Genomic DNA, 230686 nt, shown 5'->3' with positions numbered 1-230686 from the left:
GGCCTCCTCTTCGTGGGAGAGAAGGGGGCGCCGTTCCGCCGGTCGACCTTCGGCCGCAAGTGGCGCAAGGCCAGGAGGAAGGTCGGCATGCCGGACACCTTCCGCTTCTACGACCTTCGCCATACCGGCAACACCCTCGCCGCGGACACCGGTGCAAAGCTGAAGGACCTCATGGTCCGCGCCGGCCAGTCCTCGGAGCGGGCCCAGTTGATCTACCAGCACTCGACGGCGAAGCACCAGCGCAGGCTCGCTCAGGGGATCGATGCCGAGGTGCGGCATCAGCTGAGTGAGGCAGCTACCGGGCAGGCGGGAGCCAAGGAGGCGTAGCGGCGTTTCCGACAGTCTCCGGAGCACCGTGCGCCCCTTGTGCCCCCTTGAGGGACGGCCCTGAATGAGATCAGCTTCTCCTGTATGTGATGACAGGGGAGTTGTGGTCGGCGGTGTACGGCCCAACTGGAGGGGGAGCGATGGCGATCAAGTTAGTGTCTGTTTCGCCCGTGCAGGACGAGCTGATCGACAAGGTCATAGCCCTGGGTGATCGCTACACGAAGACGCTGGGGCTTCTCACACCTCCCGCTTACCGGAAGGCCGCGGAGGACGGCGGCCTTCTGGCCGCGGTCGAAGGGGACGAGGTGCTCGGATACGCGCTGTTCGGGCTGCCGAAGAGGAGCGCGCGTATCCGGCTCGCACACCTGTGTGTGGCGGAGGAACAGCGCGGCCGGGGAATCGCCCGCCGGCTGGTGGAGGGCATCAAAGAGCGGTACCCACAGCGGCTCGGGATCAAGGCCAAGTGCCGACGGGACTACAACCTGAGCGGGATGTGGCGGAGTCTCGGCTTCGTCCCGGATGGCGAGGTGCGAGGCCGCGGCCGTGACGGCGAAATCCTGGACGGCTGGTGGTTGGACCTCGGCCATCCGGACCTGTTCACGGAGATGGAGAGCGACGCGCTCCTGGTGGTCACGGTCGACCACGGAGTCTTCGCCGATCTGCGCGGCCTCGCTGACACGGCCGACGCGGAGGAGTCCCGCGCGCTGGAAGCCGGCTGGATGGCGGACCTCGTCGAGCTCGCCTACACCCCCCAGCTGGTCCATGAGATCCGGGACCTCCCGGACACGGCAGAACGCCAGCATCAGCGGGCTGCGCTGACCGGCCTGCGCAAGCTCTCCCCGGACTTGGCGGCCGTGGACGAGCGAAGCCGCGAACTTCTCCAAGCGGCTACGCAGGCCATGCCCGACCTGACCGACGACACTGAGCTTCGGTCCCGCTTGCGGTATGTGGCCGAGACGTCGTGCGCCGGTCTGCAGGTACTGGCGACCCGTGACCCACTGCTGTCCCGTCTGGGCGACGTGGCCTGGGAGGTCGCCCGCGTCCGGGTCGTCTCACCTTCGACCGTGACGCTGCACGTGGACGAGTTGCGGCAGGCCCAGGTGTACCGTCCGGCAGATCTGATGGGGACGGAGTTCCGGTCGGGAGAGGTAGCACCAGGTGCGGAGGACGAACTCGTCGCGTTCTTCCACCAATCGGGTGGGGACGACGGATCGGCCTTCGCCGAGCGGCTGCGGTCGCTGAACGGAGGCACGGTCGCCTGGCGCCGCGAGCTGCTCCGGGATGGTCAGGGCCGCCCGGTCGCTCTCTACGCATGGGCACTGGACGGACGAACCCTTGTCGTCCCCGTCCTCCGCACGGCCGGCCACCCACTGGAACAGACTCTTGCTCGGCAGCTGCTCTTCCTGATCAAGCGGCTCGGCCGGGACTGCGGTGCGGAAATCATCCGCATCAGTGATCCGCATCCCTCCGAGGCTGCCAGGTCCGCGGCCGGCGACGACGGGTTCTTCGAGCATGACGGCAGGCTCGTCGCACTCCTCGTGAATGTGTGCGGGACGGCAGCCGAGGTGGAGGCTGTGGCCGGCGGCCTCGCCCGCGTGCTGACCGTCGATACGACCACGCTCCACCCCGGCATGCCCGCCGAGGTAGCAGCCGTGGTGGAGCGTGCGTGGTGGCCGGCGAAGGTCATCGACTCGAAGCTGCCGTCCTTCCTCGTGCCGATCAAGCCGCGCTGGTCGACCGAGCTGTTCAACGTGCCCGCCATGCTCATTCCGCGCAGTGACGTCCTGGGCATCAGCAGAGAGCACGTCTATTACCGCTCCTCGGGCCGCCGCGGAGAGAGCGTTCCGGCTCGCCTGCTCTGGTACGTCAGCGAGGGCAACTCTCCGGGCGAAGGCCAGATAGTGGTGGGCAGTTCGCGACTCGACGAGGTGCTCATCGACACACCGGGCACCCTCTTCTCTAAATTCGAACACCTAGGCGTATATGGTCGGGCTGAGGTTCAAGAAGCTGCCGACGCCTCCGGCCGAGCCATGGCACTGAGGTTCTCGGACACCGAGATCTTCCCGAAGCCGGTGACGCTGCGGCGATTGACCTCCTTGGCGAAGGACCTGGGACTACCGTTGTCGCTGATCTCCCTGTCGAAGATCAGTAACGAGCTGTTCCAGGCGGTCTATCAAGAGGGGCACCGAACGACGTGAACGATCCGGAACGCGCGATGCTGCTGTCCGTCCACCCGCGCTTCGCCACCGCGATCCTGGCCGGCAGCAAGACGGTGGAGGTCCGCCGCCAGCGCGTCGCCGCGCCGCCCGGAACCCCGGTTCTGCTGTACGCGACCGCGCCCACCATGGCTCTGGTGGGCATGGCGCGCATCGCCTCGGTCCATGTGGGCTCCCCCAAGGAGGTGTGGTCGGCGCATCGTGCCCAGACAGGGATCACTCGACGCGAGTACGACGCCTATATGGACGGCGCCACCCAGGCGAGCGGTCTGACCCTGGAGGACCCCCTGCCTTTCGACGAGCCGGTGCCCCTCAGTGCACTGCGCGCTGCGGGGACCTTCCATCCGCCGCAGAGCTATCGCTACCTGAGAAGTGCTGATCTCCATCAGGTATCAGAGGCCGGGCCCGCCGTAGGCAGCGCACTTCGGAAGGTGCTGCCGGACGCGGTTTACGCGTAGCGGACCGAGGCTCCGAGCGATTGGTCGTCGGAGCCCGTGCGGTGCTGGTCAGCCGCCGAACACCGCTTGGTATGCCGTCTGTCCCTGCTGCGCCAACATGGTGAGGCCGGCCGTCGTAATCGTGATCGCACTCAGAGCCTCCTGCACGCGCAGATAAGCGGCCCTGATCCGTCCGGGCTCCGGCTGCTCGACAGACGTGGCTTCCTCCAGCACCTCGACGTCCTGGATCAGGGCGTCCTGCTGTTCCGGCGGGGCTCCGAGCGCCGGAGCGAACTGCCGTACCAGGGCGGCGAACTCGGCTAGCGCGGAAGCGTCGAAGCCGATGGAGTTGTTCTGCACCACGTTCTGCTGGGACCCGGCAACGATGCCAGAGGAGTTGTTGAAGGTGTAGGTGTCGCCAGCGCGCTGCTGGCGGCTCAGGTAGTCGCTCACGGTTCCTCCGGACAGTACGCAGTCGGTGCCCGAGTCGGTGACTTCGGCCTTGATCGAACTTGTGGCGCTAGGGTCCTCGGGCGCGCGGCGGATGAGCCCTCTCTGGTTGAGGTGCTCCAGCGCGCCGAGGATCTCGTCCACGGACAGGGAGTCACCCGCGAAGTACGAACCTGGTACCTCCACAAAGGCCATCACCTCAACGGGGTTACGACCCCGCCCCGTCTGGAACAGCCAGCACAGCAAGGCGTCGCAGGCGTGGATGAAGCGTGCGACCGAGTCGGTCTGCAAGGTCCTCAACCGTCGAGCGACCAGCGAGCCATCGTCAGTGAGGAAGACCTGGGTGTCATTGCCGGAGAGGTCCGGGGAGATCTGGACGAGTCCCTGCCGCTCCAACTGCAGCGCCATGGTCTTGGCCTCGGAGGCGGGAAGCCCTTCGGAATCGACGTACGTGGAGACGTCACCAGCCACTCCTGGCTGAAGGGCGGCTAGATCGTCGAGCCACACCAGCAGGCGTGAAAGGTGCGGGTCCTTCTCGATGCCGGCAGCCGCAGATGAAGTGGCCGGGACCTCTGGAGCGTCCACCTGGACGGGGACACGGATGGGGTGCTTACGGGCCGCGTGCTCGAATTCCTTCGCGATGTCTCGCTGCATCTTCTCGATGGCGCGCCTATTGATCTCGAACCCGGCCATGCGCCGCCTCCTGTCGTCACTGACATCAAGAAGCCTAAAGACCACCACTGACAACGGGGCGCGGAAGAGATGGCGGGCCTCGCGAGAGCGAGTCGGCGAAAGGTCGCCCGGGCAGTTGATCGTGACGCCTCCGCGCGACGTGAAGTGGCAGCTTCGCAGGAGCGACTTCGCAGGCGTCCGCGCCGTAGTGGCGCAGGTCATACAAATGGCGTCTCGTCATTCGAGACGCCAGAGGGTTAGTCGCTTGAAGTGGCGCCTGAGTACCCCTGAATTGGCCACTTGACCTCGACATAGGGCACGCCACGCCCCAATTGGACTAGACAACAAAAAACCCCCGGGCCTCTGGCCTGGGGGTTTCACATGGAGCGGGTGACGAGAATCGAACTCGCGCTCTCAGCTTGGGAAGCTGATGTTCTACCATTAAACTACACCCGCGTAAGTACGGACAAAGCTTCCGAGAACGGTCCCTGTCCGACGTTCGCTCACTGTACCTCATCGCAGGCTCCCGGTGCTCACGGCCCGGGGGCCTGAGCGTGTTTCAGGGCGGGGATCCGGCTGCGGGCGGGGGGAGTTGAGGCGTACGGTTGGGGTACTGGGAGAGGCACCGGGCGAGACCGGAGTGCCGCCTGGAGGGTCGTCTCTTTGATCCCGTAATGTGCCGTTTGTCGTCGGGTTGGTCAGCCCGACGAGGCTCTTGGGGAAGGGACTTAAGGGACTTGATGGAACACACCGTCGTCCGCTGTGCCGATGGGCACGTCTTCAGCGCCGCTTCGTTCCCGATGCAGCAGGCCGAGCGGCTCGGCCCCGGTCGGCTCATGCGGTGCCCGCGATGCGCGCGGCTGCGCAGCGTCGTACCGGTCGCCCCGCGGAAGCAGGGGGTAGGCGCCAAGGTCACTACGCACGCGGGGTAGCCGCGGCGTCACCACGGGCGCGCGGAGTCGTCACGATTGTCATGGCTCCGCGCGCCTTGCGTATCCTCGCTACGTGCTTCTCTCAGACAAGGACATCCGGGCCGAGATCGACGCCGGGCGAGTGCGGATCGATCCCTTTGACGAATCCATGGTGCAGCCGTCGAGCGTCGATGTTCGGCTGGACCGCTATTTCCGGGTGTTCGAGAACCACCGGTACCCGCACATCGACCCCTCCGTCGAGCAGCCCGACCTGACGCGGCTGGTGGAGCCGGAGGGCGACGAGCCGTTCATCCTGCACCCCGGTGAGTTCGTGCTCGCGTCGACGTACGAGGTCATCTCGCTGCCCGACGACCTCGCCTCGCGGCTCGAGGGCAAGAGCTCGCTGGGCCGGCTCGGTCTGGTCACCCACTCCACCGCCGGGTTCATCGACCCGGGCTTCAGCGGTCACGTCACCCTGGAGCTGTCGAACCTCGCCACCCTGCCCATCAAGCTCTGGCCGGGGATGAAGATCGGCCAGCTGTGCCTGTTCCGGCTGTCCTCGCCCGCGGAGTTCCCGTACGGCAGTGAGCGCTACGGCTCGCGGTACCAGGGCCAGCGTGGGCCGACCGCCTCGCGGTCCTATGTCAATTTCCATCGGACCCAGGTGTGAGGGCAGCCGGAACATGAGCGACGTGCGGGAGAACCTGACCTACGAGAGGTTCGGCGGCGCCGTCCGCGAGCTGGCGGGGACCATCGCGGACGACGGCTACGAGCCGGACATCGTCCTGAGCATCGCCCGCGGCGGTGTGTTCGTGGCCGGCGGGCTCGCCTACGCCCTCGACTGCAAGAACATCCACCTGGTGAACGTCGAGTTCTACACCGGCGTGGGCACGACCCTCGAAATGCCGGTCATGCTCGCGCCCGTCCCGAACGTGATCGACTTCTCCGACAAGAAGGTCCTGATCACCGACGACGTCGCCGACACCGGCAAGACGCTGAAGCTGGTCCGCGACTTCTGCCTCGACACCGTCGCCGAGGTGCGCTCCGCGGTGATCTATGAGAAGTCCCACTCCCTCGTCAAGTGCGAGTACGTCTGGAAGCGCACCGACGACTGGATCAACTTCCCGTGGAGCGTGGAGCCGCCCGTCGTGAAGCGGGACGACCAGGTGCTCGACGCCTGAGGGACAGCGGCAGCACAAGGACACGGGAAAGGGCCCCCGGCGGCGGAGACCGCGCCGGGGGCCCTTCTCTCATGTCCGACGGTCTAGAACGTCCCCAGCTTCACGATCGACAGCAGCGCGATCAGCTGGATCGCCGACGCGCCCAGCGCCTTCGGCCAGGGCAGGTCGTGGGAGCGGGAGACCATCATGGTGAGCAGCGCGCCCGCGGCGAGCCAGGTGGCCCAGCCGAGTATCTGGACGAAGCCCGCGTCACCGCCGAAGAACATGGCGAAGATCAGCCGGGGCGCGTCCGTGAGCGCCGTGATCAGCATGGACAGGCCCACCGTGGGCTGCCAGGCGCCGTCGCCGCCGAGCTGGCGGGCCAGGGTGTGGGTGACCACGCCGAGGATGAACAGGCCGAACACCATCACGACGGCGGTGATCAGCACGATCGGCACCGCGTTGGACAGCGTGGCGCCGATGGCCTCCTTGCGGGCGTCGTCGAAGCCGAAGACGGCGAGCAGGCCGTAGAGGAACGTCACGATCAGGGCCGGGCCCCACATCGTGTAGTCCCGCATGCGCAGGAACGTCGGGTCGGGGGACAGGACGATCCCCCGCAGCAGTTCCTTCCAGTGCAGCGGCGGGCCCACCGGCGGGGCGGGCGCGGCGGCGCCGGCCTGGTACGTCGAGCCCTGGGTGTAGCCGGCGGCCTCGTCGATCGAGAATGCCTGGGTGTGGCCCGGGTTGTTGGCCGCGTACGGGTCCGGCGCGCCGCTCCCGTAGCCGTCGTCGAAGTACTCCGGGCCGTCGTTCGCCGAGCCCTGGTGGCCGTACGGCCGGCCCTGCTGCGGGTACCCCTGCTGCCCGTACGACTGCTGGCCGTACGACTGCCGGCCGTGCGGCGGTTGCCCGTACGGCGGCTGCGACGGCTGCGGCGACGGGTAGCCGTACGACGGCCGTCCCGCGCCCTGCCCGGGCGCCTGGGGCCCCTGCCGCCCGCGCGACGACGGGCCGCGTCGCCCGTCCGACGGGCCGGGGCGGCCGTACGACGGTCCCTGCGGCGCCTGCTGTCCCTGGGGGGTGCGGTCGTCCCGGCCCCCGCGTCCGATCCTGAATCCAGCCACGTCATCGAACGTACCTGGTCCCGGAGGGTCACGTGCCGGGCCCGGCGGTCCGGGCCCGGCATTGCGGCCGACCTGTGACATCCCCTAAGGGACCGTCAGCCCTTTCACCAGGGATGGTTCCGGGTTTGAACCGCCCCGGCCCGGCTCAGCCCGCCCCGGCCCGGCTCAGCCCGGCTCAGCCCGGCTCAGCCCGGCTGGCTCGGTCCGGCTCGGTCCGCGAAGACGCAGCCGCACCGCGGTGCCCCGGTCGGGCCGGCGGGCGAGGGCTGTACGGGAGTCCCGGCGGACGCCGGTAAGTGTGTGCGGCGTGTGGCGAGTTACCGGGTGCCCCTGCGGCGGGAGCGGGACGGGTGGCGCAGGATGGAGGCATGAGCGTAGTGAAGATCAATGTGCTGACCGTGCCCGCCGAGCAGCGGGAGGTCCTGGAGAAGCGGTTCGCCTCGCGGGCGCACGCGGTGGAGAACTCCGACGGTTTCGAGTGGTTCGAGCTGCTGCGCCCGGTCGAGGGCACCGACCAGTACCTCGTCTACACCCGCTGGCGCGACGAGGCGTCCTTCCAGGCGTGGATGGAGGGCCCGATGAAGGCCGCCCACCAGGGCGGCGCCACCGAGGGCGACCGCCCCAAGCCGGCCGCCTCCGGCTCCACCCTGTGGTCCTTCGACGTGGTGCAGCAGGCGGCCCCGAAGACCGCGTGACGCGGGGCGCCGGACCTCGTCGGCACCGCCGAGGCCCGGCGCCATGCCCTCCGCGCGGTCGCGGTCCTTGAGGAACGCCGACGCCCCCTGCCTGTGCGAAGCAGGGGGCGTCGGCGGGTCTCAGGGGGCCGTCAGGGCCGTCACTTGACCGGTTCGGGCTCCGGGGCGGGCTCGGACTCGGTCTCGCCCGCCGGGTCCACCGGGGTGCGCACGGAGTCCAGCAGGAGCTGGGCGACGTCCACGACCTGGATGGACTCCTTGGCCTTGCCGTCGTTCTTCTTGCCGTTGACCGAGTCGGTCAGCATGACGAGGCAGAACGGGCAGGCCGTGGAGACGATGTCGGGGTTGAGGGAGAGGGCCTCGTCCACGCGCTCGTTGTTGATGCGCTTGCCGATGCGCTCCTCCATCCACATCCGCGCGCCGCCGGCGCCGCAGCAGAAGCCGCGCTCCTTGTGGCGGTGCATCTCCTCGTTGCGCAGGCCCGGGACCTTGCCGATGATCTCGCGCGGGGGCGTGTAGATCTTGTTGTGGCGGCCCAGGTAGCACGGGTCGTGGTAGGTGATGATGCCCTCGACCGGGGTGATGGGGATCAGCTTGCCCTCGTCCACCAGGTGCTGGAGCAGCTGGGTGTGGTGGATGACCTCGTAGTCGCCGCCGAGCTGCGGGTACTCGTTGCCGAGCGTGTTGAGGCAGTGCGGGCAGGTGGCGACGATCTTCTTCGCCGATTTGGGCTTGCGGGACTCCGCGGTGGCCTTGCCGTCGTCGTCCAGCTCCTCGCCGAACGCCGTGTTCAGGGCCATCACGTTCTCCATGCCGAGCTCCTGGAACAGAGGCTCGTTGCCCAGGCGGCGGGCGGAGTCACCGGTGCACTTCTCGTCGCCGCCCATGATCGCGAACTTGACGCCCGCGATGTGCAGGAGTTCGGCGAACGCCTTCGTGGTCTTCTTGGCGCGGTCTTCCAGCGCGCCCGCGCAGCCGACCCAGTACAGGTACTCGACCTCGGTGAGGTCCTCGATGTCCCTGCCGACGACCGGGACCTCGAAGTCGACCTCCTTGGTCCACTCCAGGCGCTGCTTCTTGGCCAGGCCCCAGGGGTTGCCCTTCTTCTCCAGGTTCTTGAGCATCGTGCCCGCCTCGGAGGGGAAGGCCGACTCGATCATGACCTGGTAGCGGCGCATGTCCACGATGTGGTCGACGTGCTCGATGTCGACGGGGCACTGCTCGACGCAGGCGCCGCAGGTGGTGCAGGACCACAGCACGTCCGGGTCGATGACGCCGTTCTCCTCGGCGGTGCCGATCAGCGGGCGCTCGGCCTCGGCCAGGGCCGCGGCCGGGACATGGGCCAGCTGCTCCTCGGACGCCTTCTCCTCGCCCTCCATCGTCTTGCCGCCGCCGGCCAGCAGGTAGGGCGCCTTGGCGTGCGCGTTGTCCCGCAGCGACATGATCAGCAGCTTCGGGGAGAGCGGCTTGCCGGTGTTCCAGGCGGGGCACTGCGACTGGCAGCGGCCGCACTCGGTGCAGGTGGAGAAGTCCAGCAGGCCCTTCCAGGAGAACTGCTCGACCTGGGAGACGCCGAAGACGTCGTCCTCGCCGGGGTCGGTGAAGTCGATCGCCTTGCCGCCCGAGGTCATCGGCAGCAGCGCGCCGAGCGAGGTGCCGCCGTCGGCGTTGCGCTTGAACCAGATGTTCGGGAACGCCAGGAAGCGGTGCCAGGCCACGCCCATGTCGGTCTTCAGGGCGACCGTGATCATCCAGATGAAGGAGGTCGCGATCTTCAGGGCGGCGAAGAAGTAGGTGAGGTTCTGGAGCGTGCCGACGCTCATGCCCTTGAACCAGGCGACGACCGGATACGAGATGAAGAACGACGCCTCGTAGCCGTCGACGTGGTGCTGGGCGCCCTCCAGGGCGTGCAGCGTGAAGATGCAGACGCCGACGATCAGGATGACGGCCTCGACGAAGTACGCCTGGCCGAAGTTCGAGCCGGCGAAGCGGGACTTGCGGCCCGGCTTGTCCGGCTTGCTCAGCTGGCGGATCACGATCAGCACCAGGATGCCGAGCGTGGTCATCGTGCCGAGGAATTCGACGAAGATGTTGTACGGCGCCCAGTCGCCGATGACCGGCAGAATCCAGTCCGCCTTGAAGAGCTGGCCGATCGCGTTGACGATCGTCAGCAGCAGGGAGAAGAAGCCCACCGCCACGAACCAGTGCGCCACGCCCACGATGCCCCAGCGGTTCATCCGGGTGTGGCCGAGGAACTCCTTGGCCACCGTGACGGTGCGCTGCACGGGCTCGTCGGTCCTGGTCCCGGCCGGTACGGGCTGGCCGAGACGCATGAAGTTGAAGATCTGGAGGAGGGCGCGGCCGAACAGTGCCACGCCGACCACGATCAGGACCAGCGACACGATGATCGCGGCGAGTTGCATTGGGGCTCCTGAGGGCGGCCTCGAATTGACCGAGCGACATTACTAAGCGGTAACTTATGTAGTCCTCTGAGACTACCCCTATCTTCCGTCGCGATGCAGGGGAGCGCGGGGTGATATGGGTCGCTGAGGGTCGCCCATGGTGGCGCGCTGATCACCCCGAGGGCAATCTGATCGTGTTATTCATCCCGAATTGCTACTTTCACCCCTACCTTAGAGCCGTGCTCTACGGGATCGCCGCGGCCTCCGCCGCCCTGCTGCTCACCGCCGTCCTCGCGGCGCTGTTCCGGCTGCCCGCCCTGCGGGCGGGGGTCGTCGACCGACGCCGGCAGCGCCCCCTGCCGCTGCTCGGCGGCCTCGCCGTCGTCACCGTCACCTCGCTGGTCGCCTGGACGGGTGAATGGACCCGGGTGGCCCCGCTGGGTGACGGTGTCGGCGGGCTGCTGCTGGCCGCCGTGGCGGTCGGACTGCTCGGCCTGGTGGCCGACGTCTGGCGGCTGCGCGGCCGGGTGATCGCCGCCGGTACGGCGGTGGCGGCGGCCTGCGTGGTGCCGTACGACGAGACGGGGCCGGCCGGGGGCGCGCTCGCCGTGGCCGGGATCGTCGTCGTCACGCTCGCCTTCCGGGGGCTCGACCACGCGGACGGCCTCGCCGGGACCGTCGGCGTGGTCACCGCCTTCGGGGCCGGGGTCTGCGCCGCCATCGAGGTGATGGACGGGCTCGCCGTCCTGCTCAGCGTGTTCGCCGCCGCCCTCACCGGCTTCCTGATGCACAACTGGCATCCCGCGCGGGTCGGACTCGGCGCCTGCGGCTCGCTGTTCACCGGCTTCCTGCTGTCCTCCGGGGTCGTCTTCACCCGCGCGGGGTACGCGATCGGGCCGAGCACAGCCGTGCTGTTCTGCTTCGGCGCCGTCGCCCTCGCGGACACCGCCCTGGTGGTCGTCGTACGGCTGCTCGGGCGCCGGCCGCTGCTGCGGCGCGGGCCGGACCACCTGGTGCACCGGCTGCGGCGGTTCGGGCTCACCCAGCCGGGGGCCGTGGTGGTGCTCGGGGTGGGCGCCTTCGCCGCGGTGTTCACCGGGGTGCTCGTGCATGGCGGGTGGGCGGGCGAGGAACCCGCGCTGTGGGTGGCGGGAGGAGCGGTCGTCCTGGTGCTCATCCTCCTGCGGGCGCCCGTTCGGATTCCGGTCCAGCGACCGCGTCGTATGGCATCGACGCAGGTCAGCAGTCGGTTGCGTGTAAGGAACGGATAAGACTTGAGTCCCCATGACTCAGGTCTGTTGACCCCAGCGGCCCGCTCGTGCACACTTGAGTCCGTTGCACTCAAGTCAGCTGGAGGAATCAACCATGGCACGTGCGGTCGGCATCGACCTGGGCACGACTAACTCCGTCGTCAGCGTTCTGGAGGGCGGCGAGCCCACCGTCATCACCAACGCCGAGGGTGCCAGGACCACGCCGTCCGTCGTCGCCTTCGCGAAGAACGGCGAGGTGCTGGTCGGCGAGGTCGCCAAGCGCCAGGCGGTCACGAACGTGGACCGGACCATCCGCTCCGTGAAGCGCCACATGGGCACGGACTGGAAGATCGAGCTCGACGGGAAGCAGTTCAACCCGCAGCAGATGAGCGCGTTCATCCTGCAGAAGCTGAAGCGGGACGCCGAGTCCTACCTGGGCGAGAAGGTGACCGACGCGGTCATCACCGTCCCGGCGTACTTCAACGACTCCGAGCGCCAGGCGACCAAGGAGGCCGGCGAGATCGCGGGCCTGAACGTCCTGCGCATCGTCAACGAGCCGACGGCCGCCGCGCTGGCCTACGGCCTCGACAAGGACGACCAGACGATCCTCGTCTTCGACCTCGGCGGCGGCACCTTCGACGTGTCCCTGCTGGAGATCGGCGACGGCGTCGTCGAGGTGAAGGCCACCAACGGCGACAACCACCTCGGTGGTGACGACTGGGACCAGCGCGTCGTCGACTACCTGGTCAAGCAGTTCCAGTCCGGTCACGGCGTGGACCTGTCCAAGGACAAGATGGCCCTCCAGCGCCTCCGCGAGGCCGCCGAGAAGGCCAAGATCGAGCTGTCCTCGTCCACCGAGACCTCGATCAACCTGCCCTACATCACGGCGTCCGCCGAGGGCCCGCTGCACCTGGACGAGAAGCTCACCCGCGCCCAGTTCCAGCAGCTGACGGCCGACCTGCTGGAGCGCTGCAAGACGCCGTTCCACAACGTCATCAAGGACGCGGGCATCTCCATCAACGAGATCGACCACGTCGTCCTCGTCGGTGGCTCCACCCGTATGCCCGCCGTGGCCGAGCTCGTCAAGGAGCTGACCGGCGGCAAGGAGGCCAACAAGGGCGTCAACCCGGACGAGGTCGTCGCCATCGGCGCCTCGCTCCAGGCCGGTGTCCTCAAGGGCGAGGTCAAGGACGTCCTGCTGCTCGACGTCACCCCGCTGTCCCTCGGTATCGAGACCAAGGGCGGCATCATGACCAAGCTGATCGAGCGCAACACCACGATCCCGACCAAGCGCTCCGAGATCTTCACCACGGCCGAGGACAACCAGCCGTCCGTGCAGATCCAGGTCTACCAGGGCGAGCGCGAGATCGCGGCGTACAACAAGAAGCTCGGCATGTTCGAGCTGACCGGTCTGCCGCCGGCGCCCCGCGGCGTCCCGCAGATCGAGGTCTCCTTCGACATCGACGCCAACGGCATCATGCACGTCACGGCGAAGGACCTCGGCACCGGCAAGGAGCAGAAGATGACCGTCACCGGCGGCTCCTCGCTGCCGAAGGACGAGGTCGACCGCATGCGCGAGGAGGCCGAGCGCTACGCGGAGGACGACCACAAGCGCCGCGAGGCCGCCGAGAGCCGCAACCAGGGCGAGCAGCTCGTCTACCAGACCGAGAAGTTCCTCAAGGACAACGAGGACAAGGTCCCGGGCGAGGTCAAGACCGAGGTGGAGTCCGCCATCGCCGAGCTGAAGGAGAAGCTCAAGGGCGAGGACACCGCCGAGATCCGCACCGCCACCGAGAAGGTCGCGGCCGTCTCGCAGAAGCTCGGCCAGGCGATGTACGCCGACGCCCAGGGCGCGCAGGCCGCGGGCGAGGGTGACGCCGGCGCCGGCCAGGCCAAGGCCGACGACGACGTCGTGGACGCCGAGATCGTGGACGACGAGCGCAAGGACGGTGCCGCGTGACGGAGGAGACCCCGGGCTTTGAAGAGAAGCCCGACGTCCCCTCCGGCGCCACCCCTGACGACGCCGAGCCGAAGGCCGCCCCCAAGGAGGGGGCGGCCCCGGCCGGGGACGCGAACGCAGACGCCGGGCTGGTCGCCCAGCTGGACCAGGTCCGCACCGCGCTCGGCGAGCGCACCACGGACCTCCAGCGGCTCCAGGCCGAGTACCAGAACTACCGCCGCCGGGTCGAGCGGGACCGGGTCACGGTCAAGGAGGTCGCCATCGCGAACCTCCTGACCGAGCTGCTGCCCGTGCTCGACGACATCGGCCGCGCCCGGGAACACGGCGAACTGGTCGGCGGCTTCAAGTCGGTGGCCGAGTCGACGGAGACCATCGCGGCCAAGCTGGGCCTCCAGCAGTTCGGCAAGGAGGGCGAGCCCTTCGACCCGACCATCCACGAGGCCCTGATGCACAGCTACGCGCCGGACGTCACCGAGACGACCTGCGTGGCGATCCTGCAGCCCGGGTACCGCATCGGCGAGCGCACCATCCGCCCCGCGCGGGTGGCCGTGGCCGAGCCGCAGCCGGGCGCCGGGAAGCCGGAGAAGGCGGGCAAGGCCGAGGGCGCCGAGGAGAAGTCCGAGGCGGCCGACGACAAGGAGAACGGTGGCCCGGAGGAGGGCTGACGTAATCACAGCGGACGGGAAGGAGGGACGTCGGGGATGAGCACCAAGGACTTCATCGAGAAGGACTTCTACAAGGTTCTCGGCGTCCCCAAGGACGCCACCGAGGCCGAGATCAAGAAGGCGTACCGGAAGCTCGCGCGCGAGTTCCACCCGGACGCCAACAAGGGCAACGCCAAGGCCGAGGAGCGTTTCAAGGAGATCTCCGAGGCGAACGACGTCCTCGGCGACCCCAAGAAGCGCAAGGAGTACGACGAGGCGCGCGCCCTGTTCGGCAACGGGGGCTTCCGCCCCGGGCCGGGCGCCGGCGGCGGCAACTTCAACTTCGACCTGGGCGACCTCTTCGGAGGCGGCGGCACCGCCCAGGGCGGCGGCTTCGGCGGCGGGCTCGGCGATGTCTTCGGGGGCCTGTTCAACCGGGGCGGCGCGGGCGGGGCGACCCGTACGCAGCCGCGCCGCGGCCAGGACGTGGACACCGAGGTCACCCTCAGCTTCACCGAGGCGATCGAGGGGGCCACGGTCCCGCTGCGGATGACCTCCCAGCAGCCCTGCAAGGCGTGTTCCGGCACCGGCGACAAGAACGGCACGCCCCGGGTGTGCCCGACCTGCGTCGGCACCGGCCAGATCGCCCGGGGCTCGGGCGGCGGCTTCTCGCTGACCGACCCCTGCCCCGACTGCAAGGGCCGCGGTCTGATCGCGGAGCACCCCTGCCCCGACTGCAAGGGCAGCGGACGCGCCAAGTCCTCGCGCACCATGCAGGTCCGCATCCCGGCGGGCGTCACCGACGGGCAGCGGATCCGGCTGCGCGGCAAGGGCGCCCCCGGCGAGCGGGGCGGTCCGGCGGGCGATCTGTACGTGACCGTGCACGTGGGCGAGCACCCGGTGTTCGGCCGCAAGGGCGACAACCTCACAGTGACCGTCCCGGTCACCTTCACGGAGGCGGCGCTCGGCGGCGAGGTGCGGGTGCCGACCCTCGGCGGCCCGCCGGTCACCCTGAAGCTGCCCCCGGGCACTCCGAACGGCAGGACCATGCGGGCCCGCGGCAAGGGCGCGGTCCGCAAGGACGGCACCCGCGGCGACCTCCTGGTCACCGTCGAGGTGAGTGTCCCCGAGGACCTGTCGGGGAAGGCTCGTGACGCACTGGAGGCGTATCGCGAGGCGACCGCGGGCGAGGACCCGCGGGCGGAGCTGTTCGAGGCCGCGAAGGGAGCTTGAGGGTGATGGAAGGCCGCCGGCGCAATCCGTACGAACTGACCGAGGAGACCCCGGTCTACGTCATCTCGGTGGCGGCCCAGCTCTCCGGACTCCACCCGCAGACCCTGCGCCAGTACGACCGCCTGGGCCTGGTCTCCCCGGACCGCACCGCGGGCCGGGGCCGGCGCTACTCGGCCCGTGACATCGAACTGCTCCGCCAGGTGCAGCAGTTGTCGCAGGACGAGGGCATCAACCTGGCCGGCATCAAGCGCATCATCGAACTGGAGAACCAGGTCGTCGCGCTCCAGTCCCGCGTCGCGGAGCTGGAGTCGGCCCTGGACGGCGCGGCGGCCACCATGCGCCAGCGCGAGGCCGCCGTGCACGCCTCCTACCGGCGGGACCTGGTCCCGTACCAGGAGGTCCAGCAGACCAGCGCGCTGGTCGTGTGGCGGCCCAAGCGGTCTTCGCAGCCGGGCGACTGACCGCCCGTATCACCACGCACGGCGAAGGGCCCGCGGACGCATCCCGTCCGCGGGCCCTTCGCCGTCCGGGACCCCGCGGGCACGGCGGCGGCCACAACCCGTTCTTTGCCGCCTCGTGAACTTCCCTTGGATGGACGGTCCGTAAAGGGTGTTTGGAGAGGTTTCCCCATTGCTTTCACATGTTGGACGGCGCGTAGTGTTGCCCACTCGTTAAGCAAGGGTTCTTGACGCCGGATGTCGGCTCCGCGTTGTCTTTTGGGACACCTGGGTCCTATAGCAGCGCCCACGTCCGAAACACACGTGAAGTGAGCCCTCGTATGCGCCGTATCGCCCTGTCCGTGGCCGCCTGTGCGGCGACCCTCTCGCTGGCCGGCTGCGGCGTCCTGAACGCGACGGGGGACAGCACGAGCGCGAGCCCGGCCAAGGGCAACGACCTCACCGTGGGCCTCCTGCTGCCGGAGAAGACCAACACGCGCTACGACAAGTTCGACTACCCCATCATCAAGAGCAAGGTCTCCGACCTGACCGGGAAGCAGGGCAAGGTCGAGTACGCGAACGCGGACGCGGACGCGGGCAAGCAGTCCGGCCAGATGCAGAAGATGATCGACGACAAGGTCGATGTGATCCTGCTGGACGCCGTCGACGCGCACGCCATCGCGGGCGAGGTGAAGAAGGCCGAGGACGCGGGCATCCCGGTCATCGCCTACGACCGCCTGGCCGAGGGTCCGATCAGCGCGTACGTCTCCTTCGACAACGAGCTCGTCGGCGAGGTGCAGGGCCGCTCGCTGCTGGACGCGCTGGGCTCGAACGCGAACACCGCGAAGAAGATCGTGATGATGAACGGCTCGCCCACCGACCCGAACGCCAAGCAGTTCAAGGAGGGCGCGCTCTCCGAGCTGAACGGCAAGGTGACCATCGCGGCCAGCTACGACACCACGGACTGGAAGCCGGAGAACGCCCAGGCCAACATGGCGAAGGCGATCGGCCAGATCGGCGCGGGCAACATCGCGGGCGTCTACTCCGCCAACGACGGCATGGCGGGCGGCGTCATCAAGGCCCTGAAGGCCGCGGGCGTCACCAGCCTGCCGCCGGTCACCGGCCAGGACGCCGAACTGGACGCCGTGCAGCGGGTGGTGGCGGGCGAGCAGTACATGAGCGTCTACAAGTCCTACCCGGACGAGGCCGAGGCCGCCGCGCAGATGGCCGTCTCCAAGGTCCAGGGCAAGGACATCCAGTTCGACGCCCTCACCGAGGACAAGGTGGACAGCCCCACCACCAAGAACATCCCGGCCAAGCTGGTCCAGGTGAGCGCCCTGACGCGCAAGACCATCAAGGACACCGTCGTCGCGGACGGCATCTACACCGTGGACGACATCTGCACCGCCAAGTTCAAGGCGCAGTGCGCCGCGATCGGCCTGAAGTAGCGGGTCGCCGCACCGCGCCTCTCCGGCGGGTGCGGTACGGCGTGATCAACGATGTCCTCGTCCCGAGGGCGTCGCCACCGTCATCTTGTTGCAATGCGAGGGGCGGAGCCTGGGGGATACCCGGACGCAGTGGTCGTTAACGACCACCGCGCCCGGGGGAGCCGTGTTGCGGACCCGGTCGGCGCCACGCATAGTTGCGCTGCGGAAGTGGCAGCACACCGGGGGTGGAATGCGCGATGGCCGGGCGGAGGGCGGAGCAGCATCCCCACGGTGCCGACCGGCTGTGCGAGGCCGGGGACCGCGTCTACTCACGGGCGGTGCGCCGGGGCCGGGTGCCCCGCGTCGAGGCGGAGGCGGTGCCCTGCCTGCTGGAACTGGCCCTGCTGCACCCGGACCCCGACGACATGGACTGGCTGGTCCCCACCTCCCCGCAGGAGGTCATGACCCGGCTGCTGCGCGGGGTCCACGACGAGGTCAGTGAGAGCCAGCGCCGGGTGGGCTCGGCGGTGGCCGCCTTCGAGTGGTACGCCGGCCTCGGGCGCTTGCAGGCGCTCGCGGCACCGGCCGGGGGCAGCGCGGTACGGGTGCTGGACGGGCTGTCCCGGATCCAGGCCGCGATGGACGAGGCGACCGAGGCGTGCACCACCGAGGTGCTCACCGTGCAGCCGGGCGGCATCCGGCGCGAGGCCGAGCTGACCGAGGGCCTGCACCGGGCGCTGGCGCTGCGCGGGCGGGGCGTGCGCATGCGGGACCTGTACACGCATGTGGCCCGGCACGGCCAGGGGTTGCTCAACTACCTGGAGCTGATGGGCGACACGGTGGAGGCCCGCACCCTGGACGAGGTCATCGACCGGCTCATCCTCTTCGACCGCACGGTGGCCTTCATCCCGGCGAACGCCGACCGCACCGTGGCCCTGGAACTGCGCCACCCGGCGCTGGTGGAGTACCTGGTGACCGTCTTCGAGCGGCTGTGGCGCCTCGCCATCCCGCTCACCGCGCCGCTGCCGGACACCGGCATCGAGGGCATCTCGCACCGCGAGCAGTCCATCGCGGCGCTGCTCGCCGAGGGCCACCAGGACGCGGTGATCGCCGAGCGGCTCGGCATCAGCGTGCGGACCTGCCGCGCGCACATCGCCCGCCTCTCGGAGACCCTGGGCGCGGCCAGCCGTACCCAGCTCGGGGTGCGCATCGCCCAGGCGGGCCTGGACGGCAGCGGCAGGGGGCTGCCGGCCGCCCGGGACGCCTCGTTATGAGCCCGGCGCCCCGTCCGCCCGGCGCAGGACGTCCGACCGCCCGATGAGACAGCCCGGTCGGGCCCGGCCGACGCCCCCGAGGGCGGCGGTCGGCTGGAGCAGTCCCAACCGCTCCGGGCAGGGCGCGCCGTGGGCGGCGGCGGCGTTGAACCGCCCCGCGCGCAGGGCGCGTTCGTCCGCCGCGCGGCCCCGCGCGCACAGCTCCTCGACGCCGTGTTGCGCGTGCGGTTCCCCCGCGGTCATCGGTTCAGAGGTCCCGGTCCAGCATGCCGGACTGGGCGATGAGGAAGCCCAGTTGCGCCCGGCTGCCGCTGCCGAGCACCTGCGCCAGCTTGGCGATGTGGGCGCGGCAGGTACGGACGTTCATCCCGAGCCGGCGCGCGATGGCCTCGTCCACATGACCCTCCACCAGGAGCTTGGCGATGGAGTGCTGGATCTCGGTGATGCCGTCGGGCGCGGTCTCGTACGGGGCGCCCGCGGTCAGCGGGACCGCGCGGTTCCACATGAACTCGAAGACCTTGATGAGGTAGCGGATGAGCCCGGGGTTGCGCAGCTCCAGGGCGACCTGCTGGTCGTCGCGGGTGGGGATGAACGCGACCGACTCGTCGCAGATGATGAGCCGTTCGACCAGTTCGTCGATGGTGCGGTACTCCACCTTGCCGCTGGTGAGCTGGGCGACGTAGCCGATCTGCTTGAGGTTGTAGCGGACCGTGTGCTGGTACAGGGTGCGGATGTGCACGCCCCGTTCCACCAGGGCGGTGTCGCGCTCCAGGCCCTGGCGCACGTTGCGCTCGGTGAAGTGGTTGCTCGGCTGTACGGTGAGAACCGAGGAACGGCATTCGGTGGTGGCCAGGTCGAGCGCGGCGTTGATGCGGTCGCTGCCCTCCAGGACGGTGATCGAGTCGGTCACGGAGGCCGTCTGCGTGCTCAGCGCGAGAAACGGCTCGAAGATGTCGGAGAGTTCGACGGCCCAGCGCCGGCGATCTGCTATCTCGCGTTCGAGCGGCGAGAGCCGCTGGGCCAGCGCCACGGCCGGGGGCACCGGGCGCAGCCAGTCGGGATCGTCCGGATCCGGGTGGAGCAGGGCGAACTCCATCAGGCAGGGAGCCGATGCCGCGTCGGAACGGGAGACACGTCCGGTGCGCAGGGCGGTGGCGTAAAGTCGGCCCCCTTCCTCGCACAGTTCGGTAACCGCATGGGGATGTACCGTATTGTGCCGATTTGTAGTCAAATCTCCACCCCCCAGGGTCCTGAACATGCAGGAACATGATGCACTGATTGTGTGGTCATGATGTGCCCGAATGAGCCATCGTCTTATCCGACGGGGGAAGAAGGGGACCTTCAAGTGAGGACGAAGTCGACCATGGGCAAGAAGATGATTCGCTCGGGGCTGGTCGCCACCTTCTCCGCCGTTGTGGCCCTTGGCGTGCTGAGTGGCCCCTTCGGTGCGAAGAGTGATCTGCGCGCAGACACGAAGTGGCCCTCGGTGGCGACGCTCGACGCGAGCAGCTCGGTGCGAGCGGACACGAAGTGGCCCACGGACACCAAGTGGCCCTCGGCGGCAGCGACGGGCGGCGGGACGAACGTCGTGGCCGCGGACGCCGCGTGGCCGACGGACACCAAGTGGCCTTCGGCAGCCGGGAGCTGATGTGACCACGCCACCCGACGACCGCTCCTTCCGCCGTGAGATGGCCACCGCCTACCGCTCCGGCTGGCACTTCATCGATCTGGTGACCGCGATTCCCCACCCCGGGGACTCGCTGATGGTGACCGTCTTCGGTGAGCCGGTCGTCGTCACGCGCGACGACGAGGAGGACGTCCGGGCCTACCGGTGCCTGCGCAAGCCGCGCGGGGCGCCCCAGCCGGTGCGGTGTGCCATACGGTACGGAATGATCTTTGTGAACCTGGACCAGCGGGATCACCGGCTCACCGAGCCGGTGGAGTCCGACCTGAGAACCATCTCGGCCACCCCCCGCAGTGCCTGACGCGATTCCCCCGTCGTAAAAGATCGCTCAGGCGCTTCCCCCCGCAGCGGCGTCACCGTGACCTGAACACGGTGACGCCGCTGTTGTTCGTGCCGACATTTCGGGGTATGCCCCGGCTCACGCAGTGGCCGGAACGAATCGAACGCGGCCGTCGCGGAGTCGCTCGTCCTCCCCATCCCGTTCACCCCCGCCCCAGCGCCCTCTCCAGCGAGATCTCGATCACCACGCGGGCCGGGTTCGGCGCGGGCTCGCGCGTGTAGCGCTCGGCGTAGCGGCGCTCCGCCTCCCTGACCCGCTCCGGGTCCGCGGACACGCGCGCCCGCCCCTCCAGGGTGGCCCAGCGGCGCCCGTCGACCTGGCAGACGGCGGCGAGGGCGCCGTCCGGGCCGGCGGCGCGGACGTAGGCCGCCTTCGCGCTGGCCCCGTTGCAGATCACCCGGGCAAGGCGCGCCCCGGGGTCGTACGTCACCCCGACCGGCACGACGTGCGGGGTGCCGTCCGGGCGGATGGTCGTCAGGGTGCACAGATGCCGCTCCCGCCAGAAGCCGAGATACGCGTCGTCCGGGGAACCCGGATCCACGGAGTGGTTCGCCATGCCAGGAAACCTAGCCCCAGAGCGGTGCGCGAGCAGCCTTGAGTGGAATAGACTCAACTTTATGTACGCTGGTTAAGTCAGCAGGGGATGTGGAGCGCGTCTGCACGTCCGCTCCACAGGAACATCGGGTTGTGAAGGCACGTCGAGGAGGAGAACGCGAAGGTGGACGCCGAGCTGACCAACAAGAGCCGGGACGCGATCAACGCGGCCAGCAACCGGGCCGTGACCGAGGGGAACCCGGACCTGACCCCCGCGCATCTGCTGCTGGCGCTGCTCGAGGGGGAAGGCCCCCGGCAGCCGAGCGCGAACATCACCGACCTGCTCGCCGCCGTCGAGGCCGACCAGGCCACCGTGCGCGTCGGCACGGAGAAGCTCCTCGCCGCGCTGCCCAGCGTGGCCGGCTCCACCGTCGCGCCCCCGCAGCCGAACCGCGACCTGCTGGCCGTGATCGCGGACGCGGGCGAGCGGGCCAAGGACCTCGGTGACGAGTACCTGTCGACCGAGCACCTGCTGATCGGCATCGCCGCCAAGGGCGGGGCCGCCGGTGAGCTGCTGCGGCGCGAGGGCGCCGAGGCGAAGAAGCTGCTGGAGGCATTCAAGAAGGCCAGGGGAGGACGCCGCGTGACCACCGCCGATCCGGAGGGCCAGTACAAGGCCCTGGAGAAGTTCGGCACCGACTTCACCGCCGCCGCCCGCGAGGGCCGGCTCGACCCGGTCATCGGGCGGGACCAGGAGATCCGGCGGGTCGTGCAGGTGCTGAGCCGTCGTACGAAGAACAACCCGGTCCTCATCGGCGAGCCGGGCGTCGGCAAGACCGCCGTCGTGGAGGGGCTCGCCCAGCGGATCGTCAAGGGCGACGTGCCCGAGTCGCTGAAGGACAAGCGCCTGGTCGCGCTGGACCTCGGCGCGATGGTCGCCGGCGCCAAGTACCGCGGCGAGTTCGAGGAGCGCCTCAAGGCCGTCCTCGCCGAGATCAAGGACTCCGACGGCCAGATCATCACCTTCATCGACGAGCTGCACACGGTCGTCGGCGCGGGCGCGGGCGGCGACTCCGCCATGGACGCGGGCAACATGCTCAAGCCCATGCTCGCCCGCGGCGAGCTGCGCATGGTCGGCGCCACCACCCTGGACGAGTACCGGGAGCGGATCGAGAAGGACCCCGCCCTGGAGCGCCGCTTCCAGCAGGTGCTGGTCGCCGAGCCGACCGTCGAGGACACCATCGCCATCCTGCGCGGGCTCAAGGGCCGCTACGAGGCGCACCACAAGGTGCAGATCGCGGACAGCGCCCTGGTCGCCGCGGCCACCCTCTCCGACCGCTACATCACCTCCCGCTTCCTGCCGGACAAGGCCATCGACCTGGTGGACGAGGCGGCTTCCCGGCTGCGCATGGAGATCGACTCCTCGCCGGTGGAGATCGACGAACTCCAGCGCTCCGTGGACCGGCTGAAGATGGAGGAGCTGGCGATCGGCAAGGAGACCGACCCCGCCTCGCTGGCCCGCCTGGAGAAGCTGCGCCGCGATCTCGCCGACCGGGAGGAGGAGTTGCGGGGCCTGACCGCCCGCTGGGAGAAGGAGAAGCAGTCCCTCAACCGGGTCGGTGAGCTCAAGGAGCGGCTGGACGACCTGCGCGGGCAGGCCGAACGCGCCCAGCGCGACGGTGACTTCGACAAGGCCGCCAAGCTGCTCTACGGCGAGATCCCGCAGCTGGAGAAGGAGCTGGAGGCCGCCTCCGAGGCCGAGGAGGAGGCCGCGAAGGACACCATGGTCAAGGAGGAGGTCGGCGCCGACGACATCGCCGACGTCGTCGGGGCCTGGACCGGCATCCCGGCCGGGCGGCTGCTGGAGGGCGAGACCCAGAAGCTGCTGCGCATGGAGGACGAGCTGGGCAGGCGGCTCATCGGCCAGGGCGAGGCGGTGCGCGCGGTCAGCGACGCGGTACGGCGCTCCCGGGCCGGCATCGCCGACCCCGACCGGCCCACCGGGTCGTTCCTCTTCCTCGGCCCGACCGGCGTCGGCAAGACCGAACTCGCCAAGGCGCTCGCGGACTTCCTCTTCGACGACGAGCGGGCCATGGTCCGCATCGACATGTCGGAGTACGGCGAGAAGCACAGCGTGGCCCGGCTGGTCGGCGCGCCCCCCGGGTACGTGGGCTACGAGGAGGGCGGCCAGCTGACCGAGGCGGTGCGCAGGCGCCCGTACAGCGTGGTCCTCCTGGACGAGGTGGAGAAGGCCCACCCGGAGGTCTTCGACGTCCTGCTCCAGGTGCTGGACGACGGCCGCCTGACCGACGGCCAGGGCCGCACGGTCGACTTCCGCAACACCATCCTGGTGCTCACCTCCAACCTGGGCAGCCAGTTCCTGGTGGACCCGGTCGCGAGCGAGGAGGAGAAGAAGGAGCAGGTGCTGGAGGTCGTCCGGGCGTCCTTCAAGCCGGAGTTCCTCAACCGCCTGGACGACCTGGTGGTGTTCTCCGCGCTGACCAAGCCCGAGCTGGAGCGGATCGCGGGGCTCCAGATCGAGCGGCTGGGCCGGCGGCTCGCCGAGCGCCGGCTCGCCCTGGACGTCACGCCCGAGGCGCTGGCCTGGCTCGCGGAGGAGGGGATGGACCCGGCGTACGGCGCCCGGCCGCTGCGCCGGCTGGTGCAGACCGCCATCGGCGACCGGCTCGCCCGGGAGATCCTGTCCGGCGAGATCAAGGACGGCGACACGGTCCGCGTGGACCGCTTCGGCGAGGGCCTGCTGGTCGGCCCGGCGACGGGGAAGACGCTCTGACGGACGGCTGATCCTGTCAGCCGAAGGCTGACAGGCCCCGTCAGGGCTTGCCACCCCCCTCCCCGCATGGGGGAGGATGGCGGAATCCGTACGAAGGGAAAAACACGGTGAGCATCGACCCGTCCTCGATTCCGAACTTCGGGGGCCAGCCCGAGCCGCAGCCCCAGGGACCGGGCGGCCCCGTCCTCCCGGACCAGGACCTCGTGAAGCAGCTCCTGGAGCAGATGGAGCTGAAGTACGTCATCGACGAGGAGGGCGACCTCGCGGCGCCCTGGGAGCAGTTCCGCACCTACTTCATGTTCCGCGGGGAGGACGAGCACGCGGTCTTCTCGGTGCGGACCTTCTACGACCGCCCGCACCAGATCGAGGACAAGGCCCAGCTCCTCGAGTCGGTCGACGACTGGAACCGCCGCACCCTGTGGCCCAAGGTCTACACCCACACGCACGACGACGGCACGGTCCGCCTCATCGGCGAGGCCCAGATGCTGATCGGCACCGGCGTCGACCTGAACCACTTCGTCTCCTCCACGGTCAGCTGGGTGCGCGCCGCGATCGAGTTCGACAAGTGGCTGGTCGAGCAGCTGGGCCTGGAGCCGGACGCCGAGGGCACGGAGAAGCCGCAGGACGGCGAGGCCGACTCCGGCGAGTGACCGGCACGGACCGCTACAGCGGCGCGTTCCCCAGCACCAGCAGGTACGCGCCGTAGAGGTACGACAGCCCGGCCAGGGCCGCGACCGTCACGGCCGCGTGCCAGGGCCGGGCTTTCGCCGTGCGGACCAGCGCGCGGGCCGGCGGCAGCAGCAGCGGGAAGGCCGGCAGCAGGAAGCGCGGCTTGGACTCGAAGATGCCCGACCCGCCGAGCACGACCAGCAGCAGCACCCCGCTGTAGACCAGCAGCGCCGGCGGCGGCCGGTCGAGCGCCAGCAGCACGAACAGCAGCACGCCCGCGGCCACCAGCAGCAGCGCCATCGGGAACACCACCCGGCCGCCGTGCAGCAGCAGGGCGCGCACGAAGCGCAGCGAGCCGCGCCCGAGGTCGAACCGGGAGCCCCAGCGCGCCTGGACGTCGAAGTAGCCGCCCAGCAGATCGCCCCGGCGGCGGCCCACCCACAGCAGGAACGCGGTCCAGCCCAGCGGGGCGAGCGCCGCGCCCGTCCACAGCCTGTGGGAAACCCGGCCGCGCCGCCGCCACACCTCGTGGCCGGCCGCGGCGAGCACCGCGGCGGCCACCGCGAACCCGTTCGGCCGGGCCAGCCCCGCGAGCGCCGCCAGGCTTCCCGCCCACAGCCAGCGCCCGGTCAGCACCGCGTACAGCGACCAGGCCGCGCACGCGGCGAGCACCGGCTCGGTGTACGCCATCGACAGCACCACCGAGTGCGGCAGCAGCCCCCACAGCAGCACCAGTGCGGTCCCCACCGCCCGCCCGTACAGCAGCGTCCCCACCGCGTACAGGCCCGCCGCGGCCACCAGCGCCGCCGACCAGGACACCAGCAGCCCGGCTGCGCCCCCGCCGAGCGTGCTCACCTCGCTCACCGCCCGCACCAGCGCCGGGTACAGCGGGAAGAACGCCAGATCGCTGTAGCCGTGCCGGCCCAGCGCGTGGCCGTACCCGTGCGCCGCGATGCCCAGGTACCAGACCGAGTCCCAGGAGCGGCCCAGCAGGGCCAGCACCGGCCGGCCGGCGGCCTCGGCGAGCAGGGCGAGGACGGCGGCACCGGCGAGCCGCGCGCCGAGGAAGAGTCCTACGGCGACGCCGCCCGCCCGGAGCGGGGAGACGCGGGCGCGTTCCCCGGGCGCGGGTTCGGGAGCGGTGACGGGCGGCGCGAGAACGGTGCTGACGTGGGTCACACCTCCGCACCTTGCAAGGGCCCGGCCCCGGATGCGAGCAGGGCGCGGCCAACCGGCGGCGCGCCGTCCCTCACATGGCCCGCAAGCGCTCCGCCGCCTCGCGCAGCACGTCCTCGCGCTTGCAGAACGCGAACCGCACGAACGGGGCGCCGGCCTCGCGGTCGTCGTAGAAGACCGCGTTCGGGATGGCCACCACACCGGCGCGTTCGGGCAGGGCGCGGCAGAAGGCGAAGCCGTCCTTCTCGCCGAGGGGGCGGATATCGGTGGTGACGAAGTAGGTGCCCGCCGGCCTGAACACCTCGAAGCCCGCCGCCGTGAGCCCCGCCGACAGGATGTCCCGGCGCTCGCGCATCGAGCGGCGGAAGTCGTCGTAGTAGGACTCGGGCAGGGCGAGCGCCTCGGCCACCGCGTACTGGAAGGGGCCCGAGGAGACGTAGGTGAGGAACTGCTTGGCCGCGCGGACCGCGCTGACCAGGGCGGGCGCGGCGGTCACCCAGCCGACCTTCCAGCCGGTGAACGAGAACGTCTTGCCGGCCGAGCCGATGGTCACCGTGCGCTCGCGCATCCCCGGGAAGGAGGCGAGGGGGAGGTGCTCGGCGTCGTCGAACACCAGGTGCTCGTACACCTCGTCCGTCACCACCAGCAGGCCCCGCTCCACCGCGAGCTCGGCGATCGCGGTCAGCTCGGCGCGGGTGAGGACGGTCCCGGTGGGGTTGTGCGGGGTGTTGACCAGCAGCAGCCGGGTCCGGTCGGTGACGGCGGCGCGCAGCTCGTCCAGGTCGAGCCGGAAGCTGCCCTCGTGCGGGCGCAGGGTCACCGGCACCCGGCGGCCGCCCGCCAGCGCGATGCTCGCCGCGTAGGAGTCGTAGTACGGCTCCAGGGCCACCACCTCGTCGCCCGGCTCCAGCAGCGCGAGCAGCGCGGCCGCGATGGCCTCGGTGGCGCCCGCCGTCACCAGCACCTCGGTGTCGGGGTCGTACGACAGCTGGTAGCGGCGCAGCTGGTGCGCGGCGATCGCGGTGCGCAGCTCGGGGACGCCGGGGCCCGGCGGGTACTGGTTGCCGCGCCCGTCGCGCAGCGCCCGTACGGCGGCCTCCCTGATCTCCTCGGGGCCGTCGGTGTCGGGGAAGCCCTGGCCCAGGTTGATCGACCCGGTGGCGACGGCGAGGGCGGACATCTCCGCGAAGATCGTCGTACCGAACTCGGCGAGCCTGCGGTTGAGGAGGGGGCGCGCGGTGGAGGTCATGGCCGCCATCCTGCGCCCAAGCTCTGGAGTTCCTCAACTCCGCTTTGGCTCTCGTCCGGGGCGGGCATCTCCGGGGCACCGCGCGTGGCGCGGGGAGGGACGAGGCGCCCACGGGGGGTGGCTTCGGGGGACCGGAAGAAGGTGGCGCCATGAATCCGTTCGTCGTCGGACTGGTGGGAGTGTTCGTCCTGTTCGTCGTCATCGCGCGGGTGTCCGGCAAGGGCGGCAGGCGGGGCGGGGGCAAGGGCAGGGCCGCGCGGCGGGGCGGCGGCGTGGCCGGGAGCGCGGGCGGCGGCAGCTGGTGGGCCGGGGACTCCGGCTCCTCGTCCGGCGGGCACCACGGGCACCACGGGAGCCACGGGGGCCACCACGGCGGGCACTCCTGCGGCGGCGGCCACTCCTCGTGCGGGGGCACTCCTCGTGCGGCGGCGGGTCGTCCTGCGGGGGCGGCGGTGGCTGCGGGAGCAGCTGAGGCGGCCGGAGCGGGGGGAGCGAGGGGAGCGGGCGGAGCAGGCGCGGCGGGCGGATCGGGCGTGGCGGGCGGTGGCGGGGAGCGGCCGCTGGGGCGAGGGGTGCGGGCCGCCGCGCCCACGCCCGGCGTGCGCCGTGGTGGAACAGTTGAGCTGTGAGCCCCCGGGGGATGGAATGCCCCCGAAGTTGGGTAAAAACGCTGTGGCAGGGCCTCTGTTCATGATTCCCTCTAAAACGCCAATGCAGCCAACGCAGCCCCCAGGACGTCTCGCGGACGCCTCGTACCGGCCGGGCCGGCCGGGCTGACACGGCCCTCTCCCCTCATTCGCGTGTTAGCGGAGCCGATCCATGCTCACGACCCTGAACACCAGTTACAGCGATACGCGCGCTGCCGACCTCGCCTGGGCCCTGGGGCGCGACCCGCTCCCCGCCCTGGCCACCCTCGACCTTGAACTGACCGGCGCCAAGCTCCAGTTGAGACTTCTCGGCGCCTCCCACCAAGTGCTCCTGGAAGAGGAGCGCGGCCAGTGCTCCGAGACCGTGGCCTGCATCCCCGGCTCCAGCACCCCGCTGCCGCTCGGCGTCGCCAAGCGCGTCGGCGACTGGGAGTACGAGTTCGCGGCGCGCGTCGAGATGCTCACCCCGGGCTCCTTCGCGGGCCGCGCCCAGGAGTTGCTCGCCCTCGTCTCCGAGCACCCGCACGGACTCGCCGGCGTCTTCCCCGGCAGCCCGCACGCGTTCACCGCGATGCTGGCCCAGCGGCACGTTGACCATGTGCACTGGCGCACCTGGCACGCCTACCCGCAGGACGGTCAACTCGTCGCCACCCGAACCCGGGTGGGCGCGCGGGTGCGCGGCGGACGGCGGGGCCAGGGCGTCCGCGCCGCGTAGCGCGAGGGCGCGTCCGCCGCGTGAGCCGGGATGCGCGAGGGCGTCCGCCGCACAGCCCCGGTTGCGTGAAGGCGTCCGCCGCACAACCCCGGATGTGCGAGGGCGTCCGCCGGATAAACCCGGATGGGGTCAACTGCCCCCGGTTCCACACGTGTGGGTGACGAAGCGTGCCCGTCGCGTGACGTAACGTCGCAGCGTGATCGAACCGCAGGCCCCCGCGCCCCCGGGCGCCCCGACCTCCCGGACCGGCCCCGCGCGGCTGCCCGTCCGGCCCGGCACCGGGCGGTTCCTGGTCCTCGCGTGCGTCTTCGTCTGCGCGGCCTGCGGACTCGTGTACGAGCTCGAACTCGTCGCGTTCGCCTCGTACTTGATCGGCGACTCGGTCACCCAGGCGTCCGTCGTGCTGTCCGTGATGGTGTTCGCGATGGGCATCGGCTCGCTCGGCGCCAAACGGCTGCGCCGGCACACGGCCGTCGGCTTCGGCGCGGTCGAGACGCTGCTCGCCCTGGTCGGCGGATGCAGCGCGATGGCCCTGTACGCGGTGTTCGCCTGGACCGGCGGCTGGGGCGGCCTGTGGGCCGAGGGCCCGCGCTGCCTGCTGGTCGCCTTCTCGCTCGCCATCGGCCTGCTCATCGGCGCCGAGGTCCCGCTGCTGATGGAGCTGATCCAGCGCATCCGGCGACAGGACGCGCCCGCCGCCGTGGCCGACCTGTTCGCCGCGGACTACGTCGGAGCCCTCGTCGGCGGCCTCGCCTTCCCCTTCGTACTCCTGCCGTTCCTCGGCCAGTTGACCGGCGCGCTGCTCACCGGCACGGTCAACCTCGTGGCGGGCGGCGCCCTCGTCCTCGGCCTCTTCCGGCGCGACCTGACCCGCCGGGCCCGCTGGACCCTCCTCCTGGCCGGCCTCGCCGTTCTCGCCGTCCTCGCCTCGGCCGCCGCCCTGTCCGCCGACTTCGAACGCGCCGCGCGCCGGGCGGTGTACGGCGCGGACGTCCGGGTCGCCGTGCAGACCGGGGTGCAGGAGGTGGTCCTCGCGGGCGGCACCGGCGGCCGTCCCCTCGACCTCTACCTCGACGGCCGGCTGCGCGTCGGCGGCCAGGACGCCCGCCGTTACCACGAGGCCCTGGTCCACCCCGCCCTCGCCGGACCGCACGCCCGCGTGCTGATCCTCGGCGGCGGCGACGGCCTCGCCGCGCGCGAGGTGCTGCGCCATCGCGGGGTGCGCCGCGTCGACATCGTCGAACTCGACCCCGGGCTCGCCCGGTTGGCCCGCAGCGACCCCGGCCTCGCCGCCGCGGGCGGCCATGTCTACGCCGACCCCCGCGTCCGCCTCACCATCGCCGACGCCCTCAACTGGCTGCGCACCGCGCCCCGCGCCTCGTACGACGTGGTGATCGCCGACCTCCCCGACCCCGGCATCACCGCCAGCACCAAGCTGTACTCCGAGGAGTTCTACGGCCTCACCCGCCGCGTGCTCGCCCCCGGCGGGCGCCTCGTGGTGCACGCCGGCTCCTTCACCACCCGCCCCCGCGTCTTCTGGACGGTCGCCGCGACCCTGCGCGCCGCCGGACTCGCCGCCACCCCCTACCGCGTCCTCGGCCGGGACCCCGGCTTCCCGGCGGGCCCCGACCGCTCGGCGGGCACGCCCGAGGCCCCGCACGACTGGGGCTTCCTGCTCGCCGCCGCGGGGCACGCGCCGCCGCCCCTGCGCCTGGACCCGGCGGTCCCCGCGGCCACCCTCACCCCGGCCGCCCTCGCGGCGGACCGGCGGGCGGCCGAGCGGGCCCGGATCACCGGGCTGCCCGTCTCCACCCTGATCCACCCGCGGTACTGAGCAGGCGCGGGTCCCGGCGAGGGTACGATCCGCCTCCTCCTGGGTAGGCTCAGCCGACATGGAGCACCAGGTATTCGTCCCGGCCCCGGCCGACCGTCTCGCCACGGCACTCGCCGACCCCGCGCGGGTCGCCCGTGCCGTCCCCGGGCTCCAGCAGGACGCCGGCGCGCCCCCCGTCGCCGGGCGCCTCAAACTGCGGGTCGGCGGACACTCCGTCACCTATCGCGGCACCGCCCGGGTGCTCGCCCGGCAGGACGGCACGTACACCGTCGAGGGCGACGCCACCGAGGCCCGCGGCACCGGCGCGGTCAAGCTCGCCCTCACCCTGCGCCTCGCGGACGCCGAGGGCGGTACGACGGTCACGGCCGAGGGCGGCGCGGACGCCTCCGGCCGGATCGCGGAGCTTCCCGCGGAGACGGTCGCCGCGGCGGCGACCCGGCTGCTGACCCGGTTCCTGGAGGCGCTGGGGGAGCCGGCGGAGGAGCCCGGGAAGGACGCGGAGGCGCCGGCGGCCGGGCACGCGTCCGTCTTCGACACCGAGATTCCGCCATCCTCGCTCGGCCCCGACGCGGACGACGCGGACGACGCGCAGGAGAGCGCCGCGGGCGCGCAGGGCCCCGGGGACGATGTGGAGGGCCCCGCGGACGACTTCACCGACACCGGCGTCCCGCCCGCCGAGGCGGCCCACGCCCGCCGCACGATGATCGGCCGCAGCGCGGAGGAGGTCGACCACGCACCGCCCCGCGGCCGCTATGCCCCGGTACCGGCCCCGCAGGCCGTTTCGGCCAACCAGGCGCTCAAGTGGGCCGCGCCGGCGGCGGCGTTGGCGGTGGCGTCGGCGATCGTGGTGGGACGGGCGCTGCGCAGGCGCCGTTGAGTTCGCCAGGCTTGTCCGGCTTGTCCGGCCTTCTTCGTGGCCGGGCGCGCCCGGGGGACGGAGCCGCTATCGGACACGGCCCCGCCCTTCCGGGCGCCGCCCCAGTACTGTCGTCCCGTGAGTAACGAAGACATCACGCTGACCGCGGGCGACGCGGAGGTGATCGTGCGGCCCGGGAACGGCGGCCGCATCGGCGGACTGAGGGTCGGCGGCACGGAACTGCTGCGGCAGGGCGACCGCTTCGGCTGCTTCCCCATGGTGCCCTGGGCCGGACGCGTCCGCGACGGCCGTTTCCTGGACGGCGGCATCGTCCGCCAGATGCCGCTCAACTCCCCGCCGCACGCCATTCACGGCACGGCCCGCGACGGCGCCTGGCGCACCGCGCGCGTCACCGCTCAGGAGGCGGTGATCACGCACGAGCTGACCGACCCCTGGCCGCACTCCGGCCTCGTCACCCAGATCGTCGCGCTCGCCGAGGACAGCCTGACGCTGACGATGGCCGTGGAGACGTACGACGACTCGTTCCCGGCGCAGATCGGCTGGCACCCCTGGTTCCACCGCACCCTCGACGGCGTGGACGCGGCCCTGGAGTTCACGCCCGCCTGGCAGGAGGAGCGCGGCGCCGACCACCTGCCCACCGGCAACCGGATCGACCCGGAGCCGGGCCCGTGGGACGACTGCTTCGGGATGCCCGACGGCGTCGACGTCACCCTCACCTGGCCGGGCCGCCTGGAGCTGAAGGTGGCCTCCCGCGAGCAGTGGGTGGTGGTCTACGACGAGCAGGCCGAGGCCGTCTGCGTGGAGCCGCAGACCGGGCCGCCCAACGGGCTGAACACCTGCCCGCGCCTGGTCACGCCGCTGGAGCCGCTGGAGGCGACCACCACCTGGAGCTGGCGGCGCCTTTAAGCTGGGCGGCATGAGCGACGTGCGTAGCGAGCTGCTTCAGCAGATCAAGGACAAGGCCGTGGTGCACGGCAAGGTGACCCTCTCCTCGGGTCTGGAGGCCGACTACTACGTCGACCTGCGCCGCGTCACCCTGGACGGCGAGGCCGCCCCGCTGGTCGGCCAGGTGCTGCTGGACCTCTGCGCGGACCTGGAGTTCGACGCGGTGGGCGGGCTCACCATGGGCGCCGACCCGGTCGCCGCCGCCATGCTGCACGCCGCCGCCGCGCGCGGGCGCCGGCTGGACGCCTTCGTGGTCCGCAAGGCCGCCAAGGCGCACGGCATGCAGCGCAGGGTCGAGGGCCCGGAGATCAGGGGCCGCCGGGTCGTGGTGGTCGAGGACACCTCCACCACCGGCGGTTCACCGCTGACCGCCGTGGAGGCGGTGCGCGAGGCCGGTGCCGAGGTCGTCGCCGTCGCGACCATCGTGGACCGGGCGACCGGCGCCGCCGAGAAGATCGAGGCCGGCGCGGGGGTGCCGTACCGTTTCGCCTTCTCGAAGGATGAACTGGGTCTGGACTGACACGCCCCTTTGACCTGGACTTGGGGGGCGACGTGCGTCACCTCCCGTCTGGAAGGATGGGGGACCGACGACGACGTCACCCACCAGGTCTAGGTCAGGGCCGTACGCAGAACCCACCCGCAACACAAGGAGCGGACAGATGCCCATCGCAACCCCCGAGGTCTACGCCGAGATGCTCGACCGGGCGAAGGCAGGCAAGTTCGCCTACCCGGCCATCAACGTCACCTCCAGCCAGACCCTGCACGCCGCGCTGCGCGGCTTCGCGGAGGCGGAGAGCGACGGCATCGTCCAGATCTCGACCGGTGGCGCCGAGTTCCTCGGCGGCCAGTACAGCAAGGACATGGTGACCGGCGCGGTCGCGCTCGCCGAGTTCGCGCACATCGTCGCGGAGAAGTACCCGGTCAACATCGCGCTGCACACCGACCACTGCCCGAAGGACAAGCTCGACGGGTACGTCCGTCCGCTGATCGCCCTGTCCAAGAAGCGCGTCGACGCCGGCCTCGGCCCGCTGTTCCAGTCGCACATGTGGGACGGCTCCGCCGAGACCCTCGCGGACAACCTGGAGATCGCGCAGGAGCTGCTGGAGCAGGCCCGCGCCGCCCGGATCATCCTTGAGGTGGAGATCACCCCGACCGGCGGTGAGGAGGACGGCGTCTCGCACGAGATCAACGACTCCCTGTACACCACGGTCGACGACGCGATCCGCACCGCGGAGGCGCTCGGCCTCGGCGAGAAGGGCCGCTACCTGCTGGCCGCGTCCTTCGGCAATGTGCACGGCGTGTACAAGCCGGGCAACGTCGTGCTCCGCCCCGAGCTGCTGAAGGAGCTCAACGAGGGCGTGGCCGCGCGGTTCGGCAAGGAGTCCCCGTTCGACTTCGTCTTCCACGGCGGCTCCGGCTCCAGCGAGGCGGAGATCCGCACCGCGCTGGAGAACGGCGTGGTGAAGATGAACCTGGACACCGACACCCAGTACGCCTTCACCCGCCCCGTCGCCGGCCACATGTTCGCCCACTACGACGGCGTCCTGAAGGTCGACGGCGAGGTCGGCGACAAGAAGTCCTACGACCCGCGCACCTGGGGCAAGCTGGCCGAGGCCGGCATGGCCGCGCGCGTCGTGGAGGCCACGCGGAACCTGCGCTCCGCGGGCAACAGGATCAAGTAGGCGTACGTACGCGTTCACGGCGGGCTCGGCGGCTTCCCGGCCGCCGGGCCCGCCGTCCGCTGTATATGCCGGGGCCGCCGTCTCGCTGTATATGTGGGGGCATGCCCGAAGTCCGGATCGGCTCGTCCCGGGGTACGTGGATTCTGCTCACCACGGTGCTCGGCTCCAGCATGGCCCTGCTGGACTCGACCGTCGTCAATGTGGCGCTGCCCCGCATCGGCCGCGATCTGAACGCGAGCCTCGGCGCCCTCCAGTGGACCGTGAACGCCTACATGGTCACGCTGGCCGGGCTGATCCTGCTCGGCGGCTCCCTCGGCGACCGCTACGGCCGCCGGCGGATCTTCGTGCTCGGGGTGGTCTGGTTCGCCACCGCCTCCCTGCTCTGCGGCATCGCGCCCACCTCCGGGCTGCTGATCGCGGCGCGCGCCCTCCAGGGCGTCGGCGGGGCGCTGCTCACCCCCGGCTCGCTCGCGCTGATCCAGGCGTCCTTCCACCCCGACGACCGCAGCCGGGCCGTCGGCCTGTGGTCCGGATTCGGCGGGATCGGCGCCGCGGTCGGCCCGTTCCTGGGCGGCTGGCTGGTCTCCGGGCCCGGCTGGCGCTGGGTCTTCCTGCTCAATGTGCCGCTCGCCCTGCTGTGCGTGCCGGTGGCCCTGCGCCATGTCCCGGAGTCGGCCGACGAGGGCGCGCACGGCCGCTTCGACGTCCTCGGCGCGGTCCTGGGCGCGCTGGCGCTGGCGCTGCTGACCTACGCGCTCATCGAGGCGCGGGAGGGTACGGCCGCGGTGGTGGTGAGCGCGGTGCTCGGCCTCGCCGCGGCGGCCGCGTTCGTGTACGTCGAACGGCACCGGCCGCATCCCATGCTGCCGCCGGACATCTTCGCCTCACGGCAGTTCACCGCCGTCAACCTGGTCACGCTGTGCGTGTACGCGGCCTTCGGCGGCTTCTTCTTCCTCACCGCGCTCCAGCTACAGGTGGCGGTCGGCTGGTCGCCGCTGGTCGCGGGGACGGCGCTGCTGCCGACCACCATCCTGATGCTGCTGTTCTCCTCCGCCTCGGGCGCGCTGTCCGACCGCACGGGAGCGCGGCTGCCGCTCACCGTCGGGCCGCTGCTGTGCGCGGCCGCGATGCTGCTGATGCTGCGCGTCGGACCGGGGGCGAGCTATCTGACCGACGTGCTGCCCGCGCTGCTGGTCATGGGCGCCGGCATGGTCACCCTCGTCGCCCCCCTCACCGCCACCGTCCTCGCCTCCGTCGACACCGCCCGGGCGGGCGTCGCCAGCGGCATCAACAACGCGGCGGCCCGGGCGGCGGGCCTGGTGGCGGTGGCGGCGCTGCCGCTGCTGGCCGGGATGGGGGCGGACGCGTACCGCTCCGCGGCGGCCTTCGACGCCTCCTTCAACCGGGCGATGCCGATCTGCGCGGGGGTCCTGGTCCTGGGCTCGGTCCTCGCCTTCTTCCTGGTCACCGGGCGCCCGACGCCGGGATGCCAGCACCCGGAGCGGCATACGCACTGCTCGCTGACGACTCCGCCGCTGGAGGGCGAGCGGGCCGGCCCGTAGCAACCCCTCGGGGGCTACGCCGGACGCGCACGCCGGTACGCGAGACTGAACCCATGACCATTCACGAGAACCTGCTCGGCGGGCCGCCCCCGACCCACCTCCCCGACGACCCCGAACCCCGGGAGCAGCTGGCCCAGGGCACCGCGCCGGCGGACGTCGCCGCGCAGCACCCCACCTCCTCGCTCGCCTGGGCGCAGCTCGCCGACGACGCCTTCGAGCGCGGCTCCGTCGTGGAGTCGTACGCCTACGCCCGTACGGGCTACCACCGCGGCCTCGACTCGCTGCGCCGCAGCGGCTGGAAGGGCCACGGCCCGGTGCCCTGGGAGCACGAGCCCAACCGCGGCTTCCTGCGCGCCCTGCACGCCCTCGCCCGCGCCGCCCAGGCCATCGGCGAGCAGGAGGAGTACGAGCGCTGCAGCCAGTTCCTGAAGGACTCCTCGCCCACCGCGGCGTCGACCCTCGGCTGAGCCACCGCGTCACCTGTGTGGCCCGTCTGGCAACAGGCGGGCCTTGCCGTACCGGGGGTGATTGCGGAGGATGCGAGTGGGGACCGGGGCCCCCGTGCCGGCATCGGCAGGGGCGGACCGCTACCCGTAGCAACACAGGAGACAGCGATGTCCCAACAGGCTCACCCCCACGAGGCCGCTGAGCCCGAGACCCCGCATCTCGACTTCGCGGGCACCACGCCCTACGAGGACTACGTCCGCGCGGACCTGCTCACCCACCTCCAGCACACCCTCTCCGACGACCCCGGCGAGATGGTCTTCCTGGTCACCACCCAGGTGATGGAGCTGTGGTTCACCGTGCTCGTGCACGAGTGGGAGACCGCCGCGAAGGCGCTGCGCTCGGACGACATCCCCACGGCGATCGCCGCGCTGAAGCGCTCCGTGCGCGAGCTGGAGGCCCTCAACGCCTCCTGGACCCCGCTCGCCGGTCTCACCCCCGCCCAGTTCAACTCCTACCGCGCGGCCCTCGGCGAGGGCTCCGGCTTCCAGTCGGCGATGTACCGGCGGATGGAGTTCCTGCTCGGCGAGAAGTCCGCGTCCATGCTCGTCCCGCACCGCGGCGCCCACCGCGCGCACGCGGAACTGGAGAAGGCGCTGCACGAGCCCAGCCTCTACGACGAGGTGCTGCGGCTGCTGGCCCGCCGGGGCCACGCGATCCCGGACGAGGTCCTGGGCCGCGACGTCGCCCGGCGCCATGAGCCCGTCGCCGCTGTCGAACAGGTCTGGACGGAGATCTACTCCGGCGCCCAGGACGGCGAACTCGTCCGCCTCGGCGAGGCGTTGACCGACGTGGCCGAGCTGGTCTGGCGCTGGCGCAACGACCATCTGGTCGCCACCCGCCGCGCGATGGGCTCCAAGACCGGCACCGGCGGCTCCGCCGGGGTGGCCTGGCTGGAGAAGCGCGCCCGCAAGAACGTGTTCCCCGAGCTGTGGACGGCCCGGTCCTATGTCTGAACTCACTTTGCAGGCAAAGGAGTTGGACGCGGCCGACGCGCTGGCGCCGGTGCGGTCCCGGTTCGTCCTCGACGACGTCGTCTACCTCGACGGCAACTCGCTGGGCGCGCTGCCCGCGCATGTCCCGGACCGGGTCGCGGACGTCGTGCGCCGCGAGTGGGGCGCGCTGCGCATCCGCTCCTGGGAGGAGAGCGGCTGGTGGACCGCGCCCGAGCGGATCGGCGACCGGATCGCCCCGCTGGTCGGGGCGGCGCCGGGGCAGGTCGTGGTCGGCGACTCCACCAGCGTCAACGTGTTCAAGGCGGTCGTGGCCGCGGCCCGGCTGGCGGGCCAGGGGCGCACCGAGATCCTGGTGGACGCCGGCACGTTCCCCACGGACGGCTATATCGCCGAGTCGGCGGCCCGCCTCACCGGCCACACGCTGCGCGCGGTGACGCCCGCCGAGGTGCCGGCCGCGCTCGGGCCGCGTACGGCGGCGGTGCTGCTCAACCACGTCGACTACCGCACCGGGCGGCTGCACGACCTGCCCGCGCTCACCGCGGCCGTCCACGCCGCGGGCGCGCTCGCGGTGTGGGACCTGTGCCACAGCGCGGGCGCGCTGCCGGTGGGGCTCGACGCGCACGGCGTCGATCTCGCGGTCGGCTGCACGTACAAGTACCTGAACGGCGGCCCCGGTTCACCGGCGTTCCTGTACGTCCGCCGCGCGCTCCAGCCCCGCTTCGACTCCCCGCTGCCCGGCTGGAACTCGCACGCGGAGCCCTTCGGGATGAGGCCGTCGTACGATCCGGCGCCGGGCGCGGTGCGCGGCCGGGTCGGTACGCCGGACATCCTGTCCATGCTGGCGCTGGAGGCGGCGCTGGACGTCTGGGAGGGCGTGGACATCGACGCGGTCCGCGCGAAGTCGCTCGCGCTGACGGACTTCTTCCTGGCCTGCGTGGCCCGGTACGCCGGGGACCGGGTGGAGTCCGTGACGCCGACCGCGCACGGCGAGCGCGGCAGCCAGGTCGCGCTGCGCTGCGAGAACGCCGGTGACGTCATGAAGCGGCTGATCGAGGCGGGTGTCGTGGGCGACTTCCGCCCGCCGGACGTCCTCCGCTTCGGCTTCACCCCGCTGTACACGGGCTTCGCGGACGCGGAGCGGGCGGCGAGGGTGCTGGGAGCGGTGCTCGGGTAGTCCCACCGGTCCCCGCTCGCCCGCCGGGTCCCGACCCGTCCGCCGGTCCTCACGCGCCCGCCCGCCGTCGTCGGCCGCGGGCGGGTGGGGGCTGGTCGCGCAGTGGGGGAGAGGGGTGGTGGGGGCCGGGAGGGCGGACGCGGCGCCCTCCCGGCCCTCACCCCACATCCCCGCACGTCACGTGCCTGATACCGTTCCCCGCCAACGGCCGACGACGACCCCCGCCTGGTCCGTCGCCCCCGAAAACGTTCCGTCGTGGAGAGGTTGGAGCATGCCGGACGACGCCGCCGCAGCCCGCGCCGCCGCCGAAGAGGAGTCGGCCTTCTCGCACGCCCCGGTCGACCCCGACGCCACCGCCTCCTACGGCTCCCACCCCGACCAGGTGATCGACTTCTACGCCCCCCGTACGACGGGGGACCTCCCGGCCCCGCTGGTCGTCGTGCTGCACGGCGGAGCCTGGCGCGCCCGCTACGACCGTCGGCACGTCACCCCCTTCGCCGGCTTCCTGGCCGACCGGGGCTTCGCCGTGGCCAACGTCGAGTACCGCCGCGGCGGCGACAGCGAGCCCGAGGGCGACACCCCGCCGGCCGGCCGCTGGCCCGACACCTTCGAGGACGTCGCCGCCGCCCTGGACGCCCTCCCGGACCTGGCCCGTACGGCGCTCCCCGGGGCCGACGCCCGCCGTACCGTCCTCACCGGCCACTCCGCCGGCGGCCACCTCGCGCTGTGGGCCGCGGCCCGGCACGTCCTGCCCGCGGACTCCCCCTGGCGCCTGCCCGAGGCCGCCTCCCTGCGCGGCGTCGTCGCCCTCGCCCCGATCGCCGACTTCACGACAGCGGAGGAGCTGGCGGTGTGCGAGCACGCCTCCCTCCAACTCCTGGGCGGAGAGGCACAGTTCGAGGACCGTCTGCCCTACGCCGACCCCTCCCGCCTCCTCCCGACGGGCATCGCCACCACCGTCGTCCAGGGCCGCGCGGACCTCGTCGTCCCGGAGGCGGTCGCCGAGGCGTACGCGGACACCGCGGCGAAGGCGGGCGAGACGGTGGGCCTGACCCTGCTGGCGGACGTGGGCCACTTCCCCCTCATCGACCCGTCGGCGGACGCCTGCGCCGTGGTCGCGGAGGAGATCGCCCAACTGGCCTGGTGACCGCCCCGGAAGGGGAACCCGGGCATACCCGCGGTGCGTGGGTGACGGTCTGCGGGGACCTCACCGAACCGGACACGGAGGCACTGGCGCCGCTCGCGCGGGGGCTGGGCAACGCGGAGACAGCGGGGCGGCCGGTGGTGGCCGAGCGGACGGTGAAGAGCCATGGGGGCCGCATCCTGGTGAAGCTCGGACTGCGGGGCCGCGCCCAGGCGGCGATCTTCGCGTACGAGTCGGGGCTGATCCGGCCGGGGACGCGGTGCGGGCCGTATGCCCGTGTAGTACCTGAGACGGAGGCCGGAGAACCCGACTCCAAGCTGACGACCGGCCGCCGTACGGCGCCTACCGTTTCCTGTGTGACCGAGACGACGCCCCCGCACCCGACCCCGCAGTTCGGGTCCGGCCGCCCGCGCAGCCCGGAGTTCCGGCTGGCCGCGGATGCCCTCGCCGGGCTGCGGCAGGACCTGTTCCATGACGCCTTCGCCTACCGGCCGCTGCCCCCGCTGGGCCCGGACAGCCGCCTCGTGCGCCGCCGCTCGGGCCGGCTGCGGGAGTACGCGCCCTGGGCCCCGCACGCCGTGGTGGTCCTCTTCGGCGTGCTGGCGATGTGGATCACCCTGTTCCGCGCCGGCACCTCCACCGCGGCGTCCCTGATCGGCGGACTGCTGGTCCTGGTGCCGGTCCTGCTGACCCTGGTCCGCCCGGCCGGGGCGTTCTGGCTGTCCCTCGCGGCCTGCACGGTCACCGGGATGGTCAGCGAGGGCGACTGGACGAACGGCACCTGGACGCCGGGTGGTTTCCTCTCCCACCTGGTGGTGCTGACCGTGGTGGCGCTCCGCACCCGCCCGCGCACCGCGGCCTGGATGTGGGCGGCGACCGGCGTGTACGGCCTCTTCGCCGCGAGCCTGTTCGGCCATCCGTACGGCCAGGAGGACATCGCCCAGATGATGTTCCTGTCCGCGCTGGTCCTGCTGGTGGTCGCCGTGCGGCACGTCCGCAAGGAGGCCGCCCTGGAGGTGACCGCGCAGCAGACGGTGACCGAGCACGAGCGCTCGCGGCGCACCCTGCTGGAGGAGCGCACCACCATCGCGCGCGAGCTGCACGACGTGGTCGCCCACCACATGTCGGTGGTCGCCATCCAGGCGGAGGCGGCGCCCTACCGGGTGGAGAATGCGCCGCCGGAGCTGGAGAAGGCGTTCGTCACCATCCGGGAGAACGCGGTGGCGGCCCTGACCGAGCTGCGCCGGGTCCTCGGCGTCGTCCGCGCGGAGGACTACGAGGCACCGGACGCCCCGCAGCCCACGCTCGCCGACCTGGACCGGCTGCTCGCCAATGTCCGTGAGGCCGGGCTCGCCGTGGACAAGACGGTGACCGGCGCGGTGCGCGAACTGCCGCAGGGGGTCGAGCTGTCCGCCTACCGGATCGTCCAGGAGGCGCTGAGCAACACCCTGCGGCACGCGCCGGGGGCGAGCGCCCGGGTGGAGGTCTCCTACGTCCTCGGCGGGCTCGGCCTGCGCGTGCTCAACGGACCGCCGCCCGCGCCGAGCCTGCTGAAGCCGTCACCGGGCGCGGGGCACGGCATCACGGGCATGCGGGAGCGTGTCACCATGCTGAACGGCGAGATGACGGCGGCCCGCACGACCGAGGGAGGCTACGAGGTGGCGGTGTTCCTCCCCGTGGCGGCCTCGGCGGCCGAACCCGAGGGCGGCGCATGACGATCCGTGTCCTGATCGCGGACGACCAGATGATGGTCCGCGAGGGCTTCTCCGTCCTGCTGAACGCGATGCCGGACATCGAGGTCGTCGGCGAGGCCGTCAACGGCCGCGAGGCGGTGGAGCGGGTCCGGCAGCTCGCCCCGGACGTCGTCCTGATGGACATCCGCATGCCCGAGCTGAACGGCATCGAGGCGACCCGCGAGATCGTGGCGGCCGACGCCGGGGCGAAGGTCCTCGTGCTGACCACCTTCGACCTGGACGAGTACGTCTACCAGGCGCTGCGCGCGGGCGCCTCCGGCTTCCTCCTCAAAGACGCCTCGGCCCGCCAACTGGCCGACGGGGTAAGGGTGGTGGCCGCTGGTGAGGCGCTGCTCGCCCCCTCCGTCACCAAACGCCTGATCTCCGAGTTCTCCCGCCTGGCCGAGGTCCGCCGCCCCCTGCCCGCCGCGCAGAGCGGTGCCTACGGCGACCTCACCGACCGCGAGACCGAGGTCCTCGTCCTCATCGCCCAGGGCCTGTCCAACGCGGAGATCGCCGAACGCCTGGTGGTGGCCGAGTCCACCACCAAGACCCACGTCAGCCGCATCCTGGTCAAACTGGGCCTGCGGGACCGCACCCAGGCGGCGGTCTTCGCGTACGAGGCGCGGCTGGTGACGCCGGGATGAGCGCGGAAGCGAGCGCCCACCGGGATCAGGGGCTGGAGCTGGAACTCGTACCGCATGTCGGCGTCGGGCCGTTCCGGTTCCGCATGCCGGTGGGGCAGGCGCGGGACGCCGCGGCCGGGTGGGGCGTGTTCCGGGTCGCCCCGGCCCCCGGGGCACCGGCGCAGATCCACCTCACGCACGACCCTTCGGGGCTGGGGGTCTCCCTCGGGTTCACCAAGGGGGCGCTGAGCGACGTGGAGGTCTTCCGGTTCCGGCAGGAGGAGGCCGGCGCGCGGGTGCTGCTCGACGGGCTCGATGTCTTCCGCACGCCGAGCGACGACCTTCGCGGCCGGCTCGCGGAACGGGGCCATGCCGTCGGGGAGGACGACGGCCTCGGCTTCGACGCCCTGCCCGGCCTCGATGTGATCCTGGCGCACGAGAGCGGCCACCGGCACCCGGTGGACGAGGAGGGCCGTCCGCTGCACTACGACTACGTGCTGCTCGCCGAGCGGCTCGGCTGATCTGGTCGCAGGGGGACCGGTGGGTTAGCGTCCCCGCATGGCAGGCTCCAGCGCACTCGCTTTCGATCCCTGGGACCCGGCGTTCGTGGCCGATCCGTACCCGGCGTACGCCGAGCTGCGGGCACGCGGACGGGTGGTCCGGTACGCGCCCACGGACCAGTGGCTGGTGCCGCACCACGCGGACGTCTCGGCGCTGCTGCGGGACCGGCGGCTCGGGCGGACGTACCAGCACCGGTTCTCGCACGAGGAGTTCGGCAAGAGCGCGCCGCCCGCCGCGCACGAGCCGTTCCACACGCTCAACGATCACGGGATGCTGGACCTGGAGCCGCCGGACCACACACGGATACGGCGGCTGGTGTCGAAGGCGTTCACCCCGCGCACGGTGGAGCGGCTGAAGCCCTATGTGCAGGGCCTGGCCGACGAACTGGTCGCGGACCTCGTCCGCGACGGCGGCGGCGATCTGCTGGCGGACGTCGCCGAGCCGCTGCCGGTGGCGGTGATCGCCGAGATGCTGGGCATCCCGGAGGCGGACCGGGGGCAGCTGCGGCCCTGGTCGGCGGCGATCTGCGGGATGTACGAGCTGAACCCGTCCGAGGACACGGCGGCGCGGGCGGTCCGCGCGTCGGCCGAATTCTCGGACTACCTGCGGGAGTTGATCGCCGAGCGGCGCAGGCGTCCCGGCGACGACCTGATCTCCGGGCTGATCGCCGCGCAGGACGGCGGCAACGGAGCCGGCTCCCGGCTGACCGAGCAGGAGGTGATCTCCACCGCCGTGCTGCTGCTCAACGCGGGCCACGAGGCCACCGTCAACGCCACGGTCAACGGCTGGTGGGCGCTCTTTCGCAACCCCGGGCAGCTGGCCGCCCTGCGCGCCGACCACTCCCTGATCCCGACCGCGATCGAGGAGCTGATGCGCTACGACACCCCGCTCCAGCTCTTCGAGCGCTGGGTCCTGGACGACATCGAGATCGACGGCACGGTGATCCCGCGCGGCGCCGAGATCGCCCTGCTCTTCGGCTCCGCCAACCACGACCCCGCCGTCTTCCCCGATCCTGCCCGCCTCGACCTCAGCCGCGCCGACAACCCCCACATCTCCTTCAGCGCCGGCATCCACTACTGCATCGGCGCCCCCCTCGCCCGCCTCGAACTGACCGCCTCCATGACGTCCCTGCTCCACCGGGCCCCCACCCTCGCCCTGTCGAACGAACCCACCCGCAAACCGAACTTCGTGATCCGGGGCCTGGAGGGGCTGCGGGTGGAGGTGCGGTGATCACTCGCCCGGCTGCGCGGACGGCCGTTCTGGCATGTGCCCGACGGCAACCACGCCGAGAAGAAGCCCTTCGGTGCCAAGCTCTCCCTCCCGGAACCGCTGGGGACCGAGATCGACACCGAGGACCTCAGGCGCTGCATCGACCGAGTCCCGGCCTCACCCCGCCACATCTCTCCGCCGCGCCGGTCGCCACCCCGCCGTACACCACCCCCGCGACCCGCCGGGGGCGGGAAGGACGTCCGCCGGCGGCGTGCTACCGCTCCTTCGTCTCCTCCAGCACCGTCCTGCCCACCAGCGCGTACCGCTCCGGCGCCCGCCGCTTGAGGTACTGCGCGTACGCCACCCCCACCACCGCGATCGCCCCCACCAGCCACGGCGTGGCCCGCAGCACCAGCGACCCCGACTCGCTGCCGGCCGCCGCCCCCATGTTGGACACCAGCAGCACCACGACCCCGAGCATCGCCACCCCGCCCACCAGCGGCGCGGCGAACGTGCGGAACCAGTGCCGGCTCTCCGGGTGGTGCGAGCGGAAGTACGCCAGCACGGCGAACGAGCACACGGCCTGGACGACGAGGATCGCCATCGTGCCGAGGATCGCGAGCAGCACGTACGTGCCGGTGTACGGGTCCTTCCCCGCGATCCAGAACGCGCCGATCAGCACCGCCGCCACCCCCGTCTGCACCAGCCCGGCGATGTGCGGCGAGCCGTGCCGCGCGTGGGTGCGGCCGACGGTGCGTTGCATGGAGGGCAGCACGCCCTCGCGGCCCAGCGCGTACAGGTAGCGCGCGGCGCAGTTGTGGAAGGCCATCCCGCAGGCCAGCGACCCGGTGATCATCAGCCACTGCATGACGTCGACGGCCCAGTGGCCGACGTACCGCTCGGTGGGGACGAAGAACATCGAGAGGGGGTTCGCGGAGGACGCCGCCCTCACGGCCGCCGCCTCGCCGTTGCCGCAGATGGCCATCCAGGAGACGAGGACGTAGAAGACCCCGACGCCCAGGACGCTGACCATCGTCGCCTTGGGGATGATCCGCTTGGGGTCGCGGGACTCCTCGCCGTACATCGCCGTGGACTCGAAGCCGACCCAGGACCAGAAGGCGAAGAACAGGCCGAGCCCGGCGGACGTGCCCTTGAACGCGTTGACCGGATCGATGGGCGCGAGGCTGAAACCGTGCGGGCCGCCGCCGTGCAGGGCGACGGACACGGCCATCGCGGCGAGCACCGTGACCTCGGTCGCCAGCAGCACCACCAGCAGTTTCTCGGCGACGCTGACCCCGAACCAGGTGCCGGTGGCGTTGATCGCCAGCATCAGGATCGCGAAGGACCACCAGGGCAGGTGCACCCCGGTCTGGTCCCGGAGGGTGGTCGTGGCGAAGGTGGAGAAGATCCCGATGAGCGCGGGTTCGAAGACGACGTAGGCGAAGGTGGCGAGCAGTCCGGAGGCGAGCCCGATCGTGCGGCCCAGGCCGTAGGAGATGAATCCGTAGAAGGCGCCCGTCGACGTGATGTGCTTCGCCATCGAGGTGAATCCGACGGAAAAGATTGCCAGTACGACCATTGCGACGAGATAGCTTGCGGGCGCCCCGATGCCATTGCCGGACGACACCATGAACGGCACGTTCCCGGTCATCGCGGTGATCGGCGCGGCCGTCGCCACGGCCATGAACACCACACCGAGCAGCCCGACGGCGTTGGGTTTCAGCCGATGAATCGTTTCGCCTCCGTCGGTCCCCGCCGCCGGTACGACACCCTCGTCCACTGCCATGAATGACCCCCTCCGGGTCCGTTCCCTGGGTCCTGATGGAGCAGGATGCTGGACGAGAAGGGGGCACGGGAAGGGGTCGGGACGGTTAAATATTTGTCACTAGACCATTAGGGCGATGCGTGAGGGGTCAGCCGCGGGCGGGCAGCACCAGTCCCCACGCCCCCTCGGCCACCCGCCAGGTCCGGCGCCGTACGGGTCCCGTCACCTTCGCGTCGGCCCGGTAGTGGAAGTCGGGGCCGGTGACGGTGACCGTGCGCCCGAAGGCCCGCAGGGGGCCCCTCTCGGCGCCCGCCGAGAGGGGGTGGACCTCCAGTGCGGCGAGGCCGCCGGTGGCCGGGGCCAGGGAGAGGGACTCCACCGGCTGGTCGAGGTCCACCAGCGCCTCGCCGTCGACCTCCACCCGCAGCCGGGTGGGGCCGGGGGCGGGTATCGCGGTCAGCCGGGTGGGGCGCGGGCTCAGGGTGCGCACCAGGGACCGGTACCAGGGGCGGCCGGCGGCGGCCATCGGCGCGGGCGCGGGCACCCGCGCCGGGGCCGGGGGGATGGCGAGCCCGCCGAGCACCAGTCCGCCGCTGTCGTCGGCCAGCAGGTCCAGGCGCCGCTCCGCGCCGTCCAGCACCGCCCGCGCGGCCGCCACCGCCCCGGTCGGCACCCCCAGGGACGCCGCCAGGGCGAGTCTCTCGCCCACCGGCACCACCGACAGCACACATCCGGCCAGTTCCCGCTCCCGGTGCAGCAAGGTCACCGCGCGCGTCAGCGCCGCGTCGTCGCCCACCACCACCGGCCGGCGGGAACCCCTACGGCCCAGTGCCCGGGCGAATTCCTCCGGCCCCTCCGGAAGGCACACCTTGGCCGCCGCACCCGCGCTGAGCACGTCTTTCGCGATCCGTACGGACTCCCCGTCCGTCTGCCGTGCCCCCGGATCGATGATCACCAGCAGCTGATCGGACATCGCGAAAGTCGCCACCTCGGTCCTGCCTCGCTTCCTCGGGTAGCATCTTTGTGCAAGAGCCCCTTGCGCTATTGCGCCAGGGGCTTCGTCTATTCCGGGGCATCCGGTCCGACGGTTGTGCGGCCAACGACGGTCGCGGTGGCACGCGGCGCTGAACCTTACGCCCGTGCCCCTGACCTTGGACATGCCCCGCCCGGAAGGGGTGTACGCGCGTGCCCGCACTTGTGCTGCTCGGTGCTCAGTGGGGTGACGAGGGCAAGGGGAAGGCCACCGACCTGCTCGGTGGATCGGTGGATTATGTGGTGCGATACCAGGGCGGCAACAACGCCGGCCACACGGTCGTCGTCGGCGACCAGAAGTACGCCCTCCACCTCCTGCCCTCCGGCATCCTCTCTCCCGGATGCACGCCGGTCATCGGCAATGGTGTCGTCGTCGACCCCTCGGTCCTGCTCTCCGAGCTGAGCGGTCTGAACGAGCGTGGTGTCGACACCTCCAAACTGCTCATCAGCGGCAACGCGCACGTCATCACGCCGTACAACGTGACGGTCGACAAGGTGACGGAACGCTTCCTCGGCAAGCGGAAGATCGGCACGACCGGGCGCGGTATCGGCCCCACCTACGCGGACAAGATCAACCGCGTGGGCATCCGGGTCCAGGACCTGTACGACGAGTCGATCCTCCAGCAGAAGGTGGAGGCCGCGCTCGACGTCAAGAACCAGGTCCTCACCAAGCTCTACAACCGCCGCGCCATCGCCGTCGACCAGGTCGTCGAGGAACTGCTGGGCTACGCCGAGCAGATCAAGCCGTACGTCGCCGACACCGTGCTGGTCCTCAACCAGGCCCTGGAGCAGGACAAGGTCGTGCTGTTCGAGGGCGGCCAGGGCACGCTGCTCGACATCGACCACGGCACGTACCCCTTCGTCACCTCCTCCAACCCGACCGCGGGCGGCGCCTGCACCGGCGCGGGTGTGGGTCCGACGAAGATCAGCCGGGTCATCGGCATCCTCAAGGCGTACACCACCCGGGTCGGCGCCGGCCCGTTCCCGACCGAGCTGTTCGACGAGGACGGCGAGGCGCTGCGCCGCATCGGCGGCGAGCGCGGTGTGACCACCGGCCGTGACCGCCGCTGCGGCTGGTTCGACGCGGTGATCGCGCGCTACGCGACCCGGGTGAACGGCCTGACCGACTTCTTCCTCACCAAGCTGGACGTGCTCACCGGCTGGGAGCAGATCCCGGTCTGCGTGGCGTACGAGATCGACGGCAAGCGCGTCGAGGAACTGCCCTACTCCCAGACCGACTTCCACCACGCGAAGCCGGTCTACGAGAACCTGCCGGGCTGGTCCGAGGACATCACCAAGGCGAAGACCTTCGCCGACCTGCCGAAGAACGCGCAGAACTACGTCAAGGCGCTGGAGGAGATGTCCGGCGCCCCGATCTCCGCGATCGGCGTGGGCCCGGGCCGGGACGAGACGATCGAGGTCAACTCGTTCATCTAGCTTTCCCCGCGTATCTCCGTCCGGTAAGCCGGAGTTCGACCCGTCTTCACCGTGCGGCAGCGCCCGCCGGATCCGCCTTCGGGCGGGACCGGCGGGCGCTTCCGTATGTCACCCCACCTGACTCATCCTTGACCTGGACATGGTCATTTCCTGGTTTGCGGTGCTGAACGGCGCGAGCACGATCTACGCGGGTAGCCTCCGCATGGACGCCCCCTGCTCGCGCCAACTCCAGTCTCAGGAGCCTTGAATGACCCACAGTCCCATGAACCGCCGGGAGTTCGTGAAGAAGTCGGCCGTCACCGGCGCCGCCGTCGCCGCGGCGGGCGCGGTGGGCAGCGGCACCGCCGAGGCGGCCGAGAAGGGTCACGGCCACGAGAAGGCGCCGCGCACCTGGTCGTTCTCCATCCTGGGCACCACCGACCTGCACGGCCACGTCTTCGACTGGGACTACTACGCCGACGCGCCCTACACCGACAAGGCCGGCAACTCGGTCGGCGTGGCCCGCGTCGCCACCCTCATCAAGCAGCAGCGCGAGGCCAAGGGCGAGCACCGGGTGCTGCTCGTCGACGCCGGCGACATCATCCAGGGCACCTCGCTCGCCTACTACTTCGCCCGGGTCGACCCGATCACCGGCACCGACGGCAAGCGCGGCCCCAAGCACCCCATGGCCGTCGCCATGAACCACATGCGCTACGACGCCGCCGCCCTCGGCAACCACGAGTTCAACTACGGCATCGAGACGCTGCGCAGGTTCGAGGACCAGTGCGACTTCCCGCTGCTGGGCGCGAACGCCCTGCACGCCAAGACGCTGCGCCCGGCCTTCGAGCCGTACACCGTCAAGTGCATCAAGGTCCCCGGCGCCCCCGACATCAAGGTCGGCATCCTCGGTCTGACCAACCCCGGCATCGCGATCTGGGACAAGGACAACGTCGGCGGCAAGCTGGTCTTCCCGGGCCTGGTCGAGCAGGCGAAGAAGTACGTGCCCCGGCTGCGCGCCCTCGGCTGCGACGTCGTCTTCCTGACCGACCACTCCGGCCTGGACGGCTCCTCCTCGTGGGGCGACGAACTCCCCTACATCGAGAACGCGTCCAACCTGGTCGCCGAGCAGGTCCCGGGCATCGACGCGATCCTGGTGGGCCACACCCACGTCGAGGTGCCGTCGTACACCGTCAAGAACGAGCAGACCGGCGAGGACGTCCTCCTCTCCGAGCCGTACTGCTGGGGCTACCGGCTCAGTGTCTTCGACTTCGAGCTCGAACTGCACCACGGGCAGTGGAAGGTGACGGGCAAGAAGGCGCAGACCCTCAACCCCAACGGGGTGGCCGAGGACCCGCAGATCAAGAAGCTCCTGGAGGCCGATCACCAGCTGGTGGTGAAGTACGTCAACACCCCGGTCGGCACCTGCACGACGGACCTCTCGGCGGCGGAGTCCTGCTGGAAGGACGTGCCGATCATGGACTTCATCCACAAGGTCCAGACGGAGACGGTCAAGACCGGCCTGTCCGCCGCCGACGCCGCCCTCCCGCTGATCTCGGTCGCCGCGCCCTTCAGCCGCACGGCCGACATCCCGCAGGGCAACGTCACCATCAGGGACATCGCCGGCCTCTACATCTACGACAACACCCTCTACGCCAAGAAGCTCACGGGCGCCCAGCTCAAGGACTACCTGGAGTACGCGGCCAAGTACTACCACCAGGTCCCGGCGGGCACGAAGGTCGACACCGCGACCCTCACCAACGCCAACAGCTTCTGGGACTACATGTACGACACCGCCGCGGGCGTCGACTACGACATCGACATCGCCCAGCCCGAGGGCTCCCGCATCAAGAACCTCAGCTACAACGGCGCCTCCGTCGCCGCCGACCAGGTCTTCGTGGTCGCGGTCAACAACTACCGCGCCAACGGCGGTTCGGGCTACCCGCACATCGCCTCGGCGGAGATCGCGTACAGCTCCACCAACGAGATCCGCGACATGATGATCGACTACGTCACCGCGACGAAGACCCTCGACCCGGCCGGCTTCGCGGTCACCAACTGGAAGCTGACCCAGGCGGGCACGCCGGTCTTCTAGTCCAGCCAGGACGCAGGACGCAGGAACGCAGGACGTCAGGGCACCCGCGCACCCGTCATGGGTGGGCGGGTGCCGTGCGTCGGGGACGCCCGCGCGCCGCCCGCCCCCGGTCAGCTGAAGACGATCATCGAGCCCTGGGCCAGCGCGCGGGTCGCGGCGGCGTGCAGGCCCAGCCAGACATGGCGTTCGCGGGAGAAGGGGTTCGGGTCGTGAGGGGTGGGGGCGGCCGGTTCCTCCAGTTGGGTGGGGGCCGCGGGCGGGGCGGGCGGAGCCGGGGGGTTGGCCGGGTCGATGCCGATGACCGGTGCGACGTACTGGAGTTCGCGCAGCAGCGCCTGGGCGGAGCCCAAGGGGCCGCCACCGGCCAGCAGTTGCTCGTCGGACAGCGGATGCGGGAAGTCGACCGGGACGTAGGCGCCCGCGTGGTCGTAGTGCCAGACCAGGTGCGACTGCTGGGCCGTGGACTCGAACATCTCCAGCAACTGCTCGTAGTCCCCGCCGAGTTCGTCCACCGGCGTCACCGGCAGCCCGCAGACCTGGAGCAGATAGGCGCGGCGCAGGAAGTGCAGGGCGTCGTAGTCGAACCCGGCGACCGGCGCGACCTCGCCGGACAGGCCCGGCATGTACTGGTACACCGGCACCGGCGGCAGCCCCGCCGCGGCCAGCGCGTGGTCGTAGTGCGCGAGTTCCTCGGCGAACGGATTGTCCGGCGTGTGGCACAACACATCGACGAGCGGTACCAGCCACAGGTCACAGGCCAAGGAAAGCTCCTCACGCAAAGGGTGGTCCGGGAAGCGTAATCGGTGCGCGTGCGGTCCCATACCCCCACGTCCGGTCAGCTGTCGGACAGATCTTCCAGCAGGGCCAGCGAGTGGGCGTTGGCCGCGGCCACCAGCGCGCGGGCGGCCTCGGTGTCGCGCCGGGCCAGGGCCTCGACCAGGTCCGTGTGCCCGGCCCACAGCCTGCCGCGCAGATCGGGCAGGCGGCGCAGGTGCTGGACCGCGCAGACCCAGGACTGCACGCGCAGCCGGTGCAGGAAGTCGCCGAGGTAGGGGTTGCCGAACAGGACGCTCAACTCGCGCCAGAACCGCAGGTCGTAGCCGATCAGCACGGTGAGGTCGCCCGCGGCGGCGGCGCGCAGGGCCTCCTCGCCGCGGCGCCGGACGGTGGCCAGCAGGGCGAGGGTGCGCGGATCGTCGGGCGGGGTGCGGAAGGCGGGGTGCCCGGCGGCGAGGCCCTGGAACATGCCGTCCGTGACCAGGCTGCGGGCCTCGATCATGTGCCGGTAGTCGGCGAGCGAGTACTCGGGCACCCGGAAGCCGCGGTGCTGGTCGGCCTCCAGGATGCCCTGCGCGGACAGGTCGACCAGCGCCTCGCGGACCGGGGTGGCGGAGACGCCGTACTGGTCGGCGATCTCCTTCACGGTGAACGCCCGGCCCGGCCGCAGCCGCCCCGCCAGCACCTCGTCACGGAGGGCGTCCGCGATCTGCTGGCGCAGGGTGCTGCGGGTGACGACGCCGTTGCCGGGCATGGCCGGTCTCTCCTCACGCGTTCGGGTGCGGTGCTCGCACGTATGGGCGACTCCGCGGAGTCTTACGAGCACGTCACCTTACGCGTTCGGCCTCTGCCGACGGCAGCGGTCGACCGGTTACGCCGTGTACTCGTCCGCCACGGACAGCGCGGCGTCGAGGGCGGCCAGGCCCTCCTTCAGCTCCGCCTCGCTCGTGTTGCACGGCGGCACCACATGGGTGCGGTTCATGTTCACGAACGGCCACAGGCCCTGCTTCTTCGCGGCCGCGGCGAAGGCGGCCATCGGCGCGTTCGCCTCACCGGCCGCGTTGTACGGCACCAGGGGCTCCCGCGTCTCCCGGTCCCTGACCAGCTCCAGCGCCCAGAACATGCCCACGCCGCGGACCTCGCCGACGCTCGGGTGGCGCGCCGCCAGCTCGGCCAGACCGGGCGCCAGCACGCTCTCGCCGAGCCGCTTGGCGTTCTCGACCACGCCCTCCTCGGCCATCACGTCGATCGTGGCGACGGCGGCGGCGCAGGCCAGCGGGTGCCCGGAGTAGGTCAGACCGCCCGGGTAGGGGCGCTTGCCGAAGGTCTCCGCGATCTTCCCCGAGATGGCGACCCCGCCGAGCGGCACATAGCCGGAGTTCACGCCCTTGGCGAAGGTCATCAGGTCCGGTACGACATCGAACAGATCGGCGGCGAACCACTCGCCGGTACGGCCGAATCCGGCCATGACCTCGTCCAGGACGAAGACGATCCCGTACGTGTCGCACAGCTCGCGCACCCCGGCGAGGTAACCCGGCGGCGGCAGCATGATCCCGGCGGTGCCGGGGATCGTCTCCAGGATGATCGCGGCGACGGTGCCGGGACCCTCGAAGGCGATCGTCGTCTCCAGGTGCTCCAGCGCCCGCGCGGTCTCCTGCTCCTCCGTCTCGGCGTAGAAGCGGGAGCGGTAGGCGAACGGCGCCCAGAAGTGCACGACACCGCTGGTGCCGCTGTCGGAGGGCCAGCGGCGGGGGTCGCCGGTGAGGTTCACGGCCTGCTGGGTGCCGCCGTGGTACGAGCGGTACGCCGAGAGCACCTTCGGGCGGCCCGTGTGCAGCCGGGCCATGCGCACCGCGTGCTCCACCGCGTCGGCGCCGCCGTTGGTGAAGAAGATCTTGTCCAGGTCGCCGGGGGTCCGCTCGGCGATCAGCCGGGCCGCCTCCGAGCGCGCCTCGATGGCGAACGCGGGCGCGAAGGTGGTCATCTTCGCCGCCTGCTCCTGGATGGCCGCGACGACCTTGGGGTGCTGGTAGCCGATGTTGGTGTAGACGAGCCCGCTGGTGAAGTCCAGGTAGCGCGTGCCGTCGTAGTCCCAGAAGTACGACCCCTCGGCGCCGGCCACGGCGAGCGGGTCGATGAGGTCCTGGGCGGACCAGGAATGGAAGACGTGCGCACGGTCCGCGGCCTTCACTGCGGCGCCGGCTGCGGGATCGGTCTGAGGGGTCATGCGGGCGAGCGTAAATGTCCGGGATGCGGACGCGGTATCGGCGTCCTGTTCCGTGGCCGGGCCCAATCCGCGACAGGTTGTCGACAATGAACCGGGCGGGGGCGCGCGGCCTGTTACCGAACCGTGGACGGCTGGGCCTCCGGCACCTTGTACGACCGGATTATTCTCGGGCCGTTGCCACAGCTGACGGGGCGGGAAGGCGGGCGGTCATGGAGGAACTCGGTCCGGGGGACCCCCACAGGATCGGGGGCTACCGGCTGCTGGCGCGGCTGGGCGCGGGCGGCATGGGCATGGTGTACCTGGCCCGCTCGGACCGGGGCCGCACGGTCGCCGTGAAGCTGGTCCGCGAGCAGCTGGCCGCGCGGGAGGAGTTCCGGGCCCGGTTCCGGCGCGAGGTGGGCGCCGCGCGGCGGGTCGGCGGGCACTGGACCGCGCCGGTGCTGGACGCGGACACCGAGGCGGCGGTGCCCTGGGTGGCCACCGGGTACGTGGCCGGGCCGAGCCTCCAGCAGGTCGTGGGGCACGATCACGGGGCGCTGCCGGAGCGCTCGGTACGGATTCTCGCGGCGGGGCTCGCGCACGCGCTGAAGGACATCCACGCGGCCGGGATCGTGCACCGGGACCTGAAGCCGTCCAATGTGCTGGTGACCATCGACGGGCCGCGCGTGATCGACTTCGGTATCGCGCGCGCCCTGGAGACGGACACGCTGGGCGGCGAGGGGCTCACCACGACCGGGTCGCTGGTCGGCTCGCCGGGGTTCATGGCGCCGGAGCAGGTGCGCGGGGACCAGCTCACCCCGGCGTGCGACGTCTTCTCGCTCGGCTCGGTGCTGACGTACGCGGCGACCGGGCGGATGCCGTTCGGGAACGCCGGCAGCGGGGCGCACGCGCTGATGTTCCGGATCGCCCAGGAGGAGCCGGATCTGGCGGGGGTGCCGGAGGGGATCGCCGATCTGGTGCGCCGGTGCCTGCGCAAGGACCCGGCGGCCCGGCCGTCCCTGGACGCGCTGCTGGAGCGTACGGGGGCCCAGGACACGGTGTCCGGCGGCCGCTCCCGCGACCCCTGGCTGCCGGGCGCGCTGGTGGCCCAACTGGGGCGGCACGCGGTGGGGTTGCTGGAGGTCGAGGAGCCGGAGGAGAGTGCGGGCGGGGCCGAGGGGGCGGGCTCGCGGCCGGGTGCCCAGGGCGCCGGAGCACGGGACGGTGGTGCGGGGGACGGCGGCGGGCGGAACGGCGGTGTGCGCGACGGTGGTTCGCCCGAGCACTCCGCCGTCTCGGACGGGGGCGGGGCAGCCGCCACGAAGGTGAGCGGGGCCGGCTCCGAGCGGCTGCCGGCGCGGGCGGGGGAGGAGCCGCCGCTGCCGGTGACGGTCCCCGGCGCGTACGGCGATCCCCGGCAGGAGGCCCAGCCGCACCCCCAACAGGGCGCCCGGCAGCCGTACTTCGCGCAGGGCACCGCCTCCGCGCCGCCGCGGGCACCGCAGTCCTTCGGGTACGGGTACCCCCGGCAGTCGTACCCGCCGTACCCGCCCTACGGCGCGGAGCCCGAGCCCGAGCCGGAGCGGCGCAGCGGGCGGTCCACCGCCCTGCTGGTCGTGATCGCGCTGATCGTGGCGGTGGGCGCGGGCGGGTCGGTGTACGCGCTGCTGAACAGCGGGGTCGAGAGCGGCGGGAGCGGCGCCGCCCCGGCACCGGCCTCGCGCTCCGCCTCGCCCACCGGTTCCGGGGAGCGGGGTCCGGACCCGGCCTCGCCCTCCGCCTCCGGCGCGGGTGCCGTACCGGACGCCTACGTCGGGACCTGGGCGGCGACCATCGACAACGCGAGCGGCGCCAACACCCGCCGGCTCACCATCCGGCAGGGGAAGGTGGGGGAGGACGTACTGACCCTGGTCGCGGAGGGCCCGGCGGACGGCGGTGGGAAGTACCACTGCGTCTTCGCGGCCGAACTCAGCCAAGCCCCCTACTCCGGCGGGCCGTTGGAGATCGGCCCGTCCGTCGTGACCAGCGGCGAGCCCCTCTCCTCCTGCTCCCCGGGCGACCCGACGGAGGTCAGCCTGCTCCCGGACGGCCGGCTGCAGCGGGCCCGGCAGGGCGGCGGGGAGACCCTGACGTACACCCGTCAGTGACTGACGCGCACCGGCCAGTGACCGACGCGCACCCGTCGGTGGGCGGACGGCACGGACCGGCGCGGACGGCGGCGGCCCCCGCCGGTCACCGCGGCTCCGGCGGGCGCTGTCTCGGCATGTTCGGGCGGGTGCCCCCCGCCGGCGGCAGGACGAATCTGGCGGCCTGCCCCACCGCCTCCTGCCGCGGTACGTACGCCACCGACGGCGCCCCCACCGGCGCCGCGCCCGCCCGGAACGCCACCATCCAGTCCGCCGTCTCCGCCCGGACCAGCTCCGTCATGTCCTCCGAGAAGCGACGCAGCAGGACCACACACCGCTCCGCCGCCTCGCTCGCCGTGCCCTCCGTGGGGCCCAGCACCTCCCGCACCCCCTCCACCGCCCAGTCGAACTGGAGCGCCTGGAGGCGCCGCTGCACCGCCTGTGCCGTCGCCACGTCCCGCATCCAGCCGGAGGTCACCCCGAAGTACCGGTCCGCGCCGGCGCACGCGGCCGCGAGGAGCAGGGCCAGACACCCCCAGGGCGCCACGCCCGCCGCCACCTTCGTCAGATCCAGCAGCGGCAGCGCCGCCCCGGTCACCGCCCCCACTGCCGCCCCGGCCCGCAGCACCCGCGCCCCGCGCCGCTTCCACACCCGGTCCCGCAGGTACCAGTCCGCCGTCCGCAGCGCCCCGTGCTCCACCCACCGGTACAGCTCGTCCAGCCGCTCGCCGGGCTCGCCCCAGTCGCCGGGCGGCAGCGCCCGCCCGGTCAGATCACCCGGCCGGGGTCCGGCCGAGCCCTCGCCCCGCCCGTCCTGAGGCGGCCCCTCGGGCTGCATCTCCGGCTGACCCACCCGGCACTCCCTACTGATCACGACCGGTCACGTAGCGTGACATTCCCTGCCGACGTGCGCCACCCTTCCTACCGCCCAACGGGTGGCCCGGTCGTGACTTTCCCGGCTATTCCGCCCGGAAGGGGGCCTTGATCAGCTATAGATCCGCCATCTCTCTCACTCGAAAGAGTGGCGGTGTGATGGCCGCCTGGACCACGTAGGCTCGTGCCAAGGAGAAAGACACAGAGGAGCTGATCGTGATCCCCGGTGGTGGCCAGCCCAACATGCAGCAGTTGCTCCAGCAGGCCCAGCAGATGCAGCAGGATCTGCAGCGGGCCCAGGAGGAACTGGCGAACACAGAGGTCGGCGGGCAGGCGGGCGGCGGCCTGGTCAGCGCGACCGTGACCGGCGCCGGCGAGCTGCGCGGCCTGAAGATCGACCCCAAGGCGGTGGACCCGGAGGACACCGAGACCCTCGCCGACCTGATCGTGGCCGCCGTACAGGCGGCGAACGAGAACGCGCAGGCGCTCCAGCAGCAGAAGCTCGGCCCGCTGGCCCAGGGCCTGGGCGGCGGCACGGGCATCCCCGGTCTGCCGTTCTGACCCCGGTCCAACTAGCGTACGTACCGAAAGGTCTCCAGGAAGGGCAGTCCGTTGTACGAAGGCGTGGTCCAGGACCTCATCGACGAACTGGGGCGGCTGCCCGGCGTCGGTCCCAAGAGCGCGCAGCGGATCGCCTTTCACATCCTCCAGGCCGAGCCGACGGACGTGAAACGGCTCGCGCACGCGCTCCTGGAGGTCAAGGCGAAGGTCCGCTTCTGTGCGACCTGCGGCAATGTCGCGCAGGAGGAACTGTGCAACATCTGCCGTGACCCGCGCCGCGACCCCTCGGTGATCTGTGTCGTGGAGGAGCCGAAGGACGTCGTCGCGATCGAGCGCACCCGCGAGTTCCGCGGCCGCTACCACGTGCTCGGCGGGGCGATCAGCCCCATCGAGGGTGTCGGCCCCGACGACCTGCGTATACGAGAACTTCTCACGCGGTTGGCCGACGGGACGGTCACGGAGCTGATCCTGGCCACCGATCCGAATCTCGAGGGCGAGGCGACGGCCACGTACCTCGCGCGCATGATCAAGCCCATGGGCCTGAAGGTCACCCGCCTGGCCAGCGGCCTCCCGGTGGGTGGCGACCTGGAATACGCGGACGAGGTCACCCTCGGCCGCGCCTTCGAGGGGAGAAGACTCCTAGATGTCTGACGCCACGCTGCACGCCACGTCGCAGAATCCCGACGACTTCGCGGTACAGGTCGCGGACCAGGTCGAGAGCTTCCTGGTGGCCGTCACCGAGGTGGCGCGGGGCGACGAGCCCGGCTCGACCGTGCCCTTCCTGCTGCTGGAGATCTCCCAGCTGCTGCTGGCCGGCGGCCGGCTGGGCGCCCACGAGGACATCGTCCCCGACGAGCGCTACGAGCCCGACCCGGGCCCGGAGCCGGACGTGGACGAGCTGCGGGAGAACTTCGCCCGGCTGCTGGAGCCCGTCGACGTCTACTCCGAGGTCTTCGACCCCTACGAGCCCCGCAGGGCCCCGGTACCGGCCCGGATCTCGGACGACCTCGCCGACATCATCACGGACCTGCGCCACGGCATGGCCCACTACCGCGCGGGCCGCACCTCGGAGGCCCTGTGGTGGTGGCAGTTCTCCTACTTCTCCAACTGGGGGCCGACGGCCTCCGCCGTGCTGCGCGCCCTCCAGTCGGTGCTCATCCACGTCCGCCTCAACCAGCCCCTGGAGGAGCTGGACGGCCTGGACACCGACCAGTCCCCCCTGGGTGACGAGACCCTGGAGTTCGAGGCGGGCCGGGTGATGGCCGAGGAGATCGGCGGACCGCTGGGGATGCGGCCCGGTTCGTGACGCCGCGGCGGCCCGGAGGCGTACGGCCGCGGATGTGACCCGGGGCACGTTCCGCGTGGGCCGGTCCCGGGTGGGCAGAAGGCCATCCGGAAGCGGGCGGCCGGGGTCCCATGGGCGTATGTCTCACCATGCGGGAGCAGGGTGGTGGATGTCGGACGCTCGTTAAACTGAGCCGACACAAACGAACCGAGCGAGGAGCGCACGTGGGCCTTGTCGTGCAGAAGTACGGAGGCTCCTCCGTAGCCGATGCCGAGGGCATCAAGCGCGTCGCCAAGCGGATCGTGGAAGCGAAGAAGAACGGCAACCAGGTTGTCGTCGTCGTTTCCGCGATGGGCGACACGACGGACGAGTTGATCGATCTCGCCGCGCAGGTCTCTCCGATGCCTGCCGGGCGCGAATTCGACATGCTGCTGACCGCCGGAGAGCGGATCTCCATGGCGCTGCTGGCCATGGCGATCAAAAACCTGGGCCACGGGGCCCAGTCCTTCACCGGCAGCCAGGCCGGCGTCATCACCGACTCGGTCCACAACAAGGCCCGGATCATCGATGTCACCCCGGGCCGCATCCGGACCGCGCTGGACGAGGGCAACATCGCGATCGTCGCCGGTTTCCAGGGCGTCAGCGCCGACAAGAAGGACATCACCACGCTCGGCCGCGGCGGCTCGGACACCACCGCCGTGGCCCTCGCCGCCGCCCTCGACGCCGAGGTCTGCGAGATCTACACCGACGTCGACGGTGTGTTCACCGCCGACCCGCGGGTGGTGAAGAAGGCGAAGAAGATCGACTGGATCTCCTTCGAGGACATGCTGGAGCTCGCGGCCTCCGGTTCCAAGGTCCTGCTCCACCGCTGTGTGGAGTACGCGCGCCGCTACAACATCCCGATCCACGTACGCTCCAGCTTCAGCGGATTGCAGGGCACGTGGGTCAGCAGTGAGCCGATTGGGGACCAGAAGGTGGAGCAGGCCATCATCTCCGGTGTCGCGCACGACACCTCCGAGGCCAAGATCACGGTCGTCGGCGTGCCGGACAAGCCGGGTGAGGCCGCCGCGATCTTCCGGGCCATCGCCGACGCGCAGATCAACATCGACATGGTCGTGCAGAACGTGTCCGCCGCCTCCACCGGCCTGACGGACATCTCCTTCACGCTGCCGAAGACCGAGGGCCGCAAGGCCATCGACGCCCTGGAGAAGGCCCGCGGCGGCATCGGCTTCGACTCGCTGCGCTACGACGACCAGATCGGCAAGATCTCCCTGGTCGGCGCGGGCATGAAGACCAACCCGGGCGTCACCGCCGCCTTCTTCGAGGCGCTGTCCGACGCGGGCGTGAACATCGAGCTGATCTCGACCTCCGAGATCCGCATCTCGGTCGTCACGCGCAAGGACGACGTGCCGGAGGCCGTGCGCGCCGTGCACACCGCCTTCGGACTCGACTCCGACACCGACGAGGCCGTGGTCTACGGAGGCACCGGCCGATGAACGCCAAGCCGACGCTCGCGGTCGTGGGAGCGACCGGAGTGGTCGGCCGGGTCATGCTCCAGATCCTTTCCCAGCGCAAGGACATCTGGGGCGAGATCCGTCTGTTCGCCTCTCCCCGCCCGGCCGGCCGCAAGCTGGCCGTGCGCGGGGCGGAGGCGGAGGTCTCGGCCCTGACCGAGGACTCCTTCGACGGGGTGGACATCGCCCTGTTCGACGTCCCGGAGCCGGTCGCCGCCGAGTGGGCGCCCGTCGCCGCCGCGGCCGGCGCGGTGGTCGTGGACAACTCCGGCGCCTTCCGCGCCGATGAGGACGTCCCCCTGGTGGTGCCCGAGGTCAACGCCCACCGGGCGCGCAACCGCCCGCGCGGCATCATCGCCAACCCCGGCGCCACCACCCTCACGATGATCGTCGCCCTCGGTGCGCTGCACGCCGAGTACGGGCTGCGCGAGCTGGTGGTCTCCTCCTACCAGGCGGTGAGCGGCGCCGGCCGGGCCGGTGTGGAGGCGCTGCGCGCCCAGCTGTCCCAGGTGGCCGGCACCGAACTGGGCACCGCGCCGGGGGACGTACGACGCCTCGTGGGCGATGCCACCGGCCCGTTCCCGGATCCGGTCGTGCTGAACGTCGTACCGTGGGCCGGCACCGCGGCCGAGGACGGCTGGTCCTCCGAGGAACTGCGGGTGCGCGAGGAGACGCGCCGCATCCTCTCGCTGCCGGGCCTGCCCATCGCCGTCACCTGCGTCCGGGTGCCGGTGGTCACCGCCCACTCCCTCACGGTCCACGCCCGTTTCCAGGGGGCGGCCGGGGTGGACGGCGCCCGCGAGATCCTCGCCACCGCGCCCGGCGTGGTGCTGTGCGACGATCCGGCGGCCGGCGAGTTCCCCACCCCCGCCGACGTGGTGGGCACCGACCCCGCCTGGGTGGGGCGGCTGCGGCAGTCGCTGGACGACCCGGCCGCGCTCGAACTCTTCGTGTGCGGCGACAATTTGCGCAAAGGCGCCGCATTGAACCTCGTGCAGATCGCGGAGCTGGTCGCCCAGGAGTCCGCCGGGTGAACCGTGTGGCCGCTTTGTAGGATCTGTGTGCGAAGCGTGTCCGGCGGCATGGTCCAAACCGCTTGAGCCGGCCCTCTCGGCGACAGAAGATGTGCCTCCCCGCCCTCCGCAACCACGCGGAGGGCGGGAGCGTCTTTGCGGTCACTCTTCGGGGCGTGGGGGCGTCGTGAGCGGACCGGGCGAGGGGATGCCCGTCCACATCGGACATAGGGGAAGAGCGGGTTGCATGACGGCACTTGAGGCACCGCCGGCTGTCGCACATGTGACGCCCGGCGCGTACAACCCTGGCGGGGGCAGACGTGTCCAACAGGCGTGGCAGAGGTACTGGAACTCACAGGGGGACGCGGCAGCGCGGCCCTTCGGCCGCCGCGTGCGGCGTTGCGCCCCCGCACGCCCGGCGGCATGCCGGTGATCGCGCCCATGCCAGCCGCGCGGCCAGCCCGCATACCCGGTCAGCGTGACGGCGCCGACGACAGCACGGCCACGGAGGCCGTCACCGGCACCACCGTGGACCATCTGACCGAGACCTACCGGGCGCACTACCGCTCGCTGCTGGGTCTCGCCGCCCTCCTCCTCGACGACACCGCCTCCTGCGAGGACGTCGTCCAGGAGGCGTTCATACGGGTCCACTCGGCGCGCAAACGCGTCCGCGACCCGCAGAAGACCCTCGCCTACCTCCGGCAGACGGTCGTCAACCTCTCCCGCTCCACCCTGCGCCGCCGCATCCTCGGCCTGAAGCTGCTCGCCAAGCCGATGCCGGACATGGCGAGCGCGGAGGAGGGCGCGTACGACCAGCTGGAGCGCCGCGACCTCATCAAGGCGATGAAGGGGCTCCAGCGCCGCCAGCGTGAGGTCCTGGTCCTGCGCTACTTCGCGGACATGACCGAGGCCCAGGTCGCCGAGTCGCTCGGCATCTCCCTGGGCTCGGTGAAGGCGTACGGCTCGCGCGGCATCGCCGCCCTGCGGGTGGCCATGGAGCAGACGACATGACCGACGGCCCGCACCGCACCGCCCCGACCACACCTCACCGCACGCTGGGAACGAAACTGTGAACCACGGCCCCGACGACAGGAGCACCGAGGGGCTCGAACCCGAACACGACCGGGAGAGCGCCGGTTTCCCCGGCTCCACCCGCGAGGGCACCGGCCCGGGGGCGGAGGGCGAGTGGCTCGCCCGGACGCTCGGCGGGCTCGGCTCGGAGGAGGCGGAGGTGCGGCGGCTGCTGCACTCCGCGGTCGACGGCATGGAGCCGGGCGCGGGCACGCTGGAGCGGCTGCGCCGGGCGGTCCCCGCGCGCCGGGCCCGCAAGCGGCAGGCGGCCGTGGGCATGGCGGCGGCGGCCCTGTTCTTCGGTACGGCGATCCCGGCGCTGGTGCACGTCTCCGACTCCGGCGGCTCCGACCCGGACACCGCGATGGCCGGCCAGTCCTCGCAGGCGCACTCCGGCACCGGGCACGACAAGGACAGGGGCGGCCCGGCGGGCGGCGGCAGGGGCACGGACGGCAACCCGGTCCAGCCGGGCAAGGGGCCCGGCAAGCCCGGGGACAAGGCCGGCGCGGGTGCGGGCGAGGCGGGCGCGGCCGGTGGCGCGAACCCCTCCGCCACCCTGGCCGCGGGCGTCCCGGCGTGTACGCCGGCCCAGCTGGGCTCGGTCACGGGCAGCGCCGCCGCGCCGGACTCCACGGGGATCGTGTACGGCGCGTTCCGCGTCACCAACACCTCCACCGGGCCCTGCGCGGTGAGCGGGGCGGGCGCGGTGGGCGCGAGCGCGCTGGGCGCGGCGGACCCCGCGAAGATCGCCGTCGTACGGCATGCGGCGGGCGACGCGGCGACGGGGCTGCCCGATCCCGCCCAGGAGGCCACGGGCCTGGTCCTCCAGCCCGGCGCCGCCTACCAGGAGAAGTTCGCCTTCGTCCCCTCCGAGACGTGCCCCACCCCGGGCGGCCCGGCCGGCGGTACGGACGGCGGCGCGACCCCGGACCCGTCCCCCACCCCGAGCGACGGCACGGCCGACGCCGGCAGCGCCTCCGGCACCGCCTCCCAGCTGGGCACGGGCGGCACCACCGCCGACGGCAGCGTCGTGGTCACCCACACCCCGGCCTCCGGCGGCCCGACCGCCTCGACGAAGGTGCCGGGAGAGTGCGCGGGGACGGTGTATTACACGGGGGTACTGGCGGATTCGTAGGAGGGCCGGACAGAGGGCCGCCTTTTACTGCGGGCAGTCGTGCCGCTGGGGCGGCGGCACGGGTGGGCGCTGGGGGTACCCCCTCTGGGGGAGGCACCCGGCCGGCGCCGGTGAGCTGTCCCAACCCCCGGCCCACCGCAGCACCGGTCAGCTGTTGGACACCGGAACCGGCACGGCCTCCTCCGGCGCCAGGCCCAGCGCGGCGTCCCGCGCGGCCTCGACCTCGCGCCGCAGCAGCCGGAACCACATGAACACCGTGAACCCGGCGAAGACGAACCACTCGCCGGTGTACCCGAGGTTCTGGAACGCCTTCAGGTCCAGCCCGGTGCCCTCCGGAGCCGTCGCCGGCACCGCCTTCATCCCGGCGCCCGCCGTGTCCAGCGTCACCCACGCGTCGTACAGCCGGTCCGGCACCAGGTTGACCAGCGCCGCCGAACTGATCGCCGACGTCTGCCCCGCGGGCAGCCCGCCCTGCGCGCTGACCCCGTTGTCCCCCGGTGTCTCGGACGCCTGCAACGCGCCGACGACGGTCACCTCACCGCGCGGCGCGGCGGGCGCCTTCGCCGCGGACGCCGTCCCGGGCAGCCAGCCCCGCACCACGGGAAGCGACTTCCCGGTGTCGGTCCGCAGCAGCGTCAGGACGTAGAACCCGTTCTTGTCGTCCAGCTGCCGGCCGGGCACGAGCAGCTGCGTCCCGTACCGTCCGTGCGCGGACACCCGCCGCCCGGACGTCGCCTTGTTCACCGGCAGCATCGAGTCCAGCGGGCGGGCGGCCTGCGTGGCGTCGGACGCGGCCTGCCGGTTCGCGGCGTGTTCCTCGTGCACCCGCCCCTCGAACCGGCTCAGCTGCCAGGACCCCATGAAGATGCAGAAGGGGATGGCGAGCAGCACGAAGACGTTGATGCCCCACCAGCGCGGAGTCAGCAGAAACCGGTACACGCCCCCACGGTACGGCGCCCGCCCCGCCGCCCCGCCCGCGGGGCGGCCCTCACCCGCACCCGTGTGGTGCCCGGGGCGGGAAAGTTATCCACAGGCTGCGCCCACCCGCCACACAATTGTCGCCGCGGCCAGGCAGTATGGGCGCATGACTGGGGCCAAGACTGAGAGCACGACGCCGAGCGCACCGCAGGCGCCGGGCAGCGCGGACATGCCGGACTGGGAGAAGCGGTTCAGGGCGCCGCGGGTGTCCCTGCCCGACTGGGCCGAGGACGCGCCGGACCGCTCGCTGTTCGTGTCGAACGCGACGGGGACGTACGAGCTGTACGCGTGGGACCGCGCCACGGGCGAGCAGCGCCAGGCCACCGACCGGCCGAACGGCACGACGGACGGCACGCTCTCCCCGGACGGCGCCTGGATCTGGTGGTTCGACGACAAGGACGGCGACGAGTTCGGCGTCTGGCGCCGCCAGCCCTTCACCGGCGGCGCCGACGAGCCGGCCGTCCCGGGTCTCGCCCCCTCCTACCCGGCCGGCCTCGCCCTGGCCCGCGACGGACGCACCGCCGTCGTCGGCCGCTCCACGGACGAGGACGGTACGACGATCCATCTGGCCCGCGCGGGCGCCGACCCGGTGGAGATCTACCGGCACCGCGAGTCCGCGGGCGTCGGCGACCTCTCCCACGACGGCTCCCTGATCGCCATCGAGCACACCGAACACGGCGACGCGATGCACGCCGCGCTGCGCGTGCTGCGCCCGGACGGCTCGGCGGTCGCCGAGCTGGACGACACCAAGGGCGGCGCCGAGGAGCTGGGCCTGGAGGTCCTGGGCTTCGCCCCGGTCGACGGCGACACCCGGCTGCTCATCGGGCACCAGCGCCGGGGCCGCTGGGAGCCGCTGGTGTGGGACGTGACCACCGGGGAGGAGACGGACCTCGCCCTGGAGCTGCCCGGCGACGTCAGCGCCGAGTGGTACCCGGACGGCTCCGGCCTGCTGATCGCCCACAGCTTCGAGGCCCGCAGCGAACTGTTCCGGTACGACCTGGCGAGCCGTGAGCTGACCCGTGTCCCCACCCCGCCCGGCACCGTCTCCGGGGCGACCGCCCGCCCGGACGGCAGCGTGGAGTACCTGTGGTCCTCCTCCGCCGAGCCGTCGGTGGTGCGGTCCACCTCCGGCGGTGTGGTCCTGGACCCGCCCGGCATGAAGTGCCCGCCGTCGGTGCCGGTGGAGGACGTCTGGGTGGAGGGCCCCGGCGGCCGCATCCACGCCCTGATCCAGAAGCCCGCGGGCGCGAGCGGCCCCCTGCCCACCGTCTTCGACCTGCACGGCGGCCCGACCTGGCACGACAGCGACTCCTTCGCCTCGGGCCCCGCCGCCTGGGTCGACCACGGGTACGCGGTGATCCGCGTCAACTACCGCGGCTCCACCGGGTACGGCCGCGCCTGGACCGACGCCCTCAAGCACCGGGTCGGCCTGATCGAGCTGGAGGACGTGGCGGCGGTCCGCGACTGGGCGGTCTCCTCGGGCCTCGCCGACCCCGACCGGCTGGTCCTCACCGGCGGCTCCTGGGGCGGCTATCTGACCCTGCTCGGCATCGGCACCCAGCCGGAGGCGTGGACGGTCGGCATCGCGGTCGTCCCGGTCGCGGACTACGTGACGGCGTACCACGACGAGATGGAGGCGCTGAAGGCCATGGACCGCACCCTCCTCGGCGGCACCCCCGAGGAGGTCCCGGAGCGCTTCGAGGCGTCCTCCCCGCTCACCTACGTCGACCAGGTCAAGGCCCCGGTCTACATCTCGGCCGGGGTCAACGACCCCCGCTGCCCCATCCGCCAGATCGACAACTACATCCACCGCCTCCAGGCCCTCGGCGCCCCCCACGAGGTGTACCGCTACGACGCCGGGCACGGCTCCCTCGTCGTCGACGAGCGCATCAAGCAGGTGGCGCTGGAGCTGGACTTCGCCAAGCGGCACCTCCCGGCGTAGCCGTCCCGCCCGCCCCGCTCCCCTCCGGCCGTCCGGCCGGAGGGGTCAACGCAGGGCGGCCAGGCCCCGGCGGGTGACGGCGACCACCACCCGGTCCCCCTTCGCCAGGACATGATCGGCGGGGGTGTCGCTGCGGCCCGCGAGCGCCAGCACCCGCCAGGAGCCGGGGCGGAACGCCTGGTCCACCGTGCGGCCCTCCAGCATCGGATGGCCGTCCACGTCGACGGCGGCGAACAGCAGCACCTGCCGCTCGACGGCCACCGCGCCGAGCACCTGCCGGCCGAGCATCGCCCCCGCGAAGGCGGGCGCCGCCAGATGCGTCACGCTCCGGCTCCGGGTCAGGGCGTGCGGGTAGGCGGCGCGCAGGGTCCGGTAGACGGCCGTGGCGAAGTCGTCGTCGTACAGCCGCAGCACCACCCGCAGATCCGGCCGTACCGTCCGCGCGTACAGCGCCGCCTCCAGGTTCGTGGTGTCCGCGCTGGTCACCGCGAGCAGGGCCTGCGCCCGGTGGATCTTCGCGGACTCCAGCACCCCCTCCTGGGTGACGTCCCCGAGCACCACCGGCACCCGCAGCCTGCGCGCCGTGGCGAGCCCCCGTGCCTCGGGGTCGGACTCGACGCACACCACGGGCACGTTCAGCTCCCGCAGCCGGGTCAGCACCCGGGTGCCGATCTTGCCGAGCCCCAGCAGCACCACATGCCCGCCGAGCCCGCGCGGCGGCCGGCGCAGCGAGGTGGCGGTGCGGAAGGTGCCCAGCGCCTCCAGGACCGCGGCCAGCAGCACCGGCAGCAGCAGCAACCCCACCAGCGCGGACAGGAGTTGGAGCAGCTGTCGGCCGAGCGGCGCGCCGACCGCCGGGTCGTCGATGGCGAACATGTCGAGCAGGGTGAGGTAGAAGGCCCGTACCGGATGGATGCCGGTCACCGCCCACAGGGCGATCGCCAGCGCGAGCACACAGCCGACCAGGCCGGCCAGCGACCAGCGCAGCCGCCGCGAGAACAGCGAGTTGAGCCAGGGGATGACGCCCGCCCCGCGCGCCGCCGACTCGGGGCCGCCCGCCGTCGACACCTGCTCCAGCACGATCGCCGTCCGCCCGGCCGCGCCCCGCACCTCCTCGTCGGCCGGGAGCAGCCGTGGTTCCTGGTCCCCGCCGGTGGGGTCGTTGACCGAGAGCAGGGCGAGGGTGTGCAGGCCGGAGTCGGTGGGCAGCGGCCGTTCCACCGCCCGCAGCAGCAGTCCCTCGGTCTGCACGACCTTGCTGGTGCCCGCGAGCGCGGTCGCGGCCAGTGCCGGGGCGGCGGTGTCGGCGTCGGACAGCACGGTCGTCGACGCCTCCGCGTACGCGTCGCCCCCGCCGTCGTACGCCAACGCGGCCGCTTGGTCGAGGAGTTCCTCGATGTGCTGGCCCAGCCGCCGGTTGTAGAGCCGCAGGACGAGCCGCAGCCGGGGGTTGAGCCGGCGGGCGGTGAGCGCGGCCCGGATGTTGGTCTCGTCGTCGTCGTGCACCAGCGCGAGCGCGGTGGCCCGCTCCACCCCGGCCTCGGCGAGCACCGCCTCGGTCAACTCCAGCGCTTCGAGGACGGGTTCGCCGACCGGCGAGGCCGCCGTGGCCGCCCCCGGCACGGCGGGCCGGCCGCCGACCGCCGCGTTGACCATCCGGTCGAGCAGCGCCGCCGACGCGGCCCGCGCCCGGCCGACCACCGGCGGCCGCGCCGCACGCTCGGCCGGCGGCACCACGAGGGTCACCTGCTCGCCGTACACCCCGCGCAACTCGGCCGCCAGCCGGTGCGCAAGCCCGTCGTCCCCGCACACCACCATGTGGGGTGCGCCGGGTCCCCCTTGAAACGGAACACTCGCCACGAGGGGAAAGACTGCCTCAGGAGGAGGACTGGTTCCATGGGCGGCCGAACGCCCGTGTCGCACACCGGCGTTCGGCCCCGGGAAGGGCCCCGTGAAGGGCCCCGTGAAGGGCCCCGTGACGGCTCCACGGCTCCCCGGCGGTCCCCGTCAGCGGTCGGCCGCGGCCTTCTCGGCCTCGTCCGGGGTCCTCTCGACCTCGGCCGCGGCCTTCTCGAAGTCGAACCGCGCCAGATCCGCCAGCCACACCCGGGCGTTGCCGTCCGAGGGGGCCCGCCAGTCGCCGCGCGGGGAGAGGGAGCCGCCGGCCGAGACCTTGGGCCCGTTCGGCATGGCCGAGCGCTTGAACTGGGCGAACCCGAAGAAGCGGCGGCAGAAGACCTCCAGCCAGCGCACGATCTCCGCGAGGTCGTACGCCACCCGCTTGGCCTCGGGGAAGCCGGGCGGCCAGGCGCCCGACCCCGCGTCGTGCCAGGCGTGCCAGGCCAGGAAGGCGATCTTCGAGGGCCGGAAGCCGTGGCGCAGCACCTGGAAGAGGGTGAAGTCGTGCAGCGCGTACGGGCCGATCTTCGACTCGGTGGACTGCATCTCCTCGCCCGGCACCAGCTCCGGGCTGATCTCGGTGTCCAGGATCGCGGCCAGGATCTCGCCGGTCTCCGCGTCGAACTGCTCGCTGCTGATCACCCAGCGGATCAGGTGCTGGATCAGCGTCTTGGGCACCCCGGAGTTGACGTTGTAGTGGCTCATCTGGTCGCCGACGCCGTACGTCGACCAGCCGAGCGCCAGCTCGGAGAGGTCGCCGGTGCCGAGCACGATGCCGCCGCGCTGGTTGGCCAGCCGGAACAGGTAGTCGGTGCGCAGGCCCGCCTGGACGTTCTCGAACGTGACGTCGTACACCGGCTCGCCGGCGGCGAAGGGGTGCTCCATCTCCTCGAGCATCAGCCGCGCGGTCGGCGTGATGTCCAGCTCGGCCGCGGTGATGCCGAGCGCCCGCATCAGCCGGTGCGCGTTGTCCTTGGTGTGGTCGCTGGTGGCGAAGCCGGGCAGGGTGAAGCCCAGGATGTCGCTGCGCGGGCGCCCGGCGCGGTCCATCGCGCGGGCGGCGACGATCAGCGCGTGCGTGGAGTCGAGACCGCCGGAGACGCCGATGACCACCTTGGGCCCGCCGATCGCGCCGAGCCGCTGCTGGAGCCCCTCGACCTGGATGTTGTACGCCTCGTAGCAGTCCAGGGCGAGCCGGTCCGGGTCGGCGGGCACGAACGGGAAGCGCTCCACGCGGCGGCGCAGCCCCAGGTCGGCGGCGACCGGCGGGTCCAGCAGGAAGGAGACCGTGCGGAAGTCGCCGGTGCGCGCGGCATGGGTACGGCGGTTGTCGTCGAAGCTGCCCATCCTGCTGCGCTCCTGCCGCAGCAGGTCGAGATCGATGTCGGCCGCCGCGAACTGCTCGCCGAGCGGGAAGCGCTCGGACTCGGCCAGCAGCGCCCCGTTCTCGTAGATCATCGTCTGTCCGTCCCAGGACAGGTCGGTGGTCGACTCGCCGAGCCCGGCCGCCGCGTAGACGTACGCGGCGAGGCAGCGGGAGGAGGCCGAGCGGCACAGCAGCTTGCGGTCCTCGGCGCGGCCGACGGTGATCGGGCTGCCGGAGAGGTTCGCCAGCACGGTCGCCCCGGCGAGCGCCGCCTCCGCGCTCGGCGGCACCGGCACCCACATGTCCTCGCAGATCTCCGCGTGCAGCACCAGGCCCGGCACGTCGTCCGCGGCGAACAGCAGGTCCACGCCGAACGGCACGTCCGCGCCGCCGAGCCGGATGGTGCCGCCGCGCTCGTCGTCGCCCCCGGCGATCTGGCGGCGCTCGTAGAACTCCCGGTAGTTCGGCGGGTACGACTTCGGGGCAACGCCGAGAATCCGGCCGCGGTGCACGACGACCGCGCAGTTGTAGATCCGGTTGCGGTGGCGCAGCGGGGCGCCGACGACCAGCACCGGCAGCAGGTCCGCGGAACCGGCGACCACCTCCGCCAGGGCCGTCTCGACCGCGTCCAGCAGCGGGTCCTGGAGCAGCAGGTCCTCGATCGAGTAGCCGCACAGCACCATCTCCGGGAAGACGGCGACGGCGACGCCCTCCTCGGCGCACCGGCGCGCCTGGCGCAGGACCGATACGGCGTTGGCGCCCGGGTCGGCGATGACGGTGTGGCCCGTGCACGCGGCGACGCGCGCGAAGCCATGCTGATAGATCGACCAGAAGTTCACAGGGGGAAGCCTAGAACTTCTGCTCTACGGCGGTCGCGGGCGCTCGCCTTTGCCCCGAACCCGGACGTACAGTACCCCTAGGGGTATTTCTCGAGGAGTGAGCGTGGAACTGGAGCTTGAGGGCGCGTCCCTGAAGGCCGTCCTGAACCGGCTGCGGCGCGCGCAGGGCCAGATCTCCGGGGTGATCCGGATGATCGAGGAGGGCCGCGACTGCGAGGAGGTCGTCACCCAGCTGGCCGCCGCCTCGCGGGCGCTGGACCGCGCCGGGTTCGCGATCATCGCCACGGGGCTCCAGCAGTGCGTGGCCGACATCGAGTCGGGGCGCAGGAACGGGGAGGACGCGGAGGCGATGAAGGCGCGGATGGAGCGGCTGTTCCTGTCGCTGGCGTGATCCGCTGACCGGCCCTCGGGTCCTTTCGGGTCACTGGGGCCTCGTACACCCGCGCGCGGGCCGTTCGGCCCTTGTCCGCCCCCGCTCGCCCTGACTTCACTGGTCCGTCGGCCCCCGACCACCACCGGCAAGGCGGAACGCCCGATGACCAGTGACACGACCACCGGCGCCACCCCTCGGCAGCGGGACCGGCGCGGCAGCCGGCCCGCCCCGCCCGAGGCCACGACCACCGCCTCCCGCGCCTTCGCCTGGCTGCTGATCGTGACCGGCGCGCTCGGCATCCTGGCCTCCTTCGTGATCACGATCGACAAGATCCAGCTGATCCAGGACCCGCACTTCACCCCGTCCTGCAACCTCAGCCCGGTGCTGTCCTGTTCCAGCGTGATGCGCAGCGCCCAGGCGTCCGTTTTCGGCTTCCCCAACCCCCTGCTCGGCCTCGCCGCCTACCCCGTCGTGGTCACCACCGGCTGCGCCCTGCTGTCCGGCGCCCGCTTCCGGCGCTGGTTGTGGCTCGGCCTGAACGCGGGCACGGCGTTCGGCGCGGGCTTCTGCATGTGGCTGATGAGCCAGGCCCTGTACGACATCGGCGCGCTGTGCCTGTGGTGCTGCCTGGCCTGGGCCGCCACCATCGCGATGTTCTGGTACACCACCGCGCACAACCTGATGCACGGCATCGTCCGCGCGCCCCGCGCCGTGGTGGCGGGCGTCCTGGAGTTCCACTGGGTGGTGCCGCTCACCTGGTACCTCGGCATCGTGATGCTGATCGCCACGCGCTGGTGGGACTACTGGGTGTCGCTGCTGTGAGCCGGCTGTCTCCGACGCCGCTGTCTCCGACGCCCCTTTCCCCTCCCCTTTCCCCGCCCCCTTCCCCGACCCCGCTTTCTCCGCCCCGGCCTTCTCCGACCTGGCTCTCTCCGCCTCGGCCTTCTCCGCCCCGGCCTTCTCCGACCTGGCTCTCTCCGCCCCGGCTTTCCCTGACCCCGTTTCCGAGGCGGCCGGGGCCGACCGGCCCTGCCACCGCCCGCCCCGCCCCGGTTAGCGTCGCGCGATGGAGCGCAAGAACATCCCCGACCCGGGCTTCGCGGGCGACGACGGCTCACCCGAACCCCGCCTCGCCGCCGCCCTGACCGCCTGGTCCAAGGCCCCCTCCGTCTCGGCGGAGACCGAACTGCTCGCCCTGCTCGCGGACGCCCGCCTGCTGGTGCCGATCGTCGCCGTGCTCGGCGAGCGGGAGACCGGCCCGGACGGCCGCGAGGGCGAGAAGACCAGCGACATGGCGGTGGCCACCCTGCGCCTGCCCGACGGCCGCCGCGGACTGCCGGCCTTCACCGGCCTGGACGCGCTGGCCCGCTGGCGCCCCGACGCCCGCCCCGCCCCGGTCCCGGCCTGCCAGGCGGTCGAGGCCGCCTGGCACGCGGGCGCCGAGACTCTCCTGATCGACCTCTCCGGCCCGGTCTTCTACGCACTCTCCGGCGCCGCCCTGCGCGCGGTCGCCGAACGCCGCCCCCATCTGCCCCCGCCGCGCGACCCCGAGATCGCCGGGGCCCTGTGTACGATCCTGGCCCGCCATCCCGCCGTGAGCCGCGCCCATCTGCTGCCGGCCGCCGGTGACACGGACGCCCGGCTGGTCGTCGTACCGGCGTCGTCCGAGGCGGACAGCCAACTGCCCGCCGCCGCGCACAACGTGGCCGAGGCGGTGCGTGACCTGGCCGCCGACCTGGCGGCGGACCCCCTGCTGCGGGTGCGCCTGGACCGGGGGCTGGACCTCGCGGTCGTACCCGGGGACCGGGCGGTCTTCGGCACCCCGCTGTACCGCCGCCACTGATCGCCGTCACTGACCGGGGCCCGTCCGGCAAGAGGGGCCACCCGGCCCTACCGGCGGCCGCAGCCGGGCCTGTTGGGCCCTATCGGCGGAGGGTCCCCCCGGGCTGATCATGTGGCGGGCCGGGAAGCGCCGGGTCCACCACCCGCACGCGTGGCGCTTCCCGGCCCGGCTCCGACATGCACAGCTGGGAGGGACGCCGTCCGGTGGACGAGGCACAGATACACAAGGTGATGACCGAACGGCCGGGCGCCGAGGTCACCGCGGCCGGCCCGCGGCCGCCCGCCGTACGACGCGCACGGCCCACCTGGATCCAGTGGCTGACGACCACGGACCACAAGCAGATCGGGACGATGTACCTGGTCTGCGCGTTCGCGTTCTTCCTGATCGGCGGCGTGCTGGCGCTGCTGATGCGCGCCGAACTGGCCCGGCCCGGGCTCCAGATCATGACGAACGAGCAGTTCAACCAGGCGTTCACCATGCACGGCTCGATCATGCTGCTGCTGTTCGCGATGCCGCTGTTCACCGGCTTCGCGAACTGGATCATGCCGTTGCAGATCGGCGCGCCCGACGTGGCGTTCCCCCGGTTGAACATGCTGGCCTTCTGGCTGTTCCTGTTCGGCTCGCTGATCGCGGCGGGCGGCTTCCTGACGCCCGACGGCGCGGCGGACTTCGGGTGGTTCCTGTACGCCCCGCTGTCCGACGCGGTGCACTCGCCGGGGCTCGGCTCCGACCTGTGGATCATGGGCGTGGCGCTGTCCGGCTTCGGCTCGATCGCGGGCGCGGTCAACTTCATCACCACGATCATCTGCATGCGCGCGCCCGGCATGACCATGTTCCGCATGCCGATCTTCGTCTGGAACGTGCTGCTGACCGCGCTCCTGGTCCTGATCGTCTTCCCGGTCCTGGCCGCGGCCCTGTTCGCGCTGGAGTGCGACCGCAAGTTCGGCAGCCACATCTTCGACGCGGCCAACGGCGGCGCCCTGCTGTGGCAGCACCTCTTCTGGTTCTTCGGCCATCCGGAGGTCTACATCCTGGCGCTGCCGTTCTTCGGCATCGTCTCCGAGGTCATCCCGGTCTTCTCCCGCAAGCCGATGTTCGGCTACATGGGCCTGGTCGCCGCGACGATCTCCATCGCGGGCCTGTCGGTCACGGTGTGGGCCCACCACATGTACGTCACGGGCGGCGTGCTGCTGCCCTTCTTCTCCTTCATGACCTTCCTGATCGCGGTGCCGACCGGGGTGAAGTTCTTCAACTGGATCGGCACCATGTGGAAGGGTTCGCTCAGCTTCGAGACGCCGATGCTGTGGACGACCGGCTTCCTCATCACCTTCGTCTTCGGCGGTCTGACGGGCGTCATCCTGGCCTCGCCGCCGTTGGACTTCCACGTCTCCGACTCGTACTTCGTGGTGGCCCACTTCCACTACACGATCTTCGGTACGGTCGTGTACGCGATGTTCGCCGGATTCCACTTCTGGTGGCCGAAGTTCACCGGCAAGATGCTGGACGAACGCCTCGGGAAGATCACCTTCTGGACGCTGACGGCGGGCTTCCACCTCACCTTCCTCGTCCAGCACTGGCTGGGCGCCGAGGGCATGCCGCGCCGGTACGCCGACTACCTGGCCACCGACGGCTTCACCGCCCTCAACACCATCTCCACGATCGGTTCGTTCCTCCTCGGCCTGTCCGTCCTGCCGTTCTTCTACAACGTCTGGAAGACCGCCAAGTACGCCAAGCCGGTGGGCGTGGACGACCCCTGGGGCTACGGCCGCTCCCTGGAGTGGGCCACCTCCTGCCCGCCCCCGCGCCACAACTTCACGACCCTGCCGCGCATCCGCAGCGAGTCCCCGGCCTTCGACCTGCACCACCCGGAGATCGCGGCCCTCGAGGCGGAGGCGGGGGCGGGGGCGGCGGTCTAGGGCTCTCCTCCCGGAACCTGCCGGGGGCCGGCGCACGGCCACCGCCGAGACGGGGAGGCGCCCCGCCCACGCGAATCCGGCGGGTGACGACAACCCCGCGGGGCCCCTCGACCCTGACAAGACCCGAAAGAGAGACCCGCGCCATGGCGCATCCCGTACCGGCCCTGGCCACCGCCGCGGTGACCGCCGCCGGCTGTGTCTGGTACCTCCCGGCCCTCGCCGACCTCCGCGCGGGCGCCGACCGCCCGGTGTCCCGCCGGCTGCGGGCGGCGTCCTGCGTGACGGCCTGGGCGACAGCCGCGGCCGTCGCCGTCCTCCTCCTCACCACCGACCCCTGGACGTGGCCGGCCGCCACCGCCGGGACGGGCACCCTCCTGGCCGCGGCCCTCCTCGTCTCCGCAGCCCTCCACCACTCCCGCGAGAGACGCGAAGCCGCCGCCCACTGGACGGAACTGACCCCCGCCCAGACCCCACCCGCCCCCGACCGCACCCGCTACGTGGTCGCCGTCCTCCTCACCACCGGCCTGACCACCGCCGCGATCACCGCCGCCCTCCGCCTGGCCGAGCACCCCGAAACCCCGACCGCCTGGCTGACCACGATCACCATCCCCGCCGCCGTCTTGACCCTCTTCCTCACCTTGGCCACCACCCACACCCACCACCACCGCCACCCGCACTGACCCCGGCCCAGGGCCGGCCTGCCGTCTGAGTACGCGTACTCAGACGGCAGGGGGCAACTACGGATGCGGCGCTCGGCGTGGTGTCAGTACCGTGCTCTTCGACCGCCGCAGCGTCGCGGTCGTACGCGCACCGCAATCCGGCGGCATACCGCGTGACATGGGGGAGGGGCCACGCATGTCGTGGGACGAGTGGGAGCAGCTCAAGGCCGTCGCGGCGGAGCGGCACTCCACGCGGATGAGGCTCGACCAGTTACCCGGCGACCGGAACGGCACGAGCCAGAGCGGTGATGGCGCATCCGGCAGGCTCCGCTCCGACAAGAAGGCGTGGTCCGCGGCCGGACAGGGCGTGGGTGAGCTGCGGGACGACGTCGGCAAGGCGCTGACGAAGCTGGAGCACGGTCAGACCGGCCTCGGCAAGGGTTCCGGCTGTTCGACCGAGTCGGCCCAGAAGGGCGTGTACGACTCCTGGGAACGCCGCGTGAAGGACATCGGCGACCTGTGCGACGGACTCGCCGGCGTGCTGGAGAAAGTGGGGAACGACCAGCTCAAGAACGACGAGGCCATCAAGGCCGAGATCGATGGGCTGAAGGTGCGCTCCGGGATCGCGTCCGCCGCCGGCGGCGCGGGCGAGGGCCGGTGATCCGGACGCATGGACATCAAGAAGCTCCAGGCCGTCGACCCCGCCGCGTACGCGGACGCGGCGGACGGATACCTCGCGATAAGTGACATGGCCGACGCGGCCAAGGACCGCATCGACAAGCACATCGCCAAGGTCATGGAGAAGGCCAACGAGGGCGAGGCGGCGGACGCGGCGCAGAAGCAACTGGCCAAGCTCTCGCGGAATTTCTCCTACACCACGGTCGAATGCGGTCTGATGTGCGGAGCACTCAACGGTTTCTCGTCCGAGATCGCCGCCCCTCGTCGCCGCCTGATCGAGGCGCTCGATGACGCGAAGTCGCTGTCGTACACCGTCGACGCGAACGGCAGCGTCTCGTATCCCGCCGGCGGCGAGAACGAACTGACGGGAGAGAAGGTCGCTGGCGGAACGGTGGCCGGTGTCACCGGCTTCTTCGGCCACGGTCTCGGTCCGGACATGTCCGGCCTGCTCAGCCCCAATCCGCACCGTGCGAAAGCCCAGGACATCGCCGACCGCATCGCCCACGCCGTGCAGGAAGCCACGGAGATCGACGACCGCTACAGCAAGGCGTTGAAAAAGCTCGAGGCGGCACCGGGGCTGACGGTCGACACCCAGACGTGGACGGACGTGGCCGGCGATGCCGACGCGGTGGATTCGGCCGCGAGCGAGTACATCAAGGAGCACCTTCCACTCGATAAGTCGCCTGCCGACCGTAAGAAGTGGTGGGACGGCCTCAGCGACGAGCAGCGCGATGAGTACAGGCGGGCCTTTCCCGAGATCATCGGTAATCTGGACGGCATTCCGTCCGATGTTCGGGACGGTGCCAACCGCGAGAACCTGGACATTCTGATCGGCAAACTCTCCGGCGAGGACAGTGAACGGGCCAAGACGCAGCTGGACGCTCTCCAGAGCATCCGGCAGCAGCTTCAGGACAACGCCGCGAAGCAGTTGGTGGACCCCAAAGAGCCGCCCATGTACCTGCTGGGGATCGGCGACGAGGGACTCGGCCGCGCAGTCGTCGCGTTCGGGAACCCCGACAAGTCCAAGAACGTCTCGGCGTACGTTCCCGGTCTCGGTACCGCCCTGGACAAGGGTTTCGCCGGGGGCGATGTGAAGCGCGCGTACGACACCGCGGTCGACGCCCGGAACATCGATCCGTCCAGCGCGTCCATCGTGTGGCTGGGCTACGACCCGCCGCAGCTCGATGCTCCCCAGGATGCCGCCACCTTGTTGTCCGACGCGGATGTGATGTCCGCGCACGACGCGGAAGCGGGCGCACCGGCGTACAACTCCTTCATGGGCGGACTCGCCGCGACGAACGATCACAGGGACCCGCACCTGGTCGCGATCGGGCACTCCTACGGTTCCCGCCTCGTGGGCGCGGCAACGCAGGAGCCAGGAGGAATCCCCGGAGCCGACGACATCATCCTCGTCGGGAGCCCTGGTACCGGCGTCAATCATGCGGAAGATCTCGGGGTCGGGAAGGACCATGTGTTCGTGGGCGCGGCCGCGAACGACCCCGTCACCCACCTGCCGTCGAAGAAGGAGGCCGTGGCGGGCACCGTCGGCTACCTCGGTGGTGGTCCCATCGGCGCATATGTCCTCGGGGACATCGCGGACCAGGGGGACGACGACCTCTGGTTCGGCAAGGACCCGGCCAGTGAGGCGTTCGGTGCCAGGCGGTTCAAGGTGTCGGACGGTCCGGTGCCGTTGCTCGACGGGCAGGGGCTGACACCGGCGCATTCCAACTACTTCAACCCTGCCCGGGACAAGGACCCTGTGTCCGCTGCCAACATCGCGGCCGTCGTCGCGGACCGTCCTGACCTCGTGACCTGGGACAAATACCGATGAAAACCCGTGTTGCGGCCCTGGTGGCGTCGACCCTCGTCATGTCCGGCTGTGGCCTCGTCGGTGGCAGCGGAAGCGAGAGAGGGACGGCGGACGCGCCGAAGGAGAAGAACATGAACATGCAGGAGGCGGCCGACCACGCCGAGGGGATCATCGACGCGACCCTCAAGGCGATCAATCCGTCGGTCGAGGTCATGCGGGGGCCGTCGAGCGACTCCAGCTGCACCGACTTCAAGAACGACGGCACTGGTACCGGTTCGGTGAGCCGCCGGCGTTACGTGATGACGATCATCTCGCCGGAGCGCCGCGGCGGCTTCCTCGGTGTCGTGGAGCGCTTCTGGAAGAAGGAGGGGTACAGGATCACGTCTGTCCGGAACAGCGCCGACATGCCGGCGATCTTCGCGTCCGCGCCCGACGGCTTCGAGATTAGCCTGGAGTTCGGCTACAAGGGCCAGGCCGGCTTCCACGTGACCTCCCCGTGCGTCACCGAGTCGAAGGTCACCGAACCTCCTCGCAAGCCCCTGAACCCGGCCTCCCCGGAATCCAAGGGCCTCCCGTACCTCCACTCCGACTTCTGGTCGACGCGTCCCTAGCCCTCGGCCTTCGAACCACCGGCGGCTAAGCCGCATTCCTCTCCAGAAACCACTCAGGGGCCCGACCCGCTAAGCGGATCAGGCCCCTGAACTGGTACTACGGCGTCGGGGTGGCGGGATTTGAACCCACGACTTCTTCGTCCCGAACGAGGTTCGGTCAAGATCGAGACCTGCCTGTTTGGCTTTTCCGCAGGTCAGGGCGTTGGGATCAATGGTCCTCGCGTAGTTTAGGGAGGGCTTGGGGAGCGGGTCGGCTCCCAGATGGCTCCCACGTGATGCGCCGAAGGGCACTAGGTCACGGAAGAAGCTCAAGCGTGGCGTCCACGGATCCGTTCAGGCACTCGAACGCGACATCCGAGCCTGGCTCGCCGACTGGAACGAGCACCCCAGACCGTTCATCTGGACCAAGACAGCCGACGAGACCTCGGCAAAACCGCCGCCTACTGCCAATGAATCCCTAACTCAGGGCACTAGCAGTCGTGCGGAGAGTGGCGTATTCGATCCGGATCAGCTGTTGATCGATCAGTTCAGGTTTCACAATCGGGAGCTGGATATCGCCTGTCAGTGGTGGGAAGTAGCGTGCGGGCATGGCAGTAGTCTCTGCCGAGTTACCGGCCAGCGATATAAACGGAACGGCTGTACCAGAATGACTCCGGACCTCTTCAGCGAGACCAGCGAACGGACCACCGTCCCGAGCGTGCCCACTCTCGGGGCGCAGCGGAACAGGTGGATGCAGCAGGCGTCCTCCGCACCGAACCCCCTTTGCGGGAAGGACGAGATGTTCCCGCTCACCCTTGAGCTCGTCCGCCGGATCGGCGATGGTGAGGCCACGGATCTCGACGCGCGGCCACAGCTGTCAAGTGTAGAGTCGTCGAAGTCCTGGCGGAAGTACTCGTACGTTTTGCGTGCGATGGGGTTGGTCCAGAATCGAAAAGGGATTCTTCAACTGACCTCCGAGGGGTCCGAACTGCTCGCGGACGAGTCGCGCTCACGTCTCGCCTCTTTGATGGCCGAGCGGATCCGGCTGTTCGCCGAGGTGCTCAGGCTCCTCGTGCGCGAACCGCTGACGGTCGAAGAGGTCAATGCCGAGTTGATCGAGTCGTACAACCTCGACTGGACGACCGTCAACAACACGCGCCTCCGCATGACCTGGCTCGAAGTCCTGGGTCTGACCGAATGGCTGGGAGAGCGGAAGCAGAGCGCGACCGCTGAGGGACGATCGCTCTTCGCCACTTGGGAAGTCGTGACGCCTTCGGCCCTGGCCTTGCCCGACTCGGGCGAAGTGGTCGACATTCCCGAAGCCCCGGAGGAGATCGCTGCCCTCCTCGCGCACTTGGCCGTGACCGACGGCGCCCAGGAGGCCAGGAACACCTACAACATCTGGGTTCCGAGCCCGAAGGAGGACCCCAACAAGATCGAGAACCTGCGTACGTGCATCGCGGCCGCAGAGGACCAGATGGAGAAGGACGCGCTGCTGAGCTTTATCGCGAACCGGTTCGGGCTGAAGCGCAGCAGCGTCGACTCCATGCTGCCGTTCATGCGGGCCGCCGGGCTGCTTCTGGAGGTCCGCCGCGGGGTGTTCACCGCAACGCCGGCCGCCAAGGCGTGGCTGCGGTCGGGATCGGACATCGACTTCATCCGGATCCTTCACGCGAACATGAAGTTCGTCGGCGAGCTGATCCGTGCGGCGAAGGTCAATGTTCCGAGGAACGACGTGTACCGGGAAGGCATCACGTACGGCTTGAACAAGGACAAGGTGCGGTGGCTCACGGCCTTCATGCTCGAATCGGGCCTGCTCATCGAGACGTCCTGGTCGTCGGTCCAGGCCACGGCGACCGGGCTACGTCTCATCGAGACACTCCCCCTCGCCGAACCGCACCTGCCGGAAGCCGCCGGGGAGCTGGAGCTGTCGCCGGACCTGGCGCAAAGCACACCGGGTCAACCGGGTGAACTGGATGAACTTTCGCTCATCGTGGAATCACTGAAGCGCAGCGCCGTCGCCCCGGGCGCCGACGGCGCGGCACCAGGTGTGGCGTTTGAGGTGTACATCGAGAGCGCGTTCAGGCACATGGGCTTCCGTGCCCAGCGCATCAGCGGTTCCGGTGACACCGACATCCTCGTGCAGTGGTACGACGGCAACGGGTCGTTGCGGACCGCGATCGTGGAAGGAAAGTCGACGTCATCCGGTCGGGTCACGCACAACAACGTGAGCGATGTGGCAATCGACACGCACAAGGAGAAGCGTTCCGCGGAGTACGTCGCGGTCATCGGCCCCGCCTTCAGCGGTGACACGATCAAGAACATGGCCAAGCGGAAGCAGTGGGCGCTCATCACCGCCGACGAGTTGGGCCAAGTCGTCAGCTCCGCCGAGGCCCTCGGCCTGCGGCCGGCGGATGTCGGGATGCTGTTCGAGGTGCCGGACGGTCTGTCCAGGCTCGCCGGGCTCATCGACACGCGGCAGCGTGAGCTCGACATTCTGTCCCTCGTCATCTCCCGACTCAAGACCGAGTCGGAGACGGAGGAGGCCGTTTCGGCGCGCGATGTCTCGCTGATCGAGCGCGGGTCGCCGTTGGCGCCGAACATCGACGAACTGCTCCACACGTTCGGGCTGTTCGACCGCCTCGATCTGGACATCGTGCGGAGCATTGAGGACGTGCAGGACCCGCGCTATGCGACCTACCGGATCGGTGACGCGCGATCGGCGGCGAAGCGCCTTCGCGCCATCGCGGCTTCGATTGAGAGGGGCCTCTAAGAATTGTCGTCAAATGTCACGCCCACATCAGGAGTGAGGCGAGGGTGACGGCTGCTTGATAGGACTCGGCGGTCTCGCCACGAACTCGCTTACGTCTTCCGTGGCCACGGCTCCGCCAACGGCGCTGCCCGCCACGTCGGCGCGAAGCTGGTGGACGTGGCCCGCCGAGCCGACGTCTCCGCGGCGATGGTCTCCAACGTGCTGAACCGTCCAAGGGCAGTCACGGGGGGAACGCGCAGCAGGGTGCAGAAGGCCATCGCAGAACTCGGCTACGTCCGCGCCGGCCAGTCGGCAGAGACAGCGGCGCACTGGCGGCGGACGTGATTCGCGACCTGGCTGTTCCAGTCGGCCACGACGGGGTGGTACCCGAAGAAGGCCCCGCAGGGGGCGCATCCCGCGTGCCGGTGATGGCCGATCCGCGGCCGGGAGTGCCAGTGTGGGGCAGGAATGCTTCGGGCCGAGCGGATGCGTGCTGGCTCCCGATCGCACGCGGCCTCACGCCGCACGGACTCAGGTACTCCCACAAGACCGTCATGAAGGAGCTTGGGACCCCGCCCAAGCTCATGGACGAGCGGATGGGGCACGAGGCCGCTCGGTGCCGCCGCCACGTCAGTCGAACTGGCCCGAGAACCTTCATGGCAGCGAGATTTCCATGATCTACTCCCTGTTCACTCCCGAACGGGCACCGGAGAACAAGTCAGGCCCGGTTTCCATTTCTGGAAACCGGGCCTGACTTGGTGTTTCAGCTGTCGGGGTGGCGAGATTTGAACCCACGACCTCTTCGTCCCGAATGCGGTTCGGGCAGTGACTTTACCTCTGGAGATGACGTTTGCCCAGGTCACGTCCTTGGTGCCGGGCGGGCTCGCGGGGTGTCGCGGGGGCTGGGGGAGCAGGTTGGCTCCCAAATGGCTCCCTGTGAGGCGCGGTGGGGCAACGAGGAGCCACGGAGACCATGTAGCTGAAGATGATGCTCTCTAGGAGTCTTTGGTAGCGCATTGCTGGGCGGTTCCGAGCGCTGCTTCGACGTCCGGAACCACCTGGTCAGAAGAGGTTCTGAGTGCTGGCCGATCCGCCCCGGGGTGCGCTGGTCTGCGCGGTCCGCTCACGCAACGCTCGTGTAAATAGCATGTGTGAAGTCTTGCCGGAGGGTTGGTCGACCTCTCACGCTCTTACCACCATTCAGGGACGCTGGCCGACGCACTGCACCAAGTCCCCAGCAGGGACAGTTCCGCTGAGGCGTCGCTACTCTTACCCAGGCGCTTATGTCGAATAACCCCGGTCAGCGCCCATACGAGTTCGTCATCACCTGCGAGCACTGCAAGCTCGCGAAGGCTACGCAAGTGGGCGACAGCGGCTGCAGGTGCCGATTCCAGCGTTTCAGCTGCTTGCAAAGCTGTCCACCTGCGTAGGGTGTTGACAGGAACCCAGGGGGAATCGTCGTAGGTCCAGGTGAGTTGGGCGCGAAGGTGGGCGATGGCCTGTGCATCACCGTCTTTCGGGGCTGCGGAGTAGGCACGCCAGGGGGCTAGGGGGCCGGCCAGGGTGTGGGTTTTGCCCTTCTGGTGCGCCTTGAGAACCAGCTCGTCCAAGTCGTCTGGCAGATAGGGCTGGAGCATGGCGATCAGGGTGGGAAGCCGGGTGTCGGCCCGTGCCCGAACTTCGATGCGCCAGCGCTTCGTATCAGCCGTGAGAGTTACGTCCTGGCAGTTCATCGTCTGCAGCGAAGTGATGACCATCTGTTCGGCTGTAAGGCCCAGAGTTTGCCATAGGCCGTCGGTTCCGAAGCCGGCGAACCCCAGCTCGCCCAGCGCCTGTAGCAATGCGAGCTGACAGGCGTAGACGGTTTCATAGCCTTGGAAGATGCCATCGATCACGTCGGTCCAGGCTACGGTGCGGGTGTTGGACTTCCGCTCGATCACCGCGAATTTCTCTTCGTAGCGGACCAAGGCGTGAGCGCGACCGGTGCGTAGATCGTTGTCCAGTCCGTCTAGGAGGCCATGCAGAGCTGGTTCTTGTTGGACCGCCGCAACAAGTTCGGTGGCGTTCTTGTGTCGGAGGTTCGTGTATGCGGCGGATTTGCGGCCGCATGCACGTAGCAGCACGATGGCAAGGACCTGGCCCGGCCCTTCGACCAGAGATGACGCGATGCCGAACAGTGCTCGGCCGGCCTGCCGGGAGTGGGTGGCGTTGTCTACGGCGTGGATTGCTTCCATGGAGCCGTCGAACAGTTCCCAGACCGCCCGTCTAAAGTCTTCCTCGAAGGAAGGCGTCGCGGCCAACTCGCGTAGAGCGGTTGGGTTGGAGCGGAAGACCTCATAGGCGCGACGCAGAACGTCGCGAAACTGATCGATGTCGAAGAGGCTTTGAGCCAGCACGTGGTTCGTAGCAAACAGAAGTCCCGAGCCAACAACTCCGCGCGAGGATGTCAGGTCTTGCAGTTTGCCACGGCCAACGGCGTCGAGGGCCAGAAGGTCAGGTGCTTCATAAGCCCGTAGTGTTCGGGTCAGCAGCCCGGCTTGGATCTGAGCGACATCCCGCTCTCTGGTCAGCACATTCAACGTCTCAGCGATGGTATTGGCCTGTTCCGCGAGCTGTGCAGAACGGTCTATATGGCGTTGCGCTACAGAGCCATAGTTCTGTGCCTGCAAGGGGGTAGCTGCCAACAGCGCTGCGAGGTAGGCATCGATCATGGACTCCAGCTCACTGACAACCGCACGCAGGCCCTTGACCAGCGCTCTCAGCGGGCGTTTTGCCTCTGAGTTCTGCACCATGGCGCGCAACTCGACGAACTCGGAGACGGCGGTCTCGAGGTCCCGCGTTCCCTGGCCGTTCGCCGCTGCCGCTGCTGCTGTCGCCTTAAGGAAGGCGCTCATCCACGTACCGAGGCGTCCGAACAGGTCAGCGTGCAGGAATTCGGTCGTGCCGAGCAGCGCTTCGGGCGCTGGGGCGACTGTCTGTGCGAGCAACACCTGCGCGCGAAGTGCGGCCTGCCGACGTGCGAGGCTGTTCGAGTCGATCTCCCATGACTGGGGCCTGCAACCGCAGTCGGGACAGTCGACTCCTCGGATGCGATTTATCCCACATCGCGCGCAAGTAATCTGAGAATAGGACAGTTTGAAGGCGTATGAGGTCATCGTCTCTGCCGTTCTGCACGAAAGCTGACCGCCGCTATGGGGTCCTAGACATGCTCTCGCACCGTTCTGCTCCGAGGCATCTGAGTTCGGGTTGGAATCCGCGTGACCCGATAGCCGTAAAGGGGGTATTTTTTTACCAAAAGTCCCTAATAGCAGCTCGGGCCATGCACGCCGAAGGGCTCGCAACGAGCGACGGGGTCTTCGACACAGTGCTAGTTAGAGGTGAAGCCTTTCCGCGGTGGCGCCGGATGCCGCCTCCTCACTCGAAGACAAGCTCGCGGAAGGTGTTGCGAACATCGCTCAGAGGCTGGCGGTCACGGGTGTAGTAGACCTTGTTGGTCAGTAGTACCGCCCACCGTTCTTGGTGCGGGGAGATCCACATGCCGGTTCCGGTGAACCCGTAGTGGACCCAGACACTGTCTGTGGACGCGGTTGCCGGAGCGGGGTGCCAGAACAGACCTCGTACGGGTGTCAGGGCACCGGTCTGTGAGGTCAGGGACTTCGCGGTCCACGTGGGGCCGAAGCCTGCTTGCCCCGTTCCAGTGCCGATGCCCAGCATGTAGCGCAGGAAGGTAGCGAGGTCGTCGAGAACGGTGAAGGTGCCGGCGATGCCGCACGCACCGCCAAGGAGCCGGGCGGAGAAGTCGTGGGCCACGCCTTTGAGGTGGGTGTCGGTGTCCTGGTCGAGTTCGGTCGGGGCACAGCGGGCCGCGATCGCATCGGGCAGTGGACCGAAGCGGGTGGAGTTCATGCCCAGTGGTTGCCAGACGCGGGCGGTGGCCAGCTGGTCCAGGGGTTGGCCGGAGAGGTGTTCGGCGAGGTAGCCGAGGATGAGGGCGGCCCGGTCGGTGTATTCCACGGCCTCGCCGGGGCGCCGGGGCAGTTGCTCGTGCAACACACCGCGGCGGATGTCGTCCCTATCGGTGCCGTAGAGGTTCTTCAGTTGCGCCCGCAAGGGGAGGCCGGCTGTGTGCGTCAACAGTTGCCGCGCGGTAACGGCTCCGAGCGGATGGCCGGTGACCTCGGGCCAGAAGCCGCCAAGCGGCTGGTCGAGGTTGAGTGCACCGTCTTCCCACAGAGCGCCGATGGATGACCAGACGGCGAGGATCTTGGTAAGGCTGGCGGCGTCGAAAACGGTGTCGGTGCGCATTGGCACGTCCGGCTCGCCGGGATCGAGGACGCCAGTGGTGCCGTGGGCGCGGATGGCATGGGCGTCGCCGACAGCCCACACCGCGCCGGGGTACACCTTGTCGCGAACGCCCTCGTCGAGCAGGGCCGCGATGCGTTCGATGTCGTACGTCATGGTCTCCCTCTTCGCTGCGGCATCCCGCCGGCCAGCGTAGTGACGTTCACGGAGCGGGGCGGGCAGCGACGTGGCGGACCGCTCGGTGGCCGTTCAGACGAGTTGGCGGCCGAGCTCGGTCAGGGACCGTGCGGTCACCGAGAGCGGATAGCGCGCGGCATTCGCGTAGCCCGCCTGCCTCAGGGCGGGCAACAGGCCGGGGGAGGTGCTCAGCCGGTCGAGGTCACGGGCCAGGACGGCAGAGTGGGTGAAGTCGGTGGCGACGCCGGAGGCGGCGAGGGCTTCGCTGAGGCCGGGAACGGGTTGATAGAGGACGGGCAGCCCGCAGGCTTGGGCCTCCAGTGCGACCAGGCCCATGGCCTCCAGGGTGGTTGACGGCATGACCAGTACGTCGTGCTCGGTGAACGCTCTCCACAGCTGTGGACGGCGGAGCCAGCCGAGGTAACGGGCTCTCACGCCAGCCCGTTGCAGTAGCGGGGCCAAGGCATGGAACTGGGCTCTGGGGGCAGCGATGCTCAGTTCAACACCTGGCACCGGGGCCACGCTTTTGACCAGGGCCTCGACACCTTTCTCGGCGGTCAGCCGTCCTGCGTACAGCAGGCGTAGGTGGCTGGGGGACCTGCGGATGGGTCGGACCAGCGGGTCGGTGAGCAGGTGGTCGGGGATCCCCCAGGGGATGTGGGTGATCTTTCGTCGGTCGACCTGTGGGGCGAGTTTGAGGAGATGATCGGCCATGGCCCCCGTCGGAACGACGATCGCATCGGCCGCCCTGGCGGTCTCACGTAGGACCTGGAGCTGGTCGCGGTGGGCCTCGGCGAAGATCAGGTCCGTGCCGTGGACCAAGGCGATACGGGGATGCAGGGGTAGCGCCCGCATCAGGGCGGGAGCCGCACCGAACGCGAGGTGCTGCAGATGAAGTACGCCGATCTGGGCCGGATCGATCGCCATCGCGAGAGCCCTGCGAAGGGCCGCAACGTAGCGGCCGAAAGCGGAACCCTCCAAGCACTTCCCCGACACGGGCAGCAGGTCGAGCCCAGTGGGGAGAAGGCGCCTGGGATTCGAAGGGCCCAGCATGAACGCGCGTGCAGGAATGAGGGGGCGGTCGCCCGTGTAGAGGTCGAGGAAGAGCTCGACGCTGCCGCCAGGGCTTCCAACGGGTAGGTCCAGGACAGTGGCGGCCAGCGGCCCGGTGGTCGAGCGGGAGCTCACAGGACACCTCCGGGAATCTCTTCATAGAGGCGGGAGATGCCGATGCCTTCCGTCGACGCGTACTTGGAGTGCTGCTGCTGGTAGCTGGACGAGGCGCCGAAGGCCGTGAGGAAGACGAGCTTCCCGAAGGTCATCCCCGGGTACACGCGCACAGGCCGGGCGGCACGGATTTCCAGGGTCCAGCGGATGGCGTGGCCCTGGTGTCCGAGCGGGGCTGAGACGTGGACCCAGATGCCAAGGGTGCCGATGGTGCGGTCGCCGTTGAGCATCTGTGCGTACGTCTCCGAACCGGTCTTCTCCAGCGTGACGCCGAGGTAGAGCGTCCCGGGCTGTAGCACCAGGCCGTTGACCGGGATGGGCTGCTCGATGAATGCGGTAGGGGTGGCGGCGTCAAGGTCACCGTCGCAGACGCGGAGTGTGTCGCCGAGACGCCAGTCGTAGGCGTTCGGGGAAACCCGGGCGGGGTCGTACGGCTCGATGGTGATCTCACCGGTCTGGACGGCGGCGGCGATTGCGGGGCCGGTGAGGATCACGAGGCCACCGTCCGAAGTTTTGCAAGGTCGCGCCAGTAGGCCGACGGTCTGGGGCCCACGGCGGCCTGGTACTTGCCGCGGTAGAGGTCGATGGCGCCGGTGGAGAGGAAGAACATGATCTGCCCGATCTTCATGCCCGCGTACACGCGTAACGGACGGATCGGGGAGAGCATCAGCGTCCACTGGCCGTGAAAGCCAATGTCTCCGATCGGGGCGGTGATCTCCACGAACAGGCCCAGTCGGCCGACCGAGGAGCGGCCGAACAGCAGCGGCACGAAGGTGTCGGAGCCGACGTGCTCGACCGTGTGGCCGAGGTAGAGCTCGCCGGGCTGGAGCACGTATCCGCCCTGGCCGATCTCGACCTCGTGGGTGAGGTTGGGGCGGTGGGCGTCGATCTCGGCGGCGGTGTAGGTCAGCAGCGTCGGACCGAGACGGACGTTGTAGCTATTGGGGTTGACCTGGTCCGGCTCGAAGGGGTTGATGACCAGGCGGCCGTCGTGGGTCGCGGCTGTGATCTCGGGTCCGGTGAGGATCATTGTTCGCCTCCTTCGATGAGGCTGGCGGTCGAGGGGAAGGGCGTGGCGAGGACGCTTCGTGCTGCCTGCCCCAGCCGGAGTCCGGCTTGATGCGTGCGTCCGCTGAGGTAGCTGTCGGCGAGGTAGTCGGTGGTCAGCACGCTGCGTATCGTGGACGGCAGAGGTTCGGGCGTGATGACCAGCGGACCGACGCGTTCGGTGAGATGGTCGAGCAGCTTGTCGTGGCCCTGGGTGTACTCGCCGGGGAGGAAGGCGTGGACGAGCTGGTTGTCGAAGGGCTCGATGGACAGCAGGTCGCCGAGGGTCAGGGTGTGGCCGAGCGGGGTGGAACGCAGGGCGGTCTCGTTGAGGATGACCGCGTCCGCGCCGAGACCGGAGTGCAGTCGGCCGGCGATCTCGGCCAAGAGGCGGCGCCGGTCCAACGGGGCGTTGCGATAGGGCTCGTTCACCGTGCCGAGTGGGCTCGCCAGCGTCCGTGCCACGAGGCTGATCTCTTCATGCAGTGCGGTGAGGCCCTCGGGGATCGCGACCGAGTCCGGGAAGGTGCACGCGCGGGCGCCCCAGCCGCTGCCGACGGGCTCCGCGGTGGCGTATCCGAGGCCGAGCTCGTGGCCCTTTACGACGAGGGTGTCGCCGATGCGCACGGGGCCGTAGGTGTCGCTGTGACAGTGGCCGGAGAAGATGACGTCCACGAACGGGCACGCGGCGGCGAGCTTCAGGTCCTCGTCGAAGCCGGAGTGGGACAACACGATCCAGGCGTCGGTGCAGTGGTGGTGCTCCAGCATCACCTTCCGCAGGGCCTGGGCCGGATCGGTGACGCGATGGCCAGCGCGCTGGTCGAGGGGAACCGCGTTGAACGCTTGCGGCCCGATCACCGCGGTGACGGCAACATGACGGCCACCGATGCGTCTGATGCGTACGCGGTCGAATAGGGGCTTGCCGTTCTCGTCGACCGCGTTGGCGCACACGGTCATCTCGTGCAGCGCCGACTCGAAGTACGCCGGCCAGCCGTGGTTGCCCGGCGCGAGCAGGTCGTAGAGGCCGGTGAGGACCTGGTGCTCGATCCGGCCCTTGCCCAAGCGGTAGAAGCCGCTGCCCTCGAAGAAGTCACCGCAGTCCACGATCAGGCTGTCGGCCCTGGTGGTGTGGAGGTGGGCGAGCATCCCTGCGGCCGAGTCGAAGGCGGAATGCACGTCGGTCGTGGCGATGATCCGCCGGAGCTGTCGGCTCACGGGGTGACCTCGCAGATGTCGGCGCCGAGGGCGTGCAGCTTGGTGGGCAGGTCGGCATGGCCGCGCCGGAGCTGTTCGAGGCCGCCGAGCGTGGTGACGCCGCGAGCGGTGAGGCCGGCGATGAGCAGGGCGGAGCCCGTACGGATGTCGGTTGCCTCCACCCCGGCGCCGACCAGTTGCTGCGGGCCGGTGAAGCGGCACTCGGTGGGCGAGACCTCGTGGATCTCGGCGCCCAGGCGGGCGAGTTGCGGTAAGAGGTTGCCGTGGCGACCCGGGTTGATGGTGTCAGCGAACAGATGGGTACCGGGGCGGGTGAGGGCAAACGCCATCAGCGGCGGTTCGAAGTCGGCGTCCAGGCCGCCGGGGGAGAGGGAGGCGATGGCTCGCAGCGGCTTGTCGGCAGGGTGGGAGCCCCGAGCCTGCACCGCGAGCACGTCGCCCTCGGTCTCGGCGGGTACGCCGAGCGATCGCAGGGCGGCGACCAGGGGAGCAACGTCATCGCCGCGTACGCCGCAGATGCGCGCGTCGCCGCCGGTCGCCGCGACCGCACAGGCCAGCGTTCCGGCCTCGATCTTGTCGCCGGGCACTCTCCAGGTGATGGTCCCGGTGGGGGCAGCCGGGGGTGCCGCGAGCGTCAGTACGGACTCGCTGACCCGGCACTCCCATCCGGCCACCTCCAATGCTTCGACGATGCTGAGCACTTCCGGTGACAGGTTCGGCTGGCCAAGACGCAGCGGCCGTCCGGCTACGACCGCACGCAGGAGAGCGGCGATGCTCGCGCCCCGAGAGCGGAAGGGCAGCATGATCGAAACCGTGCCGGTCGGGGCGGATGCCGCCTCCACGAGGTAGCCGTGGTCGTCGACGGTCATGCGATCACCGAAGCGCTCGTAGACCTTGAAGTGCTGCTCCATCCCGCGCTGCCCGATGCGGCAGCCGCCCGGCCAGGGGAGCCGGGCTCGCCCGTATGCGCCCAGCAGCGCGGGTACGAGGTAGTACGAGGCCCGGATGCGGGCGGCGGTGTCGGGGTCAGGGCCCGGCTGGATCTTGTCGCTCGGCAGGATCACCACGGTGTGTGGATCGCTGACGGGGCGGGCCGTGTGCCAGCCGGCCTGCTGAAGCAGGGTGAGCATGGTCTCGACGTCGGTGTTCCTCGGAACGTTGCCCACATGCACCGGCCGGTGCATCGCCGCAGCGGCGGCCAGCAGGGGCAAGGCCGCGTTCTTGGACCCGTCGACACCAACGGAACCGGTAAGGGGGCTGCCGGGCCGGATGGCGACTACTTCGGCTGCGACTGGGGGAATCCGTACGGCTGTCAACAGTCAACTCCTCTGCAAGGGAAAGCGTTCGGAGGGCTGAGGCGGTGCGCTGACCTTGAACTCGGCCCAGCAGCGCTTGCCTCGTGGCACCTGATCGAATCCGTGGCGATCCGCGAGCGCGGCGACGAGGAACAGGCCCCGTCCTCCTTCCTCGTCCGTGTCGGGCAGACCGACCTGCGGGACGTCGGGGCTGGTGTCTGTCACCTCGATCAGCAGCCGCACGTCGCTCAGGCGCGCGCCAGCCGAGATCGGCCCGTGTCCCGCGTGCCGTACCGCGTTCGTGATCAGCTCGGCGGCCACCAGCTCCGCCGTGTCCAGGAGTTCGGGCCCCAGGAACGCATCCCAGGTCCGTATCGCGCCCGCGAGCTGCCGCCGTGCGGCCGTAGCCGCAGCAGGTGTGCCGGAGACGGGGAAACGGACTTGGTGCACTTCCATGAGTGACCTCCTGGATCGGTGCGGCTCCTCCACCGAACCGCGCCAGGCACAAGCCGAGCCAGGCCGTGTGCCGGGGCTGCATCACTTATGCAGGAGCTGCATCACGGTCAATCGCCCCTCGGCTACGCTCGGTTGAACGGGCAGGATCGGCGGCGGCAGGAGGAGCCGTGGCACAGATGGCCGAGACGCAGAACGAGGCGAGACGGATCGGCGAAGTCATCCGTCGGGCGCGCGTGTTACAGCGGCGCTCGCAGAAAGACGTCGCCTCCACACTGGGGTATCACCAGTCGAAGGTGAGCCGCCTGGAGAGTGGCCGGGGTACCGACGATGTCCGCATGCTGCGCGAGGTCGCGCAGGCGCTGAACATCCCGTTGCACCACCTTGGCCTCGCTGCCGCGCCGAACACGACCTCGGACCTTGAGGCAGAGGACATGCACCGCCGTACCCTTCTTGCCGCAGGCGTCGCCGCGCTCGCGGTTCCGACTTCGCCCGCCGCGACGCATCACGACCTGGTTCGGGTCTTGTTGCCCGGCGCGAGCCCAACGGCCACGGGCCAAGCCTTGGACATCAACGGGCTGCGTGATCGGACACGGACCGTACGGCGGCTGTTCTGCACGTGCGACTACACGGAGCTGGAGCGGACCCTGCCGGGGCTGATCGCCGACCTGCGCCATGTAGTCGGCGGCTCATCCGGCACGGCCGAGGCGTCCGGGTTGCTCGCGACCGCGTACCAGACGTCAGTGAGCCTCTTACTGAAGCGAGCCGATCAGGGCAACGCCTGGCTCGCGGCCGGTCGCGCCATGGCCGAGGCGGAGCGGTCCGGGGACCCCGTTGTCCTCGCCGCCAGCGTCCGCGTTCACGCTCACGTCCTCATCCGCGAGAAGCACACCCCACAAGCGGTGAACATCATCCGCCACACCGCCGACCAGCTCACCGGCGCCTACGACCAGCGGTCGCCGCGCTACCTGGCAGCGGTCGGCCTGCTGCTGCTCCGCGGGGCGACCGCAGCCAGCAGAAATGGCGACCGCGACACCACCGAGGACTTCCTCACGGAAGCCCGGGAGGTCGCTCGCTACGTCGCTTTCGACCGGCCCGATGCCTGGGCGAACTTCAGCCCCACCAACGTCGCCCTCCACCAGGTCAGCGCGGCTGTCTCCTTCGGTGACGCAGGCATCGCCCTGGAAGCAGCCCGGCCGCTCATGCGCCGGCACATCCCGGTCCCCGAGCGCCGTGCCGCCCTGTGGGTCGACGCCGCCCGCGCCTACAGCCAGCAGGGCCGTCTCGCCGACGGCTACCAGGCGCTGCGCATCGCCGAGAGCTGCGCGGCCCAGGACATCCGCCGCCCTGCTGTCCGGGAGCTGGTCGCCGACATGGCCGCCCGCGACCGTCGCCGTACCCTGCCCGCACTGCACCACTTCAGCCGTCAACTGGGAGTCCCCGCGTGAGCGACCAGCCGGACCAGCAGACCAAGAAGCCGTTCCTGTACGTCGTGGTGTGCGCGGCCGGAGTCGCCGGCGACGTCGGCAAGCTGATCACTGCCGCGCAGGAGGCGGACTGGGATGTCGGCGTCGTCGCCACCCCGCAGGGACTGGGCTTTTTGGACGCGACGGCCATCGAGACCCAGACCGGCTATCCGATCCGCTCGGCGTGGCGCTCCCCCGGTGATCCGCGCCCGCTGCCGCCCGCCGACGCCATCGCGGTGGCTCCGGCCACCTTCAACACGGTCAACAAGTGGGCGGCGGGGATATCCGACACGCTCGCCCTGGGCATCCTGTGCGAGGCGCACGGCTTCGGCATCCCCACCGCCGTCCTGCCGTACGTCAACTCGGCCCAGGCCGCCCACCCCGCGTACGGGCAGAGCCTCGACCGCCTGCGCGAAATGGGCATCCTGATCGGCTCGTACGAGCCTCACCGACCGAAGGCCGGCGGTGGGGCCGACCGCTACCGCTGGGAGGAAGCGCTGGAGCTGCTCACCCCCAAGCTGCCCCAGCGGGTGTGATCAGCGGCGTCGAACGCGCGGCGTCTGCGAGGACGGGGCAGCCGTTGCCGTCCGTATGGGTTCGTCAGGGCGCCACGCTGCGCTGCGGGCCTGCGCTGCACGGGCGCGTGCGCTCGGCGCCGGCCTTGCGGTGAGACGCTGGACGCGCCAGGTCAGGACCCGTGCCGGGTGGCGAGCATCGTCCAGGGCGCGCTGGCCGGCTGCCTGCTGGAGGAGTTGCTCGGGGTCGTGTCCTGCGGCCTCGGCCTCGGCGAGTGTGGCAGCGAGGGCGTCAAAGGCCGCGTCCTTCAGCACCTGCTCCGCGTGTTCGGGCACGGACCGTCGGATGACGTGGACGTGCCGCTCGACCGCCTGCTGCGGCGGTCGGCGCTGGGCCAGGGCGGCCAGGGGCGCGGCAGCCACCTGGTCGTAGGCCGCCTGGAGGTGGATGACGGCCTGATGGGCGGCTGCGACTTGCTGATCGTGGTGGCGGAGCTGGTGCCAGCGGGTGGCGGCGATGACGACGAGGATCGCGGCGTCGAGGAACATCGCCAGGGCAGCTCCGTCCCTGGGGGCCGTCTCGCGGAGCATGGCTCGTACGGCGCCGCGCAGGGCGCGGGCATGGTTGTGTTCGGCTCGGATGCGCGAGCGGGTGGCGCGCTCGAATTTGATGGCCGCCTCTCGGAGCTGAGAGCGGATGGGTGTGGGTGCGAGGAGGGGGAGGGCGTCCAGGGCTTCGCCGAATGCGGCGAGGTGGGCCTGGGCGGCTTCATCGTCGGCCTGGTCGAGGTGGTGGGGGATGCGCTCGGTGGCCGCAGTGGCCTGGTGCCAGGGGTTGGGCCTGCGTCGGCCCGGCTGATCGATGGGCTGCGTGGCGGTGGCTTCGAGGCGCTCGCGGATCTTGGGGAAGGACAGGTCCGGGGCGAGTTCGGAGCCCGAGAACCAGACGGGCTCGTTGCCGGCGGTGGTGGTGTCTTCGCAGGCGACCTTGTAGCCGCGTACGTCGCCGGAGGGGAAGTACACGACCTCGACGAGCACTCCGTCGACGTGGCTCAGCAGGTGTACGAACTCCTCGGTGCTGGTGGCAGCGGCTACTGCGGTGCGGACAGTGGAGCGCAGACGTTCTCGGGCGGGCTTCTGCTGGCCTTGGCGGTGGGCCTTTTCCTGCTCGGCGCGGGTCGAGCGCTTCGCGGCGGTGCGGTCACCGCGTACGACTTGCCGCAGGCCGTATTCCTTCTCGATGGAGACGAGTTCGCGGTCGGCGGTGACGTAGTCGTTCCAGTGGCGGGCGGTGCGCAGGTCGCGGCGGACTTTGGTGGCGGCGATGTGGATGTGGTCGGGGGCGTGGCGGACGGCGACCCAGCGGCAGCCGTCCGGGTCGCCTTCCGGCGCGATGCCGGTGGCGGCGACGATCCGGCGGGCGATGTCGGCCCACTCCTCGTCGCTGAGGATGCGGTCTTCGGGTGCGGCGCGTACCGAGCAGTGCCACACGTGTCGCTCGGGAGCGCGGCCGAGCCGTGTGGCCTGCTTGACGTGCAGGTCCAGGTCCGCCACCAAGAGGTTCCTTGTGGCGTCGACGTCCTCGGATCGGCCTGGGTCGGGGGCGAAGCCGTCCCAGGAGGCGACCAGATGCGGGTCTGTGTGGTCCTTGGCCCTCTTCGTGTCGAACAGGTACCGGATGAGGCCGGCGGTTTCCTTGCCGCTTCGGATGTTCGCGATCATCAGGCCGTCTTCTTGGCGGCTGCCTGGTTTGTGGCTGCCGCGATGTGGCGGACGGTGGCGCTGACCATGTCCAGGGTGCGGTCGACCTGGCTCAAGAGGGCGGGGTCCCCAGGGTGTGAAGGGCCACCAGAGTTGAGCTTCCTGGCGATCTGGTTGATGTTGTGGCCGATCTTGGCGACCTCGCCACGGAGGGCGGTCAGCTCGTCGATGTAGTCGTCGATCAGGGTGCGCTGGCCGGGCAGGGCGAGGTCGCCGTGGACGTGGGCCATGACGACGGCACCGACGTAGTGGGCGCCGGTGATGTTCAGCGACCTGGCCGTGCGGAGGATGTCGGCCTTCTCGTCGACGCTGTAGCGCACGTCGACACGCTCCTTGCGCTGGGTGTCTTTGCGCTGGCGGCGTCGGGCGACGCGGTGCAGCGCGGCGGCGTCGGCGGCTCGCGTCAGCGGAACGGCGGCGGTGTCGACGGGCTGTTCCCCTCGGGCACCTCCTGGTGCCCGAGGGCCTCCGCCACCCCCGGGGCGGAGGCTGCCTCGTTGGACCGGCCCTTGGACGGTCCAACGGCATACCTTGCTGGCTGGGTAGCCATGGTCGTCATCGCCTGCTGGGTGGTGGGGAGTTCGTCGTGCGGGTCGTGCATGGGGAGGTTCTCCATGGAGCGTTGGTGGTGCGGGGTGATGTCGAGTGGACTCGTTGCGGGTCGAGCACCCGTCCCTGCGCTGACCTGCGCAGGGACGGGTGGTGCGAGTCGAGTGGGAGGGCGACGGGAGCGGTCGCAGGCTCAGAAGGCGCCAGCAGGGACCTTGGCCGGCTCGGTCTGCTCCTGAGTGGCGGCCTCGTCGAGTTCGGCCTGCAGGGCTTTCTTGATCGTCTCTGCCTCGGCCTTGCCGATGGTGAGGCCCTCGCCGCGGATCGCATCCTCGATGTGGCGGCGTGAGGCGCGGCCGCCGCGCCCTAGCGGCGCGCTGCGGGCGATGGCGAGGAGTTCGTTGGACACCGTGCGGAGCTTCTGGACTTCCGGCTTGGCAGAAGGCTGTGGGAGCTTCGGCGCGTTGGCGGCGCCCTGCGCCACGTCGGCGGAAACCCGAGCCACGTCGATGTGGCCGTCTGTCACTTCGAGAGCGAGTGGGTCCGGGCGATCGAGGGCCTCTTCGACGGGGGCGGCGGTTCGGGCGCCATCGGTGACGTCGTGGCTGTGGTCGGCAGAAGTGTGGCGTACGACGGCGCCCACTTCCCGGGCGCCAGGGGTCGGACGGCGGCGGATCACGATGTAGAGATGGACGGCGCCGGCCAGGGCGAGCGGAGCGATGGCGGACAGGACGCCGACGGTGATGTCGTCCAGGTGCAGTCCGTCCGGGCGGGTTTGTTGGTTGAGGCGGACCGCGTGCAGGGCGTTGGCCCAGATGCTCGTGGCGGTGGCCAGTCCGACGAGTGCCCACACGTAGAGGCGCGAGAGCAGCGGTGCGGTGCGCAGGATGAGCAGGGCGCCGACGCCGATGGCGATGAACCCGTCGATCACGAGCGGGAAGGCGTAGGTGAGCATTCCGCAGATGTGGATGGCGACGGCCATCTGACGGAGTGCGTCGTAGGAGAGGGCGAAGCCGATGGCGCCGAGCAGGGCGATGCCGAAGCGGATCGCGGAACTGCCCGGTATGGCGGAGGGTGCGGTGACGGCAGTGCGAGGAGTCAAGCGGAAGCACTCCATGTGGTGTTGGGCGGCGCTCACGGGCGCAGGAGGAAGGGGCCGCTGTGAGGTGCGGTGACTCGTACCACCCGTTGCGTGCCTGGTCAGGGCAGGTACGAGAGGCATGACGATGTCGGGTTGACCCGTTGCGGGCTGATCACCCGTCCCCGCGCTGACCTGCGCGGGGACGGGTGTGACGGGTCGAGCCGGGTCAGGCTGCGGTGCTGGTGGCGGAGCCTGCGGCCTCGCCGGGCTCGGCTGGATTCGCCGTTTCGGCTGCCGGTGCGGGGCAGTAGCGGGCCCAGGCGTCGAGGAACTGGTTTCGGGCATAGCCCTTGGCCTGGCCACCGCCGGGGAACCGGTGATTGCCCGGGCGGATGCCGTAGCCCTCCAGCAGAATCCCGAGGCGGCGCGAGGTCAGCCCGGTAGAGCCGTACTCGGCCCATGGCGCTTCCTCGTCGCTGTTGAGCTCTTCGAGTAGACGGCTCGTGCGCAGCGCGGCAGGGTTGCGCTCGGCGGTGAAGACCCGGCGGATGTCGATCAGGATGCGGGTGCGCAGCCCTGTGTCCGCGTCCTTGCCCGACTCGTGGGCGGTCATCACCCGGCAGGCCGTTCGGGCCAGCATGGGCCAGTCGCCTCCGGCGAGGTCGGCGACGATCACCAAGGGCTCCCAGGTGTCGGCGGCGCGGTCCTCTACCGGCATGCCCGGCTCGGCGTCCATCGCCTCGATGTGCCGGGGCTGGAGCCAGGCGGTCAGGCGGTCGCGTACGGCGTGCAGGGCGGGGGTGTCACGCCCTGTGCGGAACGCCGCGACGGTTTCGCCGGGTGCTCGGCGGCGCATCCGGATGACCACCGACCGATCCATGATCGTGTCGGGGAGGTCACCGATGCCCGCCAGGGCGGCCATGGCGAAGGTCGGGAAGGCGACCGGTGTGTGTTCAGGGCCGGTGACACGCAAGGTGGGCCGGTTGCGCTGGTGGCCGGCGTTCAGCAGGCCGCGCAGGTCCTCGTTGCGCTCAGCCGACTTGGCGGTGCCGAACAGCGTGTCGGCCTCGTCGACCAGGAGCGTGGGCGGATCCTCGGCGGTGATCGAGCGGAAGATCGCCGCAGGGCTGGCGTTGACCGTGATCAGCGGTGCGTGCACGGTCTCGGTCACCACGTCGAGCAGCCGCGACTTGCCGCACCGCTTGGCCGGGCCGACCACCGCCAGGCGCGGCGCGTGCTGCCACGCGGGCTGCAGATGGGTGGCCGCCACCCAAAGGGTTACCGCGGTGAGGGCCTCTTCGCTCGGCATCACGACGAACTGCTTGATCCGGGCCCGCAGGTCATCCAGTATCTGAGCCCCCTCGGACGCGGGCACGACTTCGAGCTCGTCGTCGCGGGCCGCGTCTGCGGGTGGCGCTGTGTGGGTCGGCTGGCCGGTTGCGTCGGCCAGCGTGCCGTCGGCCTGGAGGGATGGCGCATTCGTGTGGGGTTCGGTCATACTGGGCTTCAGCTCCTCTGCTCGCGGGCCATATGGGACGGCAATCCCGGCCACGCGGGTCGATCGCTAGGGATGGCGGTTGAGAGGTTTGCGCTTGGCCCCGGTGACAGCCGGGGGCTTTTTGCATGTGGTGCTACGCGGGGACTTCTAGTGCTGGTGGGGGCGGGGCTATCAGCATGCCACACGAATTGCCGATTGCAGAAGCCCTATGCATGATGCAGGAAGATGTTATTGTGGGCAGGTCGCTGCATACGGCAGTGACTCGCTACGAACGGAAGGAGGTGGCCGTGGCAGACGAAGACGCCCCGCAGGGCGTGCTGCTCAGCGGTGAGGCGAACGTCGCGGTGCGCATCAAGCTCGAGCGCGAGGCGCACGGCTGGAGCACCAACGCTCTGTCCGACCGCCTGAACGAGGCCGGCTTCGACATGAACCCGTCGGCGGTCTGGCGCATCGAGAACGGCAAGCGCCGCATCAACCTCGACGAGGCCATCGGCTTCGCCGAGGTCTTCGGCATCGACCTGCGCAACCTCGTCGGCCCCCCGCAACTCGCCGCCCAAGCTCGCGCGATGGAACTCATCGACGCCATCGTGGACGCGTACCGCGGGACCCAGCGCGCAAACGCCGCCTTCACCCAGGCGCGTGACGCCCTGGACGTGTACCTCGCTGAACACCCCGACATCCGCGCGGAAGCGGACGTGATGGTCTCCAACGCCATGGCCGAGGTAGCTACCAAGCATCTGCTGGAGTCGTACGGACCGTCGTCCGCCGAGCAGCGCGAGGACACCGGCTCCTCAGGCGAGGCGTAGCCGCCGACCCTCATTCACCCCGTCCTGGGCCCGCAAACCCCCAGCGCGGACACCTCACCACATCCCTAGCGATCGACCGGCGGGCCGGTGTTGCCGCACCACGCCTGCCAGAAGAGGACTCATACCTTGCGTCAATCCGCGATACTCCCTGCCTCCGCGCCGACTTCGCACTCGGAGGTCGCTCTCCCGCGCCTGTACGTCCCAGAGGAGGTCGCCGCCGTCCTCGGCTGCTCCGCCTGGTGGGTCAAGGACCGCGCCCGTCGACGCCTCATCCCGTTCACTCGCGTCGGCCGCGCCTACCGCTTCACCGGCGAGCACCTCGCGGAGATCATCCGCATGCACGAGGCACGCCCCGCCTCCGCGCGGCAGCAGCTGACAACTGCCTCCGCTCCCAAGTCGCCAACCCGCAAGCTCTCTCCTCCGTCTGCCGTGCCCACGGCCTCCCTGCGCGCCCGGCCACCACGCCGAGCACGCCAGAGCCAGTTCGGCACCGCGGCTTAGGGCGACGACGAGGAAGGGGAGGAACACGTGGGTTTCGCGGAGAAGCGCGGAAACTACTGGCGCGGCCGATACAAGACCGCGCCCGGCAAGCACCTCACGGTCGTCGACGAGACGGGCAAGGCGATCAGGTTCGCCACCAAGGGCGAGGCCCAGCGCGCCGCGAGCGAGGCCGAGAACAAGTACCGGCGCGGCGACTGGCGCGACCCGGCGCTCGGCCAGGAGACCTTCGGCGAGTACGCCAACCGCTGGTACGAGGGCCAAGACCTGGCCGCCTCGACCATGCAGAACTACAAGCGGCACATCGAGGAGCACCTGCTTCCCGACTTCGAGCACAAGGCGCTCTCCGGCATCCTGCGCACGGACGTCGACCTCTGGGAGAAGAAGGAGAAGGCCGCCTACGCGGCCTCCAGCGTCAAGACCTGGCGCTCGACGCTCCACCTCATCTTCGAGGACGCGATCGACGAGGGCCTGATCACGTCAAACCCGGCCGCCAGGCGACGCGGACGCGGCAAGCGCGCCGGCCGCTCCCGCGACCGTGGTCCCGAGAAGGTCGTCACCGACGCGCTCGGCATCCTGCTGACCGCCGAGAGGGCCGCCCTGCTCTCCGGCCGCGACGACGAGTTCGTCGCCGTGGCCCTCAAGGGGTACACCGGCATGCGCTGGGGCGAAATCGTCGGCCTGGAAACCGAGTTCGCCCGACCTGGGGCTATCCGCGTCGAATGGCAGCTGTACGAACTCGACACGGGCGAGCTGGTGCGCTGTCCGCCCAAGGACGACAGCTACCGCACCATCGACTCGATGGACTGGTTGTCGGCGCTGGTGGCCAACCACATCGCCCGTACGAAACCCACGCCGTGCCCGTGTCACGGGAGGACCTACCTATTCCGAGGGCAGGGAGCGGCTCGCACCGGTGGCCACCAGGGCGCCAAGCTCGTCGACGTCGCGCGCCGCGCCGGAGTCTCCACGGGCACGGTGTCCAACGTTCTCAACCACCCCAACCGCGTCACCGAAGCCACCCGAGCGAAGGTGAAGCAGGCCATCGCGGACCTCGGGTTCGTACGAGGGGGAGCGTTGCCGGAGCACGCTTCCCACTGGCGCCGAAACGGCTTCGCCACCTGGCTGTTCACCCCGGCGGTCTCCGGCTGGTACCCGAAGAAGGCCCCGCAGGAGGCGCGGCCCGTTCCCTTGCTCGGTGAGCCGTGGCCAGGAGTGCCGGCGCGGGGGCGCGGCGCCAGCGAGCGGGCCGACTCCTGCTGGATCCCGATCGCCAAGGGCCTCACCCCGCACGGCCTGCGCCATGCCCATCGCACGATGATGGAGGACCTGGGAACCGAGAAGGTCCTCATGGACGAACGCATGGGCCACCTCGACGGCTCGGTCTCGGCTCGTTATGCCCACGTGACTCCTGGCATGCGCCGGAGGCTCATGGTCGGCTTGACAGAGCAATGGGGAGCTGCGCTCGACGCTCGGCTGTCGATGTGCCCGTCGTCGCCAGTTAGCGTGCTCGATGGACTTCTACGGGTGCGCGGGGGAGTGCCCCAGCAGTAGCAGCCGCCATTCGAGCGTGCCGATGACGAATGAGGACCCCGGTTGGGATACAGCCGGGGTCCTCGGCGTCCACGTCGGATTCCTTATAGCCAGCCCCTCCCCGGTGTGTCGTCTGCTCCGTGCGTGATGTCAGTGGGGTCAGCAAGACTCTCGTCATGATTACCGTGCTGAAGGGGACGACCGCGCTCGTGGGTGTCCTACTGCTTCTCTATGTTTGGGAGTTGTGGCGCCGGAACGTATGGCCACCCTTGCGGCAGCAGACCATAGAGCGGGTTCGCAGGCGACGGGACGCCTTCGCGCAGGAGCGAGCCTCGATCTTCATGGAACACACCCGTGCGATGGTTGTTCCGGTCACAAGCGGCCGTGTTCCGGACGACTTGAAGGGACTGGCTCCTCAGTGTGTGTTGCTGTGGTGGCAGGGCTTCCTGGCGCAGGTGCCGATGATGCTGACCCTATGGGTGGTGGTGGCCCTCGCCGTCACGGGCGGTTCTCTCCTGAACGGGATGGTCGACGCGCTGCGATGGACAGCAAGCAAGGTGGCGTCTGCCGCGACGTTGCTCGGGCACATGCGGGACAGCCCGCCCAGCCTTGCTTTCGGATTGCGGGTCGCGCTGTCGCTGTTCCTCGTCGTCACAGTGTTTTTGGCCGTGCGTGGCGTCAGCCTTTCGTTTCCTGAAAGCGAACGAGCGAAGCAGGAACGCGAGCGACGGGAGAGGAAGTGGGCAGAGCGGGGCGGCTTTCTGCCAGTCGTGGTGCTGCTGGTGTCAGCCGCACGGTGTAGTCGTGCACATCAGCAGTGGTTGCAGGGGACTGGTGTAGCTGGAGTCCCGAGGGTCTCGATGCGGTCTGCCGAACGAGTCATCTGGCGGGCGTACAAGACGCGCTATCCCGCGCCGGAATCTGTTTGGCACAGCACGTTCGGCCTCGTGGACATCAGCAGTCAACACCGCAGAGCCCTTAAGTCGCATGCTGCGCAAGTGGTCGGCGCACTACGGGCCGCTGAGGCTCGGCAGGACGCCGACCCAGCCGAGGCATCAAGGGAAATGGCCGTAATGCTAGTGATTATCGCGGAGCGATACGCGGAGGGCCGGCTCGGCCAGCTTCTCGATGACGACCGTCTAGACCCAGACGTCTCGGCGACTCAAGGTGAGTACCTACGGCTCCTCGCTCTCGGCGCTGGGGTCGTCGCTGCGATGGCTGCGGCGGTCTCCTTCGGGATCCCCTCTGACGCCTTGGGGCCGCTGCTCGGCTTTGTCGTTACATTTGGCGCGGTCATCTTCCTCAGGGGACGGATTCCCACTCCTGCTGATCTTGTCGACATCCTTCGTGGCGCGGACCGGCGGTGATGCGCAAGCGCACTTCGTCATGACGGCTGGTAGGTCGGAGGCGCGGTATAGAGCTGGCTTGCAGCGAAGCAGATCGGTGCCGCCTGGTCGAGGCGGCTGACATGACGGAGCGGGGCAGCTGTTTGGGGGCCGAATCCCGAAGTCGGCTCCCAAACGGCTCCCAAGACGACCTCGGAAACCACTCAGGGGCCCGACCCGCAAAGCGGATCAGGCCCCTGACCTGGTGTTACGGCTGTCGGGGTGGCGGGATTTGAACCCACGACCTCTTCGTCCCGAACGAAGCGCGCTGCCAAGCTGCGCTACACCCCGGTGTCACTGCTTGTCGCGGCGACGTCGTTTACTTTAGCCCACCGGGGGCCAGGAAACGAAATCCGGTTCACAGGCGGCGGCTGATCGGGGTCGGGCGGGCGTGGTCCAGGGCCACGAGGGCGGCGGCCAGGGCGTAGGTCGCCAGGCCCAGGAGGAGGGCGTTGGCCAGGGTGTGGCGGTAGCCGTGGGCGGCGGGGTTCAGGAAGGAGTAGAGGTACGGGGTGCCGCGGGCGAGGGTGAAGGCCAGGTAGGCCAGGGGGTAGAGGAGCCAGGTCGTGGCCTGGGGCAGGTGCAGCCGGGGTGCCGGGGTCAGGCACAGCCAGTCCAGCAGGGCCGCCGCGGGAGCCACCGTGTACAGGAGCTGGAGGGTGATCCACTGCGTGTGCCAGCGCTCCGGGGGCGTCGTGGACGCCGTCATGGAGAACGGGGTCCCGGCCAGCAGCAGGTGGTAGGTCAGCGCGGAGACCAGGGCGTACAGCAGTGCCGCGCCGCACAGCCAGGAGTGCGGGTCCCGGCGGGCGCGCCACGCGCGGGACGCCGACAGGAGCATGGTCAGGGCCAGGATCGCGGCCGCCTGCACACCGAAGTAGCTCAGCGCGTGCGCCGGGGTGCTCCGCAGGACGGCGAGGGCCACGCCCGCCGCCGCGAGCAGCGCCGTCAGCAGGCGGTACGCCGCGGCCCAGGGGCGGTGCCACGGGGCCGGTACCGCCCTGGCCGGCGCGGCGGAACGCGGGAGCAGGGGGGACGCCGGGACCGGGGGCAGGCCCGGGATCTCCCTGGGTATCTGGGCGGTCATGCCCTCACGCTAGGAAGGGGAGCGCGTGAGGGCCATGTGGGCTACGCCAGGCGGGTTACCGGGTGCGTCGCCAGGGAGCCAGGCAGGTCACCAGGCCGGTCACGACCTCGGCACCAGCGTCAGCAGCGTCGCCTCCGGGGGCACGCGAAGCGCACCGGGGTGTAGCGGTTGGTGCCGCAGCCCGCCGAGACGTGCAGGTAGGAGGTACGGCCCTGCGCCGTGTGCGTGGACAGGCCCTTCACCCGGTCGGTGTCCAGGTCGCAGTTGGTGACCAGGGCGCCGTAGAAGGGGATGCACAGCTGCCCGCCGTGCGTGTGGCCGGCCAGGATCAGCGGGTAGTCGTCCGCCGTGAAGGCGTCCAGGACGCGCAGGTAGGGGGCGTGGACCACGCCGAGCGAGAAGTCGTACGACTCCGTCGGCCCGCCGGCCACCTTGGCGTAGCGGTCGCGCTTGATGTGCGGGTCGTCCAGGCCGGTCAGCTCGATCGACACGCCGTCGATCTTCAGGGCGCCGCGGGTGTTGGTCAGGTTCACCCAGCCCGCCTCGTCGAAGCCGTCCCGCAGGCCCTCCCACGGGTTGTGGATCGCGCCGACCGCCGGCGCGTTGCCGTTCAGACCGTGGCGGCCGCTGGTCTTCTCCAGCAAGTAGCGGGCGGGGTTGCGGAGTTTGGGGCCGTAGTAGTCGTTGGAGCCGAAGACGTACGCCCCCGGGAACTCCATCAGCGGGCCCAGCGCGTCCAGCACCTCCGGCACGCCCTCCGGGTCCGACAGGTTGTCGCCCGTGTTGATCACGAAGTCCGGGCGCAGGCCCGCCAGCGAGCGCAGCCACCGCTGCTTCTTGCGCTGGCCGCCGACCATGTGGATGTCGGAGACCTGGAGCACGCGCAGCGGATGCATGCCCGGCGGCAGGACGGGGACGGTCACCCGTCGCAGGCGGAAGGAGCGGGCCTCGAAGCCCACCGAGTACGCCAGACCGGCGGCGCCTGCCGCCATGATTCCCAGGGGAATTCCGTATCGCGCGCGCATATGACCATCGTGTCAGACCGCGGGCGCCACCCGGGACCGGCCGCCCGCTAAATCGGCAGGCACCGCCCGCCCCGCACCTGAGACAATCGACCACATGACCACCACGCTCAAGTCGAAGCTCCAGGACGACCTCAACGCCGCGATCAAGGAGCGCAACGAGCTCCGCTCCTCGACGCTCCGGCTGACCCTCTCCGCCATCACCAACGAGGAGGTCGCGGGCAAGGCGAAGCGGGAACTGTCCGACGACGAGGTCCTCAAGGTGATCACCCGCGAGGCGAAGAAGCGCCGCGAGGCGGCCGACGCCTTCGCGCAGGGCGGCCGCGCCGAGTCGGCCGAGCGGGAGAAGGCGGAGGGCGAGGTGCTCGCCGAGTACCTGCCCCAGCAGCTGTCCGACGACGAGCTGAACACGATCGTCGCCCAGGCCGTCGAGGAGGCCAAGGCGTCGGGCGCCGAGGGGCCGCGTGCCATGGGCGCCGTCATGAAGATCGTCAACCCCAAGGTGGCCGGCCGGGCCGAGGGCGGCCGCGTCGCCGCCGCGGTGAAGAAGCTCCTCCAGGGCTGACCCCGGGACCGGGAAGGCAGTACGACAGTACGACGATGGGGCCGCACCCTCGGGAAAGAGTGCGGCCCCATCGTCGTACTGTCCGGAAGACCTAGCGGCGACCGCCGGTCCCTCCGACCGCCCGGCCGTTCGCCCCGCCGTTCGTCTGCCCCTGGATGACGTTGCCGGGCGCGGACGGCACCGTGCCGCCGATGTCGCCGGGGCCGCCGCCGTTCGCGCCGCCGGTCAGACCGCCGAGCAGGCCGCCGATCAGCTGTCCGTGGCCGCCGCCGTCGGCGCCGCCGTGCTGACCGCCGTTGCCCCGCCCCTGACCCTGGCCCTGGCCCTGGCCTTGTCCCTGGCCCTGGCCCTGGTGGTTGTCGCCGGAGCCGTTGTCGTCCGGGATGTCGACCAGGTTGAAGTTCTCGGTCGGCTTGCCCTCCAGGGCGCCGTTCATCATGTCGCGCCAGATCGGGCCGGGGACCTCACCGCCGTAGACCTTGTCGTGCGGGATGCCGCCGATGGTGATGTTGACCATGTGGCGCCGGTGCTGCGGGTCGCCGACCCAGACCGCGCCCGCCATGTTCGGGGTGTAGCCGACGAACCAGGCGGCGAAGCGCTCGTCCGTCGTACCGGTCTTGCCCGCGCTCGGGCGGTCGCCGAGGCCGGCCTCCTGGCCGGTGCCGTCCTCGACCACGCCCTTCAGGAGCGTGCTGACGGTGTCCGCGGTCTTCTCCGACATCGCGCGCGAGCAGGTCGAACGCGGCACCGGCAGGGACTTCACCCGGCTGCCGGTCGTCTGGGTGACCGACTCGATGGAGACCGGGGTGCAGTACATGCCGCGCGAGGCGAAGGTGGCGTACGCGCTCGCCATCGTCAGCGGGGACATCTCCTGGGTGCCGAGCGCGATCGAGGGGGCCTGGTCGATCTGGCGGCCGTCCGCGCGCGCCACGCCCATCTTCTTCGCCATGTCGATCACCGGGCAGATGCCGATGTCGCTGATCAGCTGCACGTAGTAGGTGTTGACCGACTTGGCGGTCGCCTCCTTCATGCCGTACGGCCCGTGCTCCGACTCGTTCTCGTTGGTCAGCTTGGCGGGCTTGGCCGGGTCGTTGCGCCAGGTCTTGCCGTTGCAGGCGGCCACCGGGCTCGGGTACGGCATCTCGTACGGCGAGGAGTACTGCTGCCCCGGGGACTTGCCGCCCTCGATCGCGGCCGCCGCGACGATCGGCTTGAACGTCGAACCGGGCTGGTAGCCCGCGCCGCCGCCCATGCCCTGGTTCACCGACAGGTTGATCTGCGTCTCGTTCGTGCCGAAGCCGTACGGCCGGGACTGGCCCATGGCGAGGATCTTGCCGGTGCCCGGCTCGACGATCGTCGCGGCCGTCGCCACCTGGTCGGACTTGTAGACGTGCTCCTTGATGGAGTTCTGCACGGACTGCTGGGCCTGCGGGTCGAGCGTCGTACGGATCGTCAGACCGCCCTGGTTCCACAGCTTCGCGCGCGCCTCCTTGGTCTTGCCGAAGACCGGGTCGGTGAGGAAGACCTCGCGCACGTAGTCGCAGAAGAAGCCGGCGCCCTGGACGGCGGTGATGCAGCCGTTCTTGGGCTGGCTGGGCTTGAGGCCGAGCGGCTGGCGCTTGGCCTCGGCGGCCTCCTGCGGGGAGATGTCGCCCAGCTCCGCCATGCGCTGGAGCACGGTGTTGCGGCGCTTGGTGGCCTCCGCCTCGTCGTTGACCGGGTCGTAGCGGCTCGGGGACTGCACGATGCCGGCCAGCAGCGCGGACTCCTGGAGGGTGAGGTCCTTGGCGTGCTTGGAGAAGTACCGCTCGGAGGCGGCCTCCACGCCGTATGCCTGCTCACCGAAGAAGGTGATGTTCAGATAGTTCTCGAGGATCTTCTTCTTGCCGAGCTGCTCCTCGATCTGGATCGCGTACTTCAGCTCGCGGACCTTGCGGCCCATGGTCTGCTGGGTGGCCTCGGCGACCTTCGTCGGGTCGTCGCCGGCCTCCTCGATGAAGTAGTTCTTCACCAGCTGCTGGGTGAGCGTGGAGGCGCCCTGCGCGACCCCGCCCTCCTGCGCGTTCTTGTTCAGGGCGCGCAGCACGCCCTTGAGGTCGATCGCGCCGTGCTGGTAGAAGCGCGAGTCCTCGATCGCGACGATCGCCTTCTGCATGTACGGCGAGATGTCCTTGAGGTCGACCACCGTACGGTCCCTGCTGTACACGCTCGCGATCTGCGCGCCCTTGGCGTCCAGGATCGTCGTGCGCTGGCTGAGCTGGGGACTCTTCAGGTTGGCCGGGATCTCGTCGAAGCTCTGGACCGAGCCCTTGGCCGCGAGGCCCAGGGCGCCGGCCGCGGGCAGTGCGATGCCGGCCATCACGGCTCCCGCGAGCACACTGACACCGAGGAACTTCGCGGCCTGCTGCAACGGCGACAGACCACCGCCCGAGCGCTTCTTTGGCATGGGGGCAGCCTAATCCGTACTCCTGAGCGTTTTGCGGGAGCGGCCCGCCTTCGGGATGTTCCGCGACCGGTGCGAGCCCCCGCGTGCCGCCTGACCTGGCTACGTTTCCATTTCCCGGACAGGTCCGCAGCCCTTGGCCTAAGCTGCTCCCAACTGTCACAGCGGTGCGGCCCCGTACCACTTCGTCCGGCGTCCCGAATCGTTGCGAACCATCCGTGTCGTGCCCCGAGACGTGCCCGATTGCGCCTCGTGTGTCACCTGGCGCCCGCTGTGGCGCACCGTAACTGTCCTGGTTTGCCGGGATGGCCGCATATGTCGCCAGCTCACTCCCGCGGGTGATCTGCCGCTTACCCATAGTCCGTTCGGGCCATTCAAGATTGGGCCCGACGGGGGTGTTGCGCTGTGCCCACCTTCCGTAACGTCCTCAACTGGCTGCGGTGAATATGCCGCTGCCGCCGTGGGGGAGCCTCGATTCGGGAGAGGACGGCGCCGGTATGGGCTGGGTAACCGACTGGAGTGCGCAGGCTGCCTGCCGCACTACCGATCCGGATGAACTGTTCGTGCAGGGAGCAGCGCAGAACAGAGCCAAGGCGGTGTGCACCGGATGTCCGGTACGCACCGAGTGCCTGGCCGACGCGCTGGACAATCGCGTCGAGTTCGGCGTGTGGGGAGGCATGACCGAGCGGGAGCGCCGCGCACTGCTGCGCCGCCGGCCCACCGTCACCTCCTGGCGCAGGCTGCTGGAGACGGCCCGCTCGGAGTACGAGCGCGACACCGGCTTCGTACGCCTCGACAGCGACGAGGTGTACGAGAACTACGCGGCCGTGAGCTGAGGGCCCAGGCTCCGGCACGGCCCGGCCCCGGGCAGGGGCCCAGGGTGGCCGCGTCCGTTACGAGGGTTCCGGGCGCTCCACGGGCGCGCCCGCCGCGAGGCGGTCGCCGATGTCGCGCAGGCCCGTGAGGTCGTGTACGTCGCCGGGCAGGGCGGGTACGTCGACCACCGCCACCTCGGGGTGGCGGGCGGTGAAGCGGTCACGCGTGCGCTGCTCGCGTGCCAGGAGATGCATGCGTTCGGCGTGCAGCCTCAGCAGGCCCTCGGTGAGCCGGTCGACGGAACGTTCCTCGTCGGTGGGGGAGCCGTCGTGAAAAGCGCCGGATGTGTCGGTACCGGTTGCGCCCTCGGATGCGTGAGGTTGTGAACTGCCGTACGTGTCGGGAGTGTTACGAAGTCCAGCTTTCCCGTCCCCCTGATCCACAATGCCGGGGTCCGCAAGATTTTCCGCGGCGTCCAGCGCCCGCTCGGCCGACAGCCGGCCCGCGCCGCTGCCGTGCACCCGGTTGAGCACCAGACCCACCAGCGGCATGTCCTCGGCGGCCAGCCGCTGCACGAAGTACGCGGCCTCGCGCAGCGCGTCCCGCTCCGGGGCCGCCACCACCAGGAACGCGGTGCCGGGCGCCTGGAGCAGCTTGTACGTGGCGTCCGCGCGGGTGCGGAAGCCGCCGAAGGTGGTGTCCATCGCGGACACGAACGTCTGGACGTCCTTCAGGAGTTGGCCGCCGAGGAGCTTGCCCAGGGTGCCGGTCATCATCGACATCCCGACGTTCAGGAACGCCATGCCCGCGCGGCCGCCCAGCTTGGCGGGGGCGGTGAGCAGGCGGATCAGCCGGCCGTCCAGGAACGAGCCGAGCCGCTTGGGGGCGTCCAGGAAGTCCAGGGCCGAGCGGGAGGGCGGGGTGTCGACGACGATCAGGTCCCATTCGTCCCGCGCCCGCAGCTGGCCCAGCTTCTCCATCGCCATGTACTCCTGCGTGCCCGCGAAGCCCGCCGAGAGCGACTGGTAGAAGGGGTTCGCCAGGATCGCGGCCGCCCGCTCGCGGTCCGCGTGCGCCTCCACGACCTCGTCGAAGGTGCGCTTCATGTCGAGCATCATGGCGTGCAGCTCGCCGTCGCCGTCGGTGCCCTTGACCCGGCGGGGCACGTTGTCGAGGGAGTCGATGCCCATCGACTGGGCCAGCCTGCGGGCCGGGTCGATGGTGAGCACGACCACCTTGCGGCCCCGCTCGGCCGCGCGTAGGCCGAGGGCCGCGGCGGTGGTCGTCTTGCCGACGCCGCCGGAGCCGCAGCACACCACGATGCGTGTCTTCGGGTCGTCCAGCAGCGCGTCGACGTCGAGCGCCCGGGTGGCCGCCAGCCGCCGGGCCGCCGCCTCCCGCCCCTCGGCCGCGCCACGCCCCTCGCTTCCGTCTCGGGTTCCGCTTCCGCCTCGGCCCTCGCTCCCGGCGCCGGCCTCGCCGCCGTCACGGACCTCGCGCCCGCCGTGGCCGTCGCTCCCGTCGCCGTCCACGCTTTTGCCGCAGCCCTCGTCCTGCCCCTCGGACGCCGTCTCGCGCCCCGCGGCCGTGCCCTGCTCCTCGGCTGTCATGACACCTCCTGCTCGCGCAGCTCGGCGGCGAGTTCGTAGAGGCCCGCCAGGTCCATTCCCTCGGCGAGCAGCGGCAGTTCGTGCAGCGGCAGGCCCAGCTCGCCGAGCACACCGCGCTGCTCCTGCTCCAGGGCGTGCCGCTCGGCGTACTCCGCGGCCTGGGCGAGGAGCGGGTCCACCAGCTTCTCCGCGTTCCCGCCGCGCCGCGCGCCGCCGAGCCCGGCGGCGGACAGGGAACGGGCCACGGCGGTGTGGTCCACCGTCCGGGCGAGTTCCAGATCCGCGGCGTCCAGCACCTCGGGGCGCACCATGTTCACGATGACCCGGCCCACCGGCAGCCGGGCCGAGCGCAGTTCGGCGATGCCGTCGGCGGTCTCCTGGACCGGCATCTCCTCCAGCAGCGTCACCAGGTGCACCGCCGTCTCCGGCGACTTGAGGACCCGCATCACGGCCTGCGCCTGATTGTGTATCGGGCCGATCTTCGCCAGGCCCGCCACCTCGTCGTTGACATTGAGGAAGCGGGTGACGCGGCCGGTCGGGGGCGCGTCCATGACCACGTAGTCGTAGACGAACCGGCCGGCGCGGTCCTTGCGGCGCACCGCCTCGCACGCCTTGCCGGTCAGCAGGACGTCCCGGATGCCGGGCGCGATGGTGGTGGCGAAGTCGATGGCGCCGAGCTTCTTCAGGGCCCGGCCGGCGCCGCCCAGTTTGTAGAACATCTGGAGGTAGTCCAGAAGGGCCAGTTCGGGGTCTATGGCCAGTGCGTACACCTCCCCGCCCCCGGGAGCGACGGCGATCTTCCGCTCCTCGTACGGCAACGCCTCCGTCTCGAAAAGCTGTGCGATGCCCTGCCGGCCCTCGACCTCCACGAGAAGCGTCCGCTTCCCCTCGGTCGCGAGGGCCAGCGCGAGTGCGGCGGCGACCGTCGTCTTGCCGGTCCCGCCCTTGCCGCTGACGACCTGGAGCCTGCTCACGTCTTCGAGACTAACCACTCCGGCCGACCGTCACGCGGGAGGCTGTGGATAACGGGGAGACGACGAGGGAGTGATCGGTCACAGCGGATACAGTCGGCCCATGACCAAGTGGGAATACTCAACCGTGCCGCTGCTCGTCCATGCCACGAAGCAGATTCTGGACAACTGGGGCGAGGACGGCTGGGAGCTCGTCCAGGTCGTGCCCGGACCGAACCCCGAGCAGCTGGTCGCCTACCTGAAGCGGGAGAAGCAGGCATGAGCGCGGTCGAGGAGAAGCTGGCCACCCTGGGCCTGAGCCTGCCGGAGGTCGTACCGCCGCTGGCCGCCTACCAGCCGGCCGTGCGGTCCGGCGTCTACGTGTACACCGCGGGCCAGCTGCCGATGGTGGAGGGCAAGCTGCCCGTCACCGGCAAGGTGGGCGCCGAGGTCACGGCCGACGAGGCCAAGGACCTGGCCCGCGTCTGCGCGCTGAACGCGCTGGCGGCCGTGAAGTCCGTCGCCGGCGACCTGGACCGGATCGCGCGCGTGGTCAAGGTCACCGGGTTCGTCGCCTCCGCGGCCGACTTCACCGGCCAGCCCGGTGTGATCAACGGCGCCAGCGAGCTGCTCGCCGAGGCCCTCGGCGACAAGGGCGTGCACGCCCGCAGCGCGGTCGGCGTCGCGGTGCTCCCGATGGACGCGCCGGTCGAGGTCGAGATCCTGGTCGAGCTGGTCCCGTAACCCGCCCCGACCGGCCCGTACGGCCCGTACCACCCCGGCATACGGCCCGCACCACTCCGGCGCCTCGGGTACCTCTCGAACATTCGCCCTACACGGGATAGCCTCCGGCCATGGCGAACGGTCAGTGGTACCCCCCGGAGTGGCCGGACCGCATCCGCGCGCTCGCGGACGGCACCCTCACCCCGGTGTCCCCCAAGCGCGCGGCGACGGTGCTCCTGCTGAAGGACACCGAGGCCGGACCCGCCGTCCACATGCTGCGCAGACGCGCCTCCATGGCCTTCGCCGGAGGCGCGTACGCGTATCCGGGGGGCGGCGTCGACCCGCGCGACGACGACACGCGGATCCGCTGGGCGGGCCCGTCGCGCGCGTGGTGGGCCGAGCGGCTCGGGGTGGACGAGGCCGGCGCCCAGGCGATCGTCTGCGCGGCGGTCCGGGAGACGTACGAGGAGGCGGGCGTCCTGCTCGCCGGGCCCGGCCCGGACACGGTCGTCGGCGACACCACGGGCGACGACTGGGAGGCGGACCGTGCCGCCCTGGTCGCGCGCGAGCAGTCCTTCGCCGAGTTCCTGCACCGGCGCGGCCTGGCGCTGCGCTCGGACCTGCTGGGCGCCTGGGCGCGCTGGATCACCCCGGAGTTCGAGTCGCGCCGCTACGACACCTGGTTCTTCGCGGCCGTCCTCCCGCAGGGACAGCGCACCCGGAACGCCTCCACGGAGGCCGATCGCACGGTGTGGACCCGCCCGGCCGAGGCCGCCGCCGGGTACGACCGGGGCGAGCTGCTGATGATGCCGCCCACCATCGCCGCGCTGCGCGAGCTGCTGCCGTACGGCACCGCCGCCGAGGCCCTCGCGGCCGCCGCCGCGCGCGATCTGACGCCGGTGCAGGCCACCGCCCGGCTCCAGGACGGCGAGATCGTGCTGTCCTGGCCGGGGCACGAGGAGTTCACCAAGCACGTTCCGTCGAGTCCGGCGCCCGCCGACGCGACCGGGGGAGGCCGCGCATGACCGCCGCGAGCGCGCTGCCCGGCCAGCCCAGGGGCGCGGTCGGCTCCGGGCCCGCCACCACCCGGGCCGTCAACGTCCTCGCGCCCAACGCCTCCGCGATGACCCTGGACGGCACCAACACCTGGATCCTCGCCGAGCCGGACTCCGATCTGGCCGTGGTGATCGACCCGGGCCCGCTGGACGAGGGCCATCTGCGCGCGGTCGTGGACACGGCGGAGAAGGCGGGCCGCCGGATAGCCCTGACCCTGCTCACGCACGGGCACGCGGACCACGCCGAGGGCGCGGGCCGCTTCGCCGAGCTGACCGGCACCCGGGTGCGGGCCCTGGACCCGGCGCTCCGCCTCGGCGACGAGGGCCTGGCCGCGGGCGACGTGATCACCACCGGCGGCCTGGAGCTGAGGATCGTACCGACCCCCGGGCACACCTCGGACTCGCTCTCCTTCCACCTCCCGGCCGACCGGGCGGTGCTGACCGGCGACACCATCCTCGGGCGCGGTACGACGATGGTGGCGCACCCCGACGGGCGGCTCGGCGACTACCTGGACACCCTGCGCCGGCTGCGCTCCCTCACGGTGGACGACGGCGTGCACACCGTGCTGCCGGGGCACGGTCCGGTCCTGGAGGACGCCCAGGGCGCCGTGGAGTTCTATCTCGCCCACCGCGCCCACCGGCTCGCCCAGGTGGAGACCGCCGTCGAGAACGGCCACCGCACCGCGGCCGAGGTCGTCGCCCATGTCTACGCCGACGTCGACCGCTCCCTGTGGCCGGCCGCGGAACTCTCGGTCCTGGCCCAGCTGGAGTACCTCGGCGAGCACGGCCTGATCTAGGACGCCTCTTCCGGCGCCGAACCTTTCACGCCGTGCACGCGCGCGTACTCGGCGGCGAGCCAGGGGCCCAGGTCGTCCACGTGGCCGCGCAGCACCCGCGGGTCGCCCACGGGCTCGCTGCCGTACTCCGCCGCCGTGCGCAGCTGTGCGGCCCGCTCCGGGTAGTACGCGCCGCAGACCTCGGCCATCTCGCGCAGGTCGCTCGTCCAGCCGTTCCAGCGCGTCATGACGAGCGTGAAGCCGGTGCGGACGAGATGGCGGGACATGAAGCGCACCAGGTGCCGCCGGGCCGCCTCGTCGTCCCCGGCGGCCGCGATCCGCGTCCGCCAGCGGGGCAGCAGCAGGGCGAGGTCGCCGTTGGTCTCGCGGGCCAGCAGGGAATCGGGGCGGTAGCGGGGCAGCAGCCCGGCCAGGTCGTCCCCGAGCAGCGGGGTGCACAGGCAGGCCAGGAACCAGCCCATGTCGTACCGCTCCGGCTCGCTCAGCAGCCGCTCCCGGCCGTACAGCAGCGTCCCGGCCCCGTCGATCTGCGGGAACCGCCGGTCCAGGGCCGCGCCGAGGGCTCGTACGGCGGCACGGTCGGCGTCGGCCGGTTCCTCGCGCAGGACGATCAGCAGGTCCAGGTCGCTGCGGCCCGCCCGCGCGGTGCCCCGGGGGATCGACCCGTAGAGGTACGCCCCGTCCAGACGCGCCCCGAAGACCTCCGGCAGCCGCTCCCGTACGGCGGCCACGACCGGCCGGAACGCGGCGGGTACGCGCGCCAGGGAGCCCTCGCGGACGAAGAAGCCGTCGGGGTCGAGGCCGTGCGGGCGGGGTGGGGCGGGCGGTCCGGGCATGGGGCCCATGGTGCCGTGCCGACCGGGCCGGGGCAGCCGGTTTACGGCGGGAGGGACGACTCAGGGCGCGGCCCCTGAGGAGCCGCGCCCTGGACGTCGTACCGGGAAGGACCGCCGCGTCAGCGGGACCGCTTGGCCAGTCGCTCCACGTCCAGCAGGATGACCGCGCGCGCCTCCAGGCGCAGCCAGCCGCGCTGGGCGAAGTCGGCCAGGGCCTTGTTCACGGTCTCGCGGGAGGCGCCGACCAGCTGGGCCAGCTCCTCCTGGGTGAGGTCGTGGACGACGTGGATGCCCTCTTCGGACTGCACGCCGAAGCGGCGCGACAGGTCGAGCAGGGCGCGCGCCACGCGGCCGGGGACATCGGAGAAGACCAGGTCGGACATGGCGTCGTTGGTCTTGCGCAGCCGGCGGGCGACGGCGCGCAGCAGGGCGCCGGCCACCTCGGGGCGGGCGTTCAGCCAGGGCTGGAGGTCGCCGTGGCCGAGGCCGAGCAGCTTGACCTCGGTCAGCGCGGTCGCGGTGGCCGTGCGCGGGCCCGGGTCGAACAGCGACAGCTCGCCGATCAGCTCGCCGGGACCGACGACGGCGAGCATGTTCTCGCGGCCGTCGGGGGAGGTGCGGTGCAGCTTGACCTTGCCCTCGGTGACGACGTACAGGCGGTCGCCCGGGTCGCCCTCGTGGAACAGGGAGTCGCCGCGAGCGAGGGTGACCTCGCTCATCGAGGCGCGAAGCTCCGCGGCCTGCTCATCGTCGAGCGCCGCGAAGAGCGGGTTGCGCCGCAGAACGTCGTCCACGAGTTCTCTCCTTGTCGACCTGCTCAGGGGATCTTGCTTCCCCTGTGTGCCAGGGACCGTGTTCTCATTTTGCCGGACGGTCCAAACAGTGTGATCTGTCACAAGGATGCCGCACGGGTGTGCCGGGGTAAGCGTCAGGGGTCCAATCGGGCGCCGATCTTCGGGGTCCGGGGCGGATGTCGGTGCCGGGCTCTAGGCTGGCCGGGTGTCCAAAACGCCGGTGAGAGCACAGGCCAAGGGGGCTTAGCGGGTGGTTGTACGTCGCGATTCCGCTGTGGGCGAACAGGGTCCCGAAGGCAGTAGGAAAAGTAGAAAAAAGGCTGACATGGCGGAAGAGACCGGTTCGGCAGGGAAGGCAGGGTCTGCCGGAAAGGCGGCATCCGCCGCGAAGGCGTCTTCCGCGAAGAAGGCCGCCCCGGCCGGAAAGTCCGCTTCCGCCCGGAAGGCCACCCCGGCCGGCACGTCCGTTTCGGGCCGGAAAGTGACCCCGGCGAAGAAGGCCGTGGCCGCCGACGGCGCGGTCCCGGTGAGGAAGGCCGCGCCCGCCAGGAAGGTCGCCGTCGAGCCGGCGGGCAAGGAGTCGCGGACCGCCCTGGTCCGCCGGGCCCGCCGGATCAACCGCGAGCTGGCCGAGGTGTACCCCTACGCCCATCCGGAACTGGACTTCGAGAACCCCTTCCAGCTGCTGGTCGCGACCGTCCTGTCGGCCCAGACCACCGATCTGCGGGTCAACCAGACGACCCCCGGTCTCTTCGGCCGCTATCCCACCCCGAGGACCTGGCCGCCGCCGACCCGGAGCGGGTCGAGGAGATCCTGCGCCCCTGCGGGTTCTTCCGGGCCAAGACCAGGTCGGTCATAGGACTGTCCAAGGCCCTCGTGGAGGACTTCGGCGGGGAGGTGCCGGGCCGTCTCGAGGACCTGGTCAAGCTGCCCGGCGTCGGCCGCAAGACCGCCTTCGTCGTGCTCGGCAACGCCTTCGGCCGCCCCGGGATCACCGTGGACACCCACTTCCAGCGGCTGGTGCGCCGCTGGCGCTGGACCGGGGAGACCGACCCGGACAAGATCGAGGCCGCGGTCGGCGCGCTGTTCCCCAAGAACGAGTGGACCGACCTGTCCCACCACGTCATCTGGCACGGCCGCCGCATCTGCCACGCCCGCAAGCCCGCCTGCGGCGCCTGCCCGATCGCCCCGCTCTGCCCGGCCTACGGCGAGGGCGAGACCGACCCGGAGAAGGCGCGGAAGCTGCTGAAGTACGAGAAGGGCGGCCTGCCGGGGCAGCGGCTCAACCCGCCGCAGGCGTACCTGGACGCGGGCGGCAGGCCCGCCCCGCCGCTGGGGGCCGCGTGACGGAACGAACCCGGCGCTCCCGGCGCCGGACGACAGGAGATGACGGGGGTGGGCGATGACCTGGGCCAGTGAGGCGCGAGGCGACGCGGTGATGCTGAACGGCCGGGGACTGCCGGACTGGCTGGCCCCGGTGGCCCGCGCGGCCGAGACCATCGAGCCCCGCCAGCTCAGCCGCTTCCTGCCGCCCGAGAACGGCTCGGGCCGCCAGTCGGCCGTGCTGATCCTGTTCGGCGAGGGCACCCGCGGCCCCGAACTGCTGCTCATGGAGCGCTCCGGCTCACTGCGCTCGCACGCGGGCCAGCCGTCCTTCCCGGGCGGCTCCCTCGACCCCGAGGACGGCGATCCGCTCGGCGAGGGCCCGCTGCGCGCCGCCCTGCGCGAGGCCGAGGAGGAGACCGGGCTCGACCCCCGCGGTGTGCAGCCGTTCGCCGTGCTGCCCCGGCTGTACATCCCGGTCAGCCGCTTCGTCGTCACGCCCGTCATCGGCTGGTGGCGCGAGCCCAGCCCGGTCGGCGCGGTGGACCCGAACGAGACGGCGCGGGTCTTCACGGTCCCCGTGGCGGATCTCACGGACCCCGCCAACCGCACCACCGTCGTCCACCCCAGCGGATTCCGGGGTCCGGCATTCCAGGTCGAATCGGCCCTTGTCTGGGGTTTCACGGCCGGGGTGATCGACCGGCTGCTGCACTACGCGGGCTGGGAGCGCCCCTGGGACCGGGAGAAGCTGTCCCCGCTCGACTGGAGCTCATGACAGGGTGATCCCCGTGCTGTCTCTTTCCCGGGGACGCAGGGTCCCTGAAGTCCCCACGGGGGCGGGCCGGACGCCTTGTTGGAGCCGCGGGAAGCGGAATGGAGTAGGCGAGGGTCTTTAGCGGTGAACGTGCTGGACATCCTGTTGCTGGTCGCTGCCGTGTGGTTCGCGGTGGTCGGCTACCGCCAGGGCTTCGTCGTGGGCATCCTGTCGGTGATCGGCTTCCTGGGCGGCGGCCTCGCGGCGGTGTACGCGCTGCCCGTCGTCTGGGACGCGGTGACCGACAACGCGGAGGTGGGCACCACCGCCGCCGTCGTGGCCGTGGTCGTCGTCATCGTCTGCGCCTCCGTCGGCCAGGCCCTGACCACCCATCTCGGCAACAAACTGCGCAAGCACATCACCTGGTCCCCGGCCCGCGCCCTGGACGCCACCGGCGGCGCGCTGGTCAACGTGGTGGCGATGCTGCTGGTCGCCTGGCTGATCGGCTCCGCCCTGGCCGGCACCACCCTGCCGACCCTCGGCAAGCAGGTGCGCGGCTCCAAGGTGCTGCTCGGGGTCTCCCGGGCGCTGCCCGCCCGGGCCGACGGCTGGTTCGCGGACTTCTCCTCGGTCCTCGCGCAGAACGGCTTCCCGCAGGTCTTCAGCCCGTTCTCCGACGAGCCGATCAAGGACGTGCAGCCGCCGGACCCGGCCCTCGCCGGCAGCCCGGTCGCCACCCGCGCCCAGCGCTCCATCGTCAAGGTCACCGGCACCGCGCAGAGCTGCGGCAAGGTCCTGGAGGGCACCGGTTTCGTCTTCGGCGACCGCCGCGTGATGACCAACGCGCACGTCGTCGGCGGGGTGGACGAGCCGACCGTCCAGATAGGCGGGGTGGGGCAGCGCTACGACGCCAAGGTGGTGCTGTACGACTGGAAGCGCGACATCGCGGTACTCGACGTACCGGACCTGAAGGCGGACGCGCTGAAGTTCGCCGCGCCGGACGCGGCCGGGGGCGACGGCGCGATCGTGGCCGGGTTCCCGGAGAACGGCTCGTACGACGTGCGCGCGGCCCGGGTGCGCGGGCGCATCTCGGTCAACGGCCCGGACATCTACCACCGGGGCAGCGTGCGCCGCGATGTCTACTCGCTGTACGCGACCGTCCGCCAGGGAAACTCCGGCGGACCCCTGCTCACCCCTGACGGCAGGGTCTACGGGGTGGTGTTCGCCAAGTCCCTGGACGACGCCGAGACCGGTTACGCGCTGACGGCGGACGAGATCCGGCCGGACATCGCCCGCGGCCGCACGGCGAACGAGCAGGTGGGTACGGACAGCTGCGCGCTGTGAGCCGCGGTGCGGTTCAGTTGCGCGGGTGACGCAGGCGCACCGAGACCCAGCGGGCCCGGCGGCGCAGGATGCGCGGAATCCCCACCCGCAGTTCGCCTTCCGCGAGTTGCGGGGTGCCTCGCTGAGGCGTGCTCAGGCCGGTGGCCGAGCGGCGGTTGCGGGGTGCGTCACTGTAGTCGTGCGTCAAGCCCATACCGGTCCGTGTGCCCCCGCCCCAAGGTCGATAACCGCTTGGACGGCGGCCAATTGGCGTATGCGGCAGGCATGTGGCCGAACGGGTGACAAGTGGCGGGGAACCGGATACTCCACGCATCGGTTCCGCGCCGCGTCGTCACCGGTCGGGCTCGGGGTCCTTCAGCCAGTTGATCAGCTCGGTCGAGAACGCCACCGGGTCCTCCTCGTGCGGGAAGTGGCCCAGCCCGTCGAACAGCCGCCAGCGGTACGGCGCTTCGACATACTCCCCGGAACCGGCGGCGCTGCGCGTGCGGCTCACCGGATCGAGTGAACCGTGCAGATGCAGCGTGGGCACCCGCACCGGGCGCTTCATCCTGCGGTAGAACTGCACGCCGTCCGGGCGCGCCAGGGAGCGCACCAGCCAGCGGTACGGCTCGACGGAGCAGTGCGCGGTGGAGGGGATGCACATGGCGCGCCGGTACCTGCCCACCGCCTCGTCCTCCGGCTCGCGCGGCCCGGACCAGTCCCGGATCAGACGGCCCACCAGCTCCCCGTCGTCCGCGGTGAGTTGACGCTCCGGGACCCAGGGCCGCTGGAAACCCCAGATGTAGGAGTTGGCGGCGGTCTGCCGTGCGTCGCGCAGCATCGCCGCGCGCCAGCGCCTCGGGTGCGGCATCGACACCACCGCGAGCCGGCGCACCAGCTTGGGGCGCATGGCCGCCGCGGTCCACGCCAGATAGCCGCCGAGGTCGTGCCCGACCAGCGCGGCGTCCGGCTCGCCGAGGGAGCGGATGACACCGGTGACGTCCAGGGCGAGGTTGGCCGGGTCGTAGCCGCGCGGGGTGCGGTCGCTGCCGCCGACGCCCCGCAGATCCATCGCCACCGCCCGGTAGCCGGCCTCCGCGAGGGCGACCAGCTGGTGCCGCCAGGTCCACCAGAACTGCGGGAAGCCATGGAGCAGCAGCACCAGGGGGCCGTCACCGAGTTCCGCGATGTGGAAGCGGGCGCCGTTCGCGGCGACGTCCCGGTGGATCACCTGGTGTCCGGGCAGCCCGATCCGTACCAGCGAGGCGGGAGCGGGGTCATGAGCGGGGTCCGTCATGACGACGAGCGTGCCACAGCCTCGATGGCCGCGGGGCTGCGGTCCTCGGGCAGCTCCGGGCGCGGGTGCGGCTTGGCGTTCCCGAGGACGCTCGCCGATTCCTTCACGGACGCGGCGACCTTCTGCGGCCCCCGGCCCTTCTTGGCCTTCTTCGCGAACACCACACCGATCAGCGCGAGCAGGCCGGCGACGAGCACGTTCGCCGCGAAGGACAGCACGAAGCAGATCGCCAGGTTCCAGTGGGACCAGGTGCGGATGCCGTACGCCAGGGCGAAGTTGAGCATCGGCAGGGAGAACACCAGGACCGCGCCCGCCATCGAGAACGCGCCACCGCTGGTCGCGCCGCGCTTCACGTCCTGCTTGAGCTGCGCCTTGGCCAGCGCGATCTCGTCGTGCACCAGCGCCGACAAATCGGTCGTCGCCGAGGCGAACAGCTGGCCGATGCTGCGTTCGGCGCCGACCGGGCTGCCGTCGGGTGCGCTCATCGCGTTCTCCCTTACGAGTTCTTTCGTGTCCCCGGGCCTGCCGGGCGGGCCGCCGCCCTGCCCCGGGTCACCGTCTTGATTTGTACCGTCTCGTCAGATCATGCCGGACGGCCGCCCTCGTCGCCTGCCCCGCCCGGCACTTCGGCACGCCCGTCGCCCGCCGCGGCCGTCCGCTCGGCGGCGAGCCGCCGGTGTTCGGCGGCCCTGCGCTCCAGAATGCGGGCCATGCGCAGGTGGTACGCGGGGTCGTCCTCCTCGTAGATGTCGGGGACGCCGTCGAGGTCGTCGTCACGGTCCTCGGCCTCGCACAGCCGCCGGTACTTGGCGTTGCGTATCTTCAGCAGCACGGTGGCACAGATCGCGGCGATCAGGGACCCGGCGAGGACGGCGGCCTTGGTCTCGTCGGTGAGGAGCGCGTCGCCGTCGTAGGCCAGTTCGCCGATGAGCAGCGAGACCGTGAAGCCGATGCCGGCGAGCGAGGCGACCGCGAAGACGTCCGCCCAGGCGAGGTCCTCGCTCAGCGAGGCGCGGGTGAAGCGGACGGTCAGCCAGGTGCCGCCGAATATGCCGAGCGCTTTGCCGACGACCAGGCCCAGCACCACGCCGAGCGTCTCCGGTCGGGTGAACAGGTCGCCGAGCGCCCGTCCGGACACCACCACACCGGCGCTGAACAGCGCGAACACCGGTACCGCGAACCCGGCCGACAGGGGCCGCACCAGGTGCTCGACGCGCTCGCCCGGGGAGCGCCGCTCACCCTCGCGGGTGGTGCAGCGCAGCATCAGGCCCATGGCCACCCCGGCGATGGTGGCGTGCACGCCGCTGTTGTACATCAGCGCCCAGTTGACGAGGGCGAGCGGCAGGTAGACGTACCAGCCGCGCACGCCCTTGCGCAGCAGCAGCCAGAAGACGGCGAGGCCGAGGAACGCGCCGCCGAGCGCGGCGAAGTTCAACCGGTCGGTGAAGAAGATCGCGATGATCAGGATCGCGAAGAGGTCGTCGACGACGGCGAGGGTGAGCAAAAAGGCGCGCAGGGCGCTGGGCAGGGAGGTGCCGATCACCGCGAGGACGGCGAGCGCGAAGGCGATGTCGGTGGCGGTGGGCACCGCCCAGCCCTGGGTGGAGCCGTGTCCGGCGAGGTTGGTGACGGTGTAGACGAGCGCGGGTACGGCCATGCCGCACAGGGCGGCCACCACGGGGAGCACGGCCGCCTTGGGGTCGCGCAGGTCTCCGGCGACCAGTTCGCGTTTGAGCTCGATACCGGCGACGAAGAAGAAGATCGCGAGGACGCCGTCGGCGGCCCAGTGGGCGATCGACAGGTTGAGGCCGAGGGCGGCGGGGCCGAAGCTGAAGTGGCCGACCGTCTCGTAGCTGTGGCGCAGCGCCGGGACGTTCGCCCAGATCAGGGCGGTCACGGCGGCGATGAGCAGGAGCACTCCGCCGACGGTCTCCGTGCGCAGGGCGTCCGCGACATAGGTCCGCTCGGGCAGGGACAGGCGTCCGAGGGCCTTGCGGGCGGGGTGCGGGGTGCGGGGCGCGGTCACGATGGGGGACCTCCGGAAGCGGGCAGGACGACGTACCTGCCGACCAGACTTCCCGGCGCACCCCATGTGGATCTTGTTGACTTTTTGACGCTTTGGTTACTTTACCTAACTTCTCGGCCGGGGGAAAGGCGAGCGGGAGCGGCAGGCCCCTGACATGCGCGAAGGGCGCCCGGCGAGTGCCGGGCGCCCCTTGTCCGTCGTACGGGCTCAGTCCTCGCTGGGCGCGGCGGGGAGCCTGGACTGGATCAGGTCCATGACGCCGGAGTCGGTGAGGGTGGTGACGTCTCCGAGCTGGCGGTTCTCGGCGACGTCCCGCAGGAGACGGCGCATGATCTTGCCGGAGCGGGTCTTGGGAAGCTCCGCGACCGGGAGGATCCGCTTGGGCTTGGCGATCGGGCCGAGGGTGGCGCCGACGTGGTCGCGGAGGGTGCCGATGAGGGTGTCGTCGTCGGCGGAGGCGGTGCCGCGCAGGATGACGAAGGCGACGATGGCCTGGCCGGTGGTCTCGTCGGCGGCGCCGACCACGGCCGCCTCGGCGACCGCCGGGTGCGACACGAGGGCGGATTCGACCTCGGTGGTGGAGATGTTGTGGCCGGAGACGAGCATGACGTCGTCGACGCGGCCGAGGAGCCAGATGTCGCCGTCGTCGTCCTTCTTCGCGCCGTCGCCGGCGAAGTACTTGCCCGGGAAGCGGGACCAGTAGGTGTCCTTGAAGCGCTGGTCGTCGCCCCAGATGGTGCGCAGCATGGAGGGCCACGGCTCGGTGAGCACGAGGTAACCGCCTCCGCCGTCGGGAACCTCGTTGGCCTCGTCGTCGACGACGGTGGCGCTGATGCCGGGCAGGGGGCGCTGGGCGGAGCCGGGCTTGGCCTCGGTGACGCCGGGGAGGGGGGAGATCATCATGGCGCCGGTCTCGGTCTGCCACCAGGTGTCCACGACGGGGGTGCGGTCGGCGCCGATGTGCTTGCGGTACCAGATCCAGGCTTCGGGGTTGATGGGTTCGCCCACCGAGCCGAGGATGCGCAGGCTGGAGAGGTCGAACTTGGCGGGGATGTCGTCTCCCCACTTCATGAAGGTGCGGATCGCGGTGGGCGCGGTGTAGAGGAGGGAGACCTTGTACTTCTGGACGATCTCCCAGAACCGGCCCTGGTGGGGGGTGTCGGGGGTGCCCTCGTACATGACCTGGGTGGCGCCGTTGGCGAGGGGGCCGTAGACGATGTAGGAGTGGCCGGTGACCCAGCCGACGTCGGCGGTGCACCAGTAGACGTCGGTCTCGGGCTTGAGGTCGAAGACGGCCCAGTGGGTGTAGGCGGCCTGGGTGAGGTAGCCGCCGGAGGTGTGCAGGATGCCCTTGGGCTTTCCGGTGGTGCCGGAGGTGTAGAGGATGAACAGGGGGTGTTCGGCGTCGAACGCCTCCGGGGTGTGCTCGGCCGACTGGGTGGCGAGGAGGTCGTGCCACCACACGTCGCGGGTGTCGTCGAAGGCGACGTCCTGGCCGGTGCGGCGGACCACGAGGACGTGTTCGACGGTGCCCGCCTTCTCCACGGCCTCGTCCACGGCGGGCTTGAGGGCGGAGGGCTTGCCGCGGCGGTAGCCGCCGTCGGACGTGATGACGACCTTGGCGTCGGCATCCTTGATACGGGTGGCGAGCGCGTCGGCGGAGAAGCCGCCGAAGACCACGGAGTGGGCGGCGCCGATCCGGGCGCAGGCCAGCATGGCGATGGCGGTCTCGGGGATCATCGGCATGTAGACGGCGACCCGGTCGCCCTTGCGGACGCCGAGGTGGAGGAGGGCGTTCGCGGCGCGGGAGACCTCGTCCTTCAGCTCGGCGTAGGTGAGGGAGCGGCTGTCGCCGGGCTCGCCTTCGAAGTGGATGGCGACCCGGTCGCCGTGGCCGGCCTCGACATGCCGGTCGACGCAGTTGTAGGCGACGTTGAGCGCGCCGTCCTTGAACCACTTCGCGAACGGGGGGTTCGACCAGTCCAGCGTCTCGGTCGGTTCCTTGGCCCAGGTCAGCCGGCGGGCCTGCGCGGCCCAGAAGCCGAGCCGGTCAGCCTTGGCCTGCTCGTACGCCTCCGCCGTGACGTTGGCGTGTGCGGCCAGGTCGGCGGGGGGCGCGAACCTGCGTTCTTCCTTCAGCAGGTTGGCCAGGCTCTCATTGCTCACGACATCCGCCTTTCGAGGGTGTCCGATGTGTCCCAGGCCACAGCTCATCAGACGTGAGGGGCCGGTGACAAGGGTCGTCGGAGAAATTGGTTTAGACCTGTGCGGTCGGGAGGGGAGAGGGGTGGAGTAACGCTTCGTAAAGGATCGGCAATGCCACGTAAAGATCATTCATAGCTTTCCGGGGCAAATGGTCCAGACGATCCCTCGCAAGGGCGAATAAATCATTTGATCGGCTTGTCATACTCACTCCTTCTCGGGTCCGTGTGATCTTGGGCGGTGCCGTCGGTTCAAACCCGGCGGATCACCACAAAAGCCCTCGTCAGCGTTCGTCTGAGAGAAGGAAGAAGGTGGGCGGAACATGGCCGCCAACCAGAGGATCGCCGTCGGCGTGGTCGCCGCGGCCTGTGCGGTCTCGCTCGCGGCGTGCGGGACCGGTACCCATGGTGCGCCGGAGGGGACGTCCGGCCCGCGGAAGGGGGCGCCCGCGGCACCCGCGCCCCAGAATGTGCTCCGGCTGCTCGGCGACGGATCGACCGCGTACACCGGTACGCAGCCCCGTCTGCCCAGGCCCGAGCGGCTGAAGCCCGGTCAGAAGCCTCCGCAGTTCGTCGTGTTCTCCTGGGACGGCGCGGGCGAGGACAGCCAGAAGCTGTTCTCGCACTTCCGCAAGGTCGCCAAGGAGAACAACGCCAATATGACGTTCTTCCTCAGCGGCGTTTATCTGCTGCCGGAGGACAAACGCGACCTCTACAAGCCCCCGCAGCACTCGCCGGGCAGCTCCGACATCGGCTTCAACGACCAGCAGGGGATCAGCGACACCGTCAAGCAGGCCCGGCTCGCCTGGCTGGAGGGCAACGAGATCGGCACCCACTTCAACGGCCACTTCTGCGGTCCCGACGGCGGGGTCGGCACCTGGTCGGTGGACGAGTGGAAGAGCGAGATCGCGCAGGCCAAGCAGTTCGTGGAGAACTGGAAGACCAACTCCGGCATGAAGAACGCGGCTCCGCTGCCCTTCGACTACGACAAGGAGCTCATCGGCGGCCGCACCCCTTGCCTGGAGGGCCAGAAGAACTTCGTGCAGGCGGCCCGCCAGCTGGGCTTCCGCTACGACTCCAGCGGGATCGACAACCAGCTCTGGCCGAAGAAGAAGAACGGCCTGTGGGACCTGTCGATGCAGCTGGTCCCCTTCCCCGGGCACAACTTCGAAGAGCTGACCATGGATTACAACTACATGATCAACCAGTCGGGCACCCAGACCCAGGGCGATCCCGACAAGTTCGGCACCTGGGGCGACGAGGTGCGCGACAGCCTCCTCCAGGGCTTCGACCGGGTCTACGACGGCAACCGCGCGCCCCTGGTCATCGGCAACCACTTCGAGTCCTGGAACGGCGGCACGTACATGCGCGCCGTCGAGGACGTGGTGAAGAAGGTCTGCGGCAAGCCCGAGGTGCGCTGCGTCTCCTTCCACCAGCTGGCCGACTGGCTGGACGCGCAGGACCCCAAGACCCTGGAGAAACTGCGGAGCCTGAAGGTCGGCGAGGCGCCCAAGCCGGGCTGGGCGTCCTACCTCTCCGGCCGCCCGGCCCCGGCGCCCAAGGGAGTCCCCGGGGCGCCGGCCGTCAAGGGGTAGAGACTGGACGGGAGTTGTGAGGCGGGATGGTCAGGCGGGCGTCGTAACGCCCGCCTCGGCATCCGCCTCGACACCCGCTTCGAGGCCCTCGCCGAGCACGAAGCCGGGGTCGACCTGCGCCGCCAGGTCGGCCCCGGTGCGCTCGTTGCCCCAGGACTCGGCGTTCTTCAGATGGAAGTGCACCATCTGGCGCGTGTAACGCTCCCGGTCGCGCCGTTCGTACGTGGCGTCCGCGGTGGCCCGAAGGGTCGCGAGTGCACGGGCGTTGGCCTCCTCCAGGAGGTCGAACCGCGGCGGCCGGCCCTTCTCCATGGCCCGCACCCAGTCCGAGCGCCCGACCGTGACCAGCAGGTCGTCCCCGACCTCGGCGCGCAGGAAGTCGATGTCGTCCTGCTCCTGGATCTTGTTGCCGACGACCTTCAGGGCGACGCCGAAGTCCCGGGCGTACTCCTTGTACTGACGGTAGACGGAGACCCCTTTGCGGGTCGGCTCGGCGACGAGGAACGTCATGTCGAAGCGGGTGAACATGCCGGAGGCGAAGGAGTCCGAGCCCGCGGTCATGTCGACCACCACGTACTCGTCGGGGCCGTCGACCAGGTGGTTCAGATACAGCTCCACCGCTCCGGTCTTGGAGTGGTAGCAGGCGACGCCGAGATCGGCATCGGTGAAGGGGCCGGTGACCATCAGGCGGACGGCGCCGCCGTCGAGCTCCACCGGACGCGCGCAGGCGTCGTAGACCGGATTGGGCTCGCGTACCCGCACCAGCCGCGAACCCCGGCCCGGCGGGGTCGTCTTGATCATGGTGGCGGCGGAGGCGATGCGCGGGTTGCTGCCGCGCAGGTAGTCCTTGATCAGCGGCAGCCGCTCGCCCATCGCGGGCAGCGCGGCGGCCTCGGCCTCGTCCAGGCCGAGCGCGGGGCCGAGGTGCTGGTTGATGTCCGCGTCGATCGCGACGGCGGCGGCCCCGGACGCGGCGAGATGACGGATGAAGAGGGAGGAGAGCGTGGTCTTGCCGCTCCCGCCCTTCCCGACGAAAGCAATTTTCATGTTCACCAAGCGTAGTTGCGTGATAGCTGTAGGTGGCATGGTTGAGTGAAGAAGACCACTCCTTCGAGGGGTCTGCCGATCGGGTGCGTACTGTCGTACTCATGAGTACGACAGGCGCGACCGCCGATCCCCTCGCGGCCCTGGGCGCACTGCCCGGCGTGCCCGAGTCCGTGGAGTCCGTGCGCAAGGCCGTGGACCGGGTCTACGGGCACCGGATCATGCGCCGCCGCAGCAACGCGATCACCTCCGAGGCGGCCCTGCGCGCCGCCCGCGGCTCGGCGGCGCTGTCCGGCGCGGACTGGGCGCTGGAGGAGGTGCGGCGGCGCACCGACTTCGGCACCGAGGCCGAGGCGCGGATCATGGGCGCGGCCCTGCGGCTGACGGCCGAGGCGGGCCAACTGCTCTCCATCTGGCGGCAGTCGCCGCTGCGGGTGCTGGCCCGGCTGCACCTGGTGGCCGCGGCGAGCGACGAGAGCCGGGTGGGCCGGCCGCGCCAGGACGGCGAGGCGGTGGACGAGCCGCTGATCGGGCTGCCGCTGCCGGACGCGCGGGAGGTCTCCGGACGGCTGGACGGCCTCGCGGACCTGATCATCGCGGGCAGCTCCGCCCCGGCCCTGGTGACGGCGGCCGTGGTGCACGGCGAGCTGCTCGCGCTGCGCCCCTTCACCTCGCACAACGGGCTGGTCGCGCGCGCCGCCGAGCGGATCGTGCTGATCGGCAGCGGCCTGGACCCCAAGGCGGTCTGCCCGGCCGAGGTCGGCCACGCGGAGCAGGGGCGTGCCGAGTACCTGGCGGCGCTGGAGGGCTATGTCTCGGGCACTCCCGAGGGCATGGCGGCGTGGATCGCGCACTGCGGGCGCGCGGTCGGGTTCGGGGCGCGGGAGTCGACGGCGGTGTGCGAGGCGCTGCAGCGCGGCGCGGCCTGAGGTTTCGCGTCCGGGCGCGGACAGAGATGCGGCGGTACGAGAACTCGTACCGCCGCTGGCATGAGCACCGGGTTACCAAGCGTCCTCGATGAATGGCCCATCAGGACGGGGACTTTGCCCGTACCTGGTGCGGCTGGCCCGTATTCGACGGGTCGACGTCGCGTGGGTGCCCGGTGTTCATGCAGTGGTCCGTGGGCCAAATGCGTAGTGACTGGGGATCCTCTCGGATGTCCATGGTCGCGCGGGCCGCTGACTTCTTTGTACCGCTGGGCGGGGACAAGCGGAACCCCTGCTCGCACTTCTTTACTTTCGGGTGCGGGCAGGGGTGAAAAGGGCGCTTGGTGGCGCGCGGTGTGTGAGGTCCGTGCGGTGCGTACGGACCTCGGGCGGGTCCGCCGGGCGGGGCTCGTCGGGCGCGGGGTGCGTCAGGTGCGTCAGACGGTGCCGCGGCGGCGGTTGGCGTACCAGACGAGTCCGGCCGTCGCGGCCGCGGCTCCCACGGCCGCCGCGGCGACCAGCGCGGGGCGCGGCGGTACGGAGAGGGTGGGCAGCCGCTTCTTGAGCGGCACGGGGCGGCGGAACTCCAGCACCGGCCAGTCCCGCGCGACGGCCTCGCGGCGCAGCGCCCGGTCCGGGTTGACGGCGTGCGGGTGACCGACCGCCCGGAGCATCGGCAGATCGGTCGCCGAGTCGCTGTAGGCGAAGCAGCGGTCGAGGTCGTAGCCCTCGGAGACGGCCAGTTCGCGGATCGCCTCCGCCTTGGTCGGGCCGTAGGCGTAGTACTCCACCTCGCCGGTGAAGCAGCCGTCCTCGCCGACGACCATGCGGGTGGCCACCACCCGGTCCGCGCCCAGGAGTTCACCGACCGGCTCGACCACCTCGGCGCCCGAGGTGGACACGATCACCACGTCCCGGCCGGCCGTGTGGTGCTCCTCGATGAGCGAGGCGGCCTCGTCGTAGATGATCGGATCGATCAGGTCGTGCAGGGTCTCGGCGACGATCTCCCGCACCTGCTGCTGGTTCCAGCCCCGGACCATGTCCGAGAGATAGGCGCGCATACGCTCCATCTGGTCATGGTCCAGACCGCCGACCTGGAACACGAACTGGGCATAGGCGGTGCGCAACGCGGCCCTGCGGTTGATCAGCCCGCCTTGGTAGAAGGACTTGCTGAAGGTGAGTGTGCTGGACTTCGCAATGACCGTCTTGTCCAGGTCGAAGAAGGCCGCCGCGCGCGGCAAGGAGTGGTTTTCCACGTCCCCGAGCATAGGCGCCCACCATTCGGCGTAAGGTGGGGCGCGTGGGTTTGCCTGAGAAGGCTCTCGGGTACACCATGGAAGTCACGGATCGTTCGCGACCGTGCTAACCCGGTCCGGCTCCTCCCCCCCGAGTCGGCCGTGGGGACGACCCCCGCTCTCCCCCCGGCGGGGGTCGTCGCATGTCCGGACGGGTTTTTCCGCCTCTTTCCTTCCCTCGTACGGCCGAGCGGCCGGCGCTTCCGCGCCGTGGCCGCCGCTTCCGCGCACCCATGATTCGTTACTCCGGGTGATCGTAGGGCTGCGCTGAGGATGCCGCACAGGGGTCGGTACAGGCGTCACCGGTTCGGGTGACGGAGTTATTCACAGGGCCTGAGTTGTCCACGGTTTTCCACCAAGATCCACACGATTTCACGGATCGCCGCACCGTGTTTCCCATGCGCTCCCGCCGCGGCGAGTTCACGGCCGGTTCCGTTTGCGGGAGGCGTATGGCCGATTCCGGTCGGCCTTCACACAGTCGTTCATGTCGCCGTTCATAGGGAAGCCGTCCGCCGGTTCTCCACATGTCGGGAAATCGCGCGGCCGAGGGGCCGCGCGGCGAAGGGGGAACACCGTGTCCGCAACCATCACCCATGACCCGCCGCCCGCCCGCGGCGGCGGCCCGCTGATCGTCACCGAGGACGCCGCGCTGCTGGACGATCTGCTGCGGCTGTGCGCGGCCGCGGGCGCGACACCCGAGGTGCACCACGGCGTCCCCGACCAGGGCGGCACCTGGGCCGCGGCCCCGCTCGTGCTGGTCGGGGACGACGCGGCGCACCGGCTGCTCGGGGCCGCCCGGCGGCGCCAGGTGGTGCTGATCGGCCGCGACCGGGAGGACCCGGACGTATGGCGGCGCGGCATGGAGATCGGCGCCGACCACGTCCTGATCCTCCCCGAGGGCGAGCAGTGGCTGGTCGACCGGATCGCCGACGTCGCCGAGGGGGTCGGCCGGCCGGCCCTCACCGTCGGCGTGATCGGCGGCCGGGGCGGGGCCGGCGCGTCCACCCTGGCCTGCGCGCTCGCCGTCACCGCCGCCCGCGAGGGACTGCGCACCCTGCTGGTGGACGCCGATCCGCTCGGCGGCGGTCTCGATGTGCTGCTCGGCGGCGAAGGCGCCGAGGGCCTGCGCTGGCCGGCCTTCGCCGCCTCCCGGGGCCGGGTCGGCGGCGGCGCCCTGGAGGAGTCGCTGCCCGCGCTGCACTCCCTGCGGGTGCTCAGCTGGGACCGGGGCGACTGCGTCGCCGTGCCGCCCCAGGCCGTGCGGGCGGTGCTGGCCGCCGCCCGGCGCCGCGGCGGCACCGTCGTGGTCGATCTGCCCCGCCGCCTGGACGACGGGGTCGGCGAGGTCCTCGCCCAGCTCGACCTGGCCCTCCTGGTCGTCCCCGCCGAACTGCGGGCACTCGCCGCGGCCGGCCGGATCGCCGCCGCCATCGGCGTGGTCGTCCGCGATCTGCGGGTCGCGGTGCGCGGTCCGTACGCGTCCGGTCTGGACGACCGCGAAGTGGCCCGCCTGCTCGGTCTGCCGCTCGCGGGAGAGGTGCCGGTGGAGCCCGGGCTGCTGCGGCCGAGGGGCGGCGGCAGACCGCCGGGCGCGAGCGGACGCGGCCCGCTGGCCCGGTTCTGCGCCGAGTTCTGGGAGCGGGCGCTGGTGGAGTCCGGGGGCGCGCGATGAGCTTCGGAACGCTTGATCAGACCGCCCTGCTCGACGGGGTGCGCCGGCGGCTCGCCGAGAGCGGCGCCGAACCCACCCCGGCACGGGTCGCGCAGGCGCTGCGCGCACAGGGGCGGGTCCTCGGGGACGCCGAGGTCCTCGGGGTGGCCGAGCGGCTGAGATCCGAACTCGTCGGCACCGGGCCCCTGGAGCCGCTGCTCGCCGACCCCGGGGTCACCGACGTCCTGGTGTCCGCGCCCGACCGGGTGTGGGTGGACCGGGGCGGCGGCCTGGAACTGACCCCGGTGGCCTTCCCCGACGCGGCGGCGGTACGACGCCTCGCGCAGCGGCTCGCCGCGGTGGCCGGACGCCGGCTGGACGACGCCCGGCCGTGGGCGGACGCTCGGCTCCCGGACGGCACCCGGCTGCACGCCGTGCTGCCCCCGGTCGCCGTCGGCTGCACCTGCCTGGCCCTGCGGGTGGTACGGCCCCGGGCCTTCACCCTCGCCGAGTTGGTGGCGGCCGGCACCGTCCCGCCCGGTGGCGACCGGATTCTGCGCGCCCTGCTGGCCGCCCGGCTGTCCTTCCTGGTCAGCGGCGGCACCGGGACCGGCAAGACGACCTTGCTCAGCGCCCTGCTCGGCCTGGTCGGCGCGGGGGAGCGGATCGTGCTCGCGGAGGACTCCGCCGAGCTGAGACCCGACCATCCGCATGTCGTCCGGCTGGAGACCCGGCCCGCGAACCAGGAGGGCGCGGGCCTGGTCACCCTTGAGGACCTGGTCCGCCAGGCCCTGCGGATGCGGCCGGACCGGCTGGTCGTCGGAGAGGTGCGCGGACCCGAGGTCGTCCATCTGCTCGCCGCGCTCAACACGGGCCACGAGGGCGGCTGCTGCACGGTCCACGCCAACACCGCCGGGGACGTCCCGGCCCGTCTGGAGGCGCTGGCCACGGCCGCGGGCCTCGACCGCGCCGCCCTGCACAGCCAGTTGGCGGCCGCCCTGTCCGTGGTGCTCCACCTGGTGCGGGACCGCTCCGGCCGGCGCCGGATCGCCGAGGTGCACGTCCTGGAGCGGGACGCCACAGGTCTGGTGCGGACGGTGCCCGCGCTGCGGTGGGGGGAGCGGGCGTTCGTGCGGGAGGCGGGGTGGGGGCGGTTGGCCCGACTGCTGGGTGGGCTGGGGGAGTTCATGCACGAGGGCGGGGGCGGTGGTGGCGACGGCGGCGGATGGGGCGGAGGCGAAGGTGCCGGGTCCGGGGGCCGTGATGGTGACGGGTTCGGGGGCGGCCGAGAGGACGGGACGACCGGTGCCCGGGGCGGAATCGGAGGTGGCCGGGGTGGCGGATTCGGAGGTGGTGAAGGTGAGGGGTGAGATGTCGATGGGGGCCGCGCTGATCTGTCTGGCCGCGCTGGGGTGGCTGCTGTGCGAGCGGTACCACGGGGTGCGGCGGGCGCGGCTGCTGCTGGCCGGGGACGGAGGGCCGGGGGCCGCTCCGCCGGTCCAGGATCAACTCCTCTCGGCATTACGGCGGTTGCGCGACCGCTGGGGAGCCGAGTGGTGGGCCCTGGTCGCGGGGCTGCTGCTCGCGCTGCTGGGCGGCTCGGTGATTCCGGTCGTCGCGGGGGCGGCCGGGGTGCCCGTGCTGCGCCGGGTGCGGCGGGCCGGGGAGGCGAGACGCGCCCGGGAGCGGCGGGTGGACCAGGTGATCGCCCTGTGCGGGGCGTTCGCCGGTGAGGTGCGGGCCGGACGGCAGCCCGGCGAGGCGCTGCTGCGGGCGGCGCGGGACTCGGGCGGGCTCGGCGAGGCGCGGGCGGCCGTGGTCGCGGCGGCCCGCTTCGGCGGGGACGTGCCCGGCGCCCTCGCCGTGGCGGCCCGGCAGCCGGGCGCCGAGGGGCTGCTCGGGCTGGCCGCGTGCTGGCGGGTGGCCGTCGACCAGGGCGCGGGACTCGCGGCCGGCCTGGACCGGCTGGACGGCGCCCTGCGGGCCGAACGGGACCAGCGTGCCGACCTGCGCGCCCAACTGGCCGGCGCCAGGGCCACCGCCGTCCTGCTCGCCGCTCTCCCCGTCCTGGGCCTTCTCCTGGGCGCGGCCATGGGCGCCGCCCCGCTGCGGGTCCTCCTGCACAGCGGCCCCGGCCTGGGCTGCCTGCTGATCGGCGCGGTGTTCGAGGCGGCCGGGCTGTGGTGGTCGGCGCGGATCGTGCGGGGAGCGGAGGCGGTGTGAGGCGCGGGTCTGGACGTGGAGGGAGACGTGAGGGCGTGAGCGGGGATGTTGTGCACAGGCTGGGGACGGCCGTGGCGGTGGCGGTGGCGCTCGGCTGGGGCGGCCGGCTGGTGGTGTCGGCCCGGCGGGTCCGCCGGGCGCGGCAGCGGGCGGCCGGACTGCTGCGACCGGAGCCCGCGACGCGGAAGCCGCGGTCGGCGGTCGTGGACACGGTGCGGCGATGGCTGCCGCTCGTGGGTGCGGCGGGCGGGGTGTGGGTGCTGGTCGGCGGGCCCGTCGGGGCGCTGCTGGGCCTCGGCGCCGGGGCCGTGCTCTGGCGCTGGCGAGCGGGCCAGGCGGCGGCGGGCGGGGCGGCGGCCGTCGATACCGCCGAGGCCGCGCGCCGGCTGCCGCTCGCCGCCGATCTGCTGGCCGCCTGTATCGCGGCCGGCGCCGGGCCCGTGGTCGCCGCGCAGGCGGTGGGCGAGGCCCTGGGCGGGCCCGTCGGACAGGCGCTGGCGCGGGGCGCGGCGGAGGTACGGCTCGGCGGCACACCGGCGGACGCGTGGCGCGGGCTGGCCGCGCTGCCGGGCGCGGGTGCCCTGGCGCGGCTGCTGGAGCGGGCAGGCGAGTCGGGGCTGCCCGCCGCCGCGCCGGTGGCCCGCATCGCCTCGGACACCCGCGCGGACTGGGGCCGCACCGCGACGGCACGGGCCAGACGGGCGGCCGTAATGATCTCCGCGCCGGTGGGGCTGTGCTTCCTGCCCGCCTTCGTCGCGATCGGCGTGCTGCCCGTGGTGATCGGGCTGGCGGGCGGCGTGATGGCGGGGAGGTGAGGAGCGGCGACGGATACCGAGGACGGATACCGAGGACGGACAACGTGAGAACAGACCAGGACCTGAGGGGAGTCGAGATGAAGAGGAAGATCGTCGAAGTGCTGGCCGGGGTGCGGCGGGTGTGCCGCCGGGACTCCTGAATGGTGACCTCGGAGTACGCGATGGGGATCATCGCGGCCGTCGGATTCGCCATGCTGCTGTACGAGGTCGTCACCAGCGGCGAGGTCCGGGCGGAGCTCCAGTCCATCGTGAAGAAGGCCCTCAGTGCGCGGATGTGAACGGGGCTCGGGCCGAGGCTCGGACCGGGGCTTCGTGACGGCGGAGGCGGCCATGGCGCTGTGCGTGCTGGTGGCGTTCACGATGGCGCTGGTCTGGGCGCTGCTCATGGCGGCGGCGCAGATCCGGTGTGTGGACGCGGCCCGCGTGGGCGCCCGGGCCGCCGCCCGCCAGGACCCGCCCGCCTCGGTGCTGTCGGTGACCCGTCAGGCAGCACCGAGCGGGGCCGGGGTGACGGTCGGACGAGAGGGCGACCAGGTGCGCGTGACGGTGGTGGCGAGGCCGCCGGTGCTCAGCGGTCTGCCCTTCGAACTCCGCGAGGAGGCGGTGGCGTTGGCCGAGGAGACGGTCGGGGGGAAGGGGGCGGGGCCGTGAGGTGGCGGAGGGCGCGGGTGCGGGTTCGGGTGAGCGGCCGGGGCGGGTTGCGGAGGTGGGCCCTGGCGCGGCGAACGGGGGGCCGGTACGGCTCCGACCGGGGTTCCGCCACCGTCTGGAGCCTCGGGGCGATCGCGGTGCTCTGCGTGGTGTTCGGCGCGGTGCTGGCGCTGGGGCACGCCGTCACCGTCCGGCACCGGGCGGCGGGCGGCGCGGATCTGGCGGCGCTCGCGGCCGCGGACCACTGGGCGGACGGCGGCGAGGCGGCCTGCGTCCTGGCCGGCCGCGTGGCGACGGCCCAGCGGGTTCGGCTGGTGCGCTGCGCGGTGGAGGGCGAGATCGCGGACGTGACCGCGGCGTCGGGAGGCGGTCCGTTCACGGCGGAGGTCCGCTCCAGAGCGGGCCCGGCGGACCCACCGGCCTTCGCTTTCGCCCCGCCGCCTTCCGCCCTGCCGGCACTTGGTCCGAGGTCTCCGCAGCCCGCCCCGGGGAGCCGGTGACGAGGGCGTCGGGCGTTGGGGGCCGGGCGCCGGGCGCCGGGCGTCGGGTGGAGCGGCCACCGGCACTTGAACCACTGACCCAGGGCCTGCCCGCTGCTCCAGGGCCCACCGACTCTCGGCCCGGCGGCGCCTCCCGCCCGGCGGGACCCCCGGCCCCTGGCCGAGCCGCCTGCCCTCGGCGACCTCCGGCCCATCTGCCCTCGGCAGCCTCTGCCCGACCGGCCTCCCGGCCCAGCGACCGGCCTCCGGCTCACCGGTCCCCAGCCCCCAGCTCCCGGCCCGGTGCCCCGGCCCCCGCCTCCGGTCCCACGCGCGTCGGGCCGCCCGCGCGTCAGCTCCCCGTCCCCCGGGCGTCAGCCTCCCTGCCCCCGTCCCGAAGCCGGCGCCGTTTCCTTCGGCGGGGCGGTCGGTTCCGGTGCTTCGCGCAGCAGGGTGGTCAGGAGGCGGACCGCGCCGCGTTTGTGGAGGGGGTCGTTGCCGTTGCCGCACTTGGGGACTGGATGCAGGAGGGGCAGCCGGCGTCGCACTCGCAGGAGGCGATGGCCTCGCGGGTGGCGGTGAGCCAGGCGCGGGCGGTGTGGAAGGCGCGCTCGGCGAAGCCCGCGCCGCCGGGATGGCCGTCGTACACGAAGACCGTCGGAAGGAGGGTGTCGGGATGCAGCGGGACGGAGACGCCGCCGATGTCCCAGCGGTCGCAGGTCGCGAAGAGCGGCAGCATGCCGATGGAGGCGTGCTCGGCGGCGTGCAGGGAGCCGCCGAGGATCTCCGGGCCGATCCGGGCCTCGTCCAGCTGGTCCTCGGTGACCGTCCACCACACCGCGCGGGTGCGCAGCGTACGAGGAGGCAGGTCGAGCTTCGTCTCGCCCAGCACCTCGCCGGTGATCAGGCGCCTGCGCAGGAAGGAGACCACCTGGTTGGTGACCTCGACGGAGCCGTAGCAGAGCCGGCCCGTGCCCCAGGGGATCTCGGTGTCGGTCTCCAGGACGGAGATGGCGGTGGTGTCGCGGGCGACCGTCGAGTACGGCGGGTCGGCCTGTTCCACCAGGGCGACCGAGTCCGCGAGGTCGAGGGAGCGCACCAGGTAGGTGCGGCCCTGGTGGAGGTGGACCGCGCCCTCGTGGACGGCGGAGTGCGCGGCGGCCTCGTCGACCGTGCCGAGCAGGCGCCCGGTGCCCTCCTCCACGATCTGCACCGGCCGCCCGCCCCCGCCGCGGATGTCGGTGAGGTCGGCGGCCCGCTCCCGGCGGGTCCAGTGCCAGGCCCGGGTCCGCCGGCGCAGCAGCTTCGCGGCCTCCAGCTGCGGCAGCACGTCCGCGCAGGCGGGACCGAACAGTTCGAGGTCCTCCTCGGTCAGCGGGAGTTCCGCGGCGGCGGCGCACAGGTGCGGGGCGAGCACGTAGGGGTTGTCGGGGTCGAGCACGGTCGACTCCACCGGCCGGTCGAACAGGGCCTCCGGGTGGTGGACGAGGAAGGTGTCCAGCGGATCGTCCCGGGCGACGAGGACCGCGAGAGCCCCCTGCCCGGAGCGGCCCGCGCGGCCCGCCTGCTGCCACAGGGAGGCCCGGGTGCCCGGGTAGCCGCAGATCACCACCGCGTCCAGCCCGGAGACGTCCACGCCCAGCTCCAGGGCCGTGGTGGCGGCGAGTCCGAGGAGTTCCCCGGAGTGCAGGGCGCGCTCCAGGGCGCGGCGCTCCTCGGGGAGGTAGCCGCCGCGGTAGGCCGCGACCCGCCGGACCAGGGAGCGATCGACCTCGGCCAGTTTCTCCTGGGCGATCACCGAGATCAGCTCGGCGCCGCGCCGGGAGCGCACGAAGGCGACCGAGCGCACGCCCTGCACGGTCAGGTCGGTCAGCAGATCGGCGGTCTCGGCGGTGGCGGTGCGGCGCACGGGCGCGCCCTTCTCGCCGTGCAGGTCGGTGAGCGGGGGCTCCCACAGGGCGAAGACCAGCTCGCCGCGCGGGGAGGCGTCGTCGGCGATCTCCACCACCGGCAGGCCGGTCAGCCGCCCCGCGCCGACGGCGGGCTCGGCGGCGGTCGCGGAGGCCAGCAGGAAGACCGGGGAGGAGCCGTAACGGGCGCAGACGCGGCGCAGCCGGCGCAGCACCTGGGCGACGTGCGAGCCGAAGACGCCCCGGTAGGTGTGGCACTCGTCGACGACGACGTACTTCAGCGACTTCAGGAAGGAGGACCAGCGCGGGTGGGAGGGCAATATCCCGCGGTGCAGCATGTCCGGGTTGGTGAGGACGTAGTTGGCGTACTGGCGCACCCACTCGCGTTCCTCGTACGGGGTGTCGCCGTCGTACACGGCGGGGCGGACCGCGGTGCCCAGAGGTTGTGAAAGTTCCTTCACCGATCGGCACTGGTCCGCCGCGAGCGCCTTGGTGGGGGAGAGGTAGAGCGCGGTGGCCCCTCGGCCGTTCGGCGCCTTCGAACCCTCCAGAAGGGTGGACAGCACCGGGACGAGATAGGCGAGGGACTTGCCGGAGGCGGTGCCGGTGGCGACGACCACCGAATCGCCGTCCAGGGCGTGCTCGGCGGCCAGCGCCTGGTGCGCCCAGGGGTGCTCGATGCCGCGCTCCCGTACGGCCGCGATCACCTCGGACCGAATCCGGTCAGGCCAGACGGCATGCCGACCCGTGCGCGGGGGCAAGTGCTCCGTATGAGTGATGCGCGCAGCCCGGCTCGGGCCGGAGGCGAGTCTGCCCAGGACAGCGCCCGGCGACGGGCGGGACGCCGGGTCCGGCACGGGTTGATCGGATCGGTGATTCTTGGCCATCGGCACCGAGTGTGTCACTGGCGTGACGGACAATGGGGTCAAGGCGTCGTGCACGCAGGCCGGTAAGTGATTGAATGCCATCGCGGCTGGCGTTGCGTCCCAAGGGCCGCAAGCCAAGGTGCCCGAGGGGCGACCGCTCGATAGCAAGGTGCTGGAGGATCCGTGGACCTGTCCCTGTCGACCCGTACCGTCGGCGATCGTACGGTCGTCGAGGTCGGTGGCGAAATCGATGTATACACCGCGCCCAAGCTGCGCGAGCAGCTGGTCGAGCTGGTGAACGACGGCAATTTCCATCTTGTCGTCGACATGGAGGGCGTGGACTTCCTCGACTCCACCGGACTCGGCGTGCTGGTCGGCGGCCTGAAGCGAGTGCGTGCCCATGAGGGCTCGCTGCGCCTGGTCTGCAACCAGGAGCGCATTCTCAAGATCTTCCGTATCACCGGCCTCACCAAGGTGTTCCCGATCCACACCTCGGTCGAGGAAGCGGTGGCGGCCACCGACTGACCTTGTCCGGTCGACCCCGTCGCGGCCTGTCCGCGGCGGGGCCGCCGGTCGGTCATGCCTGATTCCGGCCGTTGTACCCCGTCTCGCACCCTGTAGGGGGCCGCGCCGGGTGTGCCCCGGCGGATCCGGGTAACGAAGTTCATGAGGGGCGGGCCCGGCGAGCCCGTCCGACCGCAGTCCCGTAGTCGTGAGGGGGATGCATGGCCACCGTCGAACTCCGCTTCAGCGCGCTGCCCGAGCACGTCAGGACCGCCCGGCTGGTGGCGGCCGCGGTGGCGCGCAGGGCCGGAGTGGACGAGGCCGTCCTGGACGAGGTGCGGCTCGCCGTGGGCGAGGCGTGCTCCCGTGCCGTGGGGCTCCACCAGGTCGGCGGCATCGACGCGCCGGTGAAGGTGGCGCTGATCGAGGAGGAGAAACAGTTCTCCATCGAGGTCGGCGACGAAGCCCCGCACGCGGTCCCCGCCGAGCGGGTGGCCGGGGGCGCGGCGGCGGACGCGGACGTGGAGGCCGAGGAGGACGAGATGGGCCTCGCGGTCATCAGCGGTCTCGTGGACGACGTCGAGGTCACCACCGGGCAGAACGGCGGACTGATCCGCATGACCTGGCCCGCCGCCCCGCCGGCGGTCCCCGTCGGCTGACCGCGCCGCCCGCGGCCGGCGCCGCCACCCGAAGAACCCGAACGCACGATCAGGGCCCTGCTCCGGCAGGGCCCTGATCGCGTTCCGGGCAGATCGTTTCCGGCCGCCCTCCGGGGCGCCCCGGAATTCGTGAAGGAATTCACGATCAATAGCCCTATCATTCGATCAAGGTTCAATGAGACCGACGGCGTCCGTCAATGCTTTTGAGGCATTACCTCTTTCGGGTTCGCGAACCGGTGCGTGCAGGCCAATTCCGTTTACCGTGCTCTTTTGACATCACTCAGGGGTACCTACAATCCGTCCACATCTTGAGCTCAGCCCAAGCGTCAAGGAGGACGAATGGCGGGGCTTTCTTACCCCTCTGAGTTGGACCACCCCACATACCTCGCGGCCGCGGTGCTCACCAACGGCAACAGGGTCATCGTGGCCGTCATCGCGGCGGTAGCCCTCGCCGCGCTGGTGGTCGCGGGGATCCTGGTGCGCCAGGTGCTCGCCGCGGGCGAGGGCACCGACAGCATGAAGAAGATCGCCGAGGCGGTCCAGGAAGGCGCCAAGGCGTATCTCGCCCGGCAGCTGCGCACGCTCGGCGTATTCGCCGTCGTCGTCTTCTTCCTGCTTCTGCTGCTGCCCGCGGACGACTGGAATCAGCGTGCCGGGCGTTCGGTGTTCTTCCTGATCGGCGCGGTCTTCTCGGCCGCCACCGGTTATATCGGCATGTGGCTCGCGGTACGAAGCAATGTGCGGGTCGCCGCGGCGGCCCGGGAAGCCACCCCGGGCGACGGCGAACCCGAAAAGGATCTCACCACCGTCTCGCACACCGCGATGAAGATCGCATTTCGCACGGGCGGTGTCGTCGGCATGTTCACGGTGGGCCTCGGCCTGCTGGGCGCCTCCTGTGTGGTGCTCGTCTACGCCGCCGACGCGCCGAAGGTCCTGGAGGGCTTCGGCCTCGGCGCCGCCCTCATCGCCATGTTCATGCGTGTCGGCGGCGGCATCTTCACCAAGGCCGCCGACGTCGGCGCCGACCTGGTCGGCAAGGTCGAGCAGGGCATCCCGGAGGACGACCCGCGCAACGCCGCCACGATCGCCGACAACGTGGGCGACAACGTCGGCGACTGCGCGGGCATGGCGGCCGACCTCTTCGAGTCGTACGCCGTCACCCTGGTGGCCGCGCTGATCCTCGGCAAGGTCGCCTTCGGCGACTCCGGGCTCGCCTTCCCGCTGCTGGTGCCCGCCATCGGCGTGATCACCGCGATGATCGGCATCTTCGCGGTCGTCCCCCGGCGCGCCGACCGCAGCGGCATGACCGCGATCAACCGCGGCTTCTTCGTCTCCGCGGTGATCTCCCTCGTGCTGGTCGCCGTCGCCGTCTTCGTCTACCTGCCCTCCAGCTACGCCGACCTCGGCGGAGTGACGGACGCGGCGATCAAGGCCAAGGACGGGAACCCGCAAATCCTCGCCCTGGTCGCGGTGGCCATCGGCATCCTGCTCGCGGCCGTCATCCAGCAGCTGACCGGCTACTTCACCGAGACCAACCGGCGCCCGGTCCGCGACATCGGCAAGACCTCGCTGACCGGACCGGCCACCGTCGTCCTGTCCGGCATCTCGCTCGGCCTGGAGTCCGCCGTCTACACCGCGCTGCTCATCGCGCTCAGCGTGTACGGCGCGTTCCTGCTCGGCGGCACGTCGATCATGCTCGCGCTGTTCGCGGTCGCGCTGGCCGGCACCGGCCTGCTGACCACGGTCGGGGTGATCGTCGCCATGGACACCTTCGGACCGGTCTCCGACAACGCCCAGGGCATCGCCGAGATGTCCGGCGACGTCCAGGGCGCGGGCGCGCAGGTGCTCACCAACCTGGACGCGGTCGGCAACACCACCAAGGCGATCACCAAGGGCATCGCGATCGCCACCGCGGTGCTCGCGGCGGCGGCGCTCTTCGGGTCGTACCGCGACGCGATCACCACCAATGTGCAGGACGTCGGGGAGAAGCTCAGCGGGCCCGGCGCGCCGCTGAGCCTGTCCCTGGACATCTCGCAGCCCAACAACCTGGTCGGCCTCATCGCGGGCGCCGCGGTCGTCTTCCTCTTCTCCGGACTGGCCATCAACGCCGTGTCGCGCTCGGCGGGCTCGGTGGTGTTCGAGGTGCGGCGGCAGTTCCGGGAGAAGCCCGGGATCATGGACTTCACGGAGACGCCCGAGTACGGCAAGGTCGTCGACATCTGCACCAAGGACGCCCTGCGGGAACTGGCCACGCCCGGACTGCTCGCGGTGATGGCGCCGATCTTCGTCGGGTTCACCCTCGGCGTCGGCTCGCTCGGCTCCTACCTCGCCGGCGCGATCGGCGCGGGCACGCTGATGGCGGTGTTCCTCGCCAACTCCGGCGGTGCCTGGGACAACGCCAAGAAGCTGGTGGAGGACGGCCACCACGGCGGCAAGGGCAGCGAGGCCCACGCCGCCACGGTGATCGGCGACACGGTCGGCGACCCCTTCAAGGACACCGCGGGGCCGGCGATCAACCCGTTGCTGAAGGTCATGAACCTGGTCTCGCTGCTCATCGCGCCCGCGGTGATCAAGTTCTCCTACGGCCACGACAAGAACCTCGGCGTGCGGATCGGGGTCGCGATCCTCGCGCTGCTGGTGATCGGCACGGCCGTGTACATCTCCAAGCGGCGCGGCATCGCCGTCGGCGACGAGGAGGAGGGCCCCGAACGGGTCGCCAACTCGGCCGACGCGGCGGTGGTTTCGTAGGTTTCGCAAGACGACCTGCGCACAGAGCGGGCGGGCGGTGCGTCCTCGGGGCGTGCCGCCCGCCCGTTCGTGTGCGCGGGTACGGCTCCGTCCGGGTGCGCGGGTACGGCCCCGTCGTGAGCCTTCTCTCGCGCAAAAAGTACTAAAAGGTACTTAAGGAGCGATCGGTGTGCGGGGGGTGTGCGTCCGCCGTGTAGGGTCCGGGGCCCGAGAGCCATGGAAGGGACCAATCCGGTGAACAAGAAGCTCGCGGCCGCACTGTCCGGCGGTGCGGTACTGGTGGCTGCGCTGTCGGGATGCAGCAGCAACAGCGCCCCCAAGGGGCCCGACCCCAAGCTGGTCTCCTGGGCCAAGTCGGTGTGCGACGCCGTGCCGGCGCAGGACGCGAAGATCAAGGCGGCCAACTCGGCGATCTCCACGACGGCCGCCGACACGGCCAAGCCCGAGACGCTCCAGAAGACCGACTCCCAGGCGTTCCAGGACATGTCGGACGGCTACAAGGCGATCGCGACCGCGGTCAAGGGGGCCGGCGCGCCTCCCGGGGTCTCCGGCGGCGCCAAGCGGCTCGGCGATGTCGTCAAGAGCTTCAACAGCCTCTCGGCCTCCTACGCCGACCTGAAGAAGCAGGTCGACCACCTGGACACCAAGGACCAGGCGAAGTTCGCCTCCGGGCTGCACGACGTCGCCCAGCAGATGACCGAGCTGGAGAAGAAGCACCAGAGCGGCACCGCGTCCCTCAAGGCCCTCCAGCAGGGCGAGGTCCAGGACGCCATCGCCCAGCAGCCCAGCTGCAAGAAGGTCGCCGCCACGACGTCGTCCTCGCCCTCCGCGGGGTCCGCGGCGGGCTGAGCCGCGCCCGGCGCGGCGGGTGGGGGACGGCCGGGTGCGCCGTCCCCCTCGACGCGCGGGACACCCGGCACGCGCGGGACACAATGGGACCGTGACTGACTCCGGACCTGCCCCCCTGCCCGCCGCCGACCGTCCCGAGGCCGCCGCGCGGCTGCGGGACGCGCTGCTGGCCGCCTCCTTCACCGCCGACGGGCTGCTCGAACTGCTCGGCGCGCCCGCGTACGCGGCGCTGGCCCGCAGCGAGACCGTGCCCGCGCTGCGGGCGACCCGTGGCGACACGCCGCTGGAGACCCTCGTACGGCTCTTCCTGCTCCAGCAGCCCGTGCCCCGCGCGCGGGTGGCCGCCGTCCTCCCCGTCGACGAGGCGGTCCAGACCGGGTGGCTGGTGCCGGTGGGCGCCGACGAGGTGGCCGCCACGGTGGATGTACGGCCGTACGGCGGTCCCGGCGGCGAGGACTGGTTCATCGTGTCGGACCTCGGCTGCGCGGTCGGCGGCGCGGGCGGCATCGGACAGCGGGCCGAGGGCGTCGTCCTGGGGGTCGGGGGCGCGTCCACCACGCTCGCCGGGATCACCGTGCGCACGCCGGTCGCCGCCGCCCTGGACCTCGGCACCGGCTCGGGCATCCAGGCGCTGCACGCCTCCCGGCACGCCACGCGCGTGACGGCGACCGACCTCAACCCCCGCGCGCTGCATGTCACGGCGCTCACGCTGGCGCTCTCCGGCGCGCCCGCCGCCGAGCTGCGCGAGGGCTCGCTGTTCGAACCGGTGCGTGACGACGAGAAGTTCGACCTGATCGTCTCCAACCCGCCGTTCGTGATCTCCCCGGGCGCCCGGCTCACCTACCGCGACGGCGGCATGGGCGGGGACGACCTGTGCCGCTCGCTCGTCCAGCAGGCCGGGGAACGGCTGAACGAGGGCGGGTTCGCGCAGTTCCTCGCCAACTGGCAGCACGTGGCGGGGGAGGACTGGCAGGACCGGCTCAGGTCGTGGGTGCCGCGCGGCTGCGACGCCTGGGTCGTGCAGCGCGAGGTGCAGGACGTCACGCAGTACGCCGAGTTGTGGCTGCGGGACGCCGGGGACCACCGGGAGGACCCGGCGCAGTACCAGGCGCGGTACGACGCCTGGCTCGACGAGTTCGAGGCGCGCAAGGTCAAGGCGGTCGGTTTCGGCTGGATCACCCTGCGCAGGACGGACGCGGCCGAGCCGTCCCTCACGGTGGAGGAGTGGCCGCATCCGGTGGAGCAGCCCCTCGGGGACACCGTCCGGGCGCACTTCGAACGCCTCGACTACCTCCGCGAGCACGACGACGCGGCGCTGCTCGGCCATCACTTCAGGCTGGCCGGCGAGGTGGTGCAGGAACAGGTCGGGCTGCCCGGCGCGGAGGACCCCGAGCACGTCGTGCTCCGCCAGCACCGGGGGATGCGCCGCGCCACCAAGGTGGACACGGTCGGCGCGGGCTTCGCGGGCGTCTGCGACGGCACCCTGAGCGCCGGCCGCATCCTGGACGCCATCGCCCAGCTGATGGGCGAGGACTCCGTCCGCCTCCGCGACCGGACCCCGGCCCAGATCCGTCTCCTGGTGGAACAGGGGTTCCTGGAGCCGGTGGTCTGAGGGGGCGGCTCCCCGGGGCACCCCGGCTCCACCCGCCGATGGCAAAACGGCCGGAAAAATATCTGTCCGGCACGGGGGAGCCGTGCCCGGGCTCCCCGGCCCCCCTGAGCGTCGTACCGCCGGCCTCCCGTTCACCGCGATGTCGCCCGGTCGTCGCCCCCGCGTGTCAGGGTCCACGCGCTGGGTGGAGCCGGAAGGGACGGGGCGGGGATGGAGCGGGGGCCGGCGGTTTTTGTCGGGGTGGTGTTTGTCCTGTTCGGAGGGGCTCTCCTGGTGTGGACCGGGGTGCGGCTGCGGCGTGGTGAGGCGGTGGCCCTCGGTGTGAACCGGGTCGCATCGGCCGCCCTCGCGAGCGCGGCCGGAACCCTCGCGCTGGCCCTCGGCGGCTACTGCCTCACGCGCCTCTGACGTCGGCGGGCGTCCGCTTCCCGGTGTGCCGCGAGAGGAACGCGAGAGGAAGAGGAGCGTCACGCTCCGGACGGACCCGGACGGGGTACCCGGTACTCCGGGCGGCAGGAATGCCGGTAGTCGGGTTACCGTTCGAGTGGCCGTTGTGGGCTTTTCCCGTTTGACACGGGGGCGGGATGTACCGTCACACTCCGCAGCGTCACACGTGCCAGCAGTACGCCGCGACCCCGGGACCAGGGCCTGGGGAGGCCACAGCGTCGACCGGAGAGAAGAGCGAAGTTGTCCCCGACCAGCGAGACCGCACAGGGCGGCCGCCGACTCGTCATCGTCGAGTCGCCTGCCAAGGCGAAGACGATCAAGGGCTACCTCGGCCCCGGCTACGTAGTCGAAGCGAGCGTCGGGCACATCCGTGACCTCCCCAACGGCGCCGCCGAGGTGCCCGAGAAGTACACCGGCGAGGTGCGCCGCCTGGGCGTGGACGTCGAGCACGACTTCCAGCCGGTCTACGTGGTCAACGCGGACAAGAAGGCGCAGGTCAAGAAGCTCAAGGACCTGCTGAAGGACTCCGACGAACTCTTCCTGGCCACCGATGAGGACCGCGAGGGCGAGGCCATCGCCTGGCACCTCCAGGAGGTCCTCAAGCCGAAGATCCCCGTCAAGCGGATGGTCTTCCACGAGATCACCAAGGACGCGATCCGCGAGGCCGTCGCCAACCCGCGCCAGCTCAACCAGAAGCTGGTCGACGCCCAGGAGACCCGCCGCATCCTCGACCGCCTCTACGGCTACGAGGTCTCCCCGGTGCTGTGGAAGAAGGTCATGCCCCGGCTGTCGGCCGGCCGTGTCCAGTCCGTCGCCACCCGGCTCGTGGTCGAGCGGGAACGCGAGCGCATCGCCTTCCGCTCCGCCGAGTACTGGGACCTCACCGGCACCTTCGGCACCGGCCGCGCGGGCGACTCCTCCGACCCGTCGTCGCTGGTCGCGCGCTTGCAGACCGTCGACGGACGTCGGGTCGCGCAGGGCCGTGACTTCGACTCCGTCGGCCGGCTGAAGTCCGCGAACACCCTCCACCTGGACGAGCCGACCGCCCGCGCGCTGGCCGCCGCCCTGGAGAACACCCGCTTCGCCGTGCGCTCGGTGGAGTCGAAGCCGTACCGCCGCTCGCCGTACGCGCCGTTCCGTACGACGACGCTCCAGCAGGAGGCCAGCCGCAAGCTCGGTTTCGGCGCCAAGGCGACCATGCAGGTCGCCCAGAAGCTGTACGAGAACGGCTACATCACGTACATGCGTACGGACTCCACGACGCTGAGCGAGACCGCCATCACGGCCGCCCGCGCCCAGGTCACGCAGCTGTACGGCGCCGACTACCTGCCCCCGCAGCCGCGTACGTACGCGGTGAAGGTGAAGAACGCGCAGGAGGCGCACGAGGCGATCCGTCCCTCGGGTGATCGTTTCCGCACCCCCGCGGAGACCGGCCTGACCGGCGACCAGTTCAAGCTGTACGAGCTGATCTGGAAGCGGACCGTCGCCTCCCAGATGAAGGACGCGACCGGCAACAGCGTGACCGTGAAGATCGGCGGCACCGCCGCCGACGGCCGGGACGTGGAGTTCAGCGCCTCCGGCAAGACGATCACCTTCCACGGCTTCCTCAAGGCGTACGTCGAGGGCGCCGACGACCCGAACGCCGAGCTGGACGACCGCGAGCGCCGGCTGCCGCAGGTCGCCGAGGGCGACGCGCTGTCCGCCGAGGAGATCACGGTCGACGGCCACGCCACCAAGCCCCCGGCCCGCTACACCGAGGCATCCCTGGTCAAGGAGCTGGAAGAGCGCGAGATCGGCCGCCCGTCGACCTATGCGTCGATCATCGGCACGATCCTCGACCGCGGCTATGTCTTCAAGAAGGGCACGGCGCTCGTGCCGTCCTTCCTGTCCTTCGCCGTCGTAAACCTTCTGGAGAAGCACTTCGGCCGGCTGGTCGACTACGACTTCACCGCCAAGATGGAGGACGACCTCGACCGCATCGCCCGCGGCGAGGCCCAGGCCGTGCCGTGGCTGAAGCGCTTCTACTTCGGCGAGGGCACCATCACCGGCGCCGCCGCCGACGCGGGCAACGGCGACGGGGACCACCTCGGCGGCCTCAAGGAACTGGTCACCGACCTGGGCGCGATCGACGCCCGCGAGGTGTCCTCCTTCCCGGTGGGCAGCGGCATCGTGCTGCGGGTCGGCCGCTACGGCCCGTACATCGAGCGCGGCGAGAAGGACACCGAGCAGCACCAGCGCGCCGACATCCCCGACGACCTGGCGCCGGACGAGCTGACCATCGAGCTGGCCGAGAAGCTGCTGGCCGAGCCCAGCGGCGATGTCGAGCTGGGCGACGACCCGGCCACCGGCCACCAGATCGTCGCCAAGAAGGGCCGCTACGGCCCGTACGTGACCGAGATCCTCCCCGAGGGCACCCCGAAGACCGGCAAGAACGCGGTCAAGCCGCGCACCGCCTCCCTCTTCAAGTCCATGGCGCTGGACACGGTGACGCTGGACGACGCGCTGAAGCTGATGTCCCTGCCGCGTGTCGTCGGGAGCGACGCCGAGGGCCAGGAGATCACCGCCCAGAACGGCCGCTACGGGCCGTATCTGAAGAAGGGCACGGACTCGCGCTCGCTCCAGGCCGAGGACCAGCTCTTCACCATCACGCTGGAAGAGGCCCTGGCGATCTACGCCCAGCCGAAGCAGCGCGGGCGGGCCGCCGCCAAGCCGCCGCTGAAGGAGCTGGGCGAGGACCCGGTCTCCAAGAAGCCGGTCGTGGTCAAGGACGGCCGCTTCGGGCCGTACGTCACCGACGGCGAGACCAACGCGACCCTGCGCTCCGGCGACAGCGTCGAGGAGATCACCCCGGAGCGCGGCTTCGAACTTCTTGCCGAGAAGCGCGCGAAGGGTCCGGCCAAGAAGACCGCCAAGAAGGCGCCGGCGAAGAAGGCCGCCGCCAAGAAGACGGCGGCCAAGAAGACGACGGCGAGCGCCGCGAAGAAGACGACGGCGAAGAAGACGACCGCCAAGAAGGCGACGGCGACCAAGTCGACGGCTTCCGGTTCGGAGGACTGAGCCCGACCCGGCTCACAGGGCCGAGACCTCGGTCGTCTCCTCGCGCCCCACGCCCGCCCCGGCATCACTTTGGTGTCGGGGCGTGCGCATGCCAGGAGTGCGGGGTGTGGTGTCGGCGCCTGCGGATAGGCTGAACGCATGACGCGAGCCGAGCAGCCAACGGCCCACACGCCAGCACCGGACGACGCCCTGGTCGCGGACTCCCGCGAACGCGCCGTGCGTTCCCTGTTGCGCCGACCGCAGTTGCGGCGCCTATGGGGCGCGCAGTTGGTGAGCGGGGTCGGCGACACCCTCGCCCTCCTCGTCCTGGTCGTCCTCGTCCTCGAGGCGGCGATCGCCCAGGGATCGTTCGGCGGCGGTTACCGGGGCGTGGCGTTCGCGGTCGCGACGGTCTTCGCGGCCCGCGGCCTCGCCGCCCTGCTCTTCGGCGCGGTCCTGCTGGGCCCGCTGACGACGCTCACCGCCCAGGAGGGCCCCCTCGACCGCCGCTGGACCATGGTCGGCGCCGACGGCCTGCGGGCCGCGCTGCTGATCGTGGCCCCCCTGTGGATCGACTGGACCCCGGCCGACGCGCCGGCCGTGCTGCTGGTCACCGCCTTCGTCACCGGCGTCGCCGAACGGCTGTGGACGGTGTGCCGGGAGAGCGCGGCCCCGGCCCTGCTGCCCGCCCCGCCGCCGGAGGGCGCGACCGTGCGGCCGCTGCCGGACCACCTGGACGCCCTGCGCCGCCTCGCGCTGCGCACCGGCTTCCTCGCCGTGCCGCTGGCCGCCGCCGTCCTGGTCCTCGCCGCCCTGCTCAACAACCTGCTGGGCACCGGCCTGCCCTGGTTCGACCAGCACCACGCGGCCCTCGCGTCGTACGTGGCGGCGGGCCTGTTCGCCGCCTCCCTCTCCCTGCTGACCTTCCTGGAGCTGCCCGGCACGCGCACCCCGCGCCCCCGGTCCCCGCTGGAGGGCCTGCGCCGCCCGCGCACCGGCGCCGGTGTCGACAAGGGGCGCACGGGCGCGATCCCGCTGCTCGTCCTCGCCTGCGCCGCCGTGGCCGGTGTCATCGCCGCCGCCGTCTCCGTGTGCGTGCTGCACGCGACCGACCTGGGCGGCGGCCCGGTCCTGTTCGGCCTGCTGGTGCTCGGCCTGACCGGCGGCGTCGCGGCCGGCATCCGTACGGCCCCCGCGGTGCTGCCCTCGCTGTCCCGCCGCCGGCTGCTGGCCCTCGCGATCGCCTTCACCGGCATCGCGCTGCTGGCCGCCGGGCTGGTCCCGGACGTCACCACGGTGCTGCTGATCCTCACCCTTGCGGGCCTCGGCGCGGGCGTCGCCGCCAACACCGGGCACGCGCTGCTCGACCAGGAGACCGAGGACTACCGCAGGGCGCGGGTCACCGAGCACCTCCAGGCCGTCGTCCGCGTCTTCATAGCGCTCGGCGCGGTGATCGCCCCGGTGGTCGCCGGGCTGATCGGCCGGCACCGGCTGGAGAACGGCCGCTTCGTGTTCGCGCACGGCGGCGCCTCGTTCACCCTGATGCTGGTCGGCGCGCTGCTGCTGCCGGTGGCCGCGCTGGTGCTCGCCAAGGTCGACGACCGGTCCGGCATCCCGCTGCGCCAGGACCTCAAGGACGCGCTGCTCGGCGGCGACGACCCGGTCGAGGCGCAGGCCCAAAACGGCTTCTTCATCGCCCTGGAGGGCGGCGACGGCGCCGGCAAGTCCACCCAGGCCGAGGCCCTCGCCGAGTGGATCCGCGGCAAGGGCCACGAGGTCGTGCTCACCCGCGAGCCGGGGGCCACCCCGGTGGGCAAGCGGCTGCGCTCGATCCTGCTGGACGTCTCCTCGGCCGGCCTGTCCCACCGCGCGGAGGCGCTGCTGTACGCCGCCGACCGGGCCGAGCACGTCGACACCGTCGTACGCCCCGCCCTGGAGCGCGGCGCGGTGGTGATCTCCGACCGCTATATCGACTCCTCCGTCGCCTACCAGGGCGCCGGACGCGATCTGTCCCCGACCGAGATCGCCCGCATCAACCGCTGGGCGACCGACGGTCTGGTGCCGCACCTGACCGTGCTGCTGGACGTCGCCCCGGAGGCCGCCCGCGAGCGGTTCACCGAGGCGCCGGACCGGCTGGAGTCGGAGCCCGCGGAGTTCCACGCGCGCGTGCGCTCCGGTTTCCTCACCCTGGCCGCCTCCGACCCGGGCCGCTATCTGGTGGTCGACGCCGGACAGGAGCCCGAGGCCGTCACCACCGTGATCCGGCACCGCCTCGACACCGTGCTGCCGCTGTCCGAGGCCGAGATCGAGGCCCGGGAGGAGGCGCGCAGGAAGGCCGAGGAGGAGGCCCGCCGCAAGGCCGAGGAAGAGGCCGCGCGCAAGGCCGAGGAGGAGCGCCTGGAGCGTGAGCGCCAGGAGGAGCTGGCCCGGCTGCGTGCCGAGGAGGAGGAGCGCAAGCGCCGCGAGCTGGAGGAGGCGCAGCGCCGCGAGGCCGAGCGGCAGGCCGAGGAGGCCCGCCGGCGGGCGGCCGAGGCGGCCCGGCGCGCCGAGGAGGAGCGGCAGCGGCTGCTCGCCGAGGAGAAGGCCCGCGCCGAGGAGGAGGCGCGCCGCAAGGCCGAGGAGGAGCGCCGCCGCGAGCAGGCCGAGGAAGACGCCCGGCTGCGCGCGGAGGAGGAGGCCCGGCAGGCTCGTATCCGCGCCGAGGAGGAGGCCCGGCTCGCCAAGGAGCGTGCCGAGGAGGCGGCCCGGCGCCTGGAGGCGCAGCGCAAGGCGGAGAACGCCCTGCTCCGCGCCGAGGCGGCCCGCCGTCAGGCCGCCGAGGCGGCCGCGGCCGCCGATGTGGCGGCCCGCAGGCCCGGCAGCCCCCAGCCCAAGGCCCCCGGCGTGACCTCGGACGCGGCCACGGTCACCACCCCGGCGGTGTCGCCGGGCCCTGGCACGGAGGAGACGGTGCCGACCCCGGTCGTCTCGCCGGACCAGGACGAGCGGCCCTTCGGCCGCGAGACCCGTGACGCCCGGCACGCGCCCTCCGAGGCCGAGACGACCGCCGAGCTGCCCCAGCCGCCGGCCGCTGCGGGCGCCGCGGACGAGACGGCGGTGCTGCCGCAGGTGCCCGCGAGCGCCGCCGACGAGACCGCCGTACTGCCGCAGGTGGGCGCGGACGAGACGGCCGTACTGCCGCCCGTGCGCGACGACGGCCCGGCCGACCGGATGCCGCGCGGCTTCTTCCGCGACGAGCGGGCCCCGGGCCCCGACGGCTCCGAGGACCACACTCGCGAGATGCCCCAGCCCGGCGCCGGGGACCGCACCCGCGAGATGCCCCGGCCCGGCGCCGAGGGCACCGCCCGGCGCCGCCCGCGCCCCGACTGGGCCGAGGAGACCCCGCTGGACGATCTGCCGTCGCTGGCCGACGAGTTGCTGGGGTCGTACGACGACGAGGACGAGCCCCGCAGGGGCCGCCGGGGCTGACCCCGGACCTCTTCGGGACGGCGCTCTCACCCTGCCGCGGCAGGGTGAGAGCGCCGTCCGCGTTTCCGGCCTGGTCCCGGTTGTCGTACCCCACCCGCACAATGGAGGTCGGAACGCGGAGTGTGACGGAAGGGCGGCGTGACCCATGACCGTGTGGGACGACCTCGTCGGGCAGGAGAAGGTGAGCGCGGTGCTGGGCGCCGCCGCCCGGGACGCCGACGCCCAGGTCACCGCCGCCGCGACGGACGAACCGCTGCCGGAGACGTCCCGGATGACACACGCGTGGCTGTTCACCGGGCCGCCCGGCGCGGGCCGCAACCAGGCGGCGCGGGCCTTCGCCGCGGCCCTCCAGTGCGTGAGCCCCGACCGCGCCCTCGGCGGCGTCCCCGGCTGCGGCTTCTGCGACGGCTGCCACACCGCGCTGCTCGGCACCCACGCGGACGTCACCGCGGTCGCCGCGGTCGGCGCCGAGATCCTGGTGAAGGACATGCGGGACACCGTCCGCAAGTCGTTCACCGCCCCGGCCAACGGCCGCTGGCAGATCATCCTGGTCGAGGACGCCGAGCGGCTGAACGAGAAGTCGGCGAACGCCGTGCTCAAGGCCGTCGAGGAGCCCGCCCCCCGCACGGTCTGGCTGCTCTGCGCCCCCTCCATCGAGGACGTCCTGCCGACCATCCGCTCCCGCTGCCGCCATCTGAACCTGCGCACACCGTCCGTGGACGCGGTCGCCGACATGCTCGTACGACGCGACGGCGTGGACCCCCAAGCAGCGGCCGACGTGGCCCGCGCCACCCAGGGGCACGTGGACCGCGCCCGGCGCCTGGCCACCGACCCGGCGGCCCGCGAGCGCCGCGCCGCCGTCCTGAAGCTCCCGCTGCGCCTGGACGAGGTCGGCGCCTGCCTGCGGGCCGCCCAGGAACTGGTCGACGCGGCCGCCGAGGACGCCAAGCAGCTCGCCGAGGAGATGGACGGCAAGGAGTCCGAGGAGCTGAAGGCGGCGCTCGGCGCGGCCCAGGGCGGCCGGCTGCCGCGCGGCACGGCGGGCGTGATGAAGGACCTGGAGGACATGCAGAAGCGCCGCAGGACCCGTACCCAGCGCGACAGCCTGGACGTGGCCCTCGGCGACCTCACCACCTTCTACCGCGACGTGCTCGCCCTCCAGCTCGGCTCCCGCGTCGCGATCGCCAACGCCGACGCGCAGGACGCCCTGGACCGGCTGGCCCGCGCCAGCTCCCCGGAGTCCACCCTGCGCCGCATCGAGGCGATCGCCGCGTGCCGCGACGCGCTGGACCGCAATGTGGCTCCGCTGCTGGCGGTGGAGGCGATGACGATGGCGCTGCGGGCGGGGTGACGGAGGCGATGGCGGGGGGTGGTGACGAAATCGGTGGCGTCATGAGCGGGCAGATGACGGGGCCGGTGGCGCTGGCGGCAGGCCGATGACGGGGCCGGTGGTGCTGGGGGCAGGGCCGATGACGGAGTCCGTCCGGAGCCCCCTCCCGAGGCGCGTCCCGGGCCGCGTCCCTCGTACGGGGCGACAATCCCGACTCCCCGCATCCGTCGCGTCGCCCAGCGTTACGCTCGCCTGATGCACTCCAGGCCCTCACCCTCCCGGCCGCGCGGCGGGCATCCCGCGGCCCGCGCCCGCTTCACGGCCGTCGCCCTGATGACCGCGGCCCTCCTCGTGTCCGCGTGCTCCCCTGGCAGCAGCTCGATCAAGCAGTCCCCGGCGGCGTCGGCGCGGTCCGACGTGGCGGCGAGCGCCCCCGTCCTGGCCCCGCTGCCGCGCGCGATTCCGGCTGCGCTGGCCCCGTACTACACGCAGCGGCTGACCTGGCGCGACTGCGGCGCCCCCGGCTTCCAGTGCGCCACGATGAAGGCGCCGCTGGACTACGACCGGCCGGGCGCGGGCGACGTACGGCTCGCGGTGACCCGCAAGGCCGCCACCGGCAAGGGCAAGCCGCTCGGTTCGCTGCTGGTCAACCCGGGCGGCCCGGGCGGCTCGGCGGTGGGCTACCTCCAGCAGTACGCCGGTGCCGGCTACCCCGCCGAGGTCCGCGCCCGCTACGCCATGGTGGCGATGGACCCGCGCGGCGTCGCCCGCAGCGAGCCCGTCGAGTGCCTCGACGACCGGCAGATGGACACGTACACGCAGACCGACGTGACCCCCGACGACCGGGCGGAGCAGAACGCGGCGGTCGCCGCGGACCAGAAGTTCGCGCAGGCGTGCGGGGCGCACTCGGCGCGGCTGCTGCGGCATGTCTCCACGGTCGAGGTGGCCCGGGACATGGACGTCCTGCGCGCGGCGCTGGGCGACGCGAAGCTGAACTACGTGGGGGCGTCGTACGGCACCTTCCTCGGGGCGACCTACGCCGGCCTCTTCCCGAGCCGGGTGGGCCGGGTGGTCCTGGACGGCGCGCTGGACCCCTCGCTGGACTCCCGCACCGTGAACCTGGAGCAGGCGCGGGGCTTCGAGACGGCGTTCCAGGCGTTCACGCGGGACTGCCTGCGCCGCACGGACTGCCCGCTCGGGGGCAGGGCTACGACGCAGGCGGGGGCCGCCGACCACCTCAGGGCCTTCTTCCGCAGGCTGGACGGCCACCCGGTGGCGACGGGCGACGGCGACGGCCGCAAGCTGGGCGAGGCGCTGGCCACGACGGGCGTGATCGCGGCGATGTACGACGAGGGCGCCTGGAGTCAGCTGCGCGCGGCGCTGACCTCGGCGATGAAGGGCGACGGCGCGGCGCTGCTCGCCCTCTCCGACAGCTACTACGAGCGCGACGCCAGTGGCCACTACAGCAACCTGATGATGGCCAACAACGCCGTGAACTGCCTGGACCTGCCGCCCGCCTTCACCGGCCCCGAGCAGCTGCGGCAGGCGCAGGCCGCGTTCGAGAAGGCGTCACCGGTCTTCGGCGAGGGCCTGGCCTGGTCGTCGCTGAACTGCGCGTACTGGCCGGTGCGGGCCACGGGCGAGCCGCACCGCATCACGGCGAAGGGCGCGGCGCCGATCGTGGTCGTCGGCACCACCCGGGACCCGGCCACCCCCTACCGCTGGGCCCGGTCCCTGGCCGGCCAGCTGTCCTCCGGGCACCTCCTGACCTACGCCGGCGACGGCCACACCGCCTTCCTGCGCGGCAGCACCTGCGTCGACTCCGCCATCGACACCTACCTCCTCCACGGCACCCCGCCCACCCCGGGCAAACGCTGCTCCTAGCTCCCCGTACCGGCCCCGGACCCCGGCCCCGGGGCCGGTGCGAAGCACCCCCGGAACCTGTGTAGACTTACCGACGTTGCCAACCGCACCCTAGGTGCACGCAGCACGCCGCTTTAGCTCAGATGGCCAGAGCAACGCACTCGTAATGCGTAGGTCTCGGGTTCGAATCCCGAAAGCGGCTCCACTGGAACCCCAGGTCAGAAGTTCACTGACCTGGGGTTTTGTCGTTCAGCGGAGGCGAGGGCGACGCCGGGAGCGGGCCGCACGACTGTCGGCGGTCTCAGTCCTGGTCTCAGTTGGTCCCGCATCGGGGTCGGCCGGCGCGGGCACGAAGAACTCGCCCATGCGCCGCATGGCGTCCTTCGACAGGTGCGATCTGCCTTCACGTACCGCCGCGTCTGGCTGATCTGGGTGTGCCGCAGGATCTCCATGATGGTGGGCATGTCCGCACCCAGCTCGTTCAGGATCGTTTCCGCGGTGTGCCGGCTCCCGTCGTACAGACGGCGGTCATCGATGCTCGCCTCCACGAGCAGTTCCTTGAACTCCTCGCTTGTAGCCCTTGTGCGTGGTGCAGTCCGGCGGGCACGGCTCGAAGCGGTGCAGGCGCGACCCGCATGCGTGCGGGGCCGCGCAGCCGTGCCGCCAAGTGAGGCGCTGAAGCTGCCACTCCAAGCGGAACAGCTCCGCTTCCAGGTCGACGTACGGCCGGCGCGGCCCGACGTCTCCCCCTGCCGGAACCCCATCCCGACACCAATGATCCACCGCATGCAGGAAGGTCGCTTCGAGGAACGCCGAGGAACGCCTTGGCCGGCTTCCGATCGGCTGCTGGCGGGCGGCGGGTCGGGAACCGTACCGCGCCGGTACGGCGACCGTGTCGTACCGGCCCCGCCGTGGTCGTCCACCGTGCGGACCGGGTGCCGCTGCGGAGGCCGGCCGACCGCGCGGTGTCCCCGCCGTGCGGGGCGCCCCGGACCTCGGCCAGGCGGCTGCGACGGTGAGGGCGCTGCACGTGGATCGGCACCAACACCCTGCTGGCGCGGGGCATCCCGCCCGAAGCCGGCCGCCCCGTGCGTGCCGACCTCGGCTCGGACGTCGTCGCGGAACGGGACGCCGTCAGGGACGTATCCCCGCCGTGCCCCGGCGCGACCTCCAGAATCCGGACCGACGTCCGCCGGCTCCGCGCCCCGCCCCCCTACCCGGACACTAGGCCCCCCGCGCCCCACCCCCCTGTCGAGCGCGACCCCACCCAACCACGATCCGCCCCAGGCACGATCCGCCCCAGTCGCGATCCGCCCCGGGCACGATCTGGCCGAGCGCGACCCGACCCAGGCACGATCTGACCGAGCACCGGGAGTGTGGCCTTGAGTGTCGCCGACATCACCACCGCCGTACTGGGCGACATCGCCGTCATCCTGCTGGTCTCCACGCTGCTCGGCGCGCTGGCCCGGAGGGTCGGTCAGCCCGCGGTCATCGGGCAGATCCTGACCGGCATGGTGCTCGGCCCGACCCTGCTGGGCCGGCTGCCGGGGAACCCGACCGGCCGGCTGTTCCCGGCGGCGGCCCTGCCGTACCTTTCCGTCCTCTCCCAGGTCGCCATCGTCACCTTCATGTTCGTGGTCGGCTACGAGCTGAGCCTGCGGTCGCTGCGCGAGAGCGGCCGGACGACCCTGTCGGTGGGGGCCGTCGCCCTGACCGTCCCGATGCTCCTGGGCACGGGCGCGGTCACGTTCGTGCCGTCCGCGTTCTCCGCGGTCGGCGAGCACCACGTCGACTCGCGTTCCTTCACGCTCTTCATGGCCGTCACCGTGTCGATCACGGCGCTGCCGGTGCTGGCCGCGATCATCCGGGACACCGGGATCGCCGGGACGCGGGCCGGTGTCGTCGCGCTGTCCGCCGCCGGTCTCATGGACATCGGCGCGTGGACCGTGCTCGCCATGGCGATGCCCGGCGCCTCGCACGGGCCGCCGGTCTGGCGGACCGCCCTGCTGACCCTGGCACTCGTGCTGGGCGGCCTCGTGGTGGTCCGTCCGCTGCTGAACCGGTGGCTCGACCGGCCCGGCGGGCTGTTCGTGCCGCAACTGCCGCTGGCGATCGTCCTGGCGACGAGCTGTGCCTGGGCCACCTCCGAACTGGGGCTGCACGCGGTCTTCGGCGGCTTCCTGGCCGGGCTGGTCATGCCGCGCCGCGGCGGGGCGCCCGACGCCGATGTGCTGCGGGCGATGGAGGGTGCCACGGATCTGCTGCTGCCGCTGTTCTTCGTGGTGACCGGGCTCTCCCTGGACATCGGCGCGCTCGACCGCGCGAGCGTGCCCCTGCTCGGCCTGCTCCTGCTGATCGCGATCGCCGGGAAGACGGTGCCCGGCTATCTGGCGAGTCGGCTGGGCGGTCTGGAAAGGCGGGAGTCGGCCGTCGTCGCGGTGCTGCTGAACACTCGCGGACTCACCGAGCTGATCGCGCTGAACGTCGGCCTGAGCGCCGGGATCATCCACGACCGGCTCTTCACCCTGCTGGTGCTGGTCGCCCTGGTGACGACGGCCATGACCAGCCCGCTGCTGACGCTCCTCGCCCGGCCGCGCCGCCCGGCGTCCCCCACCGGCGAGACCGTCCCCTCGGTCGGCAGCAAGGAGGCATGAGCCGAGGCCCGCCCCCCTCGCACGGGCCAAGCGCTCCTTCTGGCGACTGGCCGTCAAAGGCGGGCAATTCCCGCGCCGGACGCGGGCTTTGGCCGAAGGGCCGGTCCGGCTTCGGGCGCGGCTCGCGCCAGATCCCCGCCACCCGTCCCGCCGCCCGGGCCCGAGTCGGTCGGTCACGACCGGAGCCGTGATTCCCCTGTGTCCGGCAAAGTACCGCAAAAAGGATGTAAAGGGGTTGGGGGAGGGCGAACCGGCGGGGGCGGGGCGGCATCTTGGTGAACGATGGGCGGCACCGGTCAGGAACGCGCCGCCGCCGGCCTGATGGGGTGTGGACGTGGTGCAGCCGAGGATCGCCGTCGCCGTGGTGACCATGGGCAACCGGCCCGCCGAGGTCGACGCCCTCCTGGAGTCCGTGGGCAAGCAGGACCTCGCCCCCGCCCGGATCGTGATCGTCGGCAACGGCTGCCGGCTCCCCGAGTTCGCCCGCCGCCTCTCCCTGCCCGGCGAGGTCACCACCATCGACGTGCCGGAGAACCTGGGCTGCCCCGGCGGGCGCAACGTGGCCCTCGCCCGGCTGCGCGAGTTCGGGGACGTCGACGTCGTCGTGGAACTGGACGACGACGGGCTGCTCGTCGACGCCGACGTGCTGCGCCGGGTGCGGGACCTGTACGCCGCCGACCCGCGCCTCGGCATCGCCGGTTTCCGCATCGCCGACGGGCACGGCGAGACCCAGCAGCGCCATGTGCCCAGGATCGGCGGCTCCGACCCCCTGCGCGGCGGCTATGTGACCGGATTCCTGGGCGGCGGCCACGCCCTGAGCACGGCCATGCTGGCCGAGACCGGGGACTGGCCGGCCGAGTTCTTCTTCGCACACGAGGAGACCGACCTCGCCTGGCGCGCCGCCGACGCCGGCTGGAAGATCCGCTACTGCCCGGAACTGCTGCTCCAGCACCCCAAGACCTCCCCGGCCCGGCACGCCATCTACTACCGCGTCAACGCCCGCAACCGCGTCTGGCTCGTACGGCGCCGGCTGCCGCTGCCGCTCATCCCGGTGCACCTGGGGGTGTGGATCCTGCTCACCCTCGCCCGCACCCGGTCCGTGGCCGGGCTCCGGGCATGGTTCGGCGGGTTCGTGGAGGGGGTCCGGGAGCCGGCCGGTGAGCGCCGTCCGATGCGCTGGCGGACGGTGTGGCGCCTGACCAGGCTGGGGCGCCCGCCCGTGATCTGAGGGCGCGGGGACGCGGGCGCGGGGGCGGGACGGGGTCCCGGTCGTTCACCTCCGCCGACCGGGACCACCCACGTCCCCGGATCCGACCTGCGGCGACACTCCCCCGAGTGACGCGACTGACGCGCGCGCCGTCGGGCCGGTTCCGATGGAATGATCACATCAAGTCTCACCAACGGATCGCTAACATGTGGCCGAGGGGCGTCGGTGCGGGACAGGTGAGGTGACCGGATCTCGCCCGGCGGCAGCGGCGGCAGGCCGGTGAGCGCACCGGTCTCCGGACCTCCGGATAGCCGTTGACCAGGGATGAAAGCCCTGCGGACGGAGTCAGGGGACCGGCCGCGGAAGGTGACGGGAAATCGTCGCCCGCGGGACGGATTCCCGCCAGGAGTACGGCGGGCGCGCGCCCGCCACGGAGCACGGTCGGCCCCGACCGCGCGGGAAGGCAGTGGAGCGGCGTGAAAGGGCGGTGCGAGCTGCGGTTCGGACTGCTGGGTCCGCTGGTCCTCTACGACCGCCCGTCGCACGGCGATCAGGGCGACGACACCCCCGGCGACGACGCTCCCAGGGACGACACCCCCGGCGACGACACCCCCGCCGGGAGCACCCTCGCCGGAACCGCACCCGGCGGGCCCGCACCCGGCGGGACCGCACCCGACAACGCCCTCCGCGCCATCGGCAGCCCCAAGATGCGTGCCCTCCTCGCCGCGCTGCTGCTGGAGCCCGGCCGGGTCGTGTCGGTCGAGTCGCTGAAGGACGCGCTGTGGGGCGGGGCGCCGCCGGCCTCCGCGCAGGCGTCCCTGCACAACCATGTCACCCGGCTGCGCCGGCTCCTGGACGATCCCGAACGGCTCAGGTCCGTGCCGCCGGGCTATCTGCTCCGCGTCGACCGGGGCGAGCTGGACGTGGACGTGTTCGACGCGCTGGTCGCCGCCGCCCGCGCCGCGCACGCCCGGCAGGACTGGCCCGGCGTCGTACGGTCCTGCACGCAGGCGCTCGCGCTGTGGCGCGGCACCCCGCTCAGCGGACTGCCCGACCTCGGCGGCCACACCCTGGTCCCCCGCCTGGAGGAGGCGCGGCTGATCCTGCTGAAGTGGCGCTACGACGCCGAACTCGCCCTCGGCGGAACGCGGCTGACGGCACTCGTGCCCGAGCTGTCGGCCCTCGTCGCCGAGCATCCGTTCCGCGAGGCGTACCACCGCCAGCTGATGCTCGCCCTGCACCGCACCGGCCGCCAGGCCGAGGCGCTCGCCGTCCACCGCGATCTGCGTGGCCGCCTGATCGAGGAACTCGGCGTCGAACCCGGCCCCGCCATCCGCGAGGCCCATGTCGAGGTGCTGCGCGGGAGCGGCGGGGACGACGCCTGGCTCCCGGGGGACGAGGGGCACCAGGGGCGCGACGGGCACGAGGGAGAGGGCGGGTCCGGGGACCGGGCCGGGGCCGGCGATGAGCCCTGCCGGCCGACCGAGACCCCTCGCGGGGCGAAGGAGAAGAAGGAAGCGAAGCGGGCGCAGGAAGCAAAGGAAGCGGAGTCGCCGGAGCCCTCGCCCCCGCGGAGGGGGAACGGCCACGACGCCGACGCCCCCTCCCCGCACCGCCCGCCCCCCGCCCAACTCCCCCCTCCGCCACCGAACTTCACCGGCCGCACCCCCGTCCACCGCGCCCTGCGCCACGCGCTGACCGAACCGCCCGCGCCGGGCCCGGCCGTCGCCCTGGTCTCCGGCATGGCGGGCGTCGGCAAGAGCGCGCTCGCCCTGCACGTGGCGCATGAGCTGCGGGAACGTTTCCCCGACGGTCAGCTCTACGTCAACCTGCACGGCGCCACCCCCGGCATGCCCCCGCTCGCCCCCGCCCAGGCGCTCGCCACCCTGCTGCGCGACCTCGGGGTCGAGCCCCGCAATGTGCCCGAACACCCGGACGCGGCGGCCGCGTTGCTCCGCTCCCTGCTCGCCCCCGCCCGCATCCTGCTGGTCCTGGACGACGCGGCCGACGCCGCCCAGGTGCGCCCCCTGCTCCCGGCCGGCCCCGGCTGCGCGGTGATCGTCACCAGCCGCTCCCCGCTGACCACCCTCGACGGCGCCCGGCGCTTCCCGCTCACCCCGCTGGCCGGCGAGGACAGCGCGGCCCTGCTCCGCGCGCTGAGCGGCCGTCCGGGGCTGGACGCCGGACACGCCCTGGTCGAGCTGACCGGCGGACTGCCGCTGGCGCTGCGCGTGGTCGCGGCCCGGCTGGTGGCCCGGCGCACCCTCACCCCGGACGTGCTCGCCGGACAACTGGCGGCCACCGGAGGCCGGTTGCGGCAGCTGGAGTACGACGACCTCAGCGTCCGGCGCTCCCTCGCCGTCGCCCATGACGCGCTCGCCGCCGCCGAACGCGAGGCCGACCGGGACGCGGCCCTCGTACTGCGCCGGATCGGCGCGCTCGACCTGCCGGCCTACGGCGCCCCGCTTCTCGCCCGCCTCACCGGCATCGACGCGCGCCGTGCCGAGGCCGCCCTGGACCGCCTGGTCGACGTGGCCCTGCTGGAGGAGACGGCCTACGGCCGCTACACCCCGCACGACCTGGTCCGCGAGTTCGCCCGCGAACTGGCCGAGGGGGACGGCGAGTTCGGTACGGCGGCCGGTCCTTCCCCGGCCGGCCGGGCTCCCGCCCGTGCCCGGGAGGAGGCGCACCCCGACCTCGTCGCCCTGCGCTGGTACGCCGCCGCGGCCGAGCGCGCCCTCGTCGCCATCACGGAACCCGGTCTCGACCTGGACGACCGGCTGCGGCCGACCCCCGCGCAGCCGCCGGAGCACGCCGCCGACGTGGCCGGGCTGCGGTCCTTCGAGTCGGCCGGGCAGGCGTTCGCCTGGGGCGAGACGGAGCTGGAGAACGTGGTCGCGCTGGTGGCGCGCAACGCCGACGCCGACGATCCGCGCAGGCTGGCCCATCTCTCCGTACTGGCCCGCGTGCTGTTCCCGTATGTGCAGCGCAGCGGCCGGGTCGCGGAGATGGAGGTGCTCGGGCGGGCCGCGCTCGGGGCGGCACGGCGGCTCGACGACGAGGAGGCACAGGCGTACGCCCTCGGCGATCTCGCGGGCCTGCACTTCCTGACCGGCCGGCACAACGAGGCCCTCGCCCTGACCGACCGCTGCCTGGAGAGCTGGCGGCGGCTCGGGGTGCCCAGCCGCGTCCGGCGCTGCCTGAACAACCGGGGGCTGCTGCTGGAGGGGCTCGGCCGGTACGCGGAGTCCGAGGAGGCGCTGCGGCAGAGCCTGTCCTGCGCGCGGCTGCTGGACGACCCCGTCGGCGAGGCCGTCACCCACAGCCATCTCGGCAACCTCTACGAGCACACCGATCCGCGCGCCGCCATCGAGCAGCACCGGCGCTCGCTGGCGATCGGGGAGACGGCCGGCGCCGTCATCGTGCGCCACTCCGCGCACTGCAACATCGGCTACGCCCATCTCACCCTCGGCGAACCGGCCGCCGCCGCCCGGCACTTCGAGCAGAGCCTCAGCATCCTCGGCGGCCACGGCGACTGGCACGGCGAGTCCCGGACCCGGCTCGGCCTGGTCCGCGCGCTGCGGGAACTGGGGCAGGGGGAGCGGGCGTACCTCGAGTGCGGCGAACTGCTGCGCCGCGCCGACGCCCGCGCCGACCGCTACACGGGCGGCCTGGCCCGCCACCAGCACGGCCTCCTGCTGCACGCCCAGGGCCGTCACCAGGAGGCCCGCACCGCCTGGCACACCGCTCTCACCGCCCTGACCGGCACGGACGAGCGATCCGTACGGACCGAACTGCGGGAACTACTGGCCGGGTGAACCGGCACAGGGCGGGGGCCGGTCGGCTGTTCGCCCGTACGGCGCCGCCGTCACCCCGCGTGGCGGCGCGCCCGCGCCCTCCTCCATGCCTACTTGGCGTCCGCGTAGCACTCCACCACCGCCGTCGTGAACGGAAAGCGCACCGGTGTCTCGCCGAAGGTCAGCCGGCCGGCGAGGGCGGACGCGTCGTGGATGGCGGCCACCACGGTGTCGGCCTCCTCGGCGGGGCAGTGCACGATCACCTCGTCGTGCTGGAAGAAGACCAGCTCGGCCCGGAGCCCGGCGCAGGACCGGCGCAGGGCGGCGAGCATCAGCAGGGCCCAGTCGGCGGCGCTGCCCTGGACGACGAAGTTGCGCGTGAAGCGTCCCCGCGCGCGGGAGTTGGTGGAGGCGTAGCCCGGGGCCCAGGCGGTCCGGCCGTCGGCCGCGGTCTCCGCCTCGTCCTCCCCGGGGCCGACGGGGATGCCCGCCTCCTCCGCCGCGTCCTCGCCGGCTCCCGCGGCCGGCGGGCAGGTGCGGCCCAGCCAGGTGCGCACCAGCCGGCCCTCCTCGCCCGCCCGGGCCGCCTCGTCGACATAGGCGACGGCCTTCGGGAAGCGGCGGCGCAGCGCGGCGAGGTTCTTCAGCCCGTCGCCGGAGGTCTGTCCGTAGACCGCGCCGAGCACGGCGATCTTGGCCTGGTCGCGGTCGCCGGAGAAGGCCCGCTCGGACACCGCCTGGTAGAGGTCGCTCGTCCGGCCCGCGACCTCCATCAGACCCGGGTCGCGGGAGATCGCGGCCAGCACCCGCGGCTCCATCTGGTCGGCGTCGGCCACCACCAGCCGCCAGCCGGGGTCGGCGACCACGGCCCGCCGGATCACCTTGGGGATCTGGAGGCCGCCCCCGCCGTGGGTCACCCAGCGCCCGGTGACCGTGCCACCGGACTGGAACTCCGGGCGGAAGCGGCCCTCGCGCACCCAGTCCTGGAGCCAGGACCAGCCGTGGGCCACCCAGATGCGGTACAGCTTCTTGTACGCGAGCAGCGGTGCGACGGCCGGGTGGTCGAGGGACTGGAGCTCCCAGCGGCGGGTGGATCTCACCTTGATCCCGGCCTGCGCGAAGGCCCTGATCACATCGGCCGGCAGATCGGGCCGGACCCGGCGGCCGAACGCGGCGGAGACCTCGTCCGCCAGCTCCGCGAGACGGCGCGGCTCGCCCCCGCCCGTGTACCGCTCGCCGAGCAGCTCGCGCAGCAGTCCGCGGTGGACCTCGGCGCTCCAGGGCAGCCCGGCCCGGTTCATCTCGGCGGCCACCAGGGTGCCGGCGGACTCGGCGGCGGTCAGCAGCCGCATCCGGCCGGGATCGCCCGCCTTCTCGTGCCGTCGCTGCTGTTCGGCGTAGACCGCGAGCAGGTCGGCCAGGGGGAGCGCGGCGCCGGTGGACTCGAACAGCGTGGACTGGGCGCCCGGATCGGCCGCCCGCTGCGGCGGATCGGGTGGCACGGGGCCGCCCCGGAGGCGGGCCAGGGCGGCGGCGGCCGAGCGTGGTTCGCCGTGCCGCCCCTCGTGGCCCAGCAGCAGGGTCTCGGCGACCTCGATGTCGTAGCACCGCTCCACTCGCACCCCCGTGGCGAGCAGGCGCGGATAGACGTCGGCGGTCGACCGCCACACCCAGCGCGTCACCTCCGGGCGGCTCCGCACCGCCCCGGCGGGATCGCTCTCCCGCCGCACCGGTCCGGCGGGCAGCCCGTCCGGGCCGAGGGGGGCGACGTCCACGCCACCGTCCTCGGCCGGAGCGAGCGCCCACCGGTCGGTCATGACCGCGAGTGTGGCAGGCGGCACTGACAATCGCCGCGACCTGCGGTTTCAGTCCTCGGTGGGGGTCTGCGAGTGCTTCTCCAGGAGCAGGGCGAGGACCCGGTCCACGTACTCCTCGGCCGCGGCCTTGGTGACGCCGAGCCCGCTGAGGACGCCGGTGCCGTTCTCGTGCTCCAGCAGGGCCAGCAGGATGTGCTCGGTGCCGATGTAGTTGTGCCCGAGCCGCAGCGCCTCGCGGAAGGTGAGCTCCAGGACCTTCTTGGCCTCGGGGCCGTAGGGGACGAGGTCGGGGACCTCCTCGGCGGCGGGCGGCAGCGCGGCGGCCGCGGCCCCGCGCACGGCGTCCAGCGTGACGTCCTGCGCGGTGATCGCCTTCGCCGCGATGCCCTCCGGCTCGGCCAGCAGCCCGAGGACCAGGTGCTCGGGGCGGCCCTCGGGATTGCGGGCGGCCACCGCCTCGTTGTGCGCGGCCATGACCACGTTCCGCGCGCGCGGGGTGTAGCGGTTGAAGCCCTGGCTGGGGTCGAGGTCGGCGGACTCCTTCGGCACGAACCGCTTCTGGGCCGCCTGCCGGGTCACGCCCATGCTCTTGCCGATCTCGGTCCAGGACGCGCCCGAGCGGCGGGCCTGGTCCACGAAGTGCCCGATCAGATGGTCCGCCACATCGCCGAGGTGATCGGCCGCGATCACCGCGTCCTGGAGCTGGTCGAGGGGTTCGGGATGAACCTTCTTGATGGCCTCGATGAGGTCGTCGAGGCGCACGGATGCCGTGATGTTCGGGTTGGTCGCCATGTGTCAACCGTAGGTTGCATCCCGAGCGGTGTCAACCGATGGTTGACACTCGCGAGAGGGGTGGACGGCATGGATTTATCCACAGGCTGTGGACGGTGTGCGGCGCACTGTCGGCGGGGCGTGGCACGATCGGCGGTGTGACCAGTTCCGCCAGCACCGTCGAACGGGCCTTCCGGGCCGCGCTCTACGACGACACCGACACCGGCCTCGACACGGGCGCCTCCCTGCTCGCCGCCGACCCCGCCGCGGACCCCGAACTCGCGCGGCGCGGCGAGGAGTTCATGGCGACCGCGTGGCGGCGCGGCTGGGCGCCCGCCGATGTCGTACGACTGGTGCGGCGCGAGCTGGAGCAGCCGCACGCGCTGCTGGCCGCGGCCCTGATCCGGGCGCAGTCCGGCGCGGACCGGCCGCGCGGGCGCCGCTGGGCCGCCCAGCTCGACGAGCTGCCCGAGGGCCCCGCCGCCGGGGCCGACCGTTTCTCCCACGCCACCACCGTCCTGGAGCTGTACCGCCTGCTGCTGCGCCTGCCCTCCCTCGAACCCCTGGAGGAGGAGACCCGCCGCCCGAGCGACCCCGCCGCCGCCCGGCTGCTCGGCCGCATCCGTGCGCTGCTCGCCAAGGCCGAGGCGACCGGCTACCCGGAGGAGGCCGAGGCCCTGACCGCCAAGGCGCAGGAGCTGATGGCCCGGCACAGCGTCGACGAGGCGCTGCTCGCCGCCGCCGCGCCCGCGCCGGACACGCCCGGAGCCTGCCGGATCGGCGTCGAGCCGCCGTACGAACAGGCCAAGGCCGTCCTGCTGGACGCCGTGGCCACCGCCAACCACTGCCGCGCGGTGTGGAACGAACCGCTCTGCTTCTCCACCGTCGTCGGCTTCGAGGGCGACCTGGAGGCGGTCGAACTGCTCTACACCTCCCTGCTGGTGCAGGCCACGCACGCGATGGCCAAGGCCGAGGCGGGCCAGCGGGCGGGTGGGCGCAAGCGCACCAAGACCTTCCGGCAGTCCTTCCTCGCCGCCTACGCCCACCGGGTCGGCGCCCGGCTCGCGGCCGCCGCCGAGAGCCAGGTGACCCAGGACCTGTTGCCGGTGCTGGCCACCCGCGAGACAGCCGTCACCGGCCGGATGGAGCGGATGTTCCCGCAGACCACGACCACCCGGCTGCGCGGGGTGAGCGACGAGGCGGGCTGGACGGAGGGCGCGGCCGCCGCGGACCGCGCCCAGGTCAGGGCGCGGCCGCGGCTGGGGTGAGGCGCGGCCCGCGCGCCCCCGGAGGCTCAGTCGCCGGCCTGCTGGAAGGTGCTGACGGAGGCGTTCGGCTCGGTCGCGGCGCCCTGGCCGGCGATCGGGCCGTACTTCCAGGGGAAGCTCTGCACCGCGTCCCCGCCCGGCAGGGTGATCTTCAGTCCGGTGGCCGCGAGGCTGCCGGCGTCGCCGTCCTTGCCGCGGACATAGCTGATGGTGAAGGTCGCGGCGTCGCCCTTGGCGAGCTTCAGGCTCTGCGCCTTCGCGCCCTTCTGGGCGGACAGCTTCGCGCTGGTGCCGCCCTTGACCAGGGTGACGCCGGGGAAGTTCTCCAGCGTGCAGGTCTTGCTCTGGTTGGTGATGCTGACCGGCACCTCGCCGGTGTCACCCGCCGCCGGCGCCACGCTCGCCGCCCCGACCTGGAGGGACACCCCGCCGATCTGGCAGGCCGAGCTGTTCTTGCCGCCGCTGCCGCTGTTCCCCCCGCCACCGCATGCGGTCAGCAGCAGGGCGGCGGCAACGGCGGAGACGGTGAGCGGAAAGGCGCGCATGAGCAGGTCCCATCGAGGTCGTGACGGTGCTCCTGCATCATCGCGCCTGGACGGGGGCTCCGTTCGCGCGCCCCTCGCAAATCACCGCTTCAGGTGTTTCCCGCGGCGTCCGTGCGAGAGCCGCGCCGTCCGTACGGGAAAGGGCGGTCACTGCGCGGCGGCGCTCGGCAGTCCGGACGGCAGCTTGCCGCCCTCCGCCTTGGTGTACGTCTCCTGCCCCACCTTGCCCGACCAGGTCACCTTCATGGAGGTGCCGTCGATGGAGTCGACCATCCCGGTGGTGCGGTCCTTGCTGCCCTTGGCACAGGTCAGGTGGATCATCTGCATACCGGACTCGGTGCCCGCGGTGCCGCTGCACACGGTGCCGCCGGTCGCGAAGATCCCGGCCTGCTTGCCGTTGATCACCAGGGCCACGATGGTGCCGCCGCTGGTGGCCAGCCAGCTGCCCTGGAGCTTGCCGGAGGCGCCGGTCACACCGGAGCCGCCGGCGGAGGCGGAGGGGGCGGAGCCGGTGCTCGCCGCGTTCGACGGGCTCGCGGAGGAGTGGTCGGTGCCGCCACCGCCGCCGCACGCCGTCAGCGCCAGCGCGCCCACCAGTCCCGCGGCCAGGGCCGCGATCCGCACCCGTGTACCGGTCGAAGCAGTCGCCGAAGTCACGTCAGGCTCCCCAAGAAGTAGGCGTCCGCCGCCCTCGGCCGGACGGCCCGCAGCAAGCTATCAGCAGACCCCGCCGGGAACTCCGGTGCGCCAGGACTTCCTTGCCAGGCGTGCAACAGTAAGCGCGCGGAATGCGTCTCTTACTTGTGCACGACAAATCCGGCCCCGGTGATCCGGCTCCGCCGGCACCATGGATGATCATGGTCGGGGACGGAGTGGCATGTACCGGCCACCCCGGGGCAAGCGCGGGGACGGCTTCGGTGGAAACGGCGGCATACGGCCGCACAACGTCAGGTAAAGCGCACGTCAAGGGTGTAATGGTGAGAACACTCGCCGTGCACGTGCATCTGCCCGTGCGGTTGCACGTGAGGCGAGGGTTATGATCCAGGTCAGTTGACCACCGCATCGATGGCCTCACCAGCCAGTGCACACCGGGGAGCGACCTGTGGACCGCGACGTAGACGGCGTGTTCGGGGGGTACGACGTGTACAACGGCATGGCTGCCACGCAGCTGGACGGAGTGGCCTGGCAGAAGAGCAGGCACAGCAACTCGCAGGGCTCGTGCGTGGAGTTCGCGCGCCTGCCGGGGGGCGAGGTCGCCGTCCGCAACTCCCGTTTCCCGGACGGTCCCGCACTGGTCTACACGCGGGCCGAGATAGAAGCGATGCTGCTGGGCATCAAGGACGGCGAGTTCGACCACCTGATCGCCGGCTGATCCCGGTGGGGCCCGCCGGTTCCCGCGGATCAGACGCGGGCGGGCGCGTGAAGGGGCGACGCGCGTAGACGTCAGGCCGGGCGTTCCACGTGGAACATCGCCCAGACGGCCTTGCCCGTCAGCGGTCCGGCCAGCGGATGCCAGCCCCAGCCGTCCGCGAAGGAGTCGACCAGGAAGAGCCCTCGCCCCGACTCCGCCGAGAAGTCGTCGGAGTCCCGTGGTACCGGCGTCTCGTGACTCGGGTCCCGCACCGCGCAGACCAGCCGCTCGTCCCATCGCATCAAGTGCAGCCGTACCGAGGCGACATGCTCCTCCGTGCACCCGTACTCACCGGGCATCGCATGCCGCAGCGCGTTGGTGACCAGTTCGGAGACGACCAGGCAGACATCGTCGAAGCGCTCGTCGACGCCCCACTGTCCGAGCATGTCCCGGGTGAACCGCCGGGCCTCGCGCACCGCTTCGTACCGCGCCGGCAGAGCACAGGACGCGGCGTTGGACACGGCCGCGGGATCCAACGGCGGAAGGCCCTGCCGTAACGGCTTGAGCATGGTCGATCCATTCGTCCCCATGCGAGGCACTCCCGGGAATTCGCGGTCGTTGCGATGCAGCGGTGGCGCGGGACCATGGTTTCGGATGGGAAGAGCAGATGCAAGGGCAGATGCACGTGCACGCGACCGAAATAGGCAGGCCCGTACCACTTCTTGGCCATTTTTTCTGCCATCTTCCTGACGGTTACCGTCAATGGTACGGACCACCTCCTCGTCCGGCCTGACGGAAACGGCCCCGCTCTCTCCGTTTCCGTAACCGTACGAGTACTGCGCGGAGCGTTTTAGTGGCAGACTTCGGCCCCTGAAGACGGTTGGGGAGGCTGGCGAACGTGAGCGCGGGAGAGCCCGGATCGGTGGTGCGGCGGATGCTGCTCGGCTCGCAACTCAGGCGACTGCGTGAGGCGCGGGGGATCACGCGCGAGGCGGCGGGATATTCCATCCGAGCGTCCGAGTCGAAGATCAGCCGGATGGAGCTGGGCCGGGTGAGCTTCAAGACGAGAGACGTCGAGGACCTGCTGACGCTGTACGGCATCACGGACGAGGCGGAGCGCCAGTCGCTGCTGTCCCTCGCCCGCGAGGCCAACGTCGCCGGCTGGTGGCACAGTTACAGCGACGTCCTGCCCAACTGGTTCCCCACCTACGTGGGCCTGGAGGGCGCCGCCACCCTGCTCCGCGCCTACGAGGTGCAGTTCGTGCACGGTCTGCTCCAGACCGAGGAGTACGCCCGCGCGGTGGTCCGGCGCGGCATGAAGGGCGCGAGCGCCGACGACGTCGAACGCCGGGTCGCGCTGCGCCTGGAGCGCCAGAAGTACCTGCTCTCCGAGAACGCGCCCGAGTTCCATGTCGTCCTGGACGAGGCCGCCCTGCGCCGCCCCTACGGCGACCGCGAGGTGATGCGCGGCCAGCTCCAGCACCTCATCGACGTCTCCGAGCGGCCCAACGTACGGCTCCAGGTCATGCCGTTCAGCTTCGGCGGGCACTCCGGCGAGAGCGGCGCCTTCACCATCCTCAGCTTCCCCGAGTCCGACCTCTCCGACGTGGTCTACCTGGAGCAGCTGACCAGTGCGCTGTACCTCGACAAGCGCGAGGACGTCGCCCAGTACGAGCAGGCTCTGAAGGAGTTGCAGCAGGACAGCCCGGGTCCCGACGAGAGCCGGGATCTTCTGAGAGGACTCCTCCAACTCTCCTGACCCGCAAGTAGGATGACGTGTGATCAGACTCAGACCGTGGCCGGGATACGGCTCCGCTAGTGATTGAGGGATCACATGTCGTCCTACTTCAGCGACCTGGCCCAGCAGTACATCGACGGCGAATGGCGACCGGGCAGCGGTTCCTGGGACGTCATCGACTTCAACCCCTACGACGACGAGAAGCTGGCCTCGATCACCGTGGCCACCGTCGACGAGATCGACCAGGCGTACCGGGCCGCCGAGCGTGCCCAGAAGGCATGGGCGGACACCAACCCGTACGCGCGGCGCACGGTGTTCGAGCGGGTGCTCCGGCTGATCGAGGACCGCGAGCAGGACATAGCCGACCTGATCATCGCGGAGCTCGGCGGCACCCGGGTGAAGGCCGGCTTCGAGCTGCATCTCGCCAAGGAGTTCCTGCGCGAGGCCGTCCACCTGGCGCTGCGCCCCGAGGGCAGGATCCTGCCGTCCCCCGGTGAGGGCAAGGAGAACCGTGTCTACCGCGTGCCGGTGGGCGTCGTGGGCGTGATCAGCCCCTTCAACTTCCCCTTCCTGCTGTCGCTGAAGTCCGTGGCCCCGGCGCTCGCGCTCGGCAACGGCGTGGTGCTCAAGCCGCACCAGAACACCCCGATCGCGGGCGGCACCCTGATCGCCAGGCTCTTCGAGGAGGCCGGGCTGCCCGGCGGGCTGCTGAACGTCGTCGTCACCGACATCGCCGAGATCGGCGACGCCTTCATCGAGCACCCCGTCCCCAAGGTCATCTCCTTCACCGGCTCCGACCAGGTGGGCCGGCACGTCGCCACCGTGTGCGCCGCGAACTTCAAGCGCTCGGTGCTCGAACTGGGCGGCAACAGCGCGCTGGTGGTGCTGGACGACGCGGACCTCGACTACGCGGTGGACGCCGCGGTCTTCAGCCGGTTCGTGCACCAGGGGCAGGTCTGCATGGCCGCCAACCGGGTCCTCGTGGACCGCTCGGTCGCCGACGAGTTCACCGAGAAGTTCGTCGCCAAGGTGCGCACCCTGAAGGTGGGCGACCCGCGTGACCCGGAGACCGTCATCGGCCCGGTGATCAACTCCGCGCAGGCGAACGCCGTGTCGGGCGTGGTCGAGCAGGCGCTCGCGGAGGGCGCGACGGCCCTGCTGCACGGCGGTACGGCCAACAACCTGGTCGAGCCCTCGGTGCTCACCGGTGTCCCCGCCGGCTCCCCGCTGCTCCAGCAGGAGGTGTTCGGACCGGTCGTCTTCCTGGTGCCCTTCGACGGCGAGGAGGAAGCGGTGCGGATCGTCAACGACACGCCCTACGGCCTCAGCGGCGCCGTCCACACCGGGAACATCGAGCGCGGCGTCTCCTTCGCCAAGCGGATCGACACCGGCATGTTCCATGTGAACGACGGCACCGTGCACGACGAGCCGATCGTGCCCTTCGGCGGCGAGAAGCACTCCGGTGTCGGCCGGCTCAACGGCGAGACGACGCTGGAGGCGTTCACCACGGTCAAGTGGATCTCCGTCCAGCACGGCCGCAGCGCCTTCCCGTTCTGATCGCCACCGGATCGTCCCGGCCTCCTCGCCGCGGGCCTTCTAGGACAGGATCTGACCTAGAGGGCCCGTAGCTTTTCCGGTGTCGGGGCGAACGCCACGGCGAACAACCGAGGAGAGGCGGCCGGTCATGGTCACGCATGTGTCCGCGGAGGCACGGGGCGACGAGCGGGGAGCGCTGCTGGCGTTCCTCGAGGAGCAGCGCGGCGGTATCCGCCGGTCGGTGCTCGGGCTGACCGAGGAACAGGCCCGCAGCCGCCCGAGCGCGAGCGAGCTGTCGCTGGGCGGGCTGCTCAAGCATGTGGCCGAGGTCGAGCAGATGTGGCTCGTCCTGGCCGGGCAGGAGGCGCCGCCGGTGCGCCGGGACGAGTCCGACTGGCACGAGAGCTTCGAGCTGGTCGGCGAGGAGACGGTCGCCGCGCAGCTCGCCCACTGGGAGCGGATCGCCGCCGATACGGAGAAGTTCATCCGCTCCGCCCCGAGCCTGGACGACACCTTCGCGCTCCCGCCGCACCCCTGGTTCCCGCCGGAGGGCCGGGTCTCGCTGCGCTGGCTCTGCCTCCACCTGATCCGCGAGACCGCCCGCCACGCCGGTCACGCGGACATCATCCGCGAGTCCCTGGACGGGAAGACCGCGTTCGAACTGGTGGCCCTGGAGCGGGCGCGGGGCTGACCGGAACCCGCCGCCGGCCACCGACCGGCCGCCGACCACTCAGCCGCCACCGGGCGCCGAGCCGCCACCGGCCGCCGGGCCGGTGGCGACCACCGGACCTCCCGGTGACGGTGTCCTAATGGTGGAAGCTGGTCGCCGCCTCCTTGTCCCGGGTCAGCGGATGCGGCTGGCGGCGCAGCTCCGGCAGGAGGCGGGTCAGGTCGTCCAGGAAGAGGTCGGCCAGGTCGTGCGAGAAGCCGTTGCGGCAGACGATGCGCAGGACCGAGAGGTCCTCCCGGTTGGCCGGGAAGGTGTACGCGGGGACCAGCCAGCCGCTCTCGCGCATCCGGCGGGAGACGTCGAACACGTCGTACGCCGTGACATGGTCGGCCGTGGTCACCGCGAACACCGGGAGCTCGTCGCCCCGGGTCAGCAGCCGGAAGTCGCCGAGGCCCTCGATGCGGTCGGCGAGGGAGCGGGCCACGTCACGGGTGGACTGCTGGACCGCGCGGTAGCCCTCGCGACCCAGCCGCAGGAAGTTGTAGTACTGCGCGACGACCTGCGCGCCGGGGCGGGAGAAGTTGAGGGCGAAGGTCGGCATGTCGCCGCCCAGGTAGTTCACCCGGAAGACCAGCTCCTCGGGCAGCGCCTCCCCGTCCCGCCACAGGGCCCAGCCGACGCCCGGGTACACCAGTCCGTACTTGTGCCCCGAGGTGTTGATGGAGGCCACCCTCGGCAGCCGGAAGTCCCACACCAGGTCCTCGTCCAGGAAGGGCGCCACCATCGCGCCGGACGCCCCGTCCACATGCACCGGGATGTCCAGCCCGGTGCGCTCCTGGAGGGCGTCCAGGGCCGCGCACAGGTCGGCGATCGGCTCGTAGGACCCGTCGAAGGTCGAGCCGAGGATGCCGATGACGCCGATGGTGTTCTCGTCGCACAGCTCGGCCGCCGCCTGCGGGTCCAGGTGGTAGCGGTCGCCGTCCATGGGGACCAGCCGCGCCTCCACCTCCCAGAAGTTGCAGAACTTCTCCCAGCACACCTGGACGTTGATCCCCATCACCAGGTTGGGCCGCGCGCCCGGGTACCGGTCGGCGTTGCGCTGCGTCCAGCGCCGCTTCAGGGCCATCCCGGCCAGCATGCACGCCTCGCTGGAGCCCGTGGTCGAACAGCCCACCGCGGCCGCCGGATCCGGTGCGTTCCACAGATCCGCGAGCATCGCCACGCAGCGCCGCTCCAGCTCGGCGGTGCGCGGGTACTCGTCCTTGTCGATCATGTTCTTGTCCTGGCACTCCGCCATCAGCACCCCGGCCTGGGGCTCCATCCAGGTGCTGACGAACGTGGCCAGGTTCAGCCGGGAGTTGCCGTCCAGCATCAGCTCGTCGTGGACCAGCTGGTACGCCGTCGCGGGCGGCATCGGGGCGTCCGGAAGCCGGTGGGTGGGCGGGGCCTCGGTCATACCGCCGACCGGGTTCGCCTCCCCGAAGAACGGGTTGACGGACAACACCCGCTCCTGATGCTTCTGCGGACCTTTGTGCAGGGCCATGGCTGCCTCCTCGCCGCCACCTTATGCAAGGCCGCACCGACCCGACATCCGGAACGACCCGGACGCCTACCCTGACCCCCGTGCCCCGGCATCAGGGACGCCGCGGGCTTGCACCTCACGTGGCGTGAGGCCGCAGGCTGACCGTCGTACCGCACAACGAACGGAAGGAAGCGGACAGTTGAGCTACTCCGTGGGACAGGTCGCGGGGTTCGCCGGTGTCACGGTGCGCACCCTGCACCACTACGACGAGATCGGCCTCCTGGCGCCCGGCGGACGCACCCATGCGGGTCACCGCCGCTACACCGACGCCGACCTCGACCGGCTCCAGCGGATCCTGTTCTACCGGGAGCTCGGCTTTCCGCTCGACGAGGTCGCGGTGCTGCTCGACGACCCGGACGCGGACCCGCGCGCACACCTGCGCCGGCAGCACGCCCTGCTGACCGCCCGGATCGAGAAGCTGCGCCGCATGGCCGAGGCCGTGGAACACGCCATGGAGGCACGCAGGATGGGCATCGATCTGACACCCGAGGAACGGTTCGAGGTGTTCGGGGACAACGACCCCGAGCAGTACGCCGAGGAGGCGGAGGCCCGCTGGGGCGGCACGGCGCAGTGGGCCGAGTCCCAGCGCCGCGCCGCCGCCTACGGCAAGGAGGACTGGAAGCGGCTCCAGGCCGAGGCGGACGACTGGCAGAAGCGCTACGCCCGCCTGGTGGCCGCCGGCGAGCCCGCGACGGGGGAGGCGGCCAGGGCCCTGGCCGAGGAGCACCGGCAGCACATCGGCAGGTGGTTCTACGACTGCCCGTACCCGATGCACCGCTGTCTCGCCGAGATGTATGTCGCCGACGAGCGCTTCACCGCGTTCTACGACGCGCAGCACCCCGGGTTCGCCGCACATCTGCACGAGGCCATCCTGGCGAACGCCGACCGGCAGACCTCCTGAGCGGCCGGCGCGCTCCCGAGCACGGTCCTGGCCCGGGTCACTCCCGGGCCAGGACCACCGCCGTGCCGTACGCGCACACCTCGGTCCCCACGTCCGCCGCCTCCGTCACATCGAAGCGGAAGGCGAGCACCGCGTTGGCGCCCCGCGCGCGTGCCTGCTCCACCAGGCGCTCCATGGCCTGGTTGCGGGTCTCCACCAGTGTCTTGGTGAGCCCCTTCAGCTCGCCGCCGATCATCGACTTCAGCCCGGCGCCGATCTGGCTGCCCAGATGCCGGGAGCGCACGGTGAGCCCGAAGACCTCGCCGATCACCTGCTCCACCCGGTGGCCCGGCACGTCGTTCGTCGTCACGACCAGTACGTCCGGCTGGGGTCCCTGACCGCCGCCGAAGTCGTCGAGTCCCATGGATCACCGCTTTCCCGCCGTCGTCCCGGGGCCCTCGGGGGAACCCGGGACGGTCACGTCACGTTGATAGCTTTGTGCGGCCCTACCCGGTCACCGTAGCCGCCCCTTCTCCCCCCTTCAGGAGCCCGGACCCGTGATGACACTCGCCCTAGGCCCGAGCTGGCTCGATCCCAACTATCTGCTCGACACGTACAGCGTCTGGGGTCTGCTGCTCATAGTCTTCGCCGAGTCCGGCCTGCTCATCGGCTTCTTCCTGCCCGGCGACTCGCTGCTGTTCACCTGCGGTCTGCTGATCACCTCGCACCAGCTGGACTTCCCGCTGTGGGGCGCGATCGCCCTGATCTGCGTCGCCGCGATCCTGGGCGACCAGGCGGGCTACATGTTCGGGAAGAAGGTCGGCCCGTCCCTGTTCAACCGGCCGGACTCGCGCCTGTTCAAACAGGAGAACGTGGTCAAGGCGCACGAGTTCTTCGAGAAGTACGGCCCCAAGTCGCTGATCCTGGCCCGCTTCGTGCCGGTGGTGCGCACCTTCACGCCGATCATCGCGGGCGTGAGCGGCATGCGCTACCGCTCCTTCCTGACCTTCAACATCATCGGTGGCGCCCTGTGGGGCGCGGGCGTCACCCTGCTGGGCTCCTGGCTCGGCAACATCGGCTTCGTCAAGGACAACATCGAGGCGATCCTGATCCTGATCGTCCTCGTCTCGGTGGTCCCGATCGCGATCGAGTACCTCCGGGCCCGCGGCAAGAGCAAGAAGGCCGCCGGGGAGCAGCCCCGCCCCGCCGCCGAGGCGCCGCGCTTCCCGCAGCCGCCGGTCATGGACGACGCCACGACCCGGCTGCGCCGCATCGAGCCGGACGAGCGCCACGGGCAGCAGCAGTACGGCGGCCAGCAGCCGTACGGCGACCAGGGGCACGACCAGGGCTACGGCGGCCGGCAGTACGGCGGCCCCCAGGGCTACGGCAACCCGCCCCAGCCTCAGTACCAGCAGCCCCCGTATCAGCAGCCTCAGCAGCCCCGGTACCAGCAGCCCCAGCAGCAGGACTGGAACCCGCAGCAGGACTGGAACCAGCACCAGCCCCAGCAGCCGTACTACGACCCCCGGCAGTACCCGCAGCAGCAGGGCCAGAGCCAGGACGACCGAGGCCAGAACCAGCACCCGTACCCGTACGACTACCGCGAGCAGTAAGCCGCTCAGAATCCCCTGGTCCGCTTCGCCGCCCGGCGCTTCCCGGGGGAGCCGACCCGCAGGAACAGCCGGAAGATCTCCGAACCCAGGTTGACCCCGATCGCGATCGCCATGGCCAGCGACGCCGCGTTGGCCAGTGACACCAGCCCCTTGTCCACGTTGTTCTGGGCCATGTTCAGCAGCCCGAAGTACGTGGCGGAACCGGGCAGCAGGGGCCCGATCGCGGCCGTGGTGTACGGCAGCGCGGAGGCGAAGCGGTAGCGGGACAGCAGCTGCCCGAACAGCCCGACGAGGCCCGCGGCGACGGCCGTGGAGGCCACCGGCGAGATGTCGGCGACATAGTGCATCGCGCCGTACACGCTCCAGGCGACGCCCCCGTTGAGCGTCACCCAGAGCACGGTGGACCGTTCCTGCTGGAGCAGCACCGCGAAGGTCAGCGACAGCAGCATGGAGGCCACGATCTGGATCAGGGGGCGCTCGGAGATGTGCAGCGCCGCCTCCGGGTTGAGCTTGCCGCCCACCTTCACGCCGAAGTACAGGACGAGCAGGACACCGGCGACGATGCCCACGAAGAAGTACAGAACCTCCAGGAGACGGGCCGAGGCGGTGATGTAGAAGCCCGTCAGGCCGTCCTGGACGCCCGCCACCAGCGCCCGTCCGGGCAGCAGCGCGAACAGTCCACCGGTGATCACCGCGGACGCCTTCACGTCCACATGGGCCAGCGAGAACGCCACCCCGATCGCCGCGGGCGGCATCGCGGCCACCGTGAACTGGTAGAACTCCGGCAGCCCGCGCCCCGCGCACAGCCAGGCGAGCCGGTCGCCGAGCATCGCGCCGACCGCCGCCGCGAAGAAGACGATCAGATCACCGCCGACGAGCATCGAGGCGGCGCCCGCCAGCAGCCCGCTGGCCAGGGTGAGCGCCCAGCCGGGGTAGGGGTGCCGGTTACGGCGTATCTCCGCGAGGCGCCGGTACGCCTCCTCCAGGGAGACATGGGTCTCGGGGTCGGTCAGGTCGTCCACCAGCCGGAAGACGGCCGCCAGCCGGGTGTAGTCGGTGCCCCGGCGCCGTACCGTCCGCGAGGCCGTCACCGGGTCCTCGACCAGGGACGGCTGGTGCGAGATCGACAGCAGGGTGAAGGTGACGTTGGGCTCGCAGCGGTCCAGGCCGTAGGACCGGCACACCGCGAACATCGCGGCCTCCACGTCCTCCGCGCCCTCGCCGCCCGCCAGCAGCAGCTCGCCGATACGCAGGGTCAGGTCCAGCACGCGCGGGACGGCCGGGCCGCTCTCCTCCTCGTGCTGCACCGGCTCCGGCGCGGGCCGGTCCGCCACCGACATGCGCAGCATGGTGCGCATCCGGTCCTGCCAGGGCGCGTCCTTGACCAGGCTGACCAGGGGCACCCCGGTGGCCGGGGTGAACGCCGTCAACCCGCCCTGGGGGCCGTACGTTCTGGGCGTGCTGAACGCCGACCCCTCCGGCTCACCGGCCGGCGGCTGCGGCGTGAGCAGCCCCTGCGGCACCTGGAACTCGGAGGTCGTCTCCGGCTCGCCCCCCGTCCTCGGGACGTCGAGTCCCTTGGGGATGGCGAACTCCGATGTGATCTCCGGGTCGTACCGCGCCTCGTCCGACCGGGGCTTGCGGTCGTCCGCCTCCGTCACCTCGCACCGTCCCTGAACGACACCTTCCGCTGGCCTCAGTATGCGCATGCACCCCACGCGGGCATGCAAACGGGCCGCACACGAAGCGTGCGGCCCGTTGTGCGAACCGGGGGGTCAGTGACCGCCCTGCTCCTCGAAGCGCTTGTAGGACCGCTCGATCTCCTGCTCGGCCTCCGTGCGGCCCACCCAGTTGGCGCCCTCGACGGACTTGCCGGGCTCCAGGTCCTTGTAGACCTCGAAGAAGTGCTGGATCTCCAGGCGGTCGAACTCCGACACGTGGTGGATGTCGCGCAGGTGCTCCACCCGGGGGTCGGTGGCCGGCACGCACAGCAGCTTGTCGTCGCCGCCCGCCTCGTCCGTCATCCGGAACATGCCGATCGCGCGGCACTTGATCAGGCAACCCGGGAAGGTCGGCTCGTCGAGGATGACCAGCGCGTCCAGCGGGTCGCCGTCCTCGCCGAGGGTGTTCTCGACGAATCCGTAGTCGGTCGGGTAGGCGGTCGAGGTGAAGAGGCGACGGTCCAGACGGATCCGACCGGTCTCGTGGTCCACCTCGTACTTGTTCCGCGAACCCTTCGGGATCTCGATCGTGACGTCGAACTCCACCGGTGGCTCCTTCATGATCAGCACATAGTTCTGGTGGTTAAGTGTCCCTCACGCAGGTGTGTGATCGCGAAAGGGGCTGGTGGTCGTGCCGGAGCTCGGGCCTTGGCGGGCCGCGGGACCGCGGGTGAGGCGGATCGCGAGCGCCGTACGACCGCGTCTCGCGCATGCCGTGAGCACGGCGAAACCGCAGGTCACGCGCTTGGTGTCCACGGTGCGACCGCTGCTCGCCGACCTCCCCCGTCCGCGTTCCCTCAGCACGTTGCGGTACACCGCGGGCGCCGTCACCGCCGGCCTGGTGCTCACCGGCGGTGTGGTGGCCCTGGCCGGGCCCTGGGACGCCACCGGTCAGCGTACGGCCGAGCGGGACCGGGCGGCCGCCCTGGGGCACGCACGTGGCGCAGATCACGGACCGGGCCCCGCGGCGGGCGGCCCGCGGCCCGCGCCGAGCGCGCCGGCCGTCCTGGCGGGCCTGGGCGCCGCGACCGGCCCCGTCGGCACCCGCCAGGCCCCGGCGGCGGGCGGCACGGCCCTGGCGGACGTCCTGGGGCCGCTCCTGGGCTCCGCCGCGCTCGGGGACGGCCACACGGCGGTGGTGGTCGACGCGGCCACCGGCAGGCGGCTGTACGGCGTCAATCCCGACAAGGGGCTCACGCCCGCCTCCACGACCAAGCTCGCCACCGCCGCCGCCGCGCTGAACGCGCTCGGCCCGGACCACCGCCTCACCACCCGGACCGCCCTCCTGGCCGGCGACCGCGGACTCGTCCTGGTCGGCGGCGGCGACCCCACGCTCACGGCGCACGCCAAGGCCGACGGGTGGGCGAGCCTGCGCACCCTGGCGACGCGCACCGCGGCCGCGCTGCGGGAACGCGGCGTCCACAAGATCGCGCTGTCGTACGACACGACGCTCTACGCCGGGCCGGCCCTGCACCCCATAGGGGTCAACGACAACCTGGCGCCGGTCAGCGCCCTCGTCGCCGACGAGGGCCGTACCGACGGCTCCGCCAGCGGACCCGTGCGCCGGGTCGCCGACCCGGCGCAGGACGCGGCGCGGAAGTTCGCGGGCTTCCTCAGGGCCGCCGGCGTCGACGCGACCGGCCCCGCCCCGGCCAAGGGCGCCGCGCACGCCGAGACCGTCGCGAGCGTCTCCTCGCCGCCGCTGGCCACCCTGGTCGAGCGCATGCTGACCAACAGCGACAACGACATCGCCGAGGCCCTCGCCCGGCAGACCGCCCTCGCGAGCGGGCAGCCCGGCAGCTTCGACGGGGGCGCGAAGGCGATCGCCGGGCAGCTGCGGAAGCTGGGCCTGCCGCTCACGGGCGCGGCCTTCCACGACGGCAGCGGGCTCGACCGCGACGACCGGCTCACGGCCGACCTCCTGACCGCGATCCTGGTCAAGGCCGGCACCTCGGGCCACCCCGGCCTGCGCCCCCTGCTCACCGGCCTGCCCATCGCCCACTTCACCGGCACGCTGACCAGCCGCTACGCCGACGGCGCGGCCGGGCTCGTGCACGCCAAGACGGGCACCCTGACCGGCGTCAACACCCTGGCCGGCACGGTCGTCGACCAGGACGGCCGGCTGCTGGCCTTCGCCTTCCTGGCCTCCGGCACCACCGATCCGATGGCCGCCCAGTCGGCCCTGGACAAGACGGCGACGGCCCTGGCGGCGTGCGGCTGCGGCTGATCCGGCGAGGGCCCACCGCCGCGTCGCGGCGGGCCCGTATCGGCCCGGTGTCCCGCCGATCCCGGCGCCCACGGCCTGCCCCAAGTGGTAACGCTCACGTACCGTTGACGCATGACAGGCTTCGGAGGCACCGCATCCCCCGGGATGGTCGACTGGAACCTCGCGGTGGCGACCGCGACTCGGCTCGTACGGCCCGGCCCCGACATCTCGCGGGACGAGGCCCGGTCCGTCGTCGCGGAACTGCGGCGGCACGCGAGGGCCTCGGAGGAGCACGTAAGAGGCTTCACCCGGCTGGAGACCGAGCAGAGCCACGACACCCCCGTGCTCGTCGTCGACCGCCCCGGCTGGGTCCGGGCCAATGTCGCCGGCTTCCGGGAGATCCTCAAACCGCTCCTGGACAAGATGCAGGAACGCCGCGCGGGCAGCCCGGGCAGCGCCGTCCTCGGCGCCGTCGGCGGCAAGGTCACCGGCGTGGAACTGGGCATGCTGCTCTCGTTCCTCTCCTCCCGCGTCCTCGGCCAGTACGAGACCTTCGCCCCCGCCGGCCGCGATCTGCCGGCCGGCGCGAACGGCGGCGGCCGGCTGCTGCTCGTCGCGCCCAACATCGTCCACGTGGAGCGCGAACTCGACGTCGAACCGCACGACTTCCGCCTGTGGGTGTGCCTGCACGAGGAGACCCACCGCACGCAGTTCACGGCCGTGCCCTGGCTGCGTGACCACCTGGAGGGCGAGATCCAGTCTTTCCTGGCGGAGACGAACGTCGACCCCATGACCTTCCTGGAGCGCATCCGGGAGGCCGCCCAGTCCCTCGCCGGGGGCCGCCCCGAGGCCGAGGAGGACGACGGCGGCCGCTCCTTCGTGGAGCTGGTGCAGACCCCCGCGCAGCGCGAGGTCCTCGGCCGGCTCACCGCCGTGATGTCCCTGCTGGAGGGCCACGCCGACTACGTGATGGACGGGGTCGGCCCGAGCGTCGTACCGTCCGTGGCCGAGATCCGGGAGAAGTTCCAGCAGCGGCGCGCCAAGGGCGCCTCCCGGCTCGACCAGGCCCTGCGCAAACTGCTGGGCCTGGACGCCAAGCTCAAGCAGTACCGGGACGGTGAACGCTTCGTACGAGCCGTCACCGACCAGGTCGGCATCGACGGCTTCAACCGCGTGTGGACCTCGCCCAACACCCTGCCCACCAAGGCGGAGATCGCCAAACCGGCGGACTGGATCGCGCGGGTGCACCGCAAGGCAGAGTCGTGAAACGCACGCCGGGGTCGTGAATCGAATCCGGCCGACGGCAGTCGAACGCCCCTCCAATCACCCGTCCGAGGGACCGTGGCTCATGCGTAGGCGTGCAATGCTCGGGGAACGGCCCGCTTCTGTCACCATCGACACACTCTGAGTGACCGAATCGGGCTCACCCCCCGGATACTTCATGAAGGGAACCGGACAATGGGTCCCCATCCTGCGGTCGCGGCGATACGCCTGGCGGTCCGCCGCGTCCTCCACGACATCCTGAACACCCTCCCGACCTCCGGCGAGCGCCCGGACCGGCTGGCCGAGCGGCTCCCCTCCCCGCTCGGATCCACCCTCGTGTCCGCGCCCGAGCGCCCTCTCGTGCTCGTCGCGTGCTCCGGCGGCGCCGACTCCATGGCCCTCGCCTCCGCCCTCGCCTTCGAAGCCCCCCGGCTCGGCCTGCGCGCCGGCGGCATCACCGTCGACCACGGCCTGCAGCCCGGCTCCGACCTGCGCGCCGACGAGGTCGCCCTGCGGATGCGCGGCCTGGGCCTCGACCCGGTCGAGTCCGTCTCCGTCGACGTCGGCCGCGACGGCGGCCCCGAGGCCGCCGCCCGGGACGCCCGCTACGCCGCCCTGGACGCCGCGCTCGACCGCCACGGCGCCGCCGCGGTCCTGCTCGGCCACACCCGCGACGACCAGGCCGAGACCGTCCTGCTGGGCCTCGCCCGCGGCTCCGGCATCCGCTCCCTGTCCGGAATGGCCGCGGTCTCGGGGGCCGGCGGCCGTTACCGGCGCCCCTTCCTGCACCTCGACCGGCAGACCGCCCGCAAGGCGTGCATGGTCCAGTCCCTGCCCGTCTGGGACGACCCCCACAACACCGACCCCGCCTACACTCGCTCCCGGCTGCGCCACGAGGGCCTGCCCGCCCTGGAGAAGGCCCTCGGCAAGGGCGTCGTCGAGGCGCTCGCCCGCACCGCCCAGCTCTCCCGCGACGACGCCGACGCCCTCGACTCCTGGGCCAGCCAGGCCGAGGCGTCCGTACGGGACGCGGCGGGCCTGCTGGAGTGCGCCAAGCTCTACGCCCTGCCGCCCGCCGTGCGCCGCCGGATCCTGCGCCGCGCCGCCATCGAGGCGGGCGCCCCGGCCGGTTCCCTGTTCGCCCGTCACATCGAGGAAGTCGACCGCCTGATCACCGGGTGGCGCGGCCAGGGAGCCATCAATCTCCCGGGCCGGGTCGTCGCCCAGCGGCAGGGTGGCAGACTGGTGATTCGGCAAGGCTGAATCCCGACCGTCCGGAGCGACCCTCCGGCGGCCGGCACGGGGCAGCCGGAGGCCGTGATTGCGGCCGTAAGTGCGGGACGACCGAAAGTGATGCGGGTGGACGCGAAAGACATGGGTGCCGACCTCGAGAAGGTGCTCATCACCAAGGAAGAGATCGACGCCAAGCTGGCCGAGCTGGCTGCGAAGATCGACGCGGAGTACGCGGGCAAGGATCTGCTCATCGTCGGCGTCCTCAAGGGCGCGGTGATGGTCATGGCCGACCTCGCGCGGGCGCTGTCCACCCCGGTCACCATGGACTGGATGGCCGTGTCCTCCTACGGGGCGGGCACCCAGTCCTCCGGTGTCGTGCGCATCCTCAAGGACCTCGACACCGACATCAAGGGCCGTGACGTCCTGATCGTCGAGGACATCATCGACTCCGGCCTGACGCTGTCCTGGCTGATCAACAACCTCGGTTCGCGCGAGCCCGCCTCCCTCAAGGTGTGCACGCTGCTGCGCAAGCCGGACGCCGCCAAGGTCGCCATCGACGTGGAATGGGTCGGCTTCGACATCCCGAACGAGTTCGTCGTCGGTTACGGCCTGGACTACGCCGAGAAGTACCGCAACCTGCCGTTCGTCGGTACGCTCGCGCCGCACGTCTACGGCGGCTGAGACCCGACCCGGCGCGTGGGCTGAGCCACTCGGCCCAAGCCCGGCGAGGTGATCGGGAACCCCGGCGGGTCCCGTGCCGTTGAAGCATGCAGAGACGGGTTTCCCTGACTCTCGAAACGGCTTCGCGCGGCTTCGGGCGCCAAGGCTGGGGTACCGTCGGAAGAACTGTCTTATCAAACTCACTATGGCAGGAGGGACGGGGCGGCACCGCTCCGTATGGATGGACGTGAAGCGATACTTCCGTGGGCCGGTCATGTGGATCGTGCTGGCCGTCCTTGCCGTGGTCGTGTTGATGCAGGTCGTCGGCTCGTCCGGCGGCTACAAGTCGGTGGACACCGGCCAGGTCGTCGCGGCGATCAATGCCAACAGGGTCCAGTCGGCCAAGCTGACCACCGGCGACGAGCAGACCGTCAAGGTCACGCTCAAGGACGGCCAGAAGGTCGAGGGCAGCTCCAAGATCCAGGCGAGCTACATCGGCGACCAGGGCGCTCAGCTCGCCGACAATCTCCAGACCAGGTACCAGAACAAGCAGATCCCCGACGGCTACACCATCTCGCCGTCGAAGCAGAACCCGTTCGTCGGTGTCCTGCTCTCCCTGCTGCCGTTCGTACTGATCGTCGTCGTCTTCCTGTTCCTGATGAACCAGATGCAGGGCGGCGGCTCCCGGGTCATGAACTTCGGGAAGTCCAAGGCCAAGCTCATCACCAAGGACACCCCGAAGACGACCTTCTCCGACGTCGCCGGCTGTGACGAGGCCGTCGAGGAGCTCCACGAGATCAAGGAGTTCCTCCAGGAGCCGGCCAAGTTTCAGGCCGTCGGCGCCAAGATCCCCAAGGGTGTGCTGCTCTACGGCCGCCCGGGTACCGGCAAGACCCTGCTGGCGCGTGCCGTCGCGGGCGAGGCCGGGGTGCCCTTCTACTCGATCTCCGGTTCGGACTTCGTGGAGATGTTCGTCGGTGTCGGCGCCTCCCGCGTCCGCGACCTGTTCGAGCAGGCCAAGGCGAACGCCCCGGCGATCGTCTTCGTGGACGAGATCGACGCGGTCGGCCGCCACCGCGGCGCCGGCCTCGGCGGTGGTCACGACGAGCGCGAGCAGACCCTCAACCAGCTGCTGGTCGAGATGGACGGCTTCGACGTCAAGGGCGGCGTGATCCTGATCGCGGCGACCAACCGGCCCGACATCCTGGACCCGGCGCTGCTGCGTCCCGGCCGGTTCGACCGCCAGATCGCCGTCGACCCGCCGGACCTCCAGGGCCGTCTGGAGATCCTCAAGGTCCACCAGAAGGGCAAGCCGGTCGCGCCCGACGTCGACTTGGCCGCCGTCGCCCGCCGCACCCCCGGCATGACCGGCGCCGACCTGGCCAACGTGCTGAACGAGGCGGCGCTGCTCACCGCCCGCAGCGACCAGAAGCTGGTCGACAACAAGGCGCTGGACGAGGCGATCGACCGCGTGGTCGCGGGCCCGCAGAAGCGGACCCGGATCATGTCGGACAAGGAGAAGAAGATCACCGCGTACCACGAGGGCGGTCACGCCCTGGTCGCGGCGGCCTCGCCGAACTCCGACCCGGTGCACAAGATCACGATCCTGTCCCGCGGCCGCGCCCTCGGCTACACCATGGTCCTGCCGGACGAGGACAAGTACTCGACCACGCGCAACGAGATGCTCGACCAGCTCGCCTACATGCTGGGCGGCCGGGCGGCCGAGGAACTGGTCTTCCACGACCCGACCACCGGTGCCGCCAACGACATCGAGAAGGCCACCAACCTGGCCCGCGCGATGGTCACCCAGTACGGCATGACCGAGCGGCTCGGCGCCATCAAGTTCGGCGGCGACAACAGCGAGCCCTTCCTCGGCCGTGAGATGGCGCACCAGCGCGACTACTCGGAAGAGGTCGCCGCGCTGGTCGACGAAGAGGTCAAGAAGCTGATCGAGACCGCGCACAACGAGGCGTGGGAGATCCTGGTCGAGAACCGCGACGTGCTCGACCACCTCGTCCTCCAGCTGCTGGAGAAGGAGACGCTGGGCAAGGAGGAGATCGCCGAGGTCTTCGCCTCGATCGTCAAGCGCCCGGCGCGGCCCGCCTGGACCGGCTCCTCGCGCCGTACCCCGTCCACCCGCCCGCCGGTGCTCTCCCCCAAGGAGCTGGCACTGACCAACGGTGCGAACGGCGCGACGGCCGCGATCAGCACGGTCAAGTCCACCGCCACCGAGTCCGCCCCCGTGACGGACCAGACCCCGGAGGAGCGCCCGGAGAGCTGACCGCACGCCGGTCGCTTCCCGGCCACTCAGGCCCGGAATGAACGCCGCGCCCCCCAGGTTCTAGCCTGGGGGGCGCGGCATTTTCCGTATGCACGCACCTGGGACGACAGGAACGAGGCACCAGATGACCGACCCGGTGACGCTGGACAGCGAGCGCCCCGTCGGCGAGTTCGACGAGAAGCGCGCCGAGAACGCCGTACGCGAGCTGCTGTTCGCCATCGGTGAGGACCCCGACCGCGAGGGGCTGCGCGAGACGCCGGCCCGGGTGGCGCGGGCGTACCGGGAGATCTTCGCCGGACTGTGGCAGAAGCCGGAGGACGTGCTCACCACGACGTTCGACCTGGGCCACGACGAGATGGTCCTGGTGAAGGACATCGAGGTGTACTCGACCTGTGAGCACCACCTGGTGCCGTTCCGGGGCGTCGCCCATGTCGGCTACATCCCGTCGGTCTCCGGGAAGATCACCGGCCTGTCCAAGCTGGCCCGCCTGGTGGACGTCTACGCCCGCCGGCCGCAGGTGCAGGAGCGGCTCACCACGCAGATCGCGGACTCCCTGATGGAGATCCTGGAGCCGCGGGGCGTCATCGTGGTCGTCGAGTGCGAGCACATGTGCATGTCGATGCGCGGCATCCGCAAGCCGGGCGCCAAGACCATAACGTCCGCGGTGCGCGGTCAGCTGCGGGACGCGGCGACCCGCAACGAGGCCATGAGCCTGATCATGGCGCGCTGAGCCGAGGCCCCGCGGCGGGGTCCGGGGGACCGGCGGTCACGCCGCCGGTTCCGCGCCCTGGTGGTGGTCCTGGTCGTCGTCCTCGGGGAGCTTGCAGACGCGCTCCAGGAAGATGGCGGCCGCTATGACGGCGAGTCCGGCCAGGACGGAGAAACCGGCGTAGAACGCCTGGTCGCGGCGGGCCGGGAGGTCGAGCAGCTCCAGCAGGAACACGCCCGTGCCGCCGTACATCCCGGCGACGAGGGCGGCGACCAGGGCGCTGGCCTGGGCGAAGACGACCGCGCGGGCCGCCATCAGCGGGTCGACGCCCTTCGCGCCGGGGCGCCGCTCGCGCTGGGCCTTGAAACGGGCCCGCAGCGAGAGCGCCGTGGCCAGCAGGACCACGGCGATCAGGGCGAGCACGACGGGTGCGGCCAGGGGGACGCTGGGCAGGGTCCCGATCGAGTTCCAGAGGCGGGCGCCCGCCCAGGACAGGATGCCCGCCACGACGAACACGCCGGCCAGCACCCTGATGCGCAGCTCTCTCACGGTGTCCCTTCAGTTCCCCCGGACCGGGTCCCGGATGATGCCCGGATGATCGACTGCCGAGTCGTCGTTGACCTTAACGACTACTCGGGCAGTCGGAGTTCCAGGTCCGCGCGCGGCTCGACACCTTCACGGGTGACGGCGGCGAGCAGGTCGGCCACGGTGCCGCGGCCGGGCACCTGGGCACCGGGGTCCACGTCGTGCCAGGGAGCGAGCACGAAGGCGCGCTCGTGGGCGCGCGGGTGGGGCAGGGTCAGCTGCGGGTCGTCGGAGGTGACATCGGCGTAGGCGACGATGTCCACGTCCAGGGTGCGCGGGGCCCAGCGCTCGTCGCGGACGCGGTTGAACGCCTCCTCGATGGCGTGCCCCCGCTCCAGCAGGGAGGACGGCGGCAGGGTGGTCTTCAGGGCCACCACCGCGTTGAAGTACGACGGCTGGCTGCCGGGCTCGACGCCCCAGGGCTCCGTCTCGTAGACCGGCGACACGGCCTTCACCCGGACGCCGGGCGTGTCCTCCAGCGCGTCCACGGCGCCCTGGAGGGTCTCCAGGCGGTTGCCGAGGTTGGAACCGATGGAGATCACGGCCCACTTGGGGTTCTGGAGGGTGGTGTCCGCCGCGTCCACCCGCTCGACGACCGAGGCGGGCACCGGCTGGACGGTCGGGTCACTGTGACCCTGGACGAAAGGTCGGGTCATACTCGGCTCCGGATGATGGTGACGGTCACGTCGTCGAAGGGGACGGTGATCGGGGCGTCCGGCTTGTGGACGCACACCTCGACCTCCTCGACCCCTTCGTGTTTCAGGCAGGTCTGGGCGATCCGCTCGGCGAGGGTCTCGACGAGGTTCACCGGCTCGCCCTCGACCACGGCCACGACCTCCTCGGCCACGACGCCGTAGTGCACGGTCTTCGTCAGGTCGTCGTCGGCCGCGGCCGGCCGGGTGTCCAGGCCCAGGACCAGGTCCACGAGGAAGGTCTGGCCCTCCTCGCGTTCCCTGGGGAACACGCCATGGTGCCCGCGAGCCTTCAGGCCGCGCAGCGCGACACGATCCACGCGAATCACTCCTGCAATCGTCGGGAACGACCGGTCGTACCGCGTGCGTGCGAGACACCGGTCGCACACGAATCTACCTGCGGGCACCGACAGCACCGGGCCCCAGGGGCGCGGGCGCGGCCGGCAGCGGCCGGATTCACCGCCCGTTTTCCCCGGTGAACGCGGTCGCGTCGGGGCTGGTAGCCGCTCATACCCCGGGGTAGGTGATTCCAACCACTTCCGGGAACCGCCCGGCCACCCCCCTTCCCCTACCCGCTCAGCCGAGGGGGCCGTCGTCCGGATTCAGCCCGTTCGCGCCGTCGTCGTCGGCCTCGTCGTCGTCGCTCTCGGCGAGCACGGGGGAGGCGTGGTGCGACCAGAGCTTCCAGCCCTCGGGTGTGCGCCGGAACACGTTGGTGGCGACGACGAGCTGACCGACCAGCGGCCCGAGCTCGTCGCCCTCCGCCGGGGCGGGTCCGCCGCTGAGGATGTTCTCGGTGCAGGTGACCAGCGCGGTGTCACCGGTGACGGAGACATGGACGTCGGTGAGGAAGAACTGGATGTAGTCGGTGTTCGCCATGATCAGGGCGTACGACCTGAGGACCTCGCCGCGCCCGGTGAGCACCGGCCAGCCCGGGTGCACGCAGGAGATCACACCGCTGTCCGCGGGGTCGTGGTACTCGTCGTCCACGCCCAGGTCGGCGGGGGTGAGCCAGAGGGCCGAGACTTCCTCGAAGTCGCCGCGCTCCAGGGCCTCGTAGAAGGCGGTGTTGGCGGCTTCGACCTGTTCGACGTCGGTGTGCGGGGCGCTCACCGGGCTCCGTCCGTCGTACGGTCCGCCTGCCGGGCCGCTTCGACCGCGCGGGCGACCCGCACGGCGTCCGCCGTGGCGCGCACCTCGTGGACGCGTACGGCCCAGGCGCCGGCCTGCGCCGCGAGCGCGGAGACGGCGGCGGTGGCGGCGTCGCGCTCCCGGGCGGGCGGCGGCGCGCCCCCGGGCCCGGCGAGGACCCGGCCGAGGAACCGCTTGCGGGAGGCGGCCACCAGCAGCGGATGGCCGAGGGCGGTCAGCCGGTCGAGGCGGGCGAGGAGGGCGAGGTCGTGCTCGGCCTCCTTGGAGAAGCCGAGGCCGGGGTCGAGCACGATCCGGTCGGGCGCGATGCCGCCGGCCAGTACGGCGTCCACCCGGGCGCGCAGTTCGTCGACGACTTCGCCGACGACGTCGTCGTACACCCCGTGGACGGTGGCGCCCTCCAGGAGGCCGCGCCAGTGCATGACGACGAAGGGGGCGCCGGCGTCGGCGACCACCGGGATCATCTCGGGGTCGGCGAGCCCGCCGCTGACGTCGTTGACGAGGGCCGCGCCGGCTTCCAGGGCCCGGGCCGCGACCGAGGCGCGCATGGTGTCGACGGAGACCACGACACCCTCGGAGGCGAGTCCGCGCACGACGGGGACGACCCGCCGCAGCTCCTCCGCCTCGTCCACCCGGGTGGCGCCCGGACGGGTGGACTCGCCGCCCACGTCCACCAGGTCGGCGCCCTCGGCGACCAGGTCGAGGCCGTGCTTGACGGCCGCGGTGGTGTCGAACCAGCGGCCGCCGTCGGAGAAGGAATCGGGGGTGACGTTCACGACCCCCATGACCGCGCACCGGTCCCATGCCGGAAGGCCCGCCACTCGGCCGCGCCCGCTGTGGTTGTTCATACGTTCAGCGTAGGCCCCGGGCAGCACCGCCACGGCCCGGAAGGCCGGGGCGGCGCCGGGGGGATCACGCCGCTCGGGCGTCCCGTTCGGTCACCGAGTGGGCGCACGCGCGTTCGGCGGCCGAGCGGCGGCGGCGCAGGAAGCGGGGCAGCGGCAGGGCCAGGGTGACGAAGCCCTCGGCCTGCATGGTGGCGAAGCCGATGCGGGGCAGGTCGCTGGTGGCGCGGTAGACGATGAAGCGCGGCTCCCAGCGCGGCTGGAACTTGGCGTTGAACTTGTACAGCGACTCGATCTGGAACCAGCGCGAGAGGAACACCAGCAGCCCGCGCCAGGCGCGCAGCACCGGGCCCGCGCCGATCTTCTCGCCGCGCGCGAGGGCGGAGCGGAACATGGCGAAGTTCAGCGAGACCCGGGCGACACCGAACCTGGAGGCGGCCTGGAGGGCGGCCACGATCAGCAGCTCGTTCATGCCGGGGTCGGCGCTGCGGTCACGGCGCATCAGGTCCAGCGAGACGCCGTCCTTGCCCCAGGGCACGAAGTGCAGGATCGCCTTCAGATCGCCGTACTCACCGGGTTCGTCGTCGGCCTTGTGGGCGGTGGCTATGAGGCAGTCGCCGTCGGACGGGTCGCCGATGCGGCCCAGCGCCATGGAGAAGCCGCGCTCGGTGTCGGTGCCGCGCCAGTCCTCGGCGGCCCGCCGGACGCGCTCGAGTTCCGCGTCGCCGAGGTCAGAGATACGCCGTACCCGGGTTTCGTAGCCGGCCCGCTCGATGCGCTTGACCATCTGCCGGACGTTGCGCATGGCGCGCCCGGCGAGCGAGAAATCCGCGACGTCCACCACCGCCTCGTCGCCCAGTTCCAGGGCGTCCAGGCCGGTCTCGCGGGTCCACACCTCGCCGCCGGTCTCCGAGCAGCCCACGACCGCGGGGGTCCAGGAGTGCGCCTTGGCCTCGTCCATGAAGCGCTCGATGGCGCCCGGCCATGCCTCGACGTCGCCGATGGGGTCGCCGCTGGCGAGCATCACACCGGAGATGACGCGGTAGGTGACCGCCGCCTTGCCGCTGGGCGAGAAGACGACCGCCTTGTCGCGGCGCAGCGCGAAGTGGCCGAGGGAGTCGCGGCGGCCGTGCTTGACCAGCAGCTCCCGCAGTTTCACCTCGTCGTCCGCGGTGAGGCGGGCGGCCGGGTGCTCGGGGCGGAAGGCCAGGTAGATGGTGGTGACGGCGGTGAGCCAGCCGAGGGCGCCGAGCGAGAAGGCGACGGTCCAGGAGGTCGCGCCCTGGTAGTCGACCGGGCCCTCGAAGCCGAACAGGCCGTAGACGACATGGGTGAGCCGGTCGGCCAGGCTCGGGTCGCCCAGCGTGCGGTGCGGGTGGACGCTGACGATGACCAGCCCGAGGATCAGCGAACCGGCGCTCATCAGAACGAAGTTGGCGAGCGCGCGCCAGCGGCTGCGCGGGTCGGGCAGGGCCGCGAACTCCCGGCGGTGCCACACCAGCGGCACCAGCAGCAGGATCGTGATCAGCAGGCCGATCAGCGAGTGCCGGTAGGCCAGTTGGGCCACCGCACCGGCCGGCAGGAGCGCGACCGCGGCGCGCCATGCCCGGCGCTTGCGCCGCCGGAGTCCGTGCGCGAGCAGCAGCAGCAGCACACCGGCGCTCAGCGAGAGTGCCGCCGCGAAGGGCCCGAAGGACCCGGGCAGCACCTCGGCGATGGCGTGCATACGGCTGTGCCGGAAGCGCGGGAAGACCCCGGCGGCGATGTCCAGGAGCCCGACGAGGGCGACCGCCCTGCCGACCAGGCCGGGTACGGCCTCGGGGCGCGGGCCGCGCAGTATGCGCCGCGCCCGGCTTGATCGGCCCGGAACCCCGCCCGACATTTCCCCATCTATCCTGACAGACATCGCATCCCGTAGTTCTGCGAGAGACCTTGAACCCGGGCCCGATCGGGCATCCGGTGACATTGCGCCCTCTAGGACGGTGTCTTGGGGAGAGAGGTTCACTCCCCACCGGAAAGTCGGGCCAAAGGCCGAGGAAAGCTCCGGGCAAACCCACGCCACGAGGCGTGGGGGCGCACGGGCCTAGAGCGCAGGCAGGAACAGTCCATGGGTCTCACGAGCAACAAGGTGCTGCTGCTGGCGATCGTGCTCGCCGTGGCGCTGTTCGCGGGCACGGTGTGGCTGTGGCCGCGCCTGGCCCGGCAGCACTGGCGGACCATCGGCGGACGGGTCGGGCTGCTGCTCGCCACCCAGGTCGCGGTCTTCGCCTCGGTGGGCCTCGCCGCCAACCAGGCATTCGGTTTCTACTCCACCTGGGCGGACCTGTTCGGCCAGGAGGACGGCCAGGGCGTGGTCGTCGACCACATAGCGGACGGCGCCGGCAGCCCGATCCGGGTGGTCTCCGCCTCGCGGGTGCCCGGGGTGAGCAGCGGGCTGCCGCAGGTGGCCGGGCAGGTGCAGAAGATCGACATCCTGGGCCGTTCGACGAGGATCGCCGCGCCGGCGTTCGTGTACCTGCCGCCGGAGTACTTCCAGCCGGGCCAGCGCGACCGCAAGTTCCCGGTCTCGGTCGTCCTGACCGGCTACCCCGGCACCGCGCAGGCGCTGGTCGACAAGCTGAACTACCCGAGCACGGCGCAACGCCTCGTCAAGGGCGGCAAGATGCAGCCGATGATCCTGGTGATGCTGCGCCCGTCCGTGGCGCCGCCGCGGGACACCGAGTGCGTGGACGTGCCCGGGGGCCCGAAGACCGAGACGTTCTTCGCCAAGGACCTGCGCGAGTCGGTGATGAGCCGCTACCGGGTGGACCCCACGCCCGCGAGCTGGGGCATCATCGGCGACTCGACCGGCGGGTACTGCGCGCTGAAGATCGCCATGCACCACCCGAAGTCGTACGGCGCCGCCGTGGGCCTGTCGCCGTACTACAAGGCGCCGATCGACCCGACCACCGGTGACCTGTTCCACGGTGACAAGAACCTGCGCAATCGTGCCAACCTCTTCTGGGTGCTCAAGCACCAGGCGGCCCCCGAAACGTCACTGCTCGTCACCAGCAGCAAAATTGGTGAGCACAACTACAAGGACACGCTTCGGTTCATCAAGAACGTGCAGGAAACGAACGTGACCAGGATTTCTTCGATCATCCTCCCGAGCGGCGGTCACAACTTCAACACCTGGCGCCGGGAGATCCCGGCGGCGTTGCAGTGGCTCGGCGCCCGGCTCGTCTCCCACTGAACGCCTCGGTCCTGACGCCCTGTGAGGCACGCCGTATGGCCGTGTTTTTGCGGGGCGGGGGCCCATCGGTCGCCTACGCGCGGTAAGTTTCTGGCCATGCCACGTGGACGCCACCGCCATTCCCCGCCTCTGCACCGGCTGTTGCCTCCCTCCGCGATCGCCGGCGTCTCCGTCGTGTGCGCGCTGGGCCCCTGGGTGTTCTCCGAGGCCGCGGTCGTGCGCGCGCTGGCCGGGGCCGCCGCGGCGACCGCCCTCGCCGGTGCGTTCGTGATGCGCCGCTGGGACATCCACGCGGGCAAACAGGTCGCCGACCTCACCCGCGCCCGCGCCGGTGACGAATGGCGCTTCGAGGAACGGGTCGCCGAGCTGGAGGCCGACCTGGAGGAGTCGCGCGAACTGCGCGGCAAGCTGGAGCAGCGGCTGCGCGCCAAGCGCGCCGAACTGGCGGGCCTGCGCAATGAGCACGCCGCCCTGCTGCGCCGCTACGCCACCGCGGAGACCGAGCGTGCCAGCGCCCTGGAGGGGCGCCGCCTGCTGGAGATCGAGTCGGGCGCGCCCGCGCTGGAGCCGGCCGGGCGTACGGCGCCCTCGCTGCCGTCCCGCGCGGCCTCCCCGGCGCTGCCGCCCGCGCGGAGCGCCGAGCAGGCCACCGCCGGGGACAAGGAGACGGAGAAGGCGTACGACGTCTTCTCCGCCGAGGGCGCCAAGCTGTACGGGCAGGCGCTGCGGGCGCTCGCCGCGTTCGACCGGGATGCCGCGGGGAGCACCGGCGCCGCCACCGTCACCGCCACCACCTCCGGGTCCGAGCCCGTGTCCGAGTCCGGGACGGCGGGCGAGGACGAGGCCGGTGCCAAAGGGGACGGCGCCGAGGGAGACATAGCCGGGCGGGACGAGGCGAGGACCGAGGCGGCGCCGCAGGACGGGGCCGCGCCGGCGACCGAAGGTGCCTCGGGTGCCGAGGGCTTCGACAACGCCGAGGGCGCCGGGGACGTGCCGGTCGGTGGGACGGCGGCGCGGGACCGGTCGCCGGCGGCCGACGGGCATACGACGGCCACCGAGTCCGCCGCGGCCGACGAGTCCGCCACGCCGGAGCCCACCGGATCATCCCCGGAGACCGGCGAGACCCCGGAGACCGGCGAGACCCCGGAGACCGGCGAGACCCCGGAGACCTCTGAGAACTCTGAGACCACCGAGACCACCGAGGCCCCCGTGGGCCGGGCCTCCGCCGGGCACTTCACCGTGCCGACCGCCGTGGCCGTCGTACCGGCCACGCCCGCGCGGCGCCCGCTGACCGGGGGTGGTTTCGACTTCTTCGGCACGCAGAAGGCGACGCCGAAGGCCGCGCTGGACGCCGTGCAGAACGAGGACCTGGCCGATGTCGTCGGCCAGGAGGCGCTGGCCGTGCACAAGGCCGAGGCGGAGGCGGAGTTCAAGCCCGCCGACGACAGCGCGCGTGGTGTCGGCCAGGTCATCGACCTGACGGCGCACGACGAGACCGAGGTGATCGACGTCCAGGGGCTGCGCAGCGCGGCCTCCTGACGACGGCACGTCCCGCGTAGGCCCGGCCCCCGCCCAGGGGAGCCGGGCCTTCGCGCGTCCCGGCATGGGGGAAACTGGGGGGCATGAGTCCTACGACGCAGACCACGGTCGGGATCGGCGGTGCCGCGGAGAGCACCGACATGGTGCTCAACATCGGTCCCCAGCACCCGTCCACGCACGGCGTGCTGCGGCTCAGGCTGGTGCTGGACGGTGAGCGCATCGTGCGGGCCGAGCCGGTGATCGGCTATATGCACCGCGGTGCCGAGAAACTCTTCGAGGCGCGGGACTACCGGCAGATCATCATGCTGGCCAACCGCCACGACTGGCTGTCGGCGTTCTCGAACGAGCTGGGCGTGGTCCTCGCCGTGGAGCGGATGCTCGGCATGGAGGTCCCGGAGCGCGCGGTGTGGACGCGCACCCTGCTCGCGGAGCTGAACCGGGTGCTCAACCACCTGATGTTCCTCGGCTCCTACCCGCTGGAACTGGGCGGGATCACCCCGGTGTTCTACGCGTTCCGCGAGCGCGAGGTGCTCCAGAACGTCATGGAGGAGGTCTCCGGCGGGCGCATGCACTACATGTTCAACCGCGTCGGCGGCCTCAAGGAGGACCTGCCGGCCGGGTGGACGGCCCGCGCCTGTGCCGCCGTCGCGGCGGTGCGCTCGCGCATGGACGTCTTCGACGACCTGGTGCTCGGCAACGAGATCTTCCGGGGGCGCACGCGCGGGGTCGGCGCGCTCGCCCCCGAGGCGGTGCACGCCTACGGGGTGAGCGGGCCCATCGCGCGCGGCTCGGGCGTCGACTTCGACCTGCGCCGCGACGAGCCCTACCTGGCGTACGGCGAGCTCCAGGACACGCTGAAGGTCGTCACCCGGAGCGAGGGCGACTGCCTGGCCCGCTTCGAGGTGCTGCTGGCGCAGACGCACAACGCGCTGGAGCTCGCGGACGCCTGCCTGGACCGGATCGCCGAGCTGGCGCCCGGGCCGATCAACCAGCGGCTGCCGAAGGTGCTGAAGGCGCCCGAGGGCCATACGTACGCCTGGACCGAGAACCCGCTCGGCATCAACGGGTACTACCTGGTCAGCAAGGGCGAGAAGACCCCGTACCGGCTCAAGCTGCGCTCGGCGTCGTACAACAACATCCAGGTGCTGACCGAGCTGCTGCCCGGGACGCTGGTGGCGGACATGGTGGCGATCCTGGGCTCGATGTTCTTCGTGGTCGGCGACATCGACAAGTAGTCGACAAGTAGTCGACAAGTAGTCGACAAGTAGTCGACAAGCAGCGGACGGGCGGCAGCGGCCCATTCAGGCCAGCGGGTCCGCGATCTCCACCGCCCGGAGCAGCCAGCCGAAGTCGCCGAGGCCGCCCCGGGCGGTGAGTTCGGCGGCCTCCCCGGCGCTCGCCAGGGCGCGCACATAGGCGGCGGGATCGCTGGAGGCGAGCGCGAGCGGGGGGCGCCCGCCGGTGAGGCCGAGGGCGTGCAGGGCGGCGCGCTGGGTCAGCAGGCGCGCGGGGGCCGGATGTTCGTCCGCCGCCGCGCACGCGTCCAGGGCGACATGGGCCGTGAGGTCGCAGCTCCCGTCCGGTACGGGCGTCGTCTCGCGGCCCGCGCGGAAGCCGGTGAGTGTGCCGAACGGGGGGCGCGCCCCGGCGGTGTGGGCGTAGTCCACGGCCACCGCGAGCCCGCGCGCCACCCGGCCCGTGACCGCCGCCCACGCCCGGTCCCGGGGCAGCCCGATCTCCGCCCTGGTGCCCTCCTCGGCGCCCAGCGGCCACCAGCGCGCCAGCCAGTCCGCGTCCGCGCCGGTCACCGGGGCGCCGAGGCGCTCGGTGCCGTCGTCGCCGACGAGCACGTACCGGGGCACCCCGGCGGGGTCCGTCTCGGCCACGTCCACGGGCACGTTGTCCAGCCACTCGTTGGCGAACAGCAGCCCGGTGATCTCCGCCGGGGGCCCGGCACACCAGCGGACGCGTTCGTCCAGGCCCGCGGGGCGGCCCGCGATCTCCACGGCGTACGGCCGCACGCGCGCCGCCACCTCGCGCGGCAGGGCGGCGAGCACCCCGGCGACCAGTTCGCCCCGCCCGGCCGCCATGTCCACGAAGTCCAGCGCCGCGGGCCGTCCCAGCGCCGTGTCGACCCGCTGGAGCAGTTCCGCCACGGCCCCCGCGAACAGCCGCGAGGCGTGCACGGACGTACGGAAGTGCCCGGCGGGGCCCTCCGGGCGCCGGTAGAAGCCGGCGGGGCCGTACAGGGCCTCCTCGGCCGCCGCCCGCCAGCCGCGCGGGCTCCCGGGCGCCTCCCGCCGCTGCCCCGGTGTCTCCTGCGTCACCGCACCAGAGTAGGCCAGAAGATGATCATCACCTCCACCTTGGGGAGTACGCGCGCCGGGCCCGGATCGGCCCTCCGGTTGACCCGGTCGGGCATTCCGTTTCCCTACGCTGGGTTACGTGCAGCGCCTCTACGACTTCCTCCGCCGCCACCCGACCGGGGTCGACTCCTTCTGGGCCGTCGTCCTGTTCGGGCTGTCGACGCTGAGCGAGGTCAATCTCCAGGGGGCGCCCGACCACCGGGGATCGCTCGCCGCGCCCGTCGTGGTCTCCGCCGTCCTGTGCGTCGTCGTCGCGCTGCGCCGCCGGCTCCCGGAGCAGATGCTGCTGCTCGCGCTCGCCACCGGCCTCGCCCAGCTGGTGCTGGACGTGGAGACGACCGTCGCCGACTTCGCCCTGCTGGTGATCACCTACACGGTCGCCACCATGGGCGCGGGCTGGGCCTCCCGGCTCGCCCTGGTCGCCAGTTTCTGCGCCGCGTCCATGGCGCAGCTGCGCTGGCCGGCGCAGCACTCAAGCTTCCTCGGACAGGTCGCCATCGTGGTCTTCCAGACCGTGCCGTTCTCGCTCGCCTGGGTGCTCGGCGACTCGATGCGCACCCGGCGCGCCTACTTCGCCCAGCTGGAGGAGCGCGCGGCCCGCCTGGAGAAGGAGCGCGAGGCGCAGTCGAAGGTCGCGGTCGCCGCCGAGCGCGCCCGGATCGCCCGCGAACTGCACGACGTCGTCGCGCACAACGTGTCCGTGATGGTGGTCCAGGCCGACGGCGCCGCCTACGTCCTGGACGCCGCCCCCGACCAGGCCAGGAAGGCCCTGGAGACGATCTCCTCGACCGGCCGGCAGGCCCTCGCCGAGATGCGCCGCCTGCTGGGCGTGCTGCGCACCGGGGAGCACCAGGAGAGCGGGGAGTACGTCCCGCAGCCCGATGTCGAGCAGATCGACGAGCTGATCGAGCAGTGCCGCCGCTCCGGCCTCCCCGTCGACTTCGCGGTGGAGGGCACCCCGCGCCCGCTGCCCAGCGGGGTGGAGCTGACCGCGTACCGGATCGTGCAGGAGGCGCTCACCAACACCCGCAAGCACGGCGGCCCGAAGGCGGGCGCGAGCGTCCGTCTGGTCTACTTCGACGACGGTCTCGGCCTCCTCGTGGAGGACGACGGCAAGGGCGCCCCGCAGGAGCTGTACGAGGAGGGCGGCGCCGACGGCCGGGGGCACGGCCTGATCGGGATGCGCGAGCGCGTCGGCATGGTCGGCGGCACCCTGGACGCCGGGCCGCGTCCCGGCGGAGGGTTCCGTATCAGCGCCCTTCTGCCGCTCAAACCGGCGCACTGAGTCACCGAAGACGGATGGAAGAAGGACCCCGATGACGATCCGCGTGATGCTCGTCGACGACCAGGTGCTGCTGCGCACCGGGTTCGGGATGGTGCTCGCCGCCCAGCCGGACATGGAGGTCGTCGCCGAGGCGGGGGACGGCGTCGAGGCCCTGGAGGCGCTGCGCTCCACCGCGGTCGACGTCGTCCTGATGGACGTCCGTATGCCCAAGCTCGACGGCGTGGAGGCCACCCGGCGCATCTGCGAGCAGGCGGACCCGCCCAAGGTGCTGATCCTGACCACGTTCGACCTGGACGAGTACGCCTTCTCCGGGCTGAAGGCGGGCGCGTCCGGCTTCATGCTCAAGGACGTGCCGCCCGGTGAGCTGCTCGCGGCCATCCGCGCCGTGCACAGCGGCGACGCGGTGGTGGCGCCCTCCACCACGCGCCGCCTGCTGGACCGGTTCGCGCCGATGCTGCCCTCCGGCAACCGGGACCCCAAGCACAAGGAGCTGGAGCGGCTCACCGAGCGGGAGCGCGAGGTGATGGTGCTGGTCGCGCAGGGCCTGTCCAACGGGGAGATCGCGGCCCGGCTGGTGCTGTCCGAGGCGACCGTGAAGACCCATGTGGGCCGCATCCTCACCAAGCTGGGCCTGCGGGACCGGGTGCAGGTGGTGGTGCTGGCCTACGAGACCGGCCTGGTGCGGGCCGGCGGCGGCCGCTGAGCCGCGGCCGCCCGGCCCCGACCCGCCCTCGGCCCCGACCCGTCCCCGGCCCCGACCCGTCCCCGGCCCGTCCCCGGCCCCGACCCGTCCCCGGCACCCTCAGCCCCGTCCCGGCAGCCGCCGTACGAAGTCCCGTACGGCGGCCCGCACTTCCTCCGCCGTCCACTCCAGGCCGGGCGCCCGCACGGACACCTCCGTGCGGGCCATGCCGGGGCCCGCGTCGCCCGACCAGTGGCCGGGGAAGAGGGCCACCGAGGTCTCCTCGGCCTGCCGCAGCGCCGCTTCGGCCACCACCTCGGGCTCGTACGGCAGCCAGAGCTGGAACTCGTGGGTGTGCGGCACCTCCGGATGCACCCGCGCCCAGGGCAGACCCGCCTCGGCGAACCCCTCGCGCAGCGCGGCGGCGACCACGCGCGCGTGCCGGACGTACTCGGGCAGCCGGGGCAGTTCGCGCTCCAGGCCGATCAGCGCGGACAGCGCGGTCGGGAACTGCTGGAAGATCTGCCCGCCGTAGCGGTGCCGCCAGGTCCGCGCCTCCTCGACGAGCGTGCGCGGCCCGGCGAGCGCGGCGCCGCCGAGGCCGTCGAGGGACTTGTAGAACGACACGTAGACGCTGTCGGCCAGGCCCGCGATCTCCGCCAGCGGGCGCCCGAAGTGCTCGGCGCACTCCCACAGACGCGCGCCGTCGAAGTGCACCACCGCGTCCCGCTCCCGTGCCGCCTCGACCAGTGCGGTCAGCTCCTGCCATGTGGGCAGCACGAACCCGGCGTCCCGGAGCGGCAGTTCGAGCATCAGCGCGCCGACGGGCTCCGCCAGGTCGCGTATCTCCGCGGCCGTCGGCTGGTCGATGCCGCTGCCGACATGCACCGGGCGCAGCCCGCTGACCTGGCTGAGGGCGTCGCGTTCGTGCACCTCGGGGTGGGCGAGGGGGTGCAGGGCCACCGCCGGGTTGCCGGTGCGGGCCGCCCAGCAGCGCAGCGCCACCTGCTGGGCCATCGTGCCCGACGGGAAGAACGCGGCGTCCTCCGTGCCCAGCAGCGCGGCGACCCGCTCCTCCAGGCCGGCGACGATCCGGTTGCCGTAGATGTCGGCGGGCTCGTCCAGGTCGTAGACCCCCGCCCCCGCCTCCGCCAGGTCCGCGAGGCGTGCGCGCAGCGAGTCGCCCGCGGGCGCGTGGCTCAGCCGGCGCGCGCCCTGCCGCCGTACCGCCGCCCACCGCTCCCTGGCCGTAGGCTCCGTCCGCTCCTCGGTGGTGGGTTCCGTGTCCTGCCCAGATGTCTCGGTCATGCCCGGGATCATGCCGCGCCGGGGCCGCTCGGGGCACCGGGAATTCCGCGGCCCGGCCCGGGCGTGTCAAAACCCACAGCCTGTGGACAACCGGTCGGCGCCGGACCGAGATAGCGTTAACATGACGAGAAATCGTCCGGTACATCGTCCGGTACCCGAAGCGGACTGGAACGGGAAGGCCGCCGTAGCGTGAGCACAGTCCACCAGCAAGACCACCGGGACCGCCCCGCGCGGCTCACCGTCGGCGTCGTGGGCGCCGGCCGGGTGGGCCCCGCGCTGGCCGCGTCCCTCCAGCTCGCCGGGCACCGTCCGGTGGCCGTCTCCGGTGTCTCCGACGCCTCCCGCAGGCGCGCCGAGGCCCTGCTCCCGGGCGTGCCCCTGGTGCCGCCCGCCGAGGTCCTCCAGCGCGCCGACCTGGTGCTGCTCACCGTCCCCGACGACGTGCTGCCCGCCCTGGTCACCGGCCTCGCCGAGACCGGTGCCGTACGGCCCGGGCAGCTGCTCGTGCACACCTCGGGACGGTACGGCGCCAAGGTCCTCGACCCCGCCCTGCGGGCCGGCGCCCTGCCGCTCGCCCTGCACCCCGCGATGACCTTCACCGGCACCCCCGTCGACGTGCAGCGCCTGGCGGGCTGCTCCTTCGGCGTCACCGCGCCCGAGGAACTGCGCCTCGCCGCCCAGGCCCTGGTGATCGAGATGGGCGGCGAGCCGGAGTGGATCAGCGAGGAGAACCGCCCGCTCTACCACGCGGCCCTCGCGCTCGGCGCCAACCACCTGGTCACCCTGGTGGCGCAGGCCATGGAGCTGCTGCGCACGGCCGGCGTCGAGGCCCCCGACCGGATGCTCGGCCCGCTGCTCGGCGCCGCCCTGGACAACGCCCTGCGCTCCGGGGACGCGGCCCTGACCGGGCCGGTCGCGCGCGGGGACGCGGGCACCGTCGCCGCGCACCTCGTCGAGCTGCGCAGGCACGCCCCGGCGGCCGTCGCGGGGTACGTCGCGATGGCCCGCGCCACCGCCGACCGCGCCCTCGCGCACGGCCTGCTCAAGCCCGAACTCGCCGAGGACCTGCTCGACGCGCTGGCCGACGGCACGGCCGCGGGCGCACCGGGCACGGACAGCGCCGCACGAGGCACGGACAGCACGGACAGCACGGACAGCACGGACAGCACGGACACCACGGACAGCACCGAGAGCGACGACCACGACGGCACCGACGGCCCGACCGGCACCGAGGGGAACGACCGATGACCACCGCCCTGCTCCACACCGCCCAGGAGCTGCACGCCCGCACCCGCGAGGGCCGCCGTGCCGTCGTGATGACCATGGGCGCCCTGCACGAGGGTCACGCCACCCTCATCCGCGGTGCGCGCGAGATCGCGGGCCCGGACGGCGAGGTCGTCGTCACCGTCTTCGTCAACCCGCTCCAGTTCGGTGCGGGCGAGGACCTGGACCGCTACCCGCGCACCCTGGAAGCCGATCTGAAGATCGCCGAACAGGCCGGTGCCGACGCCGTGTTCGCGCCCTCCGTGGACGAGGTCTACCCCGGCGGCGACCCCCAGGTCCGTGTCACCGCGGGCCCGATGGGCGAGCGCCTGGAGGGCTCCTCCCGCCCGGGCCACTTCGACGGCATGCTGACCGTCGTCGCCAAGCTGCTCCACCTCACCCGCCCCGACGTCGCCCTCTACGGCCAGAAGGACGCCCAGCAGCTCGCCCTGATCCGGCGCATGGTGCGGGACCTGAACTTCGGCATCGAGATCGTCGGCGTGCCGACCGTGCGCGAGGAGGACGGCCTCGCGCTGTCCAGCCGCAACCGCTTCCTGTCGGCCGACGAGCGCCGTACCGCCCTCGCGCTCTCCCGCGCGCTGTTCGCGGGCTGCGACCGGCACGCCGCGCAGGAGGCGCTGCGCGCGCGGGCCCTCGAAGTGCCCGCCACCCAGGCGCGCGCCGAGGCGCTGAGCGCGATAGGGGAGTCCCGCGCGGCCGCCGACGCGCACGCGGTGGCCATCGCCGCCCCGGGCGGTCCGGCCGCCGTCCGCGCCGCCGCCCGCCAGGCCCTGGACGAGGCGTCCCGCTACGACCCGCCGCTCGAACTGGACTACCTCGCCCTGGTCGACCCGTCCGACTTCACCGAGATCGGCGACGACTTCACCGGCGAGGCCGTGCTCGCCGTCGCGGCCCGGGTCGGCGCCACCCGGCTGATCGACAACCTCCCCCTCACCTTCGGCACCCTCGGAGCCGCCTCGTGACCAGCACCGGTATACGACTGCACGCGCCCGCCCCCGGCTGGGCCATCGCCGCGGACGTCGTCGTCGTCGGCTCCGGCGTGGCCGGGCTGACCGCCGCCCTGCGCTGCGAGGCCGCCGGGCTGACCACGGTCGTCGTCACCAAGGCCCGCCTGGACGACGGCTCCACCCGCTGGGCCCAGGGCGGCATCGCGGCCGCCCTCGGCGAGGGCGACACTCCCGAACAGCACCTGGACGACACGCTGGTGGCGGGCGTCGGCCTGTGCGACGAGTCGGCCGTACGCCTGCTGGTCACCGAGGGCCCGGGCGCGGTACGACGGCTCATCGAGACCGGCGCGCACTTCGACGAGTCCTCCGAGGGCGGCCTCGCGCTCACCCGCGAGGGCGGCCACCACCGGCGCCGGATCGCGCACGCGGGCGGCGACGCCACCGGCGCCGAGATCTCCCGCGCGCTGGTCGAGGCGGTCCGCGCGCGCGGCCTGCGCACCATCGAGAACGCGCTGGTCCTGGACCTGCTCACGGACGCCGAGGGCCGCACGGCCGGCGTCACCCTGCATGTCATGGGCGAGGGCCAGCACGACGGCGTGGGCGCCGTGCACGCCCCCGCGGTGGTCCTCGCCACCGGCGGCATGGGCCAGGTGTTCGCCGCGACCACCAACCCGTCCGTGTCCACCGGCGACGGTGTGGCCCTCGCGCTGCGCGCGGGCGCCGAGGTCAGCGACCTGGAGTTCGTGCAGTTCCACCCGACCGTGCTGTTCCTCGGCACCGACGCGGAGGGCCAGCAGCCGCTGGTCTCCGAGGCGGTGCGCGGCGAGGGCGCCTACCTGGTCGACGCCGACGGCGTGCGCTTCATGGCCGGTCAGCACGAACTGGCCGAGCTGGCGCCCCGGGACATCGTCGCCAAGGCCATCACGCGGCGGATGCTGGAGCAGGACGCCGAGCACATGTTCCTCGACGCCCGCCACTTCGGCGCCGACATGTGGGAGCACCGCTTCCCGACCATCCTGGCCGCCTGCCGGGCCAACGGCATCGACCCGGTCACCGAGCCCATCCCGGTCGCCCCGGCCGCCCACTACGCCTCCGGGGGTGTGCGCACCGACGACCACGGCCGCACCACCGTGCCGGGCCTGTACGCGAGCGGCGAGTGCGCCTGCACCGGCGTGCACGGCGCCAACCGCCTCGCCTCCAACTCCCTCCTGGAGGGCCTGGTCTACGCCGAGCGGATCGCCGCGGACATCGCCGCCGAGCGCGCCGCGGACGGGCTGCACGCGCGGGTGCCCGAGCCGGTCCCGTACCCCGACAGGCCGGCGCACCCGCTGCTCGCCCCCGAGTCCCGGTTCGCCATCCAGCGGATCATGACCGAGGGCGCGGGCGTGCTGCGCGGCGCGGAGTCCCTCGCCGGGGCCGCCGAGCAGCTCCAGAAGCTGCACACGGACGCCCGGGACGCCCTGGACGTGCACGGCAAGACCGCCGAGCCCGGCGTGGACACCTGGGAGGCCACCAACCTCCTGTGCGTGGCCCGCGTCCTGGTCGCCGCCGCCCGGCTGCGCGAGGAGACCCGCGGCTGCCACTGGCGCCTGGACCACGCCGAGCGCGACGACGCCCACTGGCGGCGCCATATCGTCGTCACGCTCGATCCGGACCGTTCGCTGGCGGTGCGCCCCACCGACACCGCAGACTTCCCCCCTACCCGGTCATACCCAGCGCCACAGGAGCAGTGACAGACGTGAGCACCGACGACCTTCCCCTCGTGACGACCGGCGGCTGCGGCGACGGCTGCGGCTGCGGCGCGGAGCACGACGAGGAGTACCTGGAGTGCGGGCTCGACCCCGTGCTCGCCGAGCTGCTGGCCGCGGACGGGCTCGACCCGATCGAGGTCGAGGACATCGCCACCGTGGCGATCCAGGAGGACCTGGCCGGCGGGGTGGACGTGACCACGGTCGCGACCATCTCCGAGGAGGCCGTGGCCACCGGTGACTTCACCGCGCGCGAGGCGGGCGTCGTGGCCGGGCTGCGCGTCGCCGAGGCCGTGCTCTCCGTGGTCTGCACGGACGAGTTCGAGGTCGAACGGCACGTGGAGGACGGCGACCGGGTCGAGGCCGGGCAGAAGCTGCTGTCCGTCACCACCCGCACCCGCGACCTGCTCACCGCCGAGCGCAGCGCGCTGAACCTGCTGTGCCGGCTGTCCGGCATCGCGACCGCCACGCGCGCCTGGGCGGACGTCCTGGAGGGCACCAAGGCCAAGGTCCGCGACACCCGCAAGACGACCCCGGGCCTGCGCGCCCTGGAGAAGTTCGCGGTCCGCGCGGGCGGCGGCGTCAACCACCGCATGTCCCTGTCGGACGCGGCCCTCGTCAAGGACAACCACGTGGTCGCCGCGGGCGGCGTCGCCGAGGCGTTCAAGGCCGTACGGGAGTCCTTCCCCGAGGTGCCGATCGAGGTCGAGGTCGACACGCTGCACCAGCTGCGCGAGGTCGTGGACGCGGGCGCCGACCTGATCCTGCTGGACAACTTCACGCCCGGCGAGTGCGCGGAGGCCGTCGGCATCGTCGGCGGGCGGGCGCTCCTGGAGGCGTCGGGGCGCCTGACGCTCGCGACCGCGCGCGGCTACGCCGACACGGGCGTCGACTTCCTCGCCGTCGGCGCGCTCACCCACTCCTCGCCGATCCTGGACATCGGCCTGGACCTGCGGGAGGCGGAGTAACGGCCATGCTGCTCACGATCGACGTCGGCAACACGCAAACCGTCCTCGGCCTGTTCGACGGCGAGGACATCGTGGAGCACTGGCGCATCTCCACCGACGCCCGGCGCACCGCCGACGAGCTGGCGGTGCTGCTCCGGGGCCTGATGGGCATGCATCCGCTGCTCGGCGACGAACTGGGCGACGGCATCGACGGGATAGCGATCTGCGCCACCGTCCCGTCGGTCCTGCACGAGCTGCGCGAGGTCAGCCGGCGCTACTACGGCGACGTCCCCGCGGTCCTGGTCGAGCCGGGCGTCAAGACCGGCGTGCCCATCCTCACCGACAACCCCAAGGAGGTCGGCGCCGACCGCATCGTCAACTCGGTCGCGGCGGTGGACATGTACGGCGGTCCGGCGATCGTGGTCGACTTCGGTACGGCGACCACCTTCGACGCGATCTCCGCGCGCGGCGAGTACGTGGGCGGGGTCATCGCGCCCGGCATCGAGATCTCCGTGGACGCGCTGGGCGTCAAGGGCGCCCAGCTGCGCAAGATCGAGGTCGCCCGGCCGCGCAGCGTGATCGGCAAGAACACGGTCGAGGCCATGCAGGCGGGCATCGTGTACGGCTTCGCCGGCCAGGTCGACGGGGTGGTGGGCCGGATGGCGCGCGAGCTGGCGGACGACCCGGACGACGTGACGGTGATCGCGACGGGCGGCCTCGCGCCGATGGTGCTCGGCGAGGCGTCGGTGATCGACGAGCACCAGCCGTGGCTGACGTTGATCGGGCTGCGGCTGGTGTACGAGCGGAACGTGTCGCGGCTCTGATCCTCCCCTCTGAAGCCCCGGTCCCGCCGAGGCTTTAGAGGGAAACCCCCGCGACACATCATCCCGTTGTGTCACTTTTGTCCGATTAGCGGTAGCGTCGCCGCATGCCCACGCCATACGGATCCCGCGGCGGCATGGCGTTCGGCGCGGAGGAGCTGCGTGTGCTCCGCCGCGCCCTCGCCCTCGCCCTTCACCCCGGCCGCACGTCCGCCGAGGACGTCCAGGACTGCCTCCGGCTCGCCGAGTCGCTCGACGAGGCGATCCACGAGGGGGTGAGACTGCGCGCCTTCCTCCTGGCCGATCTGGACCGCTACCGGGCCGCGCTGCCCGGAACCGCGGCCGGCTACTTCGCCCTTCTGGAGGAGGCGCTGGGCGCCGCGTACCGGCCGGTGCCGGACGACCTCGCGGCGCTGCGGGCGCTGCGCGGGAACCCGAGGGCCGCGGCACTCCTCGAACGCTGCCGGACGCTGGCGGAACAGGACGTACGGGCCCGGTTCGCCCAGGGCGCGCGCAGGGTCCCGGCGCCGGCGGTACCGCCCGCGCGGACCCGCCTGCTGGCCCTGGCGGGCGGCGCGGCCCACCGGTCGGGGACGCCGACAAGGAGCCCCCCAAGCCCGCCCCGAAGCCGGCCCCCGCCGAACGCCCCGACCCCGCCACCACTCCCAAGCGCCCCATCCCCACCCCCGGCGAGGTCTTCCCCCGCCGCAAGCCCCCGGCGCCGCCGCACCAGCTGGTCTGCTGACGCGGAAAGGGCGCGCCGAGGAGCCGGACGCCTGCGACCTGCACCGGCTCGCCCGGACCCACCCCGCCCGATTCGCCCGGTAGGGCATGGCTACTCTGGTCCCATGGACTATGTCTCCGCGCTCGTGCCCCCGGTCGTGATGGCCGTGTTCTTCATCGGTGTGGTCCGGGTGATCGTGAAGACCCAGGGCGGGGCGGCCAAGGCCAAGGAGGACGCGGCCGTCGACGCCGCGATGGCGCGGGCGGAGGCGGCGCGCGGCGGGTCCGCCGCGGCCGACGTCTGAGCGGACCCGGGGGATCGCCGCGGGCCGGGGGAGGGTCCCGCTTTCCCCCGGCCCACCCTTTTTGTCCATGTTCGTAACGTTTCGCCATGTCCGGCACGCTATTGCGCCGATCTCCCACTATTGTTCTGAGCTGTGCCTCGCCCCTTGGGAGAACTCGAAGACGCGGTCATGACGCGGGTGTGGAAGTGGAACCGCCCGGTGACCGTTCGAGAAGTCCTGGAAGACCTCCAGCAGGAACGCACCATCGCGTACACCACCGTGATGACGGTTTTGGACAATCTCCATCAGAAGGGCTGGGTCCGCCGCGAGGCGGAAGGCCGGGCCTATCGATATGAGGCCGTCTCCACCCGCGCCGCCTACGCCGCCGCTCTCATGAACGACGCCTGGTCGCAGAGCGACAACCCCGCCGCCGCGCTCGTCGCGTTCTTCGGGATGATGAGCGAGGAACAGCGCCAGGCCCTTCAGGACGCCGTACGCATCGTCCAGGGACCGGAAACCCGGCAAGCCCCCGAAGCCGCGGAACCGAAGCCCGCGCCGGCGGAGCGACGGGAGAACCCCGGCTCGGCGGAGGACGCCGCCGGGCGATAGCGTCCGCTCATGTCCGAGCAGCGTCCCGAAGTCTCCGCAAAAGCCATCACGGTCCGCCGGGCCAGGACCGGCGATGTGCCGGCCGTGCGCCACCTCCTCGACGCCTACGTCCAGGGCCGCATCCTGCTCGACAAAGCGACGGTCACGCTTTACGAGGACATCCAGGAGTTCTGGGTCGCGGAACGGGACGACAACGCCGAGGTCGTCGGCTGCGGCGCGCTGCACGTCATGTGGGAGGACCTCGCGGAAGTCCGCACTCTCGCGGTGAAGCCCGGCCTCAAGGGCGCGGGCGTCGGCCATCAGTTGCTGGAGAAGTTGCTGCACACGGCGCGTTGGCTCGGTGTTCGCCGGGTATTCTGCCTGACCTTCGAAGTCGACTTCTTCGGGAAGCACGGCTTCGTCGAGATCGGTGAGACACCGGTCGACACCGATGTCTACGCGGAGCTCCTGCGTTCCTATGACGAGGGCGTCGCCGAGTTCCTCGGACTCGAACGAGTGAAACCGAACACCTTGGGCAACAGCCGGATGCTTCTGCATCTCTGAGCGTCTTTGCCCGGTGACTATGCGCAGTGCCCTATGTCCGAAACGCGTATCTTTCCGGCCCGTGCCCCCTCCTCAGTCCTCTCCCAGGGGTTTGTGTTTTTCCCGCAAAAGCGGTTTGCTTTCCGACGTACTGCAGTACTGCATATAACAGGGGCGGCGAAACGGGCGGACGCGCGCACCCTGACCCTCAACGTTATCGATGAAAGGAAATCCGGTGGCACAGAAGGTTCAGGTCCTTCTTGTCGACGACCTCGACGGCGGCGAGGCGGACGAGACGGTGACGTTCGCGCTGGACGGCAAGACGTACGAGATCGATCTCACGACCGCCAATGCGGACAAGCTGCGCGGCCTTCTCGACCCCTATGTCAAGGGTGGTCGTCGCACCGGTGGCCGTGCCTCCGGTGGACGCGGAAAGGCGCGCGCCGCCTCCAACGGCAACCAGGACACCGCGGCGATCCGCGCCTGGGCCAAGGAGAACGGCCTGGAGGTCAACGACCGCGGCCGTGTCCCCGCCTCCATCCGCGAGGCATACGAGAAGGCCAACGGCTGATCAGCCGAATCGGTCGAATATCGGTACGGCCATCAGTACGGCACTACGGCGAGAGAGGCACCCCGCCGCATTCCCGCCGCAGCCGGACCCGGTGACACCACAACGCCACCGTGTCCACCAGCCGTACGAGATCCGGGGCGCTCCCCTCGCGTCCCATGCCCGGCATCACGGGCAGCGAGGCATCGGCCTCGCCTTCCGGTCCAGGGGGCCGCAGCCACACGGCGGCCCCCTTCAGGCTCCCGGACGGCGGCGGGCCGCCGGGCGGCAGCGGCGCCTCCATGACGCCCCCCGCCCCCAGGACCCGCAGATCGAGCGCCACCGCGCTCCACTCCAGCCAGTCCAGCAGCCCCGGCACCTCCTCCGCGCCGCCCGCGGCCACCAGCAGCCGCACGCGGTCGCCCCGCAGGGCCACCGGCGACCCCGGTGCCAAATGCCGCAGCGCCCGCGCGCCCGCCTCGGCCGGCACGTCCAGGACGTCGAAGCGCAGCCCGGTCGGCAGCCCCGGCGGAGGCCCGGGCACGGTCGCCCAGCCCAGCTCCTCCTCGTACCAGCGCCGCACCGCGCACCGGCCCTCCGGCCCGCGCACCCGCGCGCCGGGCGCTCCCGGTTCGACGGGGCGGCGGGGAAGGGGGACCGTGGAGGTCGTGGAGACCGTGCCAGCCATGCCGGGTGCAACCGGCGGGAAGGGCGGCAAGTTACGCTGAGTGCCCCACCGATCGCACATCGTGCCGAAAACGGAGGCGTCCGGTGGCGGGGGGAGCCGCAAGGTTGTTCGCCCATAGCGGAGGGAACCGGTGCCTTCGGCATGGAGTGTCCGTCCCTGCGGGTAAGACATGCCTAGTGGGAGGGGGCGACGTGCGGGCGCGGCGGCTTCCCGTTCGCCATCGGCGTAGTGGCGAGTGGGGTAACTGCCTGGCCTGCGGGAACATCGTCTCGCACCATCGGGTTGGAGCAGATGTCGGCGTTCGGGGTCAGGAGGCCAAGGACGGTGTCGGCAGTTGGAATGAGCGGTCCCCGCTTGCGGGACTAAGCTGCGGAAGGACAGGGAGGGGAAGTTCCCCCCACTGCCTGACCGCTCTGAGGAGCGATTAACGATGTTCGAGAGGTTCACCGACCGCGCGCGGCGGGTTGTCGTCCTGGCTCAGGAAGAAGCCCGGATGCTCAACCACAACTACATCGGCACCGAGCACATCCTCCTGGGTCTCATCCACGAGGGCGAAGGTGTCGCCGCTAAGGCCCTGGAGAGCCTCGGCATTTCGCTCGAGGCGGTCCGTCAGCAGGTGGAGGAGATCATCGGTCAGGGCCAGCAGGCCCCGTCCGGGCACATCCCCTTCACCCCCCGTGCCAAGAAGGTCCTGGAGCTGTCGCTCCGCGAGGCCCTTCAGCTGGGCCACAACTACATCGGCACGGAGCACATCCTGCTCGGCCTGATCCGTGAGGGCGAGGGCGTCGCCGCCCAGGTCCTGGTCAAGCTGGGTGCCGACCTCAACCGGGTGCGGCAGCAGGTCATCCAGCTGCTCTCCGGTTACCAGGGCAAGGAGACCGCCACCGCCGGCGGCCCGGCCGAGGGCACCCCCTCGACCTCCCTGGTCCTGGACCAGTTCGGCCGGAACCTCACCCAGGCCGCCCGTGAATCCAAGCTCGACCCGGTCATCGGGCGCGAGAAGGAGATCGAGCGGGTCATGCAGGTGCTGTCCCGCCGTACCAAGAACAACCCGGTGCTGATCGGTGAGCCCGGCGTCGGCAAGACCGCCGTCGTGGAGGGCCTCGCCCAGGCCATCGTCAAGGGCGAGGTGCCCGAGACGCTGAAGGACAAGCACCTCTACACGCTCGATCTCGGCGCCCTGGTCGCCGGCTCCCGCTACCGCGGTGACTTCGAGGAGCGCCTGAAGAAGGTCCTCAAGGAGATCCGCACCCGCGGCGACATCATCCTGTTCATCGACGAGCTGCACACGCTGGTCGGTGCGGGTGCCGCCGAGGGCGCCATCGACGCGGCCTCCATCCTCAAGCCGATGCTGGCCCGCGGTGAACTCCAGACCATCGGTGCGACCACGCTGGACGAGTACCGCAAGCACCTGGAGAAGGACGCCGCCCTGGAGCGCCGCTTCCAGCCCATCCAGGTCGCCGAGCCGTCCCTGCCGCACACCATCGAGATCCTCAAGGGCCTGCGCGACCGGTACGAGGCGCACCACCGCGTCTCCATCACCGACGAGGCGCTGGTCCAGGCCGCCACCCTGGCCGACCGCTACATCTCGGACCGCTTCCTGCCGGACAAGGCCATCGACCTGATCGACGAGGCCGGCTCCCGGATGCGCATCCGCCGGATGACCGCGCCGCCGGACCTCCGCGAGTTCGACGAGAAGATCGCCGGCGTCCGCCGGGACAAGGAGTCCGCGATCGACTCGCAGGACTTCGAGAAGGCCGCCTCGCTGCGCGACAAGGAGAAGCAGCTCCTGGCCGCCAAGGCCAAGCGCGAGAAGGAGTGGAAGGCCGGCGACATGGACGTCGTCGCCGAGGTCGACGGCGAGCTGATCGCCGAGGTCCTCGCCACGGCCACCGGCATCCCGGTCTTCAAGCTGACCGAGGAGGAGTCCTCCCGCCTGCTGCGCATGGAGGACGAGCTCCACAAGCGGGTCATCGGCCAGGTCGACGCCGTCAAGGCGCTGTCGAAGGCGATCCGCCGTACGCGTGCCGGTCTGAAGGACCCGAAGCGCCCCGGTGGCTCGTTCATCTTCGCCGGCCCGTCCGGTGTCGGTAAGACCGAGCTGTCCAAGGCGCTCGCCGAGTTCCTCTTCGGCGACGAGGACGCGCTGATCTCCCTCGACATGTCGGAGTTCAGCGAGAAGCACACGGTCTCGCGTCTCTTCGGTTCGCCCCCCGGCTACGTGGGCTACGAAGAGGGCGGCCAGCTCACCGAGAAGGTGCGCCGCAAGCCGTTCTCCGTCGTGCTGTTCGACGAGGTCGAGAAGGCCCACCCGGACATCTTCAACTCGCTGCTGCAGATCCTGGAGGACGGTCGCCTGACCGACTCCCAGGGCCGGGTCGTGGACTTCAAGAACACGGTCATCATCATGACGACCAACCTCGGCACCCGGGACATCTCCAAGGGCTTCAACCTGGGCTTCGCGGCCTCGGGTGACACGAAGTCCAACTACGAGCGCATGAAGAACAAGGTCCAGGACGAGCTCAAGCAGCACTTCCGGCCCGAGTTCCTCAACCGCGTCGACGACGTGGTCGTCTTCCCGCAGCTGACGCAGGAGGACATCCTGCGGATCGTCGACCTGATGATCAGCAAGGTGGACGAGCGCCTGAAGGACCGGGACATGGGCATCGAGCTCTCCCAGTCCGCCAAGGAACTGCTGTCCAAGCGGGGCTACGACCCGGTGCTGGGCGCCCGGCCGCTGCGCCGCACGATCCAGCGCGAGATCGAGGACAGCCTCTCCGAGAAGATCCTCTTCGGCGAGCTGCGCCCCGGCCACATCGTGGTCGTGGACACGGAGGGCGAGGGCGAGAACGCGACCTTCACCTTCCGCGGCGAGGAGAAGTCGGCCCTGCCGGACGCTCCGCCGATCGAGCAGGCCGCCGGCGGCGGTCCGAACCTGAGCAAGGACGCGTAAGTCCGCGACGCTCCCACCGAAGGGGGCCGGTGCTTTCGAGCACCGGCCCCCTTCAGCTTTCTTCCACGGTGACGTGGGCGTGCGGGAAGAGTTCCCGGCAGCGGGCGGCCGAGAGGAAATGCCCGGGCTGACTCGACAGGGTCACCGAACGCAGTCCCGTCAGCCGGGACACCAGGGGGGAGAAATCCTCGTCGCCGGCCAGCATCCGCACCTCCAGTGCCTCGATACCGGGAAGTTCCGGCATACGGGTGAGCGAGCGAGAGTATTCCCGGACGATCCTTCCGTTCAGATGGAGGTCCGTCAGGGCGGGGAGTTCCGCGACTTCGTGCCAGTCGCCCACCGTCGGTTCCGTCGTCAGCGGCCCGAGACTCAATGTGCGCAGCCCACTCCAGTGGCTCAGGCCGCGTAATCCCGTGCTGTCGGTACTGGATCTGCCGAGGGCCAGGTATTCCAGTGCCGCGTCGACCGGCAGCGCTTCGGTGAGGTTCCAGCCCGGCAGCCGCTGGCTGACGGCGACCGTGGTGAGGGACCGCAGAGACCTCAGTCCCGAGATATCGGCGAGGGGGGAGCAGCTGAGCACCGTGAGCGGCAGAACGGAAAGCCGCTCCAGACCGTGTGCGGCCGGGCAGTCGTCCAGCCACAGTGCGCGCAGCCCGCCGAAGGGCAGAAGCACGCCCAGATCGGTGAGGTCGGAGATGTCCGACAGGATGAGCGACACCGTCGTTTCCGGCATTCCCGCTTCCAGGAACTCGTCGACCCGCCGCGCGCCCTGCAACCGCAGCCACGGCCACGGGCGCATCCGGGCCAGTGCCGCGCACTGTTCGGCGGAGGTGCAGGTCAGGCGGAGCGTACGGCGGTCCAGCTGATCCAGCACCTCGGTCGCGTACTCCTCGGTGTTGAACCGGCCCCAGGTACGGGCCAGTTGCTGGCGTACATCCAGATCGGGATGCTCCCGGAATCGCCGCAGCACCCCGAGCGCGCCTTCGGGCTCCAGTTCACCGAGGAGGGACGCGGTGACCGTCACGGCCCGGGCCTCTTCGTCGGTCAGCCCGTCCGGGCCGGGCAGCAGCTCCAGGACGAGCGGGCCGGCCTCGGCCAGCGCCTTCGCCCCCTTCGTCGTCTGCGGGGGGATCAGCGCCCCCGCGCGGTCCTCCACCTCGCTGCGCACGTCTGCCTTCAAGGCCGCCACATGCTCCAGACAGGCCAGCGCCAGCAAGGTCAGCCGGGGAGTCCTCCGCTCCAGCAACCGCGCCAGCAGCCAGGCCCGTTCACCGGACCGGGCATGGGCCACGGCCATCCGGACGACGTCCTCCCACTGCGTGTCGTCGGCGTTCTTCAGCAGGACCTCCAGATGCCCCTCCTCCACCGCGTACCGGGCCCCCAGATAGTCCTGGAACGTCCGGTGGATGAAGTCCACGACACCCTCGGCGGGCTGGCGCAGCAGGCCGCTCCGCAGCAGCAGCCCGCGCAGTACGGCGGACGCGTCGCTCCCCGCCGAGGCCACCGCCGGCAGACACCGCCCCACGATCGCCTCGGCCCGGTCGGTGCCCATCTCCGTACGGCCGCTGAGCACCAGCGCGTACGCGAGCCGCTGGAGCAGCTCCAGCTGGACCTCCTCGCCCAGGTCGACGCTCATGCCCCGCTCCCGGTCCCGGCGCGCGAGCAGCATCGTGAGGGCGGCGTCGTACAACTCCTTGCGGCCGGTGGGGAGATAGCCCCGGCGTTCGCGGTGCAGGGCGCAGATCAGGCCGCACATCAGGGGGTTGGTGGTGAGCCGGGCCAGATCGCGTTTCGTGCGCAGCGAGTCCAGCAGCGGGGCCTCGAACTCGGGCGCCCGGGCCGCCTCGTGCCAGCGGTGGACGAAGGTCGCCACCTCCGAGCGCCGCATCGGGGCGAGGGTCAGCTCCCGGAAGCCCTCCTGGGCCAGCCAGTCGGGGCGCACGGCGGTCGGGCGGGAGGTCAGCAGCCAGTGGTTGCCGGGGCAGGCCGCAAGGAGCGCGCGCAGCCAGTCGCGGGTGCGATGGCGGTCGGCGGCCGGGATCTCGTCCAGGCCGTCCACCAGGATCAGGCCCCGGCCCGCCGCGAGGACCCGCTCGGCCCAGCCCTGCGGCGGGGGCAGCGGGCAGCTCACGGCCTTCAGGAAACCGTCCGGGGCGGGCAGCGTCCCCGCCCGGATCAGGGTGCGCAGCGGCAGGACGTAGGGGACGCGGCCGCCCTCGCGGGCCGCCGTGACCGCGAGCCACTGCACCAGCGTGGTCTTGCCGGAGCCGGCGTCGCCGCGCAGCAGCACCCGGGAGTCGGCCAGCAGCGCCTCCTCGGCCCGCAGCCGGCCGGTGGCGGTCAGCGGGTGCTCGCCGGGGACCGGGTCGGGCGGCGCGTCCTCGACCGCCGTCGCCTCCAGGCTCAGATAGGCGACTTCGAGGGGCCAGCGGTCGGGAGAGTCACGCAGGTCGATGCCGTAGATGGTGATGTGGTTGTGGTGCTCGGCGACATACGGCAGATAGCGGCGTTCGAAGGCGGTGTCGCGCGCGTCGGGGCGCGGCACGCGGACGATCAACTCGTCCACCCTGGCGATCAGTTCGGCCTGTGCCCGGCTCTGCTCCACGAGCGTGCGGGTGACAAAGGACGAGCGCCGGGTGAAGAACTCCAGGATCTGAAGGCAGCACCACTGCGTCGCCGAGTCCAGGAAGTGGCAGGAGTCCACGGAGAGGCCGTCGGGGGCGGCCGCGGAGCGGAGCAGTTCGCGGGCCAGTTCCCGGTGGCCGAGCCGTACGGCCTGGACGTCGTCCATCTCCAGGTCGCCCAGGGCCAGCAGCCTGCGGGCGAGCGCGCCGACGACGGCGAACTGCTCGTCGGCGGGGAACGGCGCGGCCCCCGGTGATTCCACCGCTCTGGCGACGATCTGCCCGGCGAGCTTGAGGACGTCCTTCTCGCCCAGCGTCCGCTTCTCGCCCCGGAAGGAGACCAGCGCGGACAGCCGTACCGGCTCGTCGACCAGGCCCGCTCCGGGGCCGTCCGCCGCGAGCAGTCTCCGCACCAGCGGGCCGATCGCGGCGGACGCGAGTTTGCCGCCGAGCACCGTCGGCTCCATCCGCCACCCCCGTGGTCGTACGACCGTCAGAAGACTACGGACGGAGCCTAACTGCCCTACGAGAGCTGGCCGTTGTAGTCCGGCAACTTGAAGGTGCGGTCGGCGTGGCCGCCGGACAGGTCGGTGGCGCTGTTGCCGATGTTGGCGATGATGTCGTAGCCCTTGTTCTCGATGTCGACGCGCTGGGCCGTCTTGTAGTCGGCGACGTTCTTGAAGAGGTCGAACAGGCCGCGCACGTAGAGGCCGGAGACCTGGTAGCCGTCGTACTCCAGGTTCCACCTGGTGGGCGCCGCGATGATGCCCGGGCGGGCGGTCACGAAGAAGAGCGCGACGCCGTGGTCCTGGGCGTACCGGGCGACGTCGAACACCGGCTGGTTGGCCTGCTGGGGGACGGTGAGGCCCAGGTCGGTGTCCAGGGTGGTGTTGTCGATGTCGAAGACGATGGCCTGCTTCTCGCCCGGCTTCGCGGCGGCGATGCGCTGCTCCAGGTACGGCAGGGCCGGGGCCATGACCGTCCGGCAGTCGTTCTGCCAGGTGGCGAAGTCGACCTTGCCGGTCGTGGCGCTCGCCGCGGCGGCGGTGGCCGGGGCCGTGGCGGCGGTGGCCGGGGCCGCGGTGGCGTCCGCCGCCCGGGCCGGGGCGGCCACGGCGGCCAGGGCGGCCACGGAGACGGCGGTCACGGTGAGGCGGCGCGCCAGGGGGCTGCTCATCGGTGGGGGTTCCTCTCACGTCACGTACGCGGTGCCGGATGGCAGGTGCATGATCTGTGGTGCGGATGGCGTGAGGGGAACCGTAGGGTTACCGGACGGTAGGTGGATAGGGGTCTGCGTCACATTCCGCGCCCCGCCGGGGCGCGGGGCCGGTGACATGCCGCACAGGCGATTTATCCCTTACTAGCCCCGATAGTGGGATTGGCCGGGCTGGTAAAGGGCTGGCAAAGGGCTCGTAGATCCTCGGTTTTCGATGGAAACAGGCAGTTCGAGCCGGGAGATGCCGGGTAGGCGCGGCGGCTGTCAAGAGGGCGGGTAGTTTTCGGGGCATCTACTACCGGGCGCCGTAGATGCCCCGCTTTCGCCCGGCTGGGGCGATCGGTTACCAAGGGATGGCCGCCGCGGCGAACGCCTGTCCGCCGGGCGGCCGATCTGTCCCCGAGTTCACGAGGTCTCGATGTTCAAGCGCTTCACGTCCCGTGCCACCCGTACGTCCTCGCTCCGTACCCGCGCCGCCTTCCTGGCCGCCGGTGTCGCTGTCCCGGTCGTGCTGGGCGCCGGAGTCGCGAGCGCCGCTCCGTCGGCGGCCTCCTGGGTCGACCCGGTGAAGAAGTACGCGCTCTCCGCGGGCTTCAACCAGTCCGGCGCCCACTGGGTCGCCAAGCACAGCGGCCAGGACTTCGCCGTGTCCACCGGTACCGAGGTCTTCTCCGTGCACGGCGGCACCGTCGTCAAGGCCGGCCCCAACGGCGCCGGTGACGGTCCCGCGTACGGCAACGCCATCGTGATCAAGCACGAGAACGGCGTCTACTCCCAGTACGCGCACCTCTCCCGCGTCGACGTCAAGATCGGCCAGAAGGTGAAGACCGGCCAGCACATCGCCCTGTCCGGCTCCACCGGCAACTCCACGGGTCCCCACCTGCACTTCGAGATCCGTACGACCCCGAACTACGGCTCCGCCCTCAACCCGGTGCCGTTCCTGAAGGGCAAGGGCGTCCGCGTCTGAGCCGAGCGGGCCGCGTGAGCCGCCGAGTGAGCTGTCCGGGCCGTCCGGGTCGAGTGAGTCGACGCGGGCGGCTCAGTCGTCGGCGTGGGCGTGCTCGTGCGCCTGGGTGACCAGATCGAGGGCCACCTCCAGCACGGCCTGGCGGCGCTTCTCCACGTCGCCCACCAGGTCCTGCATCACGAACATCCCGGCGTGCAGGGTGAACATCGCGCTGAGCGAGCGCACCTGGTCGACCAGTTCGGCGTCCGGGTCCATCAGTATCTCCCGCAGCCCGTGCATGCGGTCCTTGAAGGTCTCGCCGATGCGCAGCTCCCGCACCGTCGCCTGGTTCTCCTGCATGAAGCGGAAGAGCGGCTCCGCGTGCGAGAGCGCCTCGCTGTAGCGGCGCAGGATCTCCCGCTTCGTCTGAAGGGTGTGCGGCTGGCCGCGACCCCACTCGATCAGGTCCGCGATCGGCTGCGTCAGGTCCTCGAAGAGGCTGACGATGATCTCTTCCTTGGTCTTGAAGTGGTAGTACAGGGCCGCCTTGGTGACGTCGAGGCGCTCGGCGATCTCGCGCAGCGAGGTCTTCTCGTAGCCCTGCTCGGCGAAGAGTTCGAGCGCGACGTCCTGGATGCGCTGGCGGGTGTTGCCGCGGCGCTGCTGCTTGGTGCCGTCCATGGTGACGCCCATCCTCGTACTCCTCGCGCTCCTGCGGAAACTTACTTGACGCCCGGCTAGTTTGCCGTCTACCTTGCGAAGTGTACTAACTAGCCGGGCGGCAAGTAAGTAGTCGCCGAGGGGGAGTAGGGAAGAGATGGCGGACACGGTGGAGAGCCCCCAGGGGGGCAAGAAACAGCGGAGCGTGCGCGTCGTACTGCTCGCGCTCATGATCGCGATGATGCTCGCGATGCTCGACAACATGATCGTGGGTACGGCGATGCCCACCATCGTGGGCGAGCTGGGCGGCCTGGAGCACCTGTCCTGGGTGGTCACCGGCTACACCCTGGCCACCGCGGCCTCCACCCCGATCTGGGGCAAGCTCGGTGACATGTACGGGCGCAAGGGCGCCTTCCTCAGCTCGATCGTGATCTTCCTGATCGGCTCCGCGCTCAGCGGCATGGCCCAGAACATGGGCGAGCTGATCGGCTTCCGCGCCATCCAGGGCCTCGGCGCCGGCGGTCTGATGGTCGGCGTCATGGCGATCATCGGCGACCTCGTGCCGCCGCGGGAGCGCGGCAAGTACCAGGGCATGATGGCCGCCGTGATGGCGCTCGCGATGATCGGCGGTCCGCTGGTCGGCGGCACCATCACCGACAACTGGGGCTGGCGCTGGTCCTTCTACATCAACCTGCCGCTCGGCGCGGTCGCGCTGGTCCTGGTCAGCGCGGTGCTGCACCTGCCGCGCAAGCGGGCCAAGGCGGGCATCGACTACCTCGGTGTCGTACTGCTGACCGTCGGCATCACCTCGATCGTGCTGGTCACCACCTGGGGCGGCAGCGAGTACGCCTGGACGTCCGCGCGGATCATGGAGCTCATAGCCATCGGCGTGGTCGCGCTGGCCGGGTTCGTGTTCTGGCAGACGAAGGCCGCCGACCCGGTGCTGCCGCTGCACATCTTCCGCAACCGCAACTTCACCCTGATGTCCGTGATCGGCTTCATCACCGGCTTCGTGATGTTCGGCGCGACGCTGTTCCTGCCGCTCTACCAGCAGGCGGTGCAGGGCGCGTCGGCGACCAACTCCGGTCTGCTGCTGCTGCCGATGCTCGGCGCGATGCTGGTGACGTCGATGGTCGCGGGGCGGGTCACCACCAACACCGGCCGCTACAAGGTGTTCCCGATCGCCGGCGGTGTGCTGATGGTCGCGGGCCTGTACCTGCTGTCCCTGATGGACACCGGCACGAGCCGCTTCACCTCCGGCGTCTACATGGCCGTCCTCGGCCTCGGCATGGGCTGCCTGATGCAGATCACCATGCTGGTGGCGCAGAACAGCGTGGAGATGAAGGACATGGGCGTCGCGTCCTCGTCCACGACGCTGTTCCGTACGCTCGGCTCCTCGTTCGGCGTCGCCATCATGGGCGCGCTGTTCAACAACAAGGTCAAGGACGTCATGGCCGCGCGGGCGGGCTCGCTGGGCAAGGGCGTCACCGAGCAGTCCGCCCAGCTGGACGCCAAGAGCCTGGCGAAGCTGCCGCCGCTGGCCCGCGAGGCGTACCAGCACGCGGTCTCCGCCGGCACGCACTCCGCGTTCCTCCTGGGCGCCGTGATCGCCGTCCTGGTCCTCGTCGGCGCGCTCTTCGTCAAGGAGGTCCCGCTGCGGGGCGGCCCGCAGGCGGCGAAGCCGGAGGAGCCGGTCGCTCCGCTGGTCGAGGCGATCTGACCGGGTCCCGGTACGACGAAGGCCCCCGGCGGGTGTCCGCCCCGGGGGCCTTCGTCATGTCCGGGGGTTCGCGGCGGGGGCGGGCGCGGTTCGGCCCGTCGTCGGCCGCGGGCCGTCGTGGGCCGGTCGCGCAGTTCCCCGTGCCCCTTCGGGGCACGTCCTGGGCCCGCTCAGCCCGCTCCCCCCGACAGGGGCAGCATCGGATGGCTCCCCGTGTTCGTCGGTGCGTGCTCCGGCAGCCACAGCACCGCCACCGCGCCCTCCGCCGGGAGGTCCGGGGGGAGGCCGGTGGGGCGGATGTTGCGGAAGGTGAGGCGGGCGCCGAGCACGCGCGCCTGGCCGGCGGCGATGGTCAGGCCGAGGCCGTGGCCCTGTCCCGCGCGGTCCATGCTGCCGGTGCGGAAGCGGCTCGGGCCCTCCGCGAGGAGCGCCTCGGGGAAGCCGGGACCGTGGTCGCGGACCCGGATCACCCGGCCCTCGACGCTCACCTCGATCGGCGGCCGCCCGTGCCGCGCGGCATTGGCGAGCAGGTTGAACAGCACCCGCTCCAGCCGGCGCGGGTCGGTCGTCACCTCCGACTCGTGCACCACCCGTACGACGATCTCCGGGTCCTTCGCCGCCACCCGCCGCGCGACGAACTCGCCCAGCAGGATGTCCTGGAGCTCGGCCCGCTCCGAGGCGCTGTCCAGGCGGGCCACCTCCAGCACGTCCTCCACCAGCGTGCGCATCGCCTTGGCCCGGTCGAGCACCAGCTCCGTGGGCCGGCCGGGCGGCAGCAGCTCGGCGGCCGTCAGCAGACCCGTCACCGGGGTGCGCAGCTCGTGCGCGATGTCGGCGGTGACCCGCCGCTCGGCCTCCAGGCGCAGCCGCAGCGCGTCCGCCATCGCGTCCACCGCCCGCGCGAGATCGTCGGTCTCGTCCCGTACGACCCCGCCGATGGCCTCCCGCACCCGTACCTCGGTCTCGCCCCGCGCGACCTGGTGCGCCGCGGCCGCGGCCTTGCGCAGCCGGCCGGACAGCTGCCCGCCGATCAGCACGCCGAGCGCGCTGCCGCCGAGGACGACCGCGATGGACCCGATGACCAGGGCCTGGTCCAGGTCCTTCATCACGTCCATGGAGCGGTCCGGGAAGTGGCTGTGCAGCGAGAGCACATGCCCGTCCTTGGCCGGTACCGCGGCCCAGATGTCCGGCGGACCCGAGCTCCGGTCGGAGACATCGCTCGCCCGGCGCCCGGCCATCACCTTCTCGCGCAGCGCGGGCGGCATCTCCGGGTCGTCGATCTTTATGTTCGGGAAGTTCGTCCGCCCGGACAGCTCGTAGTTGCGCTGGGCCAGCTGGACCCGGTCATTGGCCAGGTCGCGCGCGTTGTCCAGCATCGAGACCCGGGCCGCGTTGTGCACGACCAGGCTCAGCGCGATCGCCACGAGACCGGCGACCAGCGCGATCGCCGCACTGAGTTTCCACCGGATCCCGGTGTGCAGGCCCACGCGCTCCATGCGCCGGACCGGGTGGCGCCAAAACCCCCGCATACCGCTCCGTTCAGGCCCTCAGCTTGTAGCCGAAGCCGCGGACCGTCTCGATCCGGTCCTGGCCGATCTTCTGTCGCAGCCGCTGCACATGGACGTCGACCACGCGGGTGTCCCCGCCCCAGCCGTAGTCCCACACGCGCTCCAGGAGCTTGTCACGGGAGAGCACGGTCCCGGGCGCGGAGGAGAACTCCAGCAGCAGCCGCATCTCGGTCGGGGTGAGGGCCACCGGCTGTCCGCCGCGCAGCACCTCCATGCCGTCGGTGTCGATCCGCAGATCGCCGAAGGTCAGCGTGCCGCCCTGCATCGCGGACGCGGGCTCCTCCGGGTGCGCGGAGCCGCCGGCGTGCCCGAAGCGGCGCAGCACCGCCCGGATCCGGGCGACCAGTACGGCACCGTCGAACGGCTTGGTCACATAGTCGTCCGCGCCGGCCTCCAGGCCGAGGACCACGTCGATGGAGTCGGCGCGCGCCGACAGCATGATCACCGGCACGGTCGACTCGTCCCGGATCCGGCGGCACAGGCTGACCCCGTCGAGACCCGGCACCATCACGTCGAGCAGGGCGATGTCCGGGCGGTTCGCCCGGAACGCGGCGAGGCCCGAGAGCCCGTCGGGCATGGCGGTGACCGCGAAGCCGTCCCGCTCCAGGGCGAGCTGTGTGGCCTCACGGATGACGTCGTCGTCCTCGACGAACAGGACGTGGGTCTGGTCTGCCATCCCGGTGCTCTCTGTCCTCGTTGATCACTGGTGGTCCGGTGGAAGGGCGGTTCAGCTGTCCGGCACGGGCGTCGGGGCCTGCCCGGCCGACTTGCTGTACTCGTTGCGCACGCTCTTGCCCGGCGCGAACCGTCCCGCCTTCCATCTGTACGGCGTCACGATCTCACCGGACGGGCTGGAGATGGGATCGCCCTTCTCGTAATACTGCCTGGTCACCGACAGCCGGCCCTGGTCGATCTCGGCGTAGACCGGCGACTCCTCGGTCCGGAACACGTTCTTGAAGCTGCCGGAGTCGTCCCGGTACACGTACGAGCCGACCCCGACCGCGTCCGCACAGGTCAGTACGTTGATCACGACGTCGTCCACCGGGGACGCGGTCAGATCACCGTACGAGACGTCCACCGGGTACTCGTTGCCGCTGCACGGCTTCAGCTCCCGCTTGACGGCGGCGGACACCGCCGGATCGCTCTTGAGCAGCTGTACGGCGTCCACCTTGCGGTACTTGTCCGGATCGCTCGGCGAGGGCGCCGGCGACGCCACGGCGCCGGCCCCGGCCACCGCCGAGGCGTGTGCCGGGCCCTCGTCCCGGGCACCCAGGCCGCCCGTGCCGCACGCACCGACGAAAAGGGCGAGGGCGGTGACCGAGGCCACCGCCGCGATCACCGCCAGCCAACTCCCACGGGTCGGTGTCGACCCGGGCCCTGTCAGGCCGCGCAACGCTCCCGCTCCTCACGCTCCAGCGCCCGTGCGTCCAGGTCGCGGGCCTCCAGCTCCTCGCGGAGCCGGGCGAGCGCCCGGTGCAGCGTGCTCTTGACCGTACCGGCCGACATGCCCAGGGCCGCGGCCGTCTCCTCGGTGGACATCTGCTCCCAGTGTCGCAGCACCACGACGCTGCGCTGCTTGGGTGCCAGAACTTTCAGGATGTCCATCAGCAGGGCCCGGTCGGCGTGCTGCTCGGTGGAGTCCTCCACGCAGGCGTCCGGCAGCTGCTCGGTGGGGACCTCCTCCAGCTTGCGGGCCCGCCACCACTCGGTCCGGGTGTTGATCATGACCCGGCGCAGGTAGGCGTCGGCGAGCCGCTTGTCGGCGATGCCGTCCCAGCGGCCGTACGTCCGCACCAGCGCGGTCTGGAGCAGGTCCTGCGCGTCCACGGGGTCCGGCACCAGCCGGCGCGCGCTGCGCAGCAGCGCGTCCTGTCGCGTGCGGACGTACTCCTCGAATGCGAGCACCTCGCCCTGCGCCATGTTCAACCGCCTCCGTTCCCCGTGTGCTTCGGCCCCCGCCGAAGTCCCGCTGTCCTGCCGGCCCGTGGTCTGTCGGGCACGGAAATGAAGGTAGGCAGTCGTTGTCACGAGGCTGTGCGGACCAGCCTTCGGCTAGCAATCGGCTATCCGTCGGTTGTGTAACGGCCACAGGAACGGGGTAAAGAGTGCGGTGCTTATGTCCAGTTATGGGGCTTTTGCTGTAGCTCGGTTGGGCGAAGGCTCCCGTAACAGAGGCGGCGACGCTGTGATCTGGCTGAGCGTCAGGTCAACGGCAGCCGGTACAGACCGCCGTGCAGCGGCTCCACCAGCCCGTCGGTGACCAGTCCGTCCAATGCCCGGGCCCGCTGCACCGGCTCGTGCCAGACCCGGTCGAGCACCGCCTGCGGCACCGGGGTGTGCGCCTCCCGCAGTACGGCGAGCAGCTTGCCGCGCACCTGCCGGTCGGTGCCGGCGTACGTCTGACCGCGCCGCGGCGGCCCCTGGTGCTCCGGCTTGCCCGCCTGCCGCCAGGCGCACTGCGCGGCGATCGGGCAGCGCGCGCACCCCTCGTTCTTCGCCGTGCACACCAGCGCGCCCAGCTCCATGGAGGCGGCGGCCCAGCGCGCGGCCGTCCCCTCGTCCTCGGGCAGCAGCTCCCGGGCGAGGCGCCGCTCGGCCGCGGTCGTCGCGTTCGGCGGGTACTGCACCCCCGTCACCGCGCGCGCCAGCACCCGTCGCACATTCGTGTCCAGCACCGGGTGCCGCTGCCCGTAGGCGAACGAGGCCACCGCGGCGGCCGTGTACTCGCCGATGCCGGGCAGCGCGAGCAATTGCGCGTGTTCCGTCGGCACGTCGCCGCCGTGCCGTTCCGTTATGGCGACCGCGGCGCCGTGCAGCCGCAGCGCGCGGCGCGGATAGCCGAGCCGGCCCCAGGCGCGCACCGCCTCGCCGGGCGCCTCCTTCGCCAGGTCGGCGGGGCGCGGCCAGCGGGCCAGCCACTGCTCGTAGACGGGCAGCACCCGGTTGACCGGGGTCTGCTGAAGCATGAACTCGCTGACCATCACGCCCCACGCGCCCGCCTCCGGGCGGCGCCAGGGGAGGTCGCGGGCATGGGCGTCGAACCAGGCGATCACGGGGGCGTGGATTTTCTCGGTCATGGCCTTCCGATCCTGCCACGCCGCACGGGGTGGCGCGGGTGACCAGGCCGTCACCCAGCGTGCCGATCACTGAAGAACCGTGCCTGCGGGGGCAGTTACCGGAATGATGATCCGGAAAAGTTGGTGCGCGGACGGCGGGTGAGGCAAGGCCGCGCGCCGAACTCTCGTAGAGTTCAGGCGTGGGATCTCTGCGCAATCCGGTCGGGCCGCTTCCCTCCTCCATCTACTGGCGCAGGAGGGCCGTAATGCTGTCGGTGGTCGCCGTCTCGGCGCTGCTGATCGCGTGGATCGTCACGGCGGGGGGCGGTGGCGGCGGCAGGAAGGGCAGCAGCGCGTCCGGCGGCAAGAACCCCACGAACACGATCACACCCGGCCCTTCGGGCTCGGGCCCCGCGTACAGCCAACACCCGGGCGGGCGGGACGAGTCGGGCGGGTCGGACGCGGGCTCCGGGTCCGGCGGTTCGGCGGGGTCCGCCGGTGCGGGGTCCGACGACGGCGCCGGCGGCGGGAACGGCGGCTCCGGCTCGGGCGGCGGAGCGGGCTCCGGCGGGTCCGGCTCGGGCGGCGGGGCGGTCGTCGCGGGCGACGCGCTGCCCGGCTCCTCCGACCTGGCGAACTGCTCCTCCGGCGCGGTGTCGTTGGGCCTGCGCAGCCTGCGCAACTCCTACTCGCCGGACCAGACGCCGGCGTTCGAACTCACCGCGAAGAACACCTCGTCCGCCGACTGCAAGGTCGATCTCGGCCCGAAGAACGCGGTGTTGACGATCACCCCGGCCGACGGCGACAACACGTTCTGGTCCTCCGCCGACTGCCCCGACGGCGCGGGCAGTCTGTCCTTCCGGGTCCCGGCCGGCAAGACCATCACGTACACGGTCAAGTGGGACCGCCGCCCGAGCGCCGCCCACTGCGCGACGCCGTCCGGCGGCGCGGCCAAGTCGGGTACGTACCTGCTGGAGGCGAAGACCCCGGGGTACGGGAAGCTACAGGCGTCGTTCGTGCTGTCGGCGGACTAGGGTCTTTCGTTTGGATCAGGCCGGATCAGGGAGCGGTGCCAGGGTCCGCGAGCCCGGCATGATCCACACGAGAGGCCCTAGGGCTTCGCGGAGCGGACCGGTGATTCCCGGAGCCGTCGGCCCCGGGAATCAGACGTACCGCTCCAGGATCGAGGACTCGGCCAGGCGGGAGAGCCCCTCCCGCACGCTCCGGGCCCGCGCCTCGCCCACGCCGTCGACCGTCTGCAAGTCGTCCACGCTCGCCGCCAGCAGCTTCTGGAGCCCGCCGAAGTGCTCCACCAGCCGGTCGATGATCGCCCCGGGCAGCCGCGGCACCTTGGCCAGCAGCCTGAAGCCCCGCGGGGACACCGCGGAGTCCAGGGTCTCGGGCGACCCGGTGTAGCCCAGCGCCCGCGCCACCGTGCCGACCTCGATCAGCTCGGACTGGGTGAGCGCGTTCAGCTCGGACAGGGCCTCCTCCACCGTGCGGGAGCGCTTCGCGGTCGGCTCGGGCACGTAGTCCCGTACGACCAGCTCCCGGTCCGGCTCGACCCCCGCGATCAACTCCTCCAGCTGGAGCGCGAGCAGCCGGCCGTCGGTGCCCAGCTCCACCACGTACTCGGCGATCTCGGTGGCGATCCGGCGCACCATCTCCAGGCGCTGCGCGACGGCGGACACGTCCCGCACCGTCACCAGGTCCTCGATCTCCAGCGCCGACAGGGTGCCCGCCACCTCGTCCAGGCGGAGCTTGTACCGCTCCAGCGTGGCCAGCGCCTGGTTCGCGCGGGAGAGGATCGCCGCCGAGTCCTCCAGGACGCGGCGCTGACCGTCGACGTAGAGCGCGATCAGCCGCATCGACTGGGAGACGGAGACGACGGGGAAGCCGACCTGCTTGCTCACCCGGTCCGCCGTGCGGTGCCGGGTGCCGGTCTCCTCGGTGGGGATGGTCGGGTCCGGGACCAGTTGGACGCCCGCGCGCAGGATCTTCGAGAGGTCCGAGGACAGCACGATGCCGCCGTCCAGCTTGCACAGCTCGCGCAGCCGGGTCGCGGCGAACTCCACGTCCAGCACGAAGCCGCCCGTGCACATCGCCTCGACGGTCTTGTCGGAGCCGAGCACGATCAGGCCGCCGGTGTTGCCGCGCAGGATCCGCTCCAGGCCGTCCCGCATGGCCGTACCGGGTGCTACGGCGCTCAGGGCAGCGCGCATCAGGCCATCGGCACCGGCACTCCCACCGGACTTTCCGGGAGCTGCTGCCCGGTCGTTGGCTGCCACTGCACTCCTCCGGTCGGGGGTTCTCACGCGCACCCGTGCCCGCACTCGGTTCGTACGGACGGGCGAGACCTGGGCAAAGTCTACCGGCGCTCCTCCGGCTCTCGCGGGGCCTCTCGGCGACGGGAGCGGGGCAGGACCCGCAGCGCGTCTCCCATGTCCGCGACTTCCAGCACCTTCATGCCCGGCGGGGTCTTCCCCGGATCGCCCGGCACCAGCGCGTGCGTGAAGCCGAGCCGGTGCGCCTCGGCGAGCCTGCGCTGCACGCCCGTGACCCGTCTCACCTCGCCCGCGAGACCCACCTCGCCGATGGCCACCAGGTTCTTCGGCAGCGGGGTGTCGCTCGCGGCGGAGGCCAGCGCGAGGGCGATGGCGAGGTCGGCGGCGGGCTCGGACAGCTTCACGCCGCCGACCGTCGCCGAGTAGATGTCCCGCTTGCCGAGCGCGCTGATCCGGCCGCGCTGTTCGAGCACGGCCAGCATCATCGACACGCGGGAGGTCTCCAGGCCCGACGTCGTCCGCCGGGGGGAGGGGATCTGGGAGTCCACGGTCAGCGCCTGCACCTCCGCCACCAGCGGGCGGCGGCCCTCCAGGGTCACGGTCAGGCAGGTGCCCGGCACCGGTTCGTCGCGCCGGGTCAGGAAGAGGCCGCTGGGGTCGGCGAGGCCGGTGATCCCCTCGTCGTGCAGCTCGAAGCAGCCGACCTCGTCCGTCGCTCCGTACCGGTTCTTCACACCGCGGACCAGGCGGAGCCGGGCGTGCCGGTCGCCCTCGAAGTGCAGCACCACGTCCACCAGGTGCTCCAGCAGGCGCGGGCCGGCGATCGCGCCGTCCTTGGTGACATGGCCGACCAGCAGCGTGGACATGCCGCGCTCCTTGGAGGCCCGGATCAGCGCCCCGGCCACCTCGCGGACCTGGGCCATGCCGCCGGGCGCGCCGTCGATCTCCGGGGAGGCGACCGTCTGCACCGAGTCGAGGACCAGCAGGGAGGGCTTGACCTCGTCCAGATGCCCGAGGATGGCGGAGAGGTCGGTCTCGGCGGCCAGATACAGCTCGTCGTGCAGCGCGTTGATCCGGTCGGCGCGCAGCCGCACCTGGCTCGCCGACTCCTCGCCGGTGACATAGAGGGTGCGGTGCTCCGCGCTCGCCGCCTTGGCCGCCACGTCCAGCAGCAGGGTGGACTTGCCGACGCCGGGCTCGCCCGCCAGCAGCACCACCGCGCCCGGTACGAGCCCGCCGCCGAGCACCCGGTCCAGCTCGGGCACCCCGGTGGAGCGGGCGGTGGCCTGCCGGCCGTCCACCTGGCCGATGGGCAGCGCGGAGGTGACGACCCGGCCGGGTGCCGTGGTGCGGACCGCGGGCGCGCCGTACTCCTCGACCGTGCCCCACGCCTGGCACTCGGGGCAGCGGCCGAGCCACTTGGCCGTCTGCCAGCCGCACTCGGTGCAGCGGTAGGACGGACGGTCCTTGGTGGTCTTGGTACGGGCAGCCATGCGGAAACCGTAGCCCGCGGCACTGACAACCGGGCCGGGGGCCGCCAAGGGGGTGGACGGTATCGGCCGGCGTCCCGCGGATTCCGGACCCGGAGCAAACGGTTCCTGTCCCCTTATGAGGGATCGTTTCACCCGTACGGATTAAAAGTGCTCAAGGCTCCAGAAGGGGCGCGCCGCCGACGCCTACGGTCGCACGGGTGATGAGCAGCAGCCCGGAGACCACCACCCGCACCACCGGCGCGCACCGGGCGCACGGCGCGGCGCGCGAAGCACGAGAGGCGCGCGAGGGGCGTGAACCGCGCGAGGGTGCGCGGATGCCCGGTGTGTTCGAGTCATGTGAGGCGCATGAGCCACGTGCGTCCCGTGAGGCGCGGGACCGTGCCGCCGCGCGGACCATCGCCCGGCGGGCGTCGACCCGCTCCGCGTCGTACGCGTCGTACGAGTCGTACCTGGACGGCCTGTTCACCTACTGCCTGTCCATCCTGTGCGACCACGACGCGGCCACCGCCGCGCTCGGCGACGCCCTCGCCCTCGCCGAGCGGCGGGCGCACCGCGGGCCGGGGACCGGCGGCGAGCACCGGGCCTGGCTGTACGCGCTGGCCCGGTGGGCGTGTCTGCGCAAGCTGGCCGAGACGAAGCAGAAACGTCAGGCCACGCACGCGGCGGGCCGCATGGACAAGGGCGCGGGCAAGAGCGGGAAGGGAACCGGCCCCGAGTCCGCCGAACCGGCCCTTCCCCCGGACCTCCAGGAGCGCCGGCACCGCGAACTGACCCTGCTCGCCTGGCCGGAGGCGGCCGGCACCACGCCCGAGCAGCGCGAGGCGCTGGAACTCGCCGTACGCCACCACCTGACCGCCCCCGAGGTCGCCGCCGTCCTCGGCGTCGCACCGGCCACCGCCCGCGATCTGCTCGCCACGGCCGCCTGCGAGGTCGAGCGCACCCGGGCCGCGCTCGCCGTGGTGGAGTCCGGCGGCTGCCCGAGCGTCGCCCACCTCACCGGCGACAGCAGGCTGATCCTCAGCACCGCGCTCCGCCGCGAGCTGGTACGGCATGTCGACGACTGTCCGCGCTGCCGGCGCAGCGCCGAGCGCGCGGCCCCCGGCCGCTGGCCCGGCACCTCGGTCACCCCCGCCGAGCTGCCGGTCCTGGAGGCGCCCCGCGCGGCCCTCGCCTCGCGCTCCCGGGCCAAGGTCGCGGACGCGCCCCGCTTCGACCGGCGGGGCTTCCCGATGGACCCCCGGGACCGCGCGGCCCGCCGCGACCGGCTGCGCGCCCGCGCGGTGACGACGACGGTCGTGGCGACGGTGGTGGCGGCGCCGGTGCTGGCCCTGTGGGCGGCGTACCGGGGCGCGCCGACGGGGGAGCCGGACGGCCGTCCCGGCACCGCGCGCGAGGACCGGGGCCCGGACGCGATCGGTGGGACCGGCGCGGGCGGCGGGTACGAGAACGCGGGCAGCGCGAGCGTGAGGCCGGGCACGGGCAAGGACGGCGAGCCGGACGTCTCGGTGGAGGTGACGAGCGTCGCGCCCGGTACGGCGGACGGTTCGGCCGGGAGTCTGTCGGTGACCGCGGCGAACGACGGGGACACCACGCTGATCACCCTGACCGCGACGGGTCCGGACCCGGTCCGCTGGTCCGCCGCGACCGGCTCCGCCTGGCTGTACCTGAGCCGGTCCGCGGGCACCCTGGCGCCCGGCGGGAGCGTGACCCTGAAGGCGTACGTCGACCACCTGCACGAGCCCAGGGGCGCCTGGCAGGCCCGGATCTCCATCGCCCCGGCGGGCGCGGTGGTCACCATCACGGGTTCCGGCCCCGTCCCCACCCGTCCGACGCCGACGTCCCCGGCCACCCCCGCCCCGACGTCCCCGCCGACCTCTCCGCCCCCCGCCCAGCCAACCCCTTCCCCGACCCCGACCGATCCCCCGACCTCCGCGTCTCCGACCCCGACCCCCACCCCGACGGACAGCGAGACCCCGACCCCGACGGGAAGTTAGGGGCGGGGTCGGCGCGGGGGGCTCCGCCGGGGCACCGGGACCGGGTTTTGCTCGGGGGGTTCTGGGTGACCCGTCGGCCGGCCGAGTCGGGCGGGTTAGGTAGTCAGGTCAGGACGCCGGGTCCGCCGGGTGGGGGGCCAGCATCGGGAGCTGTGCGGACAGGCGCTGCTCGCAGAGCTCGGTCAGCCGGTCGTAGCCCTCCTTGCCCATCAGCTCCGTCAGCTCCGCGCGGTAGGACACGTACACCGGGTCCCCCGCACCGTGCGCCGACGTGGCCGACGTGCACCACCAGTGCAGATCGTGCCCGCCAGGACCCCAGCCCCTGCGGTCGTACTCGCCGATGGAGATCTGGAGCACCCGCGTGTCGTCGGGCCGGTCGATCCACTCGTACGTCCGCCGCACCGGCAGCTGCCAGCACACGTCCGGCTTCGTCTCCAGCGGCTCCCGGCCCTCCTTGAGCGCGAGGATGTGCAGCGAGCACCCCGCGCCGCCCGCGAACCCGGGCCGGTTCTGGAAGATGCAGGACCCCTCGAAGGGCCGCGTCTGCCGGGACCCCTCCTCGTCCTCCGAGATCCAGCCGTCCTTCGTGCCCTCGGCGTGGTGCTGCCAGATGTCCGGCGTGAGCCGCGCCACGTGCCCGGCGACCCGCTTCTCGTCGTCCTCGTCGGAGAAGTGCGCCCCCAGCGTGCAGCACCCGTCGTCCGCGCGCCCCGCCTTGATGCCCTGGCAGCCGCTGCCGAAGATGCAGTTCCAGCGCGAGGTCAGCCACGTCAGATCACAGCGGAAGACCTGCTCGTCGTCCGCCGGGTCCGGAAACTCCACCCACGCGCGCGCGAAGTCGAGCCCCTTCTCGTCGCTCACCTTCGACCCCTTGGCAGCTTTGGCGACCTTGCGAGCCTTGTCCGTCTTATCGGCTTTCGCGGACTTCGCCTTTTTCGTCTTTGGCACCCGTCCAGGGTAAGTGCCCCGCCCCCGGTCCGGGGACCGTGGAGCCGCGTTCTGGCAGTAGCGTTCCGTATATGAGACTCGGTGTCCTGGACGTGGGTTCGAACACGGTGCATCTGCTGGTGGTGGACGCCCACCCCGGCGCCCGCCCGCTGCCCGCGCATTCGCACAAGGCCGACCTTCGGCTCGCCCAACTCCTCGACGCCAGCGGTGCCATCGGCGACGCCGGCATCGAGAAGCTCGTCGACGTCGTACGGGACGCGCTCCAGGCCGCCGAGGACAAGGGCGTCGAGGACCTGCTCCCCTTCGCCACCTCCGCCGTCCGCGAGGCGACCAACGCCGACGAGGTCCTCGCCCGCGTCGCCGACGAGACCGGCGTACGGCTCCAGGTCCTGTCCGGCGCCGAGGAGGCCCGCCTCACCTTCCTCGCCGTACGCCGCTGGTTCGGCTGGTCCGCCGGGAAGCTGCTGGTCCTGGACATCGGCGGCGGCTCCCTGGAGATCGCGTTCGGCATCGACGAGCAACCGGACGCCGCCGCCTCCCTGCCGCTCGGTGCGGGCCGCCTCACCGCCGGCCGGCTCCCCGGCGACCCGCCCGCCCCGGACGACGTACGCGCCCTGCGCCGCCACGTCCGCGCGGAGATCGCCCGCACGGTCGGCGAGTTCGCCCGCTTCGGCGCCCCCGACCATGTCGTCGCCACCTCCAAGACCTTCAAGCAGCTGGCCCGCATCGCCGGCGCGGCCCGCAGCGCCGACGGCCTCTACGTCCAGCGCGAGCTCAAACGCGAATCCCTGGAGGCATGGGTCCCCCGCCTGTCCGGTATGACCATCGAGCAGCGCGCCGAGCTGCCGGGCGTCTCCGACGGCCGGGCGGGCCAGCTGCTCGCGGGCGCCCTGGTGGCGGAGGGCGCGATGGACCTCTTCGGCGTGGAGAGCCTGGAGATATGCCCCTGGGCACTGCGGGAGGGCGTGATCCTGCGGCGCCTCGACCACATGGGTTCCGCCTGAGCGACCGGACGGCGCGCGGGGCGGGCGCGAGGGCGGGCGGGGCGGGCGCGAGCCGCCACGACGCACCCGCACCCGCTCAAATGGCAAACCTCACAACGGCGAACAGGCACCCGACTCGCCCACCGTGGAACCCCTTAAGGTGACGGACGTGGCTGAACCAACGACCGTCCCCGTAGCGCTGTCGACAGCCTCCGTCTACCCGGAGTCCACGGCGACGGCCTTCGAGATCGCCGCGCGCCTCGGCTACGACGGCGTCGAGGTCATGGTCTGGACCGACCCCGTCAGCCAGGACATCGACGCGCTGCGCCGCCTCTCGGACCACCACGGCATCCCGATCCTCGCCGTGCACGCCCCGTGCCTGCTGATCACGCAGCGCGTCTGGTCCACCGACCCGTGGACCAAGCTGCGCCGCGCCCAGGCCGCCGCCGAGAAGCTGGGCGCCTCCACCGTCGTCGTGCACCCGCCGTTCCGGTGGCAGCGGCAGTACGCCCGGGACTTCGTCGCGGGCGTGTGGCGGATGGCGGACGAGACGGACGTACGGTTCGCGGTCGAGAACATGTACCCCTGGCGCTACCGCGACCGCGAAATGCTCGCCTACGCCCCCGCCTGGGACGTCACCCAGGACGACTACCGGCACTTCACGATCGACCTCAGCCATACGTCGACGGCCCGCACCGACGCCCTGGACATGATCGGCCGCATGGGCGACCGGCTCGGCCACGTCCACCTCGCCGACGGGCGCGGCTCGGCCAAGGACGAGCACCTGGTGCCGGGGCGCGGCGACCAGCCCTGCGCCGAGCTGCTGGAGCACCTGACCGTCTCCGGTTTCGGCGGCCATGTCGTCGTCGAGGTCAACACCCGGCGGGCGATGTCCGGCGCCGAGCGCGAGGCCGACCTCGCCGAGGCCCTCGCCTTCGCCCGCAAGCACCTGGCCGCCGCGGTCCGCCTCCCGCGCCGGTGACCGGCCCCACCGCGCCGTCCGCCGCCGGGCCGCCCGCCCGCCGCCGCGGCCGCCCCTCCCGCGCCGAGTCCGCCGGCACCCGGGACCGCATCCTCGCCGCGGCCCGCGAGGAGTTCTCCGCCCGCGGGTACGACAGGACGTCCGTACGCCGGATCGCCCAGGCCGCCGGCGTGGACTCCGCGCTGGTCCACCACTGCTTCGGCACCAAGGAACAGGTCTTCGCGGCCGCCGTCGAGGTCGCCTTCGCCCCCGCCCTCGCCGCCCCCGACACCCTCGCCGAGGGCCCGCCGGACGGCGTGGGGGAGCGGCTGACCCGCTTCGTCCTCGGCGTCTGGGAGAACCCCGCGACCCGGGCGCCGCTGCTCGCGATCCTGCGCTCGGCCGTCACCGACGACACCGACCCCGCCGTCTTCCGCCGCCTGGTCGCCGCCCAGCTGGTGCGCCGGACCGCGGCCCGGCTGGACCTGCCGGACGCCGAGCTGCGCGCCGAGCTGGCGGCCGCGCAGCTGGTGGGTACGGCCCTGCTGCGCCACGTCCTCAAGCTGGAACCGCTGGCCTCGGCGGACCTGGAGGAGATCATCGCGCGGGTGTCACCCGTCGTACAGAAGCACCTCACCCAGCCCTGAGACGCGGCCCGAGCACGGTCCGACCAGGGCCCGAACAGCGCCCGGCCACGGTCGCCGGGCGGGCGCCGATGAAATGCCCGTCCCGCATTCCGGACAAGCGTGTCCATTCCTTGGAGGGCGGGCGTAGGCTCGGAGAAAGCCAGAACTGTTCATCGAGGAGCGAGCGACGATGCCCGAGCTG

General features: G+C 71.6%; 196 protein-coding genes, 3 tRNA genes and 7 pseudogenes (2 of these 206 cut by a window edge). 130 read left to right on the top strand and 76 right to left on the bottom strand.

Features of this window, described 5'->3' with window-relative positions; genetic code table 11:
- From GHR20_RS17240 to GHR20_RS17230, 3 genes are all read left to right on the top strand, one after another.
- Positions 1-327 carry the end of a site-specific integrase gene (locus GHR20_RS17240; RefSeq protein WP_153813661.1) on the top strand. 825 nt of this gene lie to the left of the window's left edge, so the window shows 327 of its 1152 coding nt (coding positions 826-1152); its start codon lies beyond the left edge, outside the window; the stop codon is at positions 325-327.
- Positions 328-467: 140 nt separating this feature from the next.
- Positions 468-2525: a GNAT family N-acetyltransferase gene (locus GHR20_RS17235; RefSeq protein WP_153813660.1), complete on the top strand. Its 2058-nt coding sequence runs from the start codon at positions 468-470 to the stop codon at positions 2523-2525.
- Positions 2522-3001, top strand: coding sequence for an ASCH domain-containing protein (locus GHR20_RS17230; RefSeq protein WP_243878052.1), 480 nt, complete (start codon positions 2522-2524; stop codon positions 2999-3001). Before GHR20_RS17235 ends, GHR20_RS17230 begins: the two co-directional genes overlap by 4 nt.
- Before the next feature lie 48 nt (positions 3002-3049).
- On the opposite strand, the gene GHR20_RS17225 is transcribed toward GHR20_RS17230, so the two are convergent.
- Complete coding sequence (locus GHR20_RS17225) at positions 3050-4123, bottom strand: hypothetical protein (RefSeq protein ID WP_153813659.1); 1074 nt, start codon at positions 4121-4123, stop codon at positions 3050-3052.
- A gap of 361 nt (positions 4124-4484) precedes the next feature.
- A tRNA-Gly gene (locus GHR20_RS17220) sits at positions 4485-4558 on the bottom strand.
- A 284-nt stretch (positions 4559-4842) separates the two neighbouring features.
- Here GHR20_RS17220 and GHR20_RS37545 point away from each other — a divergent pair.
- The 3 genes from GHR20_RS37545 to GHR20_RS17205 all read left to right on the top strand — a co-directional run bounded on the left by GHR20_RS37545 (position 4843) and on the right by GHR20_RS17205 (position 6194).
- Entirely contained in the window at positions 4843-5034 is a 192-nt protein-coding gene (locus GHR20_RS37545) for a hypothetical protein (protein ID WP_111583206.1), read from the top strand.
- Positions 5035-5107: 73 nt separating this feature from the next.
- Positions 5108-5683, top strand: a complete 576-nt coding sequence (dcd, locus tag GHR20_RS17210) for a dCTP deaminase (protein ID WP_145487019.1) — start codon at positions 5108-5110, stop codon at positions 5681-5683.
- 13 nt (positions 5684-5696) lie between these two features.
- On the top strand, positions 5697-6194 hold the full coding sequence (locus GHR20_RS17205; protein ID WP_153813658.1) for a phosphoribosyltransferase: 498 nt from the start codon (positions 5697-5699) through the stop codon (positions 6192-6194).
- An 83-nt stretch (positions 6195-6277) separates the two neighbouring features.
- Here GHR20_RS17205 and GHR20_RS17200 read toward each other — a convergent pair whose 3' ends face one another.
- Positions 6278-7378 carry a YIP1 family protein gene (locus tag GHR20_RS17200; RefSeq protein WP_194858904.1) on the bottom strand — a complete coding sequence of 367 codons (1101 nt, stop codon included), beginning with the start codon at positions 7376-7378 and terminating at the stop codon, positions 6278-6280.
- A gap of 287 nt (positions 7379-7665) precedes the next feature.
- Between GHR20_RS17200 and GHR20_RS17195 the strand changes: the two genes are divergently transcribed.
- A complete protein-coding gene (locus tag GHR20_RS17195; RefSeq protein WP_111583202.1) occupies positions 7666-7992 on the top strand; it encodes an antibiotic biosynthesis monooxygenase in 327 nt (108 codons plus the stop codon).
- 140 nt (positions 7993-8132) lie between these two features.
- Here the strand turns inward: GHR20_RS17195 and GHR20_RS17190 are convergent, their stop codons facing one another.
- Positions 8133-10415: a (Fe-S)-binding protein gene (locus GHR20_RS17190; RefSeq protein WP_153813656.1), complete on the bottom strand. Its 2283-nt coding sequence runs from the start codon at positions 10413-10415 to the stop codon at positions 8133-8135.
- Between the two features lie 218 nt (positions 10416-10633).
- On the opposite strand from GHR20_RS17190, the gene GHR20_RS17185 reads away from it, so the two are divergent.
- From GHR20_RS17185 to GHR20_RS17155, 7 genes are all read left to right on the top strand, one after another.
- Complete coding sequence (locus GHR20_RS17185; RefSeq protein ID WP_153813655.1) at positions 10634-11665, top strand: MraY family glycosyltransferase; 1032 nt, start codon at positions 10634-10636, stop codon at positions 11663-11665.
- Between the two features lie 94 nt (positions 11666-11759).
- Entirely contained in the window at positions 11760-13604 is a 1845-nt protein-coding gene (gene dnaK / locus GHR20_RS17180) for a molecular chaperone DnaK (protein WP_111583199.1), read from the top strand.
- Positions 13601-14269 (top strand): nucleotide exchange factor GrpE, encoded by a 669-nt coding sequence (gene grpE / locus GHR20_RS17175; RefSeq protein ID WP_111583198.1) that lies wholly within the window; start codon positions 13601-13603, stop codon positions 14267-14269. The genes dnaK and grpE overlap by 4 nt, the downstream gene beginning before the upstream one ends.
- Positions 14270-14305: 36 nt before the next feature.
- The gene (gene dnaJ, locus GHR20_RS17170; protein WP_153813654.1) at positions 14306-15481 is read left to right on the top strand and encodes a molecular chaperone DnaJ; all 1176 of its coding nucleotides are present in this window, start codon (positions 14306-14308) and stop codon (positions 15479-15481) included.
- Positions 15482-15486: 5 nt separating this feature from the next.
- Entirely contained in the window at positions 15487-15942 is a 456-nt protein-coding gene (locus GHR20_RS17165) for a helix-turn-helix domain-containing protein (protein ID WP_153813653.1), read from the top strand.
- Positions 15943-16259: 317 nt separating this feature from the next.
- A complete protein-coding gene (locus GHR20_RS17160) occupies positions 16260-17366 on the top strand; it encodes a substrate-binding domain-containing protein (RefSeq protein ID WP_153813652.1) in 1107 nt (368 codons plus the stop codon).
- 236 nt (positions 17367-17602) lie between these two features.
- On the top strand, positions 17603-18619 hold the full coding sequence (locus tag GHR20_RS17155; RefSeq protein ID WP_153813651.1) for a helix-turn-helix transcriptional regulator: 1017 nt from the start codon (positions 17603-17605) through the stop codon (positions 18617-18619).
- Here the strand turns inward: GHR20_RS17155 and GHR20_RS17150 are convergent.
- Entirely contained in the window at positions 18614-18862 is a 249-nt protein-coding gene (locus tag GHR20_RS17150; RefSeq protein WP_153813650.1) for a hypothetical protein, read from the bottom strand. The genes GHR20_RS17155 and GHR20_RS17150 overlap by 6 nt on opposite strands.
- A 4-nt stretch (positions 18863-18866) precedes the next feature.
- Complete coding sequence (locus tag GHR20_RS17145) at positions 18867-19877, bottom strand: helix-turn-helix transcriptional regulator (protein WP_111583194.1); 1011 nt, start codon at positions 19875-19877, stop codon at positions 18867-18869.
- A gap of 105 nt (positions 19878-19982) precedes the next feature.
- Here GHR20_RS17145 and GHR20_RS17140 point away from each other — a divergent pair, with 105 nt between their 5' ends.
- Positions 19983-20267: a hypothetical protein gene (locus GHR20_RS17140; RefSeq protein ID WP_237520594.1), complete on the top strand. Its 285-nt coding sequence runs from the start codon at positions 19983-19985 to the stop codon at positions 20265-20267.
- Position 20268: 1 nt separating this feature from the next.
- Entirely contained in the window at positions 20269-20604 is a 336-nt protein-coding gene (locus GHR20_RS17135) for a hypothetical protein (RefSeq protein WP_085565785.1), read from the top strand.
- A gap of 181 nt (positions 20605-20785) precedes the next feature.
- Here GHR20_RS17135 and GHR20_RS17130 read toward each other — a convergent pair whose 3' ends face one another.
- Positions 20786-21199, bottom strand: a complete 414-nt coding sequence (locus tag GHR20_RS17130; protein WP_111583193.1) for a TIGR03618 family F420-dependent PPOX class oxidoreductase — start codon at positions 21197-21199, stop codon at positions 20786-20788.
- Positions 21200-21361: 162 nt separating this feature from the next.
- Between GHR20_RS17130 and clpB the strand changes: the two genes are divergently transcribed.
- Both clpB and GHR20_RS17120 read left to right on the top strand, forming a co-directional pair.
- The gene (gene clpB, locus GHR20_RS17125; protein ID WP_153813649.1) at positions 21362-23971 is read left to right on the top strand and encodes an ATP-dependent chaperone ClpB; all 2610 of its coding nucleotides are present in this window, start codon (positions 21362-21364) and stop codon (positions 23969-23971) included.
- Positions 23972-24078: 107 nt separating this feature from the next.
- Positions 24079-24621, top strand: a complete 543-nt coding sequence (locus tag GHR20_RS17120) for a YbjN domain-containing protein (protein ID WP_111583191.1) — start codon at positions 24079-24081, stop codon at positions 24619-24621.
- Positions 24622-24634: 13 nt separating this feature from the next.
- On the opposite strand, the gene GHR20_RS17115 is transcribed toward GHR20_RS17120, so the two are convergent.
- Both GHR20_RS17115 and GHR20_RS17110 read right to left on the bottom strand, forming a co-directional pair.
- A complete protein-coding gene (locus GHR20_RS17115) occupies positions 24635-25819 on the bottom strand; it encodes a hypothetical protein (RefSeq protein ID WP_153813648.1) in 1185 nt (394 codons plus the stop codon).
- Positions 25820-25889: 70 nt separating this feature from the next.
- Positions 25890-27074: a pyridoxal phosphate-dependent aminotransferase gene (locus GHR20_RS17110; protein ID WP_153813647.1), complete on the bottom strand. Its 1185-nt coding sequence runs from the start codon at positions 27072-27074 to the stop codon at positions 25890-25892.
- A 140-nt stretch (positions 27075-27214) separates the two neighbouring features.
- Here GHR20_RS17110 and GHR20_RS17105 point away from each other — a divergent pair, with 140 nt between their 5' ends.
- From GHR20_RS17105 to GHR20_RS17030, 16 genes are all read left to right on the top strand, one after another.
- Positions 27215-27694: a hypothetical protein gene (locus GHR20_RS17105; protein ID WP_243878051.1), complete on the top strand. Its 480-nt coding sequence runs from the start codon at positions 27215-27217 to the stop codon at positions 27692-27694.
- 190 nt (positions 27695-27884) lie between these two features.
- Positions 27885-28427, top strand: a complete 543-nt coding sequence (locus GHR20_RS17100; protein ID WP_153813646.1) for a DUF2617 family protein — start codon at positions 27885-27887, stop codon at positions 28425-28427.
- A gap of 196 nt (positions 28428-28623) precedes the next feature.
- Positions 28624-30261, top strand: a complete 1638-nt coding sequence (locus GHR20_RS17095) for a polyamine aminopropyltransferase (protein WP_153813645.1) — start codon at positions 28624-28626, stop codon at positions 30259-30261.
- 58 nt (positions 30262-30319) lie between these two features.
- Positions 30320-31138, top strand: a complete 819-nt coding sequence (locus tag GHR20_RS17090; RefSeq protein ID WP_111583185.1) for an SRPBCC family protein — start codon at positions 30320-30322, stop codon at positions 31136-31138.
- 117 nt (positions 31139-31255) lie between these two features.
- Positions 31256-32044, top strand: coding sequence for an aldose 1-epimerase (locus GHR20_RS17085; RefSeq protein WP_153813644.1), 789 nt, complete (start codon positions 31256-31258; stop codon positions 32042-32044).
- Between the two features lie 10 nt (positions 32045-32054).
- Positions 32055-32603 carry an orotate phosphoribosyltransferase gene (gene pyrE / locus GHR20_RS17080; protein ID WP_111583183.1) on the top strand — a complete coding sequence of 183 codons (549 nt, stop codon included), beginning with the start codon at positions 32055-32057 and terminating at the stop codon, positions 32601-32603.
- A 139-nt stretch (positions 32604-32742) separates the two neighbouring features.
- Positions 32743-33765 carry a class II fructose-bisphosphate aldolase gene (gene fbaA / locus GHR20_RS17075; RefSeq protein ID WP_153813643.1) on the top strand — a complete coding sequence of 341 codons (1023 nt, stop codon included), beginning with the start codon at positions 32743-32745 and terminating at the stop codon, positions 33763-33765.
- Positions 33766-33866: 101 nt separating this feature from the next.
- Complete coding sequence (locus GHR20_RS17070; protein WP_111583181.1) at positions 33867-35327, top strand: MFS transporter; 1461 nt, start codon at positions 33867-33869, stop codon at positions 35325-35327.
- 53 nt (positions 35328-35380) lie between these two features.
- Positions 35381-35794 (top strand): DUF3151 domain-containing protein, encoded by a 414-nt coding sequence (locus GHR20_RS17065; protein WP_111583180.1) that lies wholly within the window; start codon positions 35381-35383, stop codon positions 35792-35794.
- Positions 35795-35941: 147 nt separating this feature from the next.
- Positions 35942-36787 carry a tryptophan 2,3-dioxygenase family protein gene (locus tag GHR20_RS17060; protein ID WP_111583179.1) on the top strand — a complete coding sequence of 282 codons (846 nt, stop codon included), beginning with the start codon at positions 35942-35944 and terminating at the stop codon, positions 36785-36787.
- Positions 36780-37961, top strand: coding sequence for a kynureninase (kynU, locus tag GHR20_RS17055; protein ID WP_153813642.1), 1182 nt, complete (start codon positions 36780-36782; stop codon positions 37959-37961). Before GHR20_RS17060 ends, kynU begins: the two co-directional genes overlap by 8 nt.
- Positions 37962-38232: 271 nt before the next feature.
- Positions 38233-39108: an alpha/beta hydrolase gene (locus tag GHR20_RS17050; protein ID WP_153813641.1), complete on the top strand. Its 876-nt coding sequence runs from the start codon at positions 38233-38235 to the stop codon at positions 39106-39108.
- 41 nt (positions 39109-39149) lie between these two features.
- Positions 39150-40820, top strand: coding sequence for a histidine kinase (locus tag GHR20_RS17045; protein WP_194858903.1), 1671 nt, complete (start codon positions 39150-39152; stop codon positions 40818-40820).
- A complete protein-coding gene (locus GHR20_RS17040) occupies positions 40817-41485 on the top strand; it encodes a response regulator transcription factor (protein ID WP_148024205.1) in 669 nt (222 codons plus the stop codon). The genes GHR20_RS17045 and GHR20_RS17040 overlap by 4 nt, the downstream gene beginning before the upstream one ends.
- Entirely contained in the window at positions 41482-41985 is a 504-nt protein-coding gene (locus tag GHR20_RS17035; protein ID WP_243878050.1) for a hypothetical protein, read from the top strand. Before GHR20_RS17040 ends, GHR20_RS17035 begins: the two co-directional genes overlap by 4 nt.
- A 37-nt stretch (positions 41986-42022) precedes the next feature.
- The gene (locus tag GHR20_RS17030) at positions 42023-43255 is read left to right on the top strand and encodes a cytochrome P450 (protein ID WP_153813639.1); all 1233 of its coding nucleotides are present in this window, start codon (positions 42023-42025) and stop codon (positions 43253-43255) included.
- Positions 43256-43508: 253 nt separating this feature from the next.
- On the opposite strand, the gene GHR20_RS17025 is transcribed toward GHR20_RS17030, so the two are convergent.
- Together GHR20_RS17025 and GHR20_RS17020 are read right to left on the bottom strand one after the other, a co-directional pair.
- Positions 43509-45020: an APC family permease gene (locus GHR20_RS17025; RefSeq protein ID WP_153813638.1), complete on the bottom strand. Its 1512-nt coding sequence runs from the start codon at positions 45018-45020 to the stop codon at positions 43509-43511.
- Between the two features lie 127 nt (positions 45021-45147).
- The gene (locus GHR20_RS17020) at positions 45148-45972 is read right to left on the bottom strand and encodes a diacylglycerol kinase (RefSeq protein WP_181516249.1); all 825 of its coding nucleotides are present in this window, start codon (positions 45970-45972) and stop codon (positions 45148-45150) included.
- 212 nt (positions 45973-46184) lie between these two features.
- Here GHR20_RS17020 and GHR20_RS17015 point away from each other — a divergent pair, with 212 nt between their 5' ends.
- Both GHR20_RS17015 and GHR20_RS17010 read left to right on the top strand, forming a co-directional pair.
- Positions 46185-47468 carry an adenylosuccinate synthase gene (locus GHR20_RS17015; protein WP_111583168.1) on the top strand — a complete coding sequence of 428 codons (1284 nt, stop codon included), beginning with the start codon at positions 46185-46187 and terminating at the stop codon, positions 47466-47468.
- 247 nt (positions 47469-47715) lie between these two features.
- Positions 47716-49539, top strand: coding sequence for a 5'-nucleotidase C-terminal domain-containing protein (locus GHR20_RS17010; protein ID WP_153813637.1), 1824 nt, complete (start codon positions 47716-47718; stop codon positions 49537-49539).
- A 110-nt stretch (positions 49540-49649) separates the two neighbouring features.
- On the opposite strand, the gene GHR20_RS17005 is transcribed toward GHR20_RS17010, so the two are convergent.
- From GHR20_RS17005 to GHR20_RS16995, 3 genes are all read right to left on the bottom strand, one after another.
- Positions 49650-50300 (bottom strand): hypothetical protein, encoded by a 651-nt coding sequence (locus GHR20_RS17005; protein WP_148024506.1) that lies wholly within the window; start codon positions 50298-50300, stop codon positions 49650-49652.
- A gap of 74 nt (positions 50301-50374) precedes the next feature.
- Positions 50375-51070 carry a GntR family transcriptional regulator gene (locus tag GHR20_RS17000; protein WP_111583162.1) on the bottom strand — a complete coding sequence of 232 codons (696 nt, stop codon included), beginning with the start codon at positions 51068-51070 and terminating at the stop codon, positions 50375-50377.
- A 117-nt stretch (positions 51071-51187) separates the two neighbouring features.
- Entirely contained in the window at positions 51188-52543 is a 1356-nt protein-coding gene (locus tag GHR20_RS16995) for an aspartate aminotransferase family protein (protein ID WP_153813636.1), read from the bottom strand.
- Positions 52544-52752: 209 nt separating this feature from the next.
- Here GHR20_RS16995 and GHR20_RS16990 point away from each other — a divergent pair, with 209 nt between their 5' ends.
- Entirely contained in the window at positions 52753-54669 is a 1917-nt protein-coding gene (locus GHR20_RS16990) for a serine/threonine-protein kinase (protein ID WP_153813635.1), read from the top strand.
- A gap of 85 nt (positions 54670-54754) precedes the next feature.
- On the opposite strand, the gene GHR20_RS16985 is transcribed toward GHR20_RS16990, so the two are convergent.
- Positions 54755-55501 (bottom strand): SLATT domain-containing protein, encoded by a 747-nt coding sequence (locus GHR20_RS16985; RefSeq protein WP_111583159.1) that lies wholly within the window; start codon positions 55499-55501, stop codon positions 54755-54757.
- 236 nt (positions 55502-55737) lie between these two features.
- On the opposite strand from GHR20_RS16985, the gene GHR20_RS16980 reads away from it, so the two are divergent.
- The 7 genes from GHR20_RS16980 to GHR20_RS16950 all read left to right on the top strand — a co-directional run bounded on the left by GHR20_RS16980 (position 55738) and on the right by GHR20_RS16950 (position 62100).
- Positions 55738-56082: a YbaB/EbfC family nucleoid-associated protein gene (locus GHR20_RS16980; RefSeq protein ID WP_111583158.1), complete on the top strand. Its 345-nt coding sequence runs from the start codon at positions 55738-55740 to the stop codon at positions 56080-56082.
- Positions 56083-56133: 51 nt separating this feature from the next.
- Positions 56134-56733 carry a recombination mediator RecR gene (gene recR, locus GHR20_RS16975; protein WP_111583157.1) on the top strand — a complete coding sequence of 200 codons (600 nt, stop codon included), beginning with the start codon at positions 56134-56136 and terminating at the stop codon, positions 56731-56733.
- The gene (locus tag GHR20_RS16970; protein ID WP_111583156.1) at positions 56726-57388 is read left to right on the top strand and encodes a DUF5063 domain-containing protein; all 663 of its coding nucleotides are present in this window, start codon (positions 56726-56728) and stop codon (positions 57386-57388) included. The genes recR and GHR20_RS16970 overlap by 8 nt, the downstream gene beginning before the upstream one ends.
- A 203-nt stretch (positions 57389-57591) precedes the next feature.
- Positions 57592-58863, top strand: a complete 1272-nt coding sequence (locus GHR20_RS16965) for an aspartate kinase (RefSeq protein WP_111583155.1) — start codon at positions 57592-57594, stop codon at positions 58861-58863.
- Positions 58860-59915, top strand: a complete 1056-nt coding sequence (locus tag GHR20_RS16960; RefSeq protein WP_153813634.1) for an aspartate-semialdehyde dehydrogenase — start codon at positions 58860-58862, stop codon at positions 59913-59915. Before GHR20_RS16965 ends, GHR20_RS16960 begins: the two co-directional genes overlap by 4 nt.
- A 402-nt stretch (positions 59916-60317) precedes the next feature.
- Positions 60318-60905: a SigE family RNA polymerase sigma factor gene (locus tag GHR20_RS16955; protein WP_237520592.1), complete on the top strand. Its 588-nt coding sequence runs from the start codon at positions 60318-60320 to the stop codon at positions 60903-60905.
- Positions 60906-60963: 58 nt separating this feature from the next.
- Entirely contained in the window at positions 60964-62100 is a 1137-nt protein-coding gene (locus GHR20_RS16950) for a hypothetical protein (RefSeq protein ID WP_243878049.1), read from the top strand.
- A 147-nt stretch (positions 62101-62247) separates the two neighbouring features.
- On the opposite strand, the gene GHR20_RS16945 is transcribed toward GHR20_RS16950, so the two are convergent.
- Complete coding sequence (locus GHR20_RS16945) at positions 62248-63039, bottom strand: SURF1 family protein (protein WP_153813633.1); 792 nt, start codon at positions 63037-63039, stop codon at positions 62248-62250.
- A gap of 208 nt (positions 63040-63247) precedes the next feature.
- On the opposite strand from GHR20_RS16945, the gene GHR20_RS16940 reads away from it, so the two are divergent.
- Complete coding sequence (locus tag GHR20_RS16940) at positions 63248-65020, top strand: prolyl oligopeptidase family serine peptidase (RefSeq protein ID WP_194859125.1); 1773 nt, start codon at positions 63248-63250, stop codon at positions 65018-65020.
- Between the two features lie 45 nt (positions 65021-65065).
- On the opposite strand, the gene GHR20_RS16935 is transcribed toward GHR20_RS16940, so the two are convergent.
- Together GHR20_RS16935 and GHR20_RS16930 are read right to left on the bottom strand one after the other, a co-directional pair.
- On the bottom strand, positions 65066-66838 hold the full coding sequence (locus GHR20_RS16935; protein WP_148024512.1) for an NAD-binding protein: 1773 nt from the start codon (positions 66836-66838) through the stop codon (positions 65066-65068).
- A gap of 189 nt (positions 66839-67027) precedes the next feature.
- Positions 67028-69124 (bottom strand): NAD(+) synthase, encoded by a 2097-nt coding sequence (locus GHR20_RS16930; protein WP_153813631.1) that lies wholly within the window; start codon positions 69122-69124, stop codon positions 67028-67030.
- A 103-nt stretch (positions 69125-69227) separates the two neighbouring features.
- Between GHR20_RS16930 and GHR20_RS16925 the strand changes: the two genes are divergently transcribed.
- The 10 genes and pseudogenes from GHR20_RS16925 to GHR20_RS16880 form a co-directional block, all read left to right on the top strand.
- Positions 69228-69515, top strand: coding sequence for a metal-sensitive transcriptional regulator (locus GHR20_RS16925; RefSeq protein WP_111583148.1), 288 nt, complete (start codon positions 69228-69230; stop codon positions 69513-69515).
- Between the two features lie 144 nt (positions 69516-69659).
- Positions 69660-70319: a vitamin K epoxide reductase family protein gene (locus GHR20_RS16920; protein ID WP_153813630.1), complete on the top strand. Its 660-nt coding sequence runs from the start codon at positions 69660-69662 to the stop codon at positions 70317-70319.
- Between the two features lie 244 nt (positions 70320-70563).
- Positions 70564-71340: an SseB family protein gene (locus GHR20_RS16915; RefSeq protein WP_153813629.1), complete on the top strand. Its 777-nt coding sequence runs from the start codon at positions 70564-70566 to the stop codon at positions 71338-71340.
- A 230-nt stretch (positions 71341-71570) separates the two neighbouring features.
- A complete protein-coding gene (ctaD, locus tag GHR20_RS16910) occupies positions 71571-73256 on the top strand; it encodes a cytochrome c oxidase subunit I (protein WP_243878359.1) in 1686 nt (561 codons plus the stop codon).
- A 143-nt stretch (positions 73257-73399) separates the two neighbouring features.
- Positions 73400-73936: a hypothetical protein gene (locus GHR20_RS16905; RefSeq protein WP_153813627.1), complete on the top strand. Its 537-nt coding sequence runs from the start codon at positions 73400-73402 to the stop codon at positions 73934-73936.
- 175 nt (positions 73937-74111) lie between these two features.
- Complete coding sequence (locus GHR20_RS16900) at positions 74112-74576, top strand: hypothetical protein (RefSeq protein ID WP_153813626.1); 465 nt, start codon at positions 74112-74114, stop codon at positions 74574-74576.
- Positions 74577-74585: 9 nt separating this feature from the next.
- Positions 74586-76424 carry an alpha/beta hydrolase gene (locus GHR20_RS16895; protein WP_153813625.1) on the top strand — a complete coding sequence of 613 codons (1839 nt, stop codon included), beginning with the start codon at positions 74586-74588 and terminating at the stop codon, positions 76422-76424.
- 110 nt (positions 76425-76534) lie between these two features.
- Positions 76535-77014, top strand: coding sequence for a hypothetical protein (locus GHR20_RS16890; RefSeq protein ID WP_153813624.1), 480 nt, complete (start codon positions 76535-76537; stop codon positions 77012-77014).
- Between the two features lie 730 nt (positions 77015-77744).
- Positions 77745-79766, top strand: coding sequence for a restriction endonuclease (locus tag GHR20_RS16885; RefSeq protein WP_194858902.1), 2022 nt, complete (start codon positions 77745-77747; stop codon positions 79764-79766).
- Between the two features lie 90 nt (positions 79767-79856).
- Positions 79857-80350 (top strand): annotated as a pseudogene (locus tag GHR20_RS16880) (LacI family DNA-binding transcriptional regulator); the annotation flags it as partial.
- A 585-nt stretch (positions 80351-80935) separates the two neighbouring features.
- Here GHR20_RS16880 and GHR20_RS16875 read toward each other — a convergent pair.
- The 8 genes from GHR20_RS16875 to GHR20_RS16840 all read right to left on the bottom strand — a co-directional run bounded on the left by GHR20_RS16875 (position 80936) and on the right by GHR20_RS16840 (position 89464).
- A complete protein-coding gene (locus GHR20_RS16875; RefSeq protein ID WP_153813622.1) occupies positions 80936-82735 on the bottom strand; it encodes a hypothetical protein in 1800 nt (599 codons plus the stop codon).
- Between the two features lie 424 nt (positions 82736-83159).
- Complete coding sequence (locus tag GHR20_RS16870) at positions 83160-84203, bottom strand: serine hydrolase domain-containing protein (protein WP_153813621.1); 1044 nt, start codon at positions 84201-84203, stop codon at positions 83160-83162.
- 93 nt (positions 84204-84296) lie between these two features.
- Positions 84297-85412, bottom strand: coding sequence for a glycosyltransferase family 4 protein (locus tag GHR20_RS16865; protein WP_153813620.1), 1116 nt, complete (start codon positions 85410-85412; stop codon positions 84297-84299).
- A complete protein-coding gene (locus GHR20_RS16860) occupies positions 85409-85945 on the bottom strand; it encodes a deoxycytidine triphosphate deaminase (RefSeq protein ID WP_153813619.1) in 537 nt (178 codons plus the stop codon). The genes GHR20_RS16865 and GHR20_RS16860 overlap by 4 nt, the downstream gene beginning before the upstream one ends.
- Positions 85942-86481 carry a dCTP deaminase gene (gene dcd, locus GHR20_RS16855; RefSeq protein WP_153813618.1) on the bottom strand — a complete coding sequence of 180 codons (540 nt, stop codon included), beginning with the start codon at positions 86479-86481 and terminating at the stop codon, positions 85942-85944. Before dcd (GHR20_RS16855) ends, GHR20_RS16860 begins: the two co-directional genes overlap by 4 nt.
- Entirely contained in the window at positions 86478-87713 is a 1236-nt protein-coding gene (locus tag GHR20_RS16850; protein ID WP_153813617.1) for a metallophosphoesterase, read from the bottom strand. Before GHR20_RS16850 ends, dcd (GHR20_RS16855) begins: the two co-directional genes overlap by 4 nt.
- The gene (locus GHR20_RS16845; protein WP_153816014.1) at positions 87710-89014 is read right to left on the bottom strand and encodes a UDP-N-acetylglucosamine 1-carboxyvinyltransferase; all 1305 of its coding nucleotides are present in this window, start codon (positions 89012-89014) and stop codon (positions 87710-87712) included. Before GHR20_RS16845 ends, GHR20_RS16850 begins: the two co-directional genes overlap by 4 nt.
- Before the next feature lie 18 nt (positions 89015-89032).
- Complete coding sequence (locus tag GHR20_RS16840; RefSeq protein ID WP_153813616.1) at positions 89033-89464, bottom strand: ATP-binding protein; 432 nt, start codon at positions 89462-89464, stop codon at positions 89033-89035.
- Positions 89465-89640: 176 nt separating this feature from the next.
- Between GHR20_RS16840 and GHR20_RS16835 the strand changes: the two genes are divergently transcribed.
- Both GHR20_RS16835 and GHR20_RS16830 read left to right on the top strand, forming a co-directional pair.
- A complete protein-coding gene (locus GHR20_RS16835; protein WP_153813615.1) occupies positions 89641-90909 on the top strand; it encodes a helix-turn-helix transcriptional regulator in 1269 nt (422 codons plus the stop codon).
- Positions 90906-91463 carry a flavoprotein gene (locus GHR20_RS16830; protein ID WP_153813614.1) on the top strand — a complete coding sequence of 186 codons (558 nt, stop codon included), beginning with the start codon at positions 90906-90908 and terminating at the stop codon, positions 91461-91463. Before GHR20_RS16835 ends, GHR20_RS16830 begins: the two co-directional genes overlap by 4 nt.
- Here GHR20_RS16830 and GHR20_RS16825 read toward each other — a convergent pair whose 3' ends face one another.
- The 4 genes and pseudogenes from GHR20_RS16825 to GHR20_RS16810 form a co-directional block, all read right to left on the bottom strand.
- A complete protein-coding gene (locus GHR20_RS16825; protein WP_153813613.1) occupies positions 91464-93164 on the bottom strand; it encodes a mobilization protein in 1701 nt (566 codons plus the stop codon).
- Positions 93164-93804, bottom strand: a pseudogene (gene mobC / locus GHR20_RS16820) (plasmid mobilization relaxosome protein MobC). Before mobC ends, GHR20_RS16825 begins: the two are co-directional and overlap by 1 nt.
- Positions 93805-93945: 141 nt before the next feature.
- A complete protein-coding gene (locus tag GHR20_RS16815) occupies positions 93946-94869 on the bottom strand; it encodes a DUF2637 domain-containing protein (RefSeq protein ID WP_153816013.1) in 924 nt (307 codons plus the stop codon).
- Between the two features lie 190 nt (positions 94870-95059).
- Entirely contained in the window at positions 95060-96142 is a 1083-nt protein-coding gene (locus GHR20_RS16810) for a DUF3631 domain-containing protein (protein ID WP_243878358.1), read from the bottom strand.
- A gap of 476 nt (positions 96143-96618) precedes the next feature.
- On the opposite strand from GHR20_RS16810, the gene GHR20_RS16805 reads away from it, so the two are divergent.
- From GHR20_RS16805 to GHR20_RS16795, 4 genes are all read left to right on the top strand, one after another.
- Positions 96619-97137, top strand: a complete 519-nt coding sequence (locus GHR20_RS16805; RefSeq protein WP_243878048.1) for a helix-turn-helix transcriptional regulator — start codon at positions 96619-96621, stop codon at positions 97135-97137.
- 126 nt (positions 97138-97263) lie between these two features.
- Positions 97264-97638, top strand: coding sequence for a helix-turn-helix domain-containing protein (locus GHR20_RS37540; RefSeq protein ID WP_243878047.1), 375 nt, complete (start codon positions 97264-97266; stop codon positions 97636-97638).
- Between the two features lie 27 nt (positions 97639-97665).
- Positions 97666-99186: a LacI family DNA-binding transcriptional regulator gene (locus GHR20_RS16800; RefSeq protein WP_153813611.1), complete on the top strand. Its 1521-nt coding sequence runs from the start codon at positions 97666-97668 to the stop codon at positions 99184-99186.
- Between the two features lie 155 nt (positions 99187-99341).
- Entirely contained in the window at positions 99342-100532 is a 1191-nt protein-coding gene (locus tag GHR20_RS16795) for a hypothetical protein (RefSeq protein ID WP_153813610.1), read from the top strand.
- A 235-nt stretch (positions 100533-100767) separates the two neighbouring features.
- Here GHR20_RS16795 and GHR20_RS16790 read toward each other — a convergent pair.
- The 3 genes and pseudogenes from GHR20_RS16790 to GHR20_RS16780 all read right to left on the bottom strand — a co-directional run bounded on the left by GHR20_RS16790 (position 100768) and on the right by GHR20_RS16780 (position 102662).
- Positions 100768-100841 (bottom strand) — tRNA-Pro (locus GHR20_RS16790).
- A 67-nt stretch (positions 100842-100908) separates the two neighbouring features.
- Complete coding sequence (locus GHR20_RS16785) at positions 100909-101637, bottom strand: Pr6Pr family membrane protein (RefSeq protein ID WP_153813609.1); 729 nt, start codon at positions 101635-101637, stop codon at positions 100909-100911.
- 99 nt (positions 101638-101736) lie between these two features.
- A pseudogene (locus tag GHR20_RS16780) lies at positions 101737-102662 on the bottom strand (metallophosphoesterase).
- Positions 102663-102756: 94 nt separating this feature from the next.
- Here GHR20_RS16780 and GHR20_RS16775 point away from each other — a divergent pair.
- Positions 102757-103224, top strand: a complete 468-nt coding sequence (locus tag GHR20_RS16775; protein WP_148024532.1) for a GatB/YqeY domain-containing protein — start codon at positions 102757-102759, stop codon at positions 103222-103224.
- Positions 103225-103315: 91 nt separating this feature from the next.
- Here GHR20_RS16775 and GHR20_RS16770 read toward each other — a convergent pair whose 3' ends face one another.
- Entirely contained in the window at positions 103316-105670 is a 2355-nt protein-coding gene (locus GHR20_RS16770; RefSeq protein ID WP_194858900.1) for a transglycosylase domain-containing protein, read from the bottom strand.
- A 494-nt stretch (positions 105671-106164) separates the two neighbouring features.
- On the opposite strand from GHR20_RS16770, the gene wblA reads away from it, so the two are divergent.
- Positions 106165-106503 (top strand): transcriptional regulator WblA, encoded by a 339-nt coding sequence (gene wblA / locus GHR20_RS16760; RefSeq protein WP_181516243.1) that lies wholly within the window; start codon positions 106165-106167, stop codon positions 106501-106503.
- Between the two features lie 57 nt (positions 106504-106560).
- Here the strand turns inward: wblA and GHR20_RS16755 are convergent, their stop codons facing one another.
- Positions 106561-108093: an ArsA family ATPase gene (locus GHR20_RS16755; RefSeq protein WP_243878046.1), complete on the bottom strand. Its 1533-nt coding sequence runs from the start codon at positions 108091-108093 to the stop codon at positions 106561-106563.
- The gene (locus GHR20_RS16750; protein WP_111583130.1) at positions 108090-109067 is read right to left on the bottom strand and encodes an ArsA-related P-loop ATPase; all 978 of its coding nucleotides are present in this window, start codon (positions 109065-109067) and stop codon (positions 108090-108092) included. Before GHR20_RS16750 ends, GHR20_RS16755 begins: the two co-directional genes overlap by 4 nt.
- 100 nt (positions 109068-109167) lie before the next feature.
- On the opposite strand from GHR20_RS16750, the gene GHR20_RS16745 reads away from it, so the two are divergent.
- The 4 genes from GHR20_RS16745 to GHR20_RS16730 all read left to right on the top strand — a co-directional run bounded on the left by GHR20_RS16745 (position 109168) and on the right by GHR20_RS16730 (position 111618).
- On the top strand, positions 109168-109326 hold the full coding sequence (locus tag GHR20_RS16745) for a DUF4177 domain-containing protein (protein ID WP_018547934.1): 159 nt from the start codon (positions 109168-109170) through the stop codon (positions 109324-109326).
- Complete coding sequence (locus GHR20_RS16740; RefSeq protein WP_148024533.1) at positions 109323-109787, top strand: RidA family protein; 465 nt, start codon at positions 109323-109325, stop codon at positions 109785-109787. The genes GHR20_RS16745 and GHR20_RS16740 overlap by 4 nt, the downstream gene beginning before the upstream one ends.
- 110 nt (positions 109788-109897) lie before the next feature.
- Positions 109898-110791 (top strand): NUDIX hydrolase, encoded by an 894-nt coding sequence (locus GHR20_RS16735; protein WP_153813608.1) that lies wholly within the window; start codon positions 109898-109900, stop codon positions 110789-110791.
- Positions 110788-111618, top strand: coding sequence for an MBL fold metallo-hydrolase (locus tag GHR20_RS16730; protein WP_153813607.1), 831 nt, complete (start codon positions 110788-110790; stop codon positions 111616-111618). The genes GHR20_RS16735 and GHR20_RS16730 overlap by 4 nt, the downstream gene beginning before the upstream one ends.
- Here the strand turns inward: GHR20_RS16730 and GHR20_RS16725 are convergent.
- On the bottom strand, positions 111615-112454 hold the full coding sequence (locus GHR20_RS16725; RefSeq protein ID WP_153813606.1) for a nucleotidyltransferase domain-containing protein: 840 nt from the start codon (positions 112452-112454) through the stop codon (positions 111615-111617). The genes GHR20_RS16730 and GHR20_RS16725 overlap by 4 nt on opposite strands.
- Before the next feature lie 119 nt (positions 112455-112573).
- Positions 112574-113248 carry a Crp/Fnr family transcriptional regulator gene (locus tag GHR20_RS16720; protein WP_014674022.1) on the bottom strand — a complete coding sequence of 225 codons (675 nt, stop codon included), beginning with the start codon at positions 113246-113248 and terminating at the stop codon, positions 112574-112576.
- A gap of 325 nt (positions 113249-113573) precedes the next feature.
- On the opposite strand from GHR20_RS16720, the pseudogene nth reads away from it, so the two are divergent.
- The 3 genes and pseudogenes from nth to GHR20_RS16705 all read left to right on the top strand — a co-directional run bounded on the left by nth (position 113574) and on the right by GHR20_RS16705 (position 116669).
- A pseudogene (nth, locus tag GHR20_RS16715) lies at positions 113574-114595 on the top strand (endonuclease III).
- 55 nt (positions 114596-114650) lie between these two features.
- The gene (locus GHR20_RS16710; protein ID WP_153813605.1) at positions 114651-115346 is read left to right on the top strand and encodes a CoA pyrophosphatase; all 696 of its coding nucleotides are present in this window, start codon (positions 114651-114653) and stop codon (positions 115344-115346) included.
- Between the two features lie 123 nt (positions 115347-115469).
- Positions 115470-116669 (top strand): MarP family serine protease, encoded by a 1200-nt coding sequence (locus GHR20_RS16705; protein WP_148024538.1) that lies wholly within the window; start codon positions 115470-115472, stop codon positions 116667-116669.
- 13 nt (positions 116670-116682) lie between these two features.
- Here GHR20_RS16705 and GHR20_RS16700 read toward each other — a convergent pair whose 3' ends face one another.
- The 5 genes from GHR20_RS16700 to acs all read right to left on the bottom strand — a co-directional run bounded on the left by GHR20_RS16700 (position 116683) and on the right by acs (position 122137).
- On the bottom strand, positions 116683-116862 hold the full coding sequence (locus GHR20_RS16700) for a hypothetical protein (protein ID WP_085565843.1): 180 nt from the start codon (positions 116860-116862) through the stop codon (positions 116683-116685).
- A gap of 138 nt (positions 116863-117000) precedes the next feature.
- Positions 117001-117945 carry an alpha/beta hydrolase gene (locus tag GHR20_RS16695; RefSeq protein ID WP_111583121.1) on the bottom strand — a complete coding sequence of 315 codons (945 nt, stop codon included), beginning with the start codon at positions 117943-117945 and terminating at the stop codon, positions 117001-117003.
- On the bottom strand, positions 117942-118430 hold the full coding sequence (locus tag GHR20_RS16690) for a phage holin family protein (protein WP_111583120.1): 489 nt from the start codon (positions 118428-118430) through the stop codon (positions 117942-117944). Before GHR20_RS16690 ends, GHR20_RS16695 begins: the two co-directional genes overlap by 4 nt.
- Before the next feature lie 98 nt (positions 118431-118528).
- On the bottom strand, positions 118529-119971 hold the full coding sequence (gene nhaA / locus GHR20_RS16685) for a Na+/H+ antiporter NhaA (protein WP_194858899.1): 1443 nt from the start codon (positions 119969-119971) through the stop codon (positions 118529-118531).
- A 207-nt stretch (positions 119972-120178) separates the two neighbouring features.
- A complete protein-coding gene (acs, locus tag GHR20_RS16680) occupies positions 120179-122137 on the bottom strand; it encodes an acetate--CoA ligase (protein ID WP_153813603.1) in 1959 nt (652 codons plus the stop codon).
- A gap of 358 nt (positions 122138-122495) precedes the next feature.
- Between acs and GHR20_RS16675 the strand changes: the two genes are divergently transcribed.
- Complete coding sequence (locus tag GHR20_RS16675) at positions 122496-123767, top strand: hypothetical protein (RefSeq protein ID WP_111583117.1); 1272 nt, start codon at positions 122496-122498, stop codon at positions 123765-123767.
- Between the two features lie 30 nt (positions 123768-123797).
- Here GHR20_RS16675 and GHR20_RS16670 read toward each other — a convergent pair whose 3' ends face one another.
- Positions 123798-124814: an ATP-binding protein gene (locus tag GHR20_RS16670; RefSeq protein ID WP_181516239.1), complete on the bottom strand. Its 1017-nt coding sequence runs from the start codon at positions 124812-124814 to the stop codon at positions 123798-123800.
- Positions 124815-124915: 101 nt separating this feature from the next.
- Between GHR20_RS16670 and GHR20_RS16665 the strand changes: the two genes are divergently transcribed.
- A complete protein-coding gene (locus tag GHR20_RS16665; protein WP_153813602.1) occupies positions 124916-125740 on the top strand; it encodes a Fic family protein in 825 nt (274 codons plus the stop codon).
- A gap of 434 nt (positions 125741-126174) precedes the next feature.
- On the opposite strand, the gene GHR20_RS16660 is transcribed toward GHR20_RS16665, so the two are convergent.
- A complete protein-coding gene (locus tag GHR20_RS16660) occupies positions 126175-127005 on the bottom strand; it encodes an HAD family hydrolase (RefSeq protein ID WP_111583114.1) in 831 nt (276 codons plus the stop codon).
- A gap of 601 nt (positions 127006-127606) precedes the next feature.
- On the opposite strand from GHR20_RS16660, the gene ssd reads away from it, so the two are divergent.
- The 7 genes from ssd to GHR20_RS16625 all read left to right on the top strand — a co-directional run bounded on the left by ssd (position 127607) and on the right by GHR20_RS16625 (position 132872).
- Positions 127607-128704, top strand: a complete 1098-nt coding sequence (ssd, locus tag GHR20_RS16655; protein WP_111583113.1) for a septum site-determining protein Ssd — start codon at positions 127607-127609, stop codon at positions 128702-128704.
- Positions 128701-130053, top strand: coding sequence for a TadA family conjugal transfer-associated ATPase (locus tag GHR20_RS16650; protein WP_243878045.1), 1353 nt, complete (start codon positions 128701-128703; stop codon positions 130051-130053). Before ssd ends, GHR20_RS16650 begins: the two co-directional genes overlap by 4 nt.
- A 7-nt stretch (positions 130054-130060) precedes the next feature.
- Positions 130061-130906 (top strand): type II secretion system F family protein, encoded by an 846-nt coding sequence (locus tag GHR20_RS16645; protein ID WP_194859124.1) that lies wholly within the window; start codon positions 130061-130063, stop codon positions 130904-130906.
- A gap of 35 nt (positions 130907-130941) precedes the next feature.
- On the top strand, positions 130942-131721 hold the full coding sequence (locus tag GHR20_RS16640; protein WP_153813601.1) for a type II secretion system F family protein: 780 nt from the start codon (positions 130942-130944) through the stop codon (positions 131719-131721).
- Between the two features lie 140 nt (positions 131722-131861).
- On the top strand, positions 131862-131999 hold the full coding sequence (locus GHR20_RS16635) for a DUF4244 domain-containing protein (protein ID WP_153813600.1): 138 nt from the start codon (positions 131862-131864) through the stop codon (positions 131997-131999).
- 34 nt (positions 132000-132033) lie between these two features.
- Positions 132034-132372, top strand: a complete 339-nt coding sequence (locus GHR20_RS16630) for a TadE family type IV pilus minor pilin (protein WP_148024546.1) — start codon at positions 132034-132036, stop codon at positions 132370-132372.
- Between the two features lie 62 nt (positions 132373-132434).
- Entirely contained in the window at positions 132435-132872 is a 438-nt protein-coding gene (locus GHR20_RS16625) for an Rv3654c family TadE-like protein (RefSeq protein ID WP_153816008.1), read from the top strand.
- A gap of 353 nt (positions 132873-133225) precedes the next feature.
- On the opposite strand, the pseudogene GHR20_RS16620 reads toward GHR20_RS16625, so the two are convergent.
- A pseudogene (locus GHR20_RS16620) lies at positions 133226-135729 on the bottom strand (DEAD/DEAH box helicase).
- A gap of 81 nt (positions 135730-135810) precedes the next feature.
- On the opposite strand from GHR20_RS16620, the gene bldG reads away from it, so the two are divergent.
- The 11 genes from bldG (at position 135811) to GHR20_RS16565 (ending at position 152348) form a co-directional block, all read left to right on the top strand.
- The gene (gene bldG / locus GHR20_RS16615) at positions 135811-136152 is read left to right on the top strand and encodes an anti-sigma factor antagonist BldG (protein ID WP_010986038.1); all 342 of its coding nucleotides are present in this window, start codon (positions 135811-135813) and stop codon (positions 136150-136152) included.
- A gap of 200 nt (positions 136153-136352) precedes the next feature.
- Positions 136353-136790, top strand: coding sequence for an ATP-binding protein (locus tag GHR20_RS16610; RefSeq protein WP_111583110.1), 438 nt, complete (start codon positions 136353-136355; stop codon positions 136788-136790).
- 339 nt (positions 136791-137129) lie between these two features.
- Positions 137130-139538 carry a sodium-translocating pyrophosphatase gene (locus GHR20_RS16605; RefSeq protein WP_111583109.1) on the top strand — a complete coding sequence of 803 codons (2409 nt, stop codon included), beginning with the start codon at positions 137130-137132 and terminating at the stop codon, positions 139536-139538.
- A gap of 216 nt (positions 139539-139754) precedes the next feature.
- Positions 139755-140387 carry a small secreted protein gene (locus GHR20_RS16600; RefSeq protein WP_181516236.1) on the top strand — a complete coding sequence of 211 codons (633 nt, stop codon included), beginning with the start codon at positions 139755-139757 and terminating at the stop codon, positions 140385-140387.
- Positions 140388-140478: 91 nt separating this feature from the next.
- Positions 140479-141999: a class I SAM-dependent methyltransferase gene (locus tag GHR20_RS16595; protein ID WP_111583107.1), complete on the top strand. Its 1521-nt coding sequence runs from the start codon at positions 140479-140481 to the stop codon at positions 141997-141999.
- A gap of 210 nt (positions 142000-142209) precedes the next feature.
- On the top strand, positions 142210-142407 hold the full coding sequence (locus GHR20_RS16590; RefSeq protein WP_153813599.1) for a hypothetical protein: 198 nt from the start codon (positions 142210-142212) through the stop codon (positions 142405-142407).
- Between the two features lie 279 nt (positions 142408-142686).
- On the top strand, positions 142687-145503 hold the full coding sequence (gene topA / locus GHR20_RS16585) for a type I DNA topoisomerase (RefSeq protein ID WP_153813598.1): 2817 nt from the start codon (positions 142687-142689) through the stop codon (positions 145501-145503).
- 138 nt (positions 145504-145641) lie between these two features.
- Complete coding sequence (gene tmk / locus GHR20_RS16580) at positions 145642-148950, top strand: dTMP kinase (protein WP_153813597.1); 3309 nt, start codon at positions 145642-145644, stop codon at positions 148948-148950.
- A gap of 145 nt (positions 148951-149095) precedes the next feature.
- On the top strand, positions 149096-150301 hold the full coding sequence (locus GHR20_RS16575; protein ID WP_111583104.1) for a DNA polymerase III subunit delta': 1206 nt from the start codon (positions 149096-149098) through the stop codon (positions 150299-150301).
- Between the two features lie 234 nt (positions 150302-150535).
- Complete coding sequence (locus GHR20_RS16570) at positions 150536-152164, top strand: alpha/beta hydrolase (RefSeq protein ID WP_153813596.1); 1629 nt, start codon at positions 150536-150538, stop codon at positions 152162-152164.
- A 107-nt stretch (positions 152165-152271) separates the two neighbouring features.
- Positions 152272-152348: transfer RNA gene (locus GHR20_RS16565), tRNA-Thr, on the top strand.
- A 44-nt stretch (positions 152349-152392) separates the two neighbouring features.
- On the opposite strand, the pseudogene GHR20_RS16560 reads toward GHR20_RS16565, so the two are convergent.
- Positions 152393-152952, bottom strand: a pseudogene (locus tag GHR20_RS16560) (tyrosine-type recombinase/integrase); the annotation flags it as partial.
- A 573-nt stretch (positions 152953-153525) separates the two neighbouring features.
- Between GHR20_RS16560 and GHR20_RS16555 the strand changes: the two are divergent.
- The 3 genes from GHR20_RS16555 (at position 153526) to GHR20_RS16545 (ending at position 159822) form a co-directional block, all read left to right on the top strand.
- Positions 153526-154797, top strand: coding sequence for a cation:proton antiporter (locus tag GHR20_RS16555; RefSeq protein WP_153813595.1), 1272 nt, complete (start codon positions 153526-153528; stop codon positions 154795-154797).
- Between the two features lie 334 nt (positions 154798-155131).
- Positions 155132-156025, top strand: a complete 894-nt coding sequence (locus tag GHR20_RS16550; RefSeq protein WP_153813594.1) for a glycosyltransferase — start codon at positions 155132-155134, stop codon at positions 156023-156025.
- A 686-nt stretch (positions 156026-156711) separates the two neighbouring features.
- Complete coding sequence (locus GHR20_RS16545) at positions 156712-159822, top strand: AfsR/SARP family transcriptional regulator (RefSeq protein ID WP_194859123.1); 3111 nt, start codon at positions 156712-156714, stop codon at positions 159820-159822.
- Between the two features lie 89 nt (positions 159823-159911).
- On the opposite strand, the gene GHR20_RS16540 is transcribed toward GHR20_RS16545, so the two are convergent.
- On the bottom strand, positions 159912-161618 hold the full coding sequence (locus GHR20_RS16540) for a bifunctional 3'-5' exonuclease/DNA polymerase (RefSeq protein ID WP_153813592.1): 1707 nt from the start codon (positions 161616-161618) through the stop codon (positions 159912-159914).
- A gap of 48 nt (positions 161619-161666) precedes the next feature.
- The gene (locus tag GHR20_RS16535; protein ID WP_111583099.1) at positions 161667-162410 is read right to left on the bottom strand and encodes a Clp protease N-terminal domain-containing protein; all 744 of its coding nucleotides are present in this window, start codon (positions 162408-162410) and stop codon (positions 161667-161669) included.
- 137 nt (positions 162411-162547) lie between these two features.
- Here GHR20_RS16535 and GHR20_RS16530 point away from each other — a divergent pair, with 137 nt between their 5' ends.
- Positions 162548-163657 (top strand): DUF2786 domain-containing protein, encoded by a 1110-nt coding sequence (locus tag GHR20_RS16530; RefSeq protein WP_243878044.1) that lies wholly within the window; start codon positions 162548-162550, stop codon positions 163655-163657.
- Positions 163658-163683: 26 nt separating this feature from the next.
- Here GHR20_RS16530 and GHR20_RS16525 read toward each other — a convergent pair whose 3' ends face one another.
- Both GHR20_RS16525 and GHR20_RS16520 read right to left on the bottom strand, forming a co-directional pair.
- The gene (locus GHR20_RS16525; RefSeq protein ID WP_111583098.1) at positions 163684-164202 is read right to left on the bottom strand and encodes a DUF4232 domain-containing protein; all 519 of its coding nucleotides are present in this window, start codon (positions 164200-164202) and stop codon (positions 163684-163686) included.
- 147 nt (positions 164203-164349) lie between these two features.
- Positions 164350-164859 carry a hypothetical protein gene (locus GHR20_RS16520; RefSeq protein ID WP_194858898.1) on the bottom strand — a complete coding sequence of 170 codons (510 nt, stop codon included), beginning with the start codon at positions 164857-164859 and terminating at the stop codon, positions 164350-164352.
- Positions 164860-165355: 496 nt separating this feature from the next.
- On the opposite strand from GHR20_RS16520, the gene GHR20_RS16515 reads away from it, so the two are divergent.
- Complete coding sequence (locus GHR20_RS16515; protein WP_202440822.1) at positions 165356-165574, top strand: DUF397 domain-containing protein; 219 nt, start codon at positions 165356-165358, stop codon at positions 165572-165574.
- Positions 165575-165645: 71 nt separating this feature from the next.
- Here GHR20_RS16515 and GHR20_RS16510 read toward each other — a convergent pair whose 3' ends face one another.
- Positions 165646-166143: an ATP-binding protein gene (locus GHR20_RS16510; RefSeq protein WP_194858897.1), complete on the bottom strand. Its 498-nt coding sequence runs from the start codon at positions 166141-166143 to the stop codon at positions 165646-165648.
- A 344-nt stretch (positions 166144-166487) separates the two neighbouring features.
- On the opposite strand from GHR20_RS16510, the gene GHR20_RS16505 reads away from it, so the two are divergent.
- The 3 genes from GHR20_RS16505 to GHR20_RS16495 all read left to right on the top strand — a co-directional run bounded on the left by GHR20_RS16505 (position 166488) and on the right by GHR20_RS16495 (position 169518).
- A complete protein-coding gene (locus GHR20_RS16505; protein ID WP_153816005.1) occupies positions 166488-167312 on the top strand; it encodes a helix-turn-helix transcriptional regulator in 825 nt (274 codons plus the stop codon).
- Positions 167313-167387: 75 nt separating this feature from the next.
- Positions 167388-168848, top strand: a complete 1461-nt coding sequence (locus tag GHR20_RS16500) for an aldehyde dehydrogenase family protein (RefSeq protein ID WP_111583095.1) — start codon at positions 167388-167390, stop codon at positions 168846-168848.
- A gap of 127 nt (positions 168849-168975) precedes the next feature.
- Positions 168976-169518 carry a DinB family protein gene (locus GHR20_RS16495; protein WP_153813590.1) on the top strand — a complete coding sequence of 181 codons (543 nt, stop codon included), beginning with the start codon at positions 168976-168978 and terminating at the stop codon, positions 169516-169518.
- A gap of 115 nt (positions 169519-169633) precedes the next feature.
- Here GHR20_RS16495 and GHR20_RS16490 read toward each other — a convergent pair whose 3' ends face one another.
- Positions 169634-171040 (bottom strand): glutamate decarboxylase, encoded by a 1407-nt coding sequence (locus GHR20_RS16490; protein WP_111583093.1) that lies wholly within the window; start codon positions 171038-171040, stop codon positions 169634-169636.
- A 178-nt stretch (positions 171041-171218) separates the two neighbouring features.
- On the opposite strand from GHR20_RS16490, the gene GHR20_RS16485 reads away from it, so the two are divergent.
- Positions 171219-171980, top strand: a complete 762-nt coding sequence (locus tag GHR20_RS16485) for a MerR family transcriptional regulator (protein ID WP_153813589.1) — start codon at positions 171219-171221, stop codon at positions 171978-171980.
- Positions 171981-172017: 37 nt separating this feature from the next.
- On the opposite strand, the gene GHR20_RS16480 is transcribed toward GHR20_RS16485, so the two are convergent.
- Positions 172018-172383, bottom strand: a complete 366-nt coding sequence (locus GHR20_RS16480) for a YbjQ family protein (RefSeq protein ID WP_111583091.1) — start codon at positions 172381-172383, stop codon at positions 172018-172020.
- A gap of 133 nt (positions 172384-172516) precedes the next feature.
- Here GHR20_RS16480 and GHR20_RS16475 point away from each other — a divergent pair, with 133 nt between their 5' ends.
- The gene (locus tag GHR20_RS16475) at positions 172517-173572 is read left to right on the top strand and encodes a VTT domain-containing protein (protein ID WP_153813588.1); all 1056 of its coding nucleotides are present in this window, start codon (positions 172517-172519) and stop codon (positions 173570-173572) included.
- A gap of 5 nt (positions 173573-173577) precedes the next feature.
- Here GHR20_RS16475 and GHR20_RS16470 read toward each other — a convergent pair whose 3' ends face one another.
- Positions 173578-175233, bottom strand: a complete 1656-nt coding sequence (locus GHR20_RS16470) for a threonine/serine exporter family protein (RefSeq protein ID WP_153813587.1) — start codon at positions 175231-175233, stop codon at positions 173578-173580.
- Between the two features lie 114 nt (positions 175234-175347).
- A complete protein-coding gene (locus tag GHR20_RS16465) occupies positions 175348-175839 on the bottom strand; it encodes an inorganic diphosphatase (RefSeq protein ID WP_111583088.1) in 492 nt (163 codons plus the stop codon).
- A gap of 124 nt (positions 175840-175963) precedes the next feature.
- On the opposite strand from GHR20_RS16465, the gene dacB reads away from it, so the two are divergent.
- The 6 genes from dacB (at position 175964) to folE (ending at position 183666) form a co-directional block, all read left to right on the top strand.
- Complete coding sequence (dacB, locus tag GHR20_RS16460) at positions 175964-177520, top strand: D-alanyl-D-alanine carboxypeptidase/D-alanyl-D-alanine-endopeptidase (RefSeq protein ID WP_153813586.1); 1557 nt, start codon at positions 175964-175966, stop codon at positions 177518-177520.
- Positions 177521-177631: 111 nt separating this feature from the next.
- Entirely contained in the window at positions 177632-178765 is a 1134-nt protein-coding gene (locus GHR20_RS16455; RefSeq protein WP_153813585.1) for a zinc-dependent metalloprotease, read from the top strand.
- A 192-nt stretch (positions 178766-178957) separates the two neighbouring features.
- Positions 178958-180025 (top strand): tRNA lysidine(34) synthetase TilS, encoded by a 1068-nt coding sequence (gene tilS / locus GHR20_RS16450; protein WP_111583085.1) that lies wholly within the window; start codon positions 178958-178960, stop codon positions 180023-180025.
- Positions 180026-180115: 90 nt separating this feature from the next.
- Positions 180116-180676 (top strand): hypoxanthine phosphoribosyltransferase, encoded by a 561-nt coding sequence (gene hpt, locus GHR20_RS16445; protein WP_037660361.1) that lies wholly within the window; start codon positions 180116-180118, stop codon positions 180674-180676.
- A 220-nt stretch (positions 180677-180896) separates the two neighbouring features.
- Positions 180897-182936, top strand: a complete 2040-nt coding sequence (gene ftsH / locus GHR20_RS16440; RefSeq protein WP_161215267.1) for an ATP-dependent zinc metalloprotease FtsH — start codon at positions 180897-180899, stop codon at positions 182934-182936.
- Positions 182937-183060: 124 nt separating this feature from the next.
- A complete protein-coding gene (folE, locus tag GHR20_RS16435) occupies positions 183061-183666 on the top strand; it encodes a GTP cyclohydrolase I FolE (RefSeq protein WP_111583084.1) in 606 nt (201 codons plus the stop codon).
- 36 nt (positions 183667-183702) lie between these two features.
- Here folE and GHR20_RS16430 read toward each other — a convergent pair whose 3' ends face one another.
- The 6 genes from GHR20_RS16430 to GHR20_RS16405 all read right to left on the bottom strand — a co-directional run bounded on the left by GHR20_RS16430 (position 183703) and on the right by GHR20_RS16405 (position 188801).
- Positions 183703-184194, bottom strand: coding sequence for a DUF3180 domain-containing protein (locus tag GHR20_RS16430; protein ID WP_111583083.1), 492 nt, complete (start codon positions 184192-184194; stop codon positions 183703-183705).
- Between the two features lie 80 nt (positions 184195-184274).
- Entirely contained in the window at positions 184275-184886 is a 612-nt protein-coding gene (folK, locus tag GHR20_RS16425; RefSeq protein ID WP_111583082.1) for a 2-amino-4-hydroxy-6-hydroxymethyldihydropteridine diphosphokinase, read from the bottom strand.
- Positions 184883-185242, bottom strand: coding sequence for a dihydroneopterin aldolase (gene folB / locus GHR20_RS16420; RefSeq protein WP_111583081.1), 360 nt, complete (start codon positions 185240-185242; stop codon positions 184883-184885). Before folB ends, folK begins: the two co-directional genes overlap by 4 nt.
- A 256-nt stretch (positions 185243-185498) precedes the next feature.
- Positions 185499-186035 carry a nuclear transport factor 2 family protein gene (locus GHR20_RS16415; protein ID WP_153813584.1) on the bottom strand — a complete coding sequence of 179 codons (537 nt, stop codon included), beginning with the start codon at positions 186033-186035 and terminating at the stop codon, positions 185499-185501.
- Entirely contained in the window at positions 186032-186922 is an 891-nt protein-coding gene (folP, locus tag GHR20_RS16410; RefSeq protein ID WP_111583378.1) for a dihydropteroate synthase, read from the bottom strand. The genes GHR20_RS16415 and folP overlap by 4 nt, the downstream gene beginning before the upstream one ends.
- 64 nt (positions 186923-186986) lie before the next feature.
- On the bottom strand, positions 186987-188801 hold the full coding sequence (locus GHR20_RS16405; RefSeq protein ID WP_111583079.1) for a phosphatidylglycerol lysyltransferase domain-containing protein: 1815 nt from the start codon (positions 188799-188801) through the stop codon (positions 186987-186989).
- A 225-nt stretch (positions 188802-189026) separates the two neighbouring features.
- Here GHR20_RS16405 and GHR20_RS16400 point away from each other — a divergent pair, with 225 nt between their 5' ends.
- The 3 genes from GHR20_RS16400 to GHR20_RS16390 all read left to right on the top strand — a co-directional run bounded on the left by GHR20_RS16400 (position 189027) and on the right by GHR20_RS16390 (position 192925).
- Entirely contained in the window at positions 189027-190151 is a 1125-nt protein-coding gene (locus tag GHR20_RS16400) for an alpha/beta hydrolase-fold protein (RefSeq protein WP_148027165.1), read from the top strand.
- 96 nt (positions 190152-190247) lie between these two features.
- The gene (locus GHR20_RS16395) at positions 190248-191690 is read left to right on the top strand and encodes a hypothetical protein (RefSeq protein ID WP_194858896.1); all 1443 of its coding nucleotides are present in this window, start codon (positions 190248-190250) and stop codon (positions 191688-191690) included.
- Positions 191691-191773: 83 nt separating this feature from the next.
- Positions 191774-192925 carry an NADH-quinone oxidoreductase subunit D gene (locus GHR20_RS16390; RefSeq protein WP_153813583.1) on the top strand — a complete coding sequence of 384 codons (1152 nt, stop codon included), beginning with the start codon at positions 191774-191776 and terminating at the stop codon, positions 192923-192925.
- A gap of 66 nt (positions 192926-192991) precedes the next feature.
- Here GHR20_RS16390 and GHR20_RS16385 read toward each other — a convergent pair whose 3' ends face one another.
- Positions 192992-194017 carry an SAM-dependent methyltransferase gene (locus tag GHR20_RS16385; RefSeq protein ID WP_153813582.1) on the bottom strand — a complete coding sequence of 342 codons (1026 nt, stop codon included), beginning with the start codon at positions 194015-194017 and terminating at the stop codon, positions 192992-192994.
- 118 nt (positions 194018-194135) lie between these two features.
- Here GHR20_RS16385 and GHR20_RS16380 point away from each other — a divergent pair, with 118 nt between their 5' ends.
- Positions 194136-195341, top strand: a complete 1206-nt coding sequence (locus GHR20_RS16380; protein WP_153813581.1) for a sensor histidine kinase — start codon at positions 194136-194138, stop codon at positions 195339-195341.
- Positions 195342-195372: 31 nt separating this feature from the next.
- Positions 195373-196044, top strand: coding sequence for a response regulator transcription factor (locus tag GHR20_RS16375; protein ID WP_111583074.1), 672 nt, complete (start codon positions 195373-195375; stop codon positions 196042-196044).
- A gap of 99 nt (positions 196045-196143) precedes the next feature.
- Here the strand turns inward: GHR20_RS16375 and GHR20_RS16370 are convergent, their stop codons facing one another.
- Positions 196144-197331, bottom strand: coding sequence for a beta-eliminating lyase-related protein (locus GHR20_RS16370; protein WP_237520585.1), 1188 nt, complete (start codon positions 197329-197331; stop codon positions 196144-196146).
- A 189-nt stretch (positions 197332-197520) separates the two neighbouring features.
- Between GHR20_RS16370 and GHR20_RS16365 the strand changes: the two genes are divergently transcribed.
- The 10 genes and pseudogenes from GHR20_RS16365 to GHR20_RS16320 all read left to right on the top strand — a co-directional run bounded on the left by GHR20_RS16365 (position 197521) and on the right by GHR20_RS16320 (position 205787).
- Positions 197521-198579, top strand: coding sequence for a DUF2520 domain-containing protein (locus GHR20_RS16365; RefSeq protein WP_153813580.1), 1059 nt, complete (start codon positions 197521-197523; stop codon positions 198577-198579).
- The gene (gene panC, locus GHR20_RS16360; protein ID WP_111583071.1) at positions 198576-199577 is read left to right on the top strand and encodes a pantoate--beta-alanine ligase; all 1002 of its coding nucleotides are present in this window, start codon (positions 198576-198578) and stop codon (positions 199575-199577) included. Before GHR20_RS16365 ends, panC begins: the two co-directional genes overlap by 4 nt.
- The gene (locus GHR20_RS16355; RefSeq protein ID WP_153813579.1) at positions 199574-201295 is read left to right on the top strand and encodes an L-aspartate oxidase; all 1722 of its coding nucleotides are present in this window, start codon (positions 199574-199576) and stop codon (positions 201293-201295) included. The genes panC and GHR20_RS16355 overlap by 4 nt, the downstream gene beginning before the upstream one ends.
- Before the next feature lie 5 nt (positions 201296-201300).
- Positions 201301-202278, top strand: coding sequence for a carboxylating nicotinate-nucleotide diphosphorylase (gene nadC / locus GHR20_RS16350; protein WP_153813578.1), 978 nt, complete (start codon positions 201301-201303; stop codon positions 202276-202278).
- 5 nt (positions 202279-202283) lie between these two features.
- Positions 202284-203081 (top strand): type III pantothenate kinase, encoded by a 798-nt coding sequence (locus GHR20_RS16345; protein ID WP_153813577.1) that lies wholly within the window; start codon positions 202284-202286, stop codon positions 203079-203081.
- A 134-nt stretch (positions 203082-203215) separates the two neighbouring features.
- A pseudogene (locus GHR20_RS16340) lies at positions 203216-203823 on the top strand (hypothetical protein).
- A gap of 103 nt (positions 203824-203926) precedes the next feature.
- Positions 203927-204106: a hypothetical protein gene (locus GHR20_RS16335; protein ID WP_111583066.1), complete on the top strand. Its 180-nt coding sequence runs from the start codon at positions 203927-203929 to the stop codon at positions 204104-204106.
- A 132-nt stretch (positions 204107-204238) separates the two neighbouring features.
- Positions 204239-204694, top strand: a complete 456-nt coding sequence (locus GHR20_RS16330) for a BlaI/MecI/CopY family transcriptional regulator (RefSeq protein ID WP_258399378.1) — start codon at positions 204239-204241, stop codon at positions 204692-204694.
- 9 nt (positions 204695-204703) lie between these two features.
- Positions 204704-205237 carry an amino-acid N-acetyltransferase gene (locus GHR20_RS16325; RefSeq protein ID WP_111583064.1) on the top strand — a complete coding sequence of 178 codons (534 nt, stop codon included), beginning with the start codon at positions 204704-204706 and terminating at the stop codon, positions 205235-205237.
- A gap of 214 nt (positions 205238-205451) precedes the next feature.
- Entirely contained in the window at positions 205452-205787 is a 336-nt protein-coding gene (locus tag GHR20_RS16320) for an Lsr2 family protein (protein WP_111583063.1), read from the top strand.
- Between the two features lie 43 nt (positions 205788-205830).
- Here the strand turns inward: GHR20_RS16320 and GHR20_RS16315 are convergent, their stop codons facing one another.
- Positions 205831-206451 (bottom strand): SCO3374 family protein, encoded by a 621-nt coding sequence (locus GHR20_RS16315; protein WP_194858895.1) that lies wholly within the window; start codon positions 206449-206451, stop codon positions 205831-205833.
- A 430-nt stretch (positions 206452-206881) separates the two neighbouring features.
- On the opposite strand from GHR20_RS16315, the gene GHR20_RS16305 reads away from it, so the two are divergent.
- Positions 206882-209404, top strand: a complete 2523-nt coding sequence (locus tag GHR20_RS16305) for an ATP-dependent Clp protease ATP-binding subunit (RefSeq protein ID WP_153813576.1) — start codon at positions 206882-206884, stop codon at positions 209402-209404.
- 52 nt (positions 209405-209456) lie between these two features.
- Here the strand turns inward: GHR20_RS16305 and GHR20_RS16300 are convergent, their stop codons facing one another.
- Positions 209457-212495 (bottom strand): NACHT domain-containing protein, encoded by a 3039-nt coding sequence (locus GHR20_RS16300; protein ID WP_153813575.1) that lies wholly within the window; start codon positions 212493-212495, stop codon positions 209457-209459.
- Positions 212496-212551: 56 nt separating this feature from the next.
- Positions 212552-213205, bottom strand: coding sequence for an HAD family acid phosphatase (locus GHR20_RS16295; protein ID WP_153813574.1), 654 nt, complete (start codon positions 213203-213205; stop codon positions 212552-212554).
- A 457-nt stretch (positions 213206-213662) separates the two neighbouring features.
- Here GHR20_RS16295 and GHR20_RS16290 point away from each other — a divergent pair, with 457 nt between their 5' ends.
- Positions 213663-214211, top strand: a complete 549-nt coding sequence (locus tag GHR20_RS16290; protein WP_111583060.1) for a M23 family metallopeptidase — start codon at positions 213663-213665, stop codon at positions 214209-214211.
- Positions 214212-214283: 72 nt separating this feature from the next.
- Here GHR20_RS16290 and GHR20_RS16285 read toward each other — a convergent pair whose 3' ends face one another.
- Complete coding sequence (locus GHR20_RS16285; RefSeq protein WP_111583059.1) at positions 214284-214883, bottom strand: TetR/AcrR family transcriptional regulator; 600 nt, start codon at positions 214881-214883, stop codon at positions 214284-214286.
- A 124-nt stretch (positions 214884-215007) separates the two neighbouring features.
- Here GHR20_RS16285 and GHR20_RS16280 point away from each other — a divergent pair, with 124 nt between their 5' ends.
- A complete protein-coding gene (locus tag GHR20_RS16280) occupies positions 215008-216570 on the top strand; it encodes an MDR family MFS transporter (protein WP_148027156.1) in 1563 nt (520 codons plus the stop codon).
- Positions 216571-216740: 170 nt separating this feature from the next.
- Here GHR20_RS16280 and cseC read toward each other — a convergent pair whose 3' ends face one another.
- The 5 genes from cseC to GHR20_RS16255 all read right to left on the bottom strand — a co-directional run bounded on the left by cseC (position 216741) and on the right by GHR20_RS16255 (position 221215).
- Complete coding sequence (gene cseC, locus GHR20_RS16275; RefSeq protein ID WP_148027155.1) at positions 216741-218099, bottom strand: two-component system sensor histidine kinase CseC; 1359 nt, start codon at positions 218097-218099, stop codon at positions 216741-216743.
- A gap of 10 nt (positions 218100-218109) precedes the next feature.
- Positions 218110-218814, bottom strand: a complete 705-nt coding sequence (gene cseB / locus GHR20_RS16270; RefSeq protein ID WP_111583057.1) for a two-component system response regulator CseB — start codon at positions 218812-218814, stop codon at positions 218110-218112.
- A gap of 51 nt (positions 218815-218865) precedes the next feature.
- On the bottom strand, positions 218866-219477 hold the full coding sequence (locus GHR20_RS16265; protein WP_153816002.1) for a hypothetical protein: 612 nt from the start codon (positions 219475-219477) through the stop codon (positions 218866-218868).
- Between the two features lie 41 nt (positions 219478-219518).
- On the bottom strand, positions 219519-220058 hold the full coding sequence (locus tag GHR20_RS16260; RefSeq protein ID WP_037660309.1) for a SigE family RNA polymerase sigma factor: 540 nt from the start codon (positions 220056-220058) through the stop codon (positions 219519-219521).
- Between the two features lie 281 nt (positions 220059-220339).
- Positions 220340-221215 (bottom strand): A/G-specific adenine glycosylase, encoded by an 876-nt coding sequence (locus GHR20_RS16255; RefSeq protein WP_111583055.1) that lies wholly within the window; start codon positions 221213-221215, stop codon positions 220340-220342.
- A gap of 179 nt (positions 221216-221394) precedes the next feature.
- Between GHR20_RS16255 and GHR20_RS16250 the strand changes: the two genes are divergently transcribed.
- The gene (locus tag GHR20_RS16250; protein WP_194858894.1) at positions 221395-222228 is read left to right on the top strand and encodes a hypothetical protein; all 834 of its coding nucleotides are present in this window, start codon (positions 221395-221397) and stop codon (positions 222226-222228) included.
- A gap of 129 nt (positions 222229-222357) precedes the next feature.
- On the opposite strand, the gene disA is transcribed toward GHR20_RS16250, so the two are convergent.
- The gene (gene disA / locus GHR20_RS16245) at positions 222358-223482 is read right to left on the bottom strand and encodes a DNA integrity scanning diadenylate cyclase DisA (protein ID WP_111587239.1); all 1125 of its coding nucleotides are present in this window, start codon (positions 223480-223482) and stop codon (positions 222358-222360) included.
- A gap of 80 nt (positions 223483-223562) precedes the next feature.
- Positions 223563-224972: a DNA repair protein RadA gene (gene radA, locus GHR20_RS16240; protein WP_111587238.1), complete on the bottom strand. Its 1410-nt coding sequence runs from the start codon at positions 224970-224972 to the stop codon at positions 223563-223565.
- 314 nt (positions 224973-225286) lie between these two features.
- Between radA and GHR20_RS16235 the strand changes: the two genes are divergently transcribed.
- On the top strand, positions 225287-226966 hold the full coding sequence (locus GHR20_RS16235) for a sigma-70 family RNA polymerase sigma factor (protein ID WP_153816000.1): 1680 nt from the start codon (positions 225287-225289) through the stop codon (positions 226964-226966).
- Between the two features lie 108 nt (positions 226967-227074).
- On the opposite strand, the gene GHR20_RS16230 is transcribed toward GHR20_RS16235, so the two are convergent.
- On the bottom strand, positions 227075-227914 hold the full coding sequence (locus GHR20_RS16230; RefSeq protein WP_153813573.1) for a hypothetical protein: 840 nt from the start codon (positions 227912-227914) through the stop codon (positions 227075-227077).
- Between the two features lie 71 nt (positions 227915-227985).
- On the opposite strand from GHR20_RS16230, the gene GHR20_RS16225 reads away from it, so the two are divergent.
- The 4 genes from GHR20_RS16225 to ilvD all read left to right on the top strand — a co-directional run.
- Positions 227986-228918 carry a Ppx/GppA phosphatase family protein gene (locus GHR20_RS16225; protein ID WP_111587236.1) on the top strand — a complete coding sequence of 311 codons (933 nt, stop codon included), beginning with the start codon at positions 227986-227988 and terminating at the stop codon, positions 228916-228918.
- Positions 228919-229066: 148 nt separating this feature from the next.
- Positions 229067-229879: a sugar phosphate isomerase/epimerase gene (locus tag GHR20_RS16220; protein WP_111587240.1), complete on the top strand. Its 813-nt coding sequence runs from the start codon at positions 229067-229069 to the stop codon at positions 229877-229879.
- The gene (locus GHR20_RS16215; protein ID WP_153813572.1) at positions 229876-230505 is read left to right on the top strand and encodes a TetR family transcriptional regulator; all 630 of its coding nucleotides are present in this window, start codon (positions 229876-229878) and stop codon (positions 230503-230505) included. Before GHR20_RS16220 ends, GHR20_RS16215 begins: the two co-directional genes overlap by 4 nt.
- 169 nt (positions 230506-230674) lie before the next feature.
- Positions 230675-230686 carry the 5' end (the start) of a dihydroxy-acid dehydratase gene (gene ilvD, locus GHR20_RS16210; RefSeq protein WP_153813571.1) on the top strand. The gene runs 1842 nt beyond the window's last position, so only the first 12 of its 1854 coding nucleotides appear in the window; its start codon is at positions 230675-230677; its stop codon lies off the right edge, out of view.

The sequence above is a fragment of the Streptomyces sp. SUK 48 genome (assembly GCF_009650765.1).
Taxonomy (GTDB): domain Bacteria; phylum Actinomycetota; class Actinomycetes; order Streptomycetales; family Streptomycetaceae; genus Streptomyces.
This window is presented reverse-complemented; position numbering and strand designations above follow the sequence as displayed.

Coding starts and splice junctions, on each gene's coding strand:
- GHR20_RS17235 (WP_153813660.1), top strand. CDS start 468: ATGGCGATCAAGTTAGTGTCTGTTTCGCCCGTGCAGGACGAGCTGATC.
- GHR20_RS17225 (WP_153813659.1), bottom strand. CDS start 4,123: ATGGCCGGGTTCGAGATCAATAGGCGCGCCATCGAGAAGATGCAGCGA.
- GHR20_RS37545 (WP_111583206.1), top strand. CDS start 4,843: ATGGAACACACCGTCGTCCGCTGTGCCGATGGGCACGTCTTCAGCGCC.
- GHR20_RS17205 (WP_153813658.1), top strand. CDS start 5,697: ATGAGCGACGTGCGGGAGAACCTGACCTACGAGAGGTTCGGCGGCGCC.
- GHR20_RS17200 (WP_194858904.1), bottom strand. CDS start 7,378: ATGTCACAGGTCGGCCGCAATGCCGGGCCCGGACCGCCGGGCCCGGCA.
- GHR20_RS17195 (WP_111583202.1), top strand. CDS start 7,666: ATGAGCGTAGTGAAGATCAATGTGCTGACCGTGCCCGCCGAGCAGCGG.
- GHR20_RS17190 (WP_153813656.1), bottom strand. CDS start 10,415: ATGCAACTCGCCGCGATCATCGTGTCGCTGGTCCTGATCGTGGTCGGC.
- dnaK (WP_111583199.1), top strand. CDS start 11,760: ATGGCACGTGCGGTCGGCATCGACCTGGGCACGACTAACTCCGTCGTC.
- dnaJ (WP_153813654.1), top strand. CDS start 14,306: ATGAGCACCAAGGACTTCATCGAGAAGGACTTCTACAAGGTTCTCGGC.
- GHR20_RS17165 (WP_153813653.1), top strand. CDS start 15,487: ATGGAAGGCCGCCGGCGCAATCCGTACGAACTGACCGAGGAGACCCCG.
- GHR20_RS17160 (WP_153813652.1), top strand. CDS start 16,260: ATGCGCCGTATCGCCCTGTCCGTGGCCGCCTGTGCGGCGACCCTCTCG.
- GHR20_RS17155 (WP_153813651.1), top strand. CDS start 17,603: ATGGCCGGGCGGAGGGCGGAGCAGCATCCCCACGGTGCCGACCGGCTG.
- GHR20_RS17150 (WP_153813650.1), bottom strand. CDS start 18,862: ATGACCGCGGGGGAACCGCACGCGCAACACGGCGTCGAGGAGCTGTGC.
- GHR20_RS17145 (WP_111583194.1), bottom strand. CDS start 19,877: ATGTTCAGGACCCTGGGGGGTGGAGATTTGACTACAAATCGGCACAAT.
- GHR20_RS17140 (WP_237520594.1), top strand. CDS start 19,983: ATGGGCAAGAAGATGATTCGCTCGGGGCTGGTCGCCACCTTCTCCGCC.
- GHR20_RS17130 (WP_111583193.1), bottom strand. CDS start 21,199: ATGGCGAACCACTCCGTGGATCCGGGTTCCCCGGACGACGCGTATCTC.
- GHR20_RS17110 (WP_153813647.1), bottom strand. CDS start 27,074: ATGGCGGCCATGACCTCCACCGCGCGCCCCCTCCTCAACCGCAGGCTC.
- GHR20_RS17105 (WP_243878051.1), top strand. CDS start 27,215: ATGAATCCGTTCGTCGTCGGACTGGTGGGAGTGTTCGTCCTGTTCGTC.
- GHR20_RS17100 (WP_153813646.1), top strand. CDS start 27,885: ATGCTCACGACCCTGAACACCAGTTACAGCGATACGCGCGCTGCCGAC.
- GHR20_RS17090 (WP_111583185.1), top strand. CDS start 30,320: ATGGAGCACCAGGTATTCGTCCCGGCCCCGGCCGACCGTCTCGCCACG.
- pyrE (WP_111583183.1), top strand. CDS start 32,055: ATGAGCGACGTGCGTAGCGAGCTGCTTCAGCAGATCAAGGACAAGGCC.
- fbaA (WP_153813643.1), top strand. CDS start 32,743: ATGCCCATCGCAACCCCCGAGGTCTACGCCGAGATGCTCGACCGGGCG.
- GHR20_RS17070 (WP_111583181.1), top strand. CDS start 33,867: ATGCCCGAAGTCCGGATCGGCTCGTCCCGGGGTACGTGGATTCTGCTC.
- GHR20_RS17065 (WP_111583180.1), top strand. CDS start 35,381: ATGACCATTCACGAGAACCTGCTCGGCGGGCCGCCCCCGACCCACCTC.
- GHR20_RS17060 (WP_111583179.1), top strand. CDS start 35,942: ATGTCCCAACAGGCTCACCCCCACGAGGCCGCTGAGCCCGAGACCCCG.
- kynU (WP_153813642.1), top strand. CDS start 36,780: ATGTCTGAACTCACTTTGCAGGCAAAGGAGTTGGACGCGGCCGACGCG.
- GHR20_RS17050 (WP_153813641.1), top strand. CDS start 38,233: ATGCCGGACGACGCCGCCGCAGCCCGCGCCGCCGCCGAAGAGGAGTCG.
- GHR20_RS17040 (WP_148024205.1), top strand. CDS start 40,817: ATGACGATCCGTGTCCTGATCGCGGACGACCAGATGATGGTCCGCGAG.
- GHR20_RS17035 (WP_243878050.1), top strand. CDS start 41,482: ATGAGCGCGGAAGCGAGCGCCCACCGGGATCAGGGGCTGGAGCTGGAA.
- GHR20_RS17030 (WP_153813639.1), top strand. CDS start 42,023: ATGGCAGGCTCCAGCGCACTCGCTTTCGATCCCTGGGACCCGGCGTTC.
- GHR20_RS17025 (WP_153813638.1), bottom strand. CDS start 45,020: ATGGCAGTGGACGAGGGTGTCGTACCGGCGGCGGGGACCGACGGAGGC.
- GHR20_RS17020 (WP_181516249.1), bottom strand. CDS start 45,972: ATGTCCGATCAGCTGCTGGTGATCATCGATCCGGGGGCACGGCAGACG.
- GHR20_RS17010 (WP_153813637.1), top strand. CDS start 47,716: ATGACCCACAGTCCCATGAACCGCCGGGAGTTCGTGAAGAAGTCGGCC.
- GHR20_RS17000 (WP_111583162.1), bottom strand. CDS start 51,070: ATGCCCGGCAACGGCGTCGTCACCCGCAGCACCCTGCGCCAGCAGATC.
- GHR20_RS16995 (WP_153813636.1), bottom strand. CDS start 52,543: ATGACCCCTCAGACCGATCCCGCAGCCGGCGCCGCAGTGAAGGCCGCG.
- GHR20_RS16990 (WP_153813635.1), top strand. CDS start 52,753: ATGGAGGAACTCGGTCCGGGGGACCCCCACAGGATCGGGGGCTACCGG.
- GHR20_RS16970 (WP_111583156.1), top strand. CDS start 56,726: ATGTCTGACGCCACGCTGCACGCCACGTCGCAGAATCCCGACGACTTC.
- GHR20_RS16960 (WP_153813634.1), top strand. CDS start 58,860: ATGAACGCCAAGCCGACGCTCGCGGTCGTGGGAGCGACCGGAGTGGTC.
- GHR20_RS16955 (WP_237520592.1), top strand. CDS start 60,318: ATGCCGGTGATCGCGCCCATGCCAGCCGCGCGGCCAGCCCGCATACCC.
- GHR20_RS16940 (WP_194859125.1), top strand. CDS start 63,248: ATGCCGGACTGGGAGAAGCGGTTCAGGGCGCCGCGGGTGTCCCTGCCC.
- GHR20_RS16935 (WP_148024512.1), bottom strand. CDS start 66,838: ATGGTGGTGTGCGGGGACGACGGGCTTGCGCACCGGCTGGCGGCCGAG.
- GHR20_RS16920 (WP_153813630.1), top strand. CDS start 69,660: ATGACCAGTGACACGACCACCGGCGCCACCCCTCGGCAGCGGGACCGG.
- GHR20_RS16915 (WP_153813629.1), top strand. CDS start 70,564: ATGGAGCGCAAGAACATCCCCGACCCGGGCTTCGCGGGCGACGACGGC.
- ctaD (WP_243878359.1), top strand. CDS start 71,571: ATGACCGAACGGCCGGGCGCCGAGGTCACCGCGGCCGGCCCGCGGCCG.
- GHR20_RS16905 (WP_153813627.1), top strand. CDS start 73,400: ATGGCGCATCCCGTACCGGCCCTGGCCACCGCCGCGGTGACCGCCGCC.
- GHR20_RS16900 (WP_153813626.1), top strand. CDS start 74,112: ATGTCGTGGGACGAGTGGGAGCAGCTCAAGGCCGTCGCGGCGGAGCGG.
- GHR20_RS16895 (WP_153813625.1), top strand. CDS start 74,586: ATGGACATCAAGAAGCTCCAGGCCGTCGACCCCGCCGCGTACGCGGAC.
- GHR20_RS16890 (WP_153813624.1), top strand. CDS start 76,535: ATGAACATGCAGGAGGCGGCCGACCACGCCGAGGGGATCATCGACGCG.
- GHR20_RS16885 (WP_194858902.1), top strand. CDS start 77,745: ATGCAGCAGGCGTCCTCCGCACCGAACCCCCTTTGCGGGAAGGACGAG.
- GHR20_RS16870 (WP_153813621.1), bottom strand. CDS start 84,203: ATGACGTACGACATCGAACGCATCGCGGCCCTGCTCGACGAGGGCGTT.
- dcd (WP_153813618.1), bottom strand. CDS start 86,481: ATGATCCTCACCGGACCCGAGATCACAGCCGCGACCCACGACGGCCGC.
- GHR20_RS16840 (WP_153813616.1), bottom strand. CDS start 89,464: ATGGAAGTGCACCAAGTCCGTTTCCCCGTCTCCGGCACACCTGCTGCG.
- GHR20_RS16835 (WP_153813615.1), top strand. CDS start 89,641: ATGGCCGAGACGCAGAACGAGGCGAGACGGATCGGCGAAGTCATCCGT.
- GHR20_RS16825 (WP_153813613.1), bottom strand. CDS start 93,164: ATGATCGCGAACATCCGAAGCGGCAAGGAAACCGCCGGCCTCATCCGG.
- GHR20_RS16815 (WP_153816013.1), bottom strand. CDS start 94,869: ATGGAGTGCTTCCGCTTGACTCCTCGCACTGCCGTCACCGCACCCTCC.
- GHR20_RS16810 (WP_243878358.1), bottom strand. CDS start 96,142: ATGCCGAGCGAAGAGGCCCTCACCGCGGTAACCCTTTGGGTGGCGGCC.
- GHR20_RS16795 (WP_153813610.1), top strand. CDS start 99,342: ATGATTACCGTGCTGAAGGGGACGACCGCGCTCGTGGGTGTCCTACTG.
- GHR20_RS16785 (WP_153813609.1), bottom strand. CDS start 101,637: ATGACCGCCCAGATACCCAGGGAGATCCCGGGCCTGCCCCCGGTCCCG.
- GHR20_RS16775 (WP_148024532.1), top strand. CDS start 102,757: ATGACCACCACGCTCAAGTCGAAGCTCCAGGACGACCTCAACGCCGCG.
- GHR20_RS16770 (WP_194858900.1), bottom strand. CDS start 105,670: ATGCCAAAGAAGCGCTCGGGCGGTGGTCTGTCGCCGTTGCAGCAGGCC.
- wblA (WP_181516243.1), top strand. CDS start 106,165: ATGGGCTGGGTAACCGACTGGAGTGCGCAGGCTGCCTGCCGCACTACC.
- GHR20_RS16755 (WP_243878046.1), bottom strand. CDS start 108,093: ATGACAGCCGAGGAGCAGGGCACGGCCGCGGGGCGCGAGACGGCGTCC.
- GHR20_RS16745 (WP_018547934.1), top strand. CDS start 109,168: ATGACCAAGTGGGAATACTCAACCGTGCCGCTGCTCGTCCATGCCACG.
- GHR20_RS16740 (WP_148024533.1), top strand. CDS start 109,323: ATGAGCGCGGTCGAGGAGAAGCTGGCCACCCTGGGCCTGAGCCTGCCG.
- GHR20_RS16735 (WP_153813608.1), top strand. CDS start 109,898: ATGGCGAACGGTCAGTGGTACCCCCCGGAGTGGCCGGACCGCATCCGC.
- GHR20_RS16730 (WP_153813607.1), top strand. CDS start 110,788: ATGACCGCCGCGAGCGCGCTGCCCGGCCAGCCCAGGGGCGCGGTCGGC.
- GHR20_RS16725 (WP_153813606.1), bottom strand. CDS start 112,454: ATGCCCGGACCGCCCGCCCCACCCCGCCCGCACGGCCTCGACCCCGAC.
- GHR20_RS16710 (WP_153813605.1), top strand. CDS start 114,651: ATGACCTGGGCCAGTGAGGCGCGAGGCGACGCGGTGATGCTGAACGGC.
- GHR20_RS16700 (WP_085565843.1), bottom strand. CDS start 116,862: ATGGGCTTGACGCACGACTACAGTGACGCACCCCGCAACCGCCGCTCG.
- GHR20_RS16695 (WP_111583121.1), bottom strand. CDS start 117,945: ATGACGGACCCCGCTCATGACCCCGCTCCCGCCTCGCTGGTACGGATC.
- GHR20_RS16690 (WP_111583120.1), bottom strand. CDS start 118,430: ATGAGCGCACCCGACGGCAGCCCGGTCGGCGCCGAACGCAGCATCGGC.
- GHR20_RS16675 (WP_111583117.1), top strand. CDS start 122,496: ATGGCCGCCAACCAGAGGATCGCCGTCGGCGTGGTCGCCGCGGCCTGT.
- GHR20_RS16670 (WP_181516239.1), bottom strand. CDS start 124,814: ATGAAAATTGCTTTCGTCGGGAAGGGCGGGAGCGGCAAGACCACGCTC.
- GHR20_RS16665 (WP_153813602.1), top strand. CDS start 124,916: ATGAGTACGACAGGCGCGACCGCCGATCCCCTCGCGGCCCTGGGCGCA.
- GHR20_RS16660 (WP_111583114.1), bottom strand. CDS start 127,005: ATGCTCGGGGACGTGGAAAACCACTCCTTGCCGCGCGCGGCGGCCTTC.
- GHR20_RS16650 (WP_243878045.1), top strand. CDS start 128,701: ATGAGCTTCGGAACGCTTGATCAGACCGCCCTGCTCGACGGGGTGCGC.
- GHR20_RS16645 (WP_194859124.1), top strand. CDS start 130,061: ATGGGGGCCGCGCTGATCTGTCTGGCCGCGCTGGGGTGGCTGCTGTGC.
- GHR20_RS16635 (WP_153813600.1), top strand. CDS start 131,862: ATGGTGACCTCGGAGTACGCGATGGGGATCATCGCGGCCGTCGGATTC.
- GHR20_RS16610 (WP_111583110.1), top strand. CDS start 136,353: ATGGCCACCGTCGAACTCCGCTTCAGCGCGCTGCCCGAGCACGTCAGG.
- GHR20_RS16605 (WP_111583109.1), top strand. CDS start 137,130: ATGGCGGGGCTTTCTTACCCCTCTGAGTTGGACCACCCCACATACCTC.
- GHR20_RS16600 (WP_181516236.1), top strand. CDS start 139,755: ATGGAAGGGACCAATCCGGTGAACAAGAAGCTCGCGGCCGCACTGTCC.
- GHR20_RS16590 (WP_153813599.1), top strand. CDS start 142,210: ATGGAGCGGGGGCCGGCGGTTTTTGTCGGGGTGGTGTTTGTCCTGTTC.
- tmk (WP_153813597.1), top strand. CDS start 145,642: ATGACGCGAGCCGAGCAGCCAACGGCCCACACGCCAGCACCGGACGAC.
- GHR20_RS16575 (WP_111583104.1), top strand. CDS start 149,096: ATGACCGTGTGGGACGACCTCGTCGGGCAGGAGAAGGTGAGCGCGGTG.
- GHR20_RS16570 (WP_153813596.1), top strand. CDS start 150,536: ATGCACTCCAGGCCCTCACCCTCCCGGCCGCGCGGCGGGCATCCCGCG.
- GHR20_RS16545 (WP_194859123.1), top strand. CDS start 156,712: ATGCGTGCCCTCCTCGCCGCGCTGCTGCTGGAGCCCGGCCGGGTCGTG.
- GHR20_RS16540 (WP_153813592.1), bottom strand. CDS start 161,618: ATGACCGACCGGTGGGCGCTCGCTCCGGCCGAGGACGGTGGCGTGGAC.
- GHR20_RS16535 (WP_111583099.1), bottom strand. CDS start 162,410: ATGGCGACCAACCCGAACATCACGGCATCCGTGCGCCTCGACGACCTC.
- GHR20_RS16525 (WP_111583098.1), bottom strand. CDS start 164,202: ATGCGCGCCTTTCCGCTCACCGTCTCCGCCGTTGCCGCCGCCCTGCTG.
- GHR20_RS16515 (WP_202440822.1), top strand. CDS start 165,356: ATGGCTGCCACGCAGCTGGACGGAGTGGCCTGGCAGAAGAGCAGGCAC.
- GHR20_RS16510 (WP_194858897.1), bottom strand. CDS start 166,143: ATGGGGACGAATGGATCGACCATGCTCAAGCCGTTACGGCAGGGCCTT.
- GHR20_RS16505 (WP_153816005.1), top strand. CDS start 166,488: ATGCTGCTCGGCTCGCAACTCAGGCGACTGCGTGAGGCGCGGGGGATC.
- GHR20_RS16500 (WP_111583095.1), top strand. CDS start 167,388: ATGTCGTCCTACTTCAGCGACCTGGCCCAGCAGTACATCGACGGCGAA.
- GHR20_RS16495 (WP_153813590.1), top strand. CDS start 168,976: ATGGTCACGCATGTGTCCGCGGAGGCACGGGGCGACGAGCGGGGAGCG.
- GHR20_RS16490 (WP_111583093.1), bottom strand. CDS start 171,040: ATGGCCCTGCACAAAGGTCCGCAGAAGCATCAGGAGCGGGTGTTGTCC.
- GHR20_RS16480 (WP_111583091.1), bottom strand. CDS start 172,383: ATGGGACTCGACGACTTCGGCGGCGGTCAGGGACCCCAGCCGGACGTA.
- GHR20_RS16455 (WP_153813585.1), top strand. CDS start 177,632: ATGACAGGCTTCGGAGGCACCGCATCCCCCGGGATGGTCGACTGGAAC.
- tilS (WP_111583085.1), top strand. CDS start 178,958: ATGGGTCCCCATCCTGCGGTCGCGGCGATACGCCTGGCGGTCCGCCGC.
- hpt (WP_037660361.1), top strand. CDS start 180,116: ATGCGGGTGGACGCGAAAGACATGGGTGCCGACCTCGAGAAGGTGCTC.
- ftsH (WP_161215267.1), top strand. CDS start 180,897: ATGGACGTGAAGCGATACTTCCGTGGGCCGGTCATGTGGATCGTGCTG.
- folE (WP_111583084.1), top strand. CDS start 183,061: ATGACCGACCCGGTGACGCTGGACAGCGAGCGCCCCGTCGGCGAGTTC.
- folK (WP_111583082.1), bottom strand. CDS start 184,886: ATGACCCGACCTTTCGTCCAGGGTCACAGTGACCCGACCGTCCAGCCG.
- folP (WP_111583378.1), bottom strand. CDS start 186,922: ATGAACAACCACAGCGGGCGCGGCCGAGTGGCGGGCCTTCCGGCATGG.
- GHR20_RS16405 (WP_111583079.1), bottom strand. CDS start 188,801: ATGTCGGGCGGGGTTCCGGGCCGATCAAGCCGGGCGCGGCGCATACTG.
- GHR20_RS16400 (WP_148027165.1), top strand. CDS start 189,027: ATGGGTCTCACGAGCAACAAGGTGCTGCTGCTGGCGATCGTGCTCGCC.
- GHR20_RS16395 (WP_194858896.1), top strand. CDS start 190,248: ATGCCACGTGGACGCCACCGCCATTCCCCGCCTCTGCACCGGCTGTTG.
- GHR20_RS16390 (WP_153813583.1), top strand. CDS start 191,774: ATGAGTCCTACGACGCAGACCACGGTCGGGATCGGCGGTGCCGCGGAG.
- GHR20_RS16375 (WP_111583074.1), top strand. CDS start 195,373: ATGACGATCCGCGTGATGCTCGTCGACGACCAGGTGCTGCTGCGCACC.
- GHR20_RS16370 (WP_237520585.1), bottom strand. CDS start 197,331: ATGACCGAGACATCTGGGCAGGACACGGAACCCACCACCGAGGAGCGG.
- panC (WP_111583071.1), top strand. CDS start 198,576: ATGACCACCGCCCTGCTCCACACCGCCCAGGAGCTGCACGCCCGCACC.
- GHR20_RS16345 (WP_153813577.1), top strand. CDS start 202,284: ATGCTGCTCACGATCGACGTCGGCAACACGCAAACCGTCCTCGGCCTG.
- GHR20_RS16335 (WP_111583066.1), top strand. CDS start 203,927: ATGGACTATGTCTCCGCGCTCGTGCCCCCGGTCGTGATGGCCGTGTTC.
- GHR20_RS16325 (WP_111583064.1), top strand. CDS start 204,704: ATGTCCGAGCAGCGTCCCGAAGTCTCCGCAAAAGCCATCACGGTCCGC.
- GHR20_RS16315 (WP_194858895.1), bottom strand. CDS start 206,451: ATGGCTGGCACGGTCTCCACGACCTCCACGGTCCCCCTTCCCCGCCGC.
- GHR20_RS16305 (WP_153813576.1), top strand. CDS start 206,882: ATGTTCGAGAGGTTCACCGACCGCGCGCGGCGGGTTGTCGTCCTGGCT.
- GHR20_RS16300 (WP_153813575.1), bottom strand. CDS start 212,495: ATGGAGCCGACGGTGCTCGGCGGCAAACTCGCGTCCGCCGCGATCGGC.
- GHR20_RS16295 (WP_153813574.1), bottom strand. CDS start 213,205: ATGAGCAGCCCCCTGGCGCGCCGCCTCACCGTGACCGCCGTCTCCGTG.
- GHR20_RS16290 (WP_111583060.1), top strand. CDS start 213,663: ATGTTCAAGCGCTTCACGTCCCGTGCCACCCGTACGTCCTCGCTCCGT.
- GHR20_RS16285 (WP_111583059.1), bottom strand. CDS start 214,883: ATGGGCGTCACCATGGACGGCACCAAGCAGCAGCGCCGCGGCAACACC.
- GHR20_RS16280 (WP_148027156.1), top strand. CDS start 215,008: ATGGCGGACACGGTGGAGAGCCCCCAGGGGGGCAAGAAACAGCGGAGC.
- cseC (WP_148027155.1), bottom strand. CDS start 218,099: ATGCGGGGGTTTTGGCGCCACCCGGTCCGGCGCATGGAGCGCGTGGGC.
- cseB (WP_111583057.1), bottom strand. CDS start 218,814: ATGGCAGACCAGACCCACGTCCTGTTCGTCGAGGACGACGACGTCATC.
- GHR20_RS16260 (WP_037660309.1), bottom strand. CDS start 220,058: ATGGCGCAGGGCGAGGTGCTCGCATTCGAGGAGTACGTCCGCACGCGA.
- GHR20_RS16255 (WP_111583055.1), bottom strand. CDS start 221,215: ATGACCGAGAAAATCCACGCCCCCGTGATCGCCTGGTTCGACGCCCAT.
- radA (WP_111587238.1), bottom strand. CDS start 224,972: ATGGCTGCCCGTACCAAGACCACCAAGGACCGTCCGTCCTACCGCTGC.
- GHR20_RS16235 (WP_153816000.1), top strand. CDS start 225,287: ATGCCCGGTGTGTTCGAGTCATGTGAGGCGCATGAGCCACGTGCGTCC.
- GHR20_RS16225 (WP_111587236.1), top strand. CDS start 227,986: ATGAGACTCGGTGTCCTGGACGTGGGTTCGAACACGGTGCATCTGCTG.